The sequence below is a fragment of the Sphingobacterium sp. SG20118 genome (genome assembly GCF_044740685.1).
Classification (GTDB): domain Bacteria; phylum Bacteroidota; class Bacteroidia; order Sphingobacteriales; family Sphingobacteriaceae; genus Sphingobacterium.
This window is the reverse complement of the sequence record NZ_CP172826.1, coordinates 3,806,316-4,037,001: the sequence shown is the minus strand read 5'-3', so window position 1 is coordinate 4,037,001 and position 230,686 is coordinate 3,806,316. Positions and strand designations below refer to the sequence as shown.

Sequence of the window (230,686 nt, the reverse complement as noted above, 5' to 3'; positions counted from 1 at the left end):
AATCGTCCGTGTTAATTAATGCATATACACGTTTTAATAATACAATGGCAAAAGAGGTCAAACCGAAACTGATGACAATGGCTGTTAAAATTAATGCTTGTGGTATAGGATCAGCATATATATCTTGAAATACCTTTAGTCCATCCCGAATTATGGGTGGTTTCCCCTTTGTAATATTACCGAGGAGAAATATCAAAATATTTGTTGCGTTACCGAGTAGCATGATACCCAGAAGTAATTTTACCATACTTCTTCTTAATATGAGATATATGCCCGTAGCATACAAGATGCCTATGAGTAAAATAAGTAGTAATTCCATTCCTATATTAATCTGAACCTAATGAAATAGTAAATAAAATGGTCAATACAACACCAATAACAACGAGATAGATACCCATATCAAATAGTAAGGCTGTACCGATCATCCCAATAACAGGTATGGGTTGTTCTAACCATAAACCAGTCATAACGGGTAAACCAAAGAATGCTGGCATAAACATACTGAAAGCAGATATGCCCAATCCAATGGGAAGTAGTGATAGTGGTTTATAACGTAAGATGCGCATTGTTTCATCAGTACCATGTGCAAAGCTGTGTAAGACAAAAGCAATAGAAGCAACTAATCCCCCTACGAAACCTCCTCCAGGGTAGTAATGCCCCCTTAATAATAAGAAGAAAGAGAATAAAAGGAGTATGGGAAGTAAATATTTTGATGCTGTTTGTAAAATCGTACTTTTCATATTATTCTTTCTCCGATGATTTTAAACGTAATTTCAATAGACTGTAGACTCCTAGTGCTGCAATTGTCAAAACAACAATCTCAAACATCGTATCAAAACCTCTAAAGTCTACAAGCAGTACATTGACGACATTTCTACCTTTAGCGAGTAGGTAAGCATTTGAACCATAAAATTCACTGATTGCAATATTTGTTGGTACATGCAGCGCTCGAATAGCAACCATAGCCAAAATTACTCCAAATATGACCGCAACAATGATATCTCTTATCAAGACTTTTTTGTTGGCAAGGTTTAAAAATGGAGGTAATTTGAACAGCACTAGAACAAAGAGAACGACCGTCAATGTATCAATTGTAAATTGTGTCATCGCCAAATCTGGGGCACTGTAAAATACAAAAAGCAAACAGATACCATATCCAATAACACTTGTTGAAACGACAGCCGTTAGTCTAGAAGAAGTACTCAAGGTCAGTGCAACAGCGCCGAATACGATTAATATCGTGACTACCTCGTATACACTAATGGCGGATAATAAATCCCAATTGATATGTAGAGGCCCACCTAAATAAAGTTGGTAAGCCAACAAAACTTCAGCAAATATGATGATTTTTAAGAGGTACGACCGCAGATACCCATCATGAAAGTAATGCGAATAGCTTGTTGAGAAACGGTATATGGCTTTGTAGCAGTTTTGGAAAATGGATTGTGGCGCTATGAAATTTAATTTTTCAATCCATAACAATTTCCGCTGGCTTGGCTGATTAATGAAATAAACTAGCGTACCTAAGATAATGGTCAAAGCACTTAGTAATAAAACTGTATTGAATCCGTGCCAGATTTTAAGATGAAAATCACTATTGATTTTCATGATGCCATTGACTGTTGGCTGTGCAATCCAATCTCCGATTATAGAAGGAAAACATCCGAATACTAAACCCAAGAGAGCAAGTAATAGTGGCGGTATCCAGAGCGATTTCTCGGGCAACTGTATCTTTTTAAAACTTTCGGGTATAGGCCCCATAAATGGTTTAATACCGGCCATGAAACCTGCAGATACCAAGAGAATATTTGTTAATACAGCGGCAGAAGTTAGGTAAATCGCTAATTTTTCGTCACTATTTAATGTCGCTTCGTAAATTAAATCTTTACCGATAAATCCGAATGTAAGGGGTACTCCAGCACTTGATATAGCAGCTAAGAAGCCTGCAATTGCCACAGGAAGTAATACTTTTCTTAATCCACTCAGCACGGTAAGATCCCTCGTATGCGCCTCATGGTCAATGATACCTGTAATTAAAAATAATGTGGCTTTATACAAGGCATGTACAACAATAAATACAGCGGCAGCTATGATCGCCTCCTCCGTACCGATTCCTAATAAAAAGACTAAAATTCCTAAGGCAGAAATAGTGGAATAGGCAAGTACGCCTTTCATATCTGTCCTGAATAGTGAATGAAAAGCTCCATAAAGCATCGTGATACCACCTATTAACATTAGACTGTAAGTCCAAGCAGGGTTGCTACCTAAGATCGGGAAGAATCTAGCAAGTAAATAGATTCCCGCTTTTACCATGGTAGCAGAGTGTAGGTATGCAGATACAGGAGTTGGCGCTTTCATAGCACCAGGTAACCAGAAATGAAATGGGAATTGAGCAGATTTGGTCATTGCCCCCAGTAGAATCAAACCTAAAATATACGGATATAGATAATGATCTTGGATAAGTTGTGCCTTTGAAACGAGTTCTGAGATGGAATAGGTACCAGCGATATTGCCAATAAGAACTAAGCCAGCTAATAAGAAAAAACCACCTAAACCCGTTACACTTAAAGCCGTAAGCGCACTTTTTCTGGATGCTATTTTTTCATTATTGAATCCAATCAGGAAAAATGAACTTATACTTGTCAATTCCCAAAAGGTGAATAGCAGAAAAATATTATCAGATAGTACCAGCCCAAGCATGGCAGACATAAACATGCATAGATAGCCAAAGAAACGATCGATGTATGGGTCATTTTTTAGATAAGATTTTGCATATATAAATATGCAAGTTCCAATTCCTGTTATTAATAAAGTAAATAAAAGCGATAATCCATCCAATCTAAAATCAAAATTGACCCCTAAGGATGGAATCCATTCAATGTGTTGCACGTAGGATTTGTCCCAATTTACTAACGGGATATATTGCAAGTAGTAGAGAAATAAAAGTAAGGGTATGGCTGCGAGAATAATCCCCCATTTGGTTTTAATGAATTTACCAAATGGAACAATAAGGCTCGATGTTATTAGTCCTATTAGAACGGTAAATAGCATTTAGTCTTTGTTTTAATTTGTGAAACGCTCCAATATAAGGAAAATTGAGCGTTTTTTATATTTTGGAGAAGCAACTTTATTAAAAAAATAATTTTTAAAGGACTATAGTATTTAACAAAATTTAACATTATATTCGTTTTAAGCGTTTCGCTAATCAATTTTTAGAAAGCCTTTAAATTACTTTCAAGTTCACAAGAAACATGTTTTAGATGACAAGTATCGCTAATAAACAACTATTTGAGGAGCATTATGGAAGCTTGTGTCATTTTGCATGGAAACTTTGTGGAGATCTTACCCAATCGGAGGATTTTGTGCAGGATGCATTTATTTCTTATTTCAATAATCAGGAACATGTTTCCGTAAATCAAGTTGCGATTAAGAACTATCTATACACTTCAGTTAGATATGCGTTTTTGAATAGTAAAAGGAAGGAGAAAGTAGTTGAAAAGTATTGGTTAGCCACACCATTCAATGAATCGAGTCAAGATTCATTTGAATTAAATATCATCCATTCGGAGGTCGTTGCTGAGGTACACCGGATCGTGGAAAGTATGCCTCCTGGCTGTCAAGTTGTATTCAGGATGGGCTATTTTGAAGGGTTAAGTAATCAAGAGATTTCTAAAGAGCTCAATATAAGTGTCAACACAGTGAAAACCCAGAAACAACGTGGCATGAAACTCGTGATGCAGAAGATGAACCCGGAGTTTTTACCGATAGTAATTTTCTTAGAAACCCTATTTTCTCGATAATTTTGTGAGTACGAGATTTGTATGGCTTATATCAATGAGCTATTCTAATGGATTTCGTTATGTTTAACTTCCTAATATAAGCATGTGTCCAGATGCTTATCGCAATTTCCAATTCAAAAGTATATATTTCGACCTTTTTTTGTTCCTTAAAACAGATATAAAAATATTTTTCATTTCTTGTCACCCTTTTTTCCTGTTAAAGTTTCCTTACACTATATGATGGAGAGTAAACCTTTTATTATAGCCGCAATTATAAAGAAATCTTTGGTAGAGAAACTCTCTGACGAGGAAAAAGTATTATTAGAAAACTGGCGTAATTCAAATGCTGAAAACAGCAAGCTGTATGATAGTTTCAAAGATGGCAAGTCAATTAGAGATGATTTGAATTTGTTCAAACGTATTGATGTGGCAGCTGCATGGGACAATTTAGAAAAAAAAGAAAGCCATATTCTTCCGTTTAAGAGTAAGTTTAACCTGAAAATTTGGGTTCCTCTTATTGCTTCATGCCTTGTGGTTTGTTTCTATTTATTATACTTAAATCAAAATATTTCCAGAAGTCATTCCAAAATCATCACTATTCATTCCCAAGTACATAAAAATGATGTTAAGCCAGCATCGCAGGAGGCGGTCTTGATTTTAGATAATGGTGATCAATTAGATTTAACGAAGGCAAAAAGTGAATTTATCTCCAATAATATTAAACTCAAAGATGAACAGTTAGCATATGAAAAAGGGGTAGGAACTGGCGAATTGGAATACAATACTTTAGTTGTTCCGAAAGGAGGGTATTATAAGATTGAGTTGTCCGACGGTAGTAAAGTATGGGTAAATGCCATGTCAAAATTAAAATTCCCTGTGCTTTTTGCTGCTGGAGAGCGCAGTGTTGAATTAGAGGGAGAAGCTTTTTTTGAAGTAACAAAAGATGTCAATCGTCCTTTCATTGTGCGTGCAAATGGTACTGACATTAAGGTATTAGGAACTCATTTTAATGTGGATGCCTATAGTCATAAAGTAAGAACGACGTTGCAAGAAGGAAAAGTCGAAGTCGCTAGTGCGAACCAATCTATCTTATTAGCTCCTGGGGAGTTTTCGGAATCTGCTAATGGAATACTTGAAAAGGGTACCGCAGATTTGAATCGAGATCTTGCTTGGTATAATAATGAGTTTTATTTTAAAAAGGATAACATCAAATTTATTGTAGATCAATTGTCCAATTGGTATGACTTGGAAGTCAGATTTGAGCATGATGTTAATAAAAATAAAATCGTTACAGGGTCCATTGATCGCAATGTACCTCTTTCTCAAGTTATTGAAATGTTGGAATATGTGAGTGATTTAAAATTTAAAATAGATGGGAATCAATTGATTATTAGAAATAAATAAAATATTATGGGAAATTAATACACGAAATAAAAACAAAAAATACAGAGATGTTGCAGCATCCCTGTATCTATTCTTAATTAAAGAAGCTAACCAGATAAATTAACTCATTAACCAAATGTAAATGTATGAATAACTTACCATTTGGCAAAAAGCGACCATGGGACTCTCATGACTCGCTATTTTGCAAACCTTTACGTATTATGAAAATTAGTACCTTTTTAATGTTTGCTTTCGTTACCGGTGTCCAGGCTGAAGGAATTGCGCAAAAGGTCAACCTTACTCTCAAAAATGTTAAGGTTGAAGATGCGTTATCAGCTATTGGTAAACAAACGAAACACCGCTTTCTTTATAGTGATGATGTCACTAAAGGAGCGAAGAGAATAAACCTGAATTTAAAAGATGCAAGTCTTGAAGATGCGCTCCAAGAGGTTTTAAGTGAGAATAACTACTCTTATAAGGTTATTGCCAATACGATTACCATTAATAATAACCTGGTTAATCATAGTGAATTGAAATACGAAGCGTTACAGAATTCCATTTCGGGAACTGTAAAAGATAAAGAGGGAAAACCGCTGAGTGGAGCTAGTGTAACTGTTAAAGGTACGAATACTTCCGTGAGTACGGACGGAAATGGCCAATTCAAAATTAATGCTGGAACAAATGCTATTCTAACTGTAAGTTATCTCGGATATATTACAAATGAAGTAACGGTTTCTGGACGTTCAATGCTTTCAGTTGTCTTAGAATCTAATGATCAACAGTTGGATATTGTAGATGTAGTTTCTACTGGGTATCAGAATATTAATAGGAAATTATTTACTGGATCTGCTACAGCATTAAAAGGAGCAGACGTTAAACAAGATGGCATCACGGATGTGAGTCGAATGTTAGAAGGAAGGGTTGCAGGGGTGTCTGTGCAAAATGTTTCTGGAACATTTGGTGCCGCGCCGAAAATTCGTGTTCGTGGAGCGACGTCCATTACTGGTGATAATAAACCGCTTTGGGTTGTGGATGGGGTGATTTTGGAAGATGTGGTTAATATTTCTAACGAACAACTATCATCGGGTGATGTAAGTACTTTGATTGGATCTTCTGTAGCAGGTATTAATGCTGATGACATTGAGAGTTTTAATATTTTAAAAGATGCTGCTGCTACTGCTCAATATGGTGCACGTGCCATGAACGGCGTGGTGGTAATTACCACAAAAAAAGGAAGAATAGGTAAACCTTTAGTTTCCTATACGGGTAACTTTTCAACATACTTGAAACCGAGCTATGATAATTACAATATCATGAATTCATCGGATCAAATGTCGGTGTATTCTGAAATAGCGCGTAAAGGCTGGCTGAACCATTCTAAAGCATCTAGAGCAGCTGATGGCGGAGTTTTTACAAAAATGTATCAATTGATTAATACTTATGATGAAACTTCGGGTCAATTTGGCTTAGCTAATACACCAGAGGCTAGAAATAAATTTCTATCCCGCTATGCTTTAGCAAATACAGATTGGTTCGATACACTTTTTAAAAATTCGCTTATTCAGGAACATGGCATTAGTGTGTCTTCAGGAACTGATAAATCACAACTATATATTTCCACTAGTTATTTAAATGACAATGGTTGGGCGGTAGGCAATAAGGTGGAGCGTTATACTACAAATGTAAATGCAATCTTTAATCTTTCTGAAAAATTATCCTTGAATTTTATCACAACAGGGTCTATTCGTAATCAAAAGGCTCCAGGAACGATTGGACGTGTCAGTAATCCTGTAGAGGGAACATATTCTAGAGATTTTGATATCAATCCATTTAGCTATGCCTTAAATACGAGTAGAACATTGACTGCTTTCGATGAAAATGGGAATCGAGAGAGTTTTTCTAGAAATTTTGCATCGTTTAATATTCTGGATGAATTAGAGAATAATACTTTAGACCTAAGTATGTTGGATTTTAAGCTTCAAGGAGGTGCAGGATATAAATTCACAAAACACTTTAAATATGATTTATTGGCCTCGTTGAGGTATGTTAAAAGTGGAAATGAGCATAAAGTGAGGGAAAACTCGAATATGGCTAATGCGTATAGAGCCAATGGTGACTCCTATATTCAAGATAATAATCGTTTCTTATTTCGTGACCCCGAACATCCAGAGTTACAACCTGTAGTGGTGCTACCTTACGGTGGATTTTACAATACGACAGATGATTTTCTGAAATCATATATGGTAAGAAACTCTTTTGAGTATGATAACACATTTAATGAAAAGCACTTACTGAACATTTATGCTTTTCAAGAAATGCGATTAGCCAATCGCCAGGCTAGAAGTATGATCGGTTATGGTTATCAATATGATAAAGGAGGTGTTCCTTTTATTGACCCCAATATTGTAAAACAGGCAACATTAAGTAATCTTCCTTATTATTCAATGAGCAACAAGTATGACCGCTTTTCAGCTTTTATGGCACGAGCAGCATATTCATTTGATGGAAAATATTCTTTCAATGCCACTGGTCGATACGATGGCTCAAATCAACTAGGAAGTTCTGCTACGGCAAGATGGTTGCCAACATGGAATATTTCCGGTGCCTGGAATGTTGATGAAGAAGATTTTATGAAATATCAAGATGTTGTTAATAGATTAACTGTTAGGGCCACGTATGGATTGACTGCAAGTCTAGGTAATGCGACCAACTCTGCACTAGTACTTAGAAATGGCAGTGCGCTTCGACCATATGTCTACGAGACAGAGTCGGTTATGAATATTCAGTATATTGAAAACAAAGATCTGACGTGGGAGAAGCAATATGAAACCAATCTTGGTTTTGATATAAGTTTTTTCAAAAGTAAATTAAATCTAACAGTTGATTTATATAATAGAAATGGATTCGATTTAATTAGTCCACTAAGAACTTCTGGCATTGGTGGTCAATACCTGACAACAGCCAACTATGCAGATATGAATTCAAAAGGTATTGAGGTTACTTTAAGTGGTCCAATTATTAAAAATGATGCATTTAGTTGGAGAAGTAATTTCAATTTTGGCTACAATAAGAATAAAGTAACCAAATTAACAAGTCCACAAAATATATTCAGTCTTGTTACTGCTGATGGCGGACCTCAAGAAGGATTTCCATATCGAGGTTTGTACTCTGTAGACTTTACAGGTTTAAATCATGAAACAGGAATTCCCGAATTCATCAACGAAGAAGGGGAGAAGAGCATGGATGTCTATATGCAAAGTTTAGTAACTGATTATCTGAAATATGAAGGTCCGACCGATCCAAAATTAACAGGTGGTTTTTATAATTCATTTAATTATAAAGGGTTTACTTTAAATGCATTATTTACATTTTCAGCAGGTAATAAAATTCGACTTAACCCAGCATTTTCGACTTCTTATTCAGATTTGGATGCTATGCCCAATGAGTTTAAGGATAGATGGGTTTTACCTGGCGATGAGCTGTTAACAAACATCCCTTCTATTTTAGATGTTGAAGCGGCTAATGAAATTGCCGGTATGTATCCTTATAATACCTTTAATTATTCTACAGTTAGAGTCGCTGACGGTGGTTTTATAAGATTGAAACAAATTGCTCTTTCATATGCATTGCCTTCCAATACTTTGAAATCATTTGGTGCTAACAATGTGTCGTTAAGTTTCGTGGCAAATAATTTCTGGTTAATCTATTCAGATAAGAAACTGAAAGGACAAGATCCAGAGTTCTTTGCTTCTGGAGGTGTGGCTTTACCTATACCGAAGCAATATACGGTTTCTTTAAAAGTTGGATTCTAGTTTAAATTGAAAAGAAAATGAAAAATAACAAAATATTTATATATATCGTTGCATCCAGCATATTCTTCACAACTAGCTGTAACAAATTCTTAGAGCATCAACCTGATGATAGGACTGAATTAACGAGTCCTGTTAAGGTTGCTGAGTTATTGGCGAATGCATATCCTCATGCCAATTATATTGCTTTTGCGGAGGCAATGAGTGACAACGCTGGAGATAAAGGAACAACAGAAAGATTCTTACCCAATACTTCTCCTTGGAATTATATCGACCAAATCGATGCGGCATCCGAGGATACTCCTCCGTTTTATTGGAATTCATGTTATAAAGCTATTGCTGCAGCAAATTATGCGTTAGAGGCAATTGAAAAAGCGGGCAATACTCCAGAATATTCAGCTAGTAAGGGAGAAGCTTTAGTAGCAAGAGCATACGCACATTTTATGCTGGTTACTTTTTTTTCCAAAACCTATGATAAGGCAACTGCAACATCTTCTCCAGGTATTCCCTATGTTACATTACCACAAAGAACAGTAGAAGGGGACTATAACCGAGGTACTGTGGCATCAGTTTATGAAAATATTGAAAAGGATCTGATAGCAGGTATTCCTTTGATTCAAAATAATAAATATCGTGTGCCTAAATATCATTTTACAACACAGGCGGCTCATGCTTTTGCTACTCGATTCTATTTATTTAAGCAGGATTATGAAAAAGTAGTTGAGCATGCAAATGCTGTTTTTCCAGGTGCGACTGTTTTGGAGAATTTAAGACCATGGAACACAACTTATGCAGGATTGGGTTATTATGAATTACAAGCATTATATACCAATTCAATTGAACCAGCAAATTTACTTTTGCAAGAAGCAAGTTCTTATTGGGGAAGAAATTACGGAGGGTACAACTATGGGTTAAGTTCTGGAGTAAGAGCTACAGTATTCAATGCTGCTAATAATCCAACAAAGAAAGCTTTGGCAATGAACACTAAAGTGTTTGGTGGAAACGAAACCGTTTATAATATTCCAAAATTTAGAGAGCATTTTGTTAAAGAAACGATAAGTGCTACAGTTGGTGATGGCTATAATATGGTTCCATTATTGACTAGTGAAGAAGTTTTATTCAATAGAGCTGAGGCAAATGCTAGATTAGGGCATCATGTAGAAGCAATAACAGACCTCGATAGGTATTTGTCCAAAAGAATCATGGGTTATTCAGCATCAGATAAGTTTTCTGAAGAAAAAGCAGTTTCATTTTTTTCAACATTATCCGTAGGCGATGCCTTGGTTGCAACTGTTCTTAATTTTAAGCGAATGGAATATATGCATGAAGGATTAAGATGGTTGGATATTTTAAGAAATAATATTGTTGTTGAACATGTACATGCTAATGGCATAGATAAGATTGTATTAGGAGTGGATGATCCACGTCGACTGATCCAAATTCCTCAAGATGCAGTTGCAGCAGGCCTAGAAGCAAATCCTCGTTAATTATAATTTAGAAGATTATGAAAAAGAAATTATTACAATTATCATTATTTGCATGTGCTACTATTTTCTTAAGTGCCTGTAGTAAAAATGAAAATTTGACTGCCGATATTGTGGGACTTGGTGGAGATACATGGGCAAAAGGACCTATTGATGAATGGGTAAGTGCTAACTATACAACGCCTTATAACATAGAAATTAAATATAAGTGGGATCGGTCCGAATTGGGAGAGATATACAAGAACGTTGTACCAATAAAAGAAGAACTTGTTATACCAGTGATGGATGCGATTAAAAAGACTTGGATTGACCCATACGTTGCAATCAAAGGGGAGGACTTTATGAAAAAATATAGTCAGAAACAATTCTATCTAGCCGGCAGCCCCTCTTATAATAGCAATGGTACAATTACATTAGGAACAGCTGAAGCAGGTCGAAAGATTGTTTTATTGGATTTGAATACATTTGATCCTGCAAACAAGGCCGCGGTTAAACAGATTCTACATACCATGCATCATGAGTTTGGTCATATTTTAAACCAGAACATTGCCGTTGTATCGGACTACCAACGCATCACTCCTGCTGATTATACGGCAACTTGGTTCAATATTTTCAGAGGTGCCTATTCAGCTAATCCAACAGAAGATAAAATTCTATATGAAGCAGATTTTTGGGGAAAGGGTTATATAACACCTTACTCCCGATCTAATAAAGATGATGATTTTGTTGAGATGGTGGCGACCCTTTTAGAGGGTGGAGAGGCTAATTTTGATAATATTATCAATAATCTTTTCCTGTATGATGGTCTATACATCAAACGCAATGGAAAGGGAATCTACGAGCAAAATACTGACGCTAGATCTAAGTTATTAAGAAAAAAATCAATTGTTATTGCCTACTTAAAAGATAGCTGGGGGATTGATTTAAAAGAATTACAGGTGAAAACACAGGAGGCGATAGAATTAAACTCACCGACTTCAGATTTAAACAGTTTATTAGGACCAGGAAATACTTATGATAGAATTAACATTAATCCTCAGAAATTAGAAGGATTATCTTCAGGCTTTCTAACTGCTTATAATGATGCCAATACTGGTTTACAAAGCAGAACGGGGTTGTATCTAGATAATATTTCGTTGCTTTTTACCAAAGCAAATAGAATGATACTTCGGGTTAATTTTATGGATCCTACTGCTGAACTTGATGCTGGTTATAATGCTGATTTTAGTTTTACAACTACGAATAATAATGGTGTACTTACTGTAAAATACACTAATCCACAACCAACAGATAATAATGCCCGAGCGATTGAAGCAGCTATTCCTGCACTACTGACATATTTCAACAATCAAACTTTTAGTGTAAGGTGGATAGATGATATTATTCCTCAGTCTAAAAGCATATTTGGAGGTCTTGTAAAGACAACTGATTCTAATTCTTATTTATTTGGAACATTGTAATAATTAAAAAAAGAACATGATGAAAAAGCATTTAATATATTTTTTCTTTTTTACAATGCTGTTTAGCTCTTGTAAAAAGGAAAATACAGACCCAGTTATAGGTAATGTAGATGAACGATTGTCAGATACATTAGCATTTTATCAATCTCAGTTAACCAATGCTGAATTTGGATGGAAAGGCTATTTGTTGACTGATAATGAGACCCCAGCTACTTTCTTATTTAATTTTAATGATAAAAATAGGACCATAATGTCTGCAGATTATAAAACGACACCTGCAGAAAGCTCGTATCGTCTAAAAGCATTGCAAAGGCCGACACTTATGTTTGATTCTTACTCAACCTTACATTTAATTGCCGACCCAACATCCAGTGTTTTCAATGGAACTACAGCAAATGGTTACTTTTCCGATTTCGAATTTGCATTTCTATCAGCGAATGCTGATACAATAAAATTAGAAGGTACTTTTAATAAAAGTAAATTAATTTTAATTAAATCAAAGTCTGCTGAAGAAAGTAGTACTTTGTTTAGTTCATTGCAAGAAATCATCGAGAGTTTGTCGAAACTTAAAACTTATTTTAAACGAACGAGTATTGGTGGGGTAGATTGTGAGATTAAGCTGGATGGCACTGCTCAAGTTTTAGAATTCAGTTATTTAACTGATGGAGTTACAGCAGTTACCTTAAGTTCAAGCTTTTATGTTTCCGGTAAAGATATCGTATTATACGAACCATTGATTATTGGTACTACTACTGTTAGTGAATTGACCGGTGTTAATTATGATGCTAATAATAGTGTAATTAAAGCTAATATTGGTGATTTACAGATTCAAATCAAAGAAGCAATAGAACCAATGAGCTATGATAAAACTGCAACGGAAAGATTTTATAATATGCCTCCAAATGGAAATTATTGGATGGCCTCTAGAGGTTTTACTGTTGATGGCAAGGTAGATGCTTACGGAGTACGAGATATTCCATTTTTCAACTATATCATTTTTTGGCCAAAATATAATCCTGGTTATTCTCGCTTTGGTTACATCGTAAATGACGATTGGGCTAATTACGGTCCAGCACCAATAGCATCTTTTCCTGAGGATGGTACAATTAAATTCACTAATGCAGGATCTTTTGGTACACCACCTCCAGCAATTTTGCCAATTATTACGAATACTTCTAATAATTTGTTTTTACCCAAAGGCTTTTATGTCATTAAAACTGCTGATAAAGTATATGATCTAGTATCTGTAAGTGATGCTAGGAGTTGGATTACAATTGGTAATTAATTCGAAATAACTTTCATAATAGAAAGAGAGCCCTCGAATTTAACCGAGGGCTCTCTTTTAAACGTTAATCAAACTTACTTTTTCAGTTTTTTAGCTCCTTCGATAATGGAATCCACCACCGTAGGGTCTTGTAAAGTAGAGGTATCCCCCAGATTCGAAGTTTCTCCTTCAGAAATTTTACGTAGGATACGGCGCATGATTTTTCCAGAACGCGTTTTCGGTAGGTCCGAAACGAATTGGATAATATCTGGCTTCGCAATAGCACCGATCAATCTGGTGATGGTTTGCATGATATCCTTACGCGTGCTCTCTTCATCGATGTGATGATTTGCAATAACATAGGCATAAATTCCCTGTCCTTTAACGGGATGTGGGTAACCTACAATTGCAGATTCTACAACATCGGAGTGCATATTGATGGCGTTTTCTACTTCTGCTGTTCCGATACGGTGCCCAGATACATTTAATACATCATCGACACGGCCTGTGATTTTGTAATAACCTTCTGGACTTCTATAACAACCATCACCTGTAAAGTACATATTTTCATAAGTAGCAAAATAAGTTTGGCGGCAACGCTCATGATCCCCCCAAGTCGTACGTAACATACCTGGCCATGGGAATTTGATGCATAAATTTCCAGAAACATCATTTCCTACAATTTCTTTTCCAGCCTCATCCATGATAGCAGGTTGTACTCCTGGTAATGGCAACATGGCATAACCAGGTATTGTCGGTGAAATACCTGCCATAGGAGCGATTAATATACCCCCGTTTTCAGTTTGCCACCAGGTATCGACAATTGGAGCTTTCCCTTTTCCCACTTTATCATTGTACCAATGCCAAGCTTCCTCGTTGATAGGCTCTCCAACAGACCCTAGCTTACGGATACTGCTCAAATCTTTACCATCTATAAACGAATCTCCAAAGGCCATCAATGAACGGATAGCCGTTGGTGCTGTATATAATATATTTACTTTAAACTTGTCTACGATATCCCATAAGCGACCAGCATCTGGATACGTTGGTGTACCTTCAAACATGAGCGAAGTAGCTCCTTGAGAAAGCGGTCCGTAAACAATATACGAGTGTCCCGTAATCCAGCCTATATCTGCAGTACAGAAATAAATTTCACCTTGTTGATATTGGAAAACGTTTGCAAAAGTATAGCCAGTATAGACCATATAGCCTCCTGTTGTATGGACTACTCCTTTTGGTTTCCCTGTAGAACCTGAGGTATAAAGGATGAATAAGGTATCTTCTGAGTCCATCTCTTCAGCCGGGCATGCAGGATTTCCTTGCGTTTCTACTTTTTTGATTTCATCTTCCCACCATACATCACGACCTTTGATCATAGATACAGGAGTACGCGTTCTCGTCAATACGATTACGCGTTCTACCGATTCACATTGCATCAAAGCATCATCAACAATACTTTTTAATTCCAATACTTTTGTACCACGGTAACTACCATCAGAAGTCACGACGATTTTACAAGCAGCATCATTGATGCGGTCTGCAATAGATTGTGCCGAAAATCCTCCAAAAACAACATTGTGAATAGCACCAATACGTGCACATGCCAATGTTGCAATAACAAGTTCGGGCACCATCGGTAAATAGATACAGACACGGTCTCCTTTGCGGATATTATTATTTTTTAAAACGTTGGCAAATTGCTCAACTTTCTGTAATAGTTGTTTGTAGGATAAGATACGATGCGCCTCATTAGGGTCATTTGGTTCCCAAATAATAGCAGGCTTATCTCCTAAATTATAGATGTGACGGTCTAAACAATTTTCTGTGATATTCAATTTACCACCTTCGAACCATTTCACATTAGGCTCTGTGAAATTCCAATTCAGAACATTTGTCCATTTTCTTTTCCAAAAAAAGTTTTCCGCTATCTCTCCCCAGAAAGTTTCCGGATTATCCACACTTTTTTTATAAACTTCTTGATATTCTTCAAACGATTTGATTTGTAGACTCATATTTTGGTTTTATTAATTTAGATACCAAAAAACTTATTTGGTTGATTAAACAAGTTCATTTGGAATCAGCTAATTTAGTTTTTTTTTGCGACAATTGGCAATTTATAAAATTTATAATTTGAAATTTAACTTTTTTATAACACTATTGTTATATTGCTGATGATATAATGGATTGATTTGTATGGATGTATTAAAAAAGGTGTATTATTTTTCAATTTTCAGTAATATACTAATTGCTTTGGCCGCAGCCTCTCAATGTGTACTCACGTACATTATACTCGGTCAGGAAATTGATTTTTATATCGTTTTGATTGAAGGGGCAGCTACGCTTGCACTCTATAATTTCAGCTTGATCTTATCAAAACCTCAGTCTCCTGAGTTATCTGTCTATGCTCGGACAAGGTGGGTTTTTAAGTATGAACGCTTATTATGGATAAATACGATCATCGCGACGTTAATTTGTCTGTGGTGTTTATTTCATATACATCCATATGCTATCTTTTTTTTAGGGGTTATAGGTTTTGTAAGTGTACTTTATAGCCTTCCTATTATTCCGCTGCATGGTCGATGGGGGGGATTGAGACAAGTTCCTGCTATGAAAATATTTCATATCGCATTGGTTTGGGTATTGAGCAGTGTATTTCTTCCTTATATTGAACTGTATGGTAATGCGGTTTTTGTGAACACCAAACTACTGTATTATCTCGCGTTTTTGAAATTCATATTTCTGATTATCTGTACTTTGCCTTTTGATATTCGTGATATTAAACAGGATTCTTATTATCACTTACGAACATTGCCGAGTATGTTAGGGGAGGGGCGGGCCAAAAGACTATGCTACTTGCTTCTGGGTGTACATAGTCTCTTTATCTTAGCAGCACCTTATCTATTGGTTTTCAAAATTGGGCTTCTGCTTACCAATGCAATAATTTATCTCTTATTAAGGTTTTTGGTCTTTAAGACCAATGAGCATTACCACTATGCTTATTTATTAGATGTTAGTTTGGTACTCCAATTTCTTGTTGTTGTACTTGTACAATGCATGATTTAAAGCCAAAGGGAGAAGATTATTTCAAAAGGGAAATAATCTTCTCCGCCACTACATCCGAAAGTTTGTAGTAACTTTCAAATGTCCAGCCTGCTACATGCGGACTTAGCAAAACATTATCCCTGCTCGCTAAATCTGAAAACCAAGGTTGCTCTTGAAGTGCGGGGAATTTCTCTACCGGAAGTACATCAAAAGCTGCTGCGATAATCTTGCCCTCATCCATAGCTTTTAATACGGCAGGAATTTGAACAATTCCACCACGTGCACCTAAAAGAAAAAAGATGGGTTTGCGAAAATGATACAAATATTCATCATTGATAAGTCCTTTCGTTTCTTTGGTTAGTGGGATGTGAAAACTCAAAATATCAGTTTGTTTGACAACTTCTTCCATCGAAACTTCTTTGGCATATTGATCTGAAAATCCAGTTTTGTATTTGTCATAAGCAATGACGTTAACATCAAATCCCGAGAGTTTCTTGGCCATAGCTTGGCCATTATGACCGTAGCCAATGAGTGCCACAGTTCTTCCTTTCAATTCATATCCACGGTTGGATTCTCTACGCCATAAACCCGTTTTTATCTCCTGATTCCCCCTGTTTAAATGGTTCATCAAAGATAGGAGCATCCCAATCATGTGTTCACCCACAGCATCTCGATTTCCTTCGTTTGCACTGATTAGTTTGATCCCTTTCGATTCGGCATAAGCTTCATCGATATTATCCATGCCCGCTCCACATCGTGCAATAAACTGAAGATTATGAGCTAGATCAATGAATTGGCGGTCCACTTGAAACTTAGACCTGATAATCAAGCCTGTATAGGATCCAATTTCTTTTTCAGCATCCTCACGCGTGAAGTTTGGGCTGTAAGTGAACTTAACACCATGCTGTTCAAGTTTTTCCATTAGGATTGAATGGACATCATCAACAATTAATACATTTGTTTTCATGAATGATTATTTATGTTCATAAAATCAACACTTAAGAGTGTTTTCAATTTATATTGTTTAATTTTTTCGGGCAAGATACGCATCAAAGCATTTCGAGTAGCAATAGCAATCGGATTTGTCCATTGGGCTATTTTACCTATTGTCCAAGAAGTTTCTGTAATATAGCGCGTTCTTTTTAATCTTCTTTTTTCGAAATGCTGGAAAGCGACTATGACATCTTGTGTTTTCTGTAATTCGTCGACCAAAACAGCCACATCCTCGATCGCTTGGCAGGCACCTTGTCCCATATTAGGCGTCGTTGCATGACCGGCATCACCTATAAGGAGAATAGGTCCAAAAGCTAAATGTTGTAAAGGCTCAATATCAATAATATCATTCCAGATCAACTGCTCATTTTTTGTACCATCTAAAATTTGTGCCACGGGTTGATGGTACGACGCGAAATTGTGCCTTAAGTCATTGACCGTATAATTTTTATATTGAGTGTTGTTTTCTGTTGCATTGATGCAAGCATACCAATAGATTTTGTTCCCAACAAGTGGAGTCATTCCAAAACGACCTTTGCTGCCCCAAGTTTCGGATCCAATTTTGAGGTTTATATTTGTATTCTCTATGGTTGCTCGCCAACAGGTGTATCCTGCATAGCGTGGTGTGGCATTCGGAATGAGCTGTTGACGTATTTTGGACTTTACACCATCGGCAACAATTAGATAATCGGTTTGATGCATAGTCCCATCTTCAAAGAAAATATCAATACCCGCATCATGCCGCTCTATTTTAAAGGCTCTTTTCCCTAGATGTAGGTCTGTCGGTTCAATTTGTTGCAATAAAAATTGGTGTAGATCGGCACGGTGTATAGCAAAGTTATCTTGACTATACTGTGCGCTTATTGCTTTGGTTTCTGGAGATACCAGAGTTCTGCCACGCTCGTCTAAAATATTATAATGCTCTAAATAGTGACCCAAAGGAGTAACCCCTGATTTGAGGTTTAAGTAATCTAGCGCTTGTATGGCGTTGGCTGCTAAGCCAAATCCAGCTCCAATGCCCGCTAATGCCTTTGCACCTTCAAAAATGCATACTTGTACGCCAATTTTATTGAGGCCAATTGCTGCCGTTAATCCTGCAACACCGCCACCGATGATGGTAAACCTTTTCACACACTGCGACTTTAATTATTCAATGGTCAAGATACGATCTTTTTTATTAGCGCTGAATTTTAAAAGTTGTTTTTTAAAGGAAGACACATGTCTGTGATAGGGTATTTTCGTCCATTCTTTTAGATCGATACTTGAGGCAACTTCTTCTGGCGTCATACCCGCTAGTAACTGTGGGCAAATATATGCTAGGATTTTTTGATGCCATTCCTCTTTATTTCCCCAATAGTGCAGTATCCATGCGTCAGCAACTTTTAGATTTCCGTGCTTCTCTAAAACTACTGAGAATGCAAATTGTTCTTTTACACGACAGACAATATTCTGCTCGCATAGCGTATCATTAAATAAAAGTACTTCATCTAATAAGTTGATTTTATCTTGATGATTTAACGCGATGATACCTGAGTTCCACATGCGAATGGATTCATCCATTAAGATATGATTTATTTCTGTCTTTTGAATGATTTTCCACATTCTTTTATGCTCATTTGTAATATGCCTATCGGACATGAGCATTTCTTTCACATGAAGGAAATTTTTGCCAGCTGAAAGATGCTCTATCAGACTCGTCAAATCTCTAATGACCATGGTGTCACTATCTAAAAACACAAGATGCCCATCATCTTTAGATGCAGCATCTTGCATGGCTTTAATTTTGGTCCGATAGAAATATTGTGTAGGGCCTATCCACTTTTCAAATGTAGGCGTATCAATCTCACGAATTTCAATTAATGGTGATAACCAATTATAGTATTCCGGATGATCGGTATAGACCACATATTTAGTTGGGTCACTTTTAAATTTTACTATACTGAGTAGACTGAATATTGTCTGAAGGTGATATGTGAATTTTTCACCTAAAGCTACATACATAAAAGTCGTGTTCAGACCCATATTAATCAAGGTTAAATTATGATTTTACTTAAAGTTGAGAAGATATTTCATTTGTTAGTACGATAAAGTCATTGACTGTCAGTCGTTCTGCTCTCAATTCATAAAGCGGGTTGTCTGACATTTTATCTTTTGGAACAACTGCTGATAAAGAATTTCGCAATGTTTTTCGTCTCTGATTGAACCCCGATTTTACGACTCGCCAAAATAGCTTCTCATCACAATCTAAAGCTGCACGCTCGTTTCTAGTCATACGAATCACGCCAGAAAGTACTTTTGGAGGTGGGTTAAAAGCACCAGCTTTTACCGTAAATAGATACTCCACATGATAGTAAGCTTGTAAAAAAACACTCAAAATACCGTATTCTTTGCTACCAGATTTTGCTGTACAACGTTCTGCTACTTCTTTTTGAAACATACCCGTCATCTGTACAACACGATTCCGTTCATCCAAGATCTTGAATAAAATCTGAGAAGAGATATTGTAGGGAAAGTTACCAATAATGGCCATCTTTTCTCCAAAATGCTGTGCGAAATCTAAGTTTAAGAAATCACCATGAATTAAGCGGTGCTCCAATTGTGGATATTTATCCGCTAAGAAACTCGATTGACTCATCATCAACATCAATCATCCATGTTTCGTATGCATCATTTTGCAATAGGAAATCGGAAAGAACACCCATGCCAGGACCCACTTCTAGTACCTGCGTGAACCCTAGCTTTGGATCCAATGCATTAACTATTTTTTGTGCTGCATTTTTATCATTCAAAAAATGTTGTCCTAAATGTTTTTTTGCTCTTACTGTACTCATATGTGATCGTATTTGGTACAAACTTAGATAAATTTGTTTTATTCCCAATTTTAATTAAGTCATATAATAAAAACAAGCTATCGATCTCTTCGCTTCCATCGAAAATTATTTATTGAGGAATAATACTTAACTTGTAGAGGATAATAAACAGGTAAGATAATGCGTATGGATTTGTCAACAGTATCTCTTGTGCATTATGATGATCGACATTTTAAACGATTGTCTTATGACTTAGAGGAGAGTCAGGTTCGTTTTACTAAAACGGTACATCAAAATATTAATGACGATGGGGTTCAGAAAATCAAGAATAAATTCCCAATAACGATTTTATACGAACGAGAACCCGTTGGGTTTTTCGTATTAGATCGTACTAAGGATCATCTTCTCGTAACGGGTAATCCAAATTCAATATTATTGAGAGGATTATCTTTAAATCCTGCTTATCAAGGTCGGGGAATTGCAAAACAGGCATTGATTATTTTGGATCACTTTGTAAAAGGATTATCTGAAGATATAGACGAGATTGTACTCACAGTGAATATCGATAATGTAAATGCTTACCAATTATATCGACAAATGGGCTACCTGGATACAGGTAGCTATAAAAATGGAAGATATGGTTTACAGCATATGCTGTTTAAACGAATTGATATTTCAATTGATGCTTGAGTATTTCATATAATTTTAATTACTTTTGAGTCAATAATTTCATTTTTTACTATGGCTGACAAATTAAAAATAGGTATTACAGTAGGCGATATCAATGGTATCGGATTAGAGGTGATTATAAAATCCTTATTGGACAATCGTGTATTAGAATTTTTTACTCCGATTGTTTACGGTAATACAAAAGTTGCGTCTTTTCATAGAAAAGCTTTAGGCGTCAATGATTTTAGTTTTAATGTCATCAATGACCCTGAACAAGCCAATCCTAAGCGTGCCAATATGATCAATTGTTGGCAAGAGGATGTTAAGATTACGCTAGGAGAAGAAAATGAAATCGGCGGAAAGTATGCCTTTATTTCATTGGAAAAAGCTGTTGATGACTTGAATGCTGGAAAAATTGATGCACTTGTGACGGCTCCTATTAATAAGCATAATATACAGCAAGAAGGATTTCATTTTCCAGGACATACAGAATACTTACAGGAGAAGACACAAGCGAATGATGTGTTGATGTTCATGATCTGTGAAGAGTTGCGGGTTGGTGTAGTTACGGGACATATCCCTGTAAAAGATATAGCCGAGCATATTACAGAAGAATCTATTTTAAATAAATTGGAATTGATGCATGAAAGTCTTAAAAAAGACTTTTGGATTCAAAAACCAAAAATTGCCGTGCTAGGTCTTAATCCTCACGCAGGCGATAATGGCGTTATAGGTACTGAGGATGATTTGATTATTCGACCAGCTATAGAAAAGGCGAAAGAGAAAGGAATGCTTTGTTTTGGGCCTTACCCTGCTGATGGTTTTTTTGCTAATCATGCATATGAAAAATTTGATGCGGTATTAGCCATGTATCATGACCAAGGATTGATACCTTTTAAACATATAGCCAAGCGAAACGGCGTTAATTTCACCGCTGGCCTTCCCATTGTCCGCACATCTCCTGATCATGGTACAGGTTATGATATCGCAGGACAGAATGTTGCGACTCACGAATCTTTTATGGAAGCGCTATTTCAAGCGGTTCATATTGTAAAGCGTCGTCGTGAACAAGAAGAACTATCTCAAAATCCTTTAGCTTTTCGTAAGCTTTCTAGAGATCGTGATTAAGAAGAAATACCATAATCATTAGTCTTGTGTGCTTATATCACAAGACTAATGTCTATTTATAATAAATTCCTTACTTTTGCATCCTAGTGTTTTTTTAAGGACCTAGATTCATGCTATGAGTGATAATTTACAACATCCTATTTTTCCAATCATTAAAGAGTTAGCCGAGAAAACAAATACGGAGTGCTACGTCATTGGCGGTTATGTGCGCGATCGTATTATGGGACGGCCCTTTAATAATGACGTAGATATTGTTGTTGTAGGAAGTGGAATTGAATTTGCTACAGCTTTAGGGAATAAGTTGAAATCTAAAGTTGCTGTCTACAAAAGTTTTGGAACAGCAATGCTAGTTTATGAGGGCTTAAATGTCGAATTTGTGGGGGCTCGTAAAGAGTCCTATCGCAGTGATTCCAGAAAACCAATTGTAGAAGATGGCACGTTGGAAGATGATCAAAATCGTCGCGATTTTACCATCAATGCAATGGCATTTTCGTTGAATAAACACAATTATGGACAGCTTTTGGATCCATTTAATGGAGTCAAAGATATTGAATTGGGTACCATGCGTACACCATTAGATCCTATTGTTACTTTTTCGGACGATCCTTTGCGTATGATGCGTGCGATTCGTTTTGCCACTCAGTTGAATTTTAAAATTGATGTCAAAGCTATTCAAGCAATTACAGATACGAAAGAACGTATTCGTATTATCTCAAAAGAACGGATCATTGATGAAATTAATAAAATAATTTTGTCGAAAAAGCCTTCTATTGGTTTTAAATATCTATTTGATACTGGCCTTTTGCCATTAGTTTTCCCTGCAATGCAAAACCTTTACGGTGTCGATATCATAGAGGGGAAAGGACATAAAGATAATTTCTACCATACTTTAGAAGTTTTGGATAATGTGTGCGAAACTACAGATGACCTATGGTTAAGATGGGCGGCTATCATGCACGATATTGCCAAACCAGCGACCAAGAGATTTGACAAGAAGCTAGGATGGACATTTCATGGCCATGAAGATAAAGGAGCTAGAATGGTTCCTAAATTATTTGCAGAGCTTAAGCTTCCGTTGAATGAAAAAATGAAGTTCGTTCAAAAACTTGTTCTATTGCATTTAAGACCAATAGTATTGGCACAAGATATCGTTACTGATTCTGCTGTACGCCGATTACTTTTTGAAGCAGGCAATGATATTGATGCCTTGATGCAATTGTGCCATGCCGATGTAACGACAAAAAACGAATATAAAAAGAAGAAGTACCGTCAGAATTTCGAATTGGTTAAGCAAAAGCTTAAAGATGTCGAGGAACGCGATCAAATCCGAAATTGGCAGCCTCCGATTTCAGGAGAAGATATTATGGAAGTATTTGGTATTGGTCCAGGACGTGAGGTAGGTAAAATGAAAAATGCTATTCGCGAAGCAATTTTGGAAGGTGAAATACCTAATGCCAAGATTGAAGCCTATCATTTTATGGTCAATAAAGCAGAAGATTTAGGCTTGACTATTAGAAAGGCATGGGATTTGAATACAACTGTTAAATAAAAAATAATTCAATCGCTTCAATACTTAATTGAGGCTCATCTTGTTAACAAACAAAACGAATATTAGAAATGGCTATTTATAGATTCAGAGTCACTTTTGAAGATTATGAGGATGTGTATAGAGAAATCGATATGCTTTCAAAACAAACTTTTTTAGAATTACATGAGGCGATCCATAAGACAACTTCTTATGAAGCTGACCTTACATCGTCCTTCTATGTAAGCAATGATCAATGGAAGAAAGGAACTGAAATTGCGCTCTTACCGATTGCTCGTAAAGTTTCAGACGGTGTTTTACTTATGGAAAATATTCGTTTAAGTAAGTTTATCGATGATCCTCACCAGAAGTTTTATTACATCTATAATTTTGATAGACCATATGAATTTCATGTGGAGCTGATTAAAATTTTGAAAGAGGAAGAAGGAAAAGAATATCCAGTAGTTTTTAAAACGATTGGTATTGCACCAAAATCTTTGGCAGCAGCCAATTTCCCAGTTGAGGATCCTTTAGAAGATGACGATGAAGAAGATGTTTTAGTCGATGAAACACAATATGGTGTGGATGACGATGAAGAATTTGATTTATTCGACGGAGAGGATGAAGAGGAAGAAAAATCTGAAGAAGAGAGTAGTGGTTCGTTTGACGAATATTAATGTCGGATTTAATAAAACACCATAAAAAAACGCTAATTGCCATAGTAGGACCTACAGCGGTAGGAAAAACTGCTATGGCAATTAAACTTGCAAAGCAATTTGATACAGAAATTATCTCTGCAGATTCGAGACAATTTTATCGTGAAATGAGTATTGGTACTGCCAAACCAACGCCAGATGAATTAAGTCAAGCTCCCCATCATTTTATTAACTCCCATTCAATTGAAGAAGATTACTCTGCTGGTGATTTTGAGCGAGATGCATTGGCGAAAATAGCAACTTTGTTTCAAACGAAAGATGTCGTTATCATGGTCGGTGGCTCGGGGTTATTTGTTAGAGCAGTATGCGAAGGTTTGGATAATCTACCAAAGGCATTACCTGAAACTCGTGACCAGCTGAATAAACGATTTGAAGAAGAGGGAATAGGCCCACTACAAACTTACTTAAAGGAAGTGGATCCTATTTATTACGATCAGGTTGATATTTCAAATGTACAACGCGTTATAAGAGCTTTGGAAGTATATGAAACAACAGGTCTACCTTTCTCTAGCTTTCTCCAAAATACAAAAGCTCAAAGACCTTTTAATATTATTACCATTGGGCTGAATATGGAGCGTGCAACTTTATATGAGCGTATTAATTTACGTGTGGATTTAATGATAAAGGAAGGCCTTTTGGAGGAAGTTAAAGCATTAGTTGCTTATCAGGCTAAGCCAGCTTTGATGACTGTGGGGTATTCCGAAATTTTCGATTTTTTGGAAGAGCGTGTTTCGTGGGAAGCAGCAATTGATAAAATCAAGCAAAACTCCAGAAGATATGCGAAAAGACAACTTACTTGGTTTAAAAAAGACCAAGATACTAGGTGGTTTGATGCTACGGATAAACAAGGTATCCTAGACTATTTACAGTTATAAACGTTTTCACACAAGTTATTAACATAATGTGGATAACTTGTGTTAATAACAAAAAACGCTAGATTATCATAAATAATCTAGCGTTTTTTTGTGGTTACATGTTGTTATTCAACAATCATGTTCCAACCAAATTCGTCAGCAATTCTACCATAACGTAAATCATCTAAGTAGGATAATACTTTTTGCGAAAAATCACGACCTTCTACTGGAGGTAATTGAAATAATTCTCCCTCGTAACCGATCGTTGCAATAGGCGTTAATGTCGCTGCAGTGCCTGCTGCAAATGCATCAGATACAACACCAGCTTTAATTCCGTCAATTAATTCTTTTACCGATACCTTACGTTGTTCAGTTTTATAGCCCCATTTTTTTGCGAGTTCCATAATGGTACGACGCGTTACACCGTGCAAGATCGTATCACCGTGAGGAGTAATGATGTTGTCTCCGATACGGAAGATTAAATTGGCTGTGCCAGCTTCTTCAATATACTGGTGCTCAGATGCATCTGTCCACATCAGTTGGTCAAAACCTTCATCATTTGCTAAGCGCGTAGGGTATAATGATAATGCATAATTACCAGCGTTTTTTGAAAAACCAACACCACCTTCAGCAGCACGTGTATAATGCGTTTCCACCTTTAATTTTAATGGCGTACTATAGTATGCACCCACAGGGCTTGTGATGATGATAAACTTATAGGAATTAGATGGGTGTACGCCCAATGCAGGCTCTGTACCGAACATAAATGGGCGGATGTATAGCGAAGTTTCCAGGTGCATTAGGGACCCAGCTACTGTCTGTTGCTAATAATTTTTTTAGACCATCTAAAAATATTTCTTGAGGTACTTCTGGCATTTCTAAACGAGCTGCAGAAGTATTGAATCTTTCCCAGTTTTTGTCAGGACGAAAAACACTAATGGTGCCATCCTGAAATTTGTAGGCTTTTATACCTTCAAAGATTGCTTGACCATAATGAAGTGCTGACATAGATGGGCTAATACTAATTTCGCCATATGGAACAATACTGACGTCCGTCCATGCTCCATTTTCATAGTTTGCGACCAACATATGGTCGGATAATATTTTTCCGAATTTTAGATTGTTAAAATCTACTTGCGAGAGTCTCGATTGTTGTGTGGGCTCTACGCGAATTGAATAATTTTCTGTCGCGCTCATTATATTTAAATTACTTATGCTAAAGTATGAAAAAAACTATGAATTTGAGTGATAAACCAATTGTTATTCCGTTTTTTATTCAAAAAGCTTAATTTTGATTATGTTTTAGCAAAGTTGTCTAGTTTTTAGGAGATTGCGTTTTATTTTATAGACAGCTTACAGTTTACCTCATCTATATGGATTTAATTTTATCCGTTCCTAATAGCTATTGTGTGATTAAATTTCATCCGTATTAAATTTATATGAATTAATATAGAAACCATTGTATGGCATGTTATTTGAAATCACCTGTAGGTAATCTACAGTGTGTTAGGTATGTGGATTTTGACGGGTACACATTTCTAATCATTTATTCAATAAAACAAATTAATCGTATAGAACCATGCAGAAAGTAAACAGTAAAAATAATGCATTGGAAGAGGATGAGTTTGATGAAAATACTGCAGTCACTAAAAAAGGATTTTCATTAAATTTTATTTTAGGTTTTCTTGTATTCCTTTATAAAACGGCAATTAAACCATAAGAACTTCATTCTTTTTCAGGTTTTAAAGAATTAAGAAATAGGAATGATATTAAGAAATCGTTCCTATTTTTTTAATATCGTTAACAAAGGTTCTAAGTAATCACGATTATTAGATAACCTTGGGACTTTATTTTGTCCTCCAAGTTTGCCCTTTGATTTCATCCAATGAAAAAATGTATGGGTAGGAGCATTGTGAACAACCGGAAATTGTAATGCCATATTCTTATAACGTTTGGCATCATAGTCCGAGTTAATAGCTCTTAACGTTTCATCCAATATTTTACAGAAACTTTCAAAGTTATCCGGTTGTTGTTCAAATTCAATAATCCATTCATGCGCACCAGGCTCACCTTCTTTAAAGTAGATTGGACCAGCGGTATAATCTTTTACTATTGCATGGGTAAGCTCACTCGCCTGTTTAATCGCATCTTCGGCATTATCGACGATCAATTCTTCCCCAAAAGTATTGATAAATTGTTTCGTACGTCCGGTGATTTGGATACGATAAGGTGACAGGGATACAAATTTAATAGTGTCACCAATCAAATAACGCCATAAGCCAGCATTCGTAGAAATTATCAAAGCATAATTTTTATGGAGTTCTATCTCATGCAACCCTAAAGTTTTAGGGTTTTCCTCATATAAATGCTCAATAGGAAGGAATTCGTAGTAAATTCCGTAATCAAGCATTAAAAGTAAGTCTTCCGAGTCGGATAAATCCTGAAGTGCGAAGTATCCTTCAGAGGCATTATAATTCTCCAGGTAATACATTTTATCCGAAGGAATCAGCTTTTTAAATTGTTCGCGATAGGGTTTAAAGCTGACACCACCGTGCGTGTAAAACTGTAAGTTTGGCCAGACCTCTAGTAGATTATCCTTACCTGTTATTTCTAAAATTCTTTTCGCCAGTACAATGTTCCAAGTAGGAACACCAGCCAAATTAGTCACATTTTCGTGAATGGTAATATGAGCTACTTTTTCTATTTTCTCCTCAAAATCCGGTAATAAGGTAACCTCTAAGTTCGGAGTTCTTTTAAATTCCGCCCAAAATGGAAGATTACGTAAGAGGATGGAAGATAAATCACCGTAGTAAGAATCTGAACTGAAGCTATTGATTTGGCTACTACCTCCTAATACGACCGATTTTCCGGCAAATATTTGACTATCCGGACAGTTGTTGAAGTAGATGGTCAGCATATCTTTACCCCCTTGAAAATGACATTCAGTAAGGCACTCTTCACTTACAGGAATATATTTACTTCGATCGGATGTTGTACCAGATGATTTGGCAAACCATTTAATATCAGAAGGCCATAATATATTTTGCTCCCCTTTGATCATGCGATCAATATAAGGCTTCAACGAGTTGTAATCTTGAATTGGGACTCTATTTTTAAATTCTTCGGGTGTTAATATACTATTGTAATCATATTTCTTTCCCCATTCCGTTGCTTCAGCTGATGATATTAAACTTTGAAACCATTCTTCTTGTACATCATGTGGATACTTCATGAAGAGTTCAATCTGATGAATACGTTTCTTCATGAACCAAGCGAATAGTGAGTCTAATATTGCCATATTTAAGAGAATTAATGTTAGGTATGTAGCTTTTTGCGACGAAGTTCAAAATGTTGTCCCAAATAGAATTTACGAGCCATTTCATTACTAGCAATTTCCTCAGGTGTTCCCGTCAGCATAATTTTTCCTTCAGTCAATAAGTAGGCTCTATCTGTAATCGATAAAGTTTCCTGTACATTATGATCGGTAATTAGAATACCTATATTTCGTGTTTTAAGTTTGGCTACAATGGTTTGTATTTCCTCAACAGCAATAGGGTCTACACCTGCAAAAGGTTCATCCAATAAAATGAATGATGGATTTGCAGCCAATGCGCGTGCTATTTCAGTCCGACGTCTTTCACCTCCAGATAATAAATCGCCTCTATTTTTGCGTACTCGGTGTAAGCTGAATTCCGAAAGTAGTTCTTCCAGTTTTTCGAGACGTTCTGTTTTATTCGGATAATGGATCTCCAGTACAGATAAGATATTATGCTCGACAGATAGTTTTCTGAAGATGGATGCTTCCTGAGCAAGGTAACCAATTCCTTTTTGAGCACGTTGATACATCGCATCCTGTGTTATTTCTTGGTCATCTAGATAGACATGACCCTCATTGGGTTTGATCAATCCGACGATCATATAAAAAGAAGTCGTCTTTCCTGCTCCATTTGGACCTAAAAGCCCAACAATTTCGCCTTGCTCTACTTGGAAAGAAACATCGTTAACAACAGTCCGTTGTTTGTATTTTTTGATGAGATGCTCTGCTCTTAGTATCATTTGATAAGTATTTTAACTCAAGATAACAATCTTATAACAAATATATTTAATATCGAATTCCTTTTAGATTTAATTGCAAATTCTTTTTACCACGCCAAACATTTTCCTCTATGCTATAGCATATATCAAAAGGTTTGCCGCTATTGATATGTTGAATATGTTCGGACATGCCAAAACCGATGCAGTCGAAAGCAGGGGAGTTTTCTTGGTTAATGGTCATTTTTAAGTGATTCGTGCCTACTAGATATGCAGATCCGATTAAATTTACCTTTTGACTTAAAAATATGGGACTTTCATTTTGAGGCCCCAGAGGCTCAAATTGACTTAATATCCGATGAAATTTAGCATCTATATCTTGCAGATGTAGTTTCATGTCAATTAAGATTTCCTGGGTTAGCATTTCAGGCTTGATTAGTTTTGTTACGACTTCTTCAAAGCGATCTTGAAATAATTTAATGTTCCCAACCTGCATGGTTAATCCGGCCGCGTATTTATGTCCGCCAAACTGATCCAATAAATCCCTGCATTCGCTTAAAGCCTCATAGAGGTCGAATCCAATCACAGAACGGCAAGATCCTGCTATATGGCCATTCGTCTCTGTCAGTATAATCGTTGGCCTATAGTATTTCTCGGTCAATCGTGATGCGACGATACCGATAACACCTTTGTGCCAATCAGCCTTATAGAGTACCGTTGATTTTCTGGTTTTAAGCGAATCATTATCATCGATTATAGCGAGAGCTTCTTCTGTTATACGTAAATCAAAATCCTTACGTTGATTGTTTTGATCATCGATGTTGATGCTGAAATCTTTTGCTTCTTGTAATGATTTTGAAATCAATAATTTAACGGCATCTTTTGCATGGTCGATTCGCCCTGAGGCATTAATACGTGGTCCAATTTGAAATACGATATCATTTACCGTAAATATTTTCGTTTTATTTGTCGATAGATCAATTAATGCCTGAAGCCCACAGCACGGATTGGTATTGAGTTTTATGAGTCCAAAATGCGAAAGGATCCGGTTTTCACCCGTGATTGGGACAATGTCCGATGCAATACTAACAGCTACTAAATCTAGATATTGATAGCATACATCCAGCGACATATCATTTTTCATGATGAATGCTTGAATAAGTTTAAAACCTATTCCGCAACCCGATAACTCTTTATACGGATACGGACAGTCATTCCTTTTAGGATCCAGTACAGCACAAGCGTCTGGTAATTCATCTCCAGGTAAATGGTGGTCACCAATTATAAAATCAATGTTTTTAGAGTTGGCGTACTCGACCTTATCATTTGCTTTAATACCACAGTCTAAAGCAATTATTAAGGAGAAGCCATTTTCATAGGCATAATCAATACCCTGTGTGGATATTCCATATCCTTCTGCATAGCGATCTGGAATGTAAAATTCGATACGAGAATGAAACTCTCGAAAAAAACTATATACAAGAGCTACAGCAGTAGTTCCATCCACATCGTAATCTCCGTAAATTAAAATCTTTTCATTTTGACCGATTGCTGTCGTAATTCTGGCAATCGCCTTTTCCATGTCTTGCATTAAGAATGGATTGTGGAGTTGATCTAAAGAAGGTCTAAAAAATTGCTTGGAAGCATCAAAAGTTTCAATATTTCTACTGACTAATAATTCTGCTAATACTGGATTAATACCCAGTTCATTGCTTAATTGATTGACTTTTTTGACTTCACTTTTAGATTTTAGTACCCACCTTTTTTGCATATCTTTGCATCGTAATTATGTGTAAATATACGTTTTGTCTATTGACTAACCTAATTATAGAATAGGGGAATGGTCGTGTGTTGTATAACACGCAAGTTTCCAATAATTTAAAGATAATGCAAGCATATTCCTTATTCGAAGGATCATTTTCAGTGGATGCCTCGAAAAAATTTATTCCATTTGACCCAGCCCTTCATAACGCGACCGATCGACCAGGTTCTATGTTTATTCAGGTTCATCCATTTTTGATAGAAAGCCCCAATGGTCCAATTTTATGTGACACAGGACTCGGCCTAAAGGATGAAAACGGAACGCTCTTGCTTTACCAAAATCTTAAAAAGATGGGATATGAACCTAAAGATGTGAAGTATGTACTGATGTCTCATTTGCATAAAGATCATGCGGGCGGTATGGTGAATTTTGAGGACGGTGTTGGTCGGATAGCATTTCCAGAAGCAGAGTATATCGTACAACGTGGGGAATGGGAGGATGCTTATTCAGGTATTAACCCATCCTATCGCACGGAGATTTTTGATGTCGTACAGCGAAGTGGTAATTTAAACCTAGTGGAAGGTGCGGGGAGCGTTAACCATGAGATTGCATTTAAACGGAGTGGGGGACATACCCGCAATCATCAAGTGTTTCATATTGAAACAGGTGATAACCATTATTTTTTTGGCGGAGATGTATTGCCAAAGCCAGAAGAAATTATTCATAATCATATCGCAAAGTATGATGACAATGGTCGTCTTTCAAAACAGTTGCGCCAAGAATATTGGAAACAAGGTGCTCCTGAAAATTGGATTTATCTTTTCTATCATGCTAAAAGCTTTGCCATTGGACAACCCAAGCTTCGGTCGGATGGAACTTACGAAATGATAGAATCGAAATAATATCAAGCTGCTCAATTAAAAAATGAGCAGCTTTTTTGTAGTATATGCCTGTGAATTAGTTCGTTTATTTGCCAATTTTATTGCGTTTTGATTATTTATTGGTCGCTAGAAATGCTGATATGAATGAATTTTTATCTAAGTTTGTATGAAACTGCGCGATATGCCATTTACATCCGCCAGTAAAAATTAAGTTTTATAAAAAGCAAAGAAATATGTCTATTGTAAGAGAGTCGGATCTTATTGGTATAGGGAAGAAGTACCAAATTGAAACTGAAGCTGGAGACAATATGGTCGTGGTTATTCATGACGATGGTCGAAGAGAATTATATCGTTATGATGAGGAAGAAAGCGAATCACGCTGTGTCATGACGCTAAGTGACGAAGAGTCTCGACAGGTAGCAGGGATTATAGGAGGATTATCCTATAAGCCAAAAGCATTAGAGACAATTGAAGTCGCTTTAGATGATTTGAGAATCGAGTGGTATAAAGTTGAAGGTAAATGCGAAGGTGCTAATAAAACGATTGGACAGCTCGAGGTACGTCAACGTACAGGAGCATCCATCATTGCAGGTATATTAGGTGATAATACGGTTATTAACCCAGGACCCGATTATATGATCAGTCCGGGGACTACGCTCGTTATAGCTGGTAAAAAGAATAATATTAAATTATTAAAGGAAATATTATTATAACGTTTAAGAAAAGTAAATTTTTATGCCATCACAAACACTTATTTTAGAAATTGGAATTGCCATTAGCCTTGTTGCGTTTGTTGGTTTAATTGCTAATAAACTGAAGTTTTCTGTCATTCCCTTTTTTATATTAATTGGTATGGTATTGGGGCAACATGCTCCTCAAATCGGTCATATTGATCTCACCTTTACAGAAAGTAAACCATTTATTGATTTTATGGGACGCTTAGGCGTTTTGTTTCTCTTATTTTATCTAGGACTCGAATTTTCTGTTGGGCGTTTGATTAAATCGGGAAAATCTATTGTAACAGGTGGTACGGTATATGTATTGCTCAATTTCGTATCCGGCCTCTTAATCGGTTGGATGATGGATTTACCCTTTAAAGAGATGATGGTGTTGTGTGGTATTATGACCAGTTTCATCCACCGCTATCGTTGCGAAGGTGTTGACCGACTTAAAGCGTACCGCAAATCCAGAGACAGAAGTAATCATGGGGATGATTATGTTTGATGATTTATTCATTGCTATGCATATCTCGTTCCTTTCAGGATTGATATTAACAGGGAGCAGTTCGATGTGGACAGTTGTTGGGACTTCTTTACTCGCATTAGGATTTATTTTAACATTCTTAGTTTTAGGAAGAAAATTAGTTCCCGCTATTGACAAATTACTGCAAGTCAAATCTTCCGAATTATTTGTCCTTGTCATATTTGCTTTATTGTTTATAACGGCAGGATTTTCGGAGACGATACATGTAGCAGAGGCTATTGGTGCATTGATGGCAGGTTTGGTACTAGCAGATTCGCAGTATATTAAAAAAATCGAAGCAATGGTGTTACCCTATAAAGATTTTTTTGGAGCCATGTTCTTCTTTAGTTTTGGTTTGTCTATAGATATGCTTTCGCTTGGAGGAGCCGTTTTATGGGCTTCCATAGCAGCAGTTGTCACGATCCTAGGAAATCTAGCATCTGGATATTTTGCAGCAAGATTTTCAGGTATGAAGCATAAAACCGCTTTTGATATTGGTTTTACATTATCAGCCAGAGGAGAATTTTCCATCATTATGGCTAATATTGGTAAGGCCGGAGCATTATTGCCTGTTATCCAATCTTTTGTTGTCGTTTATGTGTTGATTCTATCCATTGTTTCACCATTGTTGACGAAAGAATCACGCACCATTTGGGTTAAGTTATTCGGTAAAGATGAGGTAAAGCCCAAGACAATTAAGAAATTAAGTGACTTGGAATCAGGTCCGATGTCATAAATAAATATAGCATAAAAAAAGGGAATCTAGCACTAGATTCCCTTTTTTCTTATAAGAAGCCTAATTCTAATTGGGCCTCTTCACTCATCATATCTCTTGTCCATGGTGGGTCGAATGTTAATTCAACAAGTGCCTCCGTTACCCCTGGTACTGCTGCAACTTTACTCTGTACTTCATCCATTATTTGACCCGCAACAGGGCAGCCCGGAGCAGTCAACGTCATGACAATCTTGGCAGTGCCATTTTCTTTAGTTATGATTTCATATACCAAGCCTAAATCCACGATATTGGCTGGTTTTAATTCAGGATCATAAACAGTTTCTAATGCAGCCTGTATGGCCGGGGCAATATTTAACTTATCTAGAATTATAATACTCATCTTAATTATTATTTAGTGCTATCGTGAATTGCCTCATGATAGATATGTAATAGTTTCTCTTTGTTCTCCTCAGGAGTAAAATTACTAAAATAGAATTCTTTAGTTGTTTGTCTAATGTTAAATTTTTCTTCAGAATTGTAATCTTTCCATTGGCTTACAGTTTTCAACATGCTATCCACATTTTGTGGAGAAAACAATAAACCAGTTTTATTTGGAATAATTAATTCTTGAAGTGCCCCAATATTACTACCTAACACAGGTGTGCCTACTGAAAAAGCTTCTAATATAGTCATAGGCATACCTTCAAACCAAATAGAGGGTACGATCAAAGCCGCTGCTTTTTCGACTAATGGTATAATCTCATCGCGCGATTTAAAGCCTAAGTATTTTATGTTCTCATTTTTAGATGCAGCATCTAAAACCTCTTGCTTCAATTCTCCATCACCGATGATCAGTATTTTATCGCTAATTCTAGAGAATGCCTCCAATAAATCTAAAACACCCTTTTCCTCCGTCAATCTTCCAATATAGATAAAATAATCAGCATAAGTACCATTGTAATTGTCAATTGGAAAAGTAAAGTTGGGCTTGATGCTGAACTTGCGAGCTTGAACATTTAAGGTCGAATTTATGAACAAGTTTTTTGCGAAGCTGGAGAGTGCGATGTATCGATCTACCCTATCCCATGTCCCGATTTTTCTGTGAAACCAATAATTCAAAGCAAGGACAAAAGTTTTAATAACAGAATTGTCCATGACACCCAGTTTGATAGCCGTCCATGGAAAACTTTCTTGTAAGCTAGAAAGGAACAATGCTTTATCATGATAAAGTATGGCCGATGGACAAAGGAGACGAAAATTATGTAATGTCATTACAAGTGGAATACCCATCTGGTGAACTGCACGTAGGATAATGGGACCAGAAGCATAGTGAGTATTGTGGATATGGACAACTTCAGGTTTAAACTCCTTGATTGTTCTTTTGACACGATTTGACGCCGAAACGTTCCAAAAAGAAGAAAGAGTCTGCAAAGCCCCTCTCCATCCTTTTTTGTTTTGAAAGGTCAGCAAAGCCACCTCATTATCCATAGCAAGCAGTTTGCTTTCTTGTTGAAAAACGGTGTCTTCTCCTCCTGGATTCTGATAAAAAGTATGGATGATTAAAATGCGCATGGGTACTTGCTTTTTTACAAACTTAGATAAATTTGTTTTATGTACAATTATAATTGCATCGGATATAAAATAAACCTATTTCTGAGCGTTTATTTTATATCACGTTCGTGATTGTTTCTCCGTATGGATTTCTGCTCCCCCACCAAGGATTCTTTTATAATAGAAGTGTACTATTTTGTGTCAATAAAACGGTTTTCAACCGGACTTATCAAAAGATTGTTCATATAATTCCTATCTTCGCATATCATTAGGTGACGATGACAAGATACTATGCAGCATTTACAAAAACTAATCTTTGACTCGATTAAAAACAGTCAATTTCCGAATCAACCTTCCAATTTATATGATCCTATTCGTTATTTTTTAAGTTTAGGAGGAAAGCGTATTCGGCCGACTTTAACATTGATGGCCGCTGAGATGTTTGGAATAAGAGAAATTAAGGATGCTTTGTCTGCTGCAAAATCGATAGAATATTTTCATAACTTCTCCCTTGTCCATGACGATGTTATGGATAAAGCACCATTGAGAAGAGGAAAACAGACCGTTCATGAGAAATGGGACATCAATGTTGCGATTCTTTCTGGTGATGGATTATTGGTTAAGGGATACCAAGAGCTGGCGAATTGTCCACCACTATACATCCCTGAATTATTGAAAACCTTCAATCGTGTCGCTATGCAAGTTTGCGAAGGACAACAATTGGATATGGATTATGAACATGCAGATTCCATCAGCATGTCGCAATATCTGGAGATGATTAAGCTCAAAACTTCTGTCTTATTAGGAGGTGCGCTGCAGATGGGTGCTATTTTAGCTGGGGCGAGTCTCCAAGATCAAAAACTGATATATGAGTTCGGTGAAAATATAGGTATTGCTTTTCAACTCCAAGATGATGTTTTGGATGCCTATGGTAATCCCGATACTTTTGGTAAACAAGTTGGAGGTGATATTTTAATAAATAAGAAGACTTACTTACTCGTTCGATTACTTGAAATTGTTGAAAAAGAAGATAAACCAGCGTTAGACTTATTATTAGCTTCTACTTTAGCAGATAATCCTAACAAAATTGCTGGTGTATTGCACTTGTATCAAAAGTATGCTATTAAATCATCAGCTGATGAGTTGAAAGATAGCTATACCAAACAAGCATTTGAAAGATTGTCTGCTATCAATATACCAAATGATAAGAAGGAGGCGTTAATTACATTATCGAATCAGCTACTTATTAGAGAACAATAGCAAAATTTATAAATTGTCTATATTTATTTAAAAAATTCTTAATTTGTAGACTTAGTTCATCATATTACACGAAACAACTAAAATGGAACCGTTAAAAGTAACAATCTTTCAAGCATACCTTTTTTGGGAAAATGTTGATAAAAACTTGAGTAACCTTGCCCTTAAACTTTCGAATTTGAGGGAAAAGACGGATCTCATTATTTTACCTGAAATGTTTAATACAGGCTTTACCAACAATGTGGAAAAGTGTGCAGAAACCTATCGACGGTAAAACCATGCAATGGTTATTTCATATGTCTCAGAGTTTAAACTGTGTTATTGCAGGCTCACTGATTATTGTAGAGGAAGAGAAATATTACAATCGTTTTGTTTGGATGTCTCCTGATGGTACATATGTAAAGTATGATAAACGCCATTTATTTGGGCTTGCAAAAGAAAATCTATACTTTACGCCAGGTCGTGAGCGCATCATCGTGAATATCAGAGGATGGAATATCTGTCCGATGATCTGTTATGACATACGCTTCCCAGTTTGGTCTAGAAATATCGGTGGCGCATATGATTTATTGGTTTATACAGCCAATTGGCCAGATAAACGTTCAGCACATTGGCGCACATTGATTCCCGCACGTGCTATCGAAAACCAAGCTTTTGTGGTCGGTGTAAATCGTGTAGGACACGATGGTAATGATGTCTATTATTCAGGAGGCTCCATGTGCATCTCGCCTTTAGGAGATGTGGTATATTACAAGCCTGAGGATGAGGATTTGTATACGTTCACCCTTCAGCCAAGAGATCTTCAGGAAGCCCGTAGAAATTTTCCATTTTTACAAGACGCTGATTCTTTCACAATAGATTAAGCGATATTATTTATAGGGTCTATCCAATATAATGGACATGACTACAGCTTTTCTCAAGTCAAAATCTTCAGTTGGAATATCCTTTTTTTGATTTTCTCCATTCAGATTAGTTTTCCTACTCATGGCTAAACGATGCTCCTCTCGGTCTTTTTTAAATCGTTGGATTTCGTTCATTTCTTTTATTTCCTCGATATAGGAAGGCTTAGGTGCATCCGACCTTGTTTCCTTAACGTATGTTTTATGAACAGGTTTTTCAGTTTTTGTTGGTACAGGAGCCATTGATTTTTTTCTTTTTAATGCTGCTTCCTGTTCTTTAACATAGTTTTGGTATGATTTGAAGCCAAAAATTGCTAATCCGATTAAGAGAGGTATAAACTTTTCCATGTCATGAAGATACAAAAAAAATCAATTTAAATTTTTGTTATACCATGTAAAGTTATATATTTATAGATATAAACCTATTTAACCAGGGAGTCGTAGTTAATTTTATTTTTTTAGAAAATAAGTCTCCTCTTTGGATAAAAAGTATTATATATTATAACCTAAAAAGACTTTGATTATTATGCTTAATGAAGATTTAATTGGAAAGATAGAATTCTATGATTTTCTAACTGGCAAAGCGACAACTGCGATATCGCGTAGAATGCAGCGTAATTTAAAAGATGTGGGAATCAATATTACAGCTGAGCAATGGAGTATTCTGTACAATTTGTGGCTAGAGGAAGGACTGACGCAGCAAGAATTGGCCACAAGGACCTTTAGAGACAAACCAAGTATTACTAGACTAATCAATAATTTAGAAAAATTAAACCTAGTTATTCGTGTGAATGATAAAGAAGATCGTAGATCTAATTTAATTTACCTCACTAAATCAGCCCGTAAACTGAAAGAAATGGGTATGCAGCAGGCTAATAAGACTATTGCTGAGGCATTAGATGGTGTATGTCCAGAGACTATAGGAATGGCGCAAGTAACGCTTCAACAAGTAATCTGTAATTTAAGAAAGTAAAAGAAAAGGCCTTTAATCGATTAAAGGCCTTTTCTTATTTGCTATTTCTTATTTAAAATATTTTTGCTTCAAAGTCTGTATGACTTTCGATTAATCGTCCTTCTCTGCCAAAATAGATGTCTTGAAAACTTGCTGTATTTACAGCATCGATTTTTCTAAAGAACTTATCAGCGCTAACGTCTGATATCGTTTTGAAACCACAAGCTTCCATTATTTCAACTGTAGCACGTAAGGTATTGCGGTGAAACTGCGCTACACGTACATATTTATCATTCACATCCAATCCTTTGTATAAGTGCGGTTGTTGTGTAGCAACCCCAACAGGACAGGTATCCTCATTACATTTCAATGCCTGAATACATCCTAGTGCGAACATCATTCCTCTAGCACTATAGCAAGCATCTGCTCCCAATGCGATAACTTTTAATAAATCAAAGCCAGTCACAATTCTACTTGACACCAATAATTTGATGTGCTTTTTCAAACCAAATGCAATTAAAGTTTTTGTTACAAAAGCTAATGCATCATAAAGAGGCATTCCTAAGTTATCTGTGAACTCCAATGGAGCAGCTCCTGTTCCACCTTCAGAACCATCAATAGCAATAAAATCTGGAAATATTTGGGTGGTCTGCATTGCACGACAAATCTCAATAAACTCTTGTTTATCACCGATACACATCTTAAATCCAACAGGTTTGAAATCACTTAATTCTTTCATCTTGTGAATGAATTCCATCATTTCAATGGGATTGGAGAATGCACTATGTGCAGGAGGAGACATCACATCAGTTCCTGGGATGACGTGTCGAATTGCCGCTACCTCTGGGGTGTTTCTTAGCTGCAGGAAGAATTCCTCCATGACCTGGTTTTGCACCTTGCGATATTTTCAATTCAATCATCTTGATGTTAGGACGTGATGTCTTTTCCCTAAAGAGTTCAGCGTCAAACTTACCATCATGTGTTCTGCATCCGAAATAACCGGTACCCACTTGCCAGATGAGGTCGCCACCGCTGTTGTGATAATCACTAATACCACCTTCACCCGTATTGTGTGCGAAATTTTGCAATTGTGCACCTTTATTTAATGCTGTAATAGCCGTTTTACTCAAAGCGCCATAACTCATTGCAGAAATATTGAATAGGCTTAAACTATAGGGATGCTTACAAGCAGCATTTCCAACAGTAGTTCTTAAATCATGGTTCTCAATATGACACGGAAACACCGAGTGTGCTGCCCATTCGTTACCTACGGTCTGTGGATCAGTCTGCATACCAAAAGCCACTGTCTCTCTTTCATTCTTAGCACGTTGGTAAACAATGGAGCGCTGTCTTCTATTGAATGGACGTCCATCGGTATCAGATTCCCAAAAATACTGACGTAATTCCGGGCGAATTGATTCGAAGAAATAGCGAAAATAACCTACTAAAGGATAATTACGCAAGATGGCATGTTTATGCTGAAAACTGTGGTATAAAGCCACAAATAGAAGCGGCATCGGTATGACTAATAACCAAAACCATTGTGGTGTAAAAATAAGACCAAAGGAGATTATAATCAAATTGATTACAGTCATGGTGCCAAGAATTAATTTTCTAACGGTCATAATTTAAATTGTATTTAGACTCTTTATTTTTTTTAAATAGAAAATGTGTTTACAGCTATCATGTTCAAAGATCGCTTAAATTTTATTGTTGATAAGCTTTCAAATATTGAACCAATATTCATTTTCAATACAGCAAAAGTACTAAGTTACTTGATGTAAACGAAAATTTTAGGGAGCTAGCAAGTAGTTTTAAAAACTTAGTAAAGAAATGATAATTAGCTTTTTCTTTTTACAATCTCTTGTGACAATAGTTGATAGATTTGTTTCCAATCATCTTGTTCTCTGATAAAATTTAAATGCTTTTTTATCGTGTTTATGTCATTTCTAATGGCCGGTCCTGTCTGAACTTCATTTGGAAGCCTTGATTGTACTTTTTCAGCTGTTTCTAGTATAATTGGGCGGATCAAATCGAAGGATAAATTATGCTGTTCTAAAATTTCACAACTAATCTGGAACAAGGCATTACTAAAGTTATTGGCGAATACCGAAGCGATATGAATGGCTAATCGTTGAACCGAATCACAAGGTATAGATTTTGGAGCCATTTCATGGATACATTCAAATAGTAAGTTGAAAGTTTCAGGTGTATTTCCTTCGATACAAAATGGAATTAAGCTAAAATCTGTCTCTTTGTTTTTTGATATGGATTGCGGTGGGTAAATAACACCATATCGGTTGAATTTGGCTAATATAGCCATATCCGTAGCACCAGAACAGTGGGTAACTACACCACGTAGATCTGCAGGAAGGGCAGATACCATATTGCTGATCACCTGATCACTAACGGCTATAATATATAGGTCAGCTTCTAAATTAATAGCAGCAGTGTCCGATACGGAAGCAGCATTTACAGTAAAGGCCAATGCTTGAGCATTGGCCTTTTGTTGACTGTATATTTGTGTTATTTTGTGACCCTTATTCTGGAAGTTATGCGCAAAATGTGTTGCTACATTCCCACTTCCTAAGATGACAATATTCATTATTTTTGTTTTTTATCCAGTCGTTTTGCGTCTTTATTTCTTTTGAATATCGACATAAAGAATCCAATAGTCATCACAATTGTTCCACACCAGAAGAAATTAATGTATGGGAATTTAATTGCTTTGAATACAATCCATTTCTTTTCAGGGAGTGGCTTCTGATAAACCATAATTTCTAATTTATCCTTTTTAGGCAAAATATTTGAAAAACGGAAGCGCAATCCTTGTTCGTTAACATCCTTATTAAAATCGTATGATGTACCATCTTTGATTAAAAAGACGGGCTCTACATTGTACTCTTTTTTATCTGAGGCAACAACCTTAATCTTTAAGCCGACGATTACATCTTTCTCTCCTTTAGGGATGTTTTCCAGTTGTGCATTTCGGTTTATACCTTCGATAACATAGAATCCATTTCTATAACGTAAAGTATCGCCTACATTGACCTCATAAGTTGCAGGCTCCTCGTAGTCTTCGAAGCCAGTCTTTTGATCCTCAGGAATATTGGCATTCTTCGTTTGTAAGTCAGAGGCAGCTGCTGTTATTAACGTATATACGTCATGTGTAAAGTAATGCTTTGTAGCAGGAGTTCCAATCAAACCGCCCATTTTTTCGTTATTCTGAGCAAATGGCATGAGTACAAATGAATTTTTTACTTTTCCACTTTCCTCATCAATACTTTCGTATTTGATTTTGTAGTAAACGTTTGGTTCCGCAATACTATCTCCAATATAAGTGATACGGTATTCGCCCATTTGCACAGGTTCTCCTTCCGTTAAGAAAAGGTTATCACCAGGTTTTTCAACCTTATCGAATCCCGAAACTGCGATGTAGCCTGTATTGTTAATCGAAATAACCTCATTTGTAGAAGCCGCTACCATCGCGCCAATCAATAACAGGCCGAAACCTATATGTGCAACTGATGAACCCGCTAATTTCCACTTTCCTTTCACTGCATCCGCTAATACACGAATATTTGCTAGAATACAGAATAATGAAGAGAAGGTGATGAGGATGAAAATTAGATTCGTATAGGTTTTTGTAATATAGGAAACGACAACAGTTAATAAGATAGCTACGATTAAAGATGCAATAGTAGCTGCGAAAAACTTTCTAGGGTCCGTTTTCTTATATTTCAAAAACTGGCTTATAGCAGTTAAGATCATGATAACAACAGCAAAACCCGATTGCCACTTGTTATAATGTTGAATAGGATCTAACGGTGGTGCAACCTTTGTTCCGAAAATAGCATTGAAGACTGGAATAGAAGTTGACGAAATCATTTGAACACATGCTACGGTCAATACCAATGCACCGATGAACATCCAAAACTCGCGTGAATAGATATCCTCTTCTTTTTCGGTTGTTGGCATATGTTTTTTACGTACAACCAATGCAACGATAGCGATAACGAAGAAGGTGGCATTAAAAGCAATTAATTGAACATTTAAGCCTAAGTCAGTAAAAGAGTGCACGGATGTTTCACCAAGGATACCACTTCTCGTTAGGTAAGAAGCATAAATCACCAATACAAAACTGATTAATGCCAAAAATGTCGCTGTGAAGTATGAATGACCGGAATTTTTATAGGCAATCATCACGTGAACTGCAGCTATTAATGTAAACCAAGGGATAATAGATGCATTTTCTACAGGATCCCAAGCCCAGAAGCCACCAAAGTTAAGCGCTTCATAAGCCCAAAATGACCCCATGATAATACCAACACCTAAAATCATGACAGCAAAGAGTGCCCAAGGTAAACCTGGAGTGATCCATTCTTTATAACGTTTGGTCCATAGTGCAGCAGCAGCATAAGCAAATGGAACAATCATGGAAGCAAAGCCTAAGAATAACGTTGGTGGGTGAATAACCATCCAGTAATTCTGTAATAATGGATTTAATCCTCTTCCATCATGGATTAATGATAAATAATCTGGTTGACTGAAGATAGGACCTTCGATAGCATCTCTTAATAAAATGAAAGGGGAGCTACCTAAGTGAAATCCGAAGATTTGGACACCTACGATCATAGAAGCTAAGAATACTTGACAGAGCATGATGAAAGTCATCACTGAGCTTTCCCAATCTTTAGCTTTAAATAGTAGTATCCCACCTAGTACACTTTGCCAAAACATCCATAACAAGAAGCTACCTTCTTGACCTTCCCAGAAACTGGAAATGATATAATGCGTGGGTAAAGCTTTAGAACTATGTGCATAGGCATAGTGGTATTCAAATAAATGATTGTGAATGATGTAAAATAGCGTAGTTGCAATCGCTAGGATTGAAATCGCATTTACCCAAAAAGATATCCGAGCAATTTTTTGCCATGATTTATCCTCTTTATTTTTTGTAGCAAAATAATAACTTATGAAAGATAGTAGTGCTGATCCGAATGATAGAATAATAAAAAATTGACCTATTTTTCCAGGCAATAGATTCTCGCCTACGTAGTTTACGTCCATTTATGTGGTGATTATGAATATTAGTAATTAAAAGCGGTAGCGTTAGTTTCGAAAACTTCAACTTCGTTCTCGTTATATTTTGAAGGACATTTCATCAAAATCTTTGAGGCATGGAAAACGTTACCGTCCATTTTCCCCGTTAATACAAGTTGTTCAGAACGCTCGATATCTTGTGGTTTCGAACCATTAAATACGACCTCGCATTCAGTACTATCGCTATCATACATATAGAATGAAAAATGATTGGCATTAGTCTTTGGATCATAATGCAATGCTTTATCTTTATTAAGTACGCCGACAACATAGAGTTCTGTCTTTTTCTCTTTAGCTTCTGAAAATGTTGAATAGGTGCTTGAATCGGTGTAAATTACAAGAATCATAGCAATTGCAACAGCAATGAGGGCGATTAAAATAATGGAACTTTTTTTCATTTTTTAAAATTTAACACTTTACCGAATGCAAAATTACAAATAGATTAGCGAAGTATCTAAATTTGCAACTTTGTGGAGTTATTTATAACCTTTCTAAATAAACTTAAAGATGTTGAATAATGTGCTTTAAATCATTCTAAGTGAGAACCATTGAATCTTAATCTATATCTTTAATTAAGTTTATATCTTAAATTTTACAATCTTGTGAATGGAATGAAAATAATTGGACTGCGTTTAGCTTTTTTACTCTTAGCATTATGTACTTTACAATTGGCTTGGTCACAAGAAAGATCTTTTAAACATGAACTCATTTTACAGAACGACAATGATGTGTATTTATTTACTGCACAAGACCGTTATTACACCAATGGTATCCAGATTAATTATCGATTTGCATTAAAATCAGATACTTCGAAGACGTTCAATCGGGTGATGGATATCGAAATTGGGCAGAAGATGTATAATGGCGTTAATTTAAGTGAAAAATCCCAAAAATGGGATAGGCCTTTTGCGGGTTATTTTTATTTATCAGGCGAATTGAACCAATATTATAGGCATAATCAGGTATTGAGTCTGAAAGTTGAATTAGGACAAATTGGTCCACAAGCAAAAGGGAAGGAAGTTCAAGAGGTTATCCATCGTGTTTTTAATATTTATGAGGTTTCTGGTTGGGAAGAGCAATTACCCAATACCTTCGGTTTAGATTTGGGTATCAAATACCAATATTTGCTATATACATCCCTCCGGAAGAACTTTGATATTTCCGGATTAGGGTCCGCAACCCTAGGTATGAATCATACGAATGCAAGTATTGGCGTACCTATCCGTTGGGGTCATTTACGGTCTTTTGATGAGTCTTTATTTACAAAAGGGCATGTGCAGAGCAAAACAAAAGCAAAGGAATTCTTTTTATACTATATCCCATCGGTTACTTATCAGGTTTATAATGCGACCACTCAAGGGGGATTAATAAAACACTCGACAGTAAAGTATCCGTATACAATTGAAAAAATGGTAATGGGTCACAAGATTGGAGCTATGGTCGCTACAGGGAGATCATCTATTGGACTGTCTTATATTTTTCAATCACGTGAATCCAAAGAATTGCTTTATAATACCCATCAATACGGCAGCCTGTTTTATGGATTACGTTTTTAAACTGTCTTGGGTTGCAGGTTGGAATTTACTTCCAGTAAGCTTGGTGACGACCATACTGGCAACAGTATCTCCCGTTGCATTTAATATTGTAGCTAGTGGATCTACTAAAGTCCCGATAATCATAACCGCAGGTATGGCTTCAATGGGTAGCCCGAGTACCGAAATCATTAAAATTTCTCCAATATAACCCCCATTAGGAATTCCACCTGCTACAATACTCACTAACAAAGTTATGCCCAAAGCCATGATAAGTGTTAGAGGTTCAAAAAAATCTTTCCCGATAATGAGGTATGCCACATATATTTTAAAAATAGACGATATACTCGAACCTTGTTTATGTAAGGTTGTTCCTAAGGGGATGACCACATTGGCGATAGCGTCGGGTACTCCAATTTTTTTTGCAGCAAGTAAGTTTGCAGGCATAGTAGCTAAACTACTGCACGAACCTATTGCCGTTAAACTTGGGATAATATTATTCTTCCAGAAAGTGATAAAGCCATATTTACCATTAGCAATAAAAGCGAATACGCTAAAAGCTAAAAAGAAATAGACACTGCCAAAAATATAGTAAAGTCCTAGAGGTTTCGCATAAAAACCAAAGAGCTGTGGGCCGAGGCTGCTTACTTGATAAGCAAAATATGCACCTAGCCCGATCGGTGCTATTTTCATGACTAATATCAATAGATTTTTCATAACCTCATTTCCAGCATTTAAGAATGCTTTAAACGGAAGCGCTGTGGCGTTGGACTTTCGGGTTGCTATGCCAATTAAGAATGAAAATATCAGAAGAGCCAACATATTTTCTCGTGATAATAATTTCCAAAATTCGGAGACTGTTAAAAACCGAACCATCTTATCCCCCCAAGTATCATTTGGGTTATCATTTAACATCGTTTCCACTTGTGGTGCATGGGGAACTTCCAAGGGGAAAAGATAGAGGGTTACGATAGTGGCGCTTGCAGAAATGAGGATCGACATGATAAAGACAAAGCTCATTGCGGCGAGAATTTTCCCCAATTTACTTGTGCCTTCAATATTTGCGATAGAAGAAGCAATCGCAAAGAAAACCAGTGGAATAACGGCAACAAACAAAAGGTTTAGAAAAATATCTCCTAAAGGTTTGATATAGGTCACAACTTGTGGTAGATAGATGCCGATAAGACTTCCTATCAGTATACCTACGATAAGTAAGATTATACTGCCATAATTTCGGAAGAATAGGTTGGTTGAATATGTCATCATGCACACTAATTTAGTTCTTTTTATTTGTTAATTGTGATTGAAATACGATTTGTTATAGCAGATCTTGGTAAATAGAGGACTCACGCTACTTTTGCACGAATCACTAACATATAAAGGGTGATAAATAAAAAATTGCTTTTACGATTGAACGTTGTTTTATCGCAATAAGTAAGTGAAAGCGCCTTATAAAGTCTATCGTGCCATTTATTCCTGTTTTAAATTATTGTTAACTCCTTGATATTCTAAAAAGTGTTTTCTAATTTAGACCAAAATAGTAATTCTAACCTGTTTACCACTTGTAATTTATGCTTTTAAGTTGTTAGTGCAAAGAGGTTGCTCTAATTTTCATACGACCTTATGACAGATTTACAGTTGATAGAAAGTTTGAAAGGAGACAGCCAGACCGGATTTGTGACCATTTACCATCGACTCAACAAGCAAGTATTTTTTTTTATCCTGCGTTATATTAAGGAAACAGATCTTGCAGAAGAAATTCTAGCAGACGTTTTTGTCAAGGTGTGGAATCGTAGGATGGATTTCCATGCCATGGAAAGTCTTCGAGCCTTTGTCTATATAGCAGCCAAAAATGCCAGTCTCAATGCAATCAGATCACAACGTGCGAAAGGTGTACAAGAGCCCATCTCCGAGTACGAAGACTTACTTACAGATGATAAGGATGCTTTTTCCATGATGATTCATGCCGAACTTATTCACGCTATTTTTAGTGAGGTAGAAAAATTACCATTAAAACAAAAGCAAGTTTTTAATTTGACCTACGTAGAGGATAAAACGGTCGACGAAATAGCTGCTGAATTAGCGATGAGCCCTACATCTGTATATACCAATCGATCACGTGCTATAAGTACTATTAGGCACTTACTAAAGGCAAAAAATTCGTTAATGCTCATTTCTTTTTTAACGCTAGTTGGGTTAAAGTAGTTTTTGTAACTTCTTAATTTTCGTGCTATTTTTTTATTTTATAATTTCTTGTAAGATTTTGTAAGAACATGTGTTTCTATCATTAAACGAAGAGTAAACACAATGCATGATATAGAAAACACCGTTCGATTACTGCGCGCATATTTGAAAGGTACGATCCATCCAGATAATGATATGGAGCTTCGAACCTTGTTTGAAGCATATCCAGAATTACGTGAAATGGTCGATAAATTAGGGGAATCAGACAATTTACATCGGGAATTGTTGAAGTACCAGAAATTAATTGAAATAGGCGGCCTTGAAAGAGAAAAACGCGTACTATCCAATATCATAAATCGTATTGAACAACCCATTCCCAAGAAATCAAGAAGTCAGAAAAATCCGATTGTATGGTATGCTGTGGCTGCCTGTTTCATAGCCCTGACTTTGTTGGGCATTTGGAAACTGAAATATACAGATCCTCTTGTTAGTGACGAGGGTGAGGTCGTTCGGTTAGCAGAAAATATTCTTCCAGGCGGAAATAGAGCGACCCTTCATTTTTCTGATGGTACAACTTTAGGATTAGATCAGCGCCATGCAGGTATTGTAATCGGAGATAGCATCACGTATAACGATGGTTTCTGTAACCTCAGTTCCTGTTTATGATAAAACTAATATGATGACTTTATCAACGCCACGCGGAGGGCAATATCAAATTGTACTTTCTGATGGTACGAAAGTATGGTTGAATGCTGAAACACGTTTACGTTATCCCGTTCAGTTTACAGGAGAACAACGTTTAGTAGAATTAGATGGCGAAGCTTATTTTGAAGTTGCGAAATCTCACGGTAAACCATTTTTAGTAGCTACAGCAAAGGAAAAAATAGAAGTATTGGGTACACATTTCAACGTCTACTCTTATCCTGATGAAGATGAGTCCAAGGTATCCTTGTTAGAAGGGAAGGTAAAAGTAACAATTCCTAAAGGTCTAGTGAAAGAGCTCAAACCAGGAGATCAAGCCATTAATAATGGCGCTAATTTGGTCGTGCAACAAATGCCTATAGACGAAAGTGTATCCTGGAAAAACGATGAATTTATGTTTAACAATGAATTGTTGGGTACAGCATTAGCGCAGGTGGCTAGATGGTATGATTTGGATATTGAAATCGATCAAAGTCTACAAACAATAACATTATGGGGGTCGGTATCAAGATTGGATAGCTTCGATAAGGTTTTGAAAATCATTAAAATGACCGATGATAAAATTAAAGTTAAAATTGAAGGAAGGAGGGTGCGACTTATGAAATAATGGGTGACATACACTACATCATATTTCGTAATCTCAAGAAGCTGAGGAAGGTGGTACTTCCCCAGCAATTGGTTCGAAAATCAAATTAAACTTGCTTAACTGTTTTTATTAAACTAACAAAACCAATCAAATGTAATGAAAAAGTATAAATACCTCATTATTATGAAAATGATTATTATGCTTCTTTTGTTTACCGTTGGACAGCTTCATGCAGGAAGTTTCGCTCAGACGGTAAGTATCAAGAAGAAGAATAGTTCTATTGTAGAAGTATTCCGAGAGATTAAAAAACAAACGGGTTTTACCGTTTTATGTAAATCGGAAATTGTCAAAAATTCATCAGCTGTAAGTGTGGATTTTGACCGGGTACCTTTAGATCGAGCACTTTCCGACTTGTTGGAACCCAGAGGGCTTACCTATGTAAAAGAAGGTAAATCAATTGTCGTCAAACTGGGGCATCCTGCGTCTGCTAATCGCGATGTGAGCACCCATGATAAAGGGGTTGCCATACATGAGCAAAGGAGCATACGTGGGCAGGTAACGGATCAAAGCGGGAAGCCGCTTGCGGGAGTAACAGTTTCTATTAAAGGAACTACGAACACGGTTGCTACCGATCAAAATGGAAATTATGCGATAACAGCTCCACGCGGATCTGTCTTGATGTTTAGTTTTTTGGGTTATGAAAGAAAAGAGGTCGAGGCTACCGATGAAGTCGTAAACGTAAGTTTAATATTTAGTCAGGCGAATTTAGAAGAGGTTATTGTTACGGGTTATGGTACTATTAAGAAATCAGATTATACAGGTGCAGCATCCACTATTCGTACCGATCGTATGGCTGATGTTCCTGCGGTAGACTTTTCAACAATGCTTCAAGGAAATGCTCCTGGGGTTCAGGTAAACTCACTTTCGGGGCAGCCAGGTGGTTCAGCAGATATTCGCATTAGAGGGATGGGCTCTATCAATGCTTCAAGCAGACCACTATTTGTCATAGATGGAGTTCCTGTTATGTCGGGTGATATTGCATCAAGCAGTTCAAATAATGCTGGATTGGATGTTATGTCCACATTAAGCAATGCAGATATTGAGCAAATTACAGTGATAAAGGATGCAGCAGCTGCTTCGCTTTATGGATCAAGAGCAGCAGGCGGAGTTATTCTGATCACAACTAAATCAGGAAAGGCAGGTAAACCGGTATTTTCATTTAGGGGCGGTTATGGACTTTCAAGTCAAGCGACAGATTTTAGAGAAGTAATGGATGGACCGCAACGCCGAGAGATGTTGTTAGAAGGGCTTCGAAATCGTGCACGTTACATGGATAAGGTTGTGGATGAAACTGCTATTGAAACTTATGCTCAAACCAATATCGATAAGTATGCCCCTGTTCCATGGAGTGGTTGGACTGATTGGAAAAAAGTTTTATTTAGAGAGAATTCACCTTTTAGAAATGCCGATTTTTCTGCTTCTGGAGGCGATGGTAAACTATCCTACTATACATCAATGGGCTATACCAATCAAACTGGATTAACCTATCAGTCGGGCTTCGAACGGATTTCAGGACGTTTGAACGTAAAGTATAAAATGAGTGATAAACTCGAGCTTGGTGCTAATATTTTATATTCAAACATTGCTCAAGATGTCAATGCTGAAGGTGGTACCTATACTTCCCCTATTTATTCAACACGACATAAGGTAACGGGTTCAGAACCTGTTTATAATGAAGACGGAACTTTTTTCACCGATTTCTTCTCTAATGGAGAACGTAATCCGAAGGCCGCGTCCTTGTATAATTATCGTAGAGAACAAGGCGATCGTTCATTCAATACCGTATTTGCAAATTATAAGTTTTTTGATGACTTAGTCTTTAATACCACATTTAGTCTTGATCATACCACCACCAAGTACAACTCTTGGTCAGATCCGAGGTCATCAGATGGTGAAAAAGCAAATGGTTCATTAAGTTCAAGTTTTACAGATTACAATCAGATCGTATGGCGCAATAGCCTTACTTATACGAAGGATTTTGCTTCTAAACACCATTTGGATGTATTGGCAGGTTATGAAGTAAATAGCTATAAAAGGGACGGTATCGATGGGGCAAAAGATAACTTTCCATCCGTAGATAAAGTTGTGCTATCCAATGGTTCAGTGATTACCGATCTATCTGGTTCCAATTTGGAATGGCGCTTACTTTCTTACCTATCGCGTGCAAATTATAATTACGATAATAAGTATTTTTTAGGAAGCAGTATTCGTATGGACGGCAGTTCACGTATCCACCGCAATAGTCGTTGGGGTACATTTTGGTCCTTGTCTGGAGCTTGGAAATTCTCGAATGAAAATTTCATGGAATCTTTGAATCATATTGTATCAGATGGTAAAATCCGAGTATCATATGGTACAAACGGAACATTGCCAAGTAGTTATTATACGTATATGGATTTAACAGGCTTTGGTTATCCATATGGTAATAATCCTGGTATCAGAGAGACCCAAATTGGTAATGCAGCGCTTAGATGGGAGAAACAAAATAACCTCAATATTGGTATGGATCTACGTTTGTTCGATCGATTGGGACTTACGTTCGAGTGGTATAAAAGACAGTCTTCAGATTTGTTGAATGATATGCCGACATCCTACACAACTGGCTTCTCATCGTATTTAACGAATATAGGAGCCATTCGTAATTCGGGAATTGAAATTGATTTAAATGCTGATATTTTAAGAGATAAAGCATTTAAATGGACTTCAAACCTCAATTTCGGTATGAATAAGAATAAAACCGTGGCATTAGCAGATGGTAGTGCCGAGTTAAGAGAGGGTACCATGACCCATCGTATCGGACAGCCATGGTACAGTTACTATTTAATTGAATTTGCAGGAATAAATAAGGATTCCGGTGTACCTCAATATTATATTAATGATCCAGAAAATCTTGATGCTAGAGCGATCACAGAAGATTATACCAAAGCAAATCGTATCCTCTACAAAAGTGTAGATCCTAAGTTGGTGGGTGGTTTTACGAATACCTTTCGCTATAAGACTTTGGATCTAAATTTCACTTGGACCTATTCTTTAGGAGGATATTCATATGATAGCGGAGCAAGCAAAACAGAATTAGCTGGAAAAACAGGTTATGACAATATTCCGCAATATTATGAAAGAAGATGGCAGCAACCAGGTGATGATACCGATATTGAAATGTTTATGGTAGGTAACACTTACGATATGAGTAGTGTGGCTAATACACGCCGTGTACATTCAACAGATCATATCCGATTGAAGAATGTCACCTTTGGTATATCCATACCACAACATATCGCACGTCGTCTCAAAGTTAGTAACATTAGAGCTTATTGCTCCGGAGTCAACCTTTTAACGTTTGCGGCATACAAAAATTATGATCCAGAAGTGCCAGTAAATGGTACCGTATATTTCGAATCACCTAAACTAAAGACAGTGACCTTTGGTTTGGATGTTAAATTCTAAAAAACAGACTATGAAACATATATTATCAACGGTCCTTGTATCATGTACTTTATTAGTAGGATGTGGAGACCAATGGTTAGAAAAAGCTCAGCCTAGTACTTCTACCGAAAGTTCGGAGGCTATCAAATCTGCGAGAGATGCCAATTATGCTTTAAATGGTATATACGACATTATGCGTGGTCATGAGTATTACGGCGCGCGCATGACTTATTATGGTGATGTTACGGGAGAAGATATGCTTTCAAACGGTGATACAAAGCGAGCTGCAAAATATTACCTTTTCGATTTAAATAAAGACAATACCCCATCATCATTATGGTATCAACCCTATCGTGTATTACGTAACACCAATGGTGTTTTGGCTTATGTAGCTGGATTGCCTCAGGAGGACTTATCCGATGAATTGAAGGATATTAAAGGGCAAGCTCTTAGTCTTAGAGCCATGGCACACTTTGATCTGGTGAAAGTCTTTGGAGCTCCCTATACAGAAGACAATGGCGCCTCATTGGGTATACCGATTGAAATAGAAAAGCATATTTCGACAAATAAACCTGTTCGAAATACAGTAAAGGAGGTCTACGTACAAATTGTTGAGGATCTTGAAAACGCAGTTAAATTATTGAGTGCAGCAAAAAAGAATGGTAAAATCAACAAATTTGCAGCCTCTCAATTATTAGCGAGAGCTTACCTATACATGGGAGAAAACCAAAAAGCTCTTACTCAGGCTAGTCAATTGATCCAAGATGCACAAGGAGGGCAAACATCATTAAAGGGTCAATATCAACTTTGGACAAATGATGAATATGCCTCTGTTTGGTCGAAAGACTATACGAATGAAGTCTTATTTCAATTGTCCATTGTAAAGACTGAGAGTGGTCCTGGAAAAGAAGGAATGGGTTATTTGTTATGGCGTAACGGGTATAATGATATTATCCTATCGGATGATTACATGAACCTCTTAGCAAATGATCCGAAAGATGTTCGAAATACGATAATCACAAAATATAGTAGCAAGAATGTCGATTATTATTACTTAGATAAATACCCTGGAAATACCTCTGATGGAGAAAATCCAGAATTTGCGGATATTCCCGTACTTAGGCTTTCCGAGGCATATCTCATTGCAGCAGAAGCAGCCGTTAAATTGAGTGATAATGCAAATGCTCTTAAATATTTAAATGCTATTGTAACACGTGCTAATCCTGAAAAAACAGTTAGTGGAGTCGTTTCGTTAACGCGTGTTATGGAAGAGCGTCGACGAGAATTAGTGGGAGAAGGACATCGGTTATTTGATGCCTTACGTAATAATATGCGGATAGAAAGGAATGGCAATGCCCATGTATCGCCTTTGTTGCGAGCAGAAACAAAATCATTCGATCGGACTTACTTTAAAACATTGATGGCGATTCCACAACGCGAAATTGATGCCAATATCAATATTATTCAGAATGATGGTTATTAAGAATGTAAATCATGTACAATAAGATGAAACATTTTTCGAAAATGGGAATCACTTCCTTTAGAACGCGTTTGTTTTGCTGTTTCGTTGCGGTATTTTTCACCCTTAATGATGCACATGCACAAAATGCAAAGTCATTAGGGAAATACGATGGGCCTTACCTCTTTCATGAAGAAGGGGAAATTAAGCTCGTGCGTGTCGAAGATGGCGAAATCGAAATTAAAGTAGGTGCAGAAGAACCATTTCCGGTCACGACCGAAAATGGTCAGCATCGTTTTGAGGTATCTCTACATCCTATAAAAACTCCTGAATGGTCCTATAAAAGCCAAGGTAATATTATGGTGATTTCGGATCCCCATGGTGATTTCGAATCTTTCTATTCGATCTTAAAAACTCAAAAAGTAATTGGTGATAACTATGAATGGGTTTTCGGTAAAAATGATCTTGTGATTAATGGCGACGTATTTGATCGTGGTCAAGATGTACTACCTATTTTTTGGCTGATTTATAAATTAGAGGCTGAAGCTGAAAAAGTAGGAGGAAGCGTTCATTTTTTGTTAGGAAATCATGAAGAAATGATCCTGCGAGGTAATTATAAATACATGCAGGATAAATATCATGTTCTGGCCGATTCATTAGGGAAAAGCTACCGAGATTTCTGGGCTATAAATACCGAATTGGGAAAATGGTTACAGCTTAGAAACACGATGGAGAAAATAGATGATCATCTGTTTGTGCATGCTGGGTTGAGTAGTTCCATGCTCGATCCACAATGGACCATTCCAGCGGTGAACGACGCTGTCCGTGCTCATATCTTTGAAGTGAAAGAAGAACGTCAGAAATCGTCTGCAGGTAAGTTTCTTTTTGCTACTGAGGGACCACTTTGGTATCGTGGTATGGTTCGCCCAGAAGAAAAATATCATCCTTTAAGTGAAATAGAGTTGGATAAAATGCTGATCGCTTTTGATGCAAAAAGAATATATTTGGGGCATACTATTTTTCCCGAGGTAACTCAGTTTTATAAAGGGAGGGTATTAGCAGTGAATGTTAACAACGAATCCAATAGACTGCATGGCAGAAGCCGTGGGTTAATCCTAGAATCGGATAAGATGCTAGTGATTTATGATGATATAAAAAAGAATAAAATGATGGGTAAATAAAACTTACTCCTTTTTAAAGTTACTTTTTAGGCTGGGATTTTCCCAGCCTTTTTTATTTTCTGAAGCTAGTATAATAATAGGTTAATTGCGTACTTGCCCAAGTAATAAGCGTACCTGAGAACCCCACCCACCGATGACCATATCATCAATACCGTCTCCATCCACATCGCCAACGGCAATACCCCAGCTTCTACCACGTGTGACCTCTGGTATTACCTGATCAGTAACCAGAGAAAAATGACCAGAACCGTCATTACGTAACGCCTGAACCTGCATCTCCTCAAAAGGAGGTATCTTTATAGCACTCAAAATAATGTCCTGATGTCCATCGCTATCAAAGTCAATGATTGCGGCGGCATAGGTTGAATAGAGTTGTTCCGGAATTCTCGATTCCGTTTCATCAACAAAGTGACGATTTCCTTGGTTGATCCATAAACGTGCCCGAGGGTCTTTGTCCTTAGCGCCACCATTACTTGTTAGGTTTGCAAAAAGTAAATCGGGTTTTCCATCACCATTGGCGTCGAACACAATTACTTCTCGGGTATGTAGCGGTACTTTCAAAGGCAATCCCTCATCATGCGCTGTAAAATTTCCTTTTCCATCATTATATAATATCCGGTTTGGAGGCACTTCGTTTCCAAGCACCATATCCACATGTCCATCACCATCCAAATCCGCTAATCTTACGGACTGTGTTTGGTCGTCCACCTGAGGAAGAGCTGTTGTAGTATGGTCTATAAAATAACCCGGACGTTCAGGGTCATTTAGCCATAAGAAATTTTGTGGTGCTTTCCCTGTATTGCCAATTACGATATCCACCAATCCATCTCCGTTGACATCCGCGATATCCAATCCATTGGCCTCGCTTTTTCCCAGTAAACGGTCAGAAGCATCTACAAAAGTTCCATCGCCCTTGCCTAGATAATATTCATGGTTTTGATCATCCTCAGCAACAAAAATTAAATCCATAAAACCGTCTTTATTAAAGTCAGCCGTACGTACATGTTCGGTATCATGTGGTTTTTCTGCAAAAACACCTTTTTTCCAAGTAAAAACACCTTTTCCATCGTTGAGGTACAAGCGATTTGGTTCTGATTCCAAAGCCAAAACTAAGTCTAAATCTCCATCGTGATCGACATCCACAAGGATAACATCCAAAGCATGTGCCTTCGCATCTTGAGGGAGGTTAGTTAAAGTCACATCCTTAAAATAAGTTGACTGTGCCGAACAATATTGAAATGGGCTTAAAAGTATATAAAGACCAATACAAATTAGCGTTTTTTCGAAATAATTATTCATAGTTTCTTATGTTTCAGTAGTTTAATATACAAATAATTATACTGAAATGTTCTATATCAAGTTATTTAGCATATGCTCTTTATATTTTTACGCTTACCCTAGTATTGATCAATTTAGGGATATAGCATTTCATTAACGATAGCCACGATACGACTTCGGAAAAATATGTGGATCGAATCGATCATTATGAGTACAGATTAACTTCTTTTCTTTTATTTTTGTTAAATATGGCTGAAATGGAATTTGTTACAACAGGAGATGGTTCAAAAACATTGTTTAATGAACAAATAGGAGAGTGCTATCATTCAAAGCATGGTGCAGTTCAAGAAAGCAAACATGTTTTTATTAACGCGGGATTGGACTATTATATACAAAAGAATGCGGTTAGCAATCTTGCAATTCTTGAAGTAGGTTTTGGTACGGGGCTTAATTTCACCCAAACATTGGCTTACCTCTCAGATCAGGCCTCAACTATTGAAGTTGATTATGTAGGTATCGAAGGTTACCCTTTACCACTTGAAGTTATACAAGAGATGGGCTATGACGCATTCGTATCTGAGGAAAACTGGAAAAACTACATTTCGGGTTATAATCAGGCATTAACAGAAAAGACCCAAATTAATGGACAAACAAATTTATATATCAATCACACCTTATTGATGGATTTCGATTCAGCAATAAACTTTGACGTTGTTTATTTCGATGCCTTTGCTGCTATTCATCAGCCTGAGATGTGGTCGGATGAAGCTTTGGCGCATGTAGCAAAATTTATTAAACCTGGTGGCGTATTCGTTACCTATGCCATCACAGGTAACCTGAAAAGAAGTATGAAAGCTTTGGGCTTTACTATTGAGAAAGTCCCAGGTGCGCCAGGGAAGAGAGAGATGCTACGAGCCACAAAGATCTAATATATAAAATGCTACATTAAACGATGATCAATAATGGTTAACATGCTAATTTATTGGACTGTTGTGCGATCAAGTTTGAGGAGAGGGGGCCTAAGTAGGGTTACTTGTTCGGTTTTACTAGTTACTTCTTTGAGATAAGTGTTCCCTTCTTTGAGAAAAGTGTTCACTTCTTTGAGATAAGTGTTCACTTCTTTGGAATAAGTGTTCCCTTCTTTGGAATAAGTGTTCACTTCTTTGGATAAGTGTTCCCTTCTTTGGAATAAGTGTTCCCTTTTTTGAGATAAGTGTTCTCTTCTTTTGGATAAGTGTTCCCTTCTTTTGAATAAGTGTTCACATCTTTTGGATAAGTGTTCCCTTCTTTGGGACAAGTGTTCCCTTCTTTCATAATACTGTTCACTTATTTACAACATATGGTCATGAAATTTAAAGAAGTGGTCACTTCTTCTTTATAAGTGTTCTCTTGTTTAGCAGAAGTTACTACTTGTTTGCAATACATGTTTACTTGTTGTCGATAAGTGTCCTGATTTTGTGAACATGTGCCCACTTGTTTGGATAAAGTGACTACTTATTTATAACAAGTGATTACTGAAACTGAAGAAGTGACTAGCAAAAGGCAACAATTAGTTAAGGAAAGTGGTATGCTTTGTTTTAAAGCTGGTTTTTAATCATGAAGAAAGTGGTGAAGTAGCATTATTTCTATAATCGATTAATAATTGTCTTGTTAACTGTTTTTAGTGATGAAGGTGTAAATTCACTTACTCTTGATAACTTTGCAATCAGGTAAGGAAGCTCCATTCTTGCGAATACATTAAAAAGACTAGTGAAAAGCATCAAAAGATAGATTAAATTGTTGCGGTCAGCATATCTTATTGTGGAACATCCAAAGGTGATGGTTATTGGAAAATAAAGCAGTAGCGGCGTTGTCCATTACATTTGTCCTAAAAATAAGAAAACTCCTGAAGCGGGGAGCGACAGGAGTTTTACTAACCAATTATAAACCTAAATTATGAACTGATATAACGGGGCATCGGAGACAATTGTTACAACATAGAATCACCTTGACAATAAAATGACAATCTAACAATTACTTGAGATAACCTTTTTGATGTTTTAACCATTTGATGTATAGAGGATATTTCGTCTACCGGAATGTCATGAAACTTTTAAAACATTGGATACTTGAGTACTATCTATAGTATTAAAGTTTGATAAAGACATAAAAGAGGCTGTTTTTTGTGAGCCATCAGGATATCGGCGATTTCAAACACCGGCTTACAAAATTCGAGTGGATGACACCATTAGTATGCATATGTTTTAAGCTGAATGCATTTCCTATATATAAAAAAAGCAGATGCTGGTAAAACCAACATCCGCTTTTTATTATTTATCTGGGTCCAGATTAGTGACCTTGAGTACCATCTACACCATGAGAGTGACCGTGAGATAACTCTTCCTCAGTTGCAGGACGTACATTTAAGATTTCAATTTCGAAATGTAATGATTTACCAGCCATTGGGTGGTTTAAGTCAGCAATTACAACCTCAGGAGATACTTCCATTACAACTGCACGGAATTGGTTTCCATCGTTATCTTGTAATGGGATAACTTCACCAACTGGAGGTAAGCCAGTTTCTTTGAACATATCTGCTGGCAATTGAGCAACAGCACGCTCGTCTTTTTCACCGTATGCGTCTTCTGCAGATAATTCAAAAGCAGTAGTATCACCAACATTTAAGCCAGCGATGTTTTCTTCAAATTTAGGAAGCATCATGCCTACACCATATAAGAAGTCTAAAGGATTTTCAGTTGTTGTTTCTTCTACGAATACTTTCTCGCCGTTTTCGATTGTGTGAAGTTTGTAAGTTAACGCTACTACGTCATTAGTTACTATTGCCATTTGTTTTGATTTTTGGGATTTTCCCCGTTATTATTCTATTATTTTTATAAGTTCTGCAATCGTATTTTGTGGCAGACTGCATGTTTTATTTCTACAAAGGTATGCTTTTGAATTTAAACCTTTCCTATTTAATAATAATGGTAGACTGCTTGTTGTCCCACCTAATACGATTTTATTTGGAATGTAATGTTGATCTAGTTCTTTCCGATATGCTAATGCATCTTCACCAGTGATTGCAATCTCGTTACATCCATATAATTCTTCTAACAATAATATTGCCCAATTTGAATAGGCAGAGCCATATGTCTTGATTTGTGGGAATACATTGGCAAATATTTGTTCTGATATTGCTGTATAGCCTTCATTATCAATTAGTAGTCCTATTTTTTTTAATTGACGGCATATTGTCGAGGTAGATGACGGAATGACATTATCCATGACTTCACTTTTACGCGCGATTAATTTCTCGGCATTGGATGCACTATAAAAGAAGGTTTTTTCATTCTTATCATAAAACAACTCAATCGCCTTATCGATCAATCCTTTAGCTTTCATTAACCACTTTTCTTCAAATGTAGCTTCGTACAATGCTGTAAATGCCGCTATGGTAAAAGCATAATCATCAAGAAACCCAGGGATACTGCGATTGGTATCTTGAGGTTGGTGAAGCATACTGAAGTCAGCTGCAATCAGTTCATTATTTATAAATTCGGCATTCTGTAAAGCTAAATCTAAATATTCTTGTCGGTCAAATACGCGGTACGCATCGGTTAAACCATTTAAAAGCAATGCATTCCACGTTGCCAATTGCTTATGGTCAAGTCCTGGATGTACACGTTTTTTCCGGTAATCAAATAATTTTTTCTTTATATCTCGTAAATAATTTTCCCATTCCTCAGCGGTATAACCTGCTTCTTGCGCCAGTTTATCAGCTTCCATGTCGCTAATCAAGATATTGGTATGTTCTTCTTCCCAATTGCCCTGTTCCGTGATATTGTAGTACGAAATGAACAGATCTGCATCAGCACCTAATACCGCTTTGATTTCTGTGAGGCTGAATGCGTAGAATTTACCTTCTACACCCTCACTATCGGCATCTAAGGCAGAATAGAAGCCTTTGTTAGGAGCCAACATTTCGTTCTTTGCCCAAGTGATTGTTTCTTCTACAACGCGTTTATACAGCGGATTTGGATTTTGTTGATATGCTTCTGCATAGAGTGAAATGAGCTGCCCATTGTCGTACAGCATTTTTTCAAAATGGGGGATATGCCATTCGCTATCGACTGAATAACGAGCAAAACCTCCACCAATATGGTCATAAATACCACCAGAAGCTATTTTTTGTAAGGTGAAGTGAACGTGATCTAGCGTTTCACTATCGTTAGCCAATACCGCATAACGTAACAGAAATGCCCAATTGTTTGGAAGGGGAAATTTTGGACTTCGATGATATCCGCCGTCGTTTGCATCGAATAGTTCTTTCCAAGGTTTAATGATCTCTTCTAAATCTCCTGTGGTATACTGTTCAGGTATCGGGTTTATCGGCAATCGTTCACTTTGTTGAATACCTTTTGTCAATTTGTCAGCATATTCCAACGCTACAGCAGGTTGTTCCTCCCACATTCGCGCAATTTGAATCAAAATATTCTGCCAATCATGCGATTTGAAGTAAGTGCCACCATAAATGGGTCTCCCATCGGGCAAACAGATACAGTTTAATGGCCAACCTCCAGCATTCGTCATGAGTTGTACAGCAGTCATATATACTTGGTCGATATCTGGACGTTCTTCTCGATCAATTTTAATGGGGACGTAAAACTTATTCATCGTCTGAGCGATGACATCATTTTCAAAGCTTTCACGTTCCATGACGTGGCACCAGTGACATGCAGAATAACCAATACTGATGATGATCAGTTTATTTTCTTCTCGAGCTTTCTTTAGCGCTTCTTCACCCCATGGCATCCAATGCACAGGGTTGTGTGCATGTTGCTTCAGATACGGTGAATTTTCAAATTGCAGTTGATTTGCCATATCCGAAGGTACAAAAATGAATTATACTATGGTATTTAAAAGCGATGTCGTATTGGAGCTTAAGCTGTTAAAATCAATACCATCATCGAGTACCAAATGTACAACCTGTGATGTTGATAAGGGGATTGACTCATTACTGACGTATTCGATGAAGTCAGATAATCCAGGATTGTGCCCAAATATAAAAAGGGTATTGATATGAGGAGGAACTTGGTTTATTAATTTTAGGATATCCAAATAACTGGCTTCATAGAGTTTATTTTCTTGGATTAAGGCAATCTGTGGGTATTTAATCGCCTTGATAAATATTTCAGCAGTTTGATAAGCTCTTTCGGCTGAAGATGTAATGCAGAGTGTTGTTGAATCGGCTTGCATTTGTAATGCGAGGTGATTGGAAACGCGTTGTGCTCTTTCTATGCCTTTGTCTATTAAGATACGGTCAAAATCTCTTTTAGAGAATGACTGTTCAGCTTTGGCATGACGGACGATGTAAAGATTTTTAGCCATAATATGAATTTATCTATATAAATATACTAAATCGGCTTATAATTGTTTAGAATTGGGAAAGATTAATATTAATTTAATCGTGCTTGGTGATAGTTATTACTTCTTGTACTGGTTGATTAATCGTGTTGTAAAAGTTTTTACAAATATGTTTTAATGGATTGAAGTAGGTTCGAGTAAGAAAATTATATTTGTCTGGATATATATATTAAATAAGAACTAGGTTAAAAATTGCGTTCCTATCTTGTTTATTTTACAATGATTTAGGTTCGTTTTCAATTATTAAATGTGAAAGTAATGAAGGTATTGTTTGATTATCAGATTTTTGTGGCTCAAAAGGTTGGGGGAATTTCTCGATATTTTGTTGAATGGAATAGATAAAGTGGATGATATGTCTTATAAGCTAGATGTATATAGTAATTCAAATTTTTATTTATCAGAAAAGCATGTTAGAACTTTTAATTTTATTGAAAAAATCAAGAAATATCATCGTAAGTCTAATAAATCAATAAAAAAGAATCAACTCGTAACTTTAGACAGTCTTGAAGACTCTTCCATTGATTTATTTCACCCTACATATTATGACCCTTACTTTATTCATAACCTTAAGAAACCACTTGTTGTTACGATTCATGATATGATATATGAGAATTATCCAGATATTTTTTCACCTGATTCTCCAATTGCTTACTATAAGCGTTTATATATTGAGAAAGCTAATAAAATAATTGCAGTTTAACATCAGACTAAAAATGATATTCTGAAATACTATAAGTTGAATGAAGATAAGATTGATGTCGTTTATCACGGAATTGATGTAAAGCAACCTATAATTTATGAAGATATTCAGAATCTCCCAGAATCTTATATTTTATACGTAGGTAACCGATATGGGTACAAGAACTTTTCATTGCTGATAGCAGCATTTTCACTATTATCTAAGGAATATCCAGAACTTAAACTTATTTTGGCAGGAGGCAATTTGGAAATTGCAGAACAAGAATTATTGTATAGGAACCATATTAGAGAAAAAGTTATACAAATAGCTGCAACTGACGAACAATTAAATCTATTATATAGAAAAACTTTGTTTTTTATTTATCCATCCCTTTATGAAGGATTTGGTATACCTATTTTAGAGGCTTTCAAAAATGGTTGTCCTGTATTATTAAGTGATGCCAGTTGCTTTCCTGAAATTGCTGGAAATGCTGCTGCTTATTTTGAAGCTCTGTCATTAGATTCTTTAATAAGTGAAATGAAAAAACTGTTAGAATCTACAAACAAGAGAAAAAATCTGATAGAAAAAGGGAATGAACAATTAACTTTTTATTCAATGGAATCTTGCGTCTCAAACACAATTGAAACTTATAAAAGATTATTTTAAAAACTAAATGTGTTTATTGAAATTTCTTAACACCCAGTGCTTTAAGAATTTTGAAACCTTTCGAAGATTGAATTTTTTTCAATTTGTTTACTGCCTCAATCGTTTTGTTGAAATCATCCAGTATAAAAGAAAAATTTTCTTTTAGAAAGCGTTCACGTTCCGCATTGATTTTGTTGTAATTTTCAGGTCTGGCCGTTATACCAGTAAGATCAAAATTAGTTATGATTTCGTTGATATGTTTTGTACTTACATTTTCTTTGACAATTACCTTAGTGAAAAATGCCCAATCGGCAACTATAGGGTAAGATGTGTCGTAGAAGCCATATTTTGTAAATAATTCCTTTTTTATGAATGAGCACGGATGGCCAATTGTATCATTGATGAACTGTCTTAAAGTTAATTCTCTTGGGTAATGTTGTACTTTTGAACTATCTTTTCCCTCATATATTAATGATCCATAAATAATTTCTTCTCCTTGCAGTTGTGGTAAAATATTATTGATTACTTCAGAGTTATTAAGGTAATCACCACTATTCAAGAATAATAGATATTCACCATTTGCTATTCGAATACCTTTATTCATTGCGTCATAAATACCGCTATCATTTTCAGAAACCTTAATATTGATAAAGGTAGCGTCATTTATTAAATCTATACTTCCATCTGTTGAATCACCATCAATAACTAGATATTCAAAGTTTTTATTTGATTGATTATCGATTGATTTTAATGTTTTTTTCAAGCCTTCTTTATTGTTTAGATTTATTGTTATAATAGATAGCTTAATATTTTGATTTTCCATTCTATTTTTGTCCGATTATAAGGTTCCTATATTTTTCTGTAAATGTCTTTTCATTAAACGCTAATTTCACTAAATTTTGGACATTTAATGAATATTTTTTAAGCAGTTCCCTGTTGTTATTGATGAAAACTAGCTTTTCGACAAAGTCATTTTTAATTTTTAATTCATCTTGAGAATTTTCAATGAGAATTCCTGTGTCTTTATTTTCGCTGATGTATGTTGGTATTTCGCCTACAGCTGTGGATATGGGTACTGCTCCTCGTGCCATTGCTTCTAATAGCACCATTGGAAAGCCCTCAAAAATTGATGTAATTGCAATCATGTGTGCTTTTTCATAGTAAGTGTTTAGCACGAATACATTTGTTATTTTTCCAGTGATTGTTACATTTTTTTCTACCTGGTTGTTTTTTTCTTCAAAGTCTCCAATCATAATAAATTTTATTGGTAATTGAAGTTTGTAACATTCCTTAGTTATTTCAATAAACAATTCGGATCTTTTTTCTTCCGAATTTCGAGCAACAAAAAGAACAATGACTTCATCTGAAAAATTCTTTTGAAATATTTTATTGGGTAGTGTTGTCTTGTTTGGAATAACTTTAATTCTGTTGGTATAATCAATATTAATTTGATTATCGATATAAAACTTGATTTGCTTTTGACGTTGGTTTTCACCTAAAACGATTCGAGTATTGATTTCTTCTATATGTTTTAACGAATAATTATCCATTGAATTCGTATACTCGCCTAAAAATGTATGTACTAAATCAATTACATTAACATCTTTATGTAAGAATGGAAGTAAATCGTAAAAAAAGCGGGAGTTGCAACCGAAAATGGTGACATTCGGTATTTGATTGATTTTTTTTGCAATAATTTTAACGATTCTTTTTTTATACTTTTCCTGCCATCCCCATTTATAAAGTTCAATCAATTTAGAATACTTTTCGAATTCTTGTAGTAGATCTGAGTCTTTAGATTGTTCAGTAATAAAACATGTTATATTTTGTTCTGATACACTATGCATTATATCTAAGTGTACCCGTTCTGCCCCACCTGTATTATAATGAGGAAAAAAAAATATGATATTACTATTGATTTTTGCTACATTATATCTAATCTGAAGATATCTTAATTTCATTTTAATGTTTAACTTCCATTTTTCTATTTTTTTCATTTATTATTAGTCTATACATTTTATAAAAATAGTTGTGCAATTATAAATTTAGGTATATTATAGAAATAAATGAGATATACTTACATTTGTTAGTAGATATTTTAGAATATTGTGTTAAAAATGGTTTTTCTTGATGGATAGTAAAGTAAGCGTTATAGTACCATGTTTCAACAATTCTAAGACAATTGTTGAAACACTTGATTCTGTATTTAATCAGAAATATAATAATATAGAACTTATAATTGTAAATGATGGCTCTATCGATGATTCTGAATTAGTTATTTTAGAATATAAAAAAGGATTTAAGGATTTAATCTACGTTAAACAGGAAAATGGTGGGCCTTCTTCCGCAAGAAATAAAGGTGCTACTTTAGCAACCGGAGAATTTGTTGTTTTTCTCGATGGTGATGACAGAATTCATCAGGATTATATTTCATTATGTGTTAATGAGTTTTTGAATCAACCTGCGCTGAATTTGGTGTATTCTAATTCTGAATTTTTTGAAGCAGCGACAGGTGCCTATGTCTTACTTGATTATGACCCAATAACAATAATGATATACAATTGTATACCTATAGTATCTATGATTCGTTTATCATCATTTAATGAAATAGGTCAATTTGACGAAAGTATGAGAATAGCTGAAGATTGGGAAATGTGGATTCGCTATACTCGTAAATTTCCAAAGGTAAAAAAAATAAATCAGTCTCTATTCTTTTATAGGAAGAGGTTCAGCAAGGATTCTATTTCAGATATTAATACTTTAGATAAAACAATTGATGAGGCCCATTTATATATTTATCAGAAACATTATAGTATTTATAAAGAAATGGGCTGGAATATAATCGATTTGCTAGCAAGTAGACGTGAATATTTAAAGTTTAAAAACAAATACTATAATGAATGGTTCCGTAAAATTTTTTATTGGGTACGAAGAATAGATAGATAATTGACTATCTTAACGATTATCGTCGTTACTAATTTGTAGTATGGTAATTTCAAATTAATCTTCCCAGAAATATTTTTTAGTTTTTCCAGAAATCCTATTTTGTAAATTTTTAAAAGCTAATTTCCATTTTATTGCTTTAATATTTTTCAGAGCATTGTTTTTGTTCTCTAAATTCGCATTTTCATGTTTTAAAGTTTTAATTATCTCCTTATCGCTATTTTGGGAGTTTAAAAGACAGTTTTCACTTATGTAATTTAGTCGATCTTTAATTTTATTGCCAATATGCTGTGGTGATAAAAGATTTTGAATATCCTTTTTAGCTTTATGTCCTATTCTAATTCTTTCACTTGGATTATCAGCGAGATTTCTCATCACTAAACTAGCTTCATTAACATTTGCATCAGCCCATTGACAATTAAGATTTGAATAGAAGTAATTGTGACTGGTAGGAATTAAATCGTAAGAAATTAAATAGCTGTTTTCATTATTCATAAATTCAACATTTGCAGAATATCCCGTTGCAATAACAGGTTTACCAAAATACATTGCTTCTGCCATTGTTAAACCAAAACCTTCAGACCGATGTAAAGATACATATACATCGCAATTATTAATGAGGGCATTGAGCTCTTCCCTCGGTAATGTTTTTTCAATCAAAACTATACTCTTGTTATTTTTAATATAATTTGCTAATTCAATTTTTTCTTTTGCAAATCTTTCACCAACAGATGTTTTAATAATCAAAATAGCCTCTTGCGAATTTTTTCCAAAGGCTTTTTCATATGCATCAATTGTTGCATATGGATTTTTTCGAGCTATGGTACTGTGATAGTCAAATATTGTCAGGTATATTAATCTATCTTCAGGTAGATTCAAGTGTTCGCGATTGATATTATTTTGAGGAATTTCGATAGAGTGCATAAAACGCAAAACGGGTTTGGAAGAAACTTGTGATATTGCATTTACACAAAAATTACTTGGAACCCAAATCTCATCCATAAGATCTATGTATTTCTGAAAATCTGTTGGAAAATGTTCCAATTCCCATGCCCAAAATGCAATATTATATTTTCCATTTAAATAGGAGCTCCCAAAAGAATTAATTACTTTATCAAAATTGTCAAAATTAATTTGAATGAGATTAATTTTGTTGGGGTTTTCTTTTGAAATGTCAACGTTGGATGTGTTTTCTTCCAATATATCAGATGCAATTTCATCTGTAAAATCATTAATTACAAAAGGGACATTAGCGGCGGTTAATGCTCGTATATTGCTTCTAACACCTTCACCCAATCCGAATTGTTTATTTATATATCCTAAAATATTTACTCCATTGTTATCTGACATAAAGACCTGTTGTTTATTAGCGTTATTTAATAAGTTAATTAAGCTTATTGATTATCTTATTAAATGTATTATTACCAAAAATAATGAAAAATCTTCCTAATATGGGGTGGTGATTGATTAATTCTCTATTTATCATTTTATAATAATTTAATATTTGATCTAAAATAGCTGATTTGTCATTTTTGTTTGTCCAAAGCTGTAAATTTTTATACGTTAAACGAGCCTTACGAACCCGTCTTTTTAATGAAGATAGGCTTTTGTCTGTTTTAGAGAACCTAGATGTTATTTTCTTTTCCGAATTCGCCTCTATTGGATATGAGATACTTCCAACTTGCTGACCTTGATGTAATCTATAAAAAAATAGCTTTTCAGGAATCAATTTAAATACTCCATAAATACTTGCAATTAAAGCTATCCATTCGTCATGATGTATATTGGTGGCATTAGGAAATGGGGTGCATAATTGTAAAAAATCTTTTCTAATTGCCATAGAAGCTCCAGTTGCTATATTACCGCAATATGCGATGGAGTGAAAATAATCGATTTTTTCATTACTTTTTTGCAAAATTGTTGGAGTATCCCAAATAGTTAACACTTCAAGTGTTTTATTATTTTCATTTATAACATATCCGTTTGAACATAGGACGTTAATTTTGGAGTTATCTTCAAAATAATTAACATAATGCTCAACTTTTTCATTTAGCCATACATCATCTTGATCACATAAAAAAATTAAATCACCTGTACAACGTGATAATGCATTTTGAAAATTTTTTATGCTACCTATATTTTCTTTATTTTTATAAATTACTATTTTAACGGGGTCTAGGATATGATAAGCTTGTAAAATAGCCCATGTCCCATCAGAAGAATTGTCGTCGCAAATAATAATTTCATCGATTGATAATGATTGTTTTAAAATTGAATCGATTTGGGCTCTTAAATATAATTCGCCATTAAATGTACATAATGCAACGGATAGTTTCATGAGAGTTTTTTTATAAATAACGATTTGTTATTCGATTTATATAAGTTTTTTCCGAGAGATTAAACACTTGGGTCACCCAATTATCTAAAGTATATTTATGATAGATTTCATCTGGAATCGGTACATACGGAGAGGATACGAAGTCCACACTTAGATTACTATGCTCATCATTGAGCACCAAGATGTTTTCAGGTCTATAGAAGTCATAATGTACTATACTAGGGTTATTGGTAATCATTTTCTTTTCCAATGCCATAGCTTCGAAAACCCGAAAGCTTAAACCCGTTTGATCTTGTCTCATGAGGTCTAGAATAACACGCGTGTTATGATAAGCATCCAAAACCTGGGTATGGGATATTGGTTTTCTATGAAACTCACAAGATGTATGTTTTGACTTTGGAAAAAAGAATTGGCGGAGCTGTTCTTTCCATACTTTTTTTCCAACAGTTACGATTTTAAATTTGAAATTTAGTTGCTGAAATCGATTAACGAGATCTTTCAAAATGATTTTTCGATTTTTATCGTAGGATGTTATGTAAAAAATATCCAGCTCAGGTACATTTTTATGATGATGAAAATCTACTAAATAATTGTAATTCGTTAACTTTTCAAAGCCATATTTTTTCACATCCTCATCCTCAAAAGAATAGACTTTATCAAATAAATGGAGTTTATCTTGAACTGGAAATCGGTCGAGGTTATCGTAAAGGTAGGCTATCAGATGACCGGTATGCTGTTTGATATATTGAATCGTTTCATACGCTAGGGTATGTGGATTCATGATTAATATTTGATCCTGATGTCCTAAAGATTCTAAAGAATCGCGAACATATTTTTGACGGTTTATATGTTTTAAATTCTTTCCTAGGAATATTTTACTGCATGTATTGGAAATTCTTTCAAAAATATTGGCATAACTATAATTCCCAATATTGATATGAGAGGCTGAGATATCTTTTTTTAATAATTCGTCAATAATATAATGATCATAATGCCAGAAATCAAAACTTACAACGCAGATTTTCATATTTGTTCTTTTCGCTTCAAAGATACATAAGTTTCGTGCACGCTCAAACTTTGTAAATAAGAAAGATCCAAGCCGTGTTTTCCATCCAGTATACCTAATTTGATGATGTATGCCTTGAAAAATCTGAAACTTGTTTTCCCAAAATGCGTGAGTATATTGTATCTTTTATGGTTTGAATAGAGTTCTTGTCCTTTTAAAACGCCATAGTGAATCATTTTGTCTTTGTAAGACTTATAATCAGAGAAGGAATAATGAAGTAGCTTATGCTTTAAAATACCGGTAGTACCATTGACATTTAAAGTTTCATGCACTTTTTTAAGGATGCAGAATTTCGCTTTGGACTTTTTGAAAAGTCTAAAATTTTTGTCGTTCTGAGTTCCAGAAAACCTTATTTTTTTATTACAAAAGAAAAATGTTCTGTAGACATAATAGGCGTCTAGGGCCCTTGGGTTATTTATTGTTTCCTTAATCTCATTCTGTAACGGTTTCGTCAATCTTTCATCTGCATCTAAAAATAATATCCAATCATGTTTGGCGTAAGAAATGGCTATATTTCTTTGCTTTGTAAAATCCTCAAATCTGTGTTGATATACGCGAACTTTACTATTTTGCCTTGCTATATTAATCGTATTGTCCTTACTGAAAGAGTCTACAATAATGATTTCATCTGCAAAATCTAGGCAGGAGATTACATCTTGGATATTTTTCTCTTCATTATAAGTTATGACTAATGCACTTATCTTTTGATCCACTGTAGTTCGGTTATAATTTATAAAACTATGAATACACCATCTTCTAAATAATTGAAGAACATGTTAATATCTTATTGATAGAAATTTTATTAAATCTTCCAGCTTTGCATGATGAAGCGGTCATGACTATTAGTACCCTTCTTCAAACTTTGCATGGACGATTTATTATCTTTTATATGATAACGAGGAATGTCTTCTTTATGTTACAATAGAAATGTTAATTTATGTAAAATGATTATTCACTGAAATTTGATACTTTTGTGCCATTCATGACTTCTAATTCAAAAAATATGCCTAAAGCTAAGCTTTCAGTGTTTCTGATTACTTTTAACGAAGAGAAAAATGTCGGAAAAACCCTAGAAAAATTAACCTGGTGTGATGAAATCATTGTCGTAGATTCATTTAGTACAGACCGAACTGTAGAAATTGCAGAACAGTTTGGCGCTAAAGTGATACAGATGAATTTCGAAGGTTTTGGAAGGCAAAAACAAGCTGCTTTAGATGCATGCCAATATCCATGGAAATTGTCCATTGATGCGGATGAGGTATTAGATGATAAACTGATTGCAAGCATCCAACAGGTCCTAGAAAGTGATCAGGAGTATCAGGCATATTATATAAAAAGAAGACAGGTTTTCATGGGTAAAATATTCAGATATGGTGATGAGTCAGGAAGAAAGATTTTACGTTTAGTATCTGATGGCGCTCGATTTACAACAGATGCTGTCCATGAAGTATTGCAGACTGAAGGTAAAATAGGTGTCCTCGAGGGCTATATGCTACATGATAGCTATGCTTCATATCATGCCTATGTTAATACCATGAATAGCTATACGACCCTTAACGTGGAGAAAGCATTAAAAAAAGGAAAGAATTATTCTTTTTTACAGGTTTTACTTAAACCGAAGTTTCAATTTTTTAGAAAATACTTTCTGAACCTCAATTTTTTAAATGGTATTGAAGGATATTATTGGAGTAAGCTTTCGGCTTATTATGTTTTCTTGAAATGTTTAAAAGTGAAAGAGGCCTATCATAAAAGGAAACACGGCTAATTTCCCTTTAAAATATAATTTTCTAAGCTCTCATAAATTTTCTTCTTATCAAAAGATTGATGTACGAATTGGCGACCAGCAACACCCATTTTATGGCGAAGTTCTACATGTTGTAAATCTTTAACTTTTTCCACAATTTGTGGAATATTGTTCAATTCTGTTAGGAAACCTGAGATGTTATTCAAGACTAATTCAGGCGCACTACTGTTATTAAAAGCAATCACAGGTTTTTCTGCTAGTGAAGCTTCTGCTAATACATAGCCAAATCCCTCCCATAATGAAGGTAAAATGAAGATATCTAGGTCTATTAAAAAGCTCTTTGGAGAATCTGTGAATCCTAAAAAGTGAACATGCTTATCTGTACCTTTTTCATGGCTGTAGGCTTTCAGCTCCGTCTCTAATTCACCTTTACCTGTGATATAAATCTGATGGTTGATATCCTGCCGTAAAAGTTCTACTGATAAGTCAATCAGCAATTTTTGGTTCTTTTCAGGAGATAGTCTAGCGAGGGTACCTATTATGAGTTCATCTGATTGCCTATTTGGGACAATTTTTTGATAGGTTGATTGGTCAAATGCCTCTATGTCTATCGGGTTATAAATGATCTTAATCTTTTCTTCTGGAAATAATTGCAGGTTATTGACTAAGATCGTTTTTTTTGTAGCTAACGAATTTGCTAATACATCCGTTATATAATTTCCAAAAATACGCTGGTTTAAAAATGTATTTTTAATGGGAATAGCCGATCCTCTACGGTATATGATACGGGAAACCTTTGCTATATGTGCAGCATAAGCAGCAATCTTCAAGTCCTTTGGATTGTTGATCAACAGTGTTTCGAGTTTTAACTCTTTAAACTTGGCAATTAATGAATAGCGTTTTACAGGATTCAAAAAACTAAAATTTGTTAAATTGACCACTACAAAAGTAATCGTAGGATAATCAAGTAACTTTGTTCTTAATTTGCTGTCCTGATCGCCAAAAAAATAAACATCATGCCCCAGTTTAGCAAAATGAATAGCTGCTTCAAAGTGCCACTTTTCACCACCACCCCAAGTTTTTATAGAGTTAAAAAATCCTATTTTCATTACCTAAATTTTTATAAAGATTTATCCATTGCTCAGCCAATAAACCATCATTGAATCGTTGTGCATATTCCAAGCCCTTTTCACGCATTTCTTGCTGTTTTTCCGTGGAATTTAGAATGGTATCTACCGCTTCGCCCAACTGATTAATATCATTGGGGTCGACATAGCAGGAGAAGGGGCCACCAGCTTCCGGAAAAACACCTGATTTCGATGTAATCACTGGAGTTCCACTATACAATGCTTCAATAATCGGTATGCCAAATCCTTCAAAAATGGATGGATAAACGAAAATTGTAGCAAGGCTATAAAGTACGGATAATTCCTGCATACTTAAGCCTTGTAAAAAAATCACCCGATCTTCCATTTGATGTTGCGTAACATAGGCTTGGATTTCCTTTGAATAAGACGTTTGTTTGCCAACAATGACCAAGGAAATATCCTTATCAACGATTGCTTTGACTATAGATAGCGCATTTTTTCGAGGTTCGATGGTCCCTACATTTAAGATAAATTCTTTCGGTAACCCCAGTTTGCTAATTAAATCTTGCTTTTCCTGTTCCGTGTTAACCGTTTTAAATGATTCATGACATCCTTGATAGATGACTTTAATCTTACGCTCTGGGATATGAAAGAACGCGATGATGTCTTGCTTTGTCTGCTCACTTATTGCTACGATTTGATCGGCATGATCGCAGGCATATTTGAATTTTTTATGGTAAAGGGTACGATCTATTTTTTTATAAAGTTCGGGGTAACGAATGAAAATTAAATCATGGATGGTCACGACCGATCTAATTGAAGTGTTTTTCAATCCCCTTGGAATTTCACCAGAAAGGCCGTGGTAGATATCAACCTTGTCCAGCTCAAGATCATTCACAATACGGCTTGAACGCCAATGGCTAGATAAGATGTTGTTTATAAAACCAGTAGGTTGCTTAACGATGTCACTCGGAACCAAATTATTATAATGGGATTTTCCAAGTTTTGGTGTATACAATAAATAGGTCTGTTCAGGATAATACGTACGGAGGATACGAATCAGATCACGACTGTAATTTCCTAAGCCGGTCTGATTATGAAAGAAACGTTTTGCATCAAATCCTATTTTCAACATCTTTATTATACTATAAAACTTAAAAGGGCAGCTGCTGTTTCCTCTTTTAAATAATCTGTTTGATTTTGTTAATAATCATTTCTGGAGTGACCAGATCAATCGCTTCTATGCCATCACAATTACAAGCCTTGTTGCCATAAATTGAGTTAGGTCTATTTGGATGCGCTACTTGGATGCAATCATCTAAAGATTGTCCGTGCCCCAGAAAACCTGCAAACGGGTGTGTGGCCCCCCAGATAGACACGCAACGGACACCCATTAATGAGGCCATATGCATACCCGATGAGTCCATACTAATCATTAAGTCCAAGTTAGCAATTAGCGCTAATTCTTCTTTAAGCGTGAAACGACCGATGGTGTTGTGTACATTAGGATATAGCGCTTGCCATTTTTGCGCTTGATCTTGTTCCGTTTTACCTCCACCGAATATAAATATATCAACGTTTTCTTGTGATAGATTAGCAATAACCTCCTGCATTTTTGCAAGAGGAAACACTTTATATGGATGTTGGGCAAAAGGTGCAATCCCAATCTTTTTACTTCCATCATCTGAAAATAAAGCATGTGCTAAATTGGGTAATGGCAATTTTTTAGGTTCCAGTTTATGCTGTAAAACGAATTGAAAACCTAATTGACGAAAGACATCTGCATAGCGTTCAACAGTTGGTTTCAACGGAGTTAAAACTTTGTTTTTCAACCGCGTTAACATCTTTTTTTCTGCTCGACCTTTATCCAGCTGTTTCACTTGTAGGCCAGAGCGTTTTAATAGAAAGGCTAAGATGCGTGATCTCAGATTAAAATGTAAATCTGCTAGTGCGTCAGCCCCTTCTAAAGCTAATTCTTTTTTTAGAGCCAATATTCCCTTCAGGCCCTTATGTTTATCTTTAGGATAAAAGGCATGGAATTGCACATTGGGAATGTTCTCAAAAAAAGCTTTAAATAGCGGACGGCTTACCATAATAATTGATACCGAAGGAAATTGTTTTACAAATTCCTTCAATACAGAAGCCACCATGGCAACATCTCCCATGGCAGAAAAACGAGTAACAATTATTTTAGAAGGTAAAGCCATTATTTTCCAGCCTGATATAAAACCGGATTTAAACTCGGGTCGTTATACATTTTCATCTGCTTGTATACTTTCATGAATTTCTTGCCTGCTTGAATATCCGATAACAATTCATCAATACTTTGTGATAGATCGATACGCTGCTCCAATAAGATGTTCAATTTGATTTGACAAGCGTCGATATGAGTTTGTTCTACATCTTCACGTTTTGTCTCTTGCTCCATATGGTAGATCTTTAAGGCTAAAATAGACAAACGATCAATCGCCCAAGCTGGACTTTCGGTATTGATTTTAGCCTCTTCCTTTGGAGTAACTTCTTGAAATTTCAATAGATAATAACTATCTATATATTCCACGGTATCTGTGCGGTGTTGGTTAGATTCATCAATTCTCCTTTTCCAATATAAAGCTACTTTGGGATCTATCTGTGGATTTCTGATGACATCTTCCATATGCCATTGGACGGTATCAATCCAACATTTCATATACAACAAATGTTCTAGTGATGACGATTCAAATGGATTTTGAATGACCTGGTCAATTTCGTTTTCAACATGGTAATCTGCGATTGCACGTTGAAAAATAGTGTTAGCTAATGCACTTATCATAGTGCAAACTTAGATAAATTTGTTTTATTTACAATCTTAATTGCGTCATTAATAAAACTAATTTATTTGTTAGAATCTGTTTTTATAAGATCCGCAGGATTGCTTCGCTGTTATCGCGCGCTCCGCTGCTATCCAGAATTATTTTATATCCAGAATATCAGTATAAAAGATATTGAACCTATTTTAAGAGATTCAAAAGTAAACTCGGGTATAATCCCAGTAGAATGACCAAGATACTTAATGCAACAGCAATAAATAGCAGTAATCCGTTGAATTTGGATAGCGTAATATGCGTTGGAGTCTCTCTTAAGAATGCTTGTAATGGAATTTTGAAGTAAAAGAATAACGAAATTACGGAGGTTAAAGCACCTACGATAAGTAAAAGTAACAAGGAAACTTCCTGTGCGGTTTGATACTGTTCGAAAACTTTAGAAAAAACAAGCAGTTTCCCGATAAATCCTGCAGTAGGAGGGAGGCCAATCAAGGAAATCAACAAGATAGAGAAGCTCACGAAGATGATAGGGTACCTTTTACCCAAACCTTTATAAGACGTGATATTAGTTGTTCCAAGTGATTGCTCCAATTGATCTATAAATAGGAAAACCGCAATGTTCATCAGCGCATAAATGGCGAGATAGAACAGCATGACATTATGATCCTCTGGGGTATAGACAAGCGATACCATCAATAATATACCCGTATGCCCTATAGATGAATAAGCCATCATCCTTTTGACATCTCCTTGCTTTAATGCTGCTAAATTTCCAATAAGCATCGTGGCAATTGCAATGATGATGATAACGGTAGTCAAGAATTCTGAATAGTAGAACGGACTAGCAGTCCAGCTTGCCAATAGACGAGATAAAAGTATGAGCGCACCTATTTTTGGCACCGTTGATAGATATGCTGTGATCGGCGTTGGTGCACCTTGATAAACATCAGGACTCCAGACATGAAATGGAGCAAAGCTCAACTTAAATCCGATACCAGTAAGTAAAAAGAGAAATGCAATACTCGTCATGATTTTAGGAGCTTCAATGAGTCCTTGAATATGTTGTGCAGAATCGAAATTCAAGTTTCCCGTGAAACCGTAGATCAGCGATAATCCATACAACATAACTGCTGCACAGACAGAACCAAAAAGTACATATTTCATGGCTGCCTCAGCTTCAAACTTCGTTTTGGAAAAATAACCTACCATCACGTAAGAGCTGATCGATACCGTTTCGATAGCGATAAATAGCAACAACCAATTGCTACTTAAGGTCAATAAGTATAACCCTAACGTTGCTGTTATTAAAACAGCATATAGATCTGCAATGGGACGTTTTTGCTCGGTAAATCGCTGCTGAATGAAAATAACGATCAACAGGGTGGATAGCGATATGATGCCCCGAGATAGGATAGACAACTTATCGATTTTTATCATGTCAAAAAATCCAGACTGCCCCATCCCGAAATGCAGTTGCCCAAATAGAAAATATAAGCTGAATAGCAGTCCCACTATGGTAACCGCAAATGAACTATGTTTCCATATTTTATCTACAAATAAGCTACAAACAATACTGCACACAAAAGCAACCATAAGGGCAAGTTCCGGCTTAAACAAGGGAAGGCTTGCTATGATATGGTTTAAGATTGACGAAATTGAAGAAGCAAATGCTGACATTTTATTAGTTATACTGTTGAATAAAAACAACCAAATTTACAACCGAAGCATTCATTTGATCAAATACTATAAAAGGGCATATTCCCAAGATCAGCGCTAGGGCTAATGTTGGAAATAATATAAGCTGTTCTCGTGCTGTTAAATCCACTAGTGCGGTATGCCATCCTTCACCTCCTTTTAATCGGGTTTTCCCAAAAAACATCCGTTGTAATGTCCACAGTAGATAAACCGCACTCATCAGGATTCCAATAGATCCAGCAATGGCCATCCATCGTGGAAGGCCCGTACCTAAACTTGCCGAATTGAAAGTACCGATAATGACAAATGCTTCCGCTATAAATGCTGAAAAACCAGGTAAACCTAGAGAAGCAAAGAAAGCAATCGCAACATAAGCAGTGTATTTAGGCATGATATTCGCCAATCCTCTAAAATGTGGGATATAACGATCATGTACACGGTCATAAATAACCCCTACTAAAAAGAATAAAGCAGCAGATAGAAAACCATGGCTGATCATTTGAAACATCGCTCCAGAAATACCCTCTGCCGTAATGGATGCTAAACCTAATAATACGAAACCCATATGCGAAACAGATGAGTAAGCAATCATGCGCTTTAAATCTTTTTGTGCTAAAGCGTTAAATGCACCATATAAAATGGACACAACACCAATTAACCCCAGCCACCAATTACTAGCTGCAGCGGCATCAGGAAAGATACTGAAACAAACGCGAATGATGCCGTAGCCACCAATTTTTAAAAGAATACCCGCAAGGATAATCGATACAGGTGTCGGAGCCTCAACGTGGGCATCAGGAAGCCAAGTATGCAACGGCACAATTGGAACTTTAATCGCAAAAGCAAAGAAAAGTACAATAAAGCCAATCAAACGTGCTGATATCCCAAAAATCTCCTGATAACCATCGATTGCAAAAATAGAACCTGCTACAAAGTTGTCTGGATTCATCATATGAATCATGTTAAAGGTATGGGCACCCGTTATCGGATTAATGACGGAGAAATAGAGTCCTACGATAACCAAAAGCATAAAAACAGAACCTAGCAACGTATAGATGAAAAATTTCATTGCCGCATATTCTCTTCGCTCTCCTCCCCAAATTCCTATCAAGAAATATAAAGGAAGTAACATCACTTCGTAGAATAAGTAAAATAAGAAAAAATCTAGCGCACAAAATATACCGATGACTGCCATATTCAATAGCATAAGCAAAGCAAAGTAACCCTTTACACTTTTCTTCATATTCCAAGATGCGCCTATGGCCATTAACATGACAAACGTACTTAAAACCAATAAAGGCATGGAAATACCATCGACACCAAGTAAATAATCGATCTCCAGTTTACCAACAGCGCCCAAGTCAAGGCGAATCCATGACAATTGTTCAACCAATTGATAGCCTTCAAGCGTATTGATACCCGTCGCAGAGGGATCAAAGGAAAAGTAGGCCATTCCTGCTAACACAAATTGTATGGTCGTTAAGGCAAGGGCAATGTATTTATAAGAATCTTTGAAGCGAGTAGGAAGAGCCAGGATGAGGGCTGTTGCTACAAGCGGTAAAAAGATCAATAAGGATAGTGTAGGCATTTCTAACGTAATAAAAGATAAATTAAACCAACTATAACAAGTAGGAATACAGAATATAAATAGGTCTGTAGCTTTCCGTTTTGGGCTGATCGCGCAAAATTTCCTAATATAAGCGCGATTTTACCAACAGCATTAACAAGACCATCAACAATATTTTTATCCACCCAGTGACTGAAGTGAGCCAAATGCTGTATGAATCTTGTGAAAATATGGATAAAACCATCAACGATGTTTCTATCCAACCAGTAAGAGAGTTTACTTAAATGCAGTACACCACTTACAATAACTTTTTCATTGAATTGATTGAGATATCCTTGATTTAAGGATAAACGATTAGCAAAACTATGTGCATTCAAAGGATACAGTCCTTGGACATACCATCTCCACGCAACAATCCATGCGGATAATGCGCCAATAGTTAAGACCAATGGAATCACCAAATGAGCCGTGTGATTAGCTTCGTAAGGGTAGTCGACCAATAATCCATCCATCACCCAAGAATCATGATAGGAGATTGGGTTAATGGAAAATAGGGGGAAGAAACAACATATCCCTAAAAAATACATCGGCCATAACATCAGTTTTGGAGATTCCCCTAAAGATGTAAGAGATCCAACAAGATGTTTAATGCGTAATGTTCCGAAGAATGCTTTGAAAATAAGACGACCAATGTAAAATGACGTCAAAATACTGACGATAATAAGTGCAATTGGGACTATTTGAAAAATAGGCCCATGGGTAGAAGCCCATTCGAAAGCTGAAATAATAATACTGTCTTTCGATAAATATCCTGAAGTTAATGGAAAGCCTGCCAGCGCTAATGAAGCGATAACCATCAAAATACACGTTTGCGGCATATATTGACGCAGTCCCCCCATATTTCTTAAATCCTGCGGATCAAAATCAGCCTGACTATGTGCTTTTAGGTGCGACATTTCATGAATTACAGCTCCGGCACATAAAAATAGTAAACACTTAAAAAAAGCATGTGTCAATAAATGGAACATTGCAGCATCCCAAGTCCCAATACCAATACCCACCATCATATAACCCAATTGTGAAATGGTAGAAAAGGCTAGTATTTTTTTGATATCATACTGTGCTAAAGCAAAATATGCAGCAGTAATAGCGGTTATACTGCCGATTATAGTTATCATCAAGAGTACTGTTTCATTGAACAGCGGGAATAAAGTACTCATTAAAAATACACCAGCAGCAACCATGGTCGCTGCATGTATTAATGAAGAAACCGAAGTAGGACCCTCCATCGCGTCGGGTAACCATACGTGTAATGGAAATTGTGCCGATTTAGCCATGGCGCCAAGGAAAAATGAGATTCCAGCGATGGTCAGCCAGCTGGCGTCCATACTATTGTGTGGTGATACCCATAGACCATATTCAACGGTTGTAAGATCGATTAAGCCCCCAGTTTCAAATAAACTGACCAGATTTAAAGTACCAAACTGGGAATAGACAATAGCGATACCAATCAAGAAACCCAGATCACCAATGCGGTTGACTAGGAATGCTTTTTTATTGGCTTGCACAGCAGATTCTTTCGTGAACCAAAATCCTATCAATAGATAAGAAGCAAATCCTACAAGTTCCCAAAAGATATACATGAGGAGTAAGTTGTTCATGATGACAAGTCCGAGCATCGCAAAACAAAATAGACTCAGATACATCCAATAGCGATGTATTCCTGCATCACCCTGCATGTACGATTTCGAGTAAATATGGACCGGAACAGCAATGGTAGATACCAGAAATAACATGAGCGAAGTCAAGTTATTCAATATTATACCCACCGTAAATGTACTTTGCCCTATTGTAAACCACTCAATTTCGGATGTTAATGGAGCATTATTCCATACCTTGAGGAAGGTAAGTAAACTGCAGATAAAACTGACTCCGATAGCGATCGTAGCCACAAGACCTGTGGAATCTTTTTTACCTATAATTGCTTGATATAAAAATGCCAATAAAGGCATTGCTACAGTAAACAGTGCAGTACTAAGAGGCGATATGTCAAATATAATGTTCAATGCTAATCTTTTAATTCACGAATTTCATCCGGATTAATGCTTTTGTAGTGTCGGTATACGTTAAGAATGATCGCTAAACCTACTGCTACAGCAGCAGCAGCGAGTACAATAGCGAACAAAGCGAATATCTGGCCTCCGTAGTTGACACTGTCATACTTTCCGAATGCAACGAAATTGAGAATAGCTGCATTGATCATTAATTCAATACCAACTAAAATCATAATGGCATTTTTCTTCGACAATACCGCATAAAGTCCGATACAGAAGATACAGGCAGAAACAACTAAGAAGTGTGTTAGTGTAATCATTTTTGTAAATCCTTTCGTGATAGATGCGATGCACCAATTAAGGCCATCATTAAGAAAATAGAAATTACTTCAAATGGGAGCACATACTGTGTCATAAACTTAAGACCCAATTGGTGTATATTATTGTCAGTGCTTTTGATGACCGTATCGTTTTGGATAGCGGCGGTTACCCATGCTGGAGTTGACTGCTGCCATTCGACGATGCCCAATAGCATGATACCTAAAAAAGCAATGATAAGAGGCGCTACTTTCCAAGTGGGTAAGGAGAAAAATGAACCTGTTGTTTGTTGCAAATCTTGCAGCAGCTCCTTATTTGAAAGCATAAAGGCAAATAGCAACAAGATTAAAACCCCACCAACGTAAACCATGATTTGGGTTATGGCCACAAAATCTGCTAAAGCAAATAAATAGAGTCCAGCCATGGCAAATAAGACGACGAAAAATAGGAATAGCGCGCGCGCTAAATTTTTCAAGCTGACGACCAATAAGGCAGACCCTACGGCCAATACTGCGAATGAATAGAATAAAAAGAGTTCTAATGTCATTATTTTGATTTGGCTGCCTCCTTTTCAGCTTGAAATTTTGTCCAGTCAGATTTTCGTTCCGCAATTTGCTCTTCGGTCATATCCGAAAAGCCATATATTAAATCTGTTAATTTTGTGGTGCTGCGGTCATACTGATCGGTCATCGTAATGCATTCTGTAGGACATACAACCGTACATAATCCACAATACATACATTTTGCCATATCAATTTCAAACTTTGCAGCATATAATCTTTTTACGCTTCCATCAGAAGTTTTACCGATAACCTCAGGAGATTTAATGGCTTCAATCGCAATACAATCTACTGGACAAGCTTTTGCACATAAATCGCAAACGATGCAATCATCAATTTCTACATCGAGTTGATAACGTGCCACCTCTGGAATGGGCATTTTAACTTTTGGATATTGAACAGTGGCAATACCATCCTGTTTATCAAAATAATTATCCTTCGTAATATCCAATTCTTGACGTGATTTCCGGGCGCCAAACATATGCTTAACCGTCAAAGAAAGACCTTTGGAAGCAGTTTTTAAAGCGTGGAAAACAGTTTTGAATATCATATTGAGCTAAATAAATTAAACAACTACTAAAATTCTCCAAATTGCGGAAATGGCCATACACAAGAATGCTAGTGGTGTTAACACCTTCCAGCATAGATTCATCAATTGATCTGCTCGTAAACGGGGCAATGTCCAACGTATCCACATTTGGATGCCGACTAAAATGAGGGATTTTGAAAAAGTCCAAAATATTCCCCAAGCAAATCCTGTCGTCCAATCGGCCAATTTAACAACCCCAATATTGGGTAGGGGAGTATTCCAAGCACCTAAAAATAAGACAACACCCAGCATAGAGACTAAGAACATCATCGCGTATTCTGCAAGAAACAAAAACGCAAACTGTATTCCTCCATATTCCGTATGGAAACCACCTACTAACTCAGATTCTGCTTCCGGAATATCAAAAGGAGCACGATTACACTCCGCCAACGTGGCAATGAAAAAGATGAGGTAGGTAACGATCATATGGGGTGCCTGAAAGATATTCCAAGCGAATATGCCTCCAATATGATTGACGGACCAGAATCCTAGAAATTTGACTTCCTCTGTCGCATGTATACCTTGATTTGTAGCGATATCATTCAGATTCAGTGTCTGTGTCAACATCACAGCAGCGATCAAAGACAAGCCAACAGGGATTTCGTAGGAAACCATTTGTGCAATGGCACGCATGGAAACCAAGTAAAGAGAATTTATTATTGGAACCCCAACCGGCCATTAATATACCAATAGCATCGATGGAGACAACGGCCATAATTAAAAATAAACCCGTATGTGTGTTGACCGGAATAAAATCTTGAGACCAAGGGACTACAGAAAAACCCGTAAATACAGCTACGAAAATAACAATTGGGGCTATTCGAAACAAAATGCTATCGGCCAAAAGAGGCGTGATTAATTCCTTCTGCAAAAGCTTTAAAATATCAGCAATCGTCTGGAGAGAGCCATATTTTCCGGTTTCCATAGGACCTAATCTATCCTGAACGAATCCAGCGATTTTTCGTTCTGCGTATACCGCAAATAACGTAAAAACCGCTATAAACATGAATATAGCGACAGGAACAAGGATATGGATGAATAAATCTAACAAATTTTATTTGTAATGATTATTAATAAGTGATTTCTAGTAGGCAAATTTAAGGAAAAGCTATGAATTTAGAGAAGGAAAATAAAAATATATACTGGTTTAATAGACATTTGTTATTGGAAATAAAAAAAGCATCTCGAAAGATGCTTTTTTTAAGTAATATTTTTTAAGATTAACGTTGTGTAATCTCTACATAATCACGCTCTGTTGGACCTGTGTATACCTGTCTTGGACGACCGATAGGCTCTTTGTTTTCACGCATTTCTTTCCATTGTGCGATCCATCCTGGAAGACGACCTAATGCAAATAATACGGTGAACATTTCAGAATTAAAACCTAAAGCGCGATAGATAATACCTGAGTAGAAATCTACGTTCGGATATAATTTTCTATCGATGAAGTATTGATCATTCAATGCCGCTTCTTCCAATTTTTTAGCGATTTCTAAAACAGGATCATTAACTCCCAATTTCGCTAAGATATCGTCACATGCTTTTTTAATGATTTTAGCACGAGGGTCGAAGTTTTTGTATACGCGGTGACCAAATCCCATTAAACGGAAAGGATCGTTTTTATCTTTTGCTTTTGCTAAGTATTTTTCTGCATCGCCGCCATCATTTTTGATTGCTTCAAGCATTTCGATTACCGCTTGGTTAGCTCCACCATGTAGAGGACCCCAAAGGGCATTGATACCTGCAGATACAGAAGCGTATAAGTTAGCATTTGATGAACCTACGATACGAACAGTTGAAGTAGAACAGTTTCTGTTCGTGGTCAGCATGCAAAATCAATAACTTATGCATGGCATCGATTACAACTGGGTCAAAAGTTTTGTCTTGGTTGACTTCACCAAAAATCATATTTAGGAAGTTGTCGATATAACCTAAATTTGTTTTAGGATATACAACTGGGTGACCTAAAGATTTCTTTTGAATCCAAGAAACAATTGTTGGCATTTTAGCCAATAAATTGATAATCGTTTTATCTTCTTCTTCTTGTGTTGGATTTGGATTTAAAGATTCAGGATAAAATGCTGATAAAGCTCCTACAAGACAAGATAGCTGTCCCATTGGATGAGATTTTGAAGGAAAACCAGCAAAGAAGTTCTTCATATCTTCGTGGATCATCATTTGTGATTTGATATCCGTTCTGAATTGCTCTAAAACTGCTTTTGTTGGAAGATCTCCATATATCAATAAGTATGCAACTTCTAAAAAAGTTGATTTTTCAGCTAATTGTTCAATAGGATATCCACGGTATCTTAGGATACCAGTTTCACCGTCAAGGAAAGTGATTGCACTTTTTGCCGCTCCGGTGTTTTTAAAACCTGGATCTAATGTAATATATCCAGATTGATCTCTCAGTTTTGAGACATCAATTGCTTTTTCGTTTTCTGTACCAGTAATAACTGGAAATTCGTATGACGAACCATTTAAAATAATAGATGCTGTTTCAGACATAAGCTTCTTATGTTATCATGTGTTTATGCAAATGTAATAAAATTGATAGCTAATATACTAGATATTCGTAATAATAATGCCATAATGTATTCATATTTGACTTATTTTTAATTAAAAATCTCAATTATTACTAATTCACGCCATTTGTTTATCCTAAAGCATTTGTTTGGCAGAGAAGTTAAAAATTATAGGTTTGCAAGCATATTGTTGTCTGCGCATACTATTAAAAAAGTCATCCTTTCGAGCGCTGTAGCGTTCGAAAGGATGACTTTAATAAAGGTGCAACCGCAAGTAAGTCGACCAATTTTAATCAACCTGAAATCCGTATTTTTTGTATATGTTTTTTGCTGACGTCGATTGCAAATAAGCCATGAAATCAGTTGCTGCTTGCTTGTTTTTCGATTTCTTCAATTTTCCAGCCATATAGTTGGCGGTGATGTTTTCATGATCCGGGATGGTGATGCTTTCCACTGGATGGTTAATCATTTTTTGAAAAAATGTTTCCGAATACCATACTGGAGCTACATCAGCGTGTCCCTCCAATATTCTTAATGGACTTTCACGGTGATGTATTTTGGTTAGATAAGTAGATTTATCTGCTACTTTTGTCTCCATAACTGCTGTTACGAGTTCTTCGCCACCAGCTTTTCTATAAGCTGTTTTTATTTGTTCACCTACACCTTCCCAAGCCGGATTTGGCATGCTGATGCGCACGTCTTTTCGTTGTAAATCTTTTAAGGATTTAATGTTTTTAGGGTTTCCTTTTGGAACCATTAATGTCAATTTATTGGTCGCATAGGTTAATGTTTGGTCAAAGTAATCGGCCATTTCTGTAATGCGTCGTTTACCAGCTGTATAAACATCAGGCGTATGTGTAATCTTTAGATTTCCAATCGTAAGTGATCCACCCTGAATTTGTTTAGCCAAGATTCCTGGAGGCAATGTTTCGACGAAAATACGCTCATATTGTGGATACTCTTTTTTGAACGTTTTGATTAAATCATCAATGACCATGAACTGATTTCCAGCAAAGAAAATAACCAATTGTGGATTTTCAATTTCTCCATAGAGATCAGGGATATTGTCGATACCCGGTATGGTGAAATTTACTGCGGATTCGGGCGGAGTATTCCATGGTGGGTGGAATTGATAATCTTGTGCGTATGCAAGGGGTGTCCCCAATAATAGGGCAAGTATAGTTTTGATGATAATTTTCATGATATCTTGTTTGTTTATGGTTTTACGATCGTCCATCCTTGGTGCGCTCTGATAACAAGTTCACCATTTCCACTAGGCACATAGCCGATGAAATCAAAAAGTTGTTCTTTTGTAAGGTTTCGTTCTTTAAGAGAATTGGTGCATTGTGCTACAACAACACCTCTTGTGATTAATTTTTTGAATTGCTCTTCATATTTTGAACTACTCTTTAAAAATGCTTCAGTTCCTCCTGAGAAGGCGATCAGCTCAAGTGTTAATTTCCCCTTTAGCCTTGGGTCGTCCAAGACATTGTTGATATTACGTATCGCTTTTTCAATCGTTTTTGGATCGTTGCTATCCAATTGATAAATGGCGTGATAGGCTTTTTTATCAGCTGTTGCTCCCTGAAAGGATGCATTTTTAAGTAATACTTCGTCTTGTGTTTGAGCCGATAGTTTTCCCATAGATAATACGGCAAGGATTAGAATGATAATTGTTTTATTCATTTTTTAAAAATTAAAAGGTCCATATTTATGTTGAATAGCACTTATCTCATCGTTGTAGGGAGGATAAGGCGAGTCTTTTGGTTTTTTTGCAAGATTAGGATAGTCCAATTCTTTATTCGCTTTTATTGGTCTTGAAAACGAATTGATATATGCTGCCACATCATAGGCTTGATCATCGGTTAAGATCGGATTGTCGTGACTGGCACCCAAGGGCATATTCCCTTTGATAAATTTCATCGCTGTTAATAATCGAGCCATACCAGCCCCGTCATTATACGAATCATTTCCCCATAAAGGTGGATATTGATAACCTTTGCTGTTGGCAAGTTTTACGCCCTCACCATTTTCCCCATGGCAGCTCTGACATTGTTGTTGAAAAACTACTGCACCATTTTTTTGGTCGGCAGCTCGTTCCGGAACAGTTACTTTCACGAACCCCTGCCCCTCGATGCGTTTACCATTAGGTGTATTTTTACTAATATGTTTCACATAGGTAATGATTGCGCGCATCTCTTTACTATTCACGTCAATGGCTTTGCCATTCATACTGCGTTCAAAACAGCCGTTGATCCGTTCTTCCAGTGACTCCACTTTATCTTCTCTGCCGATGTATATTGGAAAAACTCCGGTAAGACCGACATAAGGTGCCGCAAATGATTTAGTACCACCATTGAGATGACAGTTCGTACAGGCCAAGTGGTTCCCAATTTTAACACCATCTTTCTCATAAAAATAATTATAGGTCTCTTTGATCAGTTTTTCACCATAAAGAGCAAGTTGGTCTTCGGCATTATCTTCGTATGGAACTTCTTTTAATTGATCCACATGATTGATTATGTCCCCGTTTTCTAGAGTACTACTTCCTGTTTTATGAGGTAAAGCATTTGTCATATAGGTAGACAAAATAATTAAACATAACAAGATTGAGGTAATGACAATAATCGTATTGCTACTTCTGCTAATTTTTTTTATTTCTTCTTCCATTCATATTAGGTTTTAAACAAATGTAGCTGATTAAAAACTGCGATGATAATTCGAAATTATTATCTGTCATAACGAAAGGTTATGAGTATATTTTAGCTTTATGCAGTTGTATAAAGTTCATAAACTTGAGTGGTAAACCTGCCAAACCTCCTACTAAGTGGGTGATGTAAAAATAGCGCTCCATATTAAAATTTTCAAACTCTATGATCTTGAGTTCTCCAGTTTTGAGTTCTTCTTGAATGGCATGAATGGATAGAAAGGCCGCAGCATTACTGTATTTCAGGTATTGTTTAATACTTTCTGAGGAAGACAAGGTAATTACGGTATGGAGGTGCTGAATTGAGATTCCCGCCTCTTTTAATTTGGTATCAATGATATCGCGTGTGCCCGAGCCAGCTTCCCTGAAAACGAGGGATAATTTATAGATATCATGGAGCATGTGTACTTCTTTACTGCATAAGGGATTCGAATTTCTCGTGACCAAGACGATTTCATCTTTGATATATGGGGTGAATTTCAGGGACCTATTATCCGGAAACCCCTCCGTAATGCCAAGATGTATTTCATTTTTAATAAGTAACTGTTCTACTCGTTTGGAATTGGCCTGTGTTACTTTTATTTCATTTTCAGGATATTGGAGATTAAATTCAACCAGCATCCTAGGAATGACATATTGCGAAATCGTCGTACTTATCCCTAAAGATAAGTTGCCATTTTGCTTACCCATGATTTCGTTGATTTCATACGTAGCTTGATTGTATTGTTCTAGAATAACTTGCGCATGTTGGTAGAGAATTTTTCCTGCGGGTGTAAGCGCTAAACGATTTCCTAATCTTTCGAATAAGGGTGTACCGATTGTGTTTTCAATTTCTTGAATATTTTTACTTACTGCAGGTTGAGAGATAAACAGTTCTGATGCCGCTTTCGTAAAGTTGAGCGTGTTGGCTGCAACATAAAAAACTTTTAACCTAAAATCGAAATCCATAATAGAAGTACCCTAATGCGTTATTGAAATATGTATTTTTCAAATCTATAAAAAATTGAACGTGCATTTATGGATTAACAAAATTGTCACAATAGCAATAACTAGAAAATGGCTTTGACCATAGTGATGCAACTAAAAAATGATATGCCTGGAAACAATATTTAGATAAAAAAGGAAGAAATGATATGGAAATTTGACCGGAAGATATACTTTCTATTTTGATTCAAAATAGAAAGTTGAGCATTACTTTTTTGAAAAATAAAATAATTTCAATGATTTATTACGAATATTTCGTAGGTTTGTTTAAAATTAGTAGTTTAATAATCAGGTATGGAAAAGTTAACAGCACAAGAAGAGCAAGCGATGCAAGCCATTTGGAATCTTAAGGCATGTTTCGTGAAAGAGATTTTGGATAATATCAAAGGGGAGAAGATGCCTTATACTACATTAGCTTCAACGGTTAAAAATCTGGAGAAAAAGGGGTTTGTAAAATCTGTCAAGTATGCGAATGCTAATCGTTATGAGCCATTGATCTCTGAGGAAGATTACAAGGAAAAATTTATGCATTCCTTTGTGGGTGATTATTTTAAAAATTCCTATAAGGAAATGGTTTCCTTCTTTGTAAAGGAAGAAAAGCTATCGGCATCAGAATTGGAGGAAATCGTCCAAATGATTAAAGACAACAAAAGTAAATAACTATGGAAAACATCCTAAATTATGCTATCCAAATTAATGTATTGCTAAGTATCGTCTACTTAGGTTATATTTTTTTACTTAAAGACCTGACATTTTATAAGCTTAACCGCATGTATTTTCTAGCAGGCATTCTATTTTCATTCGCATATCCATTTTTGGATATACGATCATGGTTCAGTAAACCTATTCCATCCGTTGGGGAGATCGCGATGGACTGGTCTCTGTACCTGGGTGATGAAACGGAGCAATCCAGTTATACGTTGAACAATTTATTGATTATCATTCTGATAATAGGGATTGCAATACTCGCTTTTCGATTTGTGGTTCAAATGGTTAGCTTATTGCGTATCCATATTTACTCAGAACCTGCACAATGGCAGACCTATCTTTTTAGGAATGTTTTTGTACCCATTGTGCCTTTTTCATTTTTAAATAAAATATACGTCAACCGTGATCATCACGCGGAACCAGAGCTACTGGATATTTTCAAGCACGAAGATATTCATGTCAAGGGGTTACATTCCATTGATATTTTGATCAGTGAATTTACGTTAATATGCAGTTGGTTCAATCCTTTAGTATGGTTGATGCGTAAAGCCATACGTGAAAACCTAGAATTTTTGACAGACCAGCAAGTAATCAGTAATGGTGTTGATAAGCAAACGTATCAATATAGCTTATTACACGTCAATCAACATGCTGGTACCGTAACATTGGGGAATCAATTTAGTTTTAAAACACTTAAAAGAAGGATTATGATGATGAATAAGAAACAATCGGCTAAAATACAAATAGGCAAATATGCATTTATGTTACCTGTATTGGTATTAACTGCTGGAGCTTTTACTTTAAATAGTGCAGAAGCTAAAATTACGCAGGTGATAGATGCTGCCAAGGATATTAGTTTGGAACCCATTGCATCAGCGGTTCAATCTGCAGATTCACTTGTTCAAATAACGCAAGATACATTAAAAGGTCGAGTAGCTGGTGTAGCAGTTGTTGATAATTCTATTGTCGTTGTTGGAACAAAATCTGATACCAGTCGTATTGCTGTTCCTAGTAATGAAGATCCTGAGATAGTGAAAATAAGGAATGCTACTTTAAATAGTAATGTGTATTACGTAGTAGATGGCCAGAAAGTGAGTGCAGATGATTTCGCGAATTTAGACCCAAACGATATAGAATCAATGTCTGTTCTTAAAGGGAATAGTGCTGTTTCGAAATATGGGGTAAAAGCGATAGATGGTGCTATTGAAATCACAACTAAATCCGGAGCGAAATCTAATGCTGGGAAATCAAATGGAGATGACAACAGTTACAAACATACGCCTAAAGGCTTCATTAATGCTAAAGGAAATAAAATTGGCTTAATCCTTTTGGAAGGAAAAGAAGTAGCTATGGATGAAGTGAATAAGGTACCTGAAGATAAGTTAAGTGTAAAGGCACTCTATACCGGTGAAAAGGCTATTCAACTTTATGGTGAAAAAGGAAAGAATGGCGTTGTAGAACTTAGAGATAGAAGGTTTACGATTGCTGTACAAGATACTTCCAAGTCGATTAAAGTTGTTAAATCTGATAAACCGGATCCATTATTTGTTTTGGACGGCAAAATATATAATGGAAAGATGAAAGATATCAAGGCTGAGGATATTGCCGCGATTGAAATAATCAAAGATGCTTATGCTCAAGAATTGTATGGAGACCGCGCGGTTAATGGTGTGATTATAATAACTTCTAAAGCTTCTAAAAACGCGATGCCGGATATTCCAAAAACAATTAAAAAAACAATTAATAGTGAAATATCCAAAGAAAGGCAACGACAGGATTCCATTGTTGAATCAAAAGCAACCAAACTTCAGGAAGTTACTATAATAGGCTATAAAAAAGAAGAGAATAAGCCTGATAAATAGGTTTGCTATGATGGTCAGTAAATAAACAAAGCCGTTAAATTTAACGGCTTTGTTTTTATTTTGTATTCAGATTCGTCATGGTCAATTCGATGCCGATATTGATAAAGCTATTGATCATCTTTACAGCATGATCAATGAGTTGTGGTAATTCTTTTTGCTCTTCAGCATCAAATGGGCCCAATACATAATCTATCTGTCTCCCTTTAGGGTAATTGTCGCCGATACCAAAACGAAGGCGAGGGTATGCTTGCCCACCGCATAAAGATTCGATAGATTTCAAACCATTATGACCTGCTGCAGAAACCCTTCGGTTTAATACGCAATGAGCCAAAAGGAATGGCTAAGTCATCGACAATAACCAAGGTGTTTTCGATAGGCACCTTCAGTAGTTGCATGTAATAATTCATCGCTTTACCACTCAGATTCATATAAGTAGTTGGCTTGATGACGTAGACATTATGTCCTCTTTGCTTATATTCGGAATATGCTGCAAGTTTTAAGGTCGAAAAAGAAGCATTTGCCTCCTTCACAAGCTGATCTGCAACCATGAAACCAATATTATGTCGTGTGTCGGCATATTCACGTCCGATATTGCCTAATCCTACGATAAGATAATTCATTGTTTAGTACTTTGCAGGCAAAAGTAAGGAAACCTTTTCATATACAATAAGATTTCCGATCTCCTAATACGCAAAATAATAGGATAGGAAATACAGCCTATCCAAAATGTCCGTTAATATAGTTTTTGGTAATCTCATGTTGCGGATTGTTGAAGATTTCAGAGGTAGGACCTTCTTCCTTGACTTCACCTAAATACAAGAATATCGTCTTGTCAGCCACACGCTGTGCCTGTTGCATATTGTGTGTGACGATTACGATGGTATATTGCTCTTTCAATTTATGGATCAATTCCTCGATTTTCAATGTGCTCACAGGGTCCAATGCCGAGCATGGTTCATCCATTAAGATCACATCAGGACGAAGCGCAACGGCACGCGCGATACATAAGCGCTGTTGCTGACCGCCAGATAAACGAGTCGCAGGTTTTTTTAAATCATCTTTCACCTCATCCCATAGATACACTTCTTCCAGAGCCTTTTGAATGACAGCTGGACTTGCATCCAAATTGTTCAGCTTTAATCCATAAGCGATATTCTCTTGTATACTTTTAGGGAAAGGGTTTGCCTTTTGAAAAACCATACCGATCCGTTTACGGATATCCGTAACTGATGTGCCCTTTTCATAGATATTCTGACCATCGATACTGACCATTCCTTCAATCCTAGCATCAGGAACGAGGTCGTGCATGCGATTAAAGGATCGAAGTAAGGTACTTTTTCCACATCCTGAAGGACCGATTAAAGCGGTTACTTGTTTCTCTGGAAACTCAATATCAATTCCTTTTAAAACATGTTTGGAACCAAACCAGATATTAAGATCTTTGGTATATAAATTATTGGTCATTTTTTCTGTATTTATAACGAATGTAAAATGCGGTTAAGTTCATTAAGAAAACCACGATAATAAGGACAAGTGCAGTTCCGTATGCTAATGGTCGCACCTCTTCAATAGATTGATGTTGCGTAGATAGCATATAGAGGTGATACGGTAACGCCATAAATTCTTGACTGGTATTGACCGATACATCTGTGATATAAAATGCAACACCAGTAAATAAAATTGGAGCTGTTTCTCCCGCTGCACGGGATAATGTCAAGACCACTCCCGTTAATATTCCGGGCAATGAAGCCGGAAGAACAACGTCTTTGATCGACTCAAACTTTGTGGCACCAACTGCCAGTGCAGCCTCTCGCATACTCGCAGGGATGCGCAATAGCGCTTCCTCTGTTGTGGTGATGATGTAAGGCAATGAGAGTAACCCTAATGTCAAGCCCGCAGATATCAACGAGGTTCCAAAATGCAGGCCCTGCACAAATAATGCTAATCCAAATAGACCATAAATAATGGATGGAACACCCGAGAGATTACGGATGGATGCTCTGATGGTGCGCGTTAGCCATGTATTTTTAGCATACTCATTTAAGTAGATCGCGCAACATACGCCAAATGGGATAGCAAAAAGAGCGGTTATCATCGTTAAGATAACAGTTCCGATGATAGGGGATAGCACACCACCTTTGGTCATGCCATCTGTCGGCAGCTCACTAATGAAAGACCAAGAAAGCGCTGACCAACCTTTTGAAATGATTTCATACAAGATGACAATTAAGAAAAAGCATACCAATCCTGTAGAAAGGAGAAGAGAACCCCACTCAATAATGGGAGTTAGTTTTTTAAAATTAAGCCGCATGATATTTTCTAAAACGATTAATAAAGTATTCACCTACTAAATTGGCGATCAGTGTCATAAAGAATAAGACGATTGCAATTGCAAAGAGGGCAAAGTAATGCGTGGTTTGAAAAGGTACTTCCCCCATTTCGATGGCGATTGTCGCTGTAATGGTCTTGACTGAATCAAAAAAGTCTTGTGGAAAGAGTGCCGCATTACCTGTTGCCATTAAAACAGTCATGGTTTCGCCAATGGCTCTACCAAGTCCCAACATCACAGCAGCAATGATACCTGGTGCCGCAGCAGGAATGGTTATTTTTATCAATGTCACCCATTTGCTTGCACCTAATGCATAGCTACCTTCACGATAGGTTTTAGGGATCGCATGTATCGCATCCTCAGATATGGTAATGATAGTGGGTAGTGCCATGATGGCCAGAAGTAAAGAGCCATTTAAGGCATTTAGCCCATTCGGCAGGTCTGTGAGTGATGCAATCTTAGGTCCTACCAATACGATTCCTAAGAAACCGATGACAACAGATGGTATCGCTGCCAGCATCTCGATTAATGGTTTTAATATGTTTTTAACTCTTGGACTCGCATATTCTGAAATGTAGGCTGCAGTACCTATGCCTAAAGGAATAGCGATTACCATAGCACCAAAGGCAACGATGGTGGTACTCACGATCAGTGGTAATATACCATAAGTGGGAGTAGCAGCTGTTGGGTTCCATTCTCGACCTGTCAAGAAGTCCAATGGCTTTACTTCTAGAAAGAAGGAGATGGCATTGTATAGTAACATACCGAAGATTCCACCTAGAAGTGCCAACACAAGATATCCTGTCAATTTGAAGGTGTGTTGTGCAACACGGTCAATTAAAATTCTATTTTTATACTTCATAACCTCTATTAATCAATAACATAATACCCAGACCTTTCAATCAGTGCCTTTCCCTCGACTCCCTTTTCGAATGAAATAAAGGGTTCAACTTTTTTCCACGATGATTCTGGAATAAATTGAAATAATGGACGCTGGAAATAATAACGATTTTCACGAATTGCTTCTTGATCCAAGGGAGAAACTGCCGTATTCGTTTTATCGATGATCTTTAATACCTTAATACCTTGTTGGACATTTGTATTTTGAGAAATGTAGCCTGCACCGACATAACCAATACCAGATTTATCCAGTTTCACACTTTCTAATATCTGAGAGTTTCCTGTCATTTCTTTGGCAGCTTGACTGAAACTGATCTTTAATTTTTTCTTGACAAACGAGTAGGTTCCAGAGCTACTCTGTCTGCCGTAAATGGTGATCGGCAGTGTGCTGTTTGATAATTTATTCCAGCTGTTTTGAGTACCGTCTAAGATTTCCGCGAGATTTTTTAAGTCGATCGAGTCTAGTGGGTTCTCTTTATTCACGACAAATGCTGTAGCATCTTCAGCAAACACAACAGTCCTTAAAGAAATATTCTTTTCTTTAAACAGTTCGATTTCATCTTCAGTGAGTGGTCGTGAAGAGTTGGCAATATCAGCTTGGCCATTCAGCAATGCTGTTATACCGAGACCCGATCCGCCGCCAGAAATGGCGATACTGAAATCAGCGTTCTCCTTAGAGAACTCTTCCGCTAAATTTACCGCTAAATTCACCTCGGTATCTGAACCTTTCATCTTGATTGCATGATCAGCATCTGAACAACTTTGAATCAATAGAAGGATGGGGAATAAGAATATCTGACGATATCCAAAAATGTGTTTTTTCATTACTTTTATAAAACAAGGCATTGCCTGAAGTTGTTTTCAAAATTAACGATACACTGTTAATTCGTAATGAATCTAATGTTAAGAAGATGTTAAGAATTAATTTCCTAAAGTTCTCTTAACAAAAAAAGGCATCGAATATCTCGATGCCTCTTATAAGTTGTTAGAAAATATCTCGAAAGATTATTTTTTACCAGGTTTAACTGCTTTTGCAGCTTCTGTTTCTGCTTGACGTAAAGCACGTGACATGATAACAGATACGATAGTATCGTCAGTGTTGTTTAATACTTTAGCGTTTTCTAAAACTACTTGAGCTACGCGGAATGATTTACCAACTTCCAAAGATTCCATAGGAACTTCAATTTCTTGAGGTAAGTTTGCAGGTAAAGCTTTAACACGTAATTTACGTAATTTTTGAACTAATTTACCCCCTAATTTAACACCTGGAGAAGTTCCAGTTAATGTTACAGGAATATTTAATGTAACTTCTTTCTCGTCATTCAACTCTAAAAAGTCGATATGCGTAATTAAGTCAGTTAATGGGTGGAATTGAGCGTCTTGAACGATAGCTTTTACAGTTTTTCCATCAATGTTTAATTCTACGAATACAACCTCTGGAGTGTAAAGAACTGGTTTCAAATCAGCTGCGGATACCGAAAGGTGAGTTTGTGTAGCACCACCATAAAGAACTGCAGGAATGTTACCTTCGTAACGCAATTCTTTCGCATCTCTTTTCCCTACGTTCTGTCTTACAGAACCGCTAATAGCAATTGATTTCATGTTTAATTTAATTAAAATTTAAGGTGCAAAGATATGTATTTTTATTTATAATAATATCTTGAGAACGCTATTATTATAAATAAAAAAAAACCTTTCTCAGTGAAGAGAAAGGTTTTGCTATGTCATGGTTTTTAATGACTGATTAATCAATACTGAATAAATCAGAAATCGAACCGTGTTGGTTAACGTTTTTAATAGCTTTACCAAATAATTCTGCAGTCGACAATACTCTAATTTTAGTAGACTGTTTCATTTTTTCAGTATCCAATTGAATGGTGTCTGTAACGATCATCTCTGACAATACAGAGTTCTCAATTGTTTCATATGCCTTACCTGATAATACAGCATGTGTACATACTGCTCTAACAGATCTTGCACCGCTTTCCATAATCAAGGCCGCAGCTTTTGATAAAGTACCAGCAGTATCACAGATGTCATCGATTAAAACAACGTCTTGACCAGTTACATCACCGATGATAGACATAGATTCGATTTCGTTTGCACGTTTACGACGTTTATCACAGATAATAACTTCTGCATTGAAGAATTTTGCAAATGTACGTGCGCGGTAAGAAACCACCCATGTCTGGAGATGCAATCGTCAAGTTTGGAAGATTTAATGATTTGATGTAAGGTACGAAGATGATAGAACCATCTAAGTGATCAACTGGGATGTCAAAGAAACCTTGGATTTGTGCAGCGTGTAAATCCATCGTCATGATGCGGTGTGCACCAGCAGCTGTAATTAAATTCGCAATCATTTTAGCACCAATAGCCACACGTGGTTTGTCTTTACGATCCTGACGAGCAAAACCGAAATAAGGAACCACTGCAGTAATGTAATGTGCAGAAGCACGCTTTGCAGCATCAATCATCAACAGTAATTCAAATAGATTGTCTGTTGGTTGATTCGTAGATTGAACGATAAATACATCGCTTCCACGAACTGACTCATTGTAAAATGGCTGGATCTCTCCATCGCTAAAACGAGATAATGTTTTATCTCCAAGAGGTTTCCCATAGGAAGTAGCGATTTTTTCTGCTAATTCTGTAGTGCCAGAACCAGCGAATAATTTAACCGTGTTGAATTGCAAAGGCATGGTTTTTTATTTTTGATATAGTGGATTAGAATAGAATTTTCTGTTTGTGTGTTGCCAATTACTTTCTAATGACTTAAAAAAAAAGGATTGCTTTTTATAACAATCCATTTCTTTCTTTTTAAAGTTGCTCGACCTGGATTCGAACCAAGACAAACAGTACCAAAAACTGTCGTACTACCCTTATACTATCGAGCAATCTATCTTAATAACTTGGAGTGATATATCATTCCTTATCGTTGCGATGCTGCAAAGGTAGGCAAATGTTTTTAATTTCAAAATTTGAATGTTAAAATATTTTAAATATTTTTAAATCGCCCTCATTATGAGGAGAAAAAGATAAAGCTATTTTTTTAGGTACCAGTTGGTGGTCATAATATAGGTTGTCGATAGCATAAATAAGGAAAGTTTTTCCTGACAAAAAGATGCTGCGTATAGTATTTATCTGCTATCCATATGATGTAGAGAGGCTTTTATATCCTTTTATTCCTAGGCAGATGATTCATGGAGTTCTGTTAGGTGCTGCTTTAGAAATACGGTTGAAAGCTGAGCGATGGATAAAAACGGATTTGAAGAAGCGTAGTTGAATGGTGCTGCGAATGATCAGACTTCAAATGTATATATGGAGTGAAATAGCGTAAAACGAAAAAAGGCTTACCGAAGTAAGCCTTTTTAAAATGTTGCCCGACCAGGGATCGAACCTAGACAAACAGTACCAAAAACTGTCGTACTACCTTTATACTATCGGGCAAACATGATCAATTGTGTAACACTATGGAAGCGTGTTGGTCACTTTTGATGATGCAAATATACGTTGCTTTTTCAATTCTGCAAATAAAAAATGCATGATAAATGCCTTTTAATTGATTCTCAGGCTAATAATTTTTAAAAACATTTTTAAGCATACTTAAAAATGTGAAAATCGGCTCAAGAGACAGAAGCAAATCGGAGTTTTTATAGGAGAAAAAAATATAATTTAGTCGTTTCTTATTAAATATCCTTATTTTCGGAACGTATTATAATCTTTATACAGTATAATTTATGAACTATACTAAAATTAACAATGTTTTAGGGTGGACTTGTGCTATCATTGCTACAGTCACTTATATGTTAACGGCCGAAAGGTCAACGAGTTGGTGGGATTGCGGCGAATTTATTGCCTCCGCATACAAAATGCAAGTTGTTCACCAGCCAGGTGCTCCTTTATTTTTGATGATCCAAAATCTATTCTCCAACCTCGCAGGAGGAGAGGTCACACGTATCGCTTTCTGGATGAACGTGGGTTCTGGAGTATGTAGCGGTATCACCATTCTGTTTTTATTTTGGACCATCACAGCGCTAGCGCGAAAAGTGGTCACAAAATCTGTAGATGGTCAATACGCAACTGCAGATCTGATAAAAATATTTGGTTCTGGATTAGTAGGTGCATTGGCTTATGCGTTCTCAGATACCTTTTGGTTCTCCGCTGTGGAGTCTGAAGTATATGCCATGTCGTCACTATGTACAGCTGTTGTATTCTGGGGTATCTTAAAATGGGAAAACCATGCAGATGAGCCCGGAGCTGACCGCTGGTTGATTTTCATCGCCTATGTGATGGGACTGTCGATTGGTGTTCACCTTTTGAACTTATTGGTCATCCCAGCTATCGCAATAGTGATCTACTTTAAAAGAGCGAAAACAATCACAAACAAAGGAGCGATACAAGCATTCCTATTAGGTGTTGTGGTATTGGCCGTTATTTTATGGGGTATCATTCAGTATTCTGTGAAATTTGCAGCTTACTTCGATTTATTCTTCGTCAATACATTAGGATTAGGTTTTGGCACCGGATTCACATTCTTTGTGATTTTGTTAGTTGCCTTATTGGCTTACGGAATCTGGTATTCTGTCCAAAAAGTAAAACCTATTCTAAATATTGTATTGCTTAGTGCTTCTTTTATTATTTTTGGATACAGTTCTTTTGCGATGATCATGATTCGTGCAAAAGCCAACCCAACCCTAAATAATAGCGATCCTGAAAATGCATTTACGTTCTTAAGTTATTTAGGACGGGAGCAGTATGCGAGCGAGCCGCTGTTTAAAGGGCCTAATTTTGATTCTAAGATTACAGGTGTGGAGCCAACTTATTCGTATCGAAAAGATAAAGATAAGTATACAAAAATACAGACAGGTTCTACGTATACCTATGATAAAGAGGTATTGTTCCCACGTGTATACAGTAACCGTGATGGTCATCCGGGATATTATCAAGATTACTTGAGCCTTGGAGAGGGACAATCACCGACTTTTGGAGATAACTTGAAGTTCTTTTTGAATTATCAAATTGGACATATGTATGGCCGCTACTTCTTATGGAATTTTGCTGGTCGTCAAAATGATCAACAAGGTCATGGGACCTTTACAGAAGGGAATTGGATATCAGGGATTAAACCTATCGATCAAATGCTAGTAGGTGGGCAGAATGCTCTTCCTGATTCTTTGAATACAGATCCTTCCAATAATAAATACTTCTTTTTACCATTGATCATTGGATTGATTGGTGCATTCTGGCATTTTGGAAAAAGACAAAAAGATGCTGGCGTAGTCGGATTGTTATTCTTTTTTACCGGTCTAGCAATTGTGCTTTATTTAAATCAAAGTCCGTTGCAACCTCGTGAGCGTGATTATGCATATGCGGGTTCGTTCTATGCATTTGCGATATGGATTGGCCTAGGGGTATTTGCAATAGCCGAATTCCTAGGGAAGAAAATGAATCCGAAAACTGCTGCTGGATTAACAACAGTAGTCTGTTTACTGGCCGCGCCTGTGTTGCTGGCAAAAGAAAACTGGGATGATCATGATCGTTCGCATAAGTTGACAGCAAGAGATTTGGCTAGGGATTATTTAGAATCTTGTGCTCCAAACGCCATCTTGTTCACTTATGGTGATAACGATACGTACCCACTATGGTATGTGCAGGAAGTAGAAGGTGTACGACCAGATATCCGTGTGGTAAACTTAAGTTTATTAAGTGCCGATTGGTATATGGCACAAATGCAACATAAGGTAAATGATGCAGATGCATTGCCAATTGATATTGATAAAGAGAAATTTAAGAAAGGTATACGCGATGTCATGTACTATCAGGATCTACAAGTTCCGGGATATGTTGATCTGGATCTAGTCTTACAAATCATGCTTTCTGACGATCCTAAAAATAAAGCGCAATTAACGTCTGGTGAGTTTGAAAACTTCTTACCAACGAAAAATTTAGCCTTACCTATCGATCGAAATGCGGTTATTCAAAATAAAGTGGTACCAAAAGAATGGGAAAATGCAATCGTAGATACCTTGACTTGGACGTATAATAAAAACTATGTAACACGTGCCGAATTATCGATCTTATCAGTCTTAGCGAATAATAATTGGAAAAGACCTATTTATTTTGCAGCTACTGTACCTACTGAAAATTATTTAGGATTGGATAAGTATTTAGTACAAGAAGGTTTTGCTTATCGTTTGATGCCGATACATGTGGAGCAGGAAAATGAAGGCGTTCTTGTCAATACTGATGCGGCTTTTACAGATATTACTAAAAAATACGCATGGGGTAATATGGCTACTTCGCCTTATTTAGATCCGGAATCTTACCGTATGTTGAGCCTCATTACAAATAGAGTAATGGGTAGTACAGCTACGCAATTGCTGGAAGAAGGAAAAGAGAAAGAAGCGAAAGAAATAGCGGTATTGACCTATGAAAAATTGCCGAAACGCGTTTTCATCATGAATGAAACATTAAGTTACATGCCGATCATTAATGTCTTGTACAGTGTAGGTGAGAACCAGAAGGCAAATGATATTGTCAACCGTAATCTGGTATTCTTGAAACAGAATATAGCCTATTATCAAGATATTGCAAGAACGAAACCTGAATTTGAATACGGGAATATCAAAACCGCATTTCGAGTTTTAGCTATCTACAAGAGCATCTTGTCTCAAACAAAAGAGACTAAATTATTGCAGGAAGTGGAGCAGCTTGAGAAAACTTACAAGGAGCAGTATCATGTAGAATAGCTTTAAAATACGAGAAAGAGGCTTGCAAAATTTTGTAAGCCTCTTTTTTTATACTCTTTTTTTAAGGAGACTTTTAGGGTATTGGCGTCACTATACCCTAAAAGCCTCCTTAATTGTAAAGGCTTGTTTACAAAGAGCTAAATCGATAAAATTGTTTTGAAATTTCAAGTATTTTAGATAATTTGTCCTTTCATTCAACAAGGAATTATAACCAAACAATTTTGAAGCTTAGGATGGTCCTGCTGTAGCTATTGATAGGATGTATCGCTTTGAGAATATTAAAAGTTAATTATGGTAAATTATCAAATAAAGGAGAGTTCAGAAGTTTACGATGCTATTGTCGTTGGATCAGGAGCTGGTGGAGGAATGGCAGGATATATCCTAGCACATGCAGGCCTAAAGGTGCTGATGTTGGAAGCTGGACCTTTCTTCGACCCCGCAAAAGATTCGCTACAATTACGCTGGCCTTGGGAATCTCCCCGCCGTGGTGCTTCGACTACCCGTCCGTTCGGCGATTTTGACGCTGCATTTGGTGGCTGGCAGTTAGAAGGTGAACCTTATACAAAAGTAGCAGGTACCGACTTTGAGTGGTTTCCGGGCACGGATGTTAGGGGGGCGAACCAATCACTGGGGCCGGATATCGTTAAGAATGGGACCCGATGATTTTAAACCCAAAGATGGCGTTACCGAAGAATGGCCAATTACTTATGATGAAGTCAAACCATTTTACGACCGTGTCGATCGTATGATTGGGATATACGGAACCGTAGAAGGTATCCATAATGAACCTGACGGTATCTTTATGAAACCGCCAAAACCAAGATTGAATGAGTTGTATATCGCAAAAGGAGCCAAAAAAGCAGGTGTACCTGTTATTCCAGGTCGTGGAGCAGTATTGACGGAAGTTTCTAAAGAAATAAAAGGTAGAGGTACTTGTTTTTACTGTGGTCAATGTGGACGTGCTTGTAAAGTGTATGGCGATTTTTCGTCCTCTTCTTGCTTGGTCATCCCAGCGATAAATACAGGTAACCTAAAGGTTATTGATAATGCCATGGTACGTGAAGTACTGACAAATGATGAAGGGATTGCCATTGGAGTATCTTATGTGGATACGAAAGATATGCAAGAATACTCCGTAAAAGGTAAAACGGTAATTTTAGGAGCAAGTGCATGTGAAAGTGCACGTATTATGCTGAACTCTAAATCTAAGGCGCATCCAGGTGGTGTGGGAAACAGCAGTGGAGTTGTCGGAAAATACCTGCACGACTCAACAGGTGCTAGTCTTTCTGGCTTTTTACCGCAATTGTTAGATCGTAAACGTTATAATGAAGACGGGGTAGGAAGTGTACATATCTATTCACCATGGTGGGAAGATAATAAGAAATTGAATTTCCCTCGTGGCTACCATATCGAATACGGTGGAGGTCTTCATATGCCTTCTTACGGGTTTTTAAATTGGGTACCTAATGTGAATAATAATGCTAAAGGAACCGATGGTAAACAAAAAGCTTTAGGTGGATATGGAGAATCGTTAAAGCAAGATTATAATAGCTTTTACGGTGCCAATGTGGGTATGGCAGGAAGAGGAACTGCATTAGCTAGAATTGATAATTATTGTGAAATCGACCCTAATCAAGTCGACAAGTTTGGGATTCCAGTATTGCGTTTCCATTATAAATGGGCAAATGAGGAAATCGCTCAAGCAAAACATATGCAGGAAACTTTTCAATCAGTCATGTACGAAATGGGTGCTGTGGTTACTTCAACCATTCCTGGTGCAGATACACTTTACGGTTTAGAAGCACCTGGAAAAATCATCCATGAAGGTGGGACTACCCGAATGGGGAACGATCCGAAAACTTCTGCTTTGAATAAATGGGGACAGGCGCATGACTGTAAAAATCTTTATGTAGTAGATGCAGGACCGTTTGTTCAACAAGGGGATAAAAATTTAACATGGACAATTTTAGCCCTATCCATGCGAACTGCAGAATATATATTACAAGAAAAGAAAAACTTAAATAGCTAGGACTCATGAATAGAAGAGAATCACTAAAAGCATTAGGTCTGATTGCTGCAGGAACTGGACTATTGGCAGCCTCCTGTAAAAATGATAATACAAAAACGAGTGCTGTAGATACAGCAGATAAGCTTCCAGGGGTACAGGATTTTGAATATGAACGTACAAAAGCTTTGCAAGAAGAAAAGTTTTTTAATGAACATGAGTTTGCAACCATCACATTATTAGCGGATATCATTATCCCTAAAGATGCATCTTCTGGAAGTGCTTCGGATGCAGGGGTACCAGATTTTATCGAGTTTATCGTCAAAGATCTACCCGATAATAAAATACCGATGCGTGGAGGATTAAAATGGTTGGATGTACAATGTCAAAAAAGATATGGACAAGCTTTCGTAAATTGTAAACAACAAGAGCAATTGGCTCTTGTGGATGATATTGCATACCCTGAATTAGCAAGACCCGAGATGCGACAAGGAGTTGCCTTCTTCTCGTTGATGCGTAACCTGACTTCTTCGGGATTTTATACCAGCGAAATCGGTGTGAAAGCCATAGGATTTAAGGGAAATACCCCCGGAGTCTGGACAGGAGTACCAGATGATGTTTTAATAGAACATGGGTTTGATCCCACCAAATTTTTTGGATAATAGAATCCCCTTTCAGATTTAAAACTGAAAGGGGATTTTTATTATCCAGTATGCATGAGACTATTTATGTAAACAGTTGTTGTGTTTTTTTGTTTACCCTACATCGGTTTGTTTAACACAATCTGTAGCTTTTAACTACATACAGATGAAAGCGCAAGCGACAATCCATTAAGTAACGGCTAGAATAGCTTTGAAGAGAGATAAATACAAACAATAATCATACATCCATGAAAAATAGAGTAAATATTCAAGAAATAACACCCAATGCCTACAAAGCAATGTTTTCATTGGAAAGCTTCATTCAAAATTCACAACTGTCAAAAACTCACCTAGAACTTATTAAAATTCGTGCATCTCAATTGAATGGCTGTGCATTCTGTATCAATATGCATACTACAGAAGCCCTGAAGAATGGGGAAACAGCCCAACGTATATTTTTGCTAAATGCATGGAAGGAGTCCGAATTATTTACAGAAGAAGAGGAAGTGATCTTGGCAATGACGGAGGAGGTCACTTTTATTCATCAAAATGGACTCTCGGATTTAACCTATGAAAAAGCCAGTAAATTATTTGATGAAAATTATATCGCTCAAATAATTATGGCAATAGTCACCATTAATGCGTGGAATAGAATTTCCATTAGCACAAATAAAAAAATAGCAGAATAAGCAGTTTTTTTATATTAAAGCAATCTAACCCGTAAGTTAGATTGCTTTAATACATAATGAATGGAAGATCTACACCTTTGGATCATCATTGTAACCAACAGTTTGCCCACATACTGCCTGCAATATAATAAGCTATCTGACCCGAGATATAGCAGATTTTATTTTAGTCAACCCACTGTTATTCAATAATATTTGTAAGTTTGTCAAAGGTAACCAGCCTAAAATATATGAATCGACAACTCAAACTTTGGGATGCCATTATGATTGTAATGGGGTCTATGATTGGAAGTGGAATTTTTATTGTTTCATCAGATATGATGCGACAGTTGGGCTCAGGATGGTGGATGATAATTGTATGGGTTATTACCGCAATCATGACGGTATCTGCCGCTATTTGTTACGGTGAATTATCCTCATTATTCCCAAAGGCAGGAGGGCAATATACTTACTTAACCGAAGTTTTTGGAAAAATGACAGGCTTCCTATATGGCTGGAGTCTTTTTACTGTGATCCAAACGGGAACTATAGCAGCAGTTGCGGTTGCATTTGGAAAGTTCACTGCATATTTGATTCCAGACTTAAATGATGCTGCTCCTTTATATGAAAATGGCACATTTAAGATTACTTGGATACAAATACTGGCGATGGTCGTTATTCTACTCCTGACATTCATCAATACCAAAGGAGTTCGGAGCGGCAAGATCATTCAATCTTTTTTTACCTCATCAAAAATAATAGCACTGGTACTTTTGATAGTAGGGGGAGTGTTGATGATCAAAGAAAACCATTTTTCAGAAAACCTGAGTTATGATCTAGATTCCTTTCAAAACCTCAAAGGATTGGGATGGACCAACATCAATGATGGACTTCTCTTAGGTGGCATTGCAGCAGCGATGGTGGGTTCTGTTTTTAGTAGTGTTGCTTGGGAGAATGTGACATTCGTAGCTGGAGAAATCGAAAACCCAAAACGAAATGTCGTGCGCGCTATGGTGATCGGAAACATCCTTGGTTATGGTATTGTATCTGCTTTGTAACTACGTCTATCTTGCTGCGTTAAGTAGGGACGAAATAGCATTTGCTGTAAATGATCGTGTAGCCGTAGCAACAGCACATAAAATACTGGGAGAAACCGGAACCATTATTATGGCAGTATTGGTTATGATATCAACCTTTGGCTGCGTGAATGGAATTGTACTTTCAGGTGCGCGTGTATTTCAGCGGATGGCTAAAGATGGTTTGTTTTTGAAGCAGGCTATCCCGAATAATAAATATGAAGTACCGGAACGTTCCTTGTGGCTACAAGGAATCTGGGCTTCTTTGCTGTGTTTGAGCGGTCAGTACGGTGACTTACTCGACATGATATCATTTGTAATCGTTCTTTTCTATATGATTACCGTATTTGCAGTCATCTGGCTACGGATTAAGCAACCGCAATTGGAACGCCCTTATAAAATACCGGGTTACCCCTTTGTACCGTTGACCTATTTGATCATTGGCGCAACTTTTTGTATTTTATTGATTATGTATAAACCACAATATACCTGGCCAGGATTTATTTTAATTGTATTAGGTCTTCCTGTCTATGCGTTGATTCATAAGCGAGTAGTGCCAAAGGGGTAATCATCTAATAGACAGAAAAAGCAATTGCAACGCTAATCTTGCCTCACGTTCATGTAGGAAATGCCCTATTTCTTATTGCTAATAAGGAATGCAGAATGACGACTTACTGCAGCAAGCCTTTATTTATTGATTTTTTAATTTAGGAGGTGATCTTCACTGAACGATAATAAGTTCATCTTTTATTCGCATTTTTTCAAAAAAAGTAGTACGTTTGCTTAAACATTCCCTTAATGAAACAGTCGATTTTATTAGATGGACCAAAATTTCAGATTACCATTCAAAGACTTTGTCGTCAATTGATTGAGAATCATGGAGATTTTTCAAACACTGTTATAATTGGTATACAACCTCGTGGAACTTTCTTAGCCAAATGCATTGTCAAAGAACTAGAGAAAATGTTGGGTATATCAATTTTAAGTGGTGATTTGGATATCACATTTTATCGTGACGATTTTCGTCGAAAAGGTAACGATGGTCCCATTTTAGCTAACAGCACAAACATCAATTTTATTGTAGAAGGTAAAAAGGTAATTTTAATGGATGACGTCCTTTGGACTGGTCGAACCATTCGTTCCGCAATGGATGCAATCCAAACATTCGGTCGCGCTGAGCGTATGGAACTATTGGTTTTGGTGGATCGCCGTTTTTCAAGACAGATTCCCATCCAACCCGATTATATCGGAATACAAGTAGATTCTATTGATTCACAGAAAGTAATTGTGAACTGGCAGGAGTCGGATAATCAAGATAGTATCATCTTGGTAACAGATAAAAAATAGAATAAGAAAATCTGAATACATTATAAAATGTCATCAACAGCTGAACAATTAAGTACACGTCATTTGTTAGGAATCAAAGATTTGAACGAATCTGATATTCAATTGATTTTAAATACAGCAAGCAACTTTAAAGAAATTTTAAATAGGCCAATCAAAAAAGTTCCTTCACTGCGTGATATTACGATCGCAAATGTCTTTTTCGAAAATTCAACACGTACTCGTTTATCATTTGAGTTAGCAGAAAAAAGGCTCTCAGCAGATATCGTCAACTTTTCAGCATCATCATCTTCGGTAAGCAAAGGGGAGACCCTAATCGATACGGTTAATAATATATTAGCGATGAAGGTCGATATGATCGTGATGCGCCACCCTTATGCAGGAGCAGGAACGTTTTTAAGTAAACACGTGGATGCACAGATCGTAAATGCTGGTGATGGAGCACATGAACACCCAACTCAAGCTTTATTGGATTCATTCTCTATACGCGAGCGTTTCGGTGATGTAGCAGGACGTAAAGTCGCTATTATCGGCGATATTACACATTCACGCGTGGCACTTTCTAACATCCTATGTCTTCAAAAACAAGGTGCAGAAGTCATGGTTTGTGGACCAACCACATTAATTCCGAAGTACATCACTTCGTTAGGGGTTAAGGTAGAACATGACCTGATGAAAGCTTTGAATTGGTGCGATGTGGCAAACATGTTGCGCATACAATTGGAAAGACAAGATATTGCTTACTTCCCATCCATTCGGGAGTATTCTATGCTTTATGGCTTAAATAAAGGCTTATTGGATTCACTGGATAAAGAAATTACCATTATGCATCCTGGTCCAATCAACAGAGGGGTCGAAATTACATCCGATGTCGCGGATAGTTCACATTCCATTATATTGGATCAAGTTGAAAATGGGGTTGCAGTTCGCATGGCTGTACTATATCTATTGGCGGGACAACGTGGTTAGTATTTCATAAGTCACCACCGAACAATATGCCTGGTTTTTTATTTTTAAATCAGGCATATTTTTTTTGTATTAAATACGTTATAGAATTGATAATGTTAACAATTGTGAATAACTTTTGAGCAAAACTTCTTATTTTAGGCTTAATTTAGTACTTTGAAGATTACTGTGGAATTGACTTCGCTATTTTTCAGCAAGGTAGCCGCAATTAAAACAATAAAACGTATAAAATATTTCACATATTATGTATAAAAAGATTTACCAGGTAGGGTTTGCGCTAAGTTTGATGGCGACACCAGCTTTAGCACAGCAAACAGAATGGCAACAAATCAACAAAGCTTATAAATCCGGAATGGAGTTGTTGGAAAGAGGTAAATTCACCTCTGCTTCCGAACAATTTAATCGCGTGGAAGCCTTACGTACCAAGTCTAGTTTACAATTGGATGAAACAGAAGAACTAACTCTACTAAAAGAGAATGTCCGTTATTTTCAGGCAGTATGTGCTTTAGAGTTAGGGGAAACAGATGCCGAAGCTCAATTTTTGAAATACATCAAAGACTATCCAGCGAGTGCGAATGCGAAGGCAGCATATTTTCAAATTGGAAAATCGTACTATGCTAAGAAAGACTATGTGAAAGCAATTGAATGGTTTACCAAGATTGATAGCAAAAATCTTGCAGGTAAAGAAAGTATCGAGTACCGCTTCAAATTGGGTTACGCTTATTTTACAACCAAAGATTATACAGCTGCTAAACCATTATTTGAAGCGCTTAAAGATCAAAGGTCAGAATATCAAGAAGCTGCTATCTATTACCACGCTTACCTGTGCTATCTAGATGCAGAATATAAAACAGCATTAAATGAATTTGAACGTTTGAACGGTTCAAAAACATTTGAAACGAGTTATCCGTATTACATCACAGCATTGTATTTTTTGGATAAACGTTATGATGATGTTTTGGATTATGCACTCCCTATTTTGCAAAGTACCAAACAAGAGAATGAAACAGATATGTTTCGTATTGTTGCGGCTACATACTTTATCAAAGGAGATTTAAAATCATCCAAAAACTATTACGATAAGTTCCAAGCTCAAGATCAAGGAAAGACTCAAAACAATCAGGATAGTTACCAAATCGGTTATATCGCCTATAAATTGAAAGATTACGATAAGGCTATTACAGAATTGGAGAAAATGACCGATCCAGATGCCTATTATCAAAGTGCAATGATTACGTTAGGAGATGCATTCTTGAAAAAAGGAAATAAGCAAGCTGCACGTAATGCATTTTTCAAGGCATCAAAATTAGACTTTGATAAAGACTTACAAGAAGAAGGATTGTTCAATTATGCGAAACTTTCTTATGAGTTGGAATTTCACCAAGTAGCATTAGCATCGACGCAAGAATATTTGAAAACTTATCCAAGTTCAAAGCGTCAAGAAGAAGCTAAAACATTGTTGGCTGAAGTATTGTTGAGTACAAAAAATTATCGTGAAGCCGTAGATATCCTAGAAACGATACAAAAAAGAGGAAAAGAAGCGAACGTTGCCTATCAAAAAGTAACTTACTATAGAGGTCTCGAATATTATAACGAGCGTGCTTTTGAAAACGCCATTTCCTTATTCATGCGTTCGGAAGCGAATCGCTATGACGAAGAAATATATGCATTGACGACATATTGGAAAGCTGAAGCCATGTATGAAGTCCGTAAATATGGTGAAGCGGTCACTAATTTCAATAAATTCTTACGTTTACCTGCTGCAAGTAAGACCGATGTGTACAACTATGCCAATTATGCCCTAGCATATGCTGCATTTAGAAATGCAAATTATAATACGGCGGCAAACTATTTTGAACGCTTTTTAGCAACAGGAGGCACCAAAGGTATCGAGTTAAATACCCGTAATGACGCTGTTGCAAGATTGGGAGACTCTTATTTCTCAGCTAAGAACTATGGTAAAGCCATGGTGCAATATGATAAGTTGATCAATGCTAAAGCAGCAAGTCAGGATTATGCGTTGTTTCCAACGCGGGATCATTCAAGGGTTACAAGGAAATAACGATGCTAAAATAGCAACGTTAAATTCTGTAATTGCTAAATACCCGACTTCAAACTATGCTGATGACGTTTCATTCGAGATCCCTTACACGTATTTCTTGATGGGACAGCATGATCAAGCGATTGCTGGACTGCAAACGATGGTAGAGAAATATCCACGTAGTAGTTATGTACCGCGTGCTTTGGTGACGATCGGTTTGGTTCAATATAATCAAGATAACAACGAAGCGGCATTAAAAACTTTCCAACGTGTTGTTGATCAATATGCAACGACAGACGAGGCGAAACAAGCGATGCGCTCCATTGAGAATATTTATTTGGATAATAGCGATGCAACCGGATATATCAAGTACGCAACAGGAACGAATATCGGTAACCTGACCACATCTGAACAGGATAGCCGTACATTCTCTACTGCGACAACGTTGTTTTCAAGGTCAAACTATCAAGGAGCAGTTGAAGCGGTGAATGCGTATTTCGATAAATTTCCAAAACCTATTCAGGAAAAATATGCCCGATTTATCCGTGCCGAAAGTAATGCTGCTTTAGGTCATACCGATGAAGCTTTACACGATTACAATATCATCTTAAACGATTGGACAAGTGCTTATACCGAACGTACTTTAGTGAGCGTATCGCGTTTGTATTTGAAACAAAAGAAATACAATGAGGCAACTCAATTGTTGAAAAAATTAGAATTGACTTCCGAATATAAGTCCAATTACAGTTATGCAATCAATAACCTCATGGTTAGCTATTTTGAGATAGGCGATTATAAAGAAGCCTTGAATTACACAAATGCGGTTAGGAATTATGAAAAATCTTCAGAAGAGGAAATCGCAAATGCTTCATTGTACGCAGGTAAAGCTTATTTGAAACAAAACAAGCGTGCCGAAGCCTTAAAAGAGTTTAATTTAGCGGCACTAAAAAGTCGTACGGTTATCGGTGCAGAAGCGCGTTATAACGTGGCAGTGATGCAGTATGAAAACAAAGATTATGAAACTGCAATCAAATCTGCTTTTGATGTTTCTGATTCGTTTTCATCATATGATTACTGGGTAGCGAAAAGCTTTATCTTGATGGCCGATGCCTATATTGGTAAAGGTGATAACTTCCAAGCGAAGTCTACGCTAGAAAGTGTGATAGAGAATTATGACGGTAATGACGATATTTTGCCAGCAGCAAATTCTCGTTTAGAAAAATTGAACAAAAAGAAATAGGAAATAATGAAGAAGTTGCACAATACAACAGTGAAGAAATATACATTAGCAACCTTGTTATTGGGAGCTGGAATGCACTCCTTTGCACAAGAAACACCAAAGAAAGTTGATCCTGCAACGCCAGTGACCATCGATTCTTTTGATGTCGTACGTGATTATAAACCTATTCTTGCAGATGCGGTAAAAATCCGTCGTAGTCCTGATATGACCAATAAAAGAGAATATCAGCCTAAATTGACCTATACGAATATAACAGATAAAAAACTCGATATCAATACGGGATTAAGGGAGTTAAATGTAAAGGATTTACCTTTTTCTCAATTAGCCGATCAGACGAGTAATTATGTTAAATTTGGTGTAGGGAATTACAATACCATTCTCGGCGAAGCCTATTTAGCAGTAGATCGGTATGAGAATACACGTTTTGGTTTATTTGCAAAACACCTGAACCAAAAAGGGAGCTTAGAAGGTCAAAAATTTGCAACACAAGATATCGGTATTTTTGGCCGTCGTGTTTATGACCCTGTTACCGTGAACGGTACCTTAGGGTACAACCGTTATTCGACCAATTTCTATGGTCAAGTGTTTGATGGTAACGCAAATTTATTAAACCCATCTCCAGAAGCGCAAGCTTTTAATGATATCTATTTTAATGGTGAATTGACCAGTAATACAGATGTTAACCAAGAAGGAGCTGTCAGCTATTCGGCGAAGGCAGATGCCTACTTATTTAAAGATAAATATAATGCAAAGGAAAATTCATTTGCGTTGTCGGGGCATGTCAACAAGAAGGTTAATACCTTCAATGTGGGTGCTAACCTAAGTGCTAGCTTCAATTCTGTTGATGATGTAAATCCGACTAAAAATCATGTTGCATCCGTCAACCCATACATCAGATTCAAAGGTGATCATTATAACGTGACTTTAGGAGCCAATTTGGTTTCGGAGTTTGGTGATACCAGCCGTTTTAATGTGTTCCCAACTGTAGAAGCAGATTTTGCTGTAGTGCCACAGTATGTATACTTATTTGCAGGAGCAAATGGTGGCGTTAAACAAGGGTCTTTACGCACTTTTGCTAAGGAAAACCCGTATTTAAATAGCAATATCGATGTGCGTAATACCTTAGAGAAATTGCATGTATATGCAGGTCTAAAAGGAAATGCAGGAGCTAACTTTGGGTATAAGGTAAAAGCCTTTTACAAACAGTTAGAAGGACTTGCACTATTTGTCAATAGTGATGAGGTCGCTTCAAACGGTGGATTTGTACCATACAAATTCGACGTGATGTATGATGGCTATTCAAGTAAGGCTACTCATTTTGGCCTAGAAGGTGAAATCAATATCCGCCTGTCGCAATTGGTAAACTTAGGAGGTAAACTGAATATCGATGATTATAAAGTAAAAGATACGGAAGAAGCATGGTCATTACCAAAATTCCGCTTCTTAGCTAATGCTAGATTTAATATTTCGGATAAATTCTTTGTAGATGCCGAGTTATCGACACAAGGAGAAACTTCTGCATTGGCATATACTTATAATAGCCAGACAGATCGTTCACCTACTCGTTCTAAAGTAACGATTCCTTCTTTTGCAGATTTCAATGCTGGGGCTGAATACCGCATTAAAAAACAATTGGGGATTTTTGTAAAGGCAAATAATATCTTTGGAACAGAATACGAACGTTACTTATACTATCCTCGTTTAGGATTTAATGTAATTGGCGGTATAAACTTTTCTTTTTAATACAAGAAGATGATAACTTTGCGTAAGCAAATAAGGAACAAGAATGAATTTAGGGAAAAACATCAATAATCTATTAAAGCGTTACGCAGAAGTTTACGTTAAGGGCTTGGGGGTGTTCAAAAGAAAACATTCAGCTGCACAGTTCGATAAGCAGCGAGACTTGTTTTTGCCACCAATTTCTTATGTAGAATTTGATGCAGCAGGTGAGAATGGATTTAACTTTATTCATTATATACAACAGCAACAAAATTTAAATCAAGATGCCGCAACGCAAGTTTTGCAAGATGCGGTAGCCGATTTAAAGGATCAGCTGATTCAAAACGGACAAGCTAAACTAGAAGATCTAGGTCATATCGTGAGTTACGGCTCTAGCTTAGTTTTCAAACCGTTGGATCTATCAGGATTCAATTTTGAACCCATAAGACACGTTGCTGTCGCGGAGATTGAAACTGTTATTCCTGATCGTGAATTGGAGGAAATTATTGCAGCTGTTCCTGTTGAAAAAGAGCAAACTGTTACGGAAATAATAGCAGAAGAAAAACCCGTAGCAGATACGGTAGCAGAAGAGGAAATCGTGCCGATAGTGGTAGAAGTACCAACAGTAGCAAATGAGGTGACTGGTATTGAGGCTGAAACTCCAGTAATTGCTGAAGAGGCCCCCGTAGGACAAGAGTCTTTTGATAGCTATGAGCACGGAAATACCAAATCAAATGCAGTCTGGTATTATATTTCTGCTGCTATTATCATTGTGGTTTCGGTTATAGTCGCTTTCATGCTCAATCCAGCATTGAAGGACCAATTGTTCGGAAAGCAAAAAGTTGTTGCACCTATTGTTGCAGCACCGGTTGATACCCTACCGAAAGTAGACAGTACACAATTAATGAATCAAGATTCTGTTTTAACAGTGGATAGCTTACAAGTGGATAGTACTGCCCAAGCAGTGGTTGTGAAACAAGAAACCGGAAGCCCAGTTGTTAGTGAAGGAGTCAGTGCCGGTAGCACATCCCAATTATCAATTGGTCATCGCGACTCCGAAGTCAATGGAATTGGCGGCAGAAGAAGTGGCCAGGTTGCGTAAAAAAGGCTATACGACAGTACGTGCGATAGATAGCAAATTTAAAAAGAATAAAAAACGGGTGATTTGGAATACCTATATGTCGAAAGAAGAAGCAGATCGTGATCAGGCAACTGTCGTGAAAACCTTCCCTGGAGCATGGGTTGAGAAAATATCAAAATAGTCTAATATAAACAATTTTAAAATTATAAATTATTATGTCATTGATTCAAAGCGACAGCAATCTTTTGGACACCATTAATCAAGCAGCACAACAAGCGGTTCCTGTAGTAAAAGAAGAGAATTTGAGTTTAATCCAAATGATGATGAAAGGAGGATGGATCATGGTACCCATCATACTTTTGTTTTTTATTGGTTTAATCATCTTTTTTGAGCGTTTTCTGACTATTCGTAAAGCTGCGAAATATGATGTTTCCTTAATGTCTCAAGTAAAAGCAAGTGTGCTTTCAGGAAAATTGGATGCCGCTTTGGCCGTTTGCCGTTCAAGCCATTCTGCTCTAGGACGCATGTTGCAAAAAGGATTGCTACGTGTGGGACGTCCAATCAAAGATATTGAAGGGGCTATTGAAAACGTAGGAAAACTCGAAGTTGCGAAATTGGAAAAGAATATCAATATTCTAGGGATTATCGCAGGTATTGCACCCATGCTTGGTTTCGTAGGAACTATTTTTGGGGTAATTACGATTTTCCATGAAGTAGAGATGGCAGGTGGTATCGATATCGGTTCCGTATCTGGAGGACTTTACGTGAAGATGGTGACTTCAGCATCAGGTCTTACAGTTGGTATTGTAGCGTATATTGGTTACCATATCTTAAACATGATGGTGGAGCGTTTAATTTTACGCATGGAGACTGATGCAGTTGAATTTATTGATTTATTAGATGAGCCAGGCGTATAATCGTCCGGTCGTATAGCTAATTAATCAATTAAAATTTCGTATAATGAATCTAAGAAGTAGAAAAAATAAACCAGCAGCAGAAGTACATACTTCAGCATTGAACGACATCATGTTCTTCTTGATGTTATTCTTTTTGTTGGCATCTGCTGTTTCCAATCCACAGGTCGTGAAGCTACTGCTTCCGAAATCTAGTGCAGGAGAACAGTCGGTATCGAAAAAAACATTGACGGTTTCCATTACATCGGATTTAGCTTATCATGTTGAAAAGGCTGTTGTGCCGTATGAAGCATTAGAAGCAGCGATCCAATCGCAAATGAAAACAGGAGAGGAATTGACCATCATGATGTATGTGGACAATACTGTCCCTATCCAAAATGTTATTTCGGTGATGGATATTGCCAACCGCTTGAAAATAAAAGTTGTCTTGGCGACTGAACCAAAGAAAGATTAAAAGAACATTAAACTTTTAACAAGTTTAATGTTCTAAATTTAAAGAAATAGGAGATATATTACATGGCTTACCATCTTCAACACGAGGAAAATAACTTCCCCAAAGCATTAGGGATCGCTACTGCTATAATGGGGATTTTGGTACTGATAAGTTTCTTTATCATTTTTGGTACCAAAACACCTGAGGAATACGGTATGGGAGGTATGATTGTGAATTACGGTACAGCAGAGGAAGGTATGGGAGAAGATTACATGAGTGTTGAAGAACCTTCTGTAGATCCGAATGCCAATAATGTCAAGCCCGATCGCGTCGTTCCTGAAGAAATACCAACCCCGACACCTTCACAACAGGTTGCTGATAAAGCAGTTGTGACTCAAGATGTGGAGGATGCTCCTGTTGTAACAAAGGCTTCAAAACCTGTAAAGACCGTAGCTCCTGAAACAACCAAAGAAGTGAAGGATAGTAAACCTGCTGTAAATTCGAATGCGCTTTATAAAGGCAAAAAGAATAACGGTACGGGATCAGGCGATGGTACCGGCACAGTACCTGGAAACCAAGGAAGTAAACTTGGAGATCCTTTAGCCAGTAATTATGGTGAAGGTGGTTCTGGCGACGGAAACATGATGCTTTCTATCGAAAATAGAAGCTTTACACAGAGACCTCAAATCGATGATAAAGGACAGCAAGCAGGTAAAGTTGCCGTTGAGTTTCGTGTGAACCAAGCTGGTGTCATCATTTATGCACGTGCAGGAGTGAAAGGTACAACCATCACCGATCCAGGTTTATTGGAGAAATGTGAAAGAGCTGTTCGTGGAGCTCGCTTGAATCAATTGCCAAATGCACCTGACTCTCAAACAGGAAGAATTGTATTCAATTTTAAGTTAAGATAAAATTTAGTGTCAATGCATAATTTTAATGAGGTAATCGAGTATTTGTATGCTCGATTACCTATGTTTACCCGTGACGGGGCATCCGCATATAAGAAGGATTTAGATAATACACTCGCGTTACTTCAAGCGCTGGGCAATCCGCAACATAAATTCAAATCCATTCATATCGCAGGAACAAACGGTAAAGGGTCTTCATCCCATATGTTGGCATCTGTATTTTCCGAAGCGGGGTATAAAACTGCCCTGTACACTTCACCGCATTTATTGGATTTTCGAGAACGTATCCGTGTTGATGGACAAATGGTCGATCAGCAGTTTGTTGTCGATTTTGTCAACACCCATTTTGCATTGATCGAACAGATTCAACCTTCTTTCTTTGAAGTGACCGTCGCAATGGCTTTTGATTTCTTTGCAAAACAACAAGTAGATATAGCGATTATTGAAGTTGGTCTGGGAGGACGCCTAGATTCTACCAATGTGATACAGCCGCTCGTTTCCTTAATTACAAATATTGGTTTTGACCATATGAATATGTTGGGAAATACATTGGGAGAAATTGCTTTCGAGAAAGCGGGAATCATTAAAAAAGATACGCCAGTTATTGTTTCGGAGTATAACGTCGAGACGGCTCCTATATTCATTGAAAAGGCAAAAAAGGAAAATGCTCAGCTTGAGTTTGCTTCTCAAAAATTGCAATCTGTCATTCAAGCCGTCAACCAAGATCATCTAGCGATTACTGTATCCGACTTGCAGGGAAATACAGAACAATATGCATTGGATCTAAAAGGTACTTATCAAGCAAAAAATATATTGGGCGTGCTAAGCGTACTCGATAAAATACGTACGTTAGGGTATGCGATACCACTCGAAGCGATTAAGAGCGGTTTGAGCAAAGTACAATCCTTTACAGGGCTACAAGGTCGTTGGCAAACACTTGGTCAAGATCCGTTTATTATTTGCGATACCGGTCATAATGAAGATGGGATAAGAGAGGTGTTGAAAAATCTAGCACAAACTTCATTCAAACAATTACATTTTGTAATCGGAGCCATGAAGGATAAAGATCTGGGACATATGCTACCTTTATTACCGAAAGACGCACGATATTATTTTAGTAATCCGGATATGCCAAGAGCAATGCCTTCGGAGGAGTTGGCAGCAGCAGCTCATCAATTGGGATTAAAAGGGGCGGCCTATGGTCCGGTGACAAAAGCTTTTGATGCCGCCAAAGAAGCCTATCAAGATGGGGATCTCATCTTTGTCGGAGGAAGTAATTTCGTAGTATCCGAAGTTCTCGCTTACATGAAATAGCTGATTTTAGGATGGAGATATGAAATTTGAATGCTTATTCCAATTTCATATCTCCTATCAAACCTATCCATTAATCGTTTACGGTCAATTCACCCCTAATATTCTTTTCTATCCAATAGGCAACATCTTTTTGGTCTGCACACTCCCCCTGTAAGTACATGAGCTTAGTGACAGCGGCCTCAAATGTCATATCGTAACCATTGAGTACTCCAATTGCTTTAAGTCCTGTACTGGTCTCGTACCGACCCAATTCTACTGACCCAACCTTACATTGCGAAATATTCAAGATGTTTTTGCCACTGTCGATAGCTTCTTTCAGTAGGTCTAAAAACCATTGATCCGTTGTGGTATTTCCTGATCCAAAAGTTTCCATAACAATCGAACGAACATCAGCATTCAATACGGACTTGATGGTATTGGCGTTAATGCCAGGGAATAGTTTCAAGACAGCAACACGGTCATCCAATTTGGTATGTAAGATAAACTCTTTGCCACTATTGTTGAGCAAAGCATCTTGATTATACTGTAAGTGAATACCCGCCTCTACCAAGACAGGGTAATTAGGTGATCGGAAAGCTTCGAATTTTGCTGAATGATATTTGAAAGAACGATTGCCCCTAAATAATTTATTATCAAATAAAATACAAACTTCTTGAATCATCGATCGGCCAAAGTGTTTGGTCGATGCTATTTCCAATGCTGTCATCATATTCTCACGAGCATCGGTACGGATTTCTCCGATTGGCAACTGCGAGCCCGATAATATCACAGGCTTTTGCAAGCCTTCTAACATGAAACTCAGTACAGAAGCTGAAAATGACATCGTATCTGAGCCATGTAAGATAACAAATCCGTCATATTCATCATAGTTATCCTTGATAATCTGTGCCATTTCTACCCATATTTCGGGCTTCATATTGGAAGAATCAATAATGGGGCTAAACGAGTGGACTGTCAATTTGTAATTTAATCGATTGAGATCAGGAAGGTTTCTTCATGATCAACTCAAAGTCAAAAGGAACAAATGTTCCATTTTCATCTTTGACCATTCCGATCGTGCCACCTGTGTATATGATGAATATATTATGCATGATATGATTTAGATTCCAAATATTCTTTTTGAATTTTCAGTTGTTATTGCTGCTATTTTTTCCATTGATACCTCGTGGATATCCGCTATTTTCTGTGCGATATAGTGTAAATAGCTACTTTCATTCGGTTTACCCCTAAACGGTACAGGAGTTAAATAGGGAGCGTCAGTCTCCAATACGATATGTTTCAAGTCAATCTGCTTGACGACTTCGTCAAGGCCAGATTTCTTGTACGTGACCACACCACCGATTCCCAATGCAAAACCGAGGTCGATGGCTTGCTGCGCTTGAGCAAGATTACCCGTGAAACAATGCAAGACCCCAAATAATTTATCATCTTTCAGCTCTTCCAATAACACAAATAGCTCATCAAAGGCCTCTCTACAATGAATATCTATAGGTAGGTTGCGTGTTTTAGCCCATTGCACCTGTTGGCGAAATGCATCTATTTGAATCGCTAAAGTCGATTTGTCCCAATAAAGATCCAAACCGATTTCTCCGATTGCATACACTTCGTGTTGTTGTAAGGCTGCATAAATTTTAGCTAATTCAGCTTCATAATTTTCCTTCACATCGCAGGGGTGCAAACCTAGCATAGGAAAGCAATTTTGAGGATAAGCTGCAACGGTATTCATCACGGCAGCAATAGACTCACTGTTGACATTTGGAAGAAATAGGCGATGAATATTGTGCTCAAAACAGCGCTCCATTTGTGCAGCTAGTGTATCCTGTTCGTTATGGTAATATATATGCGTGTGGGTATCTGTTAATAACATGCGTTAAAGTATAGCTAGCGTAAAAATAAAAGTTTTGAATGATATGACCTAATCCGATTAAACTTAACGATTATCAGGCTCATGCAGATTAGTGCAATGCTTTAAAAATTAGTTGCATATCCGACCTATTTGTTGCGAATATAGACTACTTGGAGCTACTTTTTTTATTTTTCACGAAAAATGAAAAAAAAATATTGGCAGTAAAAAATACATAAGAAACCTATAATTAGAGCCATTTCATGCGAAAATGATATCATTCTTTTATCAAGCGGACCAAAATTATGGAAAACGTCTAGCAGATGTAGTGAAAATGGATAGAAAAGAGATGCAAATTTTATTAGCAAAATAGTTTACCCTATATTTATCGACATGAAGAAAGTTATATTATTTTTGATCTGTTTGATTTACATGAGCCAGCTGAATGCCCAAGATATATTCTTGGCATCAAGAACTGACAATGTAGCAATGATGGATAGTTTATTTCAGGCAGATGCAAATTTAGATTTAGATGCTGTAGATGAAAAAGGATTCAGTGCACTCATATTAGCAGTTTATAATAACAGCGAACACGTAACCCCTTATTTACTGAGTAAAGGAGCTGCTGTCGATTTTCAAGATAAGCATGGCAATACGGCGCTCATGGGAGCCACTTTTAAAGGTAATCTTCCGATGGTTAAACTACTGGTGGAAAACCAAGCAGATATTAACACAAAAAATAGTAATGGAGCTACCGCATTGATCTATGCAGCTACATTCGGACAAAAGGATATAGGAGCTTTCTTACTGGAAAATGGAGCAATCAAAAGCTTCAAAGATAATAGGGGTAATACGGCATTTGATCATGCCATTATGCAAGAGCATATTGAATTGATCAAGCTATTAAAGTAATGGTCCAGCTGTGATGTGTTGCATCACTAGCGAAGATTAGACGATTATTCTAGCATAAATAAAAAGCGCTTACCGGATATCCGGTAAGCGCTTTTTATTTATGCTTTATTTTTTAGTTACTTTTTTGCTGGAGTAGCTGGAGTCAATTTTGTTGCTGGGATTGGCTCTGGTGCAGCAGCTGGTGCTTTTCCAGGGATAATGTCAACAACTTCTACTTCAAATACCAAAGGAGAATATGGAGGGATAGTTCCCGCTGGACGCTCACCATAAGCTAAAGCTGAAGGAATAACCAACGTTGCTTTAGTACCTTTGTTAAACAATTGGAATGCTTCAGTCCAACCTGTGATAACACCATCAACACCTAAGTGTAAACGTAATGCTTCGTAAGGTCTTTGTGGATTGAAAACTTTATGTTTTTTCGCTAAATCTGCTTGATTTGTATCGAATACTTTGTCATTCGTCAATTTACCAATGTAATTAACAACAACCGTATCACCTACAACTGCATTTTTACCTGTTCCTTCTTTCGTAACCACATATTGTAAACCAGAAGCTGTTTTCTTCGGCTCTAATTTGTTGCTTTTTAAGAATGCTGCAGTTTTTCCAGCTTCAGCATCTTTTAATTTCGCAACCTGAGCTTCAAAATATTTAGTTACTTGATCGCCAATTTCTTGATCTGTTAATTTACCTTTTTTGAAGTGCTTTTGTACTTTAACAGTATAGATGATGTATTTGTCTGCAAAATCTGGTTTTGGTTGTTGTGTTTTAGCAGTCATTGAATCTAAATTGATCTTGAATACTAAACTATCACCTTCACCTACCAACTTGAATAGACCTGTTGGATCTCCAGGATTTTGTTTGATGATGCTATCTGGGTATAATTGTACGATTTCAGGTGTGCCTTTATCATAAGTGCTGCTTAATAGTGAATCTCTATCCGACTTTACAACAATATCTACTGATAATAAATCTCCAGATACCGCTTTTTCAGCACCAGCATCCTTAGCGATTTTGTATTCTAGGCCGCCCTCAGCCTTTTTAAAATTTTGGCATGCAGTTAATAATAGTCCTGCTGCTGTGAATAATAGAATTGATTTCTTCATTTCAGTTTAATTGCTATCTTATTTTGTTAATATTTCTTTATAATTTGGTAAAGCAGATTTAAATGTAGCGATGGTTGTTTGTATATCATCGTACGAATTTCCTCCCGACGCATTGAGATGACCTCCTCCATTGAAATATGTCTTACAGATTTCATTGCATGGAACATCGCCAATCGAGCGCAAAGATAATTTAATTTGTTCAGTTCTGTCAATAATTAAAGCAGCTAAACGAATTCCTTTAATGGACAAAGCATAATTCACTAAGCCCTCTGTATCTCCGGTTATCACTTCAAAGCTTTTTAGATCTTCTTGCGTCACATAAATCATCGCCGTATTGTACTCTGGAAATACTTCCAAACGATTGAGCAGACAGTAGCCTAAGAATTTTAAACGTCCTTCGGAAGAGCTGTTGTAGATAGATTCGTGTATCGCCCAATTCTGGGCCCCGCAATCAATTAAGCTCGCGATAATGCGGTGAATTTCGGAGGTCGTCGATCGAAAGCGGAATGATCCCGTATCGGTCATGATACCCGTATATAAACAGGTCGCCATATCTGCAGAGATGTTTTGTTCGTCATGCATCTCATCTTTAATAAATCTAAAGATCAGTTGCGCTGTCGCAGCTGCTTTAGGGTCCCAGTAAGCATAATCGTGAAACCCCTGAGGATCCAGATGATGGTCGATCATACACTTTATACCTGTTGCTTTTTCAATAGGTTCAGCCATATCGTGAATGCGGCCAAGACCGTTAAAATCAAGGCAGAAAATCAATTCAGCATCAGCAATTAATTTTTGATTCTCTTGCACATTGCGCGTATAGATGCGTACATGTTCCAAACCTGGTAGCCAATCTAAAAAGGCAGGGAAATCGGATGGGACGATAAGACTTACATCGTGTTTATGGGCTTGTAGCCAATAAAATAGACCTAATGAAGAACCAAGCGCATCGCCATCTGGTTTGAAGTGCGTCGTGATTACAATTCTTTTAGGTTCTGATAATAGTGTTTTTAGTTGTTCTGATGTCAGCATATCCGTATTAAGTCTGCAAACCTACTATAAAAAAAATATATTTTCTGCATTTTTTTATAAACATTTGAGACGTTTGTAAAAGTTTAATTTATGTTTTTAAATTTTTGAATTACAATTTGTTAAAACTTATAAACATAAAGTTTATGATCTCGTTTAGAGCTAATTAAATAGGACGAATTATTACCAAAATCGATCGGTCCAAAATAGAATTTGGACATACCCTCTATAGGGAACCCATCGCGAACAAGTCCGTCTTCATTAAAAATATAGATCATGCGATTATTGGTAGAAACAGCCACTAAGTCATTGTTATTCGTCACCTTAAAGAAAGTGGGGGTATTACTCACATCATCCACAAATTTGTATTCAAAATATTTTGTTGCATCCCTTTGATTGTAGACCGAAAGATTGTTCTCACTGAGCACAACATAATCTTTGTCTGCAGAACCACTCACATCTTCAAAATTGAAGCTGAAATTCGATCCCCAATCCCCAACCTTTAGTTTGATAGGCTCGCCTTCAAATGGCACCTTTATTAACTCCCCTTTGTCCTTAGGAACGATTATATATGAGTTTTTCTTATCCGAAGTTGTAATAATGCCTATCGGATTTTTCAGCGTCTGCCCATTTACATTGAGCTCTTGCTTATGTATTAAAGTTCCAACTTCATTGAAAAAATAAACCGAACCCTGACTCGTCCCAGCTACGATAAAATATTGGTTTGCTATCGTAGCAGCTTTTAAGTCGAAAAGTATCCTGCTATCTAAAGTAGGGTTTTTCCATTCCTCAATTTTTTTACCATTCAAATCATAAACAGCAATTTGGTTTGAACAAGGAATATAGATTCTTTTTTCATTATTAAAATTGGTCAATGTCAATCCTGCAGTAGCATTATTAGCTAAACCAATTGAAAAACCTGGTAGCAATTTTCCATCAGGCGAAAATCGATAGAGACGACTACGTGTATTTAAGATTATACTACGGTCTTGCAACTGAATTGGCTGTCCCAAAATTTCACCTTGAAATAAAGTTTTCCAAAGTTCTTTTCCAGATGGACTTAAGGCATAGACGGTATGATCTTGTTCTTGGAGCAATATAAACTTACTATTTTCGCTTTGATCAAAAACCCAAGGGTTGTTGATTAACTTTGAATTGAGCTGAAAGGTCCATTCTGGAGTGCCTCCTAAGCGGTTTTTAGATTTATATACGGCATAGAAACCTGATACAAATCCACCCTCATTTCCACTCAATTGAAGTGATGCAGAGTAGTAATTTTGGTAACCAAAGTCATCCTGATCTTTAAAATCTTGTGCATATTCTGATTTTAAATTAGTGATGATGCTATTTTTAGCCGTGCTTGGTTCGATATAAAATGTCACATTGGCACGGTTGCTATGAATGGCGTTGTGGTTCTTGAAGATGGCAGTGCCTGACATCAGCTGGTTGTCAAAATAGGTTTGACGATATTTTCTCAGTATCCCTGTTTGATTTGCGATGACCAATACTTTACCTATTCGGGTAAAGTATGGACGTTGAAAAGATTTGAATGGATCTCCAAAACTAGCATATAGGATATTGGAATAATTAAACTGATAGATAGAATCACCTTGGTTGGAACTTATCTTTTTAGCTGTTTCCATAAATTTGCTGCTGTCCGCTAAGCTCACCAGGCCCAATAGGACATCGTTATCTAATGCAGCTATCGCAAACTCATCGTTCCACAGCGGAAGTATATCTGTTTGAAACACAACTTTACTTTCTTTTTCGATTAACTGTTGTTGACTCTTTATTTTGTCAGCTTCCTTGCGGTAGACAAATAAATCATTTAGAGCATGATGAAAACTACCGATATCGGAAAGGCTATAGTTGAGGTAAGATGCCGTGTTTTTTGGTAAAAAATTGGCTAAAGTTTGTACCTGAGCAGATTGGTTGGCGAAAAGATGAAGGTAAGTACGATGATTTAAATCAAGCTTTGTTTCCCCTTTAAAGATGAGAGCATCACTTTTGAAGTTTAGATTCCAAGCTGTACTTCCTTGTAAGGAGTCTATTTGTTGCAGGTAGATACCAAATTTACTGCGCATCATTTGTTTTGCAAGAGGCGAAATTTGACTGTTATTGAAATAAAGACTCAGGGGTGTATTCTTACTGTTATGGTTGATGAAAAACGCAATCTGTTTTGCATCTAATTTTGGAACAGCTTTATCCAATACTTGATAGAGAAGAGCAGGTTCATAACCTGCAAATAACACGTTTTCATAAAGTGTACAGTAGAGCACGGAGTCTTTTATACCCTTATCGAAACGATAGATACGGTGACCCAAGGTGTCGACATGGTTTTGTTTGTACTTTGAATCTATACCTTGAAATATCGTTTCTAACGATGTATTGTTCAACTTTTCCTGTAAAGCGATGCTGAATAAAGTCGCGATACCGGTTTTACTGGGATGAAAGGAAAGAATGACTTCGGTATCTTGCACCTTTCCCTTTAGCGATTCGGAGCCCAGAAAATCTTGTTTTAATGTCTTGAGGTTCTCAAAAACCTGTTTTCCCTGAATGGCTTCGAATAATTCGAAATTACGAAAGATGGTATCCGTCGTTTGGTCATTCTTGAAGGCTGTTATGAAATAAGTATCTGCCGGTAAATATTGGAGCGTTTTTGTTGCGTTTTCTTGTTTGCTGCTGCTGTCTGAGAAGTAGTAGACCGTAGCCGCAACTACGGCTATAAAAAGTAAAACAGTAACTATAATCGTATTTCTCATATCTAATAACAAACCTACTAAAAAAATATTCAGAACTCTACTTATCTAACGTTAGAACTCCATTTGTAACAATAAATTTAATAATTATTCTGCTTTTGTGAGGAAGATTTGATACATTTAGCCAGCATTAATAAAATAGAGACATAATTTTAAATAATGAATAAGAAAATTATCCTAGTGGCTGCATTTTTTGGTACACTAGCAGTTATTTTAGGCGCTTTTGGAGCACACGGTTTGGAAGGAAAAATTAGTGAGCAACATATAGAAACATGGAAAACAGCCAACCAGTATCACTTTTATCATACCCTTTCTTTGTTGTTTTTATCCACTTTCTCACGGGCTAAAACAGCATCTATTCGGGTATCATTCATTGCTTTTATTATTGGATTGCTTTTCTTCTCAGGATCATTATACTTGTTAAGCGTAAGGGAAATAACTGGTTTTGGCAACCCCGCTATATTAGGGCCGATTACACCATTGGGTGGCGTAGCCTTTATTGTGGGATGGGTAGCCTTATTTGTTGCAGCTCTTAAGAATAAATCATAGCATAACCCTATTTATACGGTGAAAATAAGCCCTCGAAGAAATTAACGTTTTTTCGAGGGCTTATTTTTAGTAATTTTACATGATACTTGAAATGAACATGCCAGAGCCTCAAAATTTATTTTTCACAGACCGAGCGACTGTTTTTGTCGATGTTATTTTGCCTTTAGCTTTAGCCAATACCTATACTTATCGTATTCCTGTCGAATGGAACGATAAGATTCAGGTCGGTGTTCGTGTTATGGTGCAGTTTGGTAAGAATAAGATCTATTCTGCCATCGTCAAGCAAATAAGCAAAGAAGCACCAAAACACTACGAAGCGAAATATATATTAGATATCATTGATGAGAAACCTATCGTTGATGGTGCGCAATTATTGCTGTGGGATTGGATCTCTGATTATTATATGTGTTCCTTGGGAGAGGTTATGCAGGCAGCATTGCCATCGGCACTGAAACTCGCCAGCGAAACTAAAATCGTATCGGCAATTCCCGACGATTTCGATCGCTCATCTTTGACGGATAAAGAATACTTAATTATCGAAGCGCTTGAGGTAGCTGGAGAATTGAAAGTCAATGATATCGTTAAGCTATTAAGTCAAAAATCGGTATTTCCGATATTGAAAACGATGTTTGATAAGGGTATTGTTTTGATTTCCGAAGAGATAACAGAAAGGTATAAACCAAAAACGAAGGTTTTTTTCTCCTTTGCTCCAGAATTTCGCGAGGAAGAGGGTAAACGCACGTTGCTGGATGCATTAAATCGAGCTCCAAAACAGCAAGATGCCGTATTGGCTTTTATGCAACTGTTGAAAAAGGGCGAAGAGATAACCAGACAGATGATCATGGAAGCTTCGGGATGTGGCTCAGGGGCTGTTACGGCATTAATCGATAAAGGTGTATTCCTAGTAAAAGAAAAAGTGGTCAGTCGTTTTCAGGGGGAAGATGTAGAATTGGATGCTAACTTTGAGTTTAATACCAATCAGCAGCGTGTCTATGAAGAGATTCAACATTGTTTCGAAAGCAAAGATGTTACCTTGTTGCACGGAGTCACAGCATCCGGAAAAACACAACTCTATATTAGACTTATCGAGCAAGCAATAGCAGCGGGTAAGTCTGCATTATACCTATTACCCGAAATTGCCTTGACGGCACAAATAACCGCTCGGTTGAAATTGCATTTTGGCGATAAGTTGGGCGTTTATCATTCTAAGTTTAATGATAATGAACGTGCTGAGGTATGGCATAAAGTGATGAAAAATGAATTCCAGATTATAGTTGGAGCACGTTCTTCTATATTTTTACCATTTCAAGACCTGGGAATTATTATTGTTGATGAGGAACATGAGAGCTCCTATAAACAGTATGATCCCGCACCACGCTATCACGCCCGCGATACAGCAATCTATTTAGGATATATCCATCAGACTAAAGTTCTATTGGGCTCTGCAACACCCTCTATTGAGAGTTTTTATAATGCAAAATCAAATAAATATGGATTTGTACAACTCTTAGAGCGTTTTGGTAATGCGCAATTGCCCGATATCCATATTGTCGATATTCCAATGGAAGGAAGAAAGGAAAATATGTTTTCTTATTTCTCAGGAACTTTATTGAAGGCAATAGAAGCTGCTTTGGAACGCAAGGAGCAAGTGATACTGTTTCAAAACCGACGTGGTCATACCACCATTATTCAATGTAATACCTGTGGTTTCGTAGCTAAATGTATCAATTGTGATGTCAGTATGACGTATCATAAAAGTTCAAATATGATGCATTGCCATTATTGTGGCCATGTGGAACCTCCGATTAAAATATGCCCTGCTTGTGGGATGCCACATATCGAAAGCAAGGGCTTTGGAACAGAGCGAGTAGAGGAAGAATTGGAGTTGTTGATGCCTAATGCACGTATTGCACGTTTGGATCTAGACTCCACCAAGGGTAAGAATGGTTTTGATAAAATCATAGGTGCATTTGATGAACATGAGTTTGATATCCTGATCGGAACGCAGATGGTGGCAAAAGGATTGGATTTTGGACGTGTTAGTTTAATCGGGATTATCAATGCCGATACGATGATTAATTTCCCTGACTTCAGAGCATATGAAAGGGCTTTTTCACTTTTCCTACAGGTGGCCGGACGTGCCGGACGTAGAGAAGCAGGTGGGCAGGTAATCATTCAGACCTATACACCAAAACATCGCGTTTTGGAGCAGGTGGTCGCACATGATTACCAAGGGATGTTTGATACGGAAGTTAAAGAACGTAAGAATTTTGCCTATCCACCATTTTATCGCGTCATCCGAATTGATATCAAGCATATGGATATCCAAAAATGTTATGATGGCGCTAAGAAATTTGCATCAGGATTGCGACAACAGCTCGGTTCACGTGTTTTAGGACCCGAAACGCCACTGGTAGGAAGAGTACGAAACTACTTTATTCAGACCATTACGTTAAAGATTGAAAGAAATAATATCAGTATTGTGAAAGTAAAAGATTTGATCAAGCTGGTAAAGAACGATTTTATTGCCGATAAAGCAAATGCTGGAGCACGTGTTGTGATTGATGTAGACCCTTATTAGCATAGTTCATGGTAAACAAAAATAGCCAAAAATTATCCTTTTCAAATGAAAGGGCTTGCAGGTTAATAGATTAGTTATGAAAAAGTTCTTGTAGTGGTAATTGTAAAATAACAATAGTATTTTTGAGTCATAATGGCGTATAAATTTGTAGATAATTATAGGGAAAAAGGTGCTCGTAAGCAATTGGTGCAACTATTGAAGACAAGGGGTATCAGTGACCAAAATGTACTGAATGCGATTGGAAAAGTGCCTCGCCATTTTTTCTTTGATGAGACATTTTGGAATCAATCGTATAAAGATATTGCTTTTCCGATAGGTGATGGCCAAACGATTTCACAGCCATATACAGTTGCCTACCAATCGGAATTGCTACATGTCAAAAAAGGAGATAAGGTTTTAGAGATAGGGACGGGGTCGGGATATCAGACCTGTGTTCTGATGGAGCTCGGCGCTGATGTCTACACAATAGAACGGCAAGAAAACCTATACAATAGAACGATACAGGTGTTGCCCTATATGGGTTACAAGCCTCATTTTTTCTGTGGCGATGGTTCTAGGGGAATTGAGCAGCATGCACCATATGATAAAATTATCGTTACTGCTGGGGCTCCTTTTGTTCCAGAAATCATGCTGAAACAATTGAAAATAGGAGGGATATTCGTCATTCCCGTTGGAGATGAAAAGGAACAAAAAATGGTAACCATCATTCGCGCTGGTGAAAACGATTTTGATCGAATCGAACTCGATACATTTAGATTTGTTCCCTTAGTAGGAGACCAAGCTTGGTAGAAACCAAGCTTTTTTAGTTTATAAGTACATGAAAGCTATCTTGAGCTTGACAAGTTTGCAAACCACAATGAAGTCGCATGAGCTCATGATCACTTCATTACCTTCAAAAGACCAATTCATATCATGAAAAATGAAATCCAGGAATTATACCTTAGCAATAAGGCTAAGATTGAACAAGAAGTAAAACAACTAGAGTTAGCGATCAATAAGAATAGCTTTTATCGTTTAGCGGTCATCCTTTTTGGAGGTGCTGCTTTATTCTATTCTTTTCAGTTGGAAAATCTGCTACTGGTTTTGATTTTATTTTTTGCGCTTATCTTTCTCTTTGCCTTCTTGGTGAATAGACAAAGTAAGTTGGAAAAGCGGAGCGACTATCAGAAGGCATTGCTTGCTGTCAATGTGAATGAGATAGCGCTAGAAAATAAAGGGATTAACATCTATGATAATGGTGCTCACTTGGAAGATAATAAGCATCCATATAGTGCCGATTTGGATATCGTAGGAGCGCACTCTTTGTTCGAACTGTTAAACCGGTCAACAACAAAATCAAGTATTGCCGTTTTAGGAAGTTGGTTGCTACAAGATGCCAAGCGTATTGAAATTTTGATGCGACAGGAAGCAGCAAGTGAAATGGCTAAAGATATGAACTGGTGCCAAGATTTTCAAGCAAAGCTCTTGTCCAATTTGAATCAAAAACTGGATGTTAAATCTTTTTTAGCCACGTACTTTCAATCCGACGATTTTGCATTTGGCAATTTTTTTATGCGCCTATATGTTAAAATAGCACCATTTTTCTTTTTAAGTACGGTGATTTTAGCCGTCTTTATTCCCGCTATAGCATTTTTACCGGTAATAGTTGGGCTAGTACATATCCTGTGGCCTATGATCAACGGGGGTAAAATTTCTTTTTTTTCCAGCAGAATTGATAAAGTTGGAAATCTATTGGATTCTTATGCCGCAAGTATGGAGCTGGTCGAAAATAGAACTTGGACTGCCCCGCGTAATAAAGAACTGCAAGAGCGGTTGAAAATCGTAGGCTCATCAGATTCTGTTTCGCAGGCATTTAAAAAACTCGGCAAACTGATCAATAATCTGGATGCGCGTAATAATATGATGGTCGGTACTATTTTAAACTTAATATTCCTGTGGGATTTTAAGCAGGTGTTGGCTATTGTGGATTGGAAGGCCAAGTATCAAGCTGATATATTAGAATCGTTCGATACGTTGGCTGAAGTAGAAGCATTGGTTAGTTTGGGCACTTGGAAGCGTAACCATCCGGATTGGGCTACTCCCGTTATTTTAGAAGCATTAGATACTCCACTTCAAGCTGTTGATTTGCTTCATCCGCTCATTCCTACTGCTAAGGCAATCGCCAATACGTATACCAATGAAGATCATGAAATCGCTTTAGTAACGGGCTCTAATATGGCTGGTAAAAGCACATTCCTACGGACGCTTGGGATCAATGCTGTATTGGCTTATGCAGGTGCTGTAGTACCAGCAAGCTCATTTGAAATTCCAATTTTTCATCTGATTTCTTATATGCGTATCAAAGATAATCTGAACGAAAGCACGTCCACTTTTAAAGCAGAAACTGGACCGCATGAGGTTTATCTTAGAAACAGTGGCACAGCGCCCCGATAGCTTTTTCTTAATCGATGAGATGCTGAGGGGAACAAACTCGGTCGATAAATACTTGGGTTCACGTGCTATTATCAAGAAACTGATCTCAGAAAAAGGAAGAGGGATGGTGGCAACGCACGATTTACAGCTTTCAACATTAGCAGATGAGTATCCGAAATTAGTGAAAAATTATCACTTTGATATTCAAGTTATTGATGGAGAGATGCTTTTTGACTATAAATTGAAAATAGGAGAATGCAAAATATTTAATGCTTCAATGTTACTAAAAGGTATTGGAGTAGACGTAGAACAAGGAAGAAACTAAATAAAAATGACATTACAAGAAAGAATTGAACAGTCGAGAACACATCATTTTATAACTGTTTTCCCGTTTACAACAAATCATCACGCAACGCTATTTGGTGGAAAGGCCATGGCAATTATGGATGAAGTAACTTTTATGTGTGCGACACGTTTCTGTAGAAAAGCACTGGTGACAGTTTCTTCGGATAAGATTGATTTTGAAAAAGCAATTCCTGCCGGTAGTATGATTGAAGCCATTGCTGAAGTCATACACGTGGGAAGAACGAGTTTAAAAGTAAAAGTTGAAATATTTTTGGAAGATATGTACAAAGATGGAAGAGAATTGGCCGTGAAGGGTGTTTTTTCTTTTGTCGCATTGGATGATAATAAAAAACCGATACCTGTGTTAGAGGGATTGGATATCGAGGGGTAACGAAGACAAGCTTATCGTAAATTAGGAATGGAATAACGTTGACAGGTTATTCCATTCGTTTTATAGGGGTTAGGTCTTTTAATTCCTCCTCAGTAAAGAGCCTGTAGTGCACTTTAAATGTTTTCCCCAGAGACGATTCTAAAGAAAATCCTCCTGGGCCAAATCCGTCGAGCACATCAAGGGTGAAATGTGAAAACTGCCAGTATTCAAATAAATCGCGGTCTATCCAAAATTCATAACCTTCTGCTAGCCCAATCATCGCATCATTCATTCTGGGGTAGAACCCTCCCTTTTCAAAGCATTGGGGTTGTGTGCCCTCACAGCATCCTCCAGCTTGATAAAACATCAGGTCCCCGTATTTCTTCTCCAATTCCTGTATCAGTGCCGATGCCTTTTCTGTTACCTCTAATCTATTTGTCATAGCCTATTGTTTTTTAATCTGTGTGTTCACTTGGGTCATTCACCTTTTCTTACCATTTTAACCTAATTAAAAAATGGGATTACCGTGATAACCCCATTTTCTTATTTTATGTTTTTCAAGCTTAGAAAAATCCTAATTTTTCTTTACTGTATGAAATCAACATGTTTTTTGTTTGACGGTAATGATCTAACATCATTTTGTGATTCTCACGACCGATACCTGACTGTTTGTAGCCTCCAAAAGGAGCTCCAGCAGGGTATGAATGATATTGGTTCACCCATACACGTCCAGCTTGAATAGCACGCGGAATTTGATATAATTGATGCGCATCACGTGTCCATACGCCTGCTCCTAAACCGTAGATGGTATCGTTAGCAATTTCTAAAGCCTCTTTTTCATCCTTGAACGTAGTCACCGCTAAAACAGGACCGAATATCTCTTCTTGGAAAATACGCATTTTGTTATGCCCTTTGAATAAAGTTGGCTTGATGTAGTAGCCTTCTTCTAAACCATTCCCCAAGTTGTTTTCATCACCACCGGTTAAGAGCTCAGCACCTTCTTCTTTCCCTAATTTGATGTAAGACATGATTTTATCCTTTTGGATTTTAGAAGCCTGTGCACCCATCATGGTCTCGGTATCTAATGGGTCACCCACTTTAATTTTATTGACACGGTCAATAACCTTCTCTATAAAACGATCATAGATATCCTCTTGAATCAGTAAGCGGGACGGACAAGTACAGATTTCACCTTGATTAAGGGCAAATAAAACGGCACCTTCGATGGCTTTATCCAAGTAAGCATCATCATGGTCCATGACAGAGCTGAAGAAAACATTCGGAGATTTACCACCCAGTTCCAAAGTTACAGGAATGATGTTTTCTGTTGCATACTGCATTACCATACGACCGGTTGCTGTAGAAACCGGTAAATGCTGCTTTAGAAACTTTAGGGTTTGTAACCAAGGCACGACCCAATTCGCCACCAAATCCATTGACGATATTAATAACACCAGCAGGAAGTAAATCACCAATCAATTCCATCAATACTAGAATAGACGTAGGGGTGCTTTCCGCAGGTTTTAATACGACGCAGTTACCCGCAGCTAATGCTGGAGCTAATTTCCAAACGGCCATTAAGATTGGGAAGTTCCAAGGAATAATCTGTGCGATTACACCAAGTGGTTCATGTACAATGAGCGAAACTGTATTTTGATCTAGCTCGCTCAATGAACCTTCGTCTGCACGGATAACACTAGCAAAATAACGGAAATGGTCAATGGCTAACGGGATGTCGGCATTTAGGGTTTCACGGACAGCTTTTCCATTGTCAACAGTTTCAACTGCAGCAATGTACTCCAAGTTCTCCTCGATGCGGTCTGCTATTTTATTTAAAATGATGCTTCTTTCTGTTGTGGAAGTTTTTCCCCAAGTTTCAAATGCCTTAGCTGCTGTATCAACGGCTAAGTCTAAATCTTCTTTTGTAGAATGCGCAACTTGTGTGAATACTTTTCCATCTAAAGGAGAGATGTTATCAAAATATTTACCTAATGTAGGGGGAACAAACTTTCCTCCGATGTAATTTCCATAACGTTCTTTAAACGATGGTCTTTGAATTGTTGCCATAATAATTAGTTTTATATGTTTTACAAACTGTTCAACTCAAATTTAATGAATAGCTTTCTTTATTTGTAGCATTATGGTTCCAAAGGATAGCATTATATTTCCATCTATCTTTTAAAAATATTATCTTTGAGTACCAACCGATTATATTAAAAGATAGGAATATGATAAATAACAGGCTTGTACATTCGTTGCCTTTTTCTGCACGTCATGAACTTTCTACATTGGTAGAAAATAGGAGAGCATTTACGCTAGAAAATCTGGAATTGAATGTTTTTGAGACCTATCAGTCTTCGGAAATGGTACCGCTGCAATTTGATGACTTGGTCATCATCAATATGATACATGGTAAAAAGGTCATGCATCTGCATCAGGTAGATTCTTTTGATTATTTGCCTGGACAAACTATGGTTTTACCCGCTTATAGTAAGATGCATATTGATTTTCCCGACGCGAGTCTAAGTGATCCTACCCAATGCACTGCTTTGACGATAAGTAAAACTAAAATCGATCAAGTAATCAACCGTTTAAATGAAAAATACCCGAGGACGCTCGTACTGGCAGAAGGAAAATTAGATTCGAATTTATTTCAACTGTACAACACACCGGAGTTAGCAGAATTGATCAATAAACTTTTTCAAACCATTACCAGTAGCAACCCCTTGAAAGATGCTTTAGTTGATTTGACCTTCAATGAATTGATCATTCGTTTGTTGCAGGCGCAAACTATGTTGTCTTTGGAACTTGGTAAGATGAAGAATAATACTGTTTTGGCGCATATCCGAAACTATATACATGCCCACCTTTCCGAATCCATTTCTGTTGAAGTATTGGAAAAGCAGGCAAATATGAGTCGTTCTAGTTTATTTCGCCTTTTTAAGAACGAATTGGGAATAACACCCATAGAATATATCATTCGTACCCGTATTCAACAAGCAAAAGGCTTGTTACGAAAAACGAAAAGTGTGAAAGAAACGTGTTTTAGTCTTGGTTTTAATGATGTCAACTATTTCGTTCGTCTCTTTAAAAGCAGGGTAGGAGTGACCCCAGGGGCATACATGTTGGCGGATGAACTTATTTTTTCATAATTCTATCCAACTCTCTTTTTCCTTCCCTTTCTTTGATCGTATCGCGTTTATCAAAGTCTTTTTTACCCTGAGCTAGCGCGATTTCTACTTTTGCAAATCCTCTGGGACTGATGAAAATACGTAACGGTACAATCGTGAAACCTTTCTCCTCGCCCTTTAAACGTAATTTTTTCAATTCTTTTTTTGTTAGCAACAACTGACGCTCACGTTTTGCTTCGTGATTGTAAAAAGAACCATGTGAATATTCTGCAATGTGCATATTTCGCAAGTAAAGACCATCATGAAAAAAGTTGCAAAAGCTGTCATTAATAGTCGCTTTCCCTTCTCTAATTGATTTAATCTCAGTTCCTAATAATCGAATCCCTGCAACATATCTGTCAAGCAGGTTGTATTCGTATGAGGCTCTTTTATTTTTTATATTGATATCTGATGATATTGCCATAATTTCTTAATATATTTATTCCTATTCCATTTTAATACAAAAACCAATTAAGTTTGTTGCATGTAATACGAGGAAAAGCAAATATAAATATTATAATGATGTTTTTTCAGCATTGTGAAATTTTGGAATTTAATTTAAGTGTTAAATTAAAATTATTTTTACGATATTTATATGTGAAAAATATGACTTACTTTAAGTGAAAGTCAGCTTTTGTTTTCGTATGTTTGCATCGTTTTTGATGTAATACTGTATTTCGTACAGTATTATGAAGTCATTTTGTGTTAATCTATTTGGAAGTAGGAATTGAAAGTGTTGATAATGAGGCTGGTATTTTGGCATTCATTGCAATCAAGAACAATTATAAAATTTAAGAAACACCTTTTAATCGCATGAGTAAAGGAAAATTAGGCGAGAGAATATCGCAATTTAAAATCGTTAGTGAGTTAAAGGCTAAAGGCTTATATGCTTATTTTAGACCGATTCAGTCGAGACAGGATACCGAGGTACAAATTGATGGCAAACGTGTTTTGATGTTTGGTTCTAATTCTTACTTAGGATTAACGACGGATGAACGTATTATCAAGGCTTCTCAAGATGCATTAGCAAAATATGGAACCGGTTGTGCTGGATCTCGTTTTTTAAATGGTACTTTGGATATTCATGTGGAGCTTGAAGAGAAGTTGTCGGCTTATGTGGGGAAAGAGTCTACTATTTTATTCAGTACAGGTTTTCAATCAAACTTAGGACCATTATCATGTCTTACAGGTCGTAATGATTACATTTTGTTGGATGAGCGCGATCATGCATCTATCATTGATGGAAGTAGATTGTCTTTTTCTAAAGTAATCAAGTATGCACACAATGACATGAATGATTTGCGTGCTAAAATTGCGAGATTACCAGAGGAAAGCGGCAAATTAATTGCAACGGACGGAATCTTCAGTATGGAAGGGGATATTGTCAACTTACCAGATTTGATTAAAATTGCAGATGAGTTTGACGCAACTGTCATGGTCGATGATGCACACAGTTTAGGTGTTATCGGAGTAAATGGCGCAGGTACTGCATCCCATTTTGGATTGACGGATAGTGCTGATCTAATCATGGGTACTTTCAGTAAATCATTTGCCTCTTTAGGTGGATTTGTTTCTGGAGATGCCGATGTAATTGAGTACTTGAAGCACTCCGCTCGTTCGGTGATGTTTAGTGCAAGTATGACCCCAGCTTCTGTAGCTTCTACTTTAAAAGCTTTGGAAATTATACAAGCAGAACCTCAACATATTGAGAAACTGTGGGCAAATACAAATTACGCTAAAAAATTATTATTAGAAAGTGGTTTTGATTTAGGAGCAACTGAAAGCCCTATTCTACCTATTTTTATTAGAAATAACGAGAAGACGTTTTGGGTTACCAAAATGCTTCAAGATGATGGGGTATTTGTGAACCCTGTTGTTTCACCAGCTGTTCCTGCAGAAGAATCATTGATTCGTTTCTCTCTTATGGCGACGCATAGCTTTGATCAAATTGATGAGGCTATCGAGAAGATGGTAAAAGTCTTCAAATTAGCAGATGTTGAATCTTTAATCTAAGTGTCTATTATGATACAGGTTATCCCCGTTGAAACTAAGCAACAGAAACGGTTATTTATAGATTTTCCGCATAGTTTATATGCGGAAAATCCTTATTATGTACCCGAGTTATATCTTGCTCAGTACGATTTGCTTACTCCAGGTAAGCATCCTTTCTACAATCATTCTTCTACTCAATTATTTTTAGCATACAAAGACCAGCAACTCGTTGGGCGTATTGCGGCGATTTGGAATGTAAACCATAATGCTTTTAATGAAGTTCAAGAAGGGCAGTGGGGATTTTTCGACTCGATTAATGATCAAGATGTTGCAAATGCTTTATTTAAGGTAGCTAAGGATTGGGTAAAAGCTAAGGGAGGCAATAATATTATTGGCCCAATTAATTTAACAACCAATGATACTTGTGGTTTATTGATCGAAGGATTTGATAGTCCACCTGTAGCGATGATGCCGTACAATTTTGCTTATTATCCAGATTTAGTAACCAATGCAGGTTTTCAAAAGAAAATTGATTTACGTGCATATCTTGTGATGGAAAATAAAGCAAGCAAACGTTCTGTGCTTCTGTTGGAGAAATTGGAAGAGCGATTAAACCGTTCAGGAATTAAAATCCGACAAATGAATTTGAAGGATTTTAAAAATGAAACAGAGAAGATTAGAGAAATCTATAACAAGGCTTGGGATAAAAATCTAGGTTTTGTCCCATTTACGGAAGATGAATTTAATTACGCTGCTAAGGAGATGAAAATGATTGTTGATCCAAGGTATGCTTTATTAGCAGAAAAGGATGGCAAGGTCATTGGGTTTGCTTTGGGAATTCCAGATATCAATCAAATTTTAATTAAAATCAAGCGCGGCAGATTATTGCCAACAGGGATTTTTAAACTATTATTTGGATTGAAAAAAGTGAATTTGATACGTGTATTAATGTTAGGCGTATTAGATGAATATCGTAAATTGGGAATTGAAGCTTGCCTTTATGGTAGGATAATAAAAAACTCTGGTGATGGTTTTACTGTCAAAGGAGCTGAATGTTCTTGGATGCTTGATACTAATTATATGATGAATCATGCAATCGAGCAAATCAATGGAGAATTATACAAACGCTATCGTTTGTATGAGCAAGCGCTATGAGAAAAAAAATCTTAATCACTGGCGCAAGTGGTTTTGTCGGTTATCACCTTGTTCAAGCTGCTCGTGAAGCTGGACTGGAGGTGCATGCTGCGGTGAGAAAAACCAGTGACGTTAGTGAAATAAAGTCTTTTGTCGATCAATTTGTCTATCCTGATTTTAAAGATAAGGATGCAATAAAGGGTCTTCTGGAGCAAGAGCAATACACCTATGTTGTTCATGCTGCAGCGATGACAAGAGCAAAGAATGAAAAGGATTTAGTTGATGTGAATGTTGGTTATTCCCAACATCTGGCTGATGCGGTTTTTGAGTCCAAAATACCTCTTGAACGTTTTGTTTTTATTAGTAGTCTGGCAGCTATAGGTCCCGTGGCCTATAATGCCGATCCGATTACTGAGCAAAATGAGTATCGCCCTGTTACGGCTTATGGTAGGAGTAAAGTGTTGGCGGAGCGTATGCTTGATAAGCATGCTGATAGTAAACTTTCCATTATTCGTCCAACTGCGGTATATGGGCCGAAAGAGAAGGACCTTTTTATATTATTCAAAACTTTAAATGCGGGTTTCGATGCTTATATCGGAAAAGCACCGCAGAAATTGACTTTTGTTTATGTAAAAGATTTGGCTCATGCGATCCTAAATGCTTGCTTCTTCGATGCAGGAGGTAAAAAAGTGTATAACATTACTGACGGATTCGTTTATGACCGTTATGAAATGGCTACAATATTTAAGAAATATAGTGCTAAATCTCTATTCAGATTTCACCTTCCATTTACGCTAGTTAAGGGTGTAGCACGGGTGATGGAGTTGGCCTATAAAAATTCGAGTTCAATACCCGTATTATATCCAGAAAGATTAAATGAATTGACAGCTCCAAGTTGGGCATGTGATATCAGTTTGTCAAAAGAAAATATTCAATATAGGCCTAACTATGATTTAGATGCAGGACTGAAGTTAACACTTCAGTGGTACCGTGATCATAAATGGTTATAATAAAAAGAGAGATGAGTGGTCAAAAAATAAATAAGAAACTTTTTCAAGATAGAAAAAGAACAAATATATTGAGTAATCCGGAACAACAGTTTATTTCGTATTTGGTCCCCCGTGTACCAAATTGGATTTCATCGGATGGTCTTACGGCAATTGGCTTGTTTGGGTCTTTAATGATTATGGCAAGCTTTATTTTAGCCAAATATTTACATATTGAATATTTGCTGATGGGTATTGTCGGGTTCTTTGTACAATGGTTTGGTGATTCACTTGACGGGCGTATTGCATACTATAGGGATAAATCTCGTAAATGGTATGGCTTTTCTTTGGATATTGTAATGGATTGGATCAGTACGGTCATGATTGGACTGGGCTACGTTTTTTATGCAAAAGGTAATTTTGAGCTAACAGGCTTTGTTTTAGTGGCTTTGTACGGTTGGGCCATGATTTTATCTTTATTGCGCTACAAGGTTACGGATAAGTATACTATTGATGCTGGTATAGTCGGACCGACCGAAATCCGAGTCATCATCTGTGCGGTATTGCTCATCGAGGTATTCTTTGTAGGAACTATCCATTATTTGGTTATGGCAATCTGTGCGATTCTTTTTATTATCAATACCATAGACACGAAAAAATTATTGGATTTTGGTGATATCAGAGACGCTGAAGAGAAGAAGGGAAAAGAATCTGAAAATTTATAAGGTATGAATGCAAAACTCAAAGAATTCTTTAGGGCACAGTTATCAGCTTTTGTAGGTGGTCTTTCAGATTTTGGAATTTATACAGTTTGTTATAAGCTGCTGAGTTTTTCACCAGCGTTCTCAAATGTTATCAGTGGCTCTTTAGGAGCCATTGTTAATTTCGTTATTAATCGTTATTGGTCTTTTAATAACACATCTACTCCGTTAGGCAAGCAACTTTCTAAGTTTGTTATCGTTGTTGCAGGAAGTATTATTTTGAAATCATCTGGTATTTATTTGCTGGATGATCAGTGGCACTTGCACCCCTTATTGTGCAAGGTTATTGTGGAGATTGTTGTTTCTTTAGGTTTTAATTATACTCTCCAACGTTTTTGGGTTTTCAAAAAATAAGAAACCATATGGATGGTTTTAGTTATTATAAAATATTTAGAAAAGGTCATTTCGAAAGAGATGACCTTTTTTTATGGTTAATGGAACTAGCTATATATCGTAAGAATCATCTGCGTATATCTTTTGATTAGGTTCTATACTAAACTCGTATTGTTTATCCTATACCTCTTTACTGAATACACTTCATCCGTTTTTCTCCTGAATACGTTCATGTCGCTATGAGCTATAAGTAGTGGATGGTTTATTTATTCATTTATGAAAGCGTTTATTATGGTGTCTATATTCATGGCAATTGAAATCCTTTAGGTGATTATTAAGGTCCGGAAATCAGCTTATTAATAAGTTGATATCAAATTAATACCAACTTCATATTTAATAGTGTATTAAGAGTGGGATTATAGGGGGTTAGTAGAGGGTTAATAGGGGTATATCTCTATTAACCCCCTACTAATACTAAGCTATATCTAATCTACACCTACTTTAATACCGAAGTTGGTACCTAGTTCATACTACTTAGGTTATAATCCAAGTAGGATCTGCATATTGAATATCTGCTGTTGTGTCCATGCTTATCTATAGCGGTACAATATGCGTTTACTATATGCGATGTATAGGAGCAATCTGGTCTTTCCGTCTATTATTGCGCATCCATACTTATCAATAGCGGTACTATAAGAAGCATGCAATCGGCCATCATAAAGTAGCGATCGGCCATAGTACCTGCTTTTTGGGCGATATCCAACCCTCAGTTCGGCTCTTTCAGAAATAAATCATCCAATGATACAGCAAGTTACCCCCTTTCTCAATAAATAAGCAAGAAAACGTTTGGAAGTGAATATAAAAATGGTCTATCTTTGCACCACTCCGCAAGGGAGGAACGGTCGGTTCGAAAGGGCTGACACTGAAAAAAAGAGGGTCTATTTAATTTAGACGCAGAAATCGAAAAGGTCTCCAAAAATAAATTTTCACATTTATTTTGGATATACCAAAAAGATCTCTACCTTTGCAGTCCCAACGGAAACGAAGGGAATCAAAACAAGATCGATAACGGCGCAATGCCGACATCATATAGCCGAAGCGAGATGCGGAAGCGAAAAAAGTTCTTTAAAAATATAATCATGTAACGTAACGAGTAGTGTTGAGAAACGACGAAAGTTAAAAAAAATCAACCTGTTCAATTTTAGAATTAGAAATAAAATACAAGACAATTCTATTTATTATAAATAGTCTTGATCTTACACTTCATTTTACAATGGAGAGTTTGATCCTGGCTCAGGATGAACGCTAGCGGCAGGCCTAATACATGCAAGTCGGACGGGATTCAGGACTAAGCTTGCTTGGTTCTGATGAGAGTGGCGCACGGGTGCGTAACGCGTGAGCAACCTACCCATATCTGGGGGATAGCCTCTCGAAAGAGAGATTAACACCGCATAACATCATCGAGTGGCATCACTCGATGATCAAATATTCATAGGATATGGATGGGCTCGCGTGACATTAGCTAGTTGGAGAGGTAACGGCTCACCAAGGCTACGATGTCTAGGGGCTCTGAGAGGAGAATCCCCCACACTGGTACTGAGACACGGACCAGACTCCTACGGGAGGCAGCAGTAAGGAATATTGGTCAATGGAGGCAACTCTGAACCAGCCATGCCGCGTGCAGGATGACTGCCCTATGGGTTGTAAACTGCTTTTGTCAGGGAATAAACCTACTTACGTGTAAGTAGCTGAATGTACCTGAAGAATAAGGATCGGCTAACTCCGTGCCAGCAGCCGCGGTAATACGGAGGATCCAAGCGTTATCCGGATTTATTGGGTTTAAAGGGTGCGTAGGCGGTCCTATAAGTCAGTGGTGAAAGACGGCAGCTTAACTGTCGCAGTGCCTTTGATACTGTAGGACTTGAATCTATTTGAAGTGGGCGGAATAAGACAAGTAGCGGTGAAATGCATAGATATGTCTTAGAACTCCGATTGCGAAGGCAGCTCACTAAGTTAGCATTGACGCTGATGCACGAAAGCGTGGGGATCAAACAGGATTAGATACCCTGGTAGTCCACGCCCTAAACGATGATAACTCGATGTTTGCGATACACAGTAAGCGTCCAAGCGAAAGCGTTAAGTTATCCACCTGGGGAGTACGGTCGCAAGATTGAAACTCAAAGGAATTGACGGGGGCCCGCACAAGCGGAGGAGCATGTGGTTTAATTCGATGATACGCGAGGAACCTTACCCGGGCTTGAAAGTTAGTGAATGATCCAGAGACGGATCAGTCCTTCGGGACACGAAACTAGGTGCTGCATGGCTGTCGTCAGCTCGTGCCGTGAGGTGTTGGGTTAAGTCCCGCAACGAGCGCAACCCCTATGTTTAGTTGCCAGCGAGTTATGTCGGGGACTCTAAACAGACTGCCTGTGCAAACAGTGAGGAAGGTGGGGACGACGTCAAGTCATCATGGCCCTTACGTCCGGGGCTACACACGTGCTACAATGGATGGTACAGCGGGCAGCTACATAGCAATATGATGCTAATCTCTAAAAGCCATTCACAGTTCGGATTGAGGTCTGCAACTCGACCTCATGAAGTTGGATTCGCTAGTAATCGCGTATCAGCAATGACGCGGTGAATACGTTCCCGGGCCTTGTACACACCGCCCGTCAAGCCATGAAAGTTGGGGGTACCTAAAGCATGTAACCGCAAGGAGCGTGTTAGGGTAAAACCGATAATTGGGGCTAAGTCGTAACAAGGTAGCCGTACCGGAAGGTGCGGCTGGAATACCTCCTTTCTAGAGCATTCAAGATTGAAGCTCGTTACGTATACACATGATTTATATTATAGAAACAAAAAGAAACATTTGAAGAAATGTGCCCATCCCTGTAGGATGGTCCAGAGAGAGAATGATAAGCTAGTCCCGTAGCTCAGTTGGTTAGAGCACTACACTGATAATGTAGGGGTCAGCAGTTCAAATCTGCTCGGGACTACCATAAAACGATACGGGGAATTAGCTCAGCTGGCTAGAGCACCTGCCTTGCACGCAGGGGGTCATCGGTTCGACTCCGATATTCTCCACAGGTCTGCCCGAACACCAAGATATTGTGTTCATTATAAGGGGGACAAAGAGTTCTTTGACATATTGAAAGAAAAAAATTACAAGAGAAGACAACAGTAGAGACAATACTGTGATGTGCTCGATGTATTATGAAGACCCTCGGTCAAGGCCGAACGGATTAATGCGTAGCATCATGGTTATATATATCAAAAAGCAACCCATAGTAGCAAAAGGGCTATGAGGTGAAGAAAGTAAATAAGGGCACACGGGGGATGCCTAGGCTCTCAGAGGCGATGAAGGACGTGATAAGCTGCGATAAGCTTCGGGGATCAGCAAATGTGAGTTCGATCCGAAGATTTCCGAATGGGGCAACCTAGCATACTGAAGGTATGTTGTATAATACGCGAACGCGCTGAACTGAAACATCTAAGTAGGCGTAGGAGAAGAAAATAATAATGATTTCCCAAGTAGTGGCGAGCGAACGGGAAAGAGCCCAAACCATTGATGTTACGGCATCAGTGGGGTTGTAGGGCTGCGAAGTGGCATTAGCAAACAGAAGTGGAATGGGATGGGAAGCCCAGCTATAAACGGTGATAGCCCGGTACACGTATAGAATGCTAGCCTAGCAGTACCCTGAGTACCGCGGGGTCGGAGACGCCCTGTGGGAATCTGTCAGCACCATCTGATAAGGCTAAATACTCCTGAGAGACCGATAGTGAACTAGTACCGTGAGGGAAAGGTGAAAAGAACCTCGAACAGAGGAGTGAAAAGAACCTGAAACCGTGTGCTTACAAGCGGTCGGAGCTGCCAGGTGCAGTGACGGCGTGCCTTTTGCATAATGAGCCTACGAGTTACTCTTGTCTGGCAAGGTTAAGTGGTTCAGCCACGCAGCCGAAGCGAAAGCGAGTCTTAATAGGGCGCATAGTCAGATGAGGTAGACGCGAAACCTTGTGATCTACCCTTGGGCAGGTTGAAGTTGCAGTAACATGTAATGGAGGACCGAACCGATAAACGTTGAAAAGTTTTCGGATGACCTGAGGGTAGGGGTGAAAGGCTAATCAAACTGGGAAATAGCTCGTACTCCCCGAAATGTTTTTAGGAACAGCGTCGGCATAGAGTCTTATAGAGGTAGAGCTACCGATTGGGTGCGGGGGAGTCAAATCCTACCAAATCCAGACGAACTCCGAATGCTATAAGATATGGCCGGCAGTGAGGCTTTGGGTGCTAAGGTCCAAGGCCGAGAGGGAAAGAACCCAGACCATCAGCTAAGGTCCCTAAATATACGCTAAGTTGAACTAACGAGGTCCGGTTGCCTAGACAGCTAGGATGTTGGCTTGGAAGCAGCCATTCATTTAAAGAGTGCGTAACAGCTCACTAGTCGAGCGGCCGGGCGTGGATAATAAACGGGCATCAAGTGTATTACCGAAGCTATGGATTTGCAACATACGTTGCATCTGGTAGGGGAGCATTCTATTTACGGTGAAGCGATCTGGTAATGGGTCGTGGAGTGCATAGAAAAGCAAATGTAGGCATAAGTAACGATAAGGCGGGTGAGAAACCCGCCCACCGAAAGACTAAGGTTTCCTGATCAACGCTAATCGGATCAGGGTTAGTCGGGGCCTAAGGCGCATCCGAAGGGAGTAAGCCGATGGACAACTGGTCAATATTCCAGTACTTTTTATAACTGCGATGTGGTGACGGAGTAGTGACACTGCCGCGAACTGACGGAATAGTTCGTTGAAAGGCGTAGGTATAGGGACGGTAGGCAAATCCGCCGACCCTGCTGAAACCCAATAGTACAGCAAAGCTTCGGCGGCGTTGATAGAGCAGGTAAACAGACTTCCAAGAAAACCCGCTAAGCTTCAGGTTATAAAAACCCGTACCGTAAACCGACACAGGTAGTCGAGGAGAGAATCCTAAGGTGCTCGAGTGAATCATGGCTAAGGAACTCGGCAAAATGGCCCTGTAACTTCGGGAGAAGGGGCGCTTCCTCCAGCAATGGAGAAGCCGCAGTGAAAAGGCCCAGGCGACTGTTTAACAAAAACATATGGCTTTGCAAAATCGAAAGATGAAGTATAAGGCCTGACACCTGCCCGGTGCTGGAAGGTTAAGAGGGGATGTCATCGTAAGAGAAGCATTGAATCGAAGCCCCAGTAAACGGCGGCCGTAACTATAACGGTCCTAAGGTAGCGAAATTCCTTGTCGGGTAAGTTCCGACCTGCACGAATGGTGTAACGATCTGGGCGCTGTCTCAGCCATGAGCTCGGTGAAATTGTGGTATCGGTGAAGACGCCGATTACCCGCAACGGGACGGAAAGACCCCATGCACCTTCACTATAGCTTAACATTGGAATTGGGTACAGGATGTGTAGGATAGGCGGGAGATGTTGAAGTGGCTTCGCTAGGAGTCATGGAATCAACCTTGAAATACCGCCCTTTCTGTATCCGGTTTCTAACTCGGTTATATCGAGGACATTGTTTGGTGGGTAGTTTGACTGGGGTGGTCGCCTCCAAAAAGGTAACGGAGGCTTTCAAAGGTAAGCTCAGTACGCTTGGTAACCGTACGAGGAGTGCAATGGCATAAGCTTGCTTGACTGTGAGACCAACAAGTCGAACAGGGTCGAAAGACGGACATAGTGATCCGGTGGTTCTGTATGGAAGGGCCATCGCTCAAAGGATAAAAGGTACGCTGGGGATAACAGGCTGATCTCCCCCAAGAGCTCATATCGACGGGGAGGTTTGGCACCTCGATGTCGGCTCGTCACATCCTGGGGCTGGAGAAGGTCCCAAGGGTTGGGCTGTTCGCCCATTAAAGTGGCACGCGAGCTGGGTTCAGAACGTCGCGAGACAGTTCGGTCCCTATCTGTTGTGGGCGTTGGAAGTTTGAGTGGATCTGTCCTTAGTACGAGAGGACCGGGATGGACTGACCGCTGGTAAACCAGTTATGCCGCCAGGTGTACGGCTGGGTAGCTACGTCGGGAATAGATAAGCGCTGAAAGCATCTAAGTGCGAAACTAGCCACGAGATGAGACTTCCTTATAGGGCCGTAGAAGACTACTACGTCGATAGGTTGCAGGTGTAAAGGTAGAGATACCATAGCTGAGCAATACTAATCACCCGAAGCTTTCTCAAGCAACGCAGACACTGTTGTCTTCCTCTTTTAGTTTTTCTTTCAATTGTCTATAGATCAGATGGTCACTTTTATCCATAAAGGATAGTGTTGCTATATTCTGATAACCTTATTTTAGGTGCCTATATCGGCGGTGTCTACCTCTTCCCATTCCGAACAGAGAAGTCAAGCCCGCCAGAGCCGATGGTATTGCCGTAACAGGTGGGAGAGTAGGTCGGTGCCTTTTTTTATACAGAAGCCCTTGCAGGATAGCAAGGGCTTTTTTGTGTTCCGTATTTTCTGGGGGACAGCACCGCCGGACCGGACATCACCCAGCAACCGATGGCCTTGTTTCAACACACTGCAATGGACTGGAAATTAGGTCGCTACCATTTCCTATACTAAAGTCCTTACATATTAGCGATTATCTCTGGCTCTATGTGATGCTGTTGAAATCTATTTATTCTACTACTATTACCTGTTTTTTATCCTTTTCTAATGCTTTTTCAGGGATAAAGGATAATAAGCCTAGCATAATTTTATTTTATCTGCTGACGATACCAATAAGGTAATTGGAAATTAGGCTAATAAGTTAGCAAAAACTCCAAACATCGACCGTATAGAGGATTTTGCGGAGCTTTATAAGCTGTGAAATGATCGTGAGAAATTATATAACACCTATACCCTTCATGATCATGGGGATTCAGGAAAGAAGTTGAAGAACGATTTGTATGCTGCTATAGTAACATATCAGGATGATATAACTGATCAAGTTCTCCAACAATAGCGTTTTTGCTCATCTAAGCTTATTTTGAATGGTATTGGTATATATATTAGTGTTCGTGCTAGTTAAGCGAATCTGTAGTCCTTTTCGGAGCTATAATCTATTATTGCATGTTGTTGGATATTTATTGCTGAAAGTATCGTCTGTTTAAACATACGGTATATAATCAGTAAGTGAATTTCTCATTCTGAGATACATTAAATAGGCTATAATTATTTTGTATTGGTTTGTGTAAAATTTATATGTTGCATAAACTACTTTATAGCTAGTGTCTTACATTAATGTTGAGCTGTCTTTTCTACTTTAGCTATACTTTGGTATAGTATTTGGCTATAGTTACCAAAGTATATTTTAGTTATGAAGGCAAAGTTCGCAATTTTTTTGGGAGGATTAATGTTATTGTTATCGGCTAGCTCTTGTGTTGGATATTACGAAGGTCATGGACACAGGAATCAACATGGCCATAAACATGGGCACTATAAGAAAGGGCATAATAAACATTATAAAAAGGGACACCAAAAGCATCGTAAATACGATAAGCATCGTGGAAGACATTAAGGATAAGGGAATAGCTATATTCCCTTATTATAATTTATTTTACTGTATTCTCTTCTCATGAATATGCAGGAATATTTTAGATTGATTCTCTAATAATAATGTCAGCATCTAGCGTTATCGTTTCATAAACAACTTCTCTTTTCTTAAGACGGAATTCTAAAATTTCAATCATTTTCTCAAAAGCAAGTTTTCCTATTTTTTTAGCTGGTTGAGAAATGCAGGTAAGGGGAGGATTGAATGAAAATGCATAATTGGTATTTGAAAAGCCAATCAGGGCAATTTCCTCAGGAATTTTAATCTTTTGTTGGGCTAATAGACCTATTGTACGATTTGTAAGCAAGTCGGTCGCGGTAAAAATTGCATCGGGGCTTTTATGTTGATTTTTTAATTCATCTAATTTATTTAATATTTCATCTTCTACAACTTGTATATGTGATAGGTCGCATCTTAAAAGGTTACTTTCTTGAAAAGTGATTTTATTGATTTTTAAGGCATCTTGAAAACCCGCCAGTCTTTCATTCGTTACCCCGTTGGACAGTCCTGTGATGTGTAGGATATTACGGTAATTTCTGGAGATGAGCTCTTCTGTTGCTTTTTTTGCCGCTTTTTTATTGTCTATGCCTATTTTAAAGGTATCTAGACCATAGTTGATACGGTCAAATATCACAATAGGGCAGCTGGAGTTGTGCAGTTGTTGTAAGTAGGTTAAATTGGCATCGTGGGATACTGGTGAAATCAATATGCCATCTACACCTTTTGAATACAATATATCAATGCATTTCTTCTCGATGTCGGGACTTTCTCTGCTTTGCATAATAATGATATTGTAGTGCTGAAACAGCGATGATTCTTCAATTCCTTCAAGGATCTCCGAAAAAAATGAATTACTGATTGTAGATACAATTACCCCGATGATATTTGTTTTTCCAGTTTTCAAACTTCTTGCTAAAGCATTGTGTTGGTAGTTATGCTGTTGTGCATATGCTACAATTTTTTCTTTTGTATCCTTATTGATTTCATGACTGTCGGAAAGGGCTTTGGAAATGGTAGGGACTGATAAATTTAGCGCTTTTGCAATATCTTTAAGAGTTAATTTTTTCATAGCTTTCCTAGTATAACTGATAAAGATACTAAATTGTCAAAAGAATCTCTTTAGACTTCGTATATTATATAATTGAAATAATTAAATGCTATGAAATCTTTCTATCTTTGTATTTATGAGTACATTATTAGATATAGGACAAAAGCCATATAATCATTATGGTTCTTATTTGAAGAAGAAATATAATGGTCAACGTGTATATAAAGTCATTGTAGATGGCAATTTTACTTGTCCAAATCGTGATGGAAGTAAAGGTTATGGGGGCTGTTCATATTGTAATGTAGATTCATTTACGCCTGAATCGGCTCGGAAAATGCCAACAATTCGTGAGCAAGTAGAAGAAGGTATTAAAAGAGCTAGGGAGGGATATCGTGCGGATAAATTTATAATTTATTTTCAACCAAATACCAATACCTATGCGCCGGCGCATTTTCTTAAGGCCATGTATGATGAAGCGTTAGCGGTCTGTCCTGAAGACACTGTTGGTTTGTCTGTAGGTACTCGTCCTGATTGTATTGATTTTGAGAAAGTCGCTTTATTGGAAAGTTACTGTGATCGATATGATGTTGACCTAGAAATGGGTATGGAGTCAATTTATGATGATACTTTAAATAGGATCAATCGAGGTTGTTCGCATGAAGAATTGCAAACTGCTTTAAAGTTGGTGGAAAATAGTCCGTTAGAGATTTGTGTACATACTATTTTTGGCTTTCCCTGGGAATCTAAAGAAATGATGTTGAAGTATGCGGATGAAATTAATAAGCATCCTCAGATCAAATTTGTAAAGTTACATCACTTACATATTGTAGAGGGATCTATAATGGGAGTACAATATAAGCGAGAGCCTTTTCATGTATTTTCCATAGAAGAGTATAGTGATTTTCTGGCTGAATTTATTCCATTATTGCGTCCGGATATTGTTATTCAACGTTTATTTGGCTTAGCAGATCAAGATTTATTGATTGCGCCAAATTGGGGAATGAAAAAATCTGCCATTCAGACCTATATTGATAAGATGTTAGAACGAAAAGAAGCGATACAAGGCTCTAAATATATTGGATAGAAAAATAGAAAAAGGGCTGCTATATATAGCAACCCTTTTTCTATTTTTCTATGATTGTTTTTAAATCTGCTGGAGAATAATTAATCGATTTTAACGTTTTATTATCTTCTGTTCTGAATACTAAAAATAACCCGTCTACTTCTTTATAATAGCTATCTACATCTTTGGTATCCTTATAGTGTTGGATAGTCGCTTCTGCTTCTGCTATGGATTGGCATGCTTTGCTCATATTTGAGCGTTGAACTTCCTCAAATAATTCATTAAATTTGTCTTTTAGTCCAAATTCCAGAACGGCACCTGCTAGTACATATTGTATATCACATAAAGCATCAGCTACTTCTACAAGATCATTATTCTGAATAGCTTCTTCCAATTCTTTCAATTCTTCTGCAATCAAAGATACCCGTAAAGCACTTCTTTTTTCATTGGGTATTGTAGGCTTTTCTAATATAGGATGTTGGAAAACTTTATGAAATTCAGCTACGGATGTTAATGTTTTTGGATCAGTCATGTTCTATTTTGTTTTTGCTAAATTATGTAATATATTCTAATTTAAAAATTGAGTATAACAAAAAAGCAGCTGTGAAGCTGCTTTTTATATAAAGGAGTTAATATTAAATTAAATGCTTCAATTGAACTAGCTCACGTTCTTCAATGTATCTCCAACGACCTCTAGGTAAATCCTTTTTAGTCAAATTAGCATATACAACACGGTCTAGTTTGATTACTTCGTAACCTAAAGATTCGAAAATACGTCTAACGATACGATTTTTACCACTGTGAATCTGAATACCTATTTCGCGTTTGGTTTCCACCTGTTACGTAGCTTAAATCATCTGGTTTTACAAAACCATCTTCTAATTCAAGACCGAAAACAATTTTATTAAAATCACCTTGAGTTAAGTTTTTACTTAGTTCAACGTTATAGATTTTGCTAATATTATTACGAGGGTGCGATAGCTTTTCAGCTAAATTACCATCATTGGTCATCAATAATAGTCCAGTGGTGTTTCTGTCAAGTCGACCTACAGGGTAGATACGTTCTTTTGTTGCTTTTGAAACCAATTCCATTACAGTATGACGTTCTTGTGGATCGTCTGTTGTCGTAATATAATCTTTAGGTTTGTTTAATAAAACATAAACCATTTTTTCACGTTTCAAACGCTCACCATTATACTTGATGTCGTCTTTAGCTGGATCAACTTTCGTTCCTAATTCAGTAACGAATTCGCCATTAACGCTAACAACACCTGCTGCGATTAATTCATCAGCTTTTCTTCTAGAACATACTCCTGAGTTAGCGATGTAGCGATTCAAACGAATTGTGCCGTCATCTTTCGCTGAAGATTTAGTACGTTTAGGTCTTTCTGTGAAATTTCTCTCCGTAGCACCTTCTTTACGCTCCTCTTCAGTACTGAATTTTTTATGTGAAGATTTATATAGTCTATCTGATTTATCTCTAGTAGAGCGTTTAAAATCTGTTTGCTCTCCTTCAGTTTTTTGAAAAGTTCTATCTTCTTTATCTGGTCTATCACCAAAAGCTCTACCTTCTTTGTTAAAAGGTTTGTCGAATGTTCTTTTTCTATCGGAGTTATCGCCGTCAAACTTTTTGAAAGGTTTGTCGCCATAAGCTCTACCTTCTTTATTGAAAGGTTTGTCGCCAAAAGTTCTACCTTCTTTATTGAAAGGTTTGTCGCCAAAAGTTCTACCTTCTTTATTGAAAGGTTTGTCACCATAAGCTCTACCTTCTTTGTTGAAAGGTTTGTCGCCAAAAGTTCTACCTTCTTTATTGAAAGGTTTGTCGCCAAAAGTTCTACCTTCTTTATTGAAAGGTTTATCGAATGATCTTTTTCTATCGGAATTAGCACCGTCAAATTTATTGAAAGGTCTGTCACCGCCAAAAGATTTACCGTCCTTATTGAAAGGTTTGTCGAAACTTCTTTTTCTGTCGGAGTTAGCGCCATCAAACTTGTTGAAAGGTCTGTCGCTACCAAAAGATTTACCGTCTTTACTGAAAGGTTTGTCGAAACTTCTTTTTCTGTCGGAGTTAGCGCCATCAAACTTTTTGAAAGGTCTGTCTCCGCCAAAAGATTTACCGTCTTTATTGAAAGGTTTGTCGAAACTTCTTTTTCTATCGGTGTTATCGCCATCAAATTTTTTGAAAGGTCTATCACCTCCAAAAGATTTTCTGTCGTTATTATATGGTCTGTCTGCGTTATCTTTAGTGCCGAATGGTGTACTTCTCGGTCTTTTACTTTCTTTGAAATTAGAGGATCTATCATCCTTTGAACGATCGCCTCTTGGTTTGAAGTTTTCTGAGGTACTTCTTGAGTTTTTGGACTTGTCATCACGACTGTTCCTGTTATTGCTGAATGGCATCTTATTACTATAAAATAATGTGAACGGCAAAGTTAGTTATAATATTTCTTTTTTTTTAGGGCTAAATCCATTTATTTTATTTTGTGGATGAAATGTTACAAAATAATCAAGGTTCAAACAGCTTTAAAGCTTGAAAATGGTAAGTGTTTGTTTTTTAAGTAAATAGTATTTATCTTTGTAGCCTTGAATTTGTACCAAGCTATTTTTTGATCGATTTTATCGTGGATAGGGTAGCATTAAGGGAGTGAATGTTTAGAAAAAAAGTATTATGTTGTAGTCTGATTTTGTCGGCGTTAGTGTTGTCAAAATTGTACTCAAACCCAAACACAATTGCTACAGGTGATGATAAGATCATTGCTATGATAGCGCCAAGTAATCTTGCTCATGAGGAAGATGAAAAGGAAAAGAATGAAGATAATGATAACTATGATCATTATTTAAGTTCATTAACATTTGCGAATGATACATTGCCGATTAATCGGCCACATGTTGAAAGTAAATTGTTGCGATATTTTAAAAACTTCTCTTTCAGTAAGAGAGGCTCTTACAGTCTTCATAAAAAAGCAGCGACTCATCTGCCGCAGATTGAAAAGATTTTAGCATCCTATGGCATTCCTGACGACTTTAAGTACGTTCCGCTTGTTGAGAGTGGACTGGACCGTGGAGTTGTTTCATCTAAGGGAGCTGGTGGTTATTGGCAGTTTATGCCTGCTACTGCCAGACTTTATGGATTGAAAGTAAATGGAAGTGTTGATGAGAGACGAGATTTAGTTAAGTCTACTCATGCGGCAGCTAAGTACATTAAATCACTATACAAACAGTTTGGAAACTGGACACTTGTTGCAGCTGCTTACAATGTCGGTGGTGGTAGTCTTAGAGGTTTCTATCAGACGTCAGAAGGAGGATAGTTATTACGATTTGAAATTGAATAATGAAACCGGTGCTTACGTCTACAAGTTGATTTCTATGAAAGAAATTATTGAAAACCCTCAAAAGCATGGCTATACTCGGTATGCTAACCGAGCTGATTTAGATGATCAGAAGGAAAACTTGTTATAAAAAATAAAGGGCTTGAATTTATTCAAGCCCTTTATTTTTTATACACTATTTTTTACCTTAAGTCGACGATTTCATATCCATTGTATTTTCCTTTGTTAAAAGTAAATAAAGTATTGTCCAACGTTTTATTTGGATTTTGACTTTTTATGGTATAATTATATTGCCCTCCATTTTTATCATAGATGGTCGCATCATGAATAAGTTTTGTAGAACTGTTGATCCGAAGCTTGATCTTAGAATAATTCTTTTTAGTATCTAGTGCTGTCAATTCGACTACGTTTAAAAGTGTTGTACCAGATTTTTCATTTGCAATTAACCTGTACTTGAATCCAGTTTTATAAAAACTAAAGATATTACTGGGATCAATTGCATCATTGCTGTTTTCTATTTCAGCTATCTGAACCTCTTTTTCATCTTTTAAGATCGTATATAGACTCTTTGCATCTGAAATCAACTCTTGATTTTTCATTGTAATGTGGTACCTATTGTTCTTTTTATCTAAATAAAGTGTACCTGCGTCCGAATAACCATTTTTGTTTGCCGCTTGAACCACCGAAAAAGAGAATGAGGCTTGTATCGTTTGATAACTGTCATACTTTTTACTGACTTCTGCTAATAGCTTTTGTGCTGCTGCATCTTGTTGTGCAATTGCTGGAATTGTACATACTAAGGCTATTAGACTTAGTAAAATAGCTTTTGTTTTTTTCATTTTTAATTCTTCCTTAATGTTTCTAAAAACTGTTCTAAAGAATATTCATCAGGATAGAGCACTTCACGGGCTTTGCTACCTTCAAAAGGTCCGACAATTCCGGCAGCTTCCAACTGATCAATTATTCTTCCAGCTCTATTGTAGCCCAACTTTAATTTACGTTGGATAAGTGAGGTCGACCCTTGTTGATGCATGACGATCATGCGGGCTGCTTCTTCGAATAATTGATCTCTGTCCGTGAAATCAAAATCTGTTGAACCTGAGCCATCACCACTTTCATCAACATATTCAGGTAACATAAACGCCGACGGATATCCACGTTGGCCTCCTATAAAGTCCGAAATCGTCTCTACTTCTGGCGTGTCTACGAATGCACACTGAATACGAATTAAATCACTACCCGTTGATAGCAGCATATCTCCTCGTCCGATCAACTGATCTGCACCACCGGAATCCAAAATAGTTCGTGAATCTACTTTAGATAATACGCGGAATGCCAAACGTGCTGGGAAATTCGCCTTAATCGTACCTGTAATGATATTAACTGAAGGACGTTGGGTGGCAATTACTAAGTGGATACCAACGGCACGGGCTAGCTGCGCTAAACGTGCAATGGGCGTTTCTACTTCTTTACCAGCCGTCATCATCAAGTCGGCAAACTCATCTACTATAAGAACTATAAAGGGTAAGAATCGATGACCCTCCTCAGGGTTTAATCTGCGATTGACAAATTTTGCATTATATTCTTTTAAATTACGTACTTGCCCATTTTTTAACAGGTCATAACGTTGATCCATTTCAATACAAAGTGAGTTTAACGTGTTGATAACCTTCTTTGTATCTGTAATAATAGCATCTTCTTCTCCTGGTAATTTTGCTAAGAAGTGTCGCTCTACTTTTTTGAATAGAGAAAGCTCTACTTTTTTTGGATCGACCAATACGAATTTTAATTCTGCTGGATGTTTTTTATAAAGTAAAGATGTTAAAATTGCGTTGATACCGACGGATTTACCCTGCCCAGTAGCTCCAGCTACAAGTAAGTGTGGCATTTTTGCTAAATCGGCAATATAGACTTCGTTGGAAATGGTCTTTCCTAATGCAATAGGTAAATCCATATCTGTTTTTTGGAATTTTTCCGTTGCAATAACAGATTTCATAGATACCATTTCTGGGCTGCTATTTGGCACCTCAATACCAATGGTTCCTTTACCAGGCATTGGTGCAATGATACGGATCCCAAGTGCTGCTAAACTTAAGGCAATATCATCTTCCAGATTTTTAATTTTTGAAATACGAACACCGGGTTTAGGAATGATTTCATATAAGGTGACAGTTGGACCTATCGTTGCCTTGATATGTTCAATCTCGATGTTATAATTTCTTAAGGTATCGACGATTTTATTTTTATTCGCTTCTAGCTCTTGTTGGTTTATGGTAATCTTTCCAGAACCATAATCTCTCAATAGATCTAAAGTTGGGTGCTGGTATCCTGGCAAATCTAATTTAGGGTCATATTGACCAAATTGTGCTACAAGATCATTTGCCGTTATCGTCTTCTCTTCTTTGAGTGATTCTACTTCCAGTTCATGACTAGCATCTATTTCTTCTTCAATGATGGGATCTAGCTCAACTGGTTGATCAACAGTAAATGAAATGCTGTTCTCTTCGATAGGGGAGGTCTCTTGTTTATTTGCTGCAGGAGCCTCGATTTCAAATGGAATAACAATTTTGTTTTCTGGTTTTATTTCAGTTACAGGTAATATGATCTCTTTATTCGCAAGAGGTTTCCTCGCTCTGTAGAGCATCATTGTTTCTGTGGGATTGAAATTTTTCATTGAGGCTAGGAGCTGGATTATACGACCCTCTTCTATTGCTTATCGGTTCTGAAGCAATCGTTTCTGATGGATTCGATTCTGATGGACGAATTGAATTGGTATAAATAGCTTCCTCTTCCTCGATATCAATATTGTCTTCGTCGTATTCTTTGTTTTTACGAGAATCGAAAATACTAAATTTCAAATCTAGATTATAAACCAATATCAATGTTGTCAGATAAGCAAAGATCAATATTCCTGCTACACCTACCGTACCTATTTGTGCTTCAAGTAATTTGTTTGTCCAAAACCCAAATTTTCCTTCTAGAATATGTGGTACTTTATCAATGAAGCTATGCAAAAACCCTAATGTGAGCGATATGAAAACAATGGCAATGAAGGAATAAATAATGGTTCTGTAAACAGGGAGTATTGATTTTTTATACAATAATTTATAGCCAATGACAAAGAAAACCAATACAAATAAAAACGATGCTATTCCGAACCAGTTATAAATAAATTGATTTGCGAATAAAGCACCATACTTTCCTAAGCTGTTATGTACAACGGGTAATTCTACATCTGGATTATCGATTTCTTCTGCTGTATACAGTACCGTACTCCAACCACCGTTATTTGTGGCAATATAACTCTGGTCTTCAGACCAAGTAAACAGATAAGAAACAAAAGCAACTCCTAACAGAATAGCACATAATATGAGAAATGCACCAAAAATTTTAATTATTTTTTGCTGCAATTCTGTTAAGTCTCTAGCTGGAACTTCCTCTTTATTTTCAACTTTCTTATTTTTGGGGGTTTCTTTTTTAGAAATCCTCTTAAATGATGTATTAGCGCTAGATGGTCTAAATGTATTTCCTTTATTTGACATGAATATTTTACAGTTATCCTTCATACAAACTTAAGTATTTAGAAGGAAATTTAATTGTGTTACAAACCTTTTATTTTTTGTTGTAGCATTTTATTTATAACATACGTCTTTTATGTAGACGATCGTTGAATTTTATTCAAAATAATAAAAATGAAGATGAAAAAAGCATTATTTTTTGGATTTGGTATAATAGTTTTTATGCTGGCTCTAAATTCATGTAATAAACTGGATGATGATTACTCTTATAGAGAAATATCAGCTGTGTCTGCCGTGAATGTTGTTCCTGGTTCTACTGGATTGGATATTGGATTAGATCAAAATAAATTGAACAATAATTGGGAGGGAGTTTTTTCTTACAATCGAGTTTTGAATTATAAAAACGCTTATCCTGGTAGTAGGTTGGTTCGTGTATTTGATCCGAATGCTACTGTTGGCGATTCAGCGTTAGTGAGCCAAAAAATAGATCTAACACCTGGGAAATATTACAGCCTCTATGTGATTGGAAAGGATAAAATTGAAATTTTGACTACTGAGGATGATTTTGGAACCTTAAGAAGTGGGTTTGCTAAATTTAGATTCATGAATTTGAGTTCTGAAGCTCCTAAATTGACGCTTACCTTCAACGATACAGATAGTTTATCCGTGAAAGACAAGGCTTATAAGGATTTGGATAATTTTAAGGAAATCGCGATTTCTGAAGTATATAAACTAAAAGTAAATGGTGTAGGTATGTCTGAACTTCTAGCAGATTTCCGACCTGAAGAGAAGGAAATATATACTATTTATGCTTCTGGATTAAAGTCGAGTAACGATATTGATAAAAGGTATAGTCTTCAAATTGTTAAGCATAAATAAAAATCTAATTATAATATTGGTTGATTATAAAAAAGAGCCTGTTCTGAAAAGAACAGGCTCTTTTTTATCGGGATGTACTTAATCGAATGGGTAAAAAGTAACTTACATTTACTGCTATACCTCTTATGTGTCCAGGTTCCCATTTCTTCATTTTTTTTGCCACTCGTAGTGCTGCTTCTCCTGTTCCATAACCGAGATCTCTCTTTATTTTAAAATCTCTTGGTTCTCCACTTTTATCAACAATGAATTGGATTTCTACAACGCCATTTATACCAGCATGTAATGCTGGTGTTGGATAATTATAATTTTGACCGATGAATTGCATCAATTTTGAAATTCCACCAGGATAGTTCGGAGGATTAGAGCCATTGATCGAATCATATGGTGTTTTATGACCTACTGAATCTGTTGTAAGGCCCGAAATAAGTTTATCTTCTTTGAAAGTTTCTGTAAAGGTGTATCGCTTTCCACTAAAGTGCCCTTTCCATTCGCCTTCTTTTTTGTGGTTTACATAATTTCCTTCCTCGTAGGTATAGGTGTCATCTGAAACTGCGAAGCCATATCCGTCTTTTAACAGAATTTTACCCGTTGAATCGGCATAGATTAAATAGAGAGGGGTTTCGATTTTATATTTTCCTTTTGTGTCAACTGAGAAAGGGTAATACAGTATTGATTTTATTTTTCCGTTTTCATGGTAATAGAATGCGGTATCAATCTGTTGAGAATGGTTTGAGTACATCAGCTCTGATTTTAGATTACCATTTTCAAAGAGTTCATATTTCTTTCCTTTGAATTTTGAACCAGATAGGTTTGTTACTGTTCCTTGTAGTTTTAATTTGTTATTTGCTATATAGAATTCTTCAACTAGCGTATCTTTACTATTTTGGTTCGGTAACATTATGATTTTAGCGTAATATGCTTTATCTAATTCTTTGGTTTCTTTTCCATTCTTTGTGTATAAAGTTTGAAACGTCACTTGTGCATAGCCTACTGTAGCAGTAAGTACATACAATAGGAAAAGTAGTGCGATTTTTCTCATCAGATATAAAAGTTGTATGGCATGTAATTATTTTAAAGCATGAAGATAGTAAAAGTTTATAAAATAAAAATGGCCGATTTTGATCGGCCATTTTATTCTATAAACTTAAATATGCCTATTCAGCAATTATTAAATAGTAATTCTTCTTTCCTCTCTGCGCAATGATATATTGATCATTAATCAAATTGGATGTGTTGATTACCTGTTCTATGTCTGTCGCTTTTTCTCGATTAATCGATACCCCTCCACCTTGCAACATTTTGCGCGCTTCGCCTTTAGAGGGGAATACCTGGGTGTTTACTGCCAGTAGATCCAATATGTTAATTCCTGTGCTCAAAGTTTCTTTTGAAACATTGAATTGTGGAATACCTTCGAATACATCTAAAATAGCTTCATGATCTAAACCATTTAAGAATTCTAAAGTTCCGTTACCAAAAAGAAAATCAGAAGTCTTAATAGCTGTTTCATAAGCTTCTTCCGAGTGTGTACGAATGGTGATATCTTTTGCCAATGCCTTTTGTACTGCTCTTGTATGTGGTGCCGCATCGTGCTCAGCTATAATGGCATCAATTTCTTCTTTCGATTTTAACGTAAAGATCTTAATCCAGCTTTTTGCGTCATCGTCTGAAGTATTCAACCAAAATTGGTAATATTTATAAGGAGAGGTTTTCTTTGCATCTAACCAAACAGCACCTGATTCTGTTTTACCAAATTTTTGACCATCTGCTTTTTTAATTAATTGTGTCGTAATTGCAAAAGCGGTTCCCTGATCTTGTCTACGAATGAATTCAGTACCTGTTACGATATTTCCCCATTGATCAGATCCTCCCATTTGTATTTTACAATTGTGGTGTTTCCAGAGATAATAGAAGTCATAACCTTGAATCAATTGGTACGAAAATTCTGTAAATGAAAGGCCATTTTCGCCTTCTAAACGTTTTTTTACAGAATCTTTAGACATCATATAGTTAACAGTAATTAATTTACCGACATCACGGATGAAATCCAAAAACTTGAAGTCTTTGAACCAATCGTAATTGTTAACCATTTTTGCATCGTTTTCACCTTCTCCAAATGCTAGGAAACTTACCTAATTGATTTTTCAAACAATTCACATTATGATTTAATGTATGTTCGTCCAATAAGTTACGTTCAGCAGATTTGAAAGAAGGGTCTCCAATCATTCCTGTTGCACCACCTACCAAGGCAACAGGTTGATGACCTGCGTTTTGGAAGTGAATTAACGTCATGATTTGTGTCAAGTGACCTACGTGTAAAGAGTCTCCTGTTGGATCAAAACCAATATAACCAGATACTTTTTCTTTATTTAGTAAGTCTTCAGTTCCTGGCATAATGTCTTGAAGCATGCCTCTCCAGCGTAATTCTTCTACAAAGCTCATTGTGTAAAATGGGTTAAAAATTTTTAATATAAGCCACAAATATAAGAGATTAAGCTGTATATTGAGTCAATATTTCTCGTTAAATAATTGCGATAGGTATAAAATTGTTGTTATGAATTTTTTGTCACACTTTTATTTCGAACGTTTCGCGACAAGCCCAGAACGGGTTGTGGGTAGTTTATTGCCTGACTTATTGAAAAATGCGGATAAAGATTTTGTGATCAAGCCCAATAATTTTGAAGATCAATTGTGTGGAAACCCCCTCCATATGGATTTGCTTAAGGGATGGAATGGTCATATCGAAGTTGATCGTTTGTTCCATAATGCGGATTATTTTTTTCACCATACACATGCCATTAAGGTGCTTATTAAAGATGAGTTAGCCGGATTGCCAATAAGACCTTCATTTTTTGCTCATATTGCACTAGAATTACTGCTGGACCACCTCCTAATAGCGCATAAGGCAATTTCAGTTTCAAAATTTTATGTGGCCTTGGAGAAAGTAAATCGAGATGCTTTACGTTCTTTTTTAAACATAAGCCAATTAAAGGATACGCCAAAATTTGATGCTTTTTTTGATCGCTTCATAGCGTCGCAATATATTTACGAATATGCTGATGTGGCGCAGGTTACTCGCGCATTATTTCAGATTTGTAAACGATTGTGGTCTTTTGACTTGAAAGAGGAACGTGTTATAGCGGTGAGTAATAAGTTGACACAGTATATGAAGGAAGATTTGAAGGATTTCCATGATGTCTATCAGTATATTCACTACGAAATGATAGATTTTGAATAGTATTTGTGTTGTCGTACTAGTATCAGTCTTATTTTTTTTATTTTCGTAACCAATTACTTAACATATTAACATAAACTACATGTTTAAAAGACTTTTTCGAAAGAAAAGTGTAGATCAGATTATATACGACTCCCAACATGGAGAGGGGTCTGGACTTGCAAAAGTACTGGGTGTAAGAGATTTGGTTTCGCTAGGTATCGCCGCTATCGTTGGTGCTGGAATATTCAGTACAATTGGTTTGGCTAGTTACGAGGGTGGACCCGCGGTTTCGCTATTGTTCATATTCACTGCTTTTGCCTGTGTCTTTACGGCGCTCTCCTATGCGCAGTTTGCGAGTACTGTACCTGTTTCAGGTAGTGCTTATACCTATGCATATGTGGCTTTTGGAGAATTGTTTGCTTGGATTATTGGCTGGGCGCTTGTGCTAGAATATGCCGTTTCTAATACCGTTATTGCAATATCGTGGTCTCAATATTTTGCGTCCATGTTGGAGGGATTTGGTCTGCATATACCGGCATGGTTATCCATGGCTCCAGGCTATGCTTTAGACGCCGCGCAAAAACTTGCAGAAAGTGGTGCAACGAGTTTAACGGCAGCAGATAAACACGGGCTAGAGGCTTATTTGAGCGCTCCTCGAATCAGAGATATACCGATTATATTTGATTTACCTGCAGGTATCATTACAGTTTTGGTTACTGCTTTAGTCTATATTGGGATTAAAGAGTCGCAACGCGCCAGTGCCGTTATGGTCATTATTAAAGTCGGAATCATCTTAGCAGTTATATTTGGAGGGATGTTTTATGTGAAACCTGAAAATTGGACACCTTTTGCGCCGAATGGAATGCATGGTGTAATGGGCAGCGTTGCAGCTGTATTTTTTGCTTTTATTGGGTTTGACTCCATTTCCACGACGGCAGAAGAATGTAAGAATCCACAGCGTGATTTACCCAAAGCCATGATTTGGTGCTTGGTCATCTGCACTGTGCTATATGTCGCTATTACTTTGGTTCTGACTGGAATGGTAAATTACACCGAGTTGAACGTAAAGGATCCTTTAGCTTTTGTGTTTAAATACGTTGGATTTGACTATATGGCAGGGATCATCTCCGTTACATCTGTTATCGCTATTACAAGTGCTCTGTTGGTTTACCAATTGGCACAGCCTAGAATTTGGATGACTATGAGCCGCGATGGCTTAATGTCGAAGCGCTTTGCTCGTGTCCACCCGAAGTATAAAACCCCTTCTTATGCAACTATTGTAACAGGGATAGTGGTTGGTGTACCTTCCTTGTTTTTTAAAATGGATTTCTTTGTTGACCTTACGAGTGTAGGTACTTTCTTTGCTTTTATCATGGTTTGTGCAGGTGTACTGTACATGGATTATTCAGGCATATCAAAAAAATCAAAATTCAGGGTTCCTTATGTGAATGGTAAATATCTGGTTGGATTTGGATTGATTGCCGCAATCGTTTTGTTTTGGATATATGGCCAAGATGTGGTTACGGAATGGAAAAACCTTACATTTCTGGATATTATTAAACATAAAGTGTTGGTTATCATCTTTTGGTTGACTTGGTTAGTCTTAAGTTTCTATAGTTTTAAGATGAACTTTTCCCTTTTACCAGTTACCGGTATTTTGATTAATTTATATTTAATGACAGAGCTGGGGGCCAGTAATTGGATCATCTTTATTATTTGGCTTATTGGAGGACTTATTATTTATTTCTTATATGGGTATAAGCATTCGAAACTAAATAAGGAAAGCATGTCTTAACGGAATTGATCGTATATAAAAAAGCTCTAAACATTGTTTAGAGCTTTTTTATATACTAAAACCTCCAGAGGAGGATTCTACCTATTTTATTTCCTTGTTCCATTCGGATTACTTCTACCTCTGCCACATTGAGCTTTTTTAGCTTGTGTTGTAAGATTCTGATATCTTCACGGTGTGCTACCAAAGTAGAAAACCATTTTACCTGGTCTTTATAGAACTGACTTTCAAAAATCATCCTACCGATAAAGGCTTTTTCTCCGCCATCGCACCACAGCTCGCTTCCTTGTCCTGCAAAACTCTGAACTATTTTGTCTTCTTCTACTGGTTTCAGCCCTTTTATTTTACGGTCTGCTTGTGCCAGTGCTTCTAATTGTGAAGAGAAGAATGGAGGATTACAGATAACCATATCATATTTTTCATTCTCAAGAATAATATCCTTAAAGATTGCTTTTGGATTATTCTGTAATCTGATTTGTACGTTATTCTTAAGTTCGGGATTTAAACGTACTATTTCAATGGCATTTTTATATGCTTTTTTTACAATCTCAGATCCTACGAAGGACCAACCGTATTCGTGGTTTCCTACAATGGGGTAAATACAATTGGCACCAACGCCAATGTCTAGGATTTTGACCTGTTTACCTTTTGGTATTTCATTATTATTGGCTTTTGCTAAGATATCGGCTACATAATGTATGTAATCTGCGCGACCAGGAATAGGAGGACATAAATTTTCTTTTGGGATATCCCAATATTGAATATTATAGTATTGTTGGAGTAATGCTTTGTTTAAAAGCTTGACCGCCTCTGGATTTGTAAAATCGATTGTTTTCGTCTTATAGTCATTGATGAAGACAAATGCTTTGAGCTCGGGAACAATCTTGGTTAATTTAACAAAGTCGTAAGCATCAAGATGTTTATTTCTAGGGTGAAGTTTTTTCGTGGGAGTTGTTACTGGTCCTGCCATAATGTTGTATTTGATGCAAAAATAAGCTTTTATTTTAAGACATTCCTTAAATAATAATTGGTTACACTAATTTACCTACAGCATCATCCGGTTTGCTTTTTTTTTAACATTTTGGAATGATTATTTACAGATCTTTTAGCCGATAGATTAATAGTATTTTATATGGTTATAGTAGCACCTTCGGTTTTTGGTAAAAAAAAGTGCCTCCAATTTATCTTTATTGGAGGCACGTTATATCATTATGAATAAACGCTATTTATCCTTTCTTTTTAACTCAATAGTCGAAGTTTGTGGTAAACTTAGGGGCACTCGCTCTATGGTAACAAAGCTAGCATCTAATCCAAATCCCTTTTCTTCGGATAGGCTTAATTTTTTGAGATACCCATATATTTCCATAATGATGCGTTCAAACCAGCTTAATTGATTGCCTTTTGATAAAACTTTTTCTAAGACTACGAATTTAAAATCTCCTGGAATCTTATGCTTTTTCAAGGTGTCATATTGACTTGTTATATCGATTTCACCTTTCTTAACCATATCTTCCACTACTTTTCGGAACAATAAACTGATGCGTTGCTCTTCTCTAAATCCAAGTTTAAAATCAATGCGAATTAGTTTTCCAGGAATCAACTGGTCTATGGTATACTCACGTGTATGTGGGTGATCCATAACATCTACGTGAAACCAGCCAGTAAACGTCTGCACGCTTTGGTTTTTTATTCAATATCGAATAAATGATTTTCGATTCAATTTCGGATTTAAAGTTTGCACTTGTCAAATAGACCAAATGTGAAGCGTATGGTGGTACCGATTTATCTTCACTCAATTCTGAGATAATAGGATAGTACTTATCAATATTGATGAAGTTGACAAATCTGTTTTTGATTCGTCTTGCATTCCACCAGGCGTACATTATAAGAAATAGGAGTGAGGCTAATAATAAGGTTAGCCAACCTCCGTGTGCAATTTTAACTCCATTTCCAACTAAGAACATCAACTCTAAAGACAGATAGAATCCTGTGAAGAGTGCTATGATATATTTATTGACTTTTTTTGATGCCAAAAAGTATGTCATCAAAATAGTCGTTGTTAGGAATGTTAAGTTGATGGCTAATCCATAGGCGGCTTCCATATTGCTTGATTCTCCAAAAATCCTGATGATGAGCATACAGCCCGCCCAAAGAATCAAATTGATTGAAGGCACATATAACTGGCCTTTATGGTCACTTGGGTATCGGATTGCCACCTTTGGCCATATGTTTAAGCGAACCGCTTCTGATATGAGGGTGTATGACCCTGATATCATGGCTTGACTGGCGATTACTGCTGCCATGGTTGCAATTGCAATTCCATAACCAAGGAACCAATGGGGCATGATGGCATAAAAAGGATTGTTTTCACCTAATACTTTTCCTTCTTGAGTAAGTAACCAAGCTCCTTGCCCAAAATAGTTGAAGACCAACGTTAATTTTACAAATATCCAACTGATGCGGATATTACTTTTTCCGCAGTGTCCCATGTCTGAATAAAGCGCTTCTGCTCCTGTGGTACATAAAAATACGGCCCCAATAATAAATAGAGCGTTGGGATAGGCAATTAATAATTTGACTGCGTAATAGGGGTTTAATGCTTTGAGTACTTCCAGTTCGAGGTGAATATTACTTAGTCCCAATATGCCGATGGTAGAAAACCAAATAAACATCAGCGGACCGAATATTCTTCCCACTACTGAGGTACCGAAACGTTGAATCGCAAATAGCCCGGTAATGATCGTTACTACAATTGGAATGGTTGGTAATCCAGGGTATTTAATGTCCAAACCTTCAATTGCAGATGAAATGGTGATCGCTGGAGTGATCATACCATCGGCAAGGAGTGTAGCCGCGCCTAACATCGCAGGAAAAATCAACCAAGGTGCTCTTTTACGTACTAAAGAAAATAACGATAGGATACCTCCTTCGCCTTTATTGTCTGCCTGTAATGTAATTAAGACATACTTGACAGTTGTTTGTAAGCTTACTGTCCAGAATACACAGGATAGCCCGCCTAGGACTAGGTTTTTATCGATGACACCTTTGTTCATGATAGCCTTAAATACGTAAAGTGGAGAGGTCCCAATATCTCCAAATATGATTCCTAAACTAATGAGGAGCCCTGCAAGGCTTACTTTTTGTGCAGTACTTTGATGACTAGCCGTCATTTTTTATATTTTTTTAAGTGAAAACCTTCATTTTACCACGAATATGAAGGTTCGTTGCAAGTGAAAAACTCGTGCCAAATTTTAGCAATTTGTTTGACAACGACAAATCTTGTTAAAAATTGTTAAATGACAAATATTTATACCGAATAAGGTGATAAAATCTAAACAAATAACCTATTTTTGTTGTTGATATATTGGTTTAGAAATATTATATTTGATTAAACTATAACCAATTTAAGAAGTCGTATTATACAAATGAATATTAATATTAAGAAAATAGCTTATTTATGTCTGCTCTGCACGATTACGTCGATGGGTAGTTTAGGTTATGCATCTGTATTACAAGCTTCCAATACGACAGAACTTCTGACATTCGATGTGCTATCATCGCTTGATAGACCTGATCGTTTAACTTATAATGCAATGACTCCTGACAACACGAAGGATGTGGATAAGTTAATCAATAATGTTAAGGTTTTTTATAACCCCATTTCCGAACAAATCAGTTTATCATTCAAATTAGGTAAGCAAAGCGCAGTTGCCATTAAAGTCATGGATGCACTCGGTAATGAGGTGTTACAGCTGATGAATGGAACGCTAGAAGCTGGAAATCAAAATCTATCTTTTGATCAAAGCGGTAAGCTCAATAATGGTTTTTATTTTGTGCGTGTCGTTTCTGGTTCGGAAACGATCGTGAAGAGATTTTCGGTCCGCAAATAAAATATGCTCATAAAAATATTAAAGGCTTAAATGATATCATTTAAGCCTTTTTCTTTTAGTCAGGTAATTCGTTTTCATCTATCCATAAACCATCTGATTTGATGATATTGATGAGCTCATCAAGTGCATGTCTAGAACTTACATTTTTCTTAACGACCTCTTGTCCCCTATATAAGGTAATCTTATCAGGTCCAGCACCAACATAACCATAGTCTGCATCAGCCATTTCACCAGGACCATTTACGATGCATCCCATAATACCAATTTTCAAACCTTTTAGATGATTTGTTCTATTCCTAATCATCTGGGTCGTTTCTTGTAGATCAAATAATGTACGTCCACAGCTCGGGCAGGAGATATACTCAGTCTTTGATATCCGTGATCTAGTAGCTTGAAGGATTCCAAAAGATAAGGATACTATTTTATCTAATGGTGTAGCGGGCGAATCAATCCAAATACCTGAGCCTAATCCGTCAATTAATAATGCACCCAAGTCAGTTGCTGCATATAGCTGAAGTTTTGAAATGGGCTCCTCTGGGTTCATAATATCACCAATTGGTCCTGAAAAAGCAGCGACTTCATATGTTCTTTTAATAATGACCGGATTATCTAGACCAATTTCTTGTAGATTTCTGAAGAATTGACGTTGCTCCGCCATTCCGTGTACTGCAGTTGTTTCTAATAGAAATATAATGGTTTTGTCGAGTTGCAAATTTTCGAATGAATGGGTTGCTAAATCTGTATTTTTTATTTTAATAAGATTTAGTGCAGCATCTTTATCAGAAGCCTGGTTGAATTCTTCTAAAGTAAATAAAGGATGAATATTCGCTTTATTATTAATGTTTTTCCAGGTTTGGTAATTATATAATTGCTTTAAATTGGCCGGCATATTAAATGAGGGCAACTGATCGCCAAGATATACAAAATCTACAGACTGCTCGCCCATGTGGTACTTATCTAATAAGGTGTCATAACGATAGCCTGCTTTGGACAGGAAATTGACATCTTTTAGATTTTCGTTAGAAATGTCTACGATTACGCGAGGTACTAATGAGCCTCCGACAAAAGTATTCACTTCTTTTGAAATGTAGGGTTGAGCGCTATTATTTTCGGTTAATTTTAAGATTTCTGGATTTTTAATTGCTTCAATATCACGCTTCCTTTTCGTGTATCGATTGACCAAAGCTATCGCAACTGGAGCTTCTTTTTCAGGTTCCTCAGTCAGAGATACACGAACGGTATCGCCCAATCCATCTTCTAATAATGTTCCTATACCTACGGCAGATTTAACGCGGCCGTCTTCGCCATCACCAGCTTCCGTAACACCAAGATGCAGGGGATAGTTCATGTTTTCGGCGACCATCTTTTCGACCAAAAGTCTGTAGGCACGCACCATGACCTGTGGATTACTCGATTTCATGGAGATACATAAATTATAGTAATTTAAATCTTCACAAATGCGAATGAATTCCATTGCTGATTCTACCATGCCTTCTGGTGTATCACCATAATGACTCATGATACGGTCTGAAAGTGAGCCATGATTGGTCCCTATTCGCATAGCTGTACCGTACTCTTTGCAGATGTTGACTAAAGGTTTGAATTTTTTATAAATGCGGTCTAATTCTGCTTGATATTCACTGTCTGTATAGCTCAGTTGATCAAATTTTTTCTTGTCTGCATAGTTTCCAGGATTTACACGAACTTTTTCAACGATACGTGCAGCTACCTCAGCCGCATTCGGTGTAAAATGAATATCTGCAACTAATGGTACATGATATCCTCGGAGGCGTAATTCCTTCTTTATATTGGCCAGATTATTGGCTTCTTTTATCGATGGTGCCGTTATTCGAACATACTCGCAACCAGCATCGACCATTCTGATCGTTTGTTCTACCGAACCCATAGTATCCATGGTGTCGATCGTTGTCATGCTTTGAATACGTATGGGATTATCCCCACCCATGGGTACATCACCAATTTGCACTTCTCTCGTTTTCCATCTTGAATAAGTGGTTTGCGAATTGCAATAAATACCTGGTAATGTCAAAAGTTTACTTGTGTCCATATCTAATGCAAAGTTAGATATTCTATTGCACTTATTTAAGCTCTTTTAATACCGTGTTATCGATACAGAAGTGATGCCTCCATCAATAGAAATTTTGAATTTGTTTTTTGCGCTTTCAAAATTCGAACTTGTAAGGGTTCCTTTTTCATTTCCTTTTACGAAGCTATCATCGGAATGTACCGAGGAAAGTGCCATTTCTGTTGTTATCTGACATGCTGCTTCTCTAGGAATCGCAATTTGTATAGAAGATGCTCCTGCGTCAATGTTGATATTCGTTAGCATCTGGGGATAACCCAATTTGAGGTCTAAATTACTAGCTCCAGCGTCAATGGATAGATTCCGAAGTTTGAAATTTGATAAATCAGCTTGAATGTCTGCAGCGCCAACATCTAGGTTCAAATCCCAGATGATATTTTTATTAAGTTTGATGACCGTGGCATTGCCTTTTGAGTTTATTCCTTTTTTTGTTTTTCCGTTTAAATTCAGGGTAACAGAACTATCTTTAGCTGTTTCTGAATTTAATGAAAGGAAGTAATTGTTTGAGCTGTTTGCTGCTTCGAACAAGTAATTGTCACTTGTGTCCTTTAACTTGATTTGGGTAGCGCCTAGGTCAATGTTAGCTGTTGCATGAGTCGTATTTAGTGTTTTTTTAGCAGAAACAAAGTTTGATGTGCCTGTAAAGTCTTCATCATTATCTAAATCTATATTCAAATTTTTATGATCCATGATACGGGACAATAAACTTTGATTTGGAGTCGTTATTCCGATGTACGTAAATATGGCTAATATAACGCAGGTAGTCCCGATGGATATGATATAACCAATATCTTTTTTAGGGACTAGTATATTGACACCTACTAAAATAATGAGTAATGGCCAATAGCGAAAAACCTCAAACCAATTGAACTCAATAATATCCATTTTACTTAAAAGTAGGATGACTCCAATGAATAAAAATATAATACCTGTTGTGATTCTTTTAGCATCCATAGTCTAATCGTTTAGTATTTTGTTTTGCTCTAGCACAAATGTAAACTAAAATTAATTTTTGATTTTATGAATTAGGTTATTTAGGTACTAATCTCGGTAAAATATCTCATTTCATCGGTAACTGAATTGTGCGTTTTCTGTTGAAAGGGAAATTAGTTCATTTTTATAAGTATTGCCTATCTTTGATTATGTTTTTATGCCCATATTATAAAAAACCAATTTGTATTTTATGGTGTTATAATGGTATATTAGATTTTAAAGAAATAAATACTGTAAAAATATATGATATTTCACCATATTGGTTCTTATTTGCTTTTGCTACGTTCGGTTTTTAAAAGGCCTGAGAAAGGTAAAATTTATTGGAAGGAAACCATGCACGCCATGAATGAAATAGGTCTTGGGTCTCTCGGACTCATACTTATTATTTCCACTTTTATAGGAGCGGTAATGACCATGCAAATTGCTTTTCAACTGGTTTCTGATTTAATTCCAAATTCAATAATTGGGTCCATTAATCGAGATTCCAATATTTTGGAACTGGGTCCAACGATTTCGGCTTTGGTTCTTATGGGGAGTGTTGGCTCCTCTATTTCATCTCAGATAGGCTCTATGCGTGTGACCGAGCAGATAGATGCACTTGAGATCATGGGTATTAATGCCCCTGGATATTTGATATTACCTAAAATATTGGCGGGTATCACGATGGTGCCTGTATTGGTTACTATTGCAATTTTTTGCTCTATTGTTGGCGGACTTTTAGGGGGAGCTCTGTCGGGGGCTGTAACACCTTCGGACTATATCATGGGAATTCAAGAGGGTTTTAATGGATTTACGGTTACTGTTGCCTTGGTGAAAGCATTTGTCTTTGGTTTTATTATTACTTCCATATCAGCTTATAAAGGATTTACTGTTAGTGGGGGTGCATTAGAAGTGGGGCAAGCAAGTACAAAAGCTGTTGTTATCGGATGTATAACAATTTTGGCAGCGGATTATTTAATTACGGCGCTGATGCTTTAATTCTCTTTAACATATTATGATACAAATAGAGCATATTTATAAATCTTTCGGAAGTAATGAGGTGCTGAAAGGCATTGACGCTACTTTTGAACCGGGAAAGGTGAGTTTGATTATTGGCGGTTCGGGTTCTGGAAAAAGTACGTTATTAAAATGTATGGTGGGCTTGCATGAACCTGATAAGGGGCGCGTGCTCTTTAATGGTCAGGATTTTTCTAAATTAAGTTTTGAAGACCGTATTCCTATTCGCAAAGAAATCGGGATGTTATTTCAGAATTCGGCCTTATTCGACTCTATGACTGTTGAACAAAATATAATTTTTTCTTTGGATATGTTTACGGAGATGTCTAAATCAGAAAAATTGGATCGTGCTAATTTTTGTTTGGAAAGGGTGAACTTGAAAGGAAGAAATAAACTCTTTCCTTCGGAATTATCTGGAGGAATGAAGAAACGTGTTGGCATTGCACGTGCAATTGCCATGAGTCCTAAATATCTTTTTTGCGATGAGCCAAACTCGGGTTTGGATCCTGAAACTTCAATCTTGATCGATGAGTTGATTTTGGAATTGACACAAGAATACAATGCGACGACGATTGTGGTTACTCATGATATGAATTCGGTTATGGGAATTGGCGAATATATTTTATATCTCTATAAGGGACAAAAGTTTTGGGAAGGGTCAAATCAGGATATGATGCGGTCGGATGTCGAAGAGCTCAATAATTTTGTATTTGCAAGTCCCTTGATGAAGCGTGCAAAAGAAACGATGTAATCTACTCATCTTTGCATATTTGTTTTTAGATTTACGTATCTTTGCGCCAAATTATTGATTTTGACTACTACAGATATACAATTATTAACACCACAACATTGGAAAGATTACGAGTTAATCGATTGTGGTGATTTCGAGAAATTAGAACGTTTTGGTGATTTAGTTTTAATTCGTCCAGAACCACAGGCTGTATGGCCGAAAACGTTGACGGAAGCAGAATGGAATAAACACCATGATATTAAATTCAAGGGTCGTTCTGCTACTTCAGGAGAGTGGTTAAAAAAGAACCCTAAAGTGCAAGATCGCTGGCATATCCAATATAAAAATAATGATGTTGCGATTAAGTTTCGTCTCGGGCTGACATCATTCAAACACGTAGGTATCTTTCCAGAACAAGCGGTAAATTGGGATTATATATCTCAATCTGTACGTGCATTTGAAACTGAAACGCCTAAAGTATTAAATTTATTTGCTTATACTGGGGGTGCATCATTGATTGCTCGTGCTGCTGGTGCAGATACGACTCACGTCGATTCTATTAAACAAGTTGTTACTTGGGCTAATGAAAATCAAGAATTATCGGATATTGATAATATTCGTTGGGTTGTAGAGGATGCTTTGAAATTTGTGAAGCGTGAAGTAAAACGCGGTAATAAATATAATGGTATCATCTTGGATCCTCCGGCTTACGGCCATGGTCCAAAAGGAGAGAAATGGAAGCTTGAGGATCATATCATGGAGATGATGCATGATGTAGTGAAATTATTGGATCCTAAAGAACATTTCTTGATATTGAATACTTATTCTTTAGGTTTTTCTTCTGTTATCGTAGAGAACTTAATTCGTACAGCATTTCCGAAAGTAGAGAATCTGGAAGTTGGAGAACTTTATCTTCAAGCTACTGCAGGACCGAAATTACCTTTGGGTGTTTTTGGTAAATTCAGAAAAGTAGCGAAGTAACTGGAATTACATTATAAAAGAAGAAGGGGCAGCTGATCAGCTGCCCCTTCTTCTTTTATAACTTGTGTTGCTTGTTCTCTTCCTGATTGGTTCAGTAATCGCTTTTGCAATCCGTGAAGAATAGATTTTTAGGGTAAAATAGACTATTGGAATTTTATTTCAGCTAGTTCTGTCTCTGCATTCTCCAGTTGTTGCGGTATACTATTTATAATTTGTTGTGAAAAATCTTTTAAATCATGTGTTAAATTTCTGTAATAAGTAATTCCATCAATCAATTGATTCTTGAATTTATCGAGGTATTTTATTTTTTTATCATCCACAGAAAAGGAGTTCAGTTCTACGTATTTTTTGATATGGGCTACATATAGTTCCAGTTCGCTGATGAAAAAAAATGGTCGATTTTCGTTCTTTATTAAATCGTCTTTTCCGTAGATGTGATTGATCATTTGGTCGAGTGAGAATTTCTGTTTAAACCAGACGGTATTCGGACCAGGGCATATGGACACTGCATCCTGCTCTTTGGGTTTTAAAATATTATATTTTAAATATGCAGGTGCTGCAAGTCCATCACAAAGGCATGTTTTTTCTGTTATGAGTGCGAATTCCTGCTCGTAGGTTACTTGGTCTAGTTTTTTTGCTTTTAGTTCTTTAATCTTTTTGTCTTGATAAAGGCGAGATGCTGTACAAATAGGTTCAGGGCCGTAGTCGACGTTTGATACCAAGTATTTTTTTTTGCAAGGACTACCTGGGCGACCTTCTTTTATTCTCTTTTTCCGCAAACGTTCTGCAGTGCTTTTTCTAAAGTTGTTGAATGGAACTCCAAGGGGAGAGGCACCGCTAATGTAAAAATCATCTGCTACCGAAGTTGTCAATGCCGTCAATGTTTCATCATCAACTGTTGTCGCTTCTGGTACAAGTAAAAAAGGAGAACCCCACCCTACGGCATCAAATTCATAATGTTTCAGCAGAAATTGATGTTCACTTGCGGTGCCGACCCCACCTTGCACGGTGTATTTAATTGGAGGAGCATCTGCGAAGTGTCTGTTTCTTTGAGTCCAATATTGTTGATAAATAGCGAACAGCTCTTGTTGTAATATGAGTTTTTTATTTTTAAACTCACATAATATCGGACCCAATAAAAAACCATCAGTGGCAAAGGCATGTCCACCGCAGTTTAAACCTGATTCGACTCTAATCTCGGAAACCCAAATTCCTTTTTTTGCTAAAAATTTTGCTTGAATTAAAGCTGATCTATAATCGCTGACTTTTAATGTTAATTTTTTATCGAATGTACCATCCTCATTCTGCCAGAATGAAGGTAATTCGGCTAAATAACTATACAGCCTTGGGTTCATACCGGCTGATAGAATGACTGAAGATTTTAACTCTGAGTTTGCAAATCCCTGCAATGCCGCCAAAGCATCGGACCATTTTTCATCTAAGGGATTTCCATTTTTATCGTGATTTATCTTATCAACTTTAGACATGATATTCACATCAATATCTCCTGCTTGGATAAAAGATCTTAAGCTTTGCTTTTTCTTTGCTTTTTCGACATAGTTGGTTTCTAACAACATGTTGTAATAGCAGTTTTTTGCTGGGTGTGATTCTGGAATAAGTTGAAAATAGCGATCGATAGCTGAACCTGGTTCAAATATTTCTGTTCGCATATGATCAATTTGTTCTTTTACTGCTTGTGAAACAAGATTTAGGTAAGATGTTATTCTTAGGGATCTGTAGTTTTGATCTGCTTTTGTAATCGGGAGGTATTCTTTATGATAGCTATTGCAGTAGTATGCTCGAATACGTTCTATTAACTCATCATCTACGATGGATATTACAGAAGAAATGCCAAATCGAGCAACTTTTAAAGGAGAGTCTATTGAAAAGGCTAGTCCCAAAACGGGAATATGGAATGAGTGCGTCATATCAATTTTATTTCAATACGAAATACGGAATAAAATTGATCTCAAAAAGTGATGCTTGTGTGTTTTAAAAATGATATAGATCACTTTTTAATCCTAGAATTGGATGTAACTTTAGGTTTTTTTTGATTATTAATTTTAGTCTAGGTAGGTGTCACTTCTTAATTCCCGACATCGGGTCGCTGTGGATTGGAGTTGTTGGATGGTAACCTTGGGTGAAGTAGGATAGAAAACAAGCGGGGTTAACCCGCTTGCTGTGCTAGTTTGGCTAGTTCTTCTTCTAAATCTAACTCAACGCGAAGATTGTTTACGATGTGTTTTTGCCTATCAGGAGTGTTCTTGCCCATATAATATTCTAAAAGTTGTTTTATCTTATTATCTTTTGATAAGAATACAGGGTCTAAACGCATATCTTTTCCAATAAATAAACCAAACTCGGATGGTGAAATTTCACCAAGACCTTTAAATCGTGTGATTTCAGGTTTGTTTCCTAGTTTAGCAATTGCACGCTGTCTTTCTTCATTTGAATAGCAGTATATGGTTTCTTTTTTATTGCGCACACGGAATAATGGTGTTTGCAAAATGGATACGTGTCCTGCTTTGACAAGATCCGGGAAAAATTGCAAAAAGAATGTTAGAAGCAACAAACGGATGTGCATACCGTCGACATCGGCATCCGTGGCAAATACGATATTGTTATAGCGTAATCCGTCTAAGCCATCTTCGATATTCAAAGCATGTTGTAGGAGGTTGAATTCTTCATTTTCATATACGATTTTCTTGGACATGCCAAATGAATTCAACGGTTTTCCTTTTAAACTAAAGACAGCCTGTGTCTGTACATCACGCGATTTTGTAATGGAACCAGAAGCGGAGTCTCCCTCTGTGATGAATAAGGTTGTTTCTAAATTGCGTTCATTTTTATCCGAAAAATGAACTTTGCAATCACGTAACTTACGATTATGTAGCGATGCTTTCTTTGCACGTTCATTTGCTAGTTTTTTGATTCCCGCAATATCTTTACGTTCTCTTTCGGACTGTAAGATACGTTTCAATAAGGCATCCGCTGTATCCGAGTTTTTGTGCAGGTAATCATCAAGTGCTTTTTTTACAAAGTCGTTGATAAATGTTCTTACTGTAGGACCATCTGGACCAATACTTTGTGAACCTAGCTTGGTTTTAGTTTGCGATTCAAATACGGGTTCTTGTACTTTTATGGCAATAGCACCAATAATAGAAGAACGAACGTCTGAAGCTTCAAACTCTTTCTTATAATACTCCCGTATGGTTTTAACCAATGCTTCACGAAAGGCTGCTTGATGGGTACCCCCTTGGGTGGTATGTTGTCCATTTACAAAAGAGTAATATTCTTCTCCATACTGTTGACCATGGGTCATCGCTATTTCAATATCTTCTCCTTTGAGGTGAATGATTGGGTAGCGCATTGATTCCGTATCGATATTTCTTTCTAAAAGGTCTTTTAACCCATTTTCAGAGATGAACTTTTGTCCGTTGAAATTAATCGTCAAGCCTGAGTTTAAGAAAACATAATTCCAAATCATGTTCTCCACAAATTCTAAGCGGTATTTATAATTTCTGAATATGGTTTCGTCAGGATAAAATATAACTGCTGTACCATTTCGCTGTGTGGTTTCTTTTTCTTCATCTGATAGCAGCTCTCCTTGACTAAACTGTGCTACGCGTGTTACTTTTTCGCGGTATGATTGCACGGTAAATTGTCCTGACAAGGCATTGACAGCTTTAGTACCTACACCATTAAGGCCGACAGATTTTTGAAAGGCTTTACTATCGTATTTACCCCCTGTATTGATTTTTGAAACAACATCTACTACGGAACCAATTGGTATACCTCTACCATAATCCCGTACAGCAACTTTATTGTCATTGACTGTAATTTCGATTGTTTTTCCTGCGCCCATTACAAACTCATCTATAGAGTTGTCGACTACTTCTTTTAATAGGACATAAATACCGTCGTCGTAGGCAGAAACCATCTCCTAGCTTCCCAATATACATACCGGGACGTAAGCGAATATGTTCTTTCCAATCGAGGGAACGTATACTATCTTCGTTATAAGTACTCATGTTTTTTAATTATTCTTCGGTGTGTAGCAAAAATAGCAAAATAAAGATTAAATAAGTGAAGTCAATATCTTAAATCAACTATTTAAACTGGAAGCGGTGTTTATCCTTGTTCCGGTTTAAATGTATTGCGATAAATTGTCGAAATATTTGCATTAGAATGTTGAATATTTAACTAAATTTAGGAAACGTAATAAACGTAATTATGGGGTTGTTTGATAAAATAAGAAATGAGTTTATCGATATCATTGAATGGGTCGATGATAGTCCTGATACAATCGTATGGAAATTTCCGAGGTATCAGAATGAAATAAAAATGAATACACAGCTCACTGTCAGAGAGGGGCAGGTTGCGGTATTTATGAATGAAGGGGTAATAGCCGATGTTTTTACAGCTGGTAGACATGTTTTGACCACTCAAAATATGCCCATCATGACTACCTTGCAGGGGTGGAAATACGGTTTTAATAGTCCATTTAAGGCGGATGTATTCTTTATCAGTTTAAGACAGTTTACGAATCAGAAATGGGGTACTAAGAACCCTATTATGCTTCGTGATGTTGAATTTGGTCCTGTACGATTGCGTGCTTTTGGATCTTATGCTTTTCAGGTTAAGGATGCAGCTGTGTTTTTAAAGCAGATTGCATCGACTAATTCAACGTTTACTATAGAGGGTATTCATGATCAACTGCGTAATATTGCTGTCACCAGAGGGATGGATGCTATCGCGGAGTCGAAAATTGCTGTTTTGGACTTGGCTTCTCATTATGATGAGGTTTCGACTTTTGTGCATGAGAAGATAAATCCTGAATTTGAAGAAATCGGTTTGAATTTAACTAAATTTTTGATCGAGAATATTTCATTGCCGGAAGAGGTTGAAAAAGTGTTGGACAAAAGAAGCAGTATGGGTATTGTTGGCAACTTAGGTTCTTATGCCCAGTTTCAAGCTGCAAATGCCATGGAAAAGGCTGCAGAAAACCCAAGTGGTGGTGGTATTATGGGAGCTGGCTTGGGCGTAGGTTTGGGAGCGGGAATGGCCGGTCAAATGACAGGCGTTTTTCAGCAAAATAAATTTGATGGAAATCATCCATCCGGAGAAGTTCCTCCTGCAATACCTATGGTGGTTCAATATTTTTTAGCTTTAAATGGTGTGCAAGAAGGGCCATTTAGAATAGAACAATTACAGGGTGAGGTTAAGAGTGGAAAACTACTTGCTGAAACATTGGTTTGGAAAGCAGGTATGGAAAATTGGAAGGAAGCGCGTGAAATAGAAGAATTGAAAAGTTTATTCAACGCTATGCCGCCCCCAATTCCAGGAGTCCAGTAAGCAATTATGGGTTTTGTAGAAAAAACATCGGATATAAGCCAAGATTTGAAGTGTCAGGGTTGTGGTGCTATTTTAGCCTATCAACCTGGGACATCATATTTGAAGTGCGCTTATTGCGGGACTGAAAATCAGATTATAGAAAGCGATATCGCTCATGCTGTTATTGATGCTGTTGACTACGATGAGTTCACTGCTGCGATGCAGGATATTCATGATGCTCGATTTACGATCACTGCTGAGGTTGTGCACTGTCAAAATTGTGGTGCAAACTCAACTTTGGATCCTCATGTTACAGCAGATTTATGTGCTTTTTGTGCTTCTCCATTGGTGATTGACCATCAGGAGAAACGCGTTGTGAAACCACATGCTCTAATTCCGTTTTTTATTGAAGAGAATAAAGCATTTTCTCTTTTCAAGAAATGGTCGGGTGGATTGTGGTTTGCGCCAAATAACTTTAAACGTATTTTTAGCGCACAGAACAATCGGTTAAAGGGAGTTTATATTCCCTTTTGGTCTTATGATGCCCATGCGAGTTCATCTTATCAAGGGCAGCGAGGTGAATATTATTATGTAACAAGAAACCCGGAGGGCGGCCGATGGTAAAACTGAAACTTATCAGGAACAACGGACAAGATGGCATCATGCTTCAGGGCATGTTTATAATCGTTTTAAAGATGTATTGGTCAGTGCGTCAACATCTTTACCTCATGATTTTGCTTCGAAGATAGGCCCTTGGGATATGCAGCATCTAAAACCATTCAATAGTCAATATTTAAGTGGATTTGTGGCAGAGACTTTTAGTATCGATCATATTGCAGGGAGCCATGTTGCCAAAAATATAATGGATGCTGAAATCGCCAACACGGTGCGCGCAGATATTGGAGGAGATACACAGCAAATAGATGATGTTGATTCTGTTTATAAGGATGTCAAGTTGAAGTATGTATTACTTCCGGTTTGGTTGTCAGCCTATCGATATAAGGGTAAAAGTTACCAAATCATGGTTAATGCATTTAATGGTAGGGTGTATGGTCAACGACCTTATAGTTTTTGGAAGATTGCATTTCTTGTTTTATTTATCGTCATTATTGTCGCTTTATTGAGTCAATAAAGTTGATTTAGTATCCAAAAATGATATCTTGATAGGAGACGTATCTTTATACGAGCTGTGGTGATTTTTTAGATAGCCATTATTTTACAGCAATGGAACAGGATGGAAGAAGAAATCATGGACTGTGAAGTTCCATGATTTCTTTACATGTAGCTTGTTATTGGTTGACTATTTGTCTAGCAATATTTATTATCTGCCAAAATCATCTTGAACACGAACGATATCGTCTTCATTAGATGGGTTTTCAATATCTGTATGTTGCCATATTTCAGCAAGGATGCCATATCCATCTAATCCGATTAGGCGGTGACGTTGACCTTGACGTAATTTGATTACACTACCAGCAGTTAAGGTTTGTACCACTGATTCATCGTCAGTGTCTGAAACCATAACACCAACAGTCCCGTGGATTACTTTCCAAATTTCGGCACGACGGTGATGATATTGCCAAGACAATCTTTTTTGTGGTGCTACAACAAGCACTTTCGGGCTTAATTTACCGGATATTTTTAAATCCTTAATGTCTAAACCGTCGAAATACTCATCTGCAAATTTTTGAGCTTGGTCTTCGTTTATAACAAAGAAGCCACCCCAAGGTCTTGTTTGATCAGATTTATCAATTTCAAATCCCTTTTCTTTTAACGCTTTATCTAATTCTTCAAATAGCGTTGATTTATCAGTTACCATAATATGTTTCTTAGTGAGAATGTCGTTTATTTCAGTGCTAAATATAAAAAAAATCTTTTAAATAAAAATAGCATAAACGTTTTAGCTATTTTTTTTATTACACATGGGTCGTATTATTCGATTCCTAATTTATGCTAACCTTTGGGGAGTGTAAGTTGTGGTTGCTATAAATTGTAGCGTTGTTATCATTATATCCTCTCAGAATATTTGATTAGTTTTGTAATCCTACTTTAAAATATCAATATGTCAGAATTTAAAATCGATCGTGAAAATACGTCTTTTATGCAAGCTGTTGCTTTTGTTAATCAAACGAATCAGCATATTTTTCTTACGGGAAAGGCGGGTACAGGTAAAACGACATTTCTGAAATATATACGTGACCACAGTTATAAAAAAATGGCGATTACTGCGCCTACTGGTGTTGCAGCTATGAATGCGGGAGGGACAACGTTGCATTCGTTGTTTTGGTTGCCATTTGGAACTTTTATAGAAGACCACGAGTTGAAGTGGGATGAGCAAGATGGCCATATTTACAATAAGAGCCGATTGTTCAGTACCATTAAATTGACTAAGCAACGTCGTACGATTCTTCAGGAGTTGGAATTGCTGGTGATTGATGAAGTTTCTATGGTTCGTGCTGACACATTAGATGCTATTAATGTAATTCTGCAGTCTGTACGTCGCGATATGCGTCCTTTTGGTGGTTTACAATTACTATTTATTGGAGATTTATATCAATTGCCACCAGTCGTTCGTGATCATGAGTGGCAGGTTCTTCGCAATCATTATAGTTCTGTTTTCTTTTTTAATGCTAAAGTTCTTCGCGACAACCCACCTATTTTATTGGAGCTGGATAAAATCTACCGTCAGCAGGATGAAGGATTTATTTCGATTTTAAATGCAATCCGAAACAATAACTGCGATACCGAAATGTTGCAGGAACTTAATACATATTATAAACCCGATTTTGAACCAAAGGAGGGAGATCAATTTATTACGCTTACATCACATAACCGTAATGCAGATGATATTAATGGTAAAGCATTGGCCAATCTGGCGGGGAAGATGCTTAATTTGAAAGCTGTGGTTAAGGATGAATTTTCTCAAGGGGCTTATCCAGCAGAAGAGATCCTTTCGTTGAAGATTGGTGCGCAGGTGATGTTTATTCGCAATGACACTGGTGAAGATCGGAAGTATTATAATGGTAAAATCGGTACTGTGAAGGATATTAATCTTCAAGCAGGAACGGTCGTTGTGACTTTTCCGGATGGAAGTGAGGAGGTAACTGCTAAAAGAGAAACCTGGGAAAACATCAAGTATAATTATGATAAGGGACAGGATCAGATAAAGGAAGAGGTATTGGGAACATTTTCACAATTCCCGTTACGGTTGGCTTGGGCTATTACTATCCACAAGAGCCAAGGCTTGACATTCGATAAAGCGATTATAGATGCAGGCACTTCGTTTGCAGCAGGGCAGGTGTATGTTGCTTTGAGTAGATTGACCAGTTTGAATGGACTTGTGCTGAAATCTATCATCCCTAACTATGCGATACGTACCGATAGTCAAGTGGTCGAATTTGCTTTACGGTCTTCATTTCAAACCGATGTTAAGGAAATTCTAGAGCAATGTCAAAGAACCTACTTGGCCCAAAATCTAATCCAATGTTTTCGTTGGGATTATCTGACCAGTTCTTGTCAAGAGCAGGTCGTGGCTTTAGCCGATCGTAATATTGATGGTAAAGTGGAGGCGGAAGCTTTCTGGTCTACCCTGCAGTCTAATTTGGCGACACAGGAAAAGGTAGCGCATAAATTTATCACGCAATTATACGAATTGTTGAAAAAGACCGATCAACATGTGGACTATGCCTTGATCTGTGAGCGTACGACCTCTGCTGTGAATTGGTTTTTGCCAAAAATGGATCAAGATCTGATTTCGGCATTGGAAAAGCATGTTAAAGATTGGCAGATTAAGAAACGTACAAAAAAATATATCGACGAGGCTAAGGAGTTATTGTTGGATTTTAAGCGCAAGAGGGAGCAGCTGCAACAATGTTTGATTATTGCTGATGCACTCTCGAAAAAAGATGATTTTCAGGAAGCTTTAGTGCAAGTGCAGGAACAATCTAAAACAAAGGAAAAAGAAGATCTAGTCGTACAGAAAGAAGAGGGAGAAAGTGCTAAAAAGCTAGATACCAAACAAGTGACTTTGGAACTGTATAAGGATGGTGCTACCATTGAAGAAATTGCGGTAAAAAGAGGGATGGTTGCGGGTACTATTTATGGTCATTTAATTCATTATGTGGGTACAGAAGTGGAAGCTACTGAATTGATTGAGCAAGATAAATTGGAGCTTATCGTTAATGCAATAAAGGCAAATCCAGGAAAATCATCATCAGAATTAAAGATGATATTAGGCGCAAGTGTGGATTATCCGCATATTAAAATCGGACAAAAAGTTTTAGAAACTCCACTTCATGATTAAGATGTTTCAAAATATGTGTATGTTTGTAAAAGTTAGCTATAAATAGCCATGGGAAAGTCTAATAAGAACCCAAATAAATGGATGGTTTTTATATCATTACCATTTCAAATGGGTGTTACCATTTATTTGATGTATTTGTTAGGCACATGGTTAGATGAGAAGTACCATTTTTCTAATGGTCTTGCCATGAAAATATGTACATTTATTGGTATTTTCGCCTCACTTTATCATTTTATACGAGAAGCTAATCGATTGAATAGAGATGAATAATTACATAAAATTTATTGCCCTACTTTTAATTTTTACTGTTGTCCTATTTGGGGTGCACCATTACGCGTTACCTTCATTTGGAATAGCAGACTTTAAAAGTCTTACCGGTTTTGAGTTATATAGTTTGTATACATTTGAATCGCTTGCATCGTTGGTTATACTGATTGTTATTTTGATTTCTGATGCGGTGATGCCTAAAAATTTAGGTTTTATTTTTTTAGGATTGATCACACTCAAAGCTGCATTGAGTTATGTGTATTTTAGAGCGGGAATGAATCATTCATCCGATGATATCTTCGAATATAATTTTTTAGTCGTCTTTTTTCTTTTCTTATTTTTTGACGTATTAGTTGCTTTTAAGGTCATAAATAAGGATGTCGAATCAGTCAATAAGTAGTTTTAATAAAAAGTTCAAATTAATCGCAAAAATTGACAATAATATTGTATTTTTGCGCAAAAATAAAAAACAGAACATGGGGAGCGTTAAGAAAGCATTTCTTTTTTTTGCAGTGATTTTATTTGCTGTTAATCCGTTTTTGGCTAAAGCTAATGAAGTAAGCGAAGAGCCTAAATCTCAAAGTGAGGAAATCTCATCTTACATCGAGCATCACTTGCAAGATGATCATTATTTTTCATTATTCACAGATAAAGAGGCGGGTAAAACTTTTGGGTTCCCATTACCTGTTATCTTGATTGATGGAGGAATTAAAGTGTTTATGTCTTCAGAATTCAATTTTGGACAGAATGTTGTAGAGAAAGATGGTCAGTTTTACAAATTGTATCATGGAAAAATATACAAGACAGATGCTGCAGGAACACTTAATTACGACGAAGCACATCATCCAACAAATGAAAAAGCATTAGATTTTTCAATTACAAAAAATGTTGTCGGTTTACTTTTAACTACTGTATTGTTGTTTTGGGGCTTTTTAGGCTTAGCAAACACATACAAGAAAGGTGCTAACAACTTGCCAAAAGGTTTTGGACGCGTATTAGAGCCTATGGTACTGTACGTACGTGATGAGATGGCTATTCCAAATATCGGTCACCGTTATAGAGAGTTTATGCCCTATTTGTTATCGGTGTTTTTTATGATATTGGTTTTAAACCTTTTGGGTTTAACTCCGCTAGGGTTTAACGTAACGGGTAATATCACGGTTACTTTTTGTCTAGCGATCTTTACATTTTTATTTATCAATCTTAAAGCAAATAAGGATTATTGGAAACATATCTTCTGGATGCCAGGAGTACCAGTTCCTTTTAAAATTGCTTTAATGCCAATCGAGTTTTTGGGTTTGTTCACAAAACCATTCTCTTTAATGGTTCGTTTATTTGCCAACATTACGGCAGGTCACACTGTAGTAATGGGTTTAATTGCCGTTGTTTATTTGCTGCAAGAGCAGCTATCGGTAGGCGGAAGTATCGGTGTTTCATTGTTACTGACAAGTTTCCTTATGGTAGTTGAAATTTTAGTTGCATTTTTACAAGCGTTTATTTTCACCATGTTGTCGTCCCTATTTATCGGAATGGCTGTTGAAGAACACAACGAGGCACATCACTAAGAATTTTTTGTTTAATTATATTTAAATCATTTATTATGTACAATTTAATTGGAGCAGGTTTAATCGTTATCGGAGCAGGATTAGGTCTAGGTAAAATCGGTGGTTCAGCAATGGAAGCAATTGCTCGCCAACCAGAAGCAGCTAGTAAAATCCAAACTGCGATGATCATTATCGGAGCCTTATTAGAAGGTTTAGCTTTCGGTGCGTTATTATTAGGTAAATAATCACCCAATGAATTTAAAAGTATTATTTATGACGGTTGGTCATAGATAATACTTTCAATTAGACGAAATACAAAAAATATTATCATACATCAATGGAAAAATTAATAGAACAGTTTTCATTTGGTTTGTTTTTCTGGCAAGTCATCATCTTATTAATCATTATCTTTTTATTAGGCAAGTTTGCTTGGAAACCTATCATAGCTGCATTAGCGGAGCGTGAACAAGGTATTTCTGAGGCTTTGGAATCTGCTGAAAAAGCTAAATTAGAGATGGCTCGTTTAACAAACGAAAATGAGTCTTTATTGAAGGAAGCTCGCGTAGAACGTGATTTAATCCTGAAGGAAGCAAAAGAAATAAAAGATAAGATTGTTGCTGAAGCTAAAACCATCGCGCAAACCGAAGGTGCGAAAATGATTGCTCAGGCTTCGGTTGAAATCAACGAGCAAAAAAATAAGGCTATGGCTGAGGTGAAAGATCAAGTTTCTACTTTGGCATTGGATATCGCTCGCAAAGTATTAAGCAAAGAATTTGAAGACCAAAATAAGCAAGAGATGTTAATCGCAGATTTGCTTAAAGACGTAAAAGTAAACTAATCGGTCATTCAAATTTTATCATTAAAGAAGTATGTCAGTATTTAAAGTAGCATCGAGATACGCAAAGTCATTAATTGATTTGGCAAATGAACAAGGTAGTTTGGACGCTATCAAAACAGATATGGAACAATTTATCGCTGTTTTGAAAGCTAATCCTGAGCTACGTGCAGTATTGTCTAATCCAATCATTAAATTGGATAAGAAAGTAAATATCTTAGAGGCATTATTTAAAGATAAAATCAATCCCGCTATTTTATCATTCTTCAATATTATGATCCAAAAGGGTCGTGCTGAAGTAATTGAAGCTGCTGCTCATGAATTTATTCGTGCGTACAATGAGGTAAAAGGAATTGTAAATGCTACAGTTACATCTGCGGCACCACTTTCTGATACTAATTTATCAGAATTAAAAGCAATTATTGCAAATCAAATCAATGCACAGGTGTTGATTACTAATAAAATTGATCAATCGTTGATCGGTGGATTTGTAATCACTATTGGTGACAAACAATATGATGCAAGTATTGCAGGTAAATTAAATAGATTAGAAAGATATTTTGAAGGTCAACGCGCATAGCGTTGATTTTAACATTTAATAAAATCAAGAACCCCTTATAATAATAACAATGATAGAGGTAAGACCAGATGAGGTTTCGGCAGTTTTAAGAGAACAATTGTCGGGCTTTAAATCAGAAGCCGAACTAGAGGAAGTTGGTACCGTACTTAGTATTGGTGACGGTATTGCTCGTATTTACGGCTTAACTAAAGTTCAGTCCGGTGAATTGGTTGAATTTGATAACGGATTACAAGGTATCGTATTAAACTTAGAAGAAGATAACGTTGGTGTTGTACTTTTAGGTCCTTCAGACATCGTGAAAGAAGGTGATACTATCAAACGTACGAATCGTATAGCATCTATTAAAGTAGGTGAAGGTATGTGTGGTCGTGTTGTAAATACATTAGGCCAGCCAATTGATGGTAAAGGACCTATTACAGGTGAAACATATGAAATGCCAATCGAGCGTAAAGCTCCAGGTGTATTGTTCCGTCAACCGGTAACTGAGCCATTACAAACAGGTATCAAAGCAATTGATGCCATGATTCCAGTAGGACGTGGACAACGTGAGTTAGTAATCGGTGACCGTCAAACAGGTAAAACTGCTGTATGTATCGATACGATCTTAAACCAAAAGGAATTTTATGATGCAGGTCAACCTGTATATTGTATTTATGTTGCTGTTGGTCAAAAGAATTCTACAGTTGCGAACATCGTTCGTACTTTAGAAGAGCGTGGTGCTATGGCATATACAATTGTTGTTGCTGCTTCAGCTGCTGATCCAGCTCCATTACAGTTTTATGCGCCAATGGCGGGTGCTGCAATCGGAGAATTCTTCCGTGATACAGGTCGTCCAGCGTTAATCGTATATGATGATTTATCAAAACAAGCGGTAGCTTACCGTGAGGTTTCTTTATTATTGAAAAGACCTCCGGGACGTGAAGCATACCCAGGTGATGTATTCTATTTACATAGTCGTCTATTAGAAAGAGCTGCGAAAATCAATGCTTCTGACGAGATTGCTAGAAATATGAATGACCTTCCTGAGTCTATCAAACACTTGGTAAAAGGTGGTGGTTCATTAACTGCTCTTCCTATTATCGAGACTCAAGCGGGTGACGTTTCTGCTTATATCCCTACAAACGTAATTTCAATTACTGATGGTCAGATTTTCTTAGAATCTAACTTGTTTAACGCGGGTATTCGTCCAGCGATTAACGTAGGTATCTCTGTATCACGTGTAGGTGGTAACGCGCAGATCAAACCGATGAAAAAGGTTGCAGGTACATTAAAATTAGACCAAGCACAATACCGTGAGCTAGAAGCTTTCTCGAAATTTGGATCTGATTTAGATGCAGCAACAAAAGGAGTTTTGGACAAAGGTATTCGTAACGTTGAGATTTTGAAACAAGCTCAATATTCTCCAGTTTCTGTTGAAAAACAAGTAGCGATTATTTATGCGGGTACAAAAGGTTTATTCCGTTCTGTTCCAGTAAATAAAGTGAGAGAATTTGAAGAAGAGTACTTAACGTTGTTAGAGCAACGTCATCCAGAGGTTTTAAACGCTTTTAAAGCGGGTAAATTCTCTGATGAGTTAACTTCAGTATTAGAAACAGTAGCTAAAGATTTAGCATCAAAATATTAATTAGATATGAGTATAGAGTATTGAGTATAGCGAGTTATACTCAATACACAGTACTCAATACTCAAATCTCAAATTAAATATGGCAAATTTAAAAGAAGTAAGAATCCGTATCGCGTCGGTAACATCAACACAGCAGATTACTAAAGCGATGAAAATGGTGTCTGCAGCGAAATTAAAACGTGCTACTAATGCAATTGTTCAATTGCGTCCGTATGCGAATAAACTTCGTGAGATTTTGGCAGATGTATCTGCAAGTGTAGAAGGAAGTAATTCTCCTTACACTGTAGATCGTGAACCAAATAAAGTGTTGATTATTGTTGTTTCTTCAAATAGAGGTTTGGCTGGTGCTTTTAATGCGAATGCAATCAAGACTACTAATAAGTTAGTTGCTGAAAAATATGCCGATCAATTACGTAAAGGTGATGTGAGTATCATCGCTGTAGGTAAGAAAGGTTATGATTTCTATGCTAAAAGGCCTGCTTATAATATTATTGCCAATCATAGTGATTTATTCGGTGATTTGAATTTTGAAAACACTTCAAAAATCACTGAATTTGTAATGGAACAATTCAAAGAAGGTACCTTTGATCGTGTAGAAGTGGTTTATAACCAATTCAGGAATGCAGCGGTACAAATCTTGACTTCTGAGCAAATATTACCATTACTTCCTTCGGAGGAGAACCTTTCGGCTAAGGAAAAAACTGCTGAGGTTGATTATATTATCGAACCTTCAAAAGAGAAGATCATCGAGGAATTAATTCCTAAAGCTATTAAAACCCAATTATACAAAGCTATTCTGGATTCTCATGCTTCTGAGCATGGGGCTCGTATGACTGCAATGGACAAAGCAACTGATAACGCTGGGGATTTGTTAAAAGCATTGAAGCTTTCATACAACCAAGCTCGTCAGGCTGCTATTACAACAGAATTGACAGAGATTGTTTCTGGTGCTGCAGCATTGTCAAATGGATAATAAAGCTTAATAATAAAAACATAAAAGGCGATGAATTATATTCATCGCCTTTTATGTTTTATTCAATGAATTTTTCCTTTTCATTATAAAGTCCAATCAATAAACTATTTCCTTTTTCATCTACTCTAAGTCCTCCAAACTTAGCATGTTCATACTTTACAGCATGCCCTTCTTGAAAGAAATATGATTCGGCGCCAATGTTTAAGGCGTTTCTATTGGATAAGGTATATTTTATTAATATTTCGCCTTTGTTTAGGGGGAGTGCATCGTCTTGTATCCGAATTCCTTTCGCTATACCTTGCTCATTCAACCTAACAACGAGATAACCTCTCGGGGCGGCTGTATGTAGGTCTATGCTGTCTGCGATACTATACCTTAAACGCATATAATCACCTTGCATAAGTGATCTAGGATCTACAGGTGCCAATGCTAGAAGAATGAGTTTTCCATGTCTTAATGTGCGTTCTTTTTCGATTACTGTATAGCTAAAATAAGCGATTATTGCCAGTAGATTAACAGCGATTATCCAGTTTCTATAATTCTTCATGTTGGTCTTTAGTGATGTTGATAACAAAATATGCGGCTATAAATAATGCTCCTGAGGCAAGTAATAGGATGGACTTGGTCAATAATGTAAAGTTGAGATTGTAGTAAAAATGCCATAGAAAAAATAGCATTGCAATTATGGACAATGAAAGACCAAACTTATATTGATAATAGAAGCATAGTAAAATAAGGAAAATGGATGCTGATATTCCCGGATTGATTATAGTTGCAATTAAAATCATTAAGCTTAGTGTATAGATCGTGATGCGCAATTTTGTATTAGTGATACCAAGTTTGAGCATGATTTTGTGAATCATATATATAATTGCAACCGCATAGGTAATCGATGTTAGATATAAGGCTATTGAGCTAGTGTTTACGCTATTTTCATAGGTGTCGAAATGTGAAAGTACAATGTACGCTGTTGTTGCTAAGGTGGATAAGAATAATGCTGTTCGTAAAGGTTGTTGAATTTGACTGATGAAGTTTCGTTTCGAAATTATGAATGCTTCATGATTTGAAATTAAGAATAAGGCGACTACGATTAAAGCATTAGCAAATGCGAAGTAAATCATATTTTCAAAGTTATTAGCTATTAAAGCAAATATGGCGTAAATGATACAAAGCATATTAAGAAGAGATAAGAGATAGCGCTGCACGATTACGAGTGTGCATGAGCTAATCACTATACATAATACTAATATCAAGTTTGTATTATTTGTATCGAGACCATAAATCAACATCCAGCCTCCTACTGCGTACAATGTTATACTCGCAGTGTCAATGATAATACTGCTATATTTTTTAAGGCCTACTATCGAAAGGATTAGTAATAGGGCACCACTGATAATCAGGTTTAATTTTTCATCCAACAGATTGAGAAATAGTAATGCAGCTAAAAAACTTAAAACACTTAGGATAATTCCAAGTATCGACAATATTTTTATGGCTATGTTGGTTTCTATTTTCTTTCAGATGCTGATACTCTTCAACGACTTTTTGATTATTGATTTGAAATCCAGCTTCGCTATCGTGGGTTAGTGCCTCTATCTTTTTTAATAGTTCTTGATTATTTGTCATTGTTCCACTTTCTTTGAAGAGTTAGTAATAATTTAATAATTGCCGTTGTCGCAATAATGACAACAATACTGACCAGGATTAAGACAGCTTCGTTTTCAAAAATTTTAATCAGTAGACTATTGATTAGGATTAATAGACTGAATGATATGGTCGCTATAAAGAAAGTACTTTTAGTCGAGAGTGCGTAAATTATGCCGTATATAAAGAAACCGAGCGTACCGGAGGTTAATAATAAACCTTCTGGAAATTTAGCGTAAAAAATTATATCGATCATACCAATGGTAGCTATCGTAGTGACTATAAGTACCAACGTATTTCTAAACCAGAGTGGAATGTTGTTATTTTTCCTTTTACTGTAAATTAGGAGTGCGACCAAGGTAATACCATTGATGAGAAAAATAAGTGTTGTTAATGCATTCGTATCAAAATTGTTCTGTACTTGTTCATTGAACAGTATGATTGTGGTATTGAATAAAATCATATATAGGAGCCAAAGGGGATAGAAATTAATTGCTAAGACCCAGATGGTAATGAATAGTGTCCAAGCTAGAAAAAAATCATAGGCATTAGCTCCAGTTTGATATATTTGGCCAAATATTGCAAATAATACCCCTACGATTACTGAAGCAGCGGTAAGAAGCATATTTTTATAAGACTCCTTTATCTTTAATTGGATTCCACAAACTACAGTCGTTATAAGTAAGATAAGTACAATTCCAATTTTCATGAACTTATTGAGGTCAGCCCAATTGTATGCAAAGAAAAATATGACTCCAGATACAAAAAATCCTATTCCTAATATGAGTAAAAATAGATTTATGAATTTTCTCCAATCTTCGTTGTTCGCATATACATATTGTTCTAGGAGCTTTTTTATCTGCTCTTTTGATCTATTACTGTGTTTGCTAGTAATAGATATGTCTTCTCGATCTATTTTTTCCATTACTAAATTTAATAATAAATTGTAGGATTTGATTGTCTAATTATTGAAAACCGTCTATTCGTAGCGATAGGCTGTTAATGGATAGCATGATTCTGCATATTACGTTGAATAAGCATGTTCCGATAAAGTAACCACTTGGTTTATCGATATAAGTTGATGCCTGATAGCTAAACTGCTAGATTGGTTTACATTTAATCAATCGCAAATATGCGATGTGATGGCAATAAACATTTGTCTGGGAATATTTTCTTTTTATTTAATTATATTTTTGCTATCATTGGTGCTAAACTACTAATTGTAAATTTGATGCTCCGTAATGCCCTACTTTTGAGCTTTATGCTTATTTTTTCATGGATTACTAATTTTTGTTTCAGTCAAGGTATAGGCTATTCTTTTAAAAATATTACATCAGATCAAGGTTTAGTTCATAATCATATTAATTGTACGCTACGAGATCAGTATAACTATATGTGGTTTGGTACAGAATCTGGATTGAGTAGATTTGATGGACTTCAATTTACAAATTTTCGTTATTCATCCAACAAAGGTTCTGGGTTGAGTAGCAATCCCATTTCAGGATTATTTGAGGGACCTGAGGGACAAATATGGATTCGTACGCATTCGAAAATGAATGTATATGATCAAAAAAGAGGAACTATTACTCAAAATATTGACTCTATTCTACGTATTTGGAATCTACCTTCTGGCGACCCAGAGATTATTCGTTCTTTCGGCAATAATGAATTCGCGGTCTTATATAAAGATAGTTCACTTGTTTTATTCGATACTCAATTAAAAAAAGCAAGATTTTTCCCATCCATAAAAGGTCGAAAAATTGTTGATGTTTTGAATTTCTCGAAAGAATCTTTTTGGGTTGTATATGACAATGGCTTGGTTCAATTAATCCATAATAGATCTTGGAAACGAATAAAGGAATTTGCTTTGCCTGTTGATATACAGCGTGTTAATTATCGTCTTTTTATAGATGGAGAAGGAGATTTGTGGGTGCATTCAAAAGATATCCCAATAGGTGCATTTTGGATTAAAGATGGATCAAATGAAATCATTCCTATTAAAGAACGGCTGTCAAATGTTTTTGTTGGAAATATTGTTCAAGATGAGCATGGTTTGATTTGGTTAGCTACTGATCATGGGGGAATCAATGTGTTTGATAAGAAGACGGGATCTATTGACATTATAGGTCATGAAGAATATAATTTAAGAAGTTTGCCTTACAACAGTATCACTTCTCTTTATAAGGATCCAAAAGGGATAATCTGGGTTGGAACGTATAAGGGTGGAATAAGTTATTATCATCCAAACTTATTGTTATTTCCTGTTTACCAAAATTATGCTGGTAATTCTAAAACATTACCTTTTGATGATGTTAATCGTTTTATTCAAGATGATCATGATAATTTATGGATCGGTACGAATGGTGGTGGTTTACTCCATTATGATGTTGAAAATAAAATCTATAAGCAATATAAACACGATCCGAGCGATCCAAATTCCATACCTAGTGATGTTGTAGTAAGTCTCTATTTGGATAATAAGAATATACTTTGGGTAGGTACTTATCATGGAGGATTGAGCCGATTCGATGGTAAAACGTTTAAAACATATGATAAGGGTACTGGACCAGCTCGTTTACCGGGGGATAGTGTATGGGAAATATTTGAAGATTCAAGAGGACGCTTCTGGATAGGAACGTTATCTGCTGGTCTATATTTGTTTGATCAGGAACATGAAAGATTTTTTCCGTTCCGTTCTCGTGAGGGAAAGCCTATTTCCAGTACATATGTGTCAGTTCTGTTTGAAGATTCTAAAAAAAACATTTGGGTTGGAAACTGCTACCGGTATTGAATTGATTACACCAAATGGTCAAATTAAACATATTAATGAAAGAGAAGGGAAATTACGTCTTTCTAATGATTTGATTTATGATATCAAGGAGGATGAGTTGGGGCATATTTGGGTGGCTACGCAGGAGGGTATAAATATTATTCAAAATGATACTATCCGATATTTGAATATGGGGGATGGGTTAATCGATAATGGTATATTGACATTGGTTTTAGATAACAAGAATAACATGTGGGCATCCTCGGTAAAGGGTTTGTCTGAAATCGTTCCCATTAAAGATGCTAGTCAATTTGTAATTCGTAATTTTAATAAGGAGCAAGGGCTTCAGAGCAATGTATTTAATGAAAATTCGGCTTTGAAGATGCGTAATGGACAACTTATATTTGGTGGGCCCAAGGGGTATAATATCATTGACCCTAATATGATCTGGGGTTCAAAGGAAGATTTAAGACCTGTATTATCTAATATCTATCTTTTTAATCGCAAAATAAATGTTGGTGAACGCTTAAATGGTCAGGTTATTCTTAATGAGTCGTTGATTGATGTGAAGAAATTAAAACTTCCATATAATCAAAATGCTATTTCACTTGAATTATCATCATTTAATTATTTGCAACAGGATAATCGTATATATCAGTACCAGCTGGATGGATTAAGTGATGAATGGTTTGATTTTGAGACTGGTACCATGAAAGCAAATTTTACCAATCTCGATTCAAAATCATATAAATTTTATATTAGGCATTCTGTGGATAATGAAAGTTGGTCTGAGAAAACATTATTATTGACACTTGCTATAGCGCCTCCTTTTTGGAAATCGTCGTGGGCATTATTGCTCTATGTACTGGTTTTGATCTCTTGTGCTTACTTGTGGCAGGCTTGGTTGAAATTACGTTCAAAGACCAGAAACCAATTGATTTTGGTGACTGAACAGGCTTTACAGGCAAGAGAGCTGGACGAGTTGAAAACTCGTTTTTTCACCAATGTAAGTCACGAGTTTAGGACTCCGATCAGTTTAATCTTAACACCTTCTGAGCAGCTTCTGCAAAAGGAAACAGATGTGCAGAAGAAGGAAGATTTAAGGCTGATCAATAAGAATGCTTCGCGTTTATTGATTTTGGTTAATCAATTGTTGGATTTTAGAAAGTTAGAAAAAAATCAGATTAACCGTATGGATGAATATGGTGATTTGATTCTTTTTAATAAAGAACAGATTGCACCATTTTTCCAATTGGCCGAAGTAAATTCTCTGTATATAGAGGCAAGTTATGACCGGGAGCATTATCTAGGTAATTTTGATAAAGGGAAAATTGAAAGTATCCTTTTCAATTTACTGTCAAATGCAATTAAATTTAGTAAGTCTGGAGGTAAGGTGACTGTTGGGGTTACTATTGAGGAACAAATTAATGATTTTGATGTTTGGCGATTAGAAATTAAGGACGAAGGTCCTGGGATACCCGAAGAATACCAATCTCGAATTTTTGATCGTTATTTTCAATATGATGTAAAGAATGGCCGTTTGAATCAAGGGACAGGTATTGGTCTTTCTATCGTTAAGGATTATGTGGAGTTTCTGAATGGAAATATTTCAATTGATAGTGTAGAGGGGCGGGGAACTAGTTTTGTTGTCGCAATACCAATAGAGACGGTCAGTATGCCCATAGCGGTTGCGTCAGACCACACGGCCAAGAAAAATCAAATTTTGCTCATTGAGGATCATCTGGAATTTTTAGATTATTTGAAAAGAAATTTAACGGATGAATTTCTTATTGATGGTGTTTGCTCTGTTAAGGAGGCGAAGGATTACCTGTCTCAAAAAGAATATGATTTGGTCATTGCTGATATTCAATTACCGGATGAAAGTGGAATTGATTTTTGCACTTATTTGAAATCATCAGACCGCTACCGACATATTCCTGTTCTTATGGTTACAGCAGTCATGGATGAGCATATTCAACTACAGGCTCTTCGAGCCGGTGCTTCTGATTATATTCTCAAACCATTTAATTTTGAATTGTTGAAATCTAAAATTGCGAGTGTGCTGAATCAAAAATCTTCGCTCGTTAAGAAATATCAAAAACAAATCGCTATAGAACTTAGTCAACCTGAGATTGAATCTGCCGATGAGAAATTTATTCGGGAAGTAATTATTGAAGTCGAACGGGATTTGTCAGACTCGACTTTATCTGTCGAAATATTGGCAGGAAGAATGCATATGACTCGGGTAGGTCTTTATAAAAAAATATTAGCCATTACGGGGTATTCTCCGACGGAGTATATTAGGTATATCCGATTGAAAAGAGCAATGCATCTTATACAGCATTCAAAATTTTCAATTTCTGAAATTGCGTATGAAGTAGGGTTTGGCAATCCAAAACAATTTAGTAAATATTTTAAGTCCACTTTTGGGAACTTACCATCTTATTATCGTAAAATTCTGTAGTGTAGCATCTTGACTTGTTTATTAAAAGTCCTTTGTCAGGTCTGTTAACATAATGTACCCCAATTGTTAACAAATGATACCCCTACTAGCGGCCTGTACATACCTATATTTGACCTTACCAATTGATATGGTAAAGGGAAAAATACCAATAAAATAAACCAATAAATCATTTTTATATATGCAAAACCTAAAGTTTGCTTTGAGCGGTATTATGCTATTTGCTCTAGTCCATCATGGAAATGGACAGGTAAGCAAATCAAATTTTATTAAAACGCAGTCTGGCGTAAAGGTCAGTTTTAAAGAGTCCGAGACTGCTATTGATCAGGATGTCTATCTTGATGCTATTACCGACAACATTATTCGCGTTACTGCTCTACCTTATGGTAATCCATTTCCTACGCAAGCGAGTTTGGTCATTGTGGATTCATTGCACCGTGATCTTAAATCATTTGCAGTTCAATCCACCGATTCGACTGTAAACTTGACAACAGCAGATCTTATTGCCAAAGTTTCATTATTCAGTGGTAAAGTCGAATTTTTCGATTTATCAGGGAAAAGAGTGTTTAGTGAGTCCAAAAGAAATGCAGATGCATTTATTGCAGATAGCTATAGTGGCGATGCTTTTTACAAATTGAATCAAGATTTTGTTGTTGACACGACTGAGGGTATATATGGATTAGGGCAACATCAAAGCGCTGTAATGAATTACAATCGCGGTAAACAAGTGACTTTACTACAATATAATACTGAAATTGGAATACCCTTTTTGATTTCGACAAACAACTATGGGCTGCTATGGCACAACTATTCGATCACGAAAGCGGGAGATGTACGTTCTTTATTACCACTCAATGCATTTAAATTGACTTCTAAGGAAGGGGAACAAGGATGGTTGACAGCAACCTACATCAATAAGAATAAACCTGATGAGGTTTTCACATCACGTCCGGAATCGATTATTGAATATGGTTACTTGACCGATCAGCATAAGTTTCCCAAAGATGTAAAACTGGTAGATAGCAAGGTCATCTATGAAGGCCGTATTTCGTCGCCATACTCAGGTAAACACATTCTTCATTTTAAATACTCAGGCTATATGAAAGTTTGGATAGATGGGGAGTTGGTTGCCGACCGTTGGAGGCAATCTTGGAATGCGGGAACTTTTGAAATTGAGCGCGAGTTCAATAAAGGTGTTGATCATGATATTCGTATGGAATGGTTACCCGTTGGAGGAGAATCTTATTTCACCTTAAATTGGCAAAGCCCTATCCCAGAACAACGTAAAAATCTGTTCTCCTTTAATTCTGAAGCGGGGGATGCCATTGATTATTATTTTGTACATGGAAAATCTATGGATGATGTGGTATCTGGGTATCGACAATTATCAGGAAAAGCGCCAATAATGCCGTTGTGGAGTTTTGGCTTTTGGCAAAGTCGGGAACGTTATAAAACGCAGGCCGAGGTGGAAGAGGTGGCTTCAGAATTCCGTAGGAGAAAAATTCCCATTGATAATATCGTACAGGATTGGTCTTATTGGTCTGAACCTGATTGGGGAAGTCAAAAATTTGATCAAAAACGCTTCCCTGATGCATCTGGAATGATTAAAAAATTGCACGACCAAAATTATAGGTTGATGATTTCGGCATGGCCCAAAATCAATGAAGAGTCTTCCGTATACAATCTGTTTAAGGATAACAAATGGATTTACACCCGAAATATTTATGATGGACGTAAAGATTGGATTGGAAAGGGGTATACATCTACTTTTTATGATCCATTTAATCAAGGTGCACGCGATGGGTTTTGGCAATTATTGGATAAAAATCTTTTCCAAATAGGTGTAGATGCTTGGTGGATGGATGCCAGCGAACCTGATGTTCATTCAAATATTGATCTGGATGAGCGTAAGTCGGTATTTCAACCTAGTATAGGGTCATCTGTTCGTTATTACAACGCATTCCCGCTACAAAATGCCAAAGGAATCTATGAGGGGCAACGAGAAACTGACCCAAATAAGCGGGTATTTATTTTAACTCGTTCATTTTTTGCTGGACAACAGCGGTATGCCGCAGCCGCATGGAGTGGAGACATCGCTTCGAGATGGCATGATATGAAAGATCAGATCTCCGCAGGAATTAATTTCTCGATGTCTGGAACACCCTACTGGACCATGGATGCTGGAGGTTTCTTAGTAGAGAATAGGTTCCATGAGCCGAATACAACTGATCAGGAAGAATGGCGTGAAATGAATACAAGATGGTTTCAATATGGAACTTTCTTACCCATATTTCGTGCTCATGGTCAGTTTCCATATCGTGAACCTTTTAATATTGCGCCAGAAAATCATCCTGCTTATAAAAGCATGGTCTATTACATCAATCTTAGGTATAGGCTGCTGGCTTATAATTACAGCTTAGCGGCAAAGACTTTCTTTGATGATTATTCGATGATTCGTGGACTGGCGATGGATTTCCCTAAGGATAAGAATGGTTTTGATATTAATGATCAATACTTATGGGGACCATCTTTATTGATCAATCCAGTTACTGAAATGGGGGCTACTTCTAGAACAGTACATTTACCAGAGGGGATGGATTGGTATAATTTATATACCGGACAGGTCACTAGCGGGGGACAAAATATTGTGGTCCAAGCTTCCTATGATCGTATGCCTGTCTTTGTAAAAGCGGGATCAATCTTACCCGTAGGTGAGACCATGCAATATACATCGGAAAGAAAACAAGATTTAATCGATCTCTATGTTTACGATGGCGCTGATGGGCAATTTTCGATTTATGAAGATGAGGGAGTCAATTATAATTATGAGCAAGGAAAATATGCTCGTATCGACCTAAGGTTTGATAACAAGACTAAAACATTGTTTTTAGCAGATCGCATTGGCACGTTTGACGGTATGTTGAACGATCGGAAATTCAATGTCATCTTTGTCGATGCTGAGCATGCCACGGGGATAGACTTAAAAGCTAAAAAGTCAAAGATGATTTCTTATACGGGTAAATCGTTAAAGACTAAATTAAAATAATAACCACCAATTTTTAAATCAAATTATATGATAAGTAAGCATTTGTTTAATAAGGGGATTGCCGTCGTAGTAATGACGGGCATGACCTCGCTTGTCTGCGCACAATCTTTTACGGGGTCTGTTGTTTCTACTGATTCTAACTTGCCTATCGGGGGGGCCAGTATTAAAGTTAAGAATCAGACGGTCGCAACAAGCAGTAATGAATCTGGGAAATTTTCGATATCAGCGGCAAAGGGGGCTATTCTGATTGTTTCCTATGTAGGGTATAAAACGGAGGAAATTCCTGTCACTGGAGTAAATATGGTCATTCGTTTGGAACCTGTGACCTCCGATTTAGATGAGGTGGTAGTTATTGGATATGGTGTTCAAAAGAAGAAATTAAATACGGGTGCAAATCTTAAAATAGAAGGAGAAGATTTACAAAAGCGTAATCAGGTGAATCCTTTGCAAGCGCTTCAAGGGCAGGCTCCGGGGGTATCCATTACATCAACTTCAGGCCAGCCTGGAGCGGATATGAAGGTTGTGGTTCGTGGTCTAGGTACAATAGGTAATTCTGGACCATTATATGTCATCGATGGTGTGCCTGGGGGTGATATCGCGGTATTGAATGCTGCTGATATACAGTCGATAGATGTATTAAAAGATGCTGCATCTGCCGCTATTTATGGATCTCAGGGTGCAAATGGGGTTGTTTTGGTAACGACAAAAATGGGCGTTTCGGGGAAAAGTGTTTTGTCTTTCGATGGGTACACGGGTATCCAAAATGTAGCGCGAAAGGCAAAATTATTGAATGCTGATCAATATAAAGTGATCATGAATGAACAATCACTCAATTCTGGTGCATCGCTCATTGATTTTGATGCAATGGATGGTTTGACGAATACCAATTGGTTGGATTATATGTTTAAAGCTAATGCCAAAACTGACAATTATAGTGTTGGATTGACTGGTGGTTCTGAAAAATCTACCTATGCGATGTCATTAAATTATATTGCTCAAGAGGGAATTGTTGGTGGTAAGGATGTGTCTAATTATGAGCGGTATGGCTTCCGTAGTAATTCAGAGCATAAACTATTGAATAATTTTCTGAAAATAGGACAACATCTTAATTTCAACTACATTAAAAATAGAGGTATTTCTGTGGGAAACCAATATAGCAATACACTTCGTGGAGCATTTGCTACATCTCCACTTTCTCCTGTTTACTCGGACAATGGCCTGTACGGTAGTCCCTTTAATGATACTTCCAATTCTCCTTGGTATAATGGGGATAGTAATCCCTATGGTAGTATGATGACCAATTCCAACAATAATAATGATGGGCAGAAATTGTTAGCGGATATATTTGCTGAAATTGAGCCAATCAAAGGGTTGAAAGTCAGGTCGCTATTAGGGTTTAATTATTTTGCATCCGAATATAGAAGCTTTACTCCGATGTATCGTTTTTCAATTTATACCTACAATCAAGATCATACTACAACATCTCAAAACATGAGCAAAGGGCATACCTTGACCTGGACAAATACAGCATCGTATGACTTTAATGTGAATACCGATCACAAATTTTCCGCGATGGTAGGGATGGAGTCTTTGCGTTATCAAGGCACTTACCTTTCTGGGTCGAATTGGAACCTCTTGTCGCAGTTTAATGATTTTGCGCATGCTTATTTGGATAATACGACTGGACAGGCTCATTTGGATGAGAAGGGGAATGTTGTGGAGACGCGTACCGTATCTGGTAAACCTGATAATTTACAGCGAAGATTATCTTATTTCGGGCGTATAGGCTATAATTATAAAGAAAAGTATCTCTTAAATGCTACGCTAAGAGCGGATGCTTCTTCCAAATTTTCGAGTGCTAATCGTTGGGGATATTTTCCTTCGGTATCTGCAGGGTGGGTGATTTCTTCTGAAGATTTTTTCAGTGAGCATTTGAGTGCGATAAACTTTTTGAAATTTAGAGCCTCTTGGGGACAAGTGGGTAATCAAGATATTGATGATTTTCAATATGCTGCGCCAATAAGTACTTCTACGGGTGTTACATCTTCTAATCCAGGTGCTCATTATGTATTTGGAACGGCAAATAATAATATTGCTGGAGCTTATCCAAGTCGGTTATCTAATCCAAGTCTGACTTGGGAAACCTCAGAAACAGACCAATATTGGGTTCGATGCTAAGTTTATGCGTAATCGTTTAGATGTTGTTGCTGACTATTATGTAAAGACTACGAAAGATTGGTTGGTTACTGCGCCGGTATTGGCAACTACGGGTACTCAAGCGCCTTATATCAATGGCGGGGATGTTAAAAATACTGGGGTTGAACTGGGATTGAATTGGTCCGATAGGATCAATGAGGTGAAATACCGCTTTGGTATCAATGGTGCATATAATAAAAATAAAGTGGGTCAGATTCCGACTGAGGATGGGATCATCCATGGACAGACTGCTATGCTGTATGATAATTCGGAGGAATTTTATCGTGCTGAAAACGGTCAGGCAATCGGCTATTTCTGGGGATATGAAACTGATGGTTTATTTCAAAATCAATCGGAGATAGATGCATGGAGAACTTCTGGAAACGGTATTTTACAGGCTAATGTGCTGCCAGGTGACGTGAAGTATGTGGATCAGAATGGTGATGGGATAATCAATGCTTCTGATAAAGTGAATTTGGGCGTTGGTATGGCAAGTTTTACCTACGGAATTAATCTTGGTTTAGATTATAAAGGCTTTGACTTTTCTATCAATGCGTATGGATCCGTAGGTAATAAGATTGTGCAGTCGTATCGAAATCATGCTAACAAGCAAGCGAATTATACAACTCGTATATTGGACAGATGGACTGGTGAGGGAACTTCAGGTACCATTCCTCGTGTCACTGAGACGAATGTCAACTGGCAATTCTCTGATCTGTATCTGCAGGATGGTGACTTTTTGCGAATCAGCAACATTTCATTGGGGTATGATTTGTCTAAAATCATTAATTGGAAATATGCCAATCAAATTCGTTTTTACGTACAGGGACAAAATCTGTTCACTTTTACAAAGTATGATGGTATGGATCCAGAGATTGGGTATGGAACAGATGGTTGGGTTTCAGGTATTGATTTAGGTTATTATCCAAGACCTAAGAGTGTATTGTTCGGTCTAAATGTTAAATTTTAAATTCTAAAATCATGAATAAATCTAAATATATATACAGTTCATTTTTAATGACCGCATTGTTATTTAATTCTTGTTCATCTAGTTTTCTAGATGTAGAACCTATGACAAGCGTTTTAGAAAGTAATTTCTATAAGACAGTAGCCGATGCAGATATGGCCTTAGTGGGCTGTTATGATGGGTATCAGCGTACGGTATCCAATGGTAACCAATCCTTTTATTTAACAGCAGAGGTTGCGGCCGATCATTGTTTTGGAGGAACTGGTACGACAGATGGTCGTGCATTTCAAGCAATTGATCGTTTTGATATTTCACAATCGTCTTCTGATAATAATATTTTTGATGGTACTTGGTCGGATTATTATTCCGGTATTTTTAGAGCTAATACCTTGTTGAGTAAGTTGGATGGGACGGACTTTTCTGGAAATTTAAATGCAAGAGCTCGGATTGAGGGGGAAACAAAGTTTTTACGTGCCTTGATGTATTTTGATTTGGTTCGTTTATTCGAAAAGATTCCTTTGCTGACAAGTCCTACAAGCGATAATATTCCGCAAGCTGATCCTAAGGATATATACAAATTAATTGTAGAGGATCTAAAATTTGCAGCAAGTAATATTCCTGCAGATGCCTATCCAAAATCTGCAGCAGGAACTAACGATGGGCGAGCAACACCTTTGGTTGCAAAAGCATTATTAGCGCGGGTGTATTTATTTTACTCAGGATATTATGGCACCGAAGATATAGGCATCACTAAAGTCGAAGCTTTGGCGGGATTAGAAGATGTGATTAATAGTGGTCAGTTTGCATTAGTGGAAAACTTTAGCGCCCTCTGGCCGGCGGCTAGTTATATTCCAAGCATAAGTAACAATTCGTTGGATATATCGAAGTATGCAGGAAAAGGAAATTCGGAAATTGTATTTGCTCAGAAGTTTAATAATACGTCAAATTACAATGGTTATGTTGATGGTAATCGTTGGGTAGTATTTTTAGGAATGAGAGGTAAAAATTGGTCTCCATATGGTCAGGGCTGGGGAGCTTGTACTGTTAGTAAACAGTTCTTCAATAAATTTGATAATAATGATACTCGAAAAATTGCTTCTATTATTGATATTGATGGTGAGGGAATTACTGGTTTTGACCTTAAAGATCAACGTGAATATACTGGATTTGCGGTGAAAAAATATTCCCCTACTGCTTTACCAGATGGTACGTCAAATACCGGTGGAGAAAAAGATATGCAACTATCGCAAGATCAAGATTATTTCGTGATCCGTTATGCTGATGTGTTGCTTATGGCTGCTGAATTAGGTTCGGGTAACGCCCAAAAGTATTTTGATGATGTACGTAAAAGAGCGTATAAAGCTAGCTTTACCTCTGTTGCTGTGTCCAAGGCTGCAGTCATAAAAGAAAGAGAATTTGAATTTGCTTTTGAAGGAATCCGTTATTGGGATATTTTAAGACAGGGATTAAATAGTGCGGCTTCAATACTTGAAACCTCGCAGGATGTACTCAGCGGTTCTGTTCCTGAAAAAGTCACCGTCACGAAAGATAATTTTTTAAAAACACGTGGTTTTATGCAAATTCCTAATAAACAGATAACCTTATCTAATGGGGTATTAAAGCAAAATGATGGATGGAATTAATTTAATTTTATACTATACTGAATTATGAAAAAAATAGTAACATATTGCATCTATCTCTTTACGGCGATAGTTTTGCTTGGAGCTTGTACTCCAGATAACTATATTTTAGGGGATATCGATGTAACGTCATCGGAGTTAGTAGAGGGTGTTTCTTATAAAATTGAGCATGATGGAAACAATCCCAATATCGTTTATTTGACCAGTTTGATGGATGCCAAATATACGGCATTATGGGAGCATCCTCAAGGGCGCAGTCAAGAAAAACGGGTAACTTTAAAAGTACCCTTTCCCGGAGAATATACGGTGACGTTTGGTGTTGAAACCCGCGGAGGTATGGTTTATGGAAAGCCTGTTACTTTCAAGGTCGATGATATGTATGCCGAATTTATAAGCGATGAAACTTGGACCATGTTGGCAGGTGGGGCAGGGGAAGAAAAAACCTGGTATCTAGATCTTGATCAAAATGGACTTTCCCGAGCTTTTAAAGGACCATTATACTTTTATGGAACAGGTGATTGGTGGGGAAATGTCAATGATAATGGAAAACCTTTGAATAGCGATTCGTGGCTTTGGGATCCTGAGTGGAAGGGTAACACTTGGATTATGCCTGCTGGCGATTATGGAGAAATGACCTTTAATTTAAAAGGAGGTGCAAATGTTATTGTTAACCATCAGATGCTTGGCAAAAAACAAAAGGGTTCATTTTCAATCGATACCGAGAATAAAACCCTACGGATGGTAGATGCTTCGCCATTACATGGTGAACCTCAAGATGGTATTGTGGTGGATTGGGGTGATGTTCGGATTATGTCCCTTAACAAAAATACCATGCAATTGGGCGTGCTACGGGATCCTGTTCTTTCCAACGACGGTGCTGCCATGTTGACCTTTAATTTTATTAGCAAAGATTTTCGCGATAGTTGGGTTCCTACCGATTAAATATAAAGTTGAGATGGACTGTAAATTTGGGAAAAAAAAGGGGATGATGAATCCCCTTTTTTTCTACCACCTAATTAATGCAGATCCCCACGTAAACCCAGCACCAAATGCGGCTAGACAAACGAGATCTCCATCTTTTATTTTTCCAGCCTCCCATGCTTCGCATAATGCAATAGGAACTGAGGCTGCGGTTGTATTACCATATTTTTGAATATTATTAAACACTTGATCGTCACTTAATTTAAGGGTTTTCTGGATGAATTGTGAAATTCTTAAATTTGCTTGATGTGGTACCAATAAGTTAATATCTAGTGTCGTTAGATTATTTTTTGTTAGGGCCTCTGCAATCACCTCAGGAAACTTTACTACTGCTTTTTTGAAGACTGCTTGTCCGTCCATGACAGGAAATGCTGTTCCATCTTCCAGCATCTCTGCTGTCATTAACATTCCTCCGAGCTCTTGTTCTGGCCATTTTGGCTGTTCGTCCAGCCATATACCTCCCGATGCACCTGGATAATACATAGCAAGTTTCTCTGCATCGGCACCATCAGAATGTAAATGCGTACTTAATATTCCTTTACCTGGTTCGGTTGTTGGTTGGAGTACGACAGCTCCGGCGCCATCTCCAAAAATAACGGATACGTTTCGACCTCTTGTCGAATAATCTAAAGCAAATGAATGTTTTTCGGAACCGACTACTAAAATATTTTTATACATACCAGTTTTGATAAACTGATCGGCAACTGATAATGCATATATAAATCCTGAACATTGGTTTCTAATGTCCAATGCCCCGACTTCTTTCATTCCCATTTCTCTCTGTAGGAGTACTCCACATCCGGGAAAATAATAATCGGGAGATAGTGTTGCAAAAATAATGAAATCGATTTCTTCTGCTGTTGTATTTGCTCGTTCAATAGCAGTTTTTGATGCTTCGACAGCCATTGTTGTGGTTGTCTCGCCTATACGATCGGCGTATCTACGCTCCTTTATACCTGTTCTTTCTTGAATCCAATCGTCGCTTGTGTCCATAAAACGAGTAAGGTCTTGATTTGTATAAACATTTTTCGGTACGTAATATCCTATACCTGCAATTTTGGATTGAAACATATGATTATATTTATGTTAAGTTCAAATTAAGTAAAATTACGTAAATTTTGAAATTTAAAGTACTTTTGTAGTATGAGTACAGAAACTGCACAAGAAACCTATTCTTTATCCGAAATCTTAGCTTCAGTAAAAGATTCCAATCGATTGATTTTGTGGAATGATGATATCAATACTTTTGATCATGTTATTTTTTGTATGATGCATCATCTTCAGTATTCAGAGCCTCAGTCGGAAAGAATTGCATTTAAAGTTCATAATGAAGGTAAATGTGCCGTTTTGGAGGGGTCTATGACAGAGATGGAAATCTATAGAAAAATATTGAAAGCAGAAGGTCTAACTGTTTCTGTAGAATAAATTATTTACGTAAAATATTACTTCATTTTATTAAGTAATAAAGTGGTTACGAGTCGTTTTAGTTCAACAAAAAAGTCCATTTTTGTAATATTACAGCTTATAACTACATTATGTTATCTAAAAATCATTCCTATCCCTTTACCTTTTTAATTGCGATTTTATTATTTCCAATATTAACGTTCGCGCAATCTGGAAAAATATCTGCGGTACTAGTAGACGAAAAAACTGGTGCTACGATTAATCATGCAAGTGCATCTTTGCTCACTGGAGCTTCTCAAGCTTATTTAAAAGGTGCTCAATCAGACAATAATGGCCGTGTTACTTTTCAAGGTGTGCCTGATGGTACTTTTACATTACGGATCACCTATGTGGGGTACGCTGAACTTATTAAATCGGATATTGTGATATCAAACTCTTCTAACCTTAATCTTGGAAAATTGATTCTTAAGCCTGCCGGTGAGATGCTTAACGAAGTTGTCGTGGAGGGAAAAGTGCCGGCGATGCAAATTGGAATTGATCGAAAGATTTTCAATGTAGGCGAAAGTTTGGTTAGTGCAGGCGGTACGGCAACTGATTTGTTGGCCAATGTACCCACGTTGCAAGTTGATCAAGATGGAACAGTAAGTCTTAGGGGCTCAAATGTTAAAATTCTAATTGATGGCAAGGAATCTGCTATGGCGGGTAACGACGTGACTGCATTGTTACAGAGTCTGCCAGCTAATTCTATTGATAAAGTAGAAATCATTACTAATCCTTCATCAAAATACGATGCAGAAGGGCAGACAGGTATTGTTAATATCGTACTGAAAAAGAATATCCGTACCGGATTAAATGGTTTCTGTCAATGCTTCGGCAGGTTCATATGATAATTATATGGCTGGATTGGCCCTTAATTATAGGGATAAGAAGTTTAATTATTTTGGCAGTTATAATTATAATCGCCGAAATATGCTGGGTGGTGGTAAGGTTGACAATACTTTTATAGGGAATGGTAGTCGTATCTATAATGATTCTGAATCTTCTCGTAAAGGTAAGGGGCATAATGTAAAAGCTGGCGTAGATTATTATTTGACCGATCAAACGACTGTGGGTGTATCGGCTAACTTGAGTGTGCGGAATAGTGACCGTTCTGAAGATTTGAATTATCGGTATTTCGATCATCCGCAATTATCGGGAACTAGTGATCGTAACTCTAGACAATTTGAAGACGATTTAGGTTATGATCTGAACTTTGATTTTAGACATCAATTTAAACGGTCGGGAGAAGAGTTGACGGCTAATGTGAGTTATGGTAATGATAAGGAAGATGGAACAAATGATTTTGTACAATTCTTTAGTGGACCTACTTCAGGTAGTGGAAGGAAAAATATAACTTCTGAAAATGGTAAGGTAATCAATCTTCAGGCTGATTATGTAATACCATTCTCGGAAACGAGTAAGTTTGAGACCGGTTACCGATCGCAAATTAGAAAGTCTTTTGATACGCAATTTTCTAAAACTTTAGTTTCTGATTCTTTAAGTGTAAGCAATGGTGATTATTTACCAGATTATTCCATTAGTAATGATTTTGATTTTACAAGTTCTGTCCATGCCTTGTATGTGAATTATCAAAACAAGCTAAATGATAGGATTGGTTACCAGATCGGTTTGCGAGGGGAACAATTTGAGTTAAAATCTACTTATTTTTCAAAAGATCCTGAAAAACCAGAAATAACTGATGCCAACCAAGATTTTTTCAGGTTGTATCCAACTGTATTTTTGACCTATGATCTTGATGATAGCGGCGATAAGTTGCAATTGAGTTACTCTAGAAGAGTACAGCGGGCTAGGGGATGGCAGATAAATCCTTTTCCAGATGTAACGGATGATATGAATCGCCGTCAAGGAAATCCGAATTTGAAACCCGAAGATGTTCATGCTTTTGAACTGAGTTATGCGAAGACGTTTGGTAAAGTGAATTTAGTGAGTTCCGCATATTTTAATCATACAAATGATGTTATACAGCCTTATGTTTTTAGAATAGATTCAGAGAGCAGTACAACATATAGTATTTGGGAAAATTTAACGAGCCGTAGTTTATCTGGTTTTGAATTTATTTCTAAAATCAATGCGACAAAAGATTTTGATTTGACCTTGAATCTGAATCTTATTCATACTAGTTTTAAGGCAAATGAAGCGTATGAGTTGAAAGCTAGAAACGGATTTGGTTACAATTCAAACTTAACGATGAATTATAAATTTACACCTACTTTTTCGGCACAGATGAGAGGCGAGTACAATTCTTCTCGTGTGATGGCACAGGGTAAATTGAATGCGATGAAAGGTGTCGATATTGCTATTAAAAAAGATGTTTTTAATAAGAAAGCTTCGGTGATGTTTAATGTACGTGATGTATTCAATTCTAGAAAGATGAAAGGGTATACAGAGACTCCAGAATTGATTTCTAATTTTGAGAGACAGTGGATGAAGAGAATGTTTACGTTGTCGGTGTCTTATCGCTTTGGTAGTCAAGATTTGACCAAGTCTAAGAAAAAAGAAACTAATAATAATGAAATCAGTGGAGAAGAATATTAAGATTTATTCTTCATTTTGATGATTTTTTTTTACATTTAATTATTATAAACATCAGATATGAAATTAAGAACAATCGTTTTAGCAGCCACTATGCTCGCAAGTACTGCTGGAGTTACAGTTGCTGTTGCACAAGAGAAAAAAGAAGTTCCAACGTATAAGGTTTTGGATCTACCAAAGGTAGATTTAAAGGGTTTTAAGAAAAATAAACAAGGTGCTTATGTCATTTTTGATGGCACATCTATGGAAGGATGGCGCGGTTATAATAAAACAGTAATTCCTAAAAAATGGGTTATAGACGATGGCGCTATTCGATTTGATAGTAAGGTTAATGTTGGCGATAATGAAGGTGGAGATTTAATCTTTGCACATGATTTTAAAAATTTTGAATTGGAATTAGAATGGAAAGTAGCTAAGGGTGCTAATTCGGGAATTTTCTTTTTAGCAAAGGAAATTGAAGGACAACCTATCTATATTTCTAGCCCGGAATGTCAAGTATTGGATAATGAAAATCATCCTGATGCGAAGATGGGTGTTGATGGTAATCGTAAATCTACATCGTTGTATGATATGATTCCGGCAAAACCTCAAAATGGAAAACCTTATGGTGAATGGAATAAGGTTAAAATTGTCGTGAATAAGGGTAAAGTGGAACAATGGCAAAATGATGTAAAAGTCGTAGAATATACACTTTGGGATCAATCATGGATTGATTTGCTTCAAAAGAGTAAATTCAGTGAAGCGAATTGGCCATTAGCATATGAGTTGTTGAAGAATGTTGGTGGTAAAACGAAGTCGGGTGTAATTGGTTTCCAAGATCATGGCGATGATGTTTGGTTTAAAAATATCACAGTGAAAAAATTGTAATTATTGTTGCCATAAAAAAGGGTGCTTGATTTTCCAAGCACCCTTTTTTATGGCATTACTGAAAATATTTTTCTATCGGTATTTTTCTTTTTTAGTCTGACTGGAGCGATAAGGGCTTAGCTTCTTATTTTACATTAAGGATAGCAATCATTAGCAGTTAAATTCTATGCGCAGTTACCGTTCAGCTCTTTGTTTATAAGATGGTTTGCAATTCCTTTAGGTCGCAAATCATATAGGGTATATCTTTAGGTTTATCCATTTGACCGGGATTGAAGAAAACAGCATCCATTCCCACATTCATAGCACCTCGAACATCTGCATCGATATTATCACCAATCATCATAGAGCTATTTGTTTGAGCAGCAGCTTTATCTAATGCAAAATTAAAGATTCTGGGATCAGGTTTATTTACACCCACTACCTCTGAAATGAAAATATTTTTGAAATATTTATTGAGATCGCTTTTTGCTAATTTTATCTCACACGCTTCTTTGAAACCATTTGAAATCAAGTGTAAATTGTAATTGGTGTACAGGTAGCTCAGGGTTTCATGGGCATGTGGAAACAAGTTTGTTTTTTGAGGGCAAATTGCTAAGTACTCTTCTTCAAAGCTTTTTGGAAATAAGTTGGGGTCTACTCCTAATGCTGTAAAGGTATCAGCAAAACGTGCGCGACGTAATTCTGCTTTATCAATTTTACCATGATGGTATAGATTCCAAAGTCGATGATTATTAACCGTATAGGTTTCAATAAATTCAGTAGCTTCTTCTTTTTCAAATAATTGGTCAAAGCGATATTGATAATATAGTTCATCCAATGTCTCTTCAGCATTTTTGTCAAAATCCCAAATGGTATGATCCAAATCGAAGAAGATATCTTTTTTATCTTGTTTAAACATGATACAAATATAGTGTAATAGGCCTAATAGAAAGAAATGTTAGGTACATGATTTTCCTCTTAGTGTCATAAAGTCCTACACATTTTTTTATACATCTCTTTATCGTTATTTTTGTTCTGTTGCAATATATTATATGAAAAAAGCACTTGTTCTATTTTATTTTCTTGTATTCTACGCTACTTCTCAGTTGATTTGGTGGGGAGTTATGCTTGCTCGGTTTCAGCCACAAAGGAAATCGATGATTATTGGTGAGGGTATTTTTTTCTTGTTGATATTTTTATGGGGAGCGATGCGTTTGAAAAAGTTATTTGTACGCGAACAGAAATTGCAGCAACAGCAACAGAATTTTTTGTTAGCGATAACGCATGAGTTAAAATCGCCATTAGCTTCGGTGAAGCTATACATTCAAACGATTTTAAAGCGGGATTTGGATAAAGAACAACAACAAGTTTTTTTAAAGAATTCTTTAAAGGATATTGAACGTCTAGATGATCTGGTTGAGAATGTATTGCTTACTACTAAGCTTGAAAGTCGTAACTTTAATCTTCCTAAGGAAGAGTTTAACCTAACCGAATTAGTAGAGCAAATTGTTGATCGCCTACAGAAAAATGCCTGTAGAACTCAGGTGTTGAAACCCAAATTGGATGCGGATGTTATGCTTTATGCAGATAAATTTGCGATTAGCAATGTGGTTACCAATCTGATTGAAAATGCGATTAAATATTCGCCACCTTGTGCGAATGTTGTTGTAAAATTGACCAATGAAGCCCAAGGTATTGTTTTTTCTGTTGCTGATCATGGAATTGGCATCAGTGATAATGAGAAAAAACTTATCTTTAATAAATTTTATCGCGTTGGAAGTGAAGCGACGCGTAAAACTAAAGGTACAGGTTTGGGGTTGTATATAGTAAAGACCGTTTTGCAAAAGCATAACGCGTATATTAAGGTAAAAGATAACGCTCCTTCGGGGAGTATTTTTGAAGTAACATTTGATAAAAATGCAAAGTAAACAACGCATACTGCTCGTAGAAGACGAAGAACACTTGTTAGAGGCTATCAAGTTAAATTTGGAGTTAGAAGGTTACCGTGTGACAACAGCAACAGACGGAAAAAAAGCTTTGAAAATATTCAAGGAAGAACGTTTTAATTTAATCATCTTGGATGTCATGATTCCAGAAATAGATGGTTTTCAAGTCGCTGAAACTATTCGACTTCAAAATACGGAAGTTCCTATTATGTTTTTAACAGCTAAAAATAGTAGTGAGGATCGTATAACAGGCCTTAAAAAAGGTGCTGACGATTATCTAATAAAACCTTTCAACTTAGAGGAACTTATCTTAAGGGTAGGGAATTTGGTGCGTAGAAGTTTAAAACCAGACGATTTGAAAGAATTAAATTCTTATCAGATTGGAGATAAAACAATTTATTTTAATTCCTATGAATTGCATCATGCAGATGGGACAATTACTTCTTTAACAAAGAAGGAAACCATGCTGTTGAAGTTATTGATTGAGCGCCGTAATGAAGCTGTATCTCGTGAGCAAATATTGGAGACAGTGTGGAATTATGATGTTTATCCATCTACGCGAACGATTGATAATTTTATCTTGACTTTCCGTAAATATTTTGAACCGGATCAAAAGCATCCGATTTATTTTCATTCCATTCGTGGTGTCGGATATAAATTTACGGACAACAACGCTTAGTATTTTATGATGACATTGAAGGCTCGTGTAGCTGTTATTATTATTGCATTATTGTTCATCGGTTATGGCATCTATGCGGGACATTATCAAATTTCCATCCTGATTGCGGGCGGTGTTTGTTATCTCGTGTGGAGTCATTTGCGAGAAAGCTCTGTAGCGATGGCTAGTGATTCTTTTCATAAGCAGAACTACGAAAAAGCAAAGACTCTGTTGGCAGAAGTGAAGAACCCTGATCGTCTCAGAAAAGGACGTCGTAATATTTATGAATTTATGATGGGTACTATTTCGCTACATGAGGATCGCATAGATGAAGCCGAATATCACTTCCAATTGGCTTCAAGATTACCTTGGAAAAAAGATAATGAAAAGGGAATGATCTTGATTAATTTATCCAATATCAGCTTAAGAAAAGAGGCTTATGATCGTGCTCAGGCTTATATTGATGTGGCTAAAAAATTAAATTTGACTGAACGTCAGGCCAGTATAGTTGGGAAAATACAAAACGAAATTTCAAAACATATATAGTGATTACTACTTTACAAAACGATTTATTGATTCGCGCTGCACGCTCGCAGCAGACAGAACGCCCACCGGTGTGGATGATGCGTCAAGCTGGTAGATTTATGCCTGAGTATTGGGCGATTAAAAATAAATACTCCTTTTTGGAAATGTGCAAAACTCCTGAGATTGCAGCTGATGTTACGATGTTGCCTGTTGATCTATTGGGGATTGATGCTGCAATTTTGTTTTCTGACATCTTGGTAACAGGAGAAGCAATGGGTGGAGATTTGAGTTTCGAACAAGGTGTCGGTCCTCGTTTTGCCAATCCAGTACGTTCTTACGCTGATGCAGATAAATTGGTAACAGATTGTCTACCTAAATTGGAATATGTAGCTGATGCTATTAAAGTTATTCAACAGCGTTTGAATGGTAGTATTCCTTTGATCGGATTTGCTGGAGCACCTTTTACGATCTTGAGTTATTTAGTCGAAGGTGGTTCATCAAAAGATTTTAAATTGACCAAATTGATGTTGAATAATGAGCCTAAGTTGGCGCATATTATTCTTCAGAAGATTGCCGATGTAACGGTAGAATATTTAAATATGCAAATCGCTGCAGGTGTAAATGCAATTCAGTTGTTTGACAGCTGGGCATTAGCTTTATCTTGGAATGACTATAAGGAGTTTGCTCATTATTACAATAATCAGATTATCTCTAAATTGAACCGTCAAGATGTTCCTGTGATTTCTTTCTGTAAAGGTTCTTCTGTATTCGCTCCGATTATGGCAGAATCGAAGCCAGATGTAATTTCAGTAGATTGGAATGCAGATTTGAAAAATATCAAACAATCTTTGCCTGCTGGTATTGCTGTTCAAGGTAATTTGGATCCTTTTGTTTTATATGCTGATAAAAAAGTAATCAAAGAAAAAATCCTTCAATTGTTTGAGCGCATGCGTGGTGAAAATGGTTTTATTTTCAACTTAGGACATGGAATTATGCCCGACATTCCATTTGATAATGTAAAATACGCTATCGAAGTGGTTAAAGAATTTAGATACTAACTCGTATCCATTAATGAACAAAACAAGGAACAATATTTTGTTCCTTGTTTTGTTTTCTGTGATATCAACTCTCCAAGTAAATAAATATTCGACTATCTTTGTCCTAATTTTTCACAATCATGGTTTACCTTTACGCTAAAGCGATACATATTATTTTTGTCATTTGTTGGATGGCCGGTTTATTCTATATGCCGCGATTATTTATTTACCATACCGAAGCAAAAGAACAATCAAAAGAAACATATACCATCTTGCACAAGCAATTCTCAATCATGGAAAATCGTCTATGGTGGGTCATTACTACACCGGCTATGTATATTACGGTGAGTTCTGCTTTAGTGATGTTGTACGTTAATCCTGCATTATTGCAAATGGGTTGGATGCAGGTTAAGTTGGTGCTTGTAGCGGGCATGATTGCCTACCACTTTATAAGCCAACATATGTTATTCAACCTAAGAGATGAGAAATCTACGCTGAGTTCTTCAAAGCTTAGAATGTGGAATGAAGTATCTACGGTGTTATTATTCGCCATTGTTTTTACAGTCGTACTGAAATCAGCTTTAAATTGGATTTACGGTGTTGCGGGACTTTTATCATTAGCTATTTTATTAATGATTTTGATTAAAGCCTATAAAAAATATCGTATTTCTAAAGGGAGTAAGTAATATGGTTTCCTTGGCTTTTGTGATGTTGTAATTCTTTTACCTTTACTCTAAACAGTTAATCTTTTCGATAGACCCTGTGATTCTATTGCCACATTTAGGCCATCTGAGTAATTGATACCTTATCCATAACTTTTCAGAATAAATAATAGTGTACATTTGCAGTAAATAAAATATTGTTATGTCATTTGAGTCTTTAGGTTTATCGCACAATATCATTAGTTCTGTAAAGCAGTTAGGTTATCTCAAACCTTTTCCTATTCAAGAACAAGGTATTCCAGTTATTTTATCCGGTAAGGATATGATGGGAGTTGCACAAACGGGATCGGGAAAGACAGCCTGTTTTGTGATGCCTATTTTAGAAAAACTACAAGCTGAGGTTGTTCAACGTGATCGAAATATAGAAGTATTGATACTCGTTCCTACACGAGAATTGGCTATTCAAATTGATGAGGTTTTTAGAGCTTTTACTACCAATCTAAAACGAGAGGTTAGAACAATGGCAGTGTATGGCGGCGTATCTATCAATCCACAGATGAAGGGTATGTTAGGGGTAGAAGTCTTAACAGCAACTCCAGGACGTTTGCTTGATTTGATAAATAGTAAAGCATTAAGTATTGGTCAGATTCAACACCTGGTTATTGATGAGGCAGATAAAATGTTTCAAATGGGTTTTGAGGACGAATTGAAGCAACTTTTCGCTTTAATGCCTAAGAAAAAACAAACTACTTTATTTTCGGCAACATTAAATGATAAAATAGCGGAAATTAATAAAATACTTGCAATTGATCCGATTGTCATAGAAATCGATAGTGAAGATGTTCACATTGATCATATTGAGCAGATTGCCTATCATGTGACTTCCGAAACTAAGGGTCCGTTCTTACGGTATCTGATTAAAGAGAACAAGATGAATCAAGTACTCGTCTTTGTATCATCTACGCGTACAGCTGATAAATTGGTTGATAAATTAATAAAGAATAAAATTAGAGCCTTATCTATTCATGGTCAAAAATCGCAAGGTAATAGAAGGGACCATCTGGATTATTTCAAAAAGGGTGATGTACAAGTTTTGGTCGCTACAGATCTAATTGGCCGTGGGATACATATTGATGCTTTACCTGTTGTCATTAATTTTGAGTTACCTCGTTCTCCATTGGATTATGTACATCGTATTGGTAGAACAGGTCGTGCTCATGATACTGGTTTAGCGATCACGTTGCTAACTGACGAGGATTTACAGCATTTTGGTGTTATACAAAAGAAAATGGGTAAGTCAGTGGAAATTAAGCCAACAAACGAGGTAAATCTACACGGATATTAACAACTAATTTACTCATCCATCATTATCTGATGGAATAATAAAGCATCATACCTATCTCATAGGTATGATGCTTTATTGTTTACAGTAGTTCCCTAAATAGCATTAATTTTTTGTTGTTATTTCATGGAAAATAAATTTAACATCATCGTAATTGATGGGTATACTTGGTGAATAGTAGGGGATATCCATAAAACTCATAACTGAACCAGTTCCTAATTTTAAGGTACTACCTTTTTGCAGTAGTGCGAAAGGGGATCTTTTTTTGACACCCCCACTTCTAGGATAATAGAAATAATCACCCTTAAGGGTATCGCCTAGGATATTTCCCCTAATTTCCCCTGAATCTTTTGAACTGCCTCCATAATTAACCAAATAATGGCCATAAAAAAAGTTGTCATGTTTGGTCAGTCTCAGATAGGCTGTATCCCTATTTGAAATTGCCTGATAATCTTTCGTTTTTAAATTTGAAATATTTGATTGACAACTTATGGATAATAAAGTAATAGCAAGGAGGTAGATATTGATTATCGGTCTGGAAAAGGCTGTGCAAATATGAAACATTGAAAAATTATTTGAATATATATTATTGTGGAAACAGTAAATTTGAATTGGAATAGATCATAAACTGCATATTTTACTTCTTAAATTAAGTCTTTATCCATAAATCTGGTATTTCCAGTGGTATTATTTCTAAATTTAAGATTTGATTTGGAAATTATTGCATTAATTTTTCTTTAATGTTTTCCATTACATATACCAGATTGGTATTACTATTTCACCTTTATTCTTTCCCTGCCTTTATATCTCATTCGCAAAGTCGGATCTATTTTATAAATTAATACTTCAGTTAAGCTTTTCTAGTTGTTTTGGCTCAGAATTAATGATGTATTTATGATTCTTATGTCTGAATTTTCATCAAAAAATAAAGTAGGCTGTTAAAGGATTGGCAGTATATGAATAGAGAACTTTTTAATTATCGGACTCTAAGTTGAGATTCTGATGATTTATAACAATTGTACTCGAATTGTTATCTCAGAATTGCTGTATGCTGTTGTATATTTTTGAAAAAATGTATAATATTACATGTATGTTCTAGCTACCTATAGAAGCTAACATTATAACATGTGATTTCCGACCTATCAATAATCAAAGGGTTGCTATTATTTTACGATTATAAATTATGAAAAAATTAAAATTTTTGGTTACTGTTCTTTTGGTAACAGGAACAAGTCTTTTGAGCTTCGAAAGTTTTGCTCAGCAAACATTGAAAAAGAAAGATATTGGCTTACAGCTTTATTCAGTGAGAAGTTTGATTAAGAATGATGTTGACTATTTTCCTGTCTTACAGAAATTGTCTGCTATGGGGTATACTTCTGTAGAAGCAGCAGGATTTAGTGATGGTAAATTTTATAATAACACTCCACAAGAGTTTAAAAATAAAGTTGAAAAAGCTGGGATGCGCGTAGTTTCCTCGCATGCAACTAGAAATCTTTCAAAAGAAGAATTAGCATCTGGAAATTTTTCTGAAGCAATGAAGTGGTGGGAAGCGGCAATAGCAGCTCATAAGGCTGCCGGGATGGAATATATTGTTACGCCATGGATGGAAGTTCCAAAAACGATAAAGGATTTGGAATTACAGTGTAAGTATCTAAATGAGGTCGGTAAATTATGTCGCCAAAATGGAATGAAGTATGGATATCATAACCATTCGCACGAATTTCAAAAAGTAGAGGATAAGGTTGTGATGCTAGATTATATGATCGAACATACAAATCCTGAAGATGTATTTTTTGAATTAGATGTATATTGGACGGTAATGGGACAATCTAGTCCAGTTGATTACTTTAGCAAATATCCAGGAAGATTTAAAGCACTTCATATCAAAGATCGCCGCGAAATAGGACAAAGTGGAATGGTGGGCTTTGATGCGATCTTTAAAAATGCAAAAAAAGCTGGTGTGAAGCACATATTTGTGGAACTAGAAGAAGTTTCTGTTGATTTGGAAACAGGCCTTAAAGAGAGTATCGATTACCTTTTAGCGGCTCCGTATGTTGAAGCAAGCTATTCAAAATAGTCGGTTCTAGCTTTCCTATCTAAAAAAGAAATCACGTGTCTGTGTAGGCACGTGATTTCTTTTTTAGTTACTAATTGTCTAGTTGTTATCCGAATTATGCACCGAAACATAAATATTTTATTTCCATATATTCATCTAATCCATGTTTTGATCCCTCGCGACCGATTCCTGACTCTTTTACACCACCGAATGGGGCAGCAGCATTTGAAATCAAACCGGTATTAATACCAACCATGCCCGCTTCCAGTTGCTCGGACACGCGAAAACATCGATTTACATTTTGACTATAGAAATAGGATGCTAAACCAAATGGGGTGTCGTTGGATAATGTAATCGCAGACTCTTCAGTTGTAAATTTAAACAATGCACATACCGGCCCAAATGTTTCCTCCTGGGCAATACGTGCTGTATGCGATATATGAGTCAATACAGTGGGCTCAAAGAATAAACCCTTTAATTGTTTACCACCTGTTGTGATTTTGGCTCCATGTTGCAGCGCATCATCAATATGGTTTTTAACTTTTTCAAGTCCCTTCAGATTAATTAGTGGGCCAACTTCAATACCTTTATCTAGGCCATTTCCTACTTTAAGTTCTTTAACTGCTGTGGTAAGTTTTTTTGCGAATTCTTCGTATACATTTTCTTGGACATAAAAACGATTGATGGAAACACAAGTTTGTCCTGAATTGCGAAACTTGCCCGCTATTGCCCCTTTTACTGCGGCATCTATATCGGCATCGTCAAATACAATAAATGGGGCATTGCCTCCCAATTCCATGGATACTTTTTTGATATTGGAAGCAGATTGTGCGATTAGGGATTTCCCCACCTCCGTTGAACCTGTAAATGATAGTTTTCTTATTACTGGGTTTGTTGCCAGCTCTTTGCCAAAACCGGCACTATCTTTACTGGTTACGACATTAAAAACTCCTTTAGGAAGCCCAGCTTCTTCTGCCAACTTAGCTAATGCAATAGCGGAAAAGGGAGTTTGTGAGGCAGGTTTTAATACAATGGTACAGCCTGCAACAAGGGCAGGGGCTACCTTGCGCGTAATCATTGCTAAGGGGAAATTCCAAGGTGTGATGGCAGCGACTACACCAATTCCTTGCTTTATGGTTATCATGCGATTTCCATTTTGAGCAGAAGGTATTGTTTCACCATATGTTCTTTTTCCTTCTTCTGCAAACCATTCAACAAATGAATTCCCATATTCAACTTCTGTCAATGACTCTTTCAAGGGTTTACCACTTTCAAGTGTTATAATTTCTGCTAAATAATTTTTATTCTTTAAGATCAGACCGTACCAATTTCTAACTAAGATACTACGCTGTGTAGTGGATAATGAACGCCAGGTTTTCCAAGCTGTTTCTGCTGCTGCTATCGCATTTTGACACGCTTTTACTTCTAGATCAGGAACGGAGTCTATTACTTTTCCTGTAGCAGGGTTAATGACATCGAATGTGTGTATGTGGGAAATGAATTTTCCATTTATATAAGCTTGATTTAGCAATAAGGGATTTTTCATAGCGTCTTTATTTTAAATGAATTTTTTGCTCGTTTGTTTGGAGGGTATTTCGCATTGTTCTTGTTTTCCAAACCAACGGTATCTATTTTTTGCGATATAATCATAACAATTGTCTCGCCAAGATGTTGGTAAAAAGATTAAAGGAAAAAGTAAGGCGTACGGATAGCCTATATCTTTAGCAATATATAGGGCTGCGGTACTTTTTGTAAAGATTTTATTATTTCTGAGATATAGGATAGAGTCTGTGCCTGGAGGTAGATGACGAACATAGCTATCCCCAATCTTAGATTGTAAGGATGTAAATCTAAATTGATCTTTTTTATCTCTCTTGATGATAAAATTAACAGTCTTATTGCAGAGGTTGCAAATCCCATCAAATAATATGAGTTGTTTAGGATTTTCTTTCATCATTTAAAGTTATAAATTAAAAAGGGAGAACTTTCGAACTCCCTTTTTTAATATAATTAAAGATTCTTCATAATGGTATGACCCATTCGGTCTCTCTTTGTTTTTAAATATTCCTCATTATAAGGGTTAGATTGGATTTCGATAGCTACGTTTTCTATGATTTCTAATCCATATCCAACCAAACCTGCTCGTTTTGTAGGATTGTTGGACATTAAGCGCATTTTGGTAACACCAAGATTTCTCAAAATCTGAGCGCCAATTCCATAATCGCGTAAATCTGCTTTGAAGCCTAATTGAATATTGGCGTCTACAGTGTCGATACCACTTTCTTGCAGTTTGTATGCTTGCAATTTGTTTACTAGACCTATTCCACGGCCTTCTTGATTCATGTATACGATAACACCTTTACCTTCTTTTTGAATCATCTCCATTGCTTTATGTAATTGTGGACCACAATCACAACGGCAAGAGCCAAAGATATCACCAGTAAGACATGAGCTATGTACACGTACTAAAATAGGCTCTTCTTCAGTCCATTCGCCTTTGTAAAGTGCTAGATGGTGCTCGCCTGTATCTTTTTGTGTGTAAGCTTTTAATTTAAAATCACCGAATGCCGTTGGCATATCGACTTCAACTTCTTCAGTGATAAGGGAATCATGTTTTAAACGATATTCGATTAAATCCTCAATGCTGATAATCTTTAAATCAAAACGTTTTGCTACTTCCATTAATTCTGGAAGTCTTGCCATTTCACCATCGTCTTTTAAAATCTCAACCAATACACCTGCTGGTTCGAAACCAGCAAGACGTGCCAAGTCTACAGTAGCTTCTGTATGACCTGTACGACGTAATACACCACCATCTTTTGCGATTAGTGGAAATATATGCCCTGGGCGTCCAAGCTCGACAGGGTCGATGTTTGGATCGATTAACGCTTTGATTGTTTTTGAACGGTCGGAAGCTGAAATTCCTGTTGTACAACCATATCCTTGTAGGTCAACAGAAACCGTAAAATTAGTTTCGTAAACAGCGGTATTCTTACCTACCATTAATTCTAAATTCAGTTCATCACAACGTTGTTTCGTTAAAGGTGCACATACTAAACCTCTTCCGTGTGTTGCCATGAAATTGATGACTTCTGGTGTAGCATTTCTAGCTGCTGTAACAAAATCACCTTCATTTTCGCGGTCTTCATCATCCACTACGATGATCACTTTGCCAGCTTTTATATCTTCGATTGCTTCTTCAATCGTGTTTAATTTGAACTCCATCGATCTCTTAAATGTATATATACAAAGGTAGTATAGTATTCTATTTTATTTATAATGTATAAGTCAAAATGAGCTTATTATTGCACTTTTGGCTTCTTTTTAGCTAGTTTGTTCTTAAGCCATTTCAATCCTGCCTCGGCTTTTATCTTATATTGGTCGATATCGAAGAGGGCAGAGTCTGTCGTGGATTTATAGGTTAAGAATCCTGCTAAGGGAGACAATACAATAATGGCCATCCACATTCCTAGGATAGGTGAAATGGAACCGTCTTTAGCCGATTTTTCTGCCACCGTTGAGATGATGTGATAAATCAGAAAGAAGATAATAGCCATGATGACAGGAAGACCTAATCCTCCTTTACGAATAATAGCTCCTAAGGGTGCTCCAATAGCAAATAGTAGTAAACAAGACACCGCTAGTGTGAATTTTCGATGAAATTCAATCTGGTAGCGTATGTCTTTTGAATTTAAATCTTTATAATCGGGCAATCTATTACTAAGATCGTCTTTCATATAATTGAGTTGACTTAAAGCACTTGCGGTAATTTGAACTCGCTGTTCAGGACTGACGATATCCTGCATAAGATCATTGAATGGTTTTACTTGAACAGGTTTTATCGTTTCGTTCCCCTGTTTAGTATTGAAATATGGAGAAAACAGATTGAAACGATGGTCCATTGTATTGGATAACATATGTTTCACGCTGTCTAACTTAACTTTATTCGAATCGGTATATACTTTGAGCTGTTTTAAGTTTAACATGGCATGGTGACTCTTGAACAGATTTTCATCTGTTTTTTGCATTTTATTCCATTCCATATCAAATTTTTGTTCAGTCTCTTTGAATTTAAATCTGGTAAATTGTTGGCGAGGGTCGTAACTTTTTGAGCTTTTTACGCGTGCATCTTCATAGCGTATACCATCTTTTAGTTTTAAGATCATATAACTATTATCAGGTGAGTTGTAGATAAACCCTTCTTTAGCAATTAAAACGGTATTTCCTGCATTTCCACCTTGATTGTCATAAATCATAAGGTCATAAAGGATCGTTCCATTTTCATTTTTACCTTTTGCACGAATGGAATATCCAGGTATGGTATTGTTGAAGATTCCCGGCTTAATTAAAAAGTCAGCCTTTTTGTTCCTAACGTCATAAAGCAATGAACCCATTTTTAGATTGGCAATGGGTAGAATGTAATCTGAAAAAAGAAATGAACTTAAGCTGAAGAAACCCACTAATATGAATAGTGGGGTCATGGCTTTTCTAAGCGATACTCCTGCAGCTTTGATGGCAACAAGCTCATAGCTTTCACCCAAGTTTCCAAAAGTCATGATGGATGACAATAGCATAGAAAGTGGCATGGCCATTGAAATTTGCGTGACACATGCGTAGCCTAGCAATTTTAAAATGACAATCCACTCGAAGCCTTTGCCTATTAAATCATCAATGTATTTAAATAAGAAAAGCATTAAAAGCACAAACATCACAATGCAAAAAGTGACGAGAAATGGCTTTATAAAGGATTTAAGAATAAGTAGATAAATCTTTTTCATCCGATCATGTGTTCCTTGCTAAAGCTTTGATTATTTTTGAAGCTTTAGAGGCCTAATTTTAATAGACCTTATTTAGATGCAAAGATATACTTTTTTATCCTCCTATCACACTTTGTAAGTATTCTATTGAATTATTCCAGATCATTTTACGATTTTCTACATCATCCTCTTTAGCAAAATCTGTGATCCTTAATGCGACATCATTTGTTAATTCGTCTTGATCAATTTCTAATTCAAAGTAGTAAGGTTCATCTTCGAGCCATTTATAACGGATGAGTTTATTTTCTTTAATATTGACTATTTTAGCTTTATGACTCTCATCGTCCCAAACAAAGTCATAGATAGATTCTCGATAATTCACGTCATCAGCAAACCATTGTGATAGGGCATTCGGCTCCTGTAAAAAGGGGAATAAAATTCTAGGTGAAGAATTTACGATATATTCTAAGGTTAATTTTATTTTTTCAGCCATATTACATGAATATTTATTTTTTATTATGATAAATAAAAACTACATTTGCATTCCCAAAAACGGCGGGGTAGCTCAGATGGTTAGAGCGCAGGATTCATAACCCTGAGGTCGGCAGTTCGATTCTGCTCCCCGCTACAAAAACTCTAAATCCTTTATTGCGTATTGGTTATACTTTTATAGTATTATTTGTAATAATACATATTTATTTTGTCTTTGCAATTATTTTCCAAAAAAGTTTTATTTAAAAAGTTGTGAAAGATAGGGAGCCTTTTCGATACCTGATTTTTTATTTACTACTCCGCTTATTTTTTACAATTAGTATTTGTTTCATTATAAAGGAATTGCGTTTTTTTTAGTCTCTAAGACTGTTAAAACATGAAAAAAAAACAAAAAAAGCTTTTTTTATGACGGGTTATTGCTATATTTGCATACCGAAAAACGGCGGGGTAGCTCAGATGGTTAGAGCGCAGGATTCATAACCCTGAGGTCGGCAGTTCGATCCTGCTCCCCGCTACGAAAAAAGCTTCAAGTTTACTTGAAGCTTTTTCATTTTATATCTTTTTGAAGTATCTATCATTTATCCTTTTCTCGTTATTCTAAGAAAACAGAAAAAAACTAAATCCTAAATTACATTTTATTTTACTACTTGTTCTTCTACATATTTTTTTAAATTATTAAGGATAGCCTGCCAACCGGCATGCTGCTGTTCTTCGGAGTGTGTGGTTTCGCTATCAAAGCTCTGAACGATGGTTACGACATGATTGTTCTCAAAGAATGTTGTACTTACTTTTCGATTATCTTCTAAGCTATAGGCGATATGTTGTAAAGGTTTTACTTCATCATATTGTCCTCCTAGAATGAAGCTAAAGCTTTTATCTTTAGCAGCCATGTGAAAGCTGAATTTACCACCCACACGAAGGTCGTTGGTTGCTGATGTTGTTTCCCAATCTTCACTGGCGGCATTCCAAATGACAATATGTTCTGGAAGAGTAAATAGCTTCCAGACGAATTCTAAAGGAGCATGTATATCGGCACTGACAGTTATTGTTGACATAATTTTTTGTTTATAAAGTATTAATATAAAGATAATTAATATTTCTTAAGATTGGAGTCTTCTTTTTAATTGTCGTTAAAAGCTAAACTCTTCCAATTTTCTTTATTCAGATATTTCAGCATGTATAAAAATATGGCCCATGCAATGGCTGCACTTGCCCAAATGACCATTTCGTACTGATGAATAATGATATGTAAAAATCCTATAAGAGCCAATAAGCCTAATACTAATAGATTGATAAATACTTTGCTTTTGCCATTTTCACTTGCTTCGGAAAAAGGAAATGATTTGACTAAAAATAACATGACCAAGACACTTTCGATTCCCCCAATGGCTGTTGCCAACAGAATATCATTGAAAACATGTACGCCAAACATCGGTATACAAATCATTAAGAAAATAAGATTGAAAGGGATGAAATACTTTATAAATGCAGCTTTCAAAACGCCTGACATCAGTTCGCCCGTTTGTTGAATGGGGGCCGCATAATAAATCCATGCTGCTTTGTATTGATTACTTTTGGTGATCAACTGGAATACGGTTAATACCGTCAATAAGGAAAGATAAAAAAGCATAATGTATATACCTGAGGTATTCAGACGAGTTATCTGCTCAGTCATTGAACTACTTTTTCCTTGCAGGAATAGAAATATAAAATAAATCGGTAAGTAGGCCATAGTTGGATACAATTGCATTTTAAACTCTCTTGAGCGCGCAGTTATCAACCATATAATTGAAAAACCAGCCTTTTCTAAGGGTGTGCTAGTAAAGATTGTTTCCAGTTTTTTATAAAATGGCTTCTTATTTCCACGGTCAATTTTATCGCTTTCGACTGGAGCATCTCCACTTGCCAATTGCGCGATTTTAGTATTGAAATCTTTTGAGAATAATCGTGAAGCACCTGATATAGAGACAATAAGTAGTGTCATGCTCAGCGCAGAAAAGCTTATTGACAATACCGTGAAATCTTTGTTTATCAACGCTTGGAATGATGCTATCCAGGTTCCTGGAGAAAACCAAAGCAACTTGAGGTTATCTATACTGGTTTCCCCCTCTGTGATATTCTGCATGACTCTTGGCCCAATTTGATAGCTCAGGAAAATAAAAATTGAAAAGAATATTTGGAGGTAATTGATGACATCTTTAAACTTTTGAATGGATAAGAAACGGAGACATAAAGAGTAGAAAATATTGACAAAGAAAACCGCGATTATGGTCGCTATTATAATTTGAATTAGGAAAATAATAGCTGGGAAAATACCCCAGCTTATAAAAATATATATTAAACCGGGCAATGACATTGCCAGTAGTTGAGTCGAAATCTTTATGAGCATGTAAAGCACTCTTGAAAAAGCAACTGTTTTATCGTTTACAGGTCTTGGAAGAATGATGTATTGGTCTTTATTATCGAGTAGAATGGTTGAGAAGTCTGAGATCAGGGATAATGATAACATCGACAATAGCATAGTTAGAAATAAGGATGCTGCTAAAAATTTGTCTTCAATAACGACGATAAAAGATAAGAATATGAATCCCATGAATAGGAAAATAAAAAATTGAAACCAAGTGGAATACTTGGAAGCTTTTTTATTTTTGTTTTGCGAAAACGAAGCTAAAGGACGTCGATCATCTATCGTTAGTTTTGTCTCTATGATTAATTTTAACTGCGCGACATCTATGCCCATGGCTGTCCATAATTTACTGAATAGTAAAATGAATTTTAACGTAAGTTTTTGCATGGTATTAGATTAACGAATGGCTGAAATAATATGTGATGCATCTACACTGCTATCTTCTTTCCCTGTAAGTTTGGAAAAAATCTGTTCTAGAGAATCGGCTTGATTTGTTTTTAATTGTTCAAATGTACCGTCGGCTATGATATTGCCTTCAGAAATGAGCATAATGCGGTCAGACACTTTTTCGACAACATCCATCATGTGTGAGCAATAAAAAATTGTTTTGCCTTCTTTGGCTAATAGGGAGATTAATTCTTTGACAACAATTACTGCATTGGCATCTAATCCAGATAAAGGCTCGTCGAGCACAATGATTTTTGGATTGTGGATAATACCAGATATCAATAGTACTTTTTGGCGCATTCCTTTTGAGAACGTATCCATCCTGTTATTCATACTTGCTTCAAGACCAAATGCGATTAACAATTGTTGGGCCTTTTGTTGGATGATAGTATGGTCCATACCATATAACTTACCGACGAAGTCTAGATATTCCATAGGTGTTAGGACATCATAGAGTTTCTGCGTTTTCTGGAACGTAGCCTATAAGCGCTTTTACCGCCAGAGGATCTTCCTTGATATCAATATCATTTATGATTACTTCACCTTCAAAATCATTGATTAATCCAGTTAGAATTTTTACTGTTGTAGACTTTCCTGCACCATTGGGGCCGATATAACCAATTACTTGACCGGGGTAGATATCAAGATTTATCCCTTTTAATATTTCTTTTGTCCCGTAAGATTTGTGCAGATTTGAAATTTTGATAATTGGTTTGCTCACTTCCATAAAATAAGTTATTATGAGCTAAAGATATAAAATTTGAAAGCTAAATTTTTAAAATGCAAAAAACAATAATCCACATTGCAATTTAGTTACAAATTGAATGAGAAAATAGCTCCTTGTATGAATATCTCCTTATCTATTGGTTTTTACCAAACCAATATTGTGTTATCACATTTTAGTATTTTTTCAACTAGGGCTTTTTATCGTTAATTGGATAACCTTCTTCATCTAAATCGTTGCGGAAATCTTCTGGAGTTTCAGCGAGTAATTTATCAATTGGTTTTATTTTAACTTCGCCTTCTATGCGCATACCATCTTCATTCAAGTCGTCTGCTATCAAGTCGTCCAAGTCTGCATATTCATCGCCGACATACGGGTTAGAATTGTCGTATGAGGAGTCATCGTCAGCAGCTCCTTCTGCGACTGTTTCATAATCACTTGGGTGATCATAATCAGGATCGCTATCCTCTACATCTAATTCGAAAGATTGCTTATCAGTATCGTATGCCAATTGATCAGCAATCTGAATTTCTTTATCTTCCTCGTTCTTTTTGTTCTGTTTAGACATTTTAAAATCTCCTCTCTATATCAAGAAAACAAAAAAAGAGCATAAAAGTTTAAAATTTAAGACTCGATTTTAATATCATATTCCATAAGCAACCCAGGTAGGGTTAATAATGAAAATTTTGCTTTTCTTAACCTATTTTTATTAGGCGAAAGGGTGATATTAATTGCATTTCTAAAATCTACTTGCTCTAGATTTGTCTGATCAAAAATGGATTGATTTAAGTCACAATTATAAAAAGAAGAGCCAGTGAGATCTGATTCAGAAAAATCTACTTCTCGCATTTGACAATCTTTAAATGTTGTTTTTTTTATTTTTAATTGGTAAAAGGAAGCATGATCGATGTTGCAATTTTCAAACTTAAAAGACAAACCAAAGGTATTGCACTGTTGGAATTGTAAACCTAATAATTTGCAATCACGAAAAATGGCTTGTTGAAATGTCGTGCCAGATAGCTTAGCCAGTGAAAAATTACAATCTACGAATATACAATCTGTGAATATGCTATTATTAAGTTTACTGGCAGAGAAGTCACAATTCTCAAACCTACAATTGTCATATTCAGCCTGTTCAAAAAGATTTTTTTTAAAATCAATGGAAGTCAACTTTTCCCCTTCGTAGTATTCAGTAGTCATACTCAAAAGTAGAGATTAAAACCAAGAATAAGTTATAAATAATAGGCTTTATTTGCTGATTGTAGCTGTCAATTAAATTTGTGATAAAAAAATGATAGGTTAAATCAAACTCAGGTTTTGGATTGGCCACAAATATCTTGGAGATTGTGGCCAATGATTATTTTCAATTATAGTTGTTGTACTTATATTTCCTATTTCAAGTCATTATTGTAACTTTTTATAATTCTTGGTAGATTAAAAAAATGAACTGTAATTTCAGGGTCTGTAAATGCTTTAAAAATCTGATTAACAGGTTTTCTAATTAGCATTTGGGTTTTTGCACATATTTCATTTTCTATCTTTGATGTTACTACAGGTGTTTTAAATAATTGATTATTCCGATTACATCCTGTTTTCCTAAACCTGCATCGTGCGCTTTTTGATAGCTGTCAATTAACACTTTGCTTAATGGTGAGTCTAAACCTTCATCTTTTGCTAATTTTATATCCTTTAGCATAAAGTCTAATGCAAAAGCTGGAGAATAATCTTCCTGTAAGAGTTGGGGTGTCTTCACCTTGGTGGCTCCGCTACCACTTGCACTTTCGTTTATAATAGCTAACATGTCAGATCTAGATATTCCGCTTTTTTCAGCAAATAGTACAGTTTCGGCAAGGCCTTGGTAAATAATAGAAAGGAAATAGTTGATTGCAAGTTTAGCCGCAATACCACTTCCTACTGGCCCAAGATGCTTGACTGCCTTTCCTAGCTTTTGCAAATAGGGTAAAGCTTCTTCAATATCCTTCTTGTTTCCACCAGCCATAATGATCAATGTCCCTTCTTTAGCTGGAGCAGTACTGCCAGCAACTGGAGCATCAATAAAACGGGCCTCCTTTTCTCCTAATTGTTGCGCTAAGGATAATGATAATTCTTTTGATATCGTACTCATATCAATGAATAGTTTTTCAGTTAGGTCCTCTAGGAGGAGGATGTCTTGATAAAGGTCGCGAATTGCCTCATCATTAGAGACCATGGTAAAGATGATGTCACAGTTTTTAACTAATTCTGTAGCGCTTAAGTACACTTCTGAAAGATCTGTAAAAGGTTCTGATTTACTTGCTGTTCGATTGAAAACTGAAAGTGGGAAACCTGCTTTTTCAAGATTTTTAGCCATTGGATATCCCATGTTACCTAGACCTATCCAACCAATTTTTTTATTATCCATGTGTGCTACGTTTTATACAGATATAACAACTATTTTCAATTGATGGTTTTTATATTCTGTAGGAGTTAGTTATTTTATTTTGAAGATTTTATAATTGATTTCTCTTTCTTCAATGCCTCGCTTTTAATCTTATATATTTATTTGTATTTTTTATTGAGGAGGTATCCAATATGGGTACCTGCATTCACTATTTGTTTTCGTATAAATACAATTTGACATAGAGTTCTTCTACTTTTTTGCGTGCCCATGGTGTTTTTCGTAAAAAAACTAATGATGATTTAATACTCGGATTTTCATTGAAGCACCGAATATTGATACGCTCACCTAAGCCTTCCCATCCTCCAAAATATGCGACTAGATATTCTAATATTGCATCTAATCTTTGCCCATGTAGGGGATTATTAATTTGTTCCATTATTGGTTTGTTTTTTAAAGTTTAAATCTTGAAAGTCAAAGCTAAAATCTGTTAAGGGTGAAATGGGCTTCATGGTAAATTCGATCTTGTTGTTACCTAGAATATTGAAATATATAAACGCGTCTGCATACATAAAACGATTATGCCATTTGACAACATACGTGTTGTCTTTATAATAGAACAGCTCGCCGGTAAGTTGTGGAGAACGTTTAGAAGCAAAAGTTAATTTACCATTTTTAAGCCGAATGGATACCTCACCAAGCCATTTATCCATGTATCGACCTTGTATGTCTTGGTCATGCTGGTGCTTTGTTTTTTTATTATCTTCAACGATTTGCCATGTTTTTTGCGTGATTTGGTCTGCATGTTCGACAGTTAATGCATTTGACTTTTCATAAGTAGTGATCCAATGCTGGTCGGGAATTCCTAGATAGAAATCTTTTATACTGTTACTAATGGCATTGAATGCTGCCCCCTCTTGTTGATTGGTCAAGACCACTATGCCAAGCTTTAGTTGCGGAAGCATGATAATTTGTGTTACGATTCCCTCCAAGCCGCCTGTATGTGAGACCTCCAATTTACCAGCTATATCAGTGAGACGAAATCCTAAACCATAAGACCTAAATAGGGAATAGTATGGGGCCACCGTTTGTACAGGCATGATGGTTTGTGCCGTAGTTAGTTCTTTTAATTGTTTTTCAGAAATCAATTGTTTCCCATTATTATCCCCATTATTAAGGTGAAAAATCATCCACTTATTGAGATCGTTGATATTTGAATAAATTCCTCCAGCTGCATCCAAGATGGTATTGGTATAACGGCTGCTGACCTGATTCTTTCCAGCTATAGGAACGTGGGGTGAAATTACATCCTCTTTGTCTCGTAATAATTTCCAGTTTGGTGCAGAACGATTCATCCCTAATGGTGTGAAAATTTGGTCTTGAACAAAATTCTGCCAACTTTGACCTGATACTTTTTCTAAAACTTCTCCAGCAATGATATACAGTAGATTGTCGTAGTCATATTTTGTACGAAAGGGCGAGGTAGGTTTTAAGTATTGTATGTTATGAATAATATCTTTAGGGGTAAAATCATGGCCATCTGGCCATATCATCAAATCTCCAGCACCTAAGCCCAAGCCACTTCTGTGTGTCAATAGATCACGAATTGTGAAATTTTCACTTACATAATCATTATACATCTTGAATTCTGGTATATATTTTTGAACACGATCATCCCAATTTAGTTTCCCCTGGTCTACTAACATGGCGAGTGCACTTGTTGTAAAAGCTTTAGAGTTGGAAGCAATGCCAAAATTAGTGGTGGCATAAACTTTGTTCGTTTTATTTAAATCGGCAATGCCATAGCCTTTAGCGAAAATTACCTGATTATCTTTTACAATACCAACAGCAATTCCTGGTACATTAAAAGTAGACAATGATTTTTGGACCAAAGAGTCCATGGTGCTTTCTTTTATATGCTGGGCAAATAAAGATGAAATGCTAAAAAAGAGAAAGGCTATGAAGACTGTTTTTTTCATTCACTCGTTGTTTTATTCAAATATCTGAATAAAACAACAATTGTTTAGCCTTTGTGTGAAATACGAGCGTTTTTATTTAGGTGCTTTTTGCTCCGCGCGTTAATTTTTCTACGACATCCCATTGCTCATCTGTCACAGCATCTAGTCCATTGAATTCACCAGCACCTTTTAACCACTCACCACCATCGATTGTAATGACATCACCATTGATGTATCCGGAATAATCAGACACGAGATAAGCGGCTAAATTGGCTAGCTCTTGTAGGCTTCCGGTTCTTCCGAGCGGAATTCTATTGATAGGATTGAGGGTATCACTGAGGTTGCTTGGAAAGAGACGGTCAAAGGCACCTGTTGTATGAAAAGGTCCCGGTGCAATTGCATTGATACGGATACCTTTACGACCCCATTCTACAGCCAATGATCTGGTCATAGCGATTACACCCGATTTGGCACATGCCGAAGGAACAACGTAACCTGAACCGGTACTTGCATAGGTGGTTACGATATTGAGTATGGCTTTATCTTGATCTTTGTTAGCAATCCAAATTTTACCAAGTGCTAAGGTACAGTTTATGGTACCTTGTAAAACAATTCCTAAAACAGATTCAAATGCGCGATGACTCAATCTTTCAGTGGGAGAGATAAAGTTGCCAGCAGCATTATTGACTAATATATCGATAGAACCTAACTCTTGGATGCCATAGTTAATAACTTTTTCTACTTGTTCATAGTCACGTACATCACAAGCAGCCGCTATGCATTTACCTGATGTTTCGATACTAAGCTCCTTGGCGGTTTGCTGGATTACATCGTCTTTTCGACTTGTGATGATACACTGGGCACCTAATTGTAAAAAGTATCGCGTCATGGCTTTACCAAGGCCTGTACCACCACCTGTAATCAATATGTTTTTTCCTTTTAGTGCATCATCACGAAGCATACCTTGTGTTGTACTCATTTGGATATCATTTAGTGATTTATAATCAATATTATCCAATTTACGCAAAATAAATTTCACTTTCGAGTTATTTACAATTTGCTATCTTAATAGTAACCAGAACATGCTTTCTTTTCGGTCAAGAAATCTTATTTGTTCACATAAAAAAATAACTGAGCATGCCGTAAATCTCTTTTAAGGGATATCTTTTCTTTTTTATGAAAATAGCGTATGTATTTAACATGATAATAAACCTAGTAATCTTGTGTGGGTGACGGAAATATGAAGTGTGATGATTATATTAAAAACATGTTAACTTTAGATTTTGGGAAAGAATGAGAAAAGTTGAAAATAGAAAAGGCCTGTCTCCATGAGGGACAGGCCTTTTTTATCTATTTGCTTAAGACATGAATTTATTCATGTCTTAATAAGACTTATGCACCTAATTGTACACGTTTGAATGCAGTAACAGTTAAACCTTTTGAAACTGAATCTAAGAATTGAGCGATAGATTTAGAATTATCTTTTACAAATTCTTGGTTCAACAAAGTAGTTTCTTTGAAGAATTTATTCAATTTACCAGCAGCGATTTTCTCAGCCATTTCAGCTGGTTTACCTTCTGCCATGATTTGCTCTTTAGCGATAGCGATTTCACGCTCGATTGTATTAGAATCAACACCATCTTTATCGATAGCGATAGGGTTCATAGCTGCAATTTGCATAGCAACATCTTTACCCGCTTCTTCTATACCAGCAATGTCAGCAGATAAACCTACTAATACCGCTAAACGGTAGTTCGCATGGATATAAGCAACAACTTTCTCAGCAGAAATAGTTTCGTATTTAGAAACATCAATTTTCTCACCGATTTTACCAGTTTGTTCGATTAATAAATCAGCAATTTTAGTACCACCAATTTCTAAAGCTTTTAAGTCTTCTAAAGAAGCAGGTTTGTTAGCCAAAGCAACTTCAGCAATTGACTCAGCAAAAGCTACGAAATCAGCATTTTTAGCTACGAAATCTGTCTCACAGTTTACTTCAACTACGATACCTGATTTACCATCAGCAGCAGCTTTAGCAATGATAACACCTTCGTTAGAATCACGGTCTTGACGGCTAGCAGCAACTTTAGCTCCTTTTTTACGTAAGTAATCTACAGCAGCTTCGAAATCACCGTTTGCTTCTACTAACGCTTTTTTACAATCCATCATACCTGCGCCTGTTTGTTGACGCAACTTGTTTACATCTGATGCAGAAATTTGTACTGACATGATATATTCTTTTTAAATTTTTGACTTATTATTTTCTTGACAATATTAACCTAAATCGTGTTAAGTTAATATAAAGTTTAGCCTTTCTTGTTACAGAAAAGATAAACCAAAAAACCGGACAGATAGGTTAGTCCAAGAAAAGAATTCTTTTCCAGAAACCAACGCTACGCTATCCGGTTTGGAATAAAAAATATTATTCTCCGTCTTTCGCTTTACGAGGACGTTTAGCTTCTGAAGCTTCAGTAGTATCAACTTTAGCCTTAGCTGCAGCTGCTTCTTTTTCTGCTTCGTCTTCTTTATCACGTTTACGTTCGTCCAAACCTTCTTGGATTGCTTGACCAATGATGCTTGCGATTAAGCTAATAGATTTACTAGCGTC

194 protein-coding genes, 5 tRNA genes, 3 rRNA genes and 12 pseudogenes (2 of these 214 only partly in view) are annotated in these 230,686 nt (G+C 36.7%); 111 read left to right on the top strand and 103 right to left on the bottom strand.

The features are described 5' to 3' along the window. The 3 genes in view from ACFX5U_RS18590 to ACFX5U_RS18580 are tightly spaced (at most 7 nt apart) and all read right to left on the bottom strand, a layout consistent with a single transcriptional unit that may run on beyond the window. Positions 1 to 319, bottom strand: partial view of a Na+/H+ antiporter subunit C gene (locus tag ACFX5U_RS18590; protein WP_038700942.1) — the 5' portion only. Its footprint begins 38 nt before the window's first position; 319 of the gene's 357 nt are visible here — the first part of the coding sequence; its start codon is at positions 317 to 319; its stop codon lies beyond the left edge, outside the window. A gap of 7 nt (positions 320 to 326) precedes the next feature. Continuing rightward, positions 327 to 740 carry a Na+/H+ antiporter subunit B gene (locus ACFX5U_RS18585; RefSeq protein WP_038700940.1) on the bottom strand — a complete coding sequence of 138 codons (414 nt, stop codon included), beginning with the start codon at positions 738 to 740 and terminating at the stop codon, positions 327 to 329. 1 nt (position 741) lies between these two features. After that, positions 742 to 3,051 carry a putative monovalent cation/H+ antiporter subunit A gene (locus tag ACFX5U_RS18580; RefSeq protein WP_038700938.1) on the bottom strand — a complete coding sequence of 770 codons (2,310 nt, stop codon included), beginning with the start codon at positions 3,049 to 3,051 and terminating at the stop codon, positions 742 to 744. A 209-nt stretch (positions 3,052 to 3,260) separates the two neighbouring features. On the opposite strand from ACFX5U_RS18580, the gene ACFX5U_RS18575 reads away from it, so the two are divergent. From ACFX5U_RS18575 to ACFX5U_RS18550, 6 genes are all read left to right on the top strand, one after another. After that, a complete protein-coding gene (locus ACFX5U_RS18575) occupies positions 3,261 to 3,800 on the top strand; it encodes an RNA polymerase sigma factor (RefSeq protein WP_038700936.1) in 540 nt (179 codons plus the stop codon). 216 nt (positions 3,801 to 4,016) lie between these two features. Then, entirely contained in the window at positions 4,017 to 5,183 is a 1,167-nt protein-coding gene (locus ACFX5U_RS18570; protein WP_400261707.1) for a FecR family protein, read from the top strand. 200 nt (positions 5,184 to 5,383) lie between these two features. Continuing rightward, a complete protein-coding gene (locus tag ACFX5U_RS18565) occupies positions 5,384 to 8,974 on the top strand; it encodes a SusC/RagA family TonB-linked outer membrane protein (protein WP_400261706.1) in 3,591 nt (1,196 codons plus the stop codon). A 17-nt stretch (positions 8,975 to 8,991) separates the two neighbouring features. Next, positions 8,992 to 10,458, top strand: a complete 1,467-nt coding sequence (locus ACFX5U_RS18560; RefSeq protein WP_400261705.1) for a RagB/SusD family nutrient uptake outer membrane protein — start codon at positions 8,992 to 8,994, stop codon at positions 10,456 to 10,458. A gap of 17 nt (positions 10,459 to 10,475) precedes the next feature. Next, positions 10,476 to 11,915, top strand: a complete 1,440-nt coding sequence (locus ACFX5U_RS18555) for a substrate import-associated zinc metallohydrolase lipoprotein (protein WP_400261704.1) — start codon at positions 10,476 to 10,478, stop codon at positions 11,913 to 11,915. Between the two features lie 16 nt (positions 11,916 to 11,931). Further along, positions 11,932 to 13,200 (top strand): DUF4302 domain-containing protein, encoded by a 1,269-nt coding sequence (locus ACFX5U_RS18550; protein ID WP_400261703.1) that lies wholly within the window; start codon positions 11,932 to 11,934, stop codon positions 13,198 to 13,200. A 74-nt stretch (positions 13,201 to 13,274) separates the two neighbouring features. On the opposite strand, the gene acs is transcribed toward ACFX5U_RS18550, so the two are convergent. After that, positions 13,275 to 15,191 carry an acetate--CoA ligase gene (acs, locus tag ACFX5U_RS18545; RefSeq protein WP_400261702.1) on the bottom strand — a complete coding sequence of 639 codons (1,917 nt, stop codon included), beginning with the start codon at positions 15,189 to 15,191 and terminating at the stop codon, positions 13,275 to 13,277. A gap of 181 nt (positions 15,192 to 15,372) precedes the next feature. Between acs and ACFX5U_RS18540 the strand changes: the two genes are divergently transcribed. Beyond that, on the top strand, positions 15,373 to 16,242 hold the full coding sequence (locus ACFX5U_RS18540) for a UbiA family prenyltransferase (protein ID WP_280565499.1): 870 nt from the start codon (positions 15,373 to 15,375) through the stop codon (positions 16,240 to 16,242). A 16-nt stretch (positions 16,243 to 16,258) separates the two neighbouring features. Here the strand turns inward: ACFX5U_RS18540 and ACFX5U_RS18535 are convergent, their stop codons facing one another. The 4 genes and pseudogenes from ACFX5U_RS18535 to rsmA form a co-directional block, all read right to left on the bottom strand. Continuing rightward, positions 16,259 to 17,188 carry an NAD(P)-dependent oxidoreductase gene (locus ACFX5U_RS18535; protein WP_280565501.1) on the bottom strand — a complete coding sequence of 310 codons (930 nt, stop codon included), beginning with the start codon at positions 17,186 to 17,188 and terminating at the stop codon, positions 16,259 to 16,261. Continuing rightward, positions 17,185 to 18,345 (bottom strand): FAD-dependent monooxygenase, encoded by a 1,161-nt coding sequence (locus ACFX5U_RS18530; RefSeq protein ID WP_400261701.1) that lies wholly within the window; start codon positions 18,343 to 18,345, stop codon positions 17,185 to 17,187. Before ACFX5U_RS18530 ends, ACFX5U_RS18535 begins: the two co-directional genes overlap by 4 nt. 15 nt (positions 18,346 to 18,360) lie before the next feature. Further along, positions 18,361 to 19,236 carry a hypothetical protein gene (locus ACFX5U_RS18525; protein ID WP_400261700.1) on the bottom strand — a complete coding sequence of 292 codons (876 nt, stop codon included), beginning with the start codon at positions 19,234 to 19,236 and terminating at the stop codon, positions 18,361 to 18,363. Positions 19,237 to 19,264: 28 nt separating this feature from the next. Further along, positions 19,265 to 20,045 (bottom strand): annotated as a pseudogene (gene rsmA, locus ACFX5U_RS18520) (16S rRNA (adenine(1518)-N(6)/adenine(1519)-N(6))-dimethyltransferase RsmA). Between the two features lie 159 nt (positions 20,046 to 20,204). On the opposite strand from rsmA, the gene ACFX5U_RS18515 reads away from it, so the two are divergent. The 5 genes from ACFX5U_RS18515 to miaA all read left to right on the top strand — a co-directional run bounded on the left by ACFX5U_RS18515 (position 20,205) and on the right by miaA (position 24,937). Continuing rightward, entirely contained in the window at positions 20,205 to 20,714 is a 510-nt protein-coding gene (locus ACFX5U_RS18515) for a GNAT family N-acetyltransferase (RefSeq protein WP_400261699.1), read from the top strand. A gap of 51 nt (positions 20,715 to 20,765) precedes the next feature. Beyond that, a complete protein-coding gene (gene pdxA, locus ACFX5U_RS18510) occupies positions 20,766 to 21,821 on the top strand; it encodes a 4-hydroxythreonine-4-phosphate dehydrogenase PdxA (protein WP_400261698.1) in 1,056 nt (351 codons plus the stop codon). Positions 21,822 to 21,936: 115 nt separating this feature from the next. After that, positions 21,937 to 23,370 carry a CCA tRNA nucleotidyltransferase gene (locus ACFX5U_RS18505; RefSeq protein ID WP_038700906.1) on the top strand — a complete coding sequence of 478 codons (1,434 nt, stop codon included), beginning with the start codon at positions 21,937 to 21,939 and terminating at the stop codon, positions 23,368 to 23,370. Positions 23,371 to 23,438: 68 nt separating this feature from the next. After that, complete coding sequence (locus ACFX5U_RS18500; RefSeq protein WP_400261697.1) at positions 23,439 to 24,023, top strand: hypothetical protein; 585 nt, start codon at positions 23,439 to 23,441, stop codon at positions 24,021 to 24,023. Further along, complete coding sequence (miaA, locus tag ACFX5U_RS18495; RefSeq protein WP_280565507.1) at positions 24,023 to 24,937, top strand: tRNA (adenosine(37)-N6)-dimethylallyltransferase MiaA; 915 nt, start codon at positions 24,023 to 24,025, stop codon at positions 24,935 to 24,937. The genes ACFX5U_RS18500 and miaA overlap by 1 nt, the downstream gene beginning before the upstream one ends. Before the next feature lie 104 nt (positions 24,938 to 25,041). On the opposite strand, the pseudogene ACFX5U_RS18490 reads toward miaA, so the two are convergent. Then, a pseudogene (locus ACFX5U_RS18490) lies at positions 25,042 to 26,113 on the bottom strand (branched-chain amino acid aminotransferase). Between the two features lie 382 nt (positions 26,114 to 26,495). Here ACFX5U_RS18490 and ACFX5U_RS18485 point away from each other — a divergent pair. Then, positions 26,496 to 26,636, top strand: a complete 141-nt coding sequence (locus ACFX5U_RS18485) for a hypothetical protein (protein ID WP_158500318.1) — start codon at positions 26,496 to 26,498, stop codon at positions 26,634 to 26,636. A 63-nt stretch (positions 26,637 to 26,699) separates the two neighbouring features. Here the strand turns inward: ACFX5U_RS18485 and ACFX5U_RS18480 are convergent, their stop codons facing one another. From ACFX5U_RS18480 to recJ, 3 genes are read right to left on the bottom strand one after another with little or no spacing between them, the layout of a single operon-like run. Beyond that, positions 26,700 to 28,214, bottom strand: coding sequence for a GH3 auxin-responsive promoter family protein (locus ACFX5U_RS18480; protein WP_280565510.1), 1,515 nt, complete (start codon positions 28,212 to 28,214; stop codon positions 26,700 to 26,702). Positions 28,215 to 28,231: 17 nt separating this feature from the next. Continuing rightward, entirely contained in the window at positions 28,232 to 28,972 is a 741-nt protein-coding gene (gene lptB / locus ACFX5U_RS18475) for an LPS export ABC transporter ATP-binding protein (RefSeq protein WP_038700897.1), read from the bottom strand. Positions 28,973 to 29,018: 46 nt separating this feature from the next. Beyond that, complete coding sequence (recJ, locus tag ACFX5U_RS18470; protein ID WP_038700895.1) at positions 29,019 to 30,719, bottom strand: single-stranded-DNA-specific exonuclease RecJ; 1,701 nt, start codon at positions 30,717 to 30,719, stop codon at positions 29,019 to 29,021. A gap of 116 nt (positions 30,720 to 30,835) precedes the next feature. On the opposite strand from recJ, the gene ACFX5U_RS18465 reads away from it, so the two are divergent. The 4 genes from ACFX5U_RS18465 (at position 30,836) to ACFX5U_RS18450 (ending at position 33,569) form a co-directional block, all read left to right on the top strand. Next, positions 30,836 to 31,612, top strand: a complete 777-nt coding sequence (locus ACFX5U_RS18465) for an MBL fold metallo-hydrolase (protein ID WP_400261696.1) — start codon at positions 30,836 to 30,838, stop codon at positions 31,610 to 31,612. 212 nt (positions 31,613 to 31,824) lie between these two features. Then, positions 31,825 to 32,304, top strand: coding sequence for a cation:proton antiporter regulatory subunit (locus tag ACFX5U_RS18460; RefSeq protein ID WP_038700893.1), 480 nt, complete (start codon positions 31,825 to 31,827; stop codon positions 32,302 to 32,304). Positions 32,305 to 32,326: 22 nt separating this feature from the next. After that, entirely contained in the window at positions 32,327 to 32,815 is a 489-nt protein-coding gene (locus ACFX5U_RS18455; protein WP_400261695.1) for a cation:proton antiporter, read from the top strand. Beyond that, a complete protein-coding gene (locus ACFX5U_RS18450; RefSeq protein WP_400261694.1) occupies positions 32,748 to 33,569 on the top strand; it encodes a cation:proton antiporter in 822 nt (273 codons plus the stop codon). The genes ACFX5U_RS18455 and ACFX5U_RS18450 overlap by 68 nt, the downstream gene beginning before the upstream one ends. A 49-nt stretch (positions 33,570 to 33,618) precedes the next feature. Here ACFX5U_RS18450 and ACFX5U_RS18445 read toward each other — a convergent pair whose 3' ends face one another. Both ACFX5U_RS18445 and ACFX5U_RS18440 read right to left on the bottom strand, forming a co-directional pair. After that, positions 33,619 to 33,948 (bottom strand): metal-sulfur cluster assembly factor, encoded by a 330-nt coding sequence (locus tag ACFX5U_RS18445; RefSeq protein WP_038700889.1) that lies wholly within the window; start codon positions 33,946 to 33,948, stop codon positions 33,619 to 33,621. An 8-nt stretch (positions 33,949 to 33,956) separates the two neighbouring features. Beyond that, positions 33,957 to 35,120 (bottom strand): glycosyltransferase, encoded by a 1,164-nt coding sequence (locus tag ACFX5U_RS18440; protein WP_400261693.1) that lies wholly within the window; start codon positions 35,118 to 35,120, stop codon positions 33,957 to 33,959. Positions 35,121 to 35,390: 270 nt separating this feature from the next. Here ACFX5U_RS18440 and ACFX5U_RS18435 point away from each other — a divergent pair, with 270 nt between their 5' ends. Together ACFX5U_RS18435 and ACFX5U_RS18430 are read left to right on the top strand one after the other, a co-directional pair. Continuing rightward, positions 35,391 to 36,359, top strand: coding sequence for a polyprenyl synthetase family protein (locus tag ACFX5U_RS18435; RefSeq protein ID WP_400261692.1), 969 nt, complete (start codon positions 35,391 to 35,393; stop codon positions 36,357 to 36,359). 275 nt (positions 36,360 to 36,634) lie between these two features. Next, a complete protein-coding gene (locus tag ACFX5U_RS18430; protein WP_400261691.1) occupies positions 36,635 to 37,219 on the top strand; it encodes a nitrilase-related carbon-nitrogen hydrolase in 585 nt (194 codons plus the stop codon). A gap of 6 nt (positions 37,220 to 37,225) precedes the next feature. Here ACFX5U_RS18430 and ACFX5U_RS18425 read toward each other — a convergent pair whose 3' ends face one another. After that, positions 37,226 to 37,603, bottom strand: coding sequence for a hypothetical protein (locus ACFX5U_RS18425; RefSeq protein ID WP_400261690.1), 378 nt, complete (start codon positions 37,601 to 37,603; stop codon positions 37,226 to 37,228). Between the two features lie 178 nt (positions 37,604 to 37,781). Between ACFX5U_RS18425 and ACFX5U_RS18420 the strand changes: the two genes are divergently transcribed. Then, positions 37,782 to 38,228, top strand: coding sequence for a MarR family winged helix-turn-helix transcriptional regulator (locus ACFX5U_RS18420; RefSeq protein ID WP_081918433.1), 447 nt, complete (start codon positions 37,782 to 37,784; stop codon positions 38,226 to 38,228). A 52-nt stretch (positions 38,229 to 38,280) separates the two neighbouring features. Here ACFX5U_RS18420 and ACFX5U_RS18415 read toward each other — a convergent pair whose 3' ends face one another. The 5 genes from ACFX5U_RS18415 to ACFX5U_RS18395 all read right to left on the bottom strand — a co-directional run bounded on the left by ACFX5U_RS18415 (position 38,281) and on the right by ACFX5U_RS18395 (position 43,708). Further along, positions 38,281 to 39,102: a glutamate synthase-related protein gene (locus tag ACFX5U_RS18415; protein ID WP_400261689.1), complete on the bottom strand. Its 822-nt coding sequence runs from the start codon at positions 39,100 to 39,102 to the stop codon at positions 38,281 to 38,283. Further along, on the bottom strand, positions 39,014 to 39,832 hold the full coding sequence (locus ACFX5U_RS18410) for a glutamate synthase-related protein (RefSeq protein ID WP_400261688.1): 819 nt from the start codon (positions 39,830 to 39,832) through the stop codon (positions 39,014 to 39,016). The genes ACFX5U_RS18415 and ACFX5U_RS18410 overlap by 89 nt, the downstream gene beginning before the upstream one ends. Positions 39,833 to 40,047: 215 nt before the next feature. Continuing rightward, a complete protein-coding gene (locus ACFX5U_RS18405) occupies positions 40,048 to 40,812 on the bottom strand; it encodes a Rossmann-like and DUF2520 domain-containing protein (protein WP_400261687.1) in 765 nt (254 codons plus the stop codon). Beyond that, a complete protein-coding gene (locus tag ACFX5U_RS18400; protein WP_038700875.1) occupies positions 40,812 to 43,277 on the bottom strand; it encodes a heme lyase CcmF/NrfE family subunit in 2,466 nt (821 codons plus the stop codon). Before ACFX5U_RS18400 ends, ACFX5U_RS18405 begins: the two co-directional genes overlap by 1 nt. 20 nt (positions 43,278 to 43,297) lie before the next feature. Then, positions 43,298 to 43,708, bottom strand: coding sequence for a cytochrome c maturation protein CcmE (locus ACFX5U_RS18395; protein WP_038700873.1), 411 nt, complete (start codon positions 43,706 to 43,708; stop codon positions 43,298 to 43,300). Positions 43,709 to 43,921: 213 nt separating this feature from the next. Here ACFX5U_RS18395 and ACFX5U_RS18390 point away from each other — a divergent pair, with 213 nt between their 5' ends. Next, a complete protein-coding gene (locus tag ACFX5U_RS18390) occupies positions 43,922 to 44,866 on the top strand; it encodes a lipid A deacylase LpxR family protein (RefSeq protein WP_280565519.1) in 945 nt (314 codons plus the stop codon). Here the strand turns inward: ACFX5U_RS18390 and ACFX5U_RS18385 are convergent. Continuing rightward, positions 44,855 to 46,108: a dicarboxylate/amino acid:cation symporter gene (locus ACFX5U_RS18385; protein ID WP_400261686.1), complete on the bottom strand. Its 1,254-nt coding sequence runs from the start codon at positions 46,106 to 46,108 to the stop codon at positions 44,855 to 44,857. The two genes, ACFX5U_RS18390 and ACFX5U_RS18385, sit on opposite strands and share 12 nt — an antisense overlap. 357 nt (positions 46,109 to 46,465) lie before the next feature. Between ACFX5U_RS18385 and ACFX5U_RS18380 the strand changes: the two genes are divergently transcribed. The 6 genes from ACFX5U_RS18380 (at position 46,466) to ACFX5U_RS18355 (ending at position 54,437) form a co-directional block, all read left to right on the top strand. Next, positions 46,466 to 47,047, top strand: coding sequence for an RNA polymerase sigma factor (locus ACFX5U_RS18380; protein ID WP_038700869.1), 582 nt, complete (start codon positions 46,466 to 46,468; stop codon positions 47,045 to 47,047). A 102-nt stretch (positions 47,048 to 47,149) separates the two neighbouring features. Next, entirely contained in the window at positions 47,150 to 47,692 is a 543-nt protein-coding gene (locus tag ACFX5U_RS18375) for a hypothetical protein (RefSeq protein WP_400261685.1), read from the top strand. Between the two features lie 10 nt (positions 47,693 to 47,702). Then, a complete protein-coding gene (locus ACFX5U_RS18370; RefSeq protein ID WP_400261684.1) occupies positions 47,703 to 48,335 on the top strand; it encodes a FecR family protein in 633 nt (210 codons plus the stop codon). Between the two features lie 135 nt (positions 48,336 to 48,470). Further along, positions 48,471 to 51,818 carry a SusC/RagA family TonB-linked outer membrane protein gene (locus ACFX5U_RS18365; protein ID WP_400261683.1) on the top strand — a complete coding sequence of 1,116 codons (3,348 nt, stop codon included), beginning with the start codon at positions 48,471 to 48,473 and terminating at the stop codon, positions 51,816 to 51,818. A gap of 10 nt (positions 51,819 to 51,828) precedes the next feature. Then, entirely contained in the window at positions 51,829 to 53,280 is a 1,452-nt protein-coding gene (locus ACFX5U_RS18360; protein WP_400261682.1) for a RagB/SusD family nutrient uptake outer membrane protein, read from the top strand. A gap of 23 nt (positions 53,281 to 53,303) precedes the next feature. Further along, complete coding sequence (locus ACFX5U_RS18355) at positions 53,304 to 54,437, top strand: metallophosphoesterase (protein WP_400261681.1); 1,134 nt, start codon at positions 53,304 to 53,306, stop codon at positions 54,435 to 54,437. Between the two features lie 81 nt (positions 54,438 to 54,518). Here ACFX5U_RS18355 and ACFX5U_RS18350 read toward each other — a convergent pair whose 3' ends face one another. Beyond that, a complete protein-coding gene (locus ACFX5U_RS18350) occupies positions 54,519 to 55,736 on the bottom strand; it encodes an FG-GAP repeat domain-containing protein (RefSeq protein WP_400261680.1) in 1,218 nt (405 codons plus the stop codon). 236 nt (positions 55,737 to 55,972) lie between these two features. On the opposite strand from ACFX5U_RS18350, the gene mnmD reads away from it, so the two are divergent. Then, entirely contained in the window at positions 55,973 to 56,644 is a 672-nt protein-coding gene (gene mnmD / locus ACFX5U_RS18345) for a tRNA (5-methylaminomethyl-2-thiouridine)(34)-methyltransferase MnmD (protein ID WP_280565526.1), read from the top strand. Positions 56,645 to 56,870: 226 nt separating this feature from the next. On the opposite strand, the gene ACFX5U_RS18340 is transcribed toward mnmD, so the two are convergent. The 4 genes from ACFX5U_RS18340 to ACFX5U_RS18325 form a co-directional block, all read right to left on the bottom strand. Further along, positions 56,871 to 57,029: a hypothetical protein gene (locus ACFX5U_RS18340; protein WP_400261679.1), complete on the bottom strand. Its 159-nt coding sequence runs from the start codon at positions 57,027 to 57,029 to the stop codon at positions 56,871 to 56,873. Positions 57,030 to 58,043: 1,014 nt separating this feature from the next. Next, positions 58,044 to 58,541 (bottom strand): peptidylprolyl isomerase, encoded by a 498-nt coding sequence (locus ACFX5U_RS18335; RefSeq protein ID WP_038700857.1) that lies wholly within the window; start codon positions 58,539 to 58,541, stop codon positions 58,044 to 58,046. Between the two features lie 30 nt (positions 58,542 to 58,571). Beyond that, positions 58,572 to 60,575, bottom strand: coding sequence for a thioredoxin domain-containing protein (locus tag ACFX5U_RS18330; protein ID WP_400261678.1), 2,004 nt, complete (start codon positions 60,573 to 60,575; stop codon positions 58,572 to 58,574). Positions 60,576 to 60,596: 21 nt separating this feature from the next. Next, on the bottom strand, positions 60,597 to 61,082 hold the full coding sequence (locus ACFX5U_RS18325) for a SixA phosphatase family protein (protein WP_400261677.1): 486 nt from the start codon (positions 61,080 to 61,082) through the stop codon (positions 60,597 to 60,599). 337 nt (positions 61,083 to 61,419) lie between these two features. Here ACFX5U_RS18325 and ACFX5U_RS18320 point away from each other — a divergent pair, with 337 nt between their 5' ends. Both ACFX5U_RS18320 and ACFX5U_RS18315 read left to right on the top strand, forming a co-directional pair. Further along, positions 61,420 to 61,818, top strand: a complete 399-nt coding sequence (locus tag ACFX5U_RS18320; RefSeq protein ID WP_400261676.1) for a hypothetical protein — start codon at positions 61,420 to 61,422, stop codon at positions 61,816 to 61,818. Between the two features lie 36 nt (positions 61,819 to 61,854). Next, positions 61,855 to 62,463 (top strand): glycosyltransferase family 4 protein, encoded by a 609-nt coding sequence (locus ACFX5U_RS18315; protein WP_400261675.1) that lies wholly within the window; start codon positions 61,855 to 61,857, stop codon positions 62,461 to 62,463. Between the two features lie 13 nt (positions 62,464 to 62,476). Here the strand turns inward: ACFX5U_RS18315 and ACFX5U_RS18310 are convergent, their stop codons facing one another. Further along, entirely contained in the window at positions 62,477 to 63,265 is a 789-nt protein-coding gene (locus ACFX5U_RS18310; protein ID WP_400261674.1) for a glycosyltransferase family 2 protein, read from the bottom strand. A 1-nt stretch (position 63,266) separates the two neighbouring features. Then, on the bottom strand, positions 63,267 to 64,439 hold the full coding sequence (locus tag ACFX5U_RS18305; protein WP_400261673.1) for a glycosyltransferase family 4 protein: 1,173 nt from the start codon (positions 64,437 to 64,439) through the stop codon (positions 63,267 to 63,269). Positions 64,440 to 64,572: 133 nt separating this feature from the next. On the opposite strand from ACFX5U_RS18305, the gene ACFX5U_RS18300 reads away from it, so the two are divergent. After that, positions 64,573 to 65,388, top strand: coding sequence for a glycosyltransferase (locus ACFX5U_RS18300; RefSeq protein ID WP_400261672.1), 816 nt, complete (start codon positions 64,573 to 64,575; stop codon positions 65,386 to 65,388). A gap of 54 nt (positions 65,389 to 65,442) precedes the next feature. Here the strand turns inward: ACFX5U_RS18300 and ACFX5U_RS18295 are convergent, their stop codons facing one another. The 4 genes from ACFX5U_RS18295 to ACFX5U_RS18280 are packed head-to-tail and all read right to left on the bottom strand — an operon-like array spanning position 65,443 to position 69,502. Next, complete coding sequence (locus ACFX5U_RS18295) at positions 65,443 to 66,735, bottom strand: glycosyltransferase (protein WP_400261671.1); 1,293 nt, start codon at positions 66,733 to 66,735, stop codon at positions 65,443 to 65,445. A gap of 34 nt (positions 66,736 to 66,769) precedes the next feature. After that, positions 66,770 to 67,723: a glycosyltransferase family 2 protein gene (locus ACFX5U_RS18290; RefSeq protein ID WP_400261670.1), complete on the bottom strand. Its 954-nt coding sequence runs from the start codon at positions 67,721 to 67,723 to the stop codon at positions 66,770 to 66,772. 10 nt (positions 67,724 to 67,733) lie between these two features. After that, a complete protein-coding gene (locus ACFX5U_RS18285; protein WP_400261669.1) occupies positions 67,734 to 68,750 on the bottom strand; it encodes a hypothetical protein in 1,017 nt (338 codons plus the stop codon). Then, positions 68,747 to 69,502, bottom strand: a complete 756-nt coding sequence (locus ACFX5U_RS18280; RefSeq protein WP_400261668.1) for a glycosyltransferase family 2 protein — start codon at positions 69,500 to 69,502, stop codon at positions 68,747 to 68,749. The genes ACFX5U_RS18285 and ACFX5U_RS18280 overlap by 4 nt, the downstream gene beginning before the upstream one ends. A 290-nt stretch (positions 69,503 to 69,792) precedes the next feature. On the opposite strand from ACFX5U_RS18280, the gene ACFX5U_RS18275 reads away from it, so the two are divergent. Continuing rightward, complete coding sequence (locus ACFX5U_RS18275; protein ID WP_400261667.1) at positions 69,793 to 70,554, top strand: glycosyltransferase family 2 protein; 762 nt, start codon at positions 69,793 to 69,795, stop codon at positions 70,552 to 70,554. Here the strand turns inward: ACFX5U_RS18275 and ACFX5U_RS18270 are convergent. The 16 genes and pseudogenes from ACFX5U_RS18270 to ACFX5U_RS18195 all read right to left on the bottom strand — a co-directional run bounded on the left by ACFX5U_RS18270 (position 70,551) and on the right by ACFX5U_RS18195 (position 87,388). Then, positions 70,551 to 71,642, bottom strand: a complete 1,092-nt coding sequence (locus ACFX5U_RS18270) for a glycosyltransferase (protein ID WP_400261666.1) — start codon at positions 71,640 to 71,642, stop codon at positions 70,551 to 70,553. The two genes, ACFX5U_RS18275 and ACFX5U_RS18270, sit on opposite strands and share 4 nt — an antisense overlap. After that, positions 71,623 to 72,756: a glycosyltransferase family 4 protein gene (locus ACFX5U_RS18265; protein ID WP_400261665.1), complete on the bottom strand. Its 1,134-nt coding sequence runs from the start codon at positions 72,754 to 72,756 to the stop codon at positions 71,623 to 71,625. The genes ACFX5U_RS18270 and ACFX5U_RS18265 overlap by 20 nt, the downstream gene beginning before the upstream one ends. Positions 72,757 to 72,802: 46 nt before the next feature. Beyond that, positions 72,803 to 73,828: a glycosyltransferase family 9 protein gene (locus ACFX5U_RS18260; protein ID WP_400261664.1), complete on the bottom strand. Its 1,026-nt coding sequence runs from the start codon at positions 73,826 to 73,828 to the stop codon at positions 72,803 to 72,805. Next, positions 73,828 to 74,433 carry a DUF4254 domain-containing protein gene (locus ACFX5U_RS18255; RefSeq protein ID WP_280565539.1) on the bottom strand — a complete coding sequence of 202 codons (606 nt, stop codon included), beginning with the start codon at positions 74,431 to 74,433 and terminating at the stop codon, positions 73,828 to 73,830. The genes ACFX5U_RS18260 and ACFX5U_RS18255 overlap by 1 nt, the downstream gene beginning before the upstream one ends. 178 nt (positions 74,434 to 74,611) lie before the next feature. Next, entirely contained in the window at positions 74,612 to 76,102 is a 1,491-nt protein-coding gene (locus ACFX5U_RS18250; RefSeq protein ID WP_400261663.1) for an NADH-quinone oxidoreductase subunit N, read from the bottom strand. A gap of 4 nt (positions 76,103 to 76,106) precedes the next feature. Then, complete coding sequence (locus ACFX5U_RS18245) at positions 76,107 to 77,708, bottom strand: NuoM family protein (protein WP_400261662.1); 1,602 nt, start codon at positions 77,706 to 77,708, stop codon at positions 76,107 to 76,109. A 2-nt stretch (positions 77,709 to 77,710) separates the two neighbouring features. Continuing rightward, positions 77,711 to 79,753, bottom strand: coding sequence for an NADH-quinone oxidoreductase subunit L (nuoL, locus tag ACFX5U_RS18240; RefSeq protein ID WP_400261661.1), 2,043 nt, complete (start codon positions 79,751 to 79,753; stop codon positions 77,711 to 77,713). A gap of 2 nt (positions 79,754 to 79,755) precedes the next feature. Beyond that, complete coding sequence (nuoK, locus tag ACFX5U_RS18235) at positions 79,756 to 80,061, bottom strand: NADH-quinone oxidoreductase subunit NuoK (protein WP_038700833.1); 306 nt, start codon at positions 80,059 to 80,061, stop codon at positions 79,756 to 79,758. Further along, positions 80,058 to 80,606 carry an NADH-quinone oxidoreductase subunit J gene (locus ACFX5U_RS18230; protein ID WP_280565543.1) on the bottom strand — a complete coding sequence of 183 codons (549 nt, stop codon included), beginning with the start codon at positions 80,604 to 80,606 and terminating at the stop codon, positions 80,058 to 80,060. Before ACFX5U_RS18230 ends, nuoK begins: the two co-directional genes overlap by 4 nt. Continuing rightward, positions 80,606 to 81,169 carry a 4Fe-4S binding protein gene (locus ACFX5U_RS18225; RefSeq protein WP_280565545.1) on the bottom strand — a complete coding sequence of 188 codons (564 nt, stop codon included), beginning with the start codon at positions 81,167 to 81,169 and terminating at the stop codon, positions 80,606 to 80,608. The genes ACFX5U_RS18230 and ACFX5U_RS18225 overlap by 1 nt, the downstream gene beginning before the upstream one ends. A gap of 15 nt (positions 81,170 to 81,184) precedes the next feature. Continuing rightward, positions 81,185 to 82,214: pseudogene (locus ACFX5U_RS18220) on the bottom strand (NADH-quinone oxidoreductase subunit H). A gap of 214 nt (positions 82,215 to 82,428) precedes the next feature. After that, a pseudogene (locus ACFX5U_RS18215) lies at positions 82,429 to 83,716 on the bottom strand (citrate synthase). A 306-nt stretch (positions 83,717 to 84,022) separates the two neighbouring features. Next, on the bottom strand, positions 84,023 to 84,934 hold the full coding sequence (locus tag ACFX5U_RS18210) for a molybdate ABC transporter substrate-binding protein (RefSeq protein WP_400261660.1): 912 nt from the start codon (positions 84,932 to 84,934) through the stop codon (positions 84,023 to 84,025). Positions 84,935 to 84,948: 14 nt separating this feature from the next. Continuing rightward, the gene (locus ACFX5U_RS18205; RefSeq protein WP_400261659.1) at positions 84,949 to 85,419 is read right to left on the bottom strand and encodes a DsrE family protein; all 471 of its coding nucleotides are present in this window, start codon (positions 85,417 to 85,419) and stop codon (positions 84,949 to 84,951) included. A 3-nt stretch (positions 85,420 to 85,422) separates the two neighbouring features. Next, a complete protein-coding gene (locus ACFX5U_RS18200; protein ID WP_280565547.1) occupies positions 85,423 to 86,403 on the bottom strand; it encodes a c-type cytochrome in 981 nt (326 codons plus the stop codon). A 79-nt stretch (positions 86,404 to 86,482) separates the two neighbouring features. Continuing rightward, the gene (locus ACFX5U_RS18195; protein WP_400261658.1) at positions 86,483 to 87,388 is read right to left on the bottom strand and encodes a LysR substrate-binding domain-containing protein; all 906 of its coding nucleotides are present in this window, start codon (positions 87,386 to 87,388) and stop codon (positions 86,483 to 86,485) included. 330 nt (positions 87,389 to 87,718) lie between these two features. Here ACFX5U_RS18195 and ACFX5U_RS18190 point away from each other — a divergent pair, with 330 nt between their 5' ends. Continuing rightward, positions 87,719 to 88,084, top strand: a complete 366-nt coding sequence (locus tag ACFX5U_RS18190) for a BlaI/MecI/CopY family transcriptional regulator (protein ID WP_038700818.1) — start codon at positions 87,719 to 87,721, stop codon at positions 88,082 to 88,084. 2 nt (positions 88,085 to 88,086) lie between these two features. Continuing rightward, a complete protein-coding gene (locus ACFX5U_RS18185) occupies positions 88,087 to 89,994 on the top strand; it encodes a TonB-dependent receptor plug domain-containing protein (RefSeq protein WP_400261657.1) in 1,908 nt (635 codons plus the stop codon). Between the two features lie 55 nt (positions 89,995 to 90,049). Here the strand turns inward: ACFX5U_RS18185 and pth are convergent. The 8 genes and pseudogenes from pth to ACFX5U_RS18145 all read right to left on the bottom strand — a co-directional run bounded on the left by pth (position 90,050) and on the right by ACFX5U_RS18145 (position 96,673). Then, positions 90,050 to 90,614: pseudogene (gene pth / locus ACFX5U_RS18180) on the bottom strand (aminoacyl-tRNA hydrolase). Positions 90,615 to 90,711: 97 nt separating this feature from the next. Continuing rightward, positions 90,712 to 91,458 carry a phosphate ABC transporter ATP-binding protein PstB gene (gene pstB, locus ACFX5U_RS18175; RefSeq protein ID WP_038700812.1) on the bottom strand — a complete coding sequence of 249 codons (747 nt, stop codon included), beginning with the start codon at positions 91,456 to 91,458 and terminating at the stop codon, positions 90,712 to 90,714. Continuing rightward, positions 91,448 to 92,305, bottom strand: a complete 858-nt coding sequence (pstA, locus tag ACFX5U_RS18170) for a phosphate ABC transporter permease PstA (RefSeq protein WP_280565551.1) — start codon at positions 92,303 to 92,305, stop codon at positions 91,448 to 91,450. The genes pstB and pstA overlap by 11 nt, the downstream gene beginning before the upstream one ends. Further along, the gene (pstC, locus tag ACFX5U_RS18165; RefSeq protein ID WP_038700808.1) at positions 92,295 to 93,185 is read right to left on the bottom strand and encodes a phosphate ABC transporter permease subunit PstC; all 891 of its coding nucleotides are present in this window, start codon (positions 93,183 to 93,185) and stop codon (positions 92,295 to 92,297) included. The genes pstA and pstC overlap by 11 nt, the downstream gene beginning before the upstream one ends. Positions 93,186 to 93,193: 8 nt before the next feature. After that, a complete protein-coding gene (locus ACFX5U_RS18160; protein ID WP_280565555.1) occupies positions 93,194 to 94,048 on the bottom strand; it encodes a substrate-binding domain-containing protein in 855 nt (284 codons plus the stop codon). A gap of 180 nt (positions 94,049 to 94,228) precedes the next feature. After that, the gene (locus ACFX5U_RS18155; RefSeq protein WP_038700804.1) at positions 94,229 to 94,825 is read right to left on the bottom strand and encodes a 50S ribosomal protein L25/general stress protein Ctc; all 597 of its coding nucleotides are present in this window, start codon (positions 94,823 to 94,825) and stop codon (positions 94,229 to 94,231) included. Between the two features lie 142 nt (positions 94,826 to 94,967). After that, a pseudogene (locus ACFX5U_RS18150) lies at positions 94,968 to 95,925 on the bottom strand (ribose-phosphate pyrophosphokinase). 677 nt (positions 95,926 to 96,602) lie between these two features. After that, a tRNA-Gln gene (locus ACFX5U_RS18145) sits at positions 96,603 to 96,673 on the bottom strand. Between the two features lie 290 nt (positions 96,674 to 96,963). Between ACFX5U_RS18145 and ACFX5U_RS18140 the strand changes: the two genes are divergently transcribed. From ACFX5U_RS18140 to ACFX5U_RS18055, 18 genes are all read left to right on the top strand, one after another. After that, positions 96,964 to 99,975: a DUF2723 domain-containing protein gene (locus ACFX5U_RS18140; RefSeq protein WP_400261656.1), complete on the top strand. Its 3,012-nt coding sequence runs from the start codon at positions 96,964 to 96,966 to the stop codon at positions 99,973 to 99,975. A gap of 291 nt (positions 99,976 to 100,266) precedes the next feature. Continuing rightward, positions 100,267 to 100,638 carry an FAD-binding protein gene (locus tag ACFX5U_RS18135; protein ID WP_400261655.1) on the top strand — a complete coding sequence of 124 codons (372 nt, stop codon included), beginning with the start codon at positions 100,267 to 100,269 and terminating at the stop codon, positions 100,636 to 100,638. Further along, positions 100,625 to 102,004: a GMC oxidoreductase gene (locus ACFX5U_RS18130; protein ID WP_400261654.1), complete on the top strand. Its 1,380-nt coding sequence runs from the start codon at positions 100,625 to 100,627 to the stop codon at positions 102,002 to 102,004. Before ACFX5U_RS18135 ends, ACFX5U_RS18130 begins: the two co-directional genes overlap by 14 nt. Positions 102,005 to 102,009: 5 nt before the next feature. After that, a complete protein-coding gene (locus ACFX5U_RS18125; RefSeq protein ID WP_280565563.1) occupies positions 102,010 to 102,642 on the top strand; it encodes a gluconate 2-dehydrogenase subunit 3 family protein in 633 nt (210 codons plus the stop codon). Positions 102,643 to 102,869: 227 nt separating this feature from the next. Then, on the top strand, positions 102,870 to 103,310 hold the full coding sequence (locus ACFX5U_RS18120) for a carboxymuconolactone decarboxylase family protein (RefSeq protein ID WP_038700794.1): 441 nt from the start codon (positions 102,870 to 102,872) through the stop codon (positions 103,308 to 103,310). A 227-nt stretch (positions 103,311 to 103,537) separates the two neighbouring features. Then, entirely contained in the window at positions 103,538 to 104,344 is an 807-nt protein-coding gene (locus ACFX5U_RS18115; protein ID WP_400261653.1) for an APC family permease, read from the top strand. After that, entirely contained in the window at positions 104,322 to 104,930 is a 609-nt protein-coding gene (locus ACFX5U_RS18110; RefSeq protein ID WP_400261652.1) for an APC family permease, read from the top strand. Before ACFX5U_RS18115 ends, ACFX5U_RS18110 begins: the two co-directional genes overlap by 23 nt. 230 nt (positions 104,931 to 105,160) lie before the next feature. Next, positions 105,161 to 105,709: a bifunctional pyr operon transcriptional regulator/uracil phosphoribosyltransferase PyrR gene (pyrR, locus tag ACFX5U_RS18105; RefSeq protein WP_038700779.1), complete on the top strand. Its 549-nt coding sequence runs from the start codon at positions 105,161 to 105,163 to the stop codon at positions 105,707 to 105,709. 27 nt (positions 105,710 to 105,736) lie between these two features. Continuing rightward, the gene (locus ACFX5U_RS18100; RefSeq protein WP_280565566.1) at positions 105,737 to 106,675 is read left to right on the top strand and encodes an aspartate carbamoyltransferase catalytic subunit; all 939 of its coding nucleotides are present in this window, start codon (positions 105,737 to 105,739) and stop codon (positions 106,673 to 106,675) included. A 241-nt stretch (positions 106,676 to 106,916) separates the two neighbouring features. After that, the gene (locus ACFX5U_RS18095) at positions 106,917 to 108,734 is read left to right on the top strand and encodes a tetratricopeptide repeat protein (RefSeq protein ID WP_400261651.1); all 1,818 of its coding nucleotides are present in this window, start codon (positions 106,917 to 106,919) and stop codon (positions 108,732 to 108,734) included. After that, on the top strand, positions 108,688 to 109,953 hold the full coding sequence (locus ACFX5U_RS18090; protein WP_400261650.1) for a tetratricopeptide repeat protein: 1,266 nt from the start codon (positions 108,688 to 108,690) through the stop codon (positions 109,951 to 109,953). Before ACFX5U_RS18095 ends, ACFX5U_RS18090 begins: the two co-directional genes overlap by 47 nt. 6 nt (positions 109,954 to 109,959) lie before the next feature. Continuing rightward, on the top strand, positions 109,960 to 111,696 hold the full coding sequence (locus tag ACFX5U_RS18085; RefSeq protein ID WP_400261649.1) for a hypothetical protein: 1,737 nt from the start codon (positions 109,960 to 109,962) through the stop codon (positions 111,694 to 111,696). Between the two features lie 43 nt (positions 111,697 to 111,739). Further along, entirely contained in the window at positions 111,740 to 112,774 is a 1,035-nt protein-coding gene (locus tag ACFX5U_RS18080) for a hypothetical protein (RefSeq protein ID WP_400261648.1), read from the top strand. Further along, positions 112,743 to 112,934 carry an SPOR domain-containing protein gene (locus tag ACFX5U_RS18075; RefSeq protein ID WP_400261647.1) on the top strand — a complete coding sequence of 64 codons (192 nt, stop codon included), beginning with the start codon at positions 112,743 to 112,745 and terminating at the stop codon, positions 112,932 to 112,934. The genes ACFX5U_RS18080 and ACFX5U_RS18075 overlap by 32 nt, the downstream gene beginning before the upstream one ends. Before the next feature lie 34 nt (positions 112,935 to 112,968). Continuing rightward, positions 112,969 to 113,670, top strand: coding sequence for a MotA/TolQ/ExbB proton channel family protein (locus ACFX5U_RS18070; RefSeq protein WP_280565569.1), 702 nt, complete (start codon positions 112,969 to 112,971; stop codon positions 113,668 to 113,670). Positions 113,671 to 113,713: 43 nt separating this feature from the next. Next, a complete protein-coding gene (locus ACFX5U_RS18065; protein ID WP_038700768.1) occupies positions 113,714 to 114,121 on the top strand; it encodes a biopolymer transporter ExbD in 408 nt (135 codons plus the stop codon). 62 nt (positions 114,122 to 114,183) lie between these two features. Then, entirely contained in the window at positions 114,184 to 115,011 is an 828-nt protein-coding gene (locus tag ACFX5U_RS18060) for an energy transducer TonB (RefSeq protein WP_280565571.1), read from the top strand. A 12-nt stretch (positions 115,012 to 115,023) separates the two neighbouring features. Then, on the top strand, positions 115,024 to 116,322 hold the full coding sequence (locus ACFX5U_RS18055; protein WP_400261646.1) for a bifunctional folylpolyglutamate synthase/dihydrofolate synthase: 1,299 nt from the start codon (positions 115,024 to 115,026) through the stop codon (positions 116,320 to 116,322). A gap of 70 nt (positions 116,323 to 116,392) precedes the next feature. Here ACFX5U_RS18055 and ACFX5U_RS18050 read toward each other — a convergent pair. Both ACFX5U_RS18050 and ACFX5U_RS18045 read right to left on the bottom strand, forming a co-directional pair. Then, positions 116,393 to 117,413 (bottom strand): annotated as a pseudogene (locus tag ACFX5U_RS18050) (asparaginase). An 8-nt stretch (positions 117,414 to 117,421) separates the two neighbouring features. Continuing rightward, positions 117,422 to 118,189 carry a TatD family hydrolase gene (locus tag ACFX5U_RS18045; protein ID WP_400261645.1) on the bottom strand — a complete coding sequence of 256 codons (768 nt, stop codon included), beginning with the start codon at positions 118,187 to 118,189 and terminating at the stop codon, positions 117,422 to 117,424. Positions 118,190 to 118,558: 369 nt separating this feature from the next. On the opposite strand from ACFX5U_RS18045, the gene ACFX5U_RS18040 reads away from it, so the two are divergent. Beyond that, entirely contained in the window at positions 118,559 to 119,077 is a 519-nt protein-coding gene (locus ACFX5U_RS18040; protein WP_038700756.1) for an ankyrin repeat domain-containing protein, read from the top strand. Positions 119,078 to 119,193: 116 nt separating this feature from the next. On the opposite strand, the gene ACFX5U_RS18035 is transcribed toward ACFX5U_RS18040, so the two are convergent. The 3 genes from ACFX5U_RS18035 to ACFX5U_RS18025 form a co-directional block, all read right to left on the bottom strand. Next, positions 119,194 to 120,180: an FKBP-type peptidyl-prolyl cis-trans isomerase gene (locus ACFX5U_RS18035; protein ID WP_038700754.1), complete on the bottom strand. Its 987-nt coding sequence runs from the start codon at positions 120,178 to 120,180 to the stop codon at positions 119,194 to 119,196. An 18-nt stretch (positions 120,181 to 120,198) separates the two neighbouring features. Continuing rightward, entirely contained in the window at positions 120,199 to 121,209 is a 1,011-nt protein-coding gene (locus ACFX5U_RS18030) for a bifunctional oligoribonuclease/PAP phosphatase NrnA (RefSeq protein WP_400261644.1), read from the bottom strand. Between the two features lie 119 nt (positions 121,210 to 121,328). Beyond that, complete coding sequence (locus ACFX5U_RS18025; protein ID WP_280565583.1) at positions 121,329 to 123,968, bottom strand: hypothetical protein; 2,640 nt, start codon at positions 123,966 to 123,968, stop codon at positions 121,329 to 121,331. 156 nt (positions 123,969 to 124,124) lie between these two features. Here ACFX5U_RS18025 and ACFX5U_RS18020 point away from each other — a divergent pair, with 156 nt between their 5' ends. The 6 genes from ACFX5U_RS18020 to ACFX5U_RS17995 all read left to right on the top strand — a co-directional run bounded on the left by ACFX5U_RS18020 (position 124,125) and on the right by ACFX5U_RS17995 (position 130,243). Further along, positions 124,125 to 124,514 (top strand): DUF423 domain-containing protein, encoded by a 390-nt coding sequence (locus tag ACFX5U_RS18020; RefSeq protein WP_038700747.1) that lies wholly within the window; start codon positions 124,125 to 124,127, stop codon positions 124,512 to 124,514. A 79-nt stretch (positions 124,515 to 124,593) separates the two neighbouring features. Continuing rightward, positions 124,594 to 127,095 (top strand): primosomal protein N', encoded by a 2,502-nt coding sequence (priA, locus tag ACFX5U_RS18015; protein WP_280565585.1) that lies wholly within the window; start codon positions 124,594 to 124,596, stop codon positions 127,093 to 127,095. A gap of 132 nt (positions 127,096 to 127,227) precedes the next feature. After that, positions 127,228 to 127,884, top strand: a complete 657-nt coding sequence (locus ACFX5U_RS18010) for a protein-L-isoaspartate(D-aspartate) O-methyltransferase (RefSeq protein WP_038700743.1) — start codon at positions 127,228 to 127,230, stop codon at positions 127,882 to 127,884. 123 nt (positions 127,885 to 128,007) lie between these two features. Then, entirely contained in the window at positions 128,008 to 129,528 is a 1,521-nt protein-coding gene (locus ACFX5U_RS18005; RefSeq protein ID WP_400261643.1) for a DNA mismatch repair protein MutS, read from the top strand. Next, positions 129,488 to 129,832 (top strand): hypothetical protein, encoded by a 345-nt coding sequence (locus ACFX5U_RS18000; RefSeq protein ID WP_400261642.1) that lies wholly within the window; start codon positions 129,488 to 129,490, stop codon positions 129,830 to 129,832. The genes ACFX5U_RS18005 and ACFX5U_RS18000 overlap by 41 nt, the downstream gene beginning before the upstream one ends. A 6-nt stretch (positions 129,833 to 129,838) precedes the next feature. Then, the gene (locus tag ACFX5U_RS17995) at positions 129,839 to 130,243 is read left to right on the top strand and encodes an acyl-CoA thioesterase (RefSeq protein ID WP_038700739.1); all 405 of its coding nucleotides are present in this window, start codon (positions 129,839 to 129,841) and stop codon (positions 130,241 to 130,243) included. 46 nt (positions 130,244 to 130,289) lie between these two features. Here ACFX5U_RS17995 and ACFX5U_RS17990 read toward each other — a convergent pair whose 3' ends face one another. Together ACFX5U_RS17990 and ACFX5U_RS17985 are read right to left on the bottom strand one after the other, a co-directional pair. Further along, the gene (locus tag ACFX5U_RS17990) at positions 130,290 to 130,664 is read right to left on the bottom strand and encodes a DUF779 domain-containing protein (protein ID WP_280565588.1); all 375 of its coding nucleotides are present in this window, start codon (positions 130,662 to 130,664) and stop codon (positions 130,290 to 130,292) included. A gap of 121 nt (positions 130,665 to 130,785) precedes the next feature. After that, positions 130,786 to 132,289, bottom strand: a pseudogene (locus ACFX5U_RS17985) (aldehyde dehydrogenase family protein). A 161-nt stretch (positions 132,290 to 132,450) separates the two neighbouring features. Here ACFX5U_RS17985 and ACFX5U_RS17980 point away from each other — a divergent pair. Next, entirely contained in the window at positions 132,451 to 133,374 is a 924-nt protein-coding gene (locus tag ACFX5U_RS17980; protein WP_400261641.1) for a helix-turn-helix domain-containing protein, read from the top strand. On the opposite strand, the gene smpB is transcribed toward ACFX5U_RS17980, so the two are convergent. After that, on the bottom strand, positions 133,361 to 133,816 hold the full coding sequence (gene smpB / locus ACFX5U_RS17975; protein WP_038700732.1) for an SsrA-binding protein SmpB: 456 nt from the start codon (positions 133,814 to 133,816) through the stop codon (positions 133,361 to 133,363). The genes ACFX5U_RS17980 and smpB overlap by 14 nt on opposite strands. A 389-nt stretch (positions 133,817 to 134,205) precedes the next feature. On the opposite strand from smpB, the gene spt reads away from it, so the two are divergent. The 10 genes from spt (at position 134,206) to rrf (ending at position 145,018) form a co-directional block, all read left to right on the top strand. Next, positions 134,206 to 135,405 carry a serine palmitoyltransferase gene (gene spt, locus ACFX5U_RS17970; RefSeq protein ID WP_038700730.1) on the top strand — a complete coding sequence of 400 codons (1,200 nt, stop codon included), beginning with the start codon at positions 134,206 to 134,208 and terminating at the stop codon, positions 135,403 to 135,405. Between the two features lie 9 nt (positions 135,406 to 135,414). Further along, complete coding sequence (locus ACFX5U_RS17965; RefSeq protein WP_400261640.1) at positions 135,415 to 136,539, top strand: hypothetical protein; 1,125 nt, start codon at positions 135,415 to 135,417, stop codon at positions 136,537 to 136,539. Next, positions 136,536 to 137,528 carry an NAD-dependent epimerase/dehydratase family protein gene (locus ACFX5U_RS17960; RefSeq protein WP_400261639.1) on the top strand — a complete coding sequence of 331 codons (993 nt, stop codon included), beginning with the start codon at positions 136,536 to 136,538 and terminating at the stop codon, positions 137,526 to 137,528. Before ACFX5U_RS17965 ends, ACFX5U_RS17960 begins: the two co-directional genes overlap by 4 nt. Before the next feature lie 11 nt (positions 137,529 to 137,539). Beyond that, positions 137,540 to 138,229, top strand: a complete 690-nt coding sequence (locus ACFX5U_RS17955) for a CDP-alcohol phosphatidyltransferase family protein (protein WP_280565595.1) — start codon at positions 137,540 to 137,542, stop codon at positions 138,227 to 138,229. 3 nt (positions 138,230 to 138,232) lie between these two features. Beyond that, positions 138,233 to 138,619 carry a GtrA family protein gene (locus ACFX5U_RS17950; protein WP_038700725.1) on the top strand — a complete coding sequence of 129 codons (387 nt, stop codon included), beginning with the start codon at positions 138,233 to 138,235 and terminating at the stop codon, positions 138,617 to 138,619. 1,249 nt (positions 138,620 to 139,868) lie between these two features. Then, a 16S ribosomal RNA gene (locus ACFX5U_RS17945) occupies positions 139,869 to 141,398 on the top strand. A gap of 122 nt (positions 141,399 to 141,520) precedes the next feature. After that, positions 141,521 to 141,597: transfer RNA gene (locus tag ACFX5U_RS17940), tRNA-Ile, on the top strand. An 11-nt stretch (positions 141,598 to 141,608) separates the two neighbouring features. Then, positions 141,609 to 141,682 (top strand) — tRNA-Ala (locus ACFX5U_RS17935). A gap of 225 nt (positions 141,683 to 141,907) precedes the next feature. Then, positions 141,908 to 144,794, top strand: a 23S ribosomal RNA gene (locus ACFX5U_RS17930). Between the two features lie 112 nt (positions 144,795 to 144,906). Then, positions 144,907 to 145,018: ribosomal RNA gene (rrf, locus tag ACFX5U_RS17925) — 5S ribosomal RNA — on the top strand. The 16S, 23S and 5S rRNA genes sit together here with 2 tRNA genes alongside, the layout of an rRNA operon. 1,171 nt (positions 145,019 to 146,189) lie before the next feature. Here the strand turns inward: rrf and ACFX5U_RS17920 are convergent. Further along, positions 146,190 to 147,215 carry a LacI family DNA-binding transcriptional regulator gene (locus ACFX5U_RS17920; RefSeq protein WP_038700721.1) on the bottom strand — a complete coding sequence of 342 codons (1,026 nt, stop codon included), beginning with the start codon at positions 147,213 to 147,215 and terminating at the stop codon, positions 146,190 to 146,192. A 115-nt stretch (positions 147,216 to 147,330) separates the two neighbouring features. On the opposite strand from ACFX5U_RS17920, the gene ACFX5U_RS17915 reads away from it, so the two are divergent. Continuing rightward, positions 147,331 to 148,278, top strand: a complete 948-nt coding sequence (locus ACFX5U_RS17915) for a TIGR01212 family radical SAM protein (protein WP_038700719.1) — start codon at positions 147,331 to 147,333, stop codon at positions 148,276 to 148,278. A gap of 40 nt (positions 148,279 to 148,318) precedes the next feature. Here the strand turns inward: ACFX5U_RS17915 and ACFX5U_RS17910 are convergent, their stop codons facing one another. From ACFX5U_RS17910 to ACFX5U_RS17900, 3 genes are all read right to left on the bottom strand, one after another. After that, positions 148,319 to 148,789 (bottom strand): nucleoside triphosphate pyrophosphohydrolase family protein, encoded by a 471-nt coding sequence (locus tag ACFX5U_RS17910; RefSeq protein ID WP_038700717.1) that lies wholly within the window; start codon positions 148,787 to 148,789, stop codon positions 148,319 to 148,321. A 103-nt stretch (positions 148,790 to 148,892) separates the two neighbouring features. Next, a complete protein-coding gene (locus ACFX5U_RS17905; RefSeq protein WP_400261638.1) occupies positions 148,893 to 149,093 on the bottom strand; it encodes a hypothetical protein in 201 nt (66 codons plus the stop codon). Beyond that, complete coding sequence (locus tag ACFX5U_RS17900) at positions 149,050 to 150,657, bottom strand: pseudouridine synthase (protein ID WP_400261637.1); 1,608 nt, start codon at positions 150,655 to 150,657, stop codon at positions 149,050 to 149,052. The genes ACFX5U_RS17905 and ACFX5U_RS17900 overlap by 44 nt, the downstream gene beginning before the upstream one ends. 248 nt (positions 150,658 to 150,905) lie before the next feature. Between ACFX5U_RS17900 and ACFX5U_RS17895 the strand changes: the two genes are divergently transcribed. Continuing rightward, complete coding sequence (locus ACFX5U_RS17895) at positions 150,906 to 151,565, top strand: lytic transglycosylase domain-containing protein (RefSeq protein ID WP_400261636.1); 660 nt, start codon at positions 150,906 to 150,908, stop codon at positions 151,563 to 151,565. 203 nt (positions 151,566 to 151,768) lie between these two features. Here the strand turns inward: ACFX5U_RS17895 and ACFX5U_RS17890 are convergent, their stop codons facing one another. Then, positions 151,769 to 152,425, bottom strand: a complete 657-nt coding sequence (locus ACFX5U_RS17890) for an outer membrane lipoprotein carrier protein LolA (protein WP_400261635.1) — start codon at positions 152,423 to 152,425, stop codon at positions 151,769 to 151,771. 2 nt (positions 152,426 to 152,427) lie between these two features. Beyond that, positions 152,428 to 155,128: pseudogene (locus ACFX5U_RS17885) on the bottom strand (DNA translocase FtsK 4TM domain-containing protein). Positions 155,129 to 155,284: 156 nt separating this feature from the next. Here ACFX5U_RS17885 and ACFX5U_RS17880 point away from each other — a divergent pair. After that, positions 155,285 to 155,983 (top strand): DUF4397 domain-containing protein, encoded by a 699-nt coding sequence (locus ACFX5U_RS17880; protein WP_158500314.1) that lies wholly within the window; start codon positions 155,285 to 155,287, stop codon positions 155,981 to 155,983. A gap of 64 nt (positions 155,984 to 156,047) precedes the next feature. On the opposite strand, the gene ACFX5U_RS17875 is transcribed toward ACFX5U_RS17880, so the two are convergent. Together ACFX5U_RS17875 and tyrS are read right to left on the bottom strand one after the other, a co-directional pair. Further along, the gene (locus tag ACFX5U_RS17875) at positions 156,048 to 157,022 is read right to left on the bottom strand and encodes a TonB family protein (RefSeq protein WP_400261634.1); all 975 of its coding nucleotides are present in this window, start codon (positions 157,020 to 157,022) and stop codon (positions 156,048 to 156,050) included. Positions 157,023 to 157,137: 115 nt separating this feature from the next. Beyond that, positions 157,138 to 158,422, bottom strand: a pseudogene (gene tyrS, locus ACFX5U_RS17870) (tyrosine--tRNA ligase). 112 nt (positions 158,423 to 158,534) lie between these two features. Here tyrS and ACFX5U_RS17865 point away from each other — a divergent pair. Together ACFX5U_RS17865 and ACFX5U_RS17860 are read left to right on the top strand one after the other, a co-directional pair. After that, entirely contained in the window at positions 158,535 to 159,218 is a 684-nt protein-coding gene (locus tag ACFX5U_RS17865) for a hypothetical protein (RefSeq protein ID WP_400261633.1), read from the top strand. Positions 159,219 to 159,297: 79 nt separating this feature from the next. Further along, positions 159,298 to 160,992 (top strand): amino acid permease, encoded by a 1,695-nt coding sequence (locus ACFX5U_RS17860; RefSeq protein WP_400261632.1) that lies wholly within the window; start codon positions 159,298 to 159,300, stop codon positions 160,990 to 160,992. Between the two features lie 55 nt (positions 160,993 to 161,047). Here the strand turns inward: ACFX5U_RS17860 and rlmF are convergent, their stop codons facing one another. Both rlmF and ACFX5U_RS17850 read right to left on the bottom strand, forming a co-directional pair. Continuing rightward, on the bottom strand, positions 161,048 to 161,959 hold the full coding sequence (gene rlmF, locus ACFX5U_RS17855; protein ID WP_400261631.1) for a 23S rRNA (adenine(1618)-N(6))-methyltransferase RlmF: 912 nt from the start codon (positions 161,957 to 161,959) through the stop codon (positions 161,048 to 161,050). A gap of 252 nt (positions 161,960 to 162,211) precedes the next feature. Beyond that, a pseudogene (locus tag ACFX5U_RS17850) lies at positions 162,212 to 164,159 on the bottom strand (KUP/HAK/KT family potassium transporter). Between the two features lie 255 nt (positions 164,160 to 164,414). Here ACFX5U_RS17850 and ACFX5U_RS17845 point away from each other — a divergent pair. Next, on the top strand, positions 164,415 to 164,879 hold the full coding sequence (locus ACFX5U_RS17845; protein ID WP_280565609.1) for a T9SS type A sorting domain-containing protein: 465 nt from the start codon (positions 164,415 to 164,417) through the stop codon (positions 164,877 to 164,879). Positions 164,880 to 164,934: 55 nt separating this feature from the next. On the opposite strand, the gene ispG is transcribed toward ACFX5U_RS17845, so the two are convergent. Next, on the bottom strand, positions 164,935 to 166,947 hold the full coding sequence (gene ispG, locus ACFX5U_RS17840; RefSeq protein WP_400261630.1) for a (E)-4-hydroxy-3-methylbut-2-enyl-diphosphate synthase: 2,013 nt from the start codon (positions 166,945 to 166,947) through the stop codon (positions 164,935 to 164,937). A gap of 45 nt (positions 166,948 to 166,992) precedes the next feature. Continuing rightward, positions 166,993 to 167,937 carry a LiaI-LiaF-like domain-containing protein gene (locus tag ACFX5U_RS17835; protein ID WP_038700673.1) on the bottom strand — a complete coding sequence of 315 codons (945 nt, stop codon included), beginning with the start codon at positions 167,935 to 167,937 and terminating at the stop codon, positions 166,993 to 166,995. Between the two features lie 282 nt (positions 167,938 to 168,219). Between ACFX5U_RS17835 and ACFX5U_RS17830 the strand changes: the two genes are divergently transcribed. From ACFX5U_RS17830 to ACFX5U_RS17820, 3 genes are read left to right on the top strand one after another with little or no spacing between them, the layout of a single operon-like run. After that, positions 168,220 to 168,954 carry an ABC transporter permease gene (locus ACFX5U_RS17830; protein ID WP_038700671.1) on the top strand — a complete coding sequence of 245 codons (735 nt, stop codon included), beginning with the start codon at positions 168,220 to 168,222 and terminating at the stop codon, positions 168,952 to 168,954. A 16-nt stretch (positions 168,955 to 168,970) separates the two neighbouring features. Then, positions 168,971 to 169,723, top strand: a complete 753-nt coding sequence (locus tag ACFX5U_RS17825) for an ABC transporter ATP-binding protein (protein WP_038700669.1) — start codon at positions 168,971 to 168,973, stop codon at positions 169,721 to 169,723. 54 nt (positions 169,724 to 169,777) lie between these two features. Continuing rightward, positions 169,778 to 170,683: a class I SAM-dependent methyltransferase gene (locus ACFX5U_RS17820; RefSeq protein WP_038700667.1), complete on the top strand. Its 906-nt coding sequence runs from the start codon at positions 169,778 to 169,780 to the stop codon at positions 170,681 to 170,683. A gap of 143 nt (positions 170,684 to 170,826) precedes the next feature. Here the strand turns inward: ACFX5U_RS17820 and ACFX5U_RS17815 are convergent, their stop codons facing one another. Together ACFX5U_RS17815 and ACFX5U_RS17810 are read right to left on the bottom strand one after the other, a co-directional pair. Next, complete coding sequence (locus tag ACFX5U_RS17815) at positions 170,827 to 172,611, bottom strand: hypothetical protein (RefSeq protein ID WP_400261629.1); 1,785 nt, start codon at positions 172,609 to 172,611, stop codon at positions 170,827 to 170,829. A 239-nt stretch (positions 172,612 to 172,850) separates the two neighbouring features. Continuing rightward, positions 172,851 to 174,714, bottom strand: a pseudogene (locus ACFX5U_RS17810) (DNA topoisomerase IV subunit B). A 202-nt stretch (positions 174,715 to 174,916) separates the two neighbouring features. Here ACFX5U_RS17810 and ACFX5U_RS17805 point away from each other — a divergent pair. The 3 genes from ACFX5U_RS17805 to ACFX5U_RS17795 all read left to right on the top strand — a co-directional run bounded on the left by ACFX5U_RS17805 (position 174,917) and on the right by ACFX5U_RS17795 (position 177,149). Then, positions 174,917 to 176,038 carry an SPFH domain-containing protein gene (locus tag ACFX5U_RS17805; RefSeq protein WP_400261628.1) on the top strand — a complete coding sequence of 374 codons (1,122 nt, stop codon included), beginning with the start codon at positions 174,917 to 174,919 and terminating at the stop codon, positions 176,036 to 176,038. Positions 176,039 to 176,044: 6 nt separating this feature from the next. Beyond that, positions 176,045 to 176,641 (top strand): hypothetical protein, encoded by a 597-nt coding sequence (locus ACFX5U_RS17800; protein ID WP_400261627.1) that lies wholly within the window; start codon positions 176,045 to 176,047, stop codon positions 176,639 to 176,641. 76 nt (positions 176,642 to 176,717) lie between these two features. Beyond that, the gene (locus tag ACFX5U_RS17795) at positions 176,718 to 177,149 is read left to right on the top strand and encodes a hypothetical protein (RefSeq protein WP_400261626.1); all 432 of its coding nucleotides are present in this window, start codon (positions 176,718 to 176,720) and stop codon (positions 177,147 to 177,149) included. Between the two features lie 189 nt (positions 177,150 to 177,338). On the opposite strand, the gene ACFX5U_RS17790 is transcribed toward ACFX5U_RS17795, so the two are convergent. Continuing rightward, a complete protein-coding gene (locus tag ACFX5U_RS17790; protein ID WP_038700657.1) occupies positions 177,339 to 177,836 on the bottom strand; it encodes a phosphoheptose isomerase in 498 nt (165 codons plus the stop codon). A gap of 243 nt (positions 177,837 to 178,079) precedes the next feature. On the opposite strand from ACFX5U_RS17790, the gene ACFX5U_RS17785 reads away from it, so the two are divergent. The 9 genes from ACFX5U_RS17785 (at position 178,080) to atpG (ending at position 186,143) form a co-directional block, all read left to right on the top strand. Beyond that, positions 178,080 to 180,320, top strand: a complete 2,241-nt coding sequence (locus tag ACFX5U_RS17785) for a helix-turn-helix domain-containing protein (RefSeq protein ID WP_400261625.1) — start codon at positions 178,080 to 178,082, stop codon at positions 180,318 to 180,320. Positions 180,321 to 180,368: 48 nt separating this feature from the next. Further along, complete coding sequence (locus ACFX5U_RS17780; RefSeq protein ID WP_038700654.1) at positions 180,369 to 180,590, top strand: AtpZ/AtpI family protein; 222 nt, start codon at positions 180,369 to 180,371, stop codon at positions 180,588 to 180,590. Continuing rightward, positions 180,583 to 180,987: a hypothetical protein gene (locus ACFX5U_RS17775; RefSeq protein WP_038700652.1), complete on the top strand. Its 405-nt coding sequence runs from the start codon at positions 180,583 to 180,585 to the stop codon at positions 180,985 to 180,987. The genes ACFX5U_RS17780 and ACFX5U_RS17775 overlap by 8 nt, the downstream gene beginning before the upstream one ends. Positions 180,988 to 181,063: 76 nt before the next feature. Next, complete coding sequence (gene atpB / locus ACFX5U_RS17770; protein WP_038702969.1) at positions 181,064 to 182,152, top strand: F0F1 ATP synthase subunit A; 1,089 nt, start codon at positions 181,064 to 181,066, stop codon at positions 182,150 to 182,152. A 35-nt stretch (positions 182,153 to 182,187) separates the two neighbouring features. Then, positions 182,188 to 182,376 (top strand): ATP synthase F0 subunit C, encoded by a 189-nt coding sequence (gene atpE, locus ACFX5U_RS17765; RefSeq protein WP_021188666.1) that lies wholly within the window; start codon positions 182,188 to 182,190, stop codon positions 182,374 to 182,376. Between the two features lie 92 nt (positions 182,377 to 182,468). After that, complete coding sequence (locus ACFX5U_RS17760; protein WP_038700650.1) at positions 182,469 to 182,969, top strand: F0F1 ATP synthase subunit B; 501 nt, start codon at positions 182,469 to 182,471, stop codon at positions 182,967 to 182,969. A gap of 31 nt (positions 182,970 to 183,000) precedes the next feature. Beyond that, entirely contained in the window at positions 183,001 to 183,546 is a 546-nt protein-coding gene (locus ACFX5U_RS17755) for a F0F1 ATP synthase subunit delta (protein ID WP_038700648.1), read from the top strand. Between the two features lie 49 nt (positions 183,547 to 183,595). After that, positions 183,596 to 185,170 (top strand): F0F1 ATP synthase subunit alpha, encoded by a 1,575-nt coding sequence (gene atpA, locus ACFX5U_RS17750; protein WP_038700646.1) that lies wholly within the window; start codon positions 183,596 to 183,598, stop codon positions 185,168 to 185,170. A gap of 79 nt (positions 185,171 to 185,249) precedes the next feature. Next, on the top strand, positions 185,250 to 186,143 hold the full coding sequence (atpG, locus tag ACFX5U_RS17745; protein ID WP_038700644.1) for an ATP synthase F1 subunit gamma: 894 nt from the start codon (positions 185,250 to 185,252) through the stop codon (positions 186,141 to 186,143). 58 nt (positions 186,144 to 186,201) lie between these two features. Here atpG and ACFX5U_RS17740 read toward each other — a convergent pair whose 3' ends face one another. Genes ACFX5U_RS17740 through ACFX5U_RS17725 form a run of 4 tightly spaced genes read right to left on the bottom strand, consistent with a single transcriptional unit; the run spans position 186,202 to position 188,712 of the window. After that, on the bottom strand, positions 186,202 to 186,690 hold the full coding sequence (locus ACFX5U_RS17740; RefSeq protein ID WP_038700642.1) for a GDYXXLXY domain-containing protein: 489 nt from the start codon (positions 186,688 to 186,690) through the stop codon (positions 186,202 to 186,204). Next, on the bottom strand, positions 186,677 to 187,627 hold the full coding sequence (locus tag ACFX5U_RS17735; RefSeq protein ID WP_400261624.1) for a DUF4401 domain-containing protein: 951 nt from the start codon (positions 187,625 to 187,627) through the stop codon (positions 186,677 to 186,679). The genes ACFX5U_RS17740 and ACFX5U_RS17735 overlap by 14 nt, the downstream gene beginning before the upstream one ends. Beyond that, positions 187,554 to 187,769, bottom strand: a complete 216-nt coding sequence (locus ACFX5U_RS17730; protein ID WP_400263633.1) for a hypothetical protein — start codon at positions 187,767 to 187,769, stop codon at positions 187,554 to 187,556. The genes ACFX5U_RS17735 and ACFX5U_RS17730 overlap by 74 nt, the downstream gene beginning before the upstream one ends. Next, positions 187,759 to 188,712 carry a DUF2157 domain-containing protein gene (locus ACFX5U_RS17725; RefSeq protein WP_400261623.1) on the bottom strand — a complete coding sequence of 318 codons (954 nt, stop codon included), beginning with the start codon at positions 188,710 to 188,712 and terminating at the stop codon, positions 187,759 to 187,761. The genes ACFX5U_RS17730 and ACFX5U_RS17725 overlap by 11 nt, the downstream gene beginning before the upstream one ends. A gap of 207 nt (positions 188,713 to 188,919) precedes the next feature. On the opposite strand from ACFX5U_RS17725, the gene ACFX5U_RS17720 reads away from it, so the two are divergent. From ACFX5U_RS17720 to ACFX5U_RS17690, 7 genes are all read left to right on the top strand, one after another. Further along, positions 188,920 to 190,578: a two-component regulator propeller domain-containing protein gene (locus ACFX5U_RS17720; RefSeq protein WP_400261622.1), complete on the top strand. Its 1,659-nt coding sequence runs from the start codon at positions 188,920 to 188,922 to the stop codon at positions 190,576 to 190,578. Beyond that, positions 190,556 to 193,021, top strand: a complete 2,466-nt coding sequence (locus ACFX5U_RS17715) for an ATP-binding protein (RefSeq protein WP_400261621.1) — start codon at positions 190,556 to 190,558, stop codon at positions 193,019 to 193,021. The genes ACFX5U_RS17720 and ACFX5U_RS17715 overlap by 23 nt, the downstream gene beginning before the upstream one ends. Before the next feature lie 178 nt (positions 193,022 to 193,199). Then, on the top strand, positions 193,200 to 196,064 hold the full coding sequence (locus tag ACFX5U_RS17710) for a TIM-barrel domain-containing protein (RefSeq protein WP_400261620.1): 2,865 nt from the start codon (positions 193,200 to 193,202) through the stop codon (positions 196,062 to 196,064). Between the two features lie 27 nt (positions 196,065 to 196,091). Then, on the top strand, positions 196,092 to 198,242 hold the full coding sequence (locus ACFX5U_RS17705; RefSeq protein WP_400261619.1) for a SusC/RagA family TonB-linked outer membrane protein: 2,151 nt from the start codon (positions 196,092 to 196,094) through the stop codon (positions 198,240 to 198,242). Between the two features lie 4 nt (positions 198,243 to 198,246). After that, complete coding sequence (locus tag ACFX5U_RS17700) at positions 198,247 to 199,230, top strand: hypothetical protein (RefSeq protein WP_400261618.1); 984 nt, start codon at positions 198,247 to 198,249, stop codon at positions 199,228 to 199,230. Between the two features lie 11 nt (positions 199,231 to 199,241). Next, complete coding sequence (locus tag ACFX5U_RS17695; protein ID WP_400261617.1) at positions 199,242 to 200,870, top strand: RagB/SusD family nutrient uptake outer membrane protein; 1,629 nt, start codon at positions 199,242 to 199,244, stop codon at positions 200,868 to 200,870. 24 nt (positions 200,871 to 200,894) lie between these two features. Then, positions 200,895 to 201,809 (top strand): hypothetical protein, encoded by a 915-nt coding sequence (locus ACFX5U_RS17690; protein ID WP_051960036.1) that lies wholly within the window; start codon positions 200,895 to 200,897, stop codon positions 201,807 to 201,809. A 63-nt stretch (positions 201,810 to 201,872) separates the two neighbouring features. On the opposite strand, the gene ACFX5U_RS17685 is transcribed toward ACFX5U_RS17690, so the two are convergent. Then, positions 201,873 to 202,919, bottom strand: coding sequence for a 3-oxoacyl-ACP synthase III family protein (locus ACFX5U_RS17685; protein ID WP_038700630.1), 1,047 nt, complete (start codon positions 202,917 to 202,919; stop codon positions 201,873 to 201,875). A 72-nt stretch (positions 202,920 to 202,991) separates the two neighbouring features. Here ACFX5U_RS17685 and ACFX5U_RS17680 point away from each other — a divergent pair, with 72 nt between their 5' ends. From ACFX5U_RS17680 to ACFX5U_RS17665, 4 genes are all read left to right on the top strand, one after another. Next, positions 202,992 to 203,273, top strand: a complete 282-nt coding sequence (locus tag ACFX5U_RS17680) for an ATP-dependent Clp protease adaptor ClpS (RefSeq protein WP_038700628.1) — start codon at positions 202,992 to 202,994, stop codon at positions 203,271 to 203,273. 110 nt (positions 203,274 to 203,383) lie between these two features. Beyond that, positions 203,384 to 204,139, top strand: a complete 756-nt coding sequence (locus ACFX5U_RS17675) for a carboxypeptidase regulatory-like domain-containing protein (RefSeq protein ID WP_400261616.1) — start codon at positions 203,384 to 203,386, stop codon at positions 204,137 to 204,139. Then, on the top strand, positions 204,105 to 205,847 hold the full coding sequence (locus ACFX5U_RS17670; RefSeq protein WP_400261615.1) for an outer membrane beta-barrel family protein: 1,743 nt from the start codon (positions 204,105 to 204,107) through the stop codon (positions 205,845 to 205,847). The genes ACFX5U_RS17675 and ACFX5U_RS17670 overlap by 35 nt, the downstream gene beginning before the upstream one ends. 57 nt (positions 205,848 to 205,904) lie before the next feature. Continuing rightward, on the top strand, positions 205,905 to 206,711 hold the full coding sequence (locus tag ACFX5U_RS17665; protein ID WP_280565645.1) for a DUF1080 domain-containing protein: 807 nt from the start codon (positions 205,905 to 205,907) through the stop codon (positions 206,709 to 206,711). A 193-nt stretch (positions 206,712 to 206,904) separates the two neighbouring features. Here the strand turns inward: ACFX5U_RS17665 and ACFX5U_RS17660 are convergent, their stop codons facing one another. Beyond that, positions 206,905 to 207,609 (bottom strand): YjjG family noncanonical pyrimidine nucleotidase, encoded by a 705-nt coding sequence (locus ACFX5U_RS17660; RefSeq protein WP_400261614.1) that lies wholly within the window; start codon positions 207,607 to 207,609, stop codon positions 206,905 to 206,907. A gap of 133 nt (positions 207,610 to 207,742) precedes the next feature. Here ACFX5U_RS17660 and ACFX5U_RS17655 point away from each other — a divergent pair, with 133 nt between their 5' ends. The 6 genes from ACFX5U_RS17655 (at position 207,743) to ACFX5U_RS17630 (ending at position 212,863) form a co-directional block, all read left to right on the top strand. Then, a complete protein-coding gene (locus tag ACFX5U_RS17655) occupies positions 207,743 to 208,618 on the top strand; it encodes a sensor histidine kinase KdpD (RefSeq protein WP_038700622.1) in 876 nt (291 codons plus the stop codon). Beyond that, complete coding sequence (locus ACFX5U_RS17650) at positions 208,608 to 209,315, top strand: response regulator transcription factor (protein ID WP_021189964.1); 708 nt, start codon at positions 208,608 to 208,610, stop codon at positions 209,313 to 209,315. Before ACFX5U_RS17655 ends, ACFX5U_RS17650 begins: the two co-directional genes overlap by 11 nt. A 6-nt stretch (positions 209,316 to 209,321) precedes the next feature. Beyond that, a complete protein-coding gene (locus ACFX5U_RS17645) occupies positions 209,322 to 209,840 on the top strand; it encodes a hypothetical protein (protein WP_400261613.1) in 519 nt (172 codons plus the stop codon). Continuing rightward, positions 209,840 to 210,877: a uroporphyrinogen decarboxylase gene (gene hemE / locus ACFX5U_RS17640; protein WP_038700619.1), complete on the top strand. Its 1,038-nt coding sequence runs from the start codon at positions 209,840 to 209,842 to the stop codon at positions 210,875 to 210,877. The genes ACFX5U_RS17645 and hemE overlap by 1 nt, the downstream gene beginning before the upstream one ends. A gap of 119 nt (positions 210,878 to 210,996) precedes the next feature. Continuing rightward, positions 210,997 to 211,542: a CopD family protein gene (locus tag ACFX5U_RS17635; protein WP_038700617.1), complete on the top strand. Its 546-nt coding sequence runs from the start codon at positions 210,997 to 210,999 to the stop codon at positions 211,540 to 211,542. A gap of 178 nt (positions 211,543 to 211,720) precedes the next feature. After that, positions 211,721 to 212,863, top strand: a complete 1,143-nt coding sequence (locus ACFX5U_RS17630) for a DEAD/DEAH box helicase (RefSeq protein ID WP_400261612.1) — start codon at positions 211,721 to 211,723, stop codon at positions 212,861 to 212,863. Between the two features lie 102 nt (positions 212,864 to 212,965). Here the strand turns inward: ACFX5U_RS17630 and ACFX5U_RS17625 are convergent, their stop codons facing one another. Next, a complete protein-coding gene (locus ACFX5U_RS17625) occupies positions 212,966 to 213,424 on the bottom strand; it encodes a hypothetical protein (protein WP_400261611.1) in 459 nt (152 codons plus the stop codon). A gap of 619 nt (positions 213,425 to 214,043) precedes the next feature. On the opposite strand from ACFX5U_RS17625, the gene ACFX5U_RS17620 reads away from it, so the two are divergent. Further along, on the top strand, positions 214,044 to 214,937 hold the full coding sequence (locus ACFX5U_RS17620; protein WP_400261610.1) for a sugar phosphate isomerase/epimerase family protein: 894 nt from the start codon (positions 214,044 to 214,046) through the stop codon (positions 214,935 to 214,937). Positions 214,938 to 215,031: 94 nt separating this feature from the next. Here ACFX5U_RS17620 and ACFX5U_RS17615 read toward each other — a convergent pair whose 3' ends face one another. The 5 genes from ACFX5U_RS17615 to ACFX5U_RS17595 form a co-directional block, all read right to left on the bottom strand. Further along, complete coding sequence (locus ACFX5U_RS17615; protein WP_400261609.1) at positions 215,032 to 216,462, bottom strand: NAD-dependent succinate-semialdehyde dehydrogenase; 1,431 nt, start codon at positions 216,460 to 216,462, stop codon at positions 215,032 to 215,034. A gap of 12 nt (positions 216,463 to 216,474) precedes the next feature. Continuing rightward, positions 216,475 to 216,873 carry a thiol-disulfide oxidoreductase DCC family protein gene (locus tag ACFX5U_RS17610; protein WP_081918427.1) on the bottom strand — a complete coding sequence of 133 codons (399 nt, stop codon included), beginning with the start codon at positions 216,871 to 216,873 and terminating at the stop codon, positions 216,475 to 216,477. Between the two features lie 53 nt (positions 216,874 to 216,926). Continuing rightward, positions 216,927 to 218,141, bottom strand: coding sequence for a bifunctional 3,4-dihydroxy-2-butanone-4-phosphate synthase/GTP cyclohydrolase II (locus tag ACFX5U_RS17605; RefSeq protein ID WP_038700607.1), 1,215 nt, complete (start codon positions 218,139 to 218,141; stop codon positions 216,927 to 216,929). A gap of 77 nt (positions 218,142 to 218,218) precedes the next feature. Beyond that, positions 218,219 to 219,694 carry an LptF/LptG family permease gene (locus ACFX5U_RS17600; protein WP_400261608.1) on the bottom strand — a complete coding sequence of 492 codons (1,476 nt, stop codon included), beginning with the start codon at positions 219,692 to 219,694 and terminating at the stop codon, positions 218,219 to 218,221. A gap of 94 nt (positions 219,695 to 219,788) precedes the next feature. Beyond that, entirely contained in the window at positions 219,789 to 220,166 is a 378-nt protein-coding gene (locus tag ACFX5U_RS17595; RefSeq protein ID WP_038700603.1) for an START-like domain-containing protein, read from the bottom strand. Positions 220,167 to 220,227: 61 nt separating this feature from the next. On the opposite strand from ACFX5U_RS17595, the gene ACFX5U_RS17590 reads away from it, so the two are divergent. Continuing rightward, positions 220,228 to 220,301 (top strand) — tRNA-Met (locus tag ACFX5U_RS17590). Between the two features lie 305 nt (positions 220,302 to 220,606). Further along, positions 220,607 to 220,680 (top strand) — tRNA-Met (locus ACFX5U_RS17585). A gap of 120 nt (positions 220,681 to 220,800) precedes the next feature. On the opposite strand, the gene ACFX5U_RS17580 is transcribed toward ACFX5U_RS17585, so the two are convergent. From ACFX5U_RS17580 to rpsB, 12 genes are all read right to left on the bottom strand, one after another. Continuing rightward, a complete protein-coding gene (locus ACFX5U_RS17580; protein WP_038700602.1) occupies positions 220,801 to 221,220 on the bottom strand; it encodes an SRPBCC domain-containing protein in 420 nt (139 codons plus the stop codon). Between the two features lie 65 nt (positions 221,221 to 221,285). Continuing rightward, on the bottom strand, positions 221,286 to 222,959 hold the full coding sequence (locus ACFX5U_RS17575; protein WP_400261607.1) for a hypothetical protein: 1,674 nt from the start codon (positions 222,957 to 222,959) through the stop codon (positions 221,286 to 221,288). A 9-nt stretch (positions 222,960 to 222,968) separates the two neighbouring features. Next, positions 222,969 to 223,454 (bottom strand): ATP-binding cassette domain-containing protein, encoded by a 486-nt coding sequence (locus ACFX5U_RS17570; RefSeq protein WP_400261606.1) that lies wholly within the window; start codon positions 223,452 to 223,454, stop codon positions 222,969 to 222,971. Positions 223,455 to 223,467: 13 nt separating this feature from the next. Further along, complete coding sequence (locus ACFX5U_RS17565; RefSeq protein ID WP_400261605.1) at positions 223,468 to 223,746, bottom strand: ATP-binding cassette domain-containing protein; 279 nt, start codon at positions 223,744 to 223,746, stop codon at positions 223,468 to 223,470. A gap of 187 nt (positions 223,747 to 223,933) precedes the next feature. Continuing rightward, complete coding sequence (locus ACFX5U_RS17560) at positions 223,934 to 224,311, bottom strand: hypothetical protein (protein WP_038700596.1); 378 nt, start codon at positions 224,309 to 224,311, stop codon at positions 223,934 to 223,936. Between the two features lie 56 nt (positions 224,312 to 224,367). Further along, the gene (locus ACFX5U_RS17555) at positions 224,368 to 224,943 is read right to left on the bottom strand and encodes a pentapeptide repeat-containing protein (RefSeq protein WP_400261604.1); all 576 of its coding nucleotides are present in this window, start codon (positions 224,941 to 224,943) and stop codon (positions 224,368 to 224,370) included. Positions 224,944 to 225,292: 349 nt separating this feature from the next. Further along, positions 225,293 to 226,144 (bottom strand): NAD(P)-dependent oxidoreductase, encoded by an 852-nt coding sequence (locus ACFX5U_RS17550; protein ID WP_400261603.1) that lies wholly within the window; start codon positions 226,142 to 226,144, stop codon positions 225,293 to 225,295. 187 nt (positions 226,145 to 226,331) lie between these two features. Beyond that, positions 226,332 to 226,562 (bottom strand): VF530 family DNA-binding protein, encoded by a 231-nt coding sequence (locus tag ACFX5U_RS17545; RefSeq protein ID WP_400263613.1) that lies wholly within the window; start codon positions 226,560 to 226,562, stop codon positions 226,332 to 226,334. After that, positions 226,546 to 228,099 carry a serine hydrolase gene (locus ACFX5U_RS17540; RefSeq protein WP_400261602.1) on the bottom strand — a complete coding sequence of 518 codons (1,554 nt, stop codon included), beginning with the start codon at positions 228,097 to 228,099 and terminating at the stop codon, positions 226,546 to 226,548. The genes ACFX5U_RS17545 and ACFX5U_RS17540 overlap by 17 nt, the downstream gene beginning before the upstream one ends. Positions 228,100 to 228,175: 76 nt before the next feature. Continuing rightward, the gene (locus ACFX5U_RS17535) at positions 228,176 to 229,057 is read right to left on the bottom strand and encodes an SDR family oxidoreductase (RefSeq protein ID WP_400263612.1); all 882 of its coding nucleotides are present in this window, start codon (positions 229,055 to 229,057) and stop codon (positions 228,176 to 228,178) included. Positions 229,058 to 229,470: 413 nt separating this feature from the next. Further along, positions 229,471 to 230,307 carry a translation elongation factor Ts gene (tsf, locus tag ACFX5U_RS17530; RefSeq protein WP_038700584.1) on the bottom strand — a complete coding sequence of 279 codons (837 nt, stop codon included), beginning with the start codon at positions 230,305 to 230,307 and terminating at the stop codon, positions 229,471 to 229,473. A gap of 193 nt (positions 230,308 to 230,500) precedes the next feature. Continuing rightward, positions 230,501 to 230,686, bottom strand: the 3' end of a protein-coding gene (rpsB, locus tag ACFX5U_RS17525; RefSeq protein ID WP_038700582.1) for a 30S ribosomal protein S2. It continues 612 nt past the right edge of the window; 186 of the gene's 798 nt are visible here — the last part of the coding sequence; its start codon lies off the right edge, out of view — the gene reads right to left on this strand; the stop codon is at positions 230,501 to 230,503.

Excerpts from the sequence above, each read along its gene's own strand:
- ACFX5U_RS18505 (WP_038700906.1), top strand. The coding sequence starts at position 21,937 with ATGAGTGATAATTTACAACATCCTATTTTTCCAATCATTAAAGAGTTA.
- ACFX5U_RS17815 (WP_400261629.1), bottom strand. The coding sequence starts at position 172,611 with ATGACGCACTCATTCCATATTCCCGTTTTGGGACTAGCCTTTTCAATA.
- ACFX5U_RS18270 (WP_400261666.1), bottom strand. The coding sequence starts at position 71,642 with ATGAAAATAGGATTTTTTAACTCTATAAAAACTTGGGGTGGTGGTGAA.
- ACFX5U_RS17995 (WP_038700739.1), top strand. The coding sequence starts at position 129,839 with ATGACATTACAAGAAAGAATTGAACAGTCGAGAACACATCATTTTATA.
- rlmF (WP_400261631.1), bottom strand. The coding sequence starts at position 161,959 with ATGGCAGGACCAGTAACAACTCCCACGAAAAAACTTCACCCTAGAAAT.
- ACFX5U_RS18430 (WP_400261691.1), top strand. The coding sequence starts at position 36,635 with ATGCAATGGTTATTTCATATGTCTCAGAGTTTAAACTGTGTTATTGCA.
- ACFX5U_RS18290 (WP_400261670.1), bottom strand. The coding sequence starts at position 67,723 with ATGAAACTATCCGTTGCATTATGTACATTTAATGGCGAATTATATTTA.
- ACFX5U_RS18010 (WP_038700743.1), top strand. The coding sequence starts at position 127,228 with ATGGCGTATAAATTTGTAGATAATTATAGGGAAAAAGGTGCTCGTAAG.
- ACFX5U_RS17675 (WP_400261616.1), top strand. The coding sequence starts at position 203,384 with ATGTTATCTAAAAATCATTCCTATCCCTTTACCTTTTTAATTGCGATT.
- ACFX5U_RS18360 (WP_400261682.1), top strand. The coding sequence starts at position 51,829 with ATGAAACATATATTATCAACGGTCCTTGTATCATGTACTTTATTAGTA.
- ACFX5U_RS17625 (WP_400261611.1), bottom strand. The coding sequence starts at position 213,424 with ATGTTTCATATTTGCACAGCCTTTTCCAGACCGATAATCAATATCTAC.
- ACFX5U_RS17800 (WP_400261627.1), top strand. The coding sequence starts at position 176,045 with ATGGGTTTTGTAGAAAAAACATCGGATATAAGCCAAGATTTGAAGTGT.
- ACFX5U_RS18295 (WP_400261671.1), bottom strand. The coding sequence starts at position 66,735 with ATGTCAGATAACAATGGAGTAAATATTTTAGGATATATAAATAAACAA.
- ACFX5U_RS17805 (WP_400261628.1), top strand. The coding sequence starts at position 174,917 with ATGGGGTTGTTTGATAAAATAAGAAATGAGTTTATCGATATCATTGAA.
- ACFX5U_RS17895 (WP_400261636.1), top strand. The coding sequence starts at position 150,906 with ATGTTTAGAAAAAAAGTATTATGTTGTAGTCTGATTTTGTCGGCGTTA.
- ACFX5U_RS18390 (WP_280565519.1), top strand. The coding sequence starts at position 43,922 with ATGAAAATAATTGGACTGCGTTTAGCTTTTTTACTCTTAGCATTATGT.
- ACFX5U_RS17690 (WP_051960036.1), top strand. The coding sequence starts at position 200,895 with ATGAAAAAAATAGTAACATATTGCATCTATCTCTTTACGGCGATAGTT.
- ACFX5U_RS18080 (WP_400261648.1), top strand. The coding sequence starts at position 111,740 with ATGAATTTAGGGAAAAACATCAATAATCTATTAAAGCGTTACGCAGAA.
- ACFX5U_RS18455 (WP_400261695.1), top strand. The coding sequence starts at position 32,327 with ATGCCATCACAAACACTTATTTTAGAAATTGGAATTGCCATTAGCCTT.
- ACFX5U_RS18115 (WP_400261653.1), top strand. The coding sequence starts at position 103,538 with ATGAATCGACAACTCAAACTTTGGGATGCCATTATGATTGTAATGGGG.
- pstB (WP_038700812.1), bottom strand. The coding sequence starts at position 91,458 with ATGACCAATAATTTATATACCAAAGATCTTAATATCTGGTTTGGTTCC.
- ACFX5U_RS17740 (WP_038700642.1), bottom strand. The coding sequence starts at position 186,690 with ATGAAGAATTATAGAAACTGGATAATCGCTGTTAATCTACTGGCAATA.
- ACFX5U_RS17605 (WP_038700607.1), bottom strand. The coding sequence starts at position 218,141 with ATGGAGTTCAAATTAAACACGATTGAAGAAGCAATCGAAGATATAAAA.
- ACFX5U_RS18485 (WP_158500318.1), top strand. The coding sequence starts at position 26,496 with ATGCAGAAAGTAAACAGTAAAAATAATGCATTGGAAGAGGATGAGTTT.
- ACFX5U_RS18065 (WP_038700768.1), top strand. The coding sequence starts at position 113,714 with ATGAATCTAAGAAGTAGAAAAAATAAACCAGCAGCAGAAGTACATACT.
- ACFX5U_RS18120 (WP_038700794.1), top strand. The coding sequence starts at position 102,870 with ATGAAAAATAGAGTAAATATTCAAGAAATAACACCCAATGCCTACAAA.
- ACFX5U_RS18305 (WP_400261673.1), bottom strand. The coding sequence starts at position 64,439 with ATGAAAAAAATAGAAAAATGGAAGTTAAACATTAAAATGAAATTAAGA.
- ACFX5U_RS17865 (WP_400261633.1), top strand. The coding sequence starts at position 158,535 with ATGAATTTTTTGTCACACTTTTATTTCGAACGTTTCGCGACAAGCCCA.
- ACFX5U_RS17785 (WP_400261625.1), top strand. The coding sequence starts at position 178,080 with ATGTCAGAATTTAAAATCGATCGTGAAAATACGTCTTTTATGCAAGCT.
- ACFX5U_RS18060 (WP_280565571.1), top strand. The coding sequence starts at position 114,184 with ATGGCTTACCATCTTCAACACGAGGAAAATAACTTCCCCAAAGCATTA.
- ACFX5U_RS18095 (WP_400261651.1), top strand. The coding sequence starts at position 106,917 with ATGTATAAAAAGATTTACCAGGTAGGGTTTGCGCTAAGTTTGATGGCG.
- ACFX5U_RS18200 (WP_280565547.1), bottom strand. The coding sequence starts at position 86,403 with ATGGAAGAAGAAATAAAAAAAATTAGCAGAAGTAGCAATACGATTATT.
- lptB (WP_038700897.1), bottom strand. The coding sequence starts at position 28,972 with ATGATACTAAGAGCAGAGCATCTCATCAAAAAATACAAACAACGGACT.
- spt (WP_038700730.1), top strand. The coding sequence starts at position 134,206 with ATGAGTAAAGGAAAATTAGGCGAGAGAATATCGCAATTTAAAATCGTT.
- ACFX5U_RS18185 (WP_400261657.1), top strand. The coding sequence starts at position 88,087 with ATGGAAAACATCCTAAATTATGCTATCCAAATTAATGTATTGCTAAGT.
- ACFX5U_RS17725 (WP_400261623.1), bottom strand. The coding sequence starts at position 188,712 with ATGGAAAAAATAGATCGAGAAGACATATCTATTACTAGCAAACACAGT.
- ACFX5U_RS18405 (WP_400261687.1), bottom strand. The coding sequence starts at position 40,812 with ATGAATATTGTCATCTTAGGAAGTGGGAATGTAGCAACACATTTTGCG.
- ACFX5U_RS18090 (WP_400261650.1), top strand. The coding sequence starts at position 108,688 with ATGCGTTGTTTCCAACGCGGGATCATTCAAGGGTTACAAGGAAATAAC.
- ACFX5U_RS17755 (WP_038700648.1), top strand. The coding sequence starts at position 183,001 with ATGTCAGTATTTAAAGTAGCATCGAGATACGCAAAGTCATTAATTGAT.
- ACFX5U_RS17710 (WP_400261620.1), top strand. The coding sequence starts at position 193,200 with ATGCAAAACCTAAAGTTTGCTTTGAGCGGTATTATGCTATTTGCTCTA.
- ACFX5U_RS17990 (WP_280565588.1), bottom strand. The coding sequence starts at position 130,664 with ATGACAAATAGATTAGAGGTAACAGAAAAGGCATCGGCACTGATACAG.
- ACFX5U_RS18500 (WP_400261697.1), top strand. The coding sequence starts at position 23,439 with ATGGCTATTTATAGATTCAGAGTCACTTTTGAAGATTATGAGGATGTG.
- ACFX5U_RS18365 (WP_400261683.1), top strand. The coding sequence starts at position 48,471 with ATGAAAAAGTATAAATACCTCATTATTATGAAAATGATTATTATGCTT.
- priA (WP_280565585.1), top strand. The coding sequence starts at position 124,594 with ATGATACTTGAAATGAACATGCCAGAGCCTCAAAATTTATTTTTCACA.
- ACFX5U_RS17635 (WP_038700617.1), top strand. The coding sequence starts at position 210,997 with ATGGTTTACCTTTACGCTAAAGCGATACATATTATTTTTGTCATTTGT.
- ACFX5U_RS17565 (WP_400261605.1), bottom strand. The coding sequence starts at position 223,746 with ATGGAAGTGAGCAAACCAATTATCAAAATTTCAAATCTGCACAAATCT.
- ACFX5U_RS17720 (WP_400261622.1), top strand. The coding sequence starts at position 188,920 with ATGCGATGTGATGGCAATAAACATTTGTCTGGGAATATTTTCTTTTTA.
- ACFX5U_RS18210 (WP_400261660.1), bottom strand. The coding sequence starts at position 84,934 with ATGAAAATTATCATCAAAACTATACTTGCCCTATTATTGGGGACACCC.
- ACFX5U_RS18325 (WP_400261677.1), bottom strand. The coding sequence starts at position 61,082 with ATGGCTAAAAATCTTTACATCGTCCGTCATGCCAAAGCTGAACAGTCA.
- ACFX5U_RS18385 (WP_400261686.1), bottom strand. The coding sequence starts at position 46,108 with ATGATGACATATTCAACCAACCTATTCTTCCGAAATTATGGCAGTATA.
- ACFX5U_RS18350 (WP_400261680.1), bottom strand. The coding sequence starts at position 55,736 with ATGAATAATTATTTCGAAAAAACGCTAATTTGTATTGGTCTTTATATA.
- ACFX5U_RS17655 (WP_038700622.1), top strand. The coding sequence starts at position 207,743 with ATGAAAAAAGCACTTGTTCTATTTTATTTTCTTGTATTCTACGCTACT.
- recJ (WP_038700895.1), bottom strand. The coding sequence starts at position 30,719 with ATGCAAAAAAGGTGGGTACTAAAATCTAAAAGTGAAGTCAAAAAAGTC.
- ACFX5U_RS18560 (WP_400261705.1), top strand. The coding sequence starts at position 8,992 with ATGAAAAATAACAAAATATTTATATATATCGTTGCATCCAGCATATTC.
- ACFX5U_RS18435 (WP_400261692.1), top strand. The coding sequence starts at position 35,391 with ATGCAGCATTTACAAAAACTAATCTTTGACTCGATTAAAAACAGTCAA.
- ACFX5U_RS18070 (WP_280565569.1), top strand. The coding sequence starts at position 112,969 with ATGTCATTGATTCAAAGCGACAGCAATCTTTTGGACACCATTAATCAA.
- ACFX5U_RS17620 (WP_400261610.1), top strand. The coding sequence starts at position 214,044 with ATGAAAAAATTAAAATTTTTGGTTACTGTTCTTTTGGTAACAGGAACA.
- ACFX5U_RS18340 (WP_400261679.1), bottom strand. The coding sequence starts at position 57,029 with ATGAAAGAAGGGAACACTTGTCCCAAAGAAGGGAACACTTATCCAAAA.
- ACFX5U_RS17630 (WP_400261612.1), top strand. The coding sequence starts at position 211,721 with ATGTCATTTGAGTCTTTAGGTTTATCGCACAATATCATTAGTTCTGTA.
- ACFX5U_RS18020 (WP_038700747.1), top strand. The coding sequence starts at position 124,125 with ATGAATAAGAAAATTATCCTAGTGGCTGCATTTTTTGGTACACTAGCA.
- ACFX5U_RS17730 (WP_400263633.1), bottom strand. The coding sequence starts at position 187,769 with ATGACAAATAATCAAGAACTATTAAAAAAGATAGAGGCACTAACCCAC.
- ACFX5U_RS18395 (WP_038700873.1), bottom strand. The coding sequence starts at position 43,708 with ATGAAAAAAAGTTCCATTATTTTAATCGCCCTCATTGCTGTTGCAATT.
- ACFX5U_RS17650 (WP_021189964.1), top strand. The coding sequence starts at position 208,608 with ATGCAAAGTAAACAACGCATACTGCTCGTAGAAGACGAAGAACACTTG.
- ACFX5U_RS17555 (WP_400261604.1), bottom strand. The coding sequence starts at position 224,943 with ATGACTACTGAATACTACGAAGGGGAAAAGTTGACTTCCATTGATTTT.
- ACFX5U_RS18480 (WP_280565510.1), bottom strand. The coding sequence starts at position 28,214 with ATGGCAATATTAGACTCACTATTCGCTTGGTTCATGAAGAAACGTATT.
- ACFX5U_RS17550 (WP_400261603.1), bottom strand. The coding sequence starts at position 226,144 with ATGGATAATAAAAAAATTGGTTGGATAGGTCTAGGTAACATGGGATAT.
- ACFX5U_RS17780 (WP_038700654.1), top strand. The coding sequence starts at position 180,369 with ATGGGAAAGTCTAATAAGAACCCAAATAAATGGATGGTTTTTATATCA.
- ACFX5U_RS18310 (WP_400261674.1), bottom strand. The coding sequence starts at position 63,265 with ATGGAAAATCAAAATATTAAGCTATCTATTATAACAATAAATCTAAAC.
- ACFX5U_RS18540 (WP_280565499.1), top strand. The coding sequence starts at position 15,373 with ATGGATGTATTAAAAAAGGTGTATTATTTTTCAATTTTCAGTAATATA.
- miaA (WP_280565507.1), top strand. The coding sequence starts at position 24,023 with ATGTCGGATTTAATAAAACACCATAAAAAAACGCTAATTGCCATAGTA.
- ACFX5U_RS18255 (WP_280565539.1), bottom strand. The coding sequence starts at position 74,433 with ATGATAAGTGCATTAGCTAACACTATTTTTCAACGTGCAATCGCAGAT.
- ACFX5U_RS17610 (WP_081918427.1), bottom strand. The coding sequence starts at position 216,873 with ATGATGAAAGAAAATCCTAAACAACTCATATTATTTGATGGGATTTGC.
- ACFX5U_RS18110 (WP_400261652.1), top strand. The coding sequence starts at position 104,322 with ATGGTATTGTATCTGCTTTGTAACTACGTCTATCTTGCTGCGTTAAGT.
- ACFX5U_RS17960 (WP_400261639.1), top strand. The coding sequence starts at position 136,536 with ATGAGAAAAAAAATCTTAATCACTGGCGCAAGTGGTTTTGTCGGTTAT.
- ACFX5U_RS17845 (WP_280565609.1), top strand. The coding sequence starts at position 164,415 with ATGAATATTAATATTAAGAAAATAGCTTATTTATGTCTGCTCTGCACG.
- atpB (WP_038702969.1), top strand. The coding sequence starts at position 181,064 with ATGGGGAGCGTTAAGAAAGCATTTCTTTTTTTTGCAGTGATTTTATTT.
- ACFX5U_RS17825 (WP_038700669.1), top strand. The coding sequence starts at position 168,971 with ATGATACAAATAGAGCATATTTATAAATCTTTCGGAAGTAATGAGGTG.
- ACFX5U_RS18555 (WP_400261704.1), top strand. The coding sequence starts at position 10,476 with ATGAAAAAGAAATTATTACAATTATCATTATTTGCATGTGCTACTATT.
- ACFX5U_RS17660 (WP_400261614.1), bottom strand. The coding sequence starts at position 207,609 with ATGTTTAAACAAGATAAAAAAGATATCTTCTTCGATTTGGATCATACC.
- ACFX5U_RS17680 (WP_038700628.1), top strand. The coding sequence starts at position 202,992 with ATGAGTACAGAAACTGCACAAGAAACCTATTCTTTATCCGAAATCTTA.
- ACFX5U_RS17950 (WP_038700725.1), top strand. The coding sequence starts at position 138,233 with ATGAATGCAAAACTCAAAGAATTCTTTAGGGCACAGTTATCAGCTTTT.
- ACFX5U_RS18245 (WP_400261662.1), bottom strand. The coding sequence starts at position 77,708 with ATGCCTACACTATCCTTATTGATCTTTTTACCGCTTGTAGCAACAGCC.
- ACFX5U_RS18440 (WP_400261693.1), bottom strand. The coding sequence starts at position 35,120 with ATGCGCATTTTAATCATCCATACTTTTTATCAGAATCCAGGAGGAGAA.
- ACFX5U_RS18420 (WP_081918433.1), top strand. The coding sequence starts at position 37,782 with ATGCTTAATGAAGATTTAATTGGAAAGATAGAATTCTATGATTTTCTA.
- ACFX5U_RS18425 (WP_400261690.1), bottom strand. The coding sequence starts at position 37,603 with ATGGAAAAGTTTATACCTCTCTTAATCGGATTAGCAATTTTTGGCTTC.
- ACFX5U_RS18025 (WP_280565583.1), bottom strand. The coding sequence starts at position 123,968 with ATGAGAAATACGATTATAGTTACTGTTTTACTTTTTATAGCCGTAGTT.
- ACFX5U_RS18130 (WP_400261654.1), top strand. The coding sequence starts at position 100,625 with ATGGGACCCGATGATTTTAAACCCAAAGATGGCGTTACCGAAGAATGG.
- ACFX5U_RS18040 (WP_038700756.1), top strand. The coding sequence starts at position 118,559 with ATGAAGAAAGTTATATTATTTTTGATCTGTTTGATTTACATGAGCCAG.
- ACFX5U_RS17700 (WP_400261618.1), top strand. The coding sequence starts at position 198,247 with ATGCGTAATCGTTTAGATGTTGTTGCTGACTATTATGTAAAGACTACG.
- ACFX5U_RS17535 (WP_400263612.1), bottom strand. The coding sequence starts at position 229,057 with ATGAGTACAACACAAGGTATGCTTCGTGATGATGCACTAAAAGGAAAA.
- ACFX5U_RS17775 (WP_038700652.1), top strand. The coding sequence starts at position 180,583 with ATGAATAATTACATAAAATTTATTGCCCTACTTTTAATTTTTACTGTT.
- ACFX5U_RS18250 (WP_400261663.1), bottom strand. The coding sequence starts at position 76,102 with ATGTCAGCATTTGCTTCTTCAATTTCGTCAATCTTAAACCATATCATA.
- pstC (WP_038700808.1), bottom strand. The coding sequence starts at position 93,185 with ATGAAGTATAAAAATAGAATTTTAATTGACCGTGTTGCACAACACACC.
- ACFX5U_RS18265 (WP_400261665.1), bottom strand. The coding sequence starts at position 72,756 with ATGTTGAAAATAGGATTTGATGCAAAACGTTTCTTTCATAATCAGACC.
- ACFX5U_RS17540 (WP_400261602.1), bottom strand. The coding sequence starts at position 228,099 with ATGAAAAAAACAGTCTTCATAGCCTTTCTCTTTTTTAGCATTTCATCT.
- ACFX5U_RS18300 (WP_400261672.1), top strand. The coding sequence starts at position 64,573 with ATGGATAGTAAAGTAAGCGTTATAGTACCATGTTTCAACAATTCTAAG.
- ACFX5U_RS17910 (WP_038700717.1), bottom strand. The coding sequence starts at position 148,789 with ATGACTGATCCAAAAACATTAACATCCGTAGCTGAATTTCATAAAGTT.
- ACFX5U_RS17595 (WP_038700603.1), bottom strand. The coding sequence starts at position 220,166 with ATGGCTGAAAAAATAAAATTAACCTTAGAATATATCGTAAATTCTTCA.
- ACFX5U_RS17685 (WP_038700630.1), bottom strand. The coding sequence starts at position 202,919 with ATGTTTCAATCCAAAATTGCAGGTATAGGATATTACGTACCGAAAAAT.
- ACFX5U_RS18515 (WP_400261699.1), top strand. The coding sequence starts at position 20,205 with ATGCGTATGGATTTGTCAACAGTATCTCTTGTGCATTATGATGATCGA.
- ACFX5U_RS18190 (WP_038700818.1), top strand. The coding sequence starts at position 87,719 with ATGGAAAAGTTAACAGCACAAGAAGAGCAAGCGATGCAAGCCATTTGG.
- ACFX5U_RS17705 (WP_400261619.1), top strand. The coding sequence starts at position 196,092 with ATGATAAGTAAGCATTTGTTTAATAAGGGGATTGCCGTCGTAGTAATG.
- ACFX5U_RS18335 (WP_038700857.1), bottom strand. The coding sequence starts at position 58,541 with ATGGCAATAGTAACTAATGACGTAGTAGCGTTAACTTACAAACTTCAC.
- ACFX5U_RS18575 (WP_038700936.1), top strand. The coding sequence starts at position 3,261 with ATGACAAGTATCGCTAATAAACAACTATTTGAGGAGCATTATGGAAGC.
- ACFX5U_RS17900 (WP_400261637.1), bottom strand. The coding sequence starts at position 150,657 with ATGCCATTCAGCAATAACAGGAACAGTCGTGATGACAAGTCCAAAAAC.
- ACFX5U_RS17645 (WP_400261613.1), top strand. The coding sequence starts at position 209,322 with ATGATGACATTGAAGGCTCGTGTAGCTGTTATTATTATTGCATTATTG.
- ACFX5U_RS17575 (WP_400261607.1), bottom strand. The coding sequence starts at position 222,959 with ATGCAAAAACTTACGTTAAAATTCATTTTACTATTCAGTAAATTATGG.
- tsf (WP_038700584.1), bottom strand. The coding sequence starts at position 230,307 with ATGTCAGTACAAATTTCTGCATCAGATGTAAACAAGTTGCGTCAACAA.
- ACFX5U_RS17890 (WP_400261635.1), bottom strand. The coding sequence starts at position 152,425 with ATGAAAAAAACAAAAGCTATTTTACTAAGTCTAATAGCCTTAGTATGT.
- atpE (WP_021188666.1), top strand. The coding sequence starts at position 182,188 with ATGTACAATTTAATTGGAGCAGGTTTAATCGTTATCGGAGCAGGATTA.
- ACFX5U_RS18135 (WP_400261655.1), top strand. The coding sequence starts at position 100,267 with ATGGTAAATTATCAAATAAAGGAGAGTTCAGAAGTTTACGATGCTATT.
- ACFX5U_RS18225 (WP_280565545.1), bottom strand. The coding sequence starts at position 81,169 with ATGATATTCAAAACTGTTTTCCACGCTTTAAAAACTGCTTCCAAAGGT.
- ACFX5U_RS18285 (WP_400261669.1), bottom strand. The coding sequence starts at position 68,750 with ATGAAAATCTGCGTTGTAAGTTTTGATTTCTGGCATTATGATCATTAT.
- ACFX5U_RS18565 (WP_400261706.1), top strand. The coding sequence starts at position 5,384 with ATGAAAATTAGTACCTTTTTAATGTTTGCTTTCGTTACCGGTGTCCAG.
- ACFX5U_RS18085 (WP_400261649.1), top strand. The coding sequence starts at position 109,960 with ATGAAGAAGTTGCACAATACAACAGTGAAGAAATATACATTAGCAACC.
- ACFX5U_RS17670 (WP_400261615.1), top strand. The coding sequence starts at position 204,105 with ATGGTTTCTGTCAATGCTTCGGCAGGTTCATATGATAATTATATGGCT.
- ACFX5U_RS18380 (WP_038700869.1), top strand. The coding sequence starts at position 46,466 with ATGACAGATTTACAGTTGATAGAAAGTTTGAAAGGAGACAGCCAGACC.
- ACFX5U_RS18160 (WP_280565555.1), bottom strand. The coding sequence starts at position 94,048 with ATGAAAAAACACATTTTTGGATATCGTCAGATATTCTTATTCCCCATC.
- ACFX5U_RS17860 (WP_400261632.1), top strand. The coding sequence starts at position 159,298 with ATGTTTAAAAGACTTTTTCGAAAGAAAAGTGTAGATCAGATTATATAC.
- ACFX5U_RS18410 (WP_400261688.1), bottom strand. The coding sequence starts at position 39,832 with ATGACCGTTAGAAAATTAATTCTTGGCACCATGACTGTAATCAATTTG.
- ACFX5U_RS18580 (WP_038700938.1), bottom strand. The coding sequence starts at position 3,051 with ATGCTATTTACCGTTCTAATAGGACTAATAACATCGAGCCTTATTGTT.
- ACFX5U_RS18275 (WP_400261667.1), top strand. The coding sequence starts at position 69,793 with ATGCCTAAAGCTAAGCTTTCAGTGTTTCTGATTACTTTTAACGAAGAG.
- ACFX5U_RS18585 (WP_038700940.1), bottom strand. The coding sequence starts at position 740 with ATGAAAAGTACGATTTTACAAACAGCATCAAAATATTTACTTCCCATA.
- ACFX5U_RS18535 (WP_280565501.1), bottom strand. The coding sequence starts at position 17,188 with ATGAAAACAAATGTATTAATTGTTGATGATGTCCATTCAATCCTAATG.
- ACFX5U_RS17570 (WP_400261606.1), bottom strand. The coding sequence starts at position 223,454 with ATGGAATATCTAGACTTCGTCGGTAAGTTATATGGTATGGACCATACT.
- ACFX5U_RS18055 (WP_400261646.1), top strand. The coding sequence starts at position 115,024 with ATGCATAATTTTAATGAGGTAATCGAGTATTTGTATGCTCGATTACCT.
- ACFX5U_RS18260 (WP_400261664.1), bottom strand. The coding sequence starts at position 73,828 with ATGGCTTTACCTTCTAAAATAATTGTTACTCGTTTTTCTGCCATGGGA.
- ACFX5U_RS18000 (WP_400261642.1), top strand. The coding sequence starts at position 129,488 with ATGAGGTTTATCTTAGAAACAGTGGCACAGCGCCCCGATAGCTTTTTC.
- ACFX5U_RS17980 (WP_400261641.1), top strand. The coding sequence starts at position 132,451 with ATGATAAATAACAGGCTTGTACATTCGTTGCCTTTTTCTGCACGTCAT.
- ACFX5U_RS17560 (WP_038700596.1), bottom strand. The coding sequence starts at position 224,311 with ATGTCTAAACAGAACAAAAAGAACGAGGAAGATAAAGAAATTCAGATT.
- pstA (WP_280565551.1), bottom strand. The coding sequence starts at position 92,305 with ATGCGGCTTAATTTTAAAAAACTAACTCCCATTATTGAGTGGGGTTCT.
- ACFX5U_RS17880 (WP_158500314.1), top strand. The coding sequence starts at position 155,285 with ATGAAAAAAGCATTATTTTTTGGATTTGGTATAATAGTTTTTATGCTG.
- atpA (WP_038700646.1), top strand. The coding sequence starts at position 183,596 with ATGATAGAGGTAAGACCAGATGAGGTTTCGGCAGTTTTAAGAGAACAA.
- pyrR (WP_038700779.1), top strand. The coding sequence starts at position 105,161 with ATGAAACAGTCGATTTTATTAGATGGACCAAAATTTCAGATTACCATT.
- ACFX5U_RS18030 (WP_400261644.1), bottom strand. The coding sequence starts at position 121,209 with ATGCTGACATCAGAACAACTAAAAACACTATTATCAGAACCTAAAAGA.
- ACFX5U_RS18445 (WP_038700889.1), bottom strand. The coding sequence starts at position 33,948 with ATGAGTATTATAATTCTAGATAAGTTAAATATTGCCCCGGCCATACAG.
- ACFX5U_RS17965 (WP_400261640.1), top strand. The coding sequence starts at position 135,415 with ATGATACAGGTTATCCCCGTTGAAACTAAGCAACAGAAACGGTTATTT.
- ACFX5U_RS18230 (WP_280565543.1), bottom strand. The coding sequence starts at position 80,606 with ATGACATTAGAACTCTTTTTATTCTATTCATTCGCAGTATTGGCCGTA.
- ACFX5U_RS17875 (WP_400261634.1), bottom strand. The coding sequence starts at position 157,022 with ATGAGAAAAATCGCACTACTTTTCCTATTGTATGTACTTACTGCTACA.
- ACFX5U_RS18355 (WP_400261681.1), top strand. The coding sequence starts at position 53,304 with ATGAAACATTTTTCGAAAATGGGAATCACTTCCTTTAGAACGCGTTTG.
- atpG (WP_038700644.1), top strand. The coding sequence starts at position 185,250 with ATGGCAAATTTAAAAGAAGTAAGAATCCGTATCGCGTCGGTAACATCA.
- pdxA (WP_400261698.1), top strand. The coding sequence starts at position 20,766 with ATGGCTGACAAATTAAAAATAGGTATTACAGTAGGCGATATCAATGGT.
- ACFX5U_RS18375 (WP_400261685.1), top strand. The coding sequence starts at position 47,150 with ATGCATGATATAGAAAACACCGTTCGATTACTGCGCGCATATTTGAAA.
- ACFX5U_RS18330 (WP_400261678.1), bottom strand. The coding sequence starts at position 60,575 with ATGGCAAATCAACTGCAATTTGAAAATTCACCGTATCTGAAGCAACAT.
- ACFX5U_RS17955 (WP_280565595.1), top strand. The coding sequence starts at position 137,540 with ATGAGTGGTCAAAAAATAAATAAGAAACTTTTTCAAGATAGAAAAAGA.
- ACFX5U_RS18035 (WP_038700754.1), bottom strand. The coding sequence starts at position 120,180 with ATGAAGAAATCAATTCTATTATTCACAGCAGCAGGACTATTATTAACT.
- ispG (WP_400261630.1), bottom strand. The coding sequence starts at position 166,947 with ATGGACACAAGTAAACTTTTGACATTACCAGGTATTTATTGCAATTCG.
- smpB (WP_038700732.1), bottom strand. The coding sequence starts at position 133,816 with ATGGCAATATCATCAGATATCAATATAAAAAATAAAAGAGCCTCATAC.
- ACFX5U_RS18205 (WP_400261659.1), bottom strand. The coding sequence starts at position 85,419 with ATGAATAAAACAATTATCATTCTAATCCTTGCCGTATTATCTATGGGA.
- ACFX5U_RS18400 (WP_038700875.1), bottom strand. The coding sequence starts at position 43,277 with ATGGACGTAAACTACGTAGGCGAGAATCTATTGCCTGGAAAAATAGGT.
- ACFX5U_RS18140 (WP_400261656.1), top strand. The coding sequence starts at position 96,964 with ATGAACTATACTAAAATTAACAATGTTTTAGGGTGGACTTGTGCTATC.
- ACFX5U_RS17830 (WP_038700671.1), top strand. The coding sequence starts at position 168,220 with ATGATATTTCACCATATTGGTTCTTATTTGCTTTTGCTACGTTCGGTT.
- ACFX5U_RS17835 (WP_038700673.1), bottom strand. The coding sequence starts at position 167,937 with ATGGATGCTAAAAGAATCACAACAGGTATTATATTTTTATTCATTGGA.
- ACFX5U_RS17615 (WP_400261609.1), bottom strand. The coding sequence starts at position 216,462 with ATGAAAAATCCCTTATTGCTAAATCAAGCTTATATAAATGGAAAATTC.
- ACFX5U_RS17600 (WP_400261608.1), bottom strand. The coding sequence starts at position 219,694 with ATGAAAAAGATTTATCTACTTATTCTTAAATCCTTTATAAAGCCATTT.
- ACFX5U_RS17665 (WP_280565645.1), top strand. The coding sequence starts at position 205,905 with ATGAAATTAAGAACAATCGTTTTAGCAGCCACTATGCTCGCAAGTACT.
- ACFX5U_RS18525 (WP_400261700.1), bottom strand. The coding sequence starts at position 19,236 with ATGGGTCTGAACACGACTTTTATGTATGTAGCTTTAGGTGAAAAATTC.
- ACFX5U_RS18125 (WP_280565563.1), top strand. The coding sequence starts at position 102,010 with ATGAATAGAAGAGAATCACTAAAAGCATTAGGTCTGATTGCTGCAGGA.
- ACFX5U_RS18460 (WP_038700893.1), top strand. The coding sequence starts at position 31,825 with ATGTCTATTGTAAGAGAGTCGGATCTTATTGGTATAGGGAAGAAGTAC.
- ACFX5U_RS18195 (WP_400261658.1), bottom strand. The coding sequence starts at position 87,388 with ATGGATTTCGATTTTAGGTTAAAAGTTTTTTATGTTGCAGCCAACACG.
- mnmD (WP_280565526.1), top strand. The coding sequence starts at position 55,973 with ATGGAATTTGTTACAACAGGAGATGGTTCAAAAACATTGTTTAATGAA.
- ACFX5U_RS17790 (WP_038700657.1), bottom strand. The coding sequence starts at position 177,836 with ATGGTAACTGATAAATCAACGCTATTTGAAGAATTAGATAAAGCGTTA.
- ACFX5U_RS18570 (WP_400261707.1), top strand. The coding sequence starts at position 4,017 with ATGATGGAGAGTAAACCTTTTATTATAGCCGCAATTATAAAGAAATCT.
- ACFX5U_RS18005 (WP_400261643.1), top strand. The coding sequence starts at position 128,008 with ATGAAAAATGAAATCCAGGAATTATACCTTAGCAATAAGGCTAAGATT.
- acs (WP_400261702.1), bottom strand. The coding sequence starts at position 15,191 with ATGAGTCTACAAATCAAATCGTTTGAAGAATATCAAGAAGTTTATAAA.
- ACFX5U_RS17920 (WP_038700721.1), bottom strand. The coding sequence starts at position 147,215 with ATGAAAAAATTAACTCTTAAAGATATTGCAAAAGCGCTAAATTTATCA.
- ACFX5U_RS18155 (WP_038700804.1), bottom strand. The coding sequence starts at position 94,825 with ATGAAATCAATTGCTATTAGCGGTTCTGTAAGACAGAACGTAGGGAAA.
- nuoK (WP_038700833.1), bottom strand. The coding sequence starts at position 80,061 with ATGATTACACTAACACACTTCTTAGTTGTTTCTGCCTGTATCTTCTGT.
- ACFX5U_RS18465 (WP_400261696.1), top strand. The coding sequence starts at position 30,836 with ATGCAAGCATATTCCTTATTCGAAGGATCATTTTCAGTGGATGCCTCG.
- ACFX5U_RS17695 (WP_400261617.1), top strand. The coding sequence starts at position 199,242 with ATGAATAAATCTAAATATATATACAGTTCATTTTTAATGACCGCATTG.
- ACFX5U_RS17580 (WP_038700602.1), bottom strand. The coding sequence starts at position 221,220 with ATGTCAACAATAACTGTCAGTGCCGATATACATGCTCCTTTAGAATTC.
- ACFX5U_RS17760 (WP_038700650.1), top strand. The coding sequence starts at position 182,469 with ATGGAAAAATTAATAGAACAGTTTTCATTTGGTTTGTTTTTCTGGCAA.
- ACFX5U_RS18045 (WP_400261645.1), bottom strand. The coding sequence starts at position 118,189 with ATGTTATTAACAGATACCCACACGCATATATATTACCATAACGAACAG.
- ACFX5U_RS18550 (WP_400261703.1), top strand. The coding sequence starts at position 11,932 with ATGATGAAAAAGCATTTAATATATTTTTTCTTTTTTACAATGCTGTTT.
- ACFX5U_RS18370 (WP_400261684.1), top strand. The coding sequence starts at position 47,703 with ATGATGACTTTATCAACGCCACGCGGAGGGCAATATCAAATTGTACTT.
- ACFX5U_RS17915 (WP_038700719.1), top strand. The coding sequence starts at position 147,331 with ATGAGTACATTATTAGATATAGGACAAAAGCCATATAATCATTATGGT.
- ACFX5U_RS18100 (WP_280565566.1), top strand. The coding sequence starts at position 105,737 with ATGTCATCAACAGCTGAACAATTAAGTACACGTCATTTGTTAGGAATC.